This is a genomic window from Burkholderia sp. 9120 (genome assembly GCF_000745015.1).
In the GTDB taxonomy this organism is placed as follows: domain Bacteria; phylum Pseudomonadota; class Gammaproteobacteria; order Burkholderiales; family Burkholderiaceae; genus Paraburkholderia.
Map to the genome: position 1 here is coordinate 459741 of NZ_JQNA01000002.1, position 230686 is coordinate 690426.

Genomic DNA, 230686 nt, shown 5'->3' on the forward strand with positions numbered 1-230686 from the left:
AACAGCCGCTTAAGCGGCTGCCTGGCGGTCCAGGACCGTATTTGTCGCCGAGTTGCCCCGTTCGACGGTCGATCAGGCAGGGCCTGATCGTTATAGGATCGTAAGCAACCGACGCTCGCCTGGCAATACTCCGATTGTCGTAGGATCCGGCGCAAAACCCTTGGGCGCCAACGACGCTTCGATCACCTCAAGAATCTCCCGCGAATCATGCAACCTTCGGATCGACGCATGCAGCTCAACGGCCTGCGACCAGGTGCGCTTCAGGTAGCTCAGCCACATCTTGACGCGCCCGTGCTCGTGAAGATGCGTGGCACGAGCCTGCAATTTACGCAGATACCCGGCGATATAACCCAACACGATCGGCCATTCCTCATCGGAGGGATTTCGCGCCATCAGGCCGCGTATGCGCAGCGCCAGAAACGGATCCGACACCGCGCCACGTCCGATCATCACGTCCTCACAGCCGCTGACCGCCCGGCATCGCTCCCAGTCCGCCACCGTCCACACTTCGCCGTTCGCAACGACCGGCACGTCGACGGCGGCGTCGATCGCGGCGATCCACTCCCAGTGGGCCGGCGGCCGGTAACCGTCGTCGCGGGTTCGGGCATGCACGACGAGAGACGCCGCGCCCGCTTCCGCCAGCGCCACCGCGCAGTCAATTGCGAGCGATGTATCGGCCACGCCGAGGCGCATTTTCGCGGTCACAGGCAGGCTCGCCGGCACCGCCGCGCGCACGGCCGAAACAATCCGGTGCAGTTGTTCAGGGTCGCCCAGCAGCATCGCCCCGCCGCCGTGCTGATTGACGATCTTCGCGGGACAGCCGAAGTTCAGATCGACCCCATGCGGTGATAGCCGAGCCGCACGCTCCGCGTTGGCGGCCATCCATTCAGGATCGCTACCGAGCAACTGGATCACCGTCGGCGTGCCGCTGAGAGTACGGCCACCGTGCAGGATTTCAGGCGCTTCCCGTTCGTAGACGCGATCGGGCAGCAGCGAGCCCGTCACGCGGACGAATTCGGACACGCACCCGTCGAAGCCGCCCGTGCTGGTCAGCACGTCGCGCAGCACGTAATCGGCGACCCCTTCCATCGGGGCGAGAAACAACCGGCTCACGGCGAGGCGAGCGCCGCGTCAACGCAGCGCTGTTGCCGGAAACAGGTGGGAGTGGGACATCCACGAAACATGAGATTGACCGTCGGAGTGGGGATGGAATGGGCGGCCAGAGCGCCCTCTCCGAAGAAAATGCCCCACACACGCAGCCCGCGATTGTACCGCGCGACGCCATGCGCCCGCGGCCGGACCGCCCACCCCTGTGCGCTTACTTTTTCTCCGGCTCAGGATTGCCTTGCGGATTGGCCTGCGGATTACCCGGCGCCGTGCCGGCATTGACCGGACCACCGGGCGTAAACGGGAAGGTCGCGAACATCGACTTCGCCTGGGTCTGCATCTGCTCCTGCATCTGCACGAACATGTTCTTCGACTGCTCGATGTAGCTGGTCATCATGCCCTGCATCATCGGCGCCTGCATGTTCATGAATTGCGACCAGACTTCGGGATTCATCGCCTTGCCTTCGTACAGATTTTTCGACTGGTCGGCGAGCTTCGCCTGAATGTCGATGAAGGCCTGGATGTTCTTCTCGAGATACGTGCCCATCATGCCCTGCATCGCATGACCGTAGAAGCGGATGATCTGCGACAACATCGACGACGAGAACATCGGCAAGCCGCCGCTTTCCTCGTCGAGAATGATCTGCAACAGAATGGCGCGCGTCAGATCCTCGTTGCTCTTTGCATCGATGACCTTGAAATCCTCCTGATCCAGCACGAGTTGCTTCACGTCAGTCAGCGTGATGTACGTGCTTGTCTCGGTATCGTAGAGCCGACGATTCGGATATTTCTTGATCAGTCGTTCGGCTGTTTTCTTTGTAGTAGTAGTCATTTAACGCCTTTGAGCGCGAGTTGAGCGCGGAAACGGCGTCATACCGGCTGCGCAATCGGGCCATTGCGCAGCGAGACGCCGCCGGAACCATCTGAGCCATGGCGCGCTGCCTTGTGAGCGGCGCGCCGGTGACTCAGCCCATATGCAAACCACCATTCAGCGAGAAGTCAGCGCCCGTCGAGAAACCCGATTCTTCCGACGCGAGCCACGCGACGATCGAACCGATTTCGTCCGGTTGGCCGAGACGACGCACCGGAATCGTTGCGACGATTTTCTCCAGCACGTCCGGCCGGATCGACTTGACCATATCGGTGCCGATGTAGCCCGGCGACACGGTGTTGACCGTCACGCCCTTGGTGGCCACTTCCTGCGCCAGCGACATCGTGAAGCCGTGAATGCCGGCCTTCGCGGTCGAGTAATTGGTCTGGCCGAACTGGCCCTTCTGACCGTTCACTGACGAGATGTTGACGATCCGTCCAAAGCCGCGCTCGACCATGCCGTCGATCACCTGCTTGGTGACGTTGAACAGGCTGGTCAGGTTGGTGTCGATCACCGCCGTCCAGTCTTCGTGCGTCATCTTGCGGAACACCACGTCGCGCGTGATACCGGCGTTATTCACCAGAATGTCGATCTCACCGACTTCGCTCTTGACCTTGTCGAACGCGACCTTGGTGGATTCCCAATCGCCGACGTTGCCTTCGGACGCGATGAAATCGTAGCCCAGCGCCTTCTGCTCTTCGAGCCACTTCACACGGCGCGGCGAGTTCGGGCCGCAGCCCGCGACCACCTTGTAGCCTTCTTTGTGCAGCCGCTGGCAAATGCTCGTGCCGATGCCACCCATCCCGCCCGTTACGTACGCAATTCGCTGTGTCATAAACCACACTCCGTTATCGTTTTCGAGGCGCCGACCGGCGCCTCTTCCCTCGCCTGATACTTCATCTCCGCTGCCGCCGGGCGACCGGCCGACGAGGCCATTTCAGCCACACGCTCCCTGCTGCCCTGCGGCGCGTGGCATTCCTACGTGACGCGAAACCGGCGCCTCATGGACGCCCGTCCCGCACGACACACCTACCTGTTGAACCCGAACCCGAACCGGTTAATCGCGCTCGATCGCCAGCGCGACGCCCATGCCGCCGCCGATACACAGCGACGCCAGACCCTTCTTCGCATCGCGCTTCTGCATTTCGTGCAGCAGCGTGACGAGAATCCGGCAACCGGACGCACCGATCGGATGGCCGATCGCAATCGCGCCACCATTCACGTTGATCTTCGACGTGTCCCAGCCCATCTGCTGATTCACCGCGCACGCCTGGGCGGCGAACGCTTCGTTGATTTCCATCAGGTCAAGGTCGGCCGGCGTCCAGCCCGCGCGCTCGAGACAGCGGCGCGAAGCCGGCACCGGGCCCATGCCCATCACCTTCGGATCCAGACCCGAGGTGGCGTATGCCTTGATGCGCGCGAGCGGCTTGAGGCCGAGCGCTTCGGCCTTCTTCGCCGACATCACCAGCACTGCGGCAGCGCCGTCGTTCAGACCCGACGCGTTGGCGGCCGTCACCGAGCCTTCCTTCGAGAACGCCGGCTTCAGACCCGACAGCGATTCAGCCGTCACGCCGTGGCGCACGAATTCGTCGGTCGCGAAACGCAGCGGCTCGCCCTTGCGTTGCGGAATCTCGACCGGCACGATTTCGTCGTCGAAACGGCCGGCCTTCTGCGCGGCTTCCGCCTTGTTCTGCGACGCCGCTGCAAACGCGTCCTGCTGCTCGCGCGTAATGCCGTATTCCCTGGCGACGTTTTCCGCCGTCACGCCCATGTGGTACTGGTTGTAGACGTCCCACAGGCCGTCGACGATCATCGAATCGACCAGCTTCGCGTCACCCATGCGGAAACCGTCGCGCGAGCCCGGCAGTACGTGCGGCGCGGCGCTCATGTTTTCCTGGCCGCCGGCAATCACGATGTCGGCGTCGCCCGCGATAATCGCGTTGGCTGCCAGCATCACGGCCTTCAGGCCCGAGCCGCACACCACGTTGATCGTCATGCCCGGCACGGCATTGGGCAAGCCCGCCTTGATCAGCGACTGACGCGCCGGATTCTGGCCGGAAGCCGCGGTCAGCACCTGACCCAGAATCACTTCGCTCACCTGCTCGGGCTTCAGACCGGCCCGTTCGAGTACGGCACGAATCACCGTGGCGCCAAGCTCGGGCGCGGCGACCTTCGCCAACGACCCACCGAATTTGCCCACTGCCGTACGGGCGGCCGATACGATCACAACATCAGTCATTTCTATATCCTCCGGGCAAGCCAGCCAACTGCGCCGCAGCCCGTCAAGTTAAAAATCTCGTTGCTCAATCTCGCAGCACTTGCGCTCTGACTCGTTCAGTCGCGCGCGTTGCAACCTCTGCAACGGCACGCGACACCGCGCTGTGACGCGCGTTCAAACCTACTCCCGTTGCCGCACGTAACGTCCCGGCGCCGGCTCGATGACCGGATAGTCCGCCGAACCGGCCGCCGCGCGCGGTTTAACCTTTTTGCCGCCGTACTGGTCGAGCCACGTGGACCATTCGGGCCACCAGCTGCCAGGCACTTCGGTCGCCGCGTCGAACCATGCGTCGGCGCTTTCCGGCAGCGTCTTCGCATCGCCTTCCAGCATCCAGAAATTGCGCTTCTTCTTGGCCGGCGGATTGATCACGCCCGCGATGTGACCCGACGCGCCGAGCACGAACTTCAACGGCCCGCTAAGCAGCGGCACCGACGCATACGCCGTTTGCCACGGCACGATATGGTCTTCGCGTGAACCGTAGATGAAGGTCGGCACGTCGATCTTCGACAGATCGACCGGCTCGCCGCAGGTGGTCAACGCACCCGGCTCGCGCAGACGATTCTCGAGGTAGGTATTGCGCAGATACCAGACGTACATCGGACCCGGCAGGCTGGTCGAGTCGCTGTTCCAGTACAGCAGATCGAACGGCACCGGCGTGCGACCCTTGAGGTAATTGTCGACGACGTAGTTCCACACCAGATCGTTCGGCCTCAAAAACGAGAACGTGTTGGCGAATTCGATACCGCGCATGAGTCCCGGCGCCGAGCCGCTCTTGCCGCCGATGGTCTGCTCGCGCATCTGCACATGCTGCTCGTCGACGAACACGTCGAGCACGCCGGTGTCGGTGAAGTCGAGCATCGCGGTGAGCAGGGTCATGGACGCCGCCGGATGTTCGCCACGCGCCGCGGCCACTGACAGCGCGGTGGCGAGCATCGTGCCGCCCACGCAGAAACCGAGCGTGTTGATCTGCTCACGGCCGCTGATCTTGCTGACCGTTTCGATAGCGCGCAGCACGCCGTCGCCGATGTAGTCGTCCCACGTTTTATGCGCGATCGACTGATCCGCATTGCGCCACGAAATCAGGAACACCTGGTGCCCCGAATCGAGCCCGTGCGCGACCAGCGAATTCTCCGGCTGCAGATCGAGAATGTAGAACTTGTTGATGCAAGGCGGCACGATCAGCAAAGGCCGCTCGCGCACGGTAGCCGTGCGCGGCTTGTACTGGATCACCTGCATCAGCTCGTTTTCGAACACGACCGAGCCTTCGGTGTTCGCGAGGTTTTCGCCGACCACGAAACGCGATTCGTCGGTCTGCGAAATCTTGCCGCGCTGCAAGTCGCCGAGCAGGTTCATCACACCCTGGCGCAAGCTCTCGCCCTTGCTGTCCAGCAAGGTCTTTTGCGCTTCCGGATTCAACGCGAAGAAGTTGCTCGGCGAGGCCGCCGCGGTCCACTGCTGGACCGCGAAACGAACCCGTTCGCGCACCTTCGGATCGGTGTCGAGCGCGTCGACCATCTCTTGCAGATAGCGCGCATTCAACAGATACCAGGCGGCGGTAAACGCGTAGGCCGGCGCTGCGCTCCATGCTTCGGAACTGAAGCGGCGATCCTTGAGTTCGGGGGACTTGACGGCCGACGAGGTGGCTTGCTGGATCAACTCCAGTGCCTCACGCGAATAATCGGCCTGCAGTTTTTGCATCCGCTCCGAAGGAATCGCGGCGCTCGGAATATTCAAACCGGCGAAGGACGGCAGCGACGGCATGCCGCCCGCGGCCAGCTTGCTGAAGTCGGGCATGCCCGGGAACGACGGCATTTGCGGCATACCGAATCCCGCCAAGGGCGGGACGCCCATTTGCGGCATGTTCGGGACAGTGGGCATTTGCGGCATGGCGAACGGCAAGCCGTTGCCGCCAGGCTGCGTACCGACCGAACGCCACGCATTCATCCACAGGTCGAGTAATTGCTGCATGCCTGCGGCTGGCGTTGCACCGCTCGTACCGGCCTGCTGCGTCTGCTCCTTCGAGGAGTCCGTGCTGGGGGAAGCTGAGGAATGTGATGCTGCCATGCCTGCTTTTGACCGGTAAGTCCTTGCGGACGGGTTGAGAGGCAGGTTCGTGCGCAAGTGGGCGATTGCTCGCGACCTCGTCACGCCCTGTCCTGCACGAGGAGCCGTGAGGAACATTCTTGCTCCCCATCGCAAGGCATGTCAATGCTTGTTCCTGATTTTGCCGCAGTGCGATAGTTTTTTAATTATCGTTTTCCCTGTGTAGAAGATCGCGCTTTTGCGACATGAGTGAACGGAAGTGCGAACAGGCGAAAAAAGCTCCCATAGAGCATGGGCTTATGTGTGTTTATCCGTTCGCGTGTGGCGCTTTTTTGCGGCAGTTTTGCGCTAGCTCAGAGAATTCCGGCAGTGCAGCAAAATAGCGTGCCGCGTCTCCGAACAAACCCTCATACGCGGGTCCGCAGGAATGGGCCGCGGGCTTTCCGGCAGGCTTCCAGGGGATCCCCAAACGCAGCACGCCCGCATGATCGCGCCGGTGAAGAAAGGCGTGGTCATGCGGGCGTGGGTAGCGTTTTTTTGCAGCTGAACTAGTCGGCGATCGCCTTTACCTGATCGTCCAGCCAGATCAGCGCGGCCATGCGGCCGGTCTCGCGATCGCGGCGATAGGAATAGAAACGATCGCGTTGCGTGACCGTGCAAAGATCGCCGCCGACCACGCGCGTCACACCGAGCCGTTGCAAACGCAAACGCGCCAGCGCCGGCAGATCGGCAAGATATTTACCCGGATTGTGCGGACGCCCGACGAACGCATTCGCCGTCGCCTCGCGTTGTGCGCCGTCCACGCCGTTCATGAAGGCGTCACGCACGTCTGCACCGACCTCGAATGCATCGGGCCCGATCGACGGTCCGAGATAAGCGTGCAATGCGCTTGTCTCGACACCCGCGAGTTCGGCGACGCGCTGCGCCGTCTGTTCGACGATGCCCGCCGCCAGGCCACGCCACCCCGCGTGCGCGGCGCCGACCGCGCGGCCCGCTTCGTCGCAGAACAGCACCGGCATGCAGTCGGCCACCATCACCACGCAGACGGTGCCGGGACGATCGGTGATGCTGGCATCGGCGCGCGTCGGCGTATCGCTCGCGTGACGCTGCGCCAGCACGTCTTCCGCGCGCACGATCCCCGCGCCGTGAATCTGCTCGAGCCACGCGGCCTCGCTCACGCCCGCGAGTGCCAGCAGCCGCGCGCGGTTGATCGCGACCGCGGCCGGATCGTCGCCGGCTTTCATGCCCAGATTCAGGCCGCCGGGCTGCTCCGCACCGTCCTGCCAGCGGCCGAACGGCGGCAGACTCACGCCGCCGTTGCGCGTGGTGACCAGCGCGCGCACGCGCGGCGAGACGTTCCACGCGGGCTGCACGAGATCGGCAAAGCTCAGTTCCGGCACACTCATGTGCGATCGTCCTTGTCGTGGGGGCCGGCTTCGTCCTGATCGTCGTCGCCGTGGTCGCCGTCGTGATCGTTTTCGCCGTCGTGATCGTGATCGTCGTCCGCGTCGTCGTGGTCGAGCGCGCCGTCTTCGTCGGCATCGCCGTCGAGCGACGCGTCGTAGTCGTCGTCCTCGTAATACGTCTCGTCGAACTCGCCCGCGTCGTCTCGCCCGAGACCCAAGGCCACCGACAATGCCTCCATGTCCTCCGGCACATTGGCGCGCCAGTTCATCGTGCGGCCGGTTTTCGGATGCGTCAGCCCCAGCCGCCAGGCATGCAGCGCCTGACGCGCGAAGCCGCCGGGCAGCGGCTTGACCGAGCGCTTGCCGCGCGCGTGCCCATACACCGGATCGCCCAGCAGCGGATGCCCGATATGCGCGCAATGCACGCGAATCTGATGGGTGCGACCGGTTTCCAGATCGCAGGTAATCGCGGTCACCGGCTGGCGCTCCCAGATCGCCGTTTCGACGCGCCGGAAATGCGTGCGCGCCGGTTTGCCCGTCGCGCCCGTCACCACCGCCATGCGCGTGCGTTCACGCGGATCGCGGCCGATCGGCGCGTCGATCGTGCCGCTCTCGGGCATGTTGCCCCACACCAGCGCGAGATACCGGCGCTTCACCGTATGCGCCTGCAACTGGCGCACCAGATCGGTCTGCGCTTCGAGCGTGCGCGCCACCACCATCAGCCCGGAAGTTTCCTTGTCGAGCCGGTGCACGATACCCGCGCGCGGCAAGCCCGCCGCCGCGTCGCCGTAGCGGTACAGCAGGCCGTTCAGGAGCGTGCCGCTCCAGTTGCCGGCAGCCGGATGCACGACCATGCCGGCCGGCTTGTTAATGACCACCAGCGTATCGTCTTCATAGACGATCTCGAGCGGCACCGGCTCCGGCGTGAACGCGAGTTGTTCGGGCAGCAGATCCGGCACGAGTTCGATAGTCGCGCCGAGCGGCACCGGCTGACGGATCTTCGCGGGCTTGCCGTCGATCCGCACGCGCTCCGCCTCGATCCAGCTCTGCAGGCGGTTACGCGAGAACTCGGGGAATACCCTCGCCAGCACCTTATCGAGCCGGTCGCCGGCCATTTCGTCGGGCACGACGATGTAGCGCGGGGTCTCGTCCGTGACGCGGTTAGCCACCGTCGGCGCAAGGCTTTGCGGGTCGACGGCGTCTAGCGCGTCGCTGCCGAGATCGTCGTCGAGGGAATCGACGCCCAACGCGTCGGAGGGGTCAGCGCTTACGCTATAATCTTTGTTGCTATTCCCGGCACCGGTTGCGGTACCTGGAGTATTTGAGCGGGTCATTGAGTCTGGGTCACCTGGACGTAAAGCTAGACTGGAAAATGCGAGCCTTGAACACCATCACTAAAGCGGCGATCAATTTGGCGGCCATCAAGAAGGCGGCCCGTAAAGTGGCCGGATACATTGCGTGTGCCGCAGCCGTCGCCGTTGTTGCGGCTTGTCACGGCCTGCCGGAGAAGACCGACGAAACGGCAACGTGGAACAACAACAAATTATATACGGAGGCGAACGACGCCTTGACCGGTGGTGATTTCGGCAAGTGCGCGAAGTACTTCGAAATGCTCGAGGGGCGCGATCCGTTCGGCCACTTCGCGCAGCAGGCGCAGATCAACGTCGCGTACTGCAACTGGAAAGACAATGAAAACGCCGCCGCCGACCAGGCGATCGACCGCTTCATCCAGTTGCATCCGGATCACCCGGACATCGCCTACGCGTACTACCTGAAGGGCATGATCCACTTCAACGACGACCTCGGTCTGTTCGGCCGCTTCTCCGGCCAGGACATGAGCGAGCGCGATCCGAAGTCGCTGCGCGAGTCGTATGACGCGTTCAAGGTCGTGGTCGACAAGTACCCGAACAGCAAGTACGCGCCGGACGCCGCGCAACGCATGCGCTATATCGTCAACGCGCTGGCCTCGCACGAAGTCCACGCGGCGGATTACTACTACCGCCGTGGCGCGTATGTCGCCGCGATCAACCGCGCGCAACTGGCGCTGACGCAATACAAGAACGCACCGGCTATTGAAGACGCACTGCACATCATGATGCTGTCGTACGAGAAGCTGAACCAGCCGCAACTGGCCGACGACACCAAGCGCGTGCTGGCCGGCACCTTCCCGGACAGCCCGTACATCACGGGTCATGCACGGCCGGGTAAGGAAAAGTCGTGGTGGCAATTCTAAGCCGCACCACGGCACGCTGAAATTCAGCGTCAGCCTGGAAAGAAAAAACGCCACGACCCAAGGTCGTGGCGTTTTTGTTTGTGCGGCTAGCTCGGCTTGTACGGCTTGCAGGCCTTACGACCCGGCAGCCGCCGCACTCAGTCCCGCTCGAACAACGCAATCGACTCCACATGCGACGTATGCGGGAACATGTTCACCACGCCCGCGCCCACCAACCGGTAGCCGGCATCGTGCACCAGCAGGCCGGCATCGCGCGCGAGCGTAGCGGGCGCACAGGACACATAGACGATGCGCTTCGGCAGCGGACCATTGCCGCTTTGCGCAATCTCCACGAGCGCGCGGGCGACGGCCAGCGCGCCTTCGCGCGGCGGATCGATCAGGAATTTGTCGAAGTGACCGAGCGCGCGGAAGTCGTCGGCGGTGACTTCGAACAGGTTGCGGCACGCAAACGACGTATGTCCCGCCACACCGTTCAGCCCGGCATTCTCGAGCGCGCGCGAGGTCAGCGCCTCACTGCCTTCGATCCCCACCACTTCCCGCGTGATCCGCGCGAGCGGCAGCGTGAAATTGCCGATCCCGCAGAACAGATCCAGCACCCGGTCGGACCGCGCCGGCGCCAGCAGCCTCAACGCGCGGCTGATCAGCACGCGGTTGATCGCGTGATTCACCTGGGTGAAATCGGTCGGCTTGAACGGCATACGGATGCCGTATTCCGGCAGCGTGTAGTCGAGCTGCTGGTCGAGCGGATAGAACGGCGCGGCCGTTTCCGGGCCGCCCGGCTGCAGCCACCACTGCACCTTGTGCTGGTCGGCGAAATCGCGCAGCACCTGTTCATCGGCCTCCGTAATCGGCGCCAGGATGCGCAGCACCATGGCGGTGATCGACGAACCCACCGCCAGCTCGATCTGCGGCAGACGCTCGTAGATCGACAGCTTGCGGATCATGAAGCGCAGCGGCATCAGCATCGCCGATATATGCTGCGGCAGCACCTCGCAGGTCTTCATGTCGGCGATATCGCTGCTCTTCTTCTCGTGGAAGCCGATCCGCATGCCGCCCTTTTCGGGCAGAAAACGCACCGCCAGACGGGCGCGATAGCGATAACCCCAAGCCGGGCCGTGAATCGGCCGGAATACGGTTTCCGGGCGCAGCTTCGCCAGATGCTTCAGATTGTCCTCGAGCACGCGCTGCTTGACGGCGACCTGCGCGCGGATGTCGAGATGCTGCATCGAACAGCCGCCGCAACTATCGAAGTAGCTGCATTTCGGCTGGGTGCGGATCACGCTTTCACGCAATACCTGCACGACCTCGGCCTGTTCGAATTTCGCCTTGCTGCGATGCGTCGAATAGCTGACGCGCTCGCCGGGCAACGCGCCTTCGACAAAAATCACCTTGCCGGGCGTGCCGTCTTCGGTCTCGACGCGGCCGACGCCGCGCGCTTCCATATCGAGCGAAACGATTTCAATGACCGGCTCGTTGCCGGTGACGACGAGTGCGGGCGCCGGCCGGGACGACTTCTGTCGCTTCGGCGAGCGACGATGGGGGGCAGTTCGGGACACCTGCGACTTCCTGACAAACTTGGGGGAAGGCGAGATTGTAGACGAAGCGCCCGCCTTGCCCGCGATTCGGCAAACGAAGCGGCAACGGCGAGCGGGCTAGCGGGCTATCGGCCTGCTACTGATCGAACGCCGCCAGATACTCGGCCCATTGCGGCGCCGCCTCCTGCGCGAGCGCATTTTTCACCAGATTGATTTCGTCGGCATATTCTTCGGCGGAAAACGCGCCGCGAATCAGCTGGAACCGGCAATACAACAGGTAAGTATTCACGACATCGGTTTCGCAGTAATTGCGGATTTCTTCGATCCGCCCTTCCTGGTACGCGTGCCACACCTGGCTGCCGTCCATGCCCATCTTGCCGGGGAAGCCGCACATCTTGGCGAGCGCGTCGAGCGGCGCGTTGGCGCGCGCCTGGTACATGGCGAGCACGTCCATCAGATCCGTGTGACGCGCGTGGTAGCGGCTGATGTAGTTGTTCCACTTGAACTCGCGGTCGTCCTCGCCGAGGTCCCAGAAGCGGGGAGCGGGGATGCCGTTGACCAACGCCCGGTAGTTCAGCACCGGCAGATCGAAGCCGCCGCCGTTCCACGACACGAGCTGCGGCGTGTACTTCTCGATGACGCGATAGAACGATTGCACCAGCGCGGCTTCACCGTCTTGCAGCGTGCCGAGCGAGCGCACGCGGAAGCCGTTGTTGTCGCGGAATACGCAGGAAATCGCCGCGACCCGTTGCAGGTGATGCGGCAGGAAATCGCCGCCGGTCTTTTCGCGGCGCGCGGCGAACGCGTGCTCGGCGACTTCGGCGTCGCTCAGTGTGGCGGGCAAATTGTCGAGGCGGCGAATGCCGGCGACATCGGGAATCGTCTCGATGTCGAATACAAGAATCGGTGTCATCAGTCTAGAGAACGGCGTCCTTGCGAACGCCATTGGAGGCGAAGAAGCGCTTCAAACGCACCAGCGCTTCCTGTTGGATCTGGCGCACACGCTCGCGCGTGAGGCCCATTTCGTCGGCCAGCTCTTCGAGCGTGGCGGGTTCGATGTGGTTGAGCCCAAAGCGGCGCTCGATCACATGACGATGTTTGTCCGACAGGCGCGCGAGCCACGCCCGCGTGAGCGTTTCCAGTTCGCGATGCTGGACTTCGGCGTCCGGCGACTGGCTCTGGTCGTCGGACAGCAAGTCGAGCAGGCTGCTGGCCGGATCGAGGTCGAGCGGCGCGTCCAGCGACGCGGTGTGTTCGTTCAGCGCGAGGATGTCGGTGACTTCGTCGGTGGTCTTGCCGGTCAGATAGGCAATGTCGTCGATGCTGGCGTCACGGCGCTCGGCCGCCTCACCCGAGTTCATCGAATTCTTTTCCAGATGGCGCTTGGCGCGCAGCACCTGATTGAGCTCGCGAATCACGTGAACAGGCAAACGCACGGTGCGCGCCTGGTTCATGATCGCGCGCTCGATGCTCTGGCGGATCCACCAGGTGGCGTAAGTCGAAAAGCGGAAGCCGCGCGTCGGATCGAATTTTTCGATCGCGTGCATCAGGCCGAGATTGCCCTCTTCGATCAGATCAAGCAGCGGCACGCCGCGGTTCAGATAACCCTTGGCAATGCTGACCACGAGCCGCAAATTACGCTCGATCATGACCTGCCGCGCGTCGAACTCGCCGGCCTTCGCAAGACGCGAGTATTTCTGCTCTTCCTCGACGGTGAGCAGCGGCTTGACGCTAATGCGGTTCAGGTAGTGCTGAATGGTGTCGGCCGTCAGCTCGGCTTGCAACAGCGCGCGGAAATCGTCGGCGTCGGGCGCGGCTTCGGGCGTGCTTTCGCGGGCGTCGCCGCCCTCTTCCGCGCCGCTCTGACGCTCGTCGAGATCGCGCTCTTCGGCGATCTCTTCTTCCACCTCCGAAGCGCCGCTTTCGTCCACCGAAGCGGATACAGCTTGGCTGGTCTTTCCAGACTCGGCTTGCGGCGGGCGGCGCTTCGTTTTCGGCATGGTCGTTTCGCTTATTGCGGCGGCAAATACTTCAGTGGGTCGACAGGTTTACCCTGCCGGCGAACTTCGAAATGCAACATCACGCGGTCGGAATCGCTATTGCCCATCTCAGCGATTTTCTGCCCCTTCGTTACCGCGTCTCCCTCTTTTACCATCAAAGCGCGGTTGTGTGCATACGCCGTGAGATAAGTTGCATCATGCTTGATGATAATGAGATTGCCGTAACCACGCAGCCCATTTCCGGCATAAACCACCCGGCCATCCGCCGAGGCTTTCACCGGGTCGCCCGCCGCGCCGCCGATATTGACGCCCTTGTTGGTCGAATCGTTGAAGGTGCCGAGGAGCGGCCCGCGCACCGGCCAGGCGAAGCTCACGTTGCCGGCCGCGGCGCCCGAATCGCTGGCGGCGCCCGGCGCCGGCGGCGTGAGCGAGGCGTTGTTCGCGCCCGAGCCGTAGATCGGCGGTGCGGCAACACCTGCTGCCGCACCCACGGCCGGCGGCGTGCTGCCGAGTGGCGCGCTTTGCACGGCGCCGCCATTGCCGATCGGCGCGGTCGACACACCCGGCGTCAGCGCCGCGGTGTTCGCACCCGGCGGCACCACGCGCAGCAACTGATCCACTTCGATCTGATTCGGGTTGGTCAGATTGTTCCACGTCGAGATGTCGCGGTAGTTCTGGCCGTTTTCCAGCGCGATCCGATACAGCGTGTCGCCTGGCTTCACGCGATAGTAGCCGGGCGGCGGCGGGCCGAGCGGCACCGGCGGCTGCGCAGCCTGCGTGCCGAGCGCGCCGCTGCCGGAGCGGTCGATCACGGGCGCCTGGTCGAGCCTCGTCGCGCATGCCGTCATCAGCAGGGACAAGGCGAGCACGCACACGCTACGCTGGGTTACGGTCATCGGGACATTCAGGCTGGTTCTTTGCATGGCGCGCAACATACTCATCGGTGTTAAATCACTCCGGATTTTAAGGGTACAAAGAAAACGCGATCAAGCCGTGACTCGCGCCATTGCGCGGGTCCGGTCCGCTCGACCAGAGTCAGCACCTGATTCTGGCCTTCCTGCGAGCCGACCGGCGCAACCAGACGGCCGCCGATCGCGAGTTGTTCAAGTAATGCAGGCGGTACGTCGAGCCCCGCCGCGGCGATCAGGATCGCGTCGAACGGCGCCGCCGCCGGCAAGCCTAGCCGCCCGTCGCCGTAATGCAGGCGAATGTTCGGAATGCGCAGCGGACGCAAGTTTGTCTTGGCGCGTTCGGACAGCGGCTTGATGCGTTCGATCGAGTAAACCTCGCGCGCCACCTGGCTCAGCACCGCCGCCTGGTAACCGCAACCCGTGCCGATCTCGAGCACCGTGTTCAACGCGCGGCCGGCCGCGGCCAGTTCGATCATTCGCGCGACGACCGACGGCTTCGAGATCGTCTGGTGATGACCGATCGGCAACGCGGCATCTTCGTAAGCCTGGGCCGCGAGGCCCGGGTCGACGAACATGTGACGCGGCACCACCGACATCGCGTTCAACACGCGCTGATCGGTCACGCCGTTCGCACGCAGGCGTTCGACCATCCGTTCGCGAACCCGTTCCGAAGTCAGTGCCAGGGCGCCGTTCAATGCGACGTTCGGCGCGGCGGTGCGCTCGCTCGCGCGGGGTTTCGCCGATGGCGCCGGATGCGAAGCCGCGCGCGTGCTCAAGCCCGGCATGGCGGGTTTGAGCGGCGCTTTGGCTGACGCCGCGGCTTGCGGCTTAGGCGAAGTGACGAGCTGGGACGGTACTTGCGGCTTGGCCTGCACCGGAGACTGAACCTGCGCTCGTGCTTGCACCGTCGCTTGCGGCTTAGCTTGCGGGCTGACTTGCGGCTTAGCTTGCGCCTTACCGCCCGCGCTAGCCGGCGACTTCTTCGCCGGCTGCTGCCGCGCATTCAGCGCCGCGCTCGCGGCCAACGCCGCCGCGCGTATTTCGCCCGGGCGCCCCTCGGGCCGGCGCGGTTCGCGCACCAGGTCCTCGAGGCCGAGCGGAAAACGCTTGGCGCGCTCGCTCGTCATGAAGCGCTGCTGCCGGCGCGCAACCAGTCGCGCGCCGCGGGCAGCATTTGCGTATGGGTCAAGTCGAGCTGCAGCGGCGTGATCGACACGTGGCCATTGGCGACGGCGTGGAAGTCCGTGCCTTCGCTCGCATCGCGCGCGCTGCCCGCCGGGCCGATCCAGTAGATCGGTTCGCCGCGCGGATTGGTCTGGCGGATCACCGGCTGCGACGGATGCCGCTTGCCGAGACGCGTGATCTGCCAGCTTTTGAGTTGCTCGTACGGCAGATTGGGAATGTTCACGTTCAGCAACGGATGCCCAGCCAACGGCTGTTCGAGATAATGCGCGACGATCTCGGTGGCGACGCGCACCGCGTCGTCGAGATGCACCCAGTCCTTGTCGACCAGCGAAAACGCGATGGCCGGCACGCCGAACATGATGCCTTCCGTAGCGGCGGCGACGGTGCCCGAATACAGCGTGTCTTCGCCCATGTTCTGACCGTTGTTGATACCGGAGACTACGAGGTCGGGCGTATGGTCGAGCATGCCGGTCAGCGCGATATGCACCGAGTCGGTGGGCGTGCCGTTCACGTAGTAGAAACCGTTCGCCGAACGCAGGACCGAGAGCGGCCGCGACAGCGTCAGGGAATTCGACGCGCCGCTGCAATTCTGTTCGGGAGCCATCACGGTGACGTCTGCGATCGGCTTGAGCGCTTCGTAAAGCGCAGCAAGGCCTGGCGCCAGATAACCGTCGTCGTTGCTGAGTAGGATTCGCATGCGGCGATTGTAACCGAGGAAAGATGGCGCGCGGACGACACGGCGGCCCGTGTTCGCCTCGTGTTCGCCTCGTGTTCGCCCCGCCTCCGCCCCGTATGCACGACGCACATGCGAGGGTGATGACCACCGGCGCGGGTCGCATGACGGCATGCCTATCGAGCGCGTCCCGCCCCCTCGATCGTGAGCGCCGCGAGGATAAAAACGCACGGTCGTGCGGATTGTTTTACACTCGACACGCTTGCCGCACCTCGAAGAAAATCCCCAGTAAGACCCTGATCGATATGGAGACACGATGCGCGCGATTCGCTGTAATCAATACGGCCCGCCGGAGAGCCTGGTCGTCGACAATCTGCCGGACCTCGAGCCGCCGCCCGGTCACGTGGTGATCGATGTCAAGGCCGCCGCCGTCAATTTCCCCGACGTGCTGATCATCGAGAACAAATACCAGTTCAAACCGCCGCTGCCGTTCACGCCCGGCTCGGAAATCGCGGGCGTGGTGCGCGCGGTCGGCGCCGACGTGAGCCAGTTCAAACCCGGTTCGCGCGTGATCGCCTTCACCGGCCAGGGCGGCTTCGCGGAGCAGGCGCTGGCGCCGGCCGCCGCGTGCGTGCCGCTGGCGGACGGCGTCGACTTCGATGTCGCCGCGGCGTTCACGCTCGCGTATGGCACCTCGCATCACGCGGTGGTCGATCGTGGCGCCTTGCAGGCCGGCGAGACGATGCTGGTGCTCGGCGCGGCCGGCGGCGTCGGCCTCGCGGCGGTCGAGATCGGCAAGGCGCTCGGCGCGCGCGTGATCGCGGCGGCATCGAGCGACGAGAAGCTCGCCACCTGCGTGAAGCACGGCGCGGACGCGACGATCAACTACAGCACCGAAGACCTGCGCGAGCGCATCAAGGCGCTCACCGACGGCAAAGGTCCCGACGTGATCTACGACCCGGTCGGCGGCATTTACGCGGAGCCGGCGTTCCGCAGCATCGGCTGGCGCGGACGCTATCTGGTGGTCGGCTTTGCCAATGGCGAGATTCCGAAGCTGCCGCTCAATCTGACGCTGCTCAAGGGCGCGAGTCTGGTCGGCGTTTTCTGGGGCGATTTTGCGAAGCGCGAGCCGCAGCGCAATCACGCGGCGTTCCAGCAGATGACCCAGTGGATCGGCGAAGGCAAGCTCAAGCCGTACGTGTCGGCGCGCTACGCGCTGGAAGACACCGGCCGCGCATTGCGTGATATGGCCGAGCGGCGTGTGATCGGCAAGGTGGTGATTACGCCGTAGCCTTCGGGCTGTTGCCGGACGGTGCTGCCTGAAGCGCAGCGAACCGTCGAACAGCGGCCTTACAAAACAGCCTTAAAAACCCAAAAAAACGGCGCGCGGTTTTCAAACCACGCGCCGTTTCTTTTGCGCCTCGCTATCGTTGCGCCTACAACTTTTCCGTCTCGCCCGATTTCGGTTGCCACTTCATCAAACGCCGCTCGCCGACGCCGACAATCGCATCGAGAATCAGCGCGAAGGCGGTCAACACCAGAATCCCGGCGAACACCGTGTTGATGTCGAAGGTGCCTTCGGCTTGCAGAATCAGATAGCCGACGCCGCGCGCCGAGCCCAGATACTCCCCCACCACCGAGCCGACGAACGCCAGCCCCACCGCCGTATGCAAGCTCGAAAACACCCAGCTCATCGCGCTCGGCAAATACACGAAGCGCAACAACTGCTTGCGGTTCGCGCCGAGCATGCGGGCGTTGGCGAGCACCACCGGACTGACTTCCTTCACACCCTGGTAGACGTTGAAGAACACGATAAAGAACACCAGCGTGACGCCGAGCGCGACCTTCGACCAGATGCCCAGACCGAACCAGACGCCGAAGATCGGCGCGAGAATCACGCGCGGCATCGAGTTGGCGGCTTTGATGTACGGATCGAACAGCGCGCTCGCCAGCGGCGACAGCGCGAGCCACAAACCGACGCCGAGTCCGAGCCCAGTGCCGAGCGCGAACGCAAGCACGGTCTCGACCAGCGTGATCCACAGGTGCAGATAGATCTCGCCGCCCGTGAACCACTCCCAGATGCGCTGCAGCACCTTCTGCGGCTCGCCGAAGAAGAACGCAGCCTTGTTCGGATCGTCGAAATAGAACGGCGGCAGCAGCGTCGGACTGGTCAGCACGTACCAGAGCACGAAACACAGCACCAGCAGCAGCCATTGCCAGATCACCAGATTCGCCCGGTTCGGGCGCAACGTCTTCCACATGACTCGGTTTGCCTTCGACGATGGATTAGCCTACGTTCAGACGCTCATGCCGCGCTTTCTTACCCCGGCGCGATACCGGCACAGTCGCGTCTAAACGGCCGTCAGTTGCTGCTGATAGCCCTTCAGCACCTCATCGCGCAGCACGCTCCAGATCTGCGCGTGCAATTCGACGAAACGCGGATGCGCACGGATTTCGGCGACGTCGCGCGGACGCGGCAGATCGATCGTGAATTCGCCGATCGGATGCGTGCCCGGTCCCGCCGACAGCACCACCACGCGATCTGACATCGCGATGGCTTCGTCGAGATCGTGCGTGATGAACAGCACCGCTTTGCGTTTTGCCGCCCACAGGTCGAGCAACTCGTTTTCCATCAACTGACGCGTCTGGATATCGAGCGCGGAAAACGGCTCGTCCATCAGGATGATGTCGGGATCGAGAATCAGCGTCTGCGCCATCGCGACGCGCTTGCGCATGCCGCCCGACAACTGATGCGGATAGCGGTCGCCGAAACCGCCGAGGCCGACGCGCTTCAGCCATTCGTCGGCTTTGGCACGGGCTTCGACCGGCGGCACGCCGTGAAACGCGAGGCCGGCCATCACGTTATCGATAGCCGGGCGCCATGGCATGAGCGCGTCCGCCTGGAACATGTAGCCGGCACGGCGGTTGATGCCCTTGAGCGGCTCGCCGAATACGCTGACCGTGCCCGACGACGGCTCAAGCAGACCGGCGCCGACATTCAGCAAGGTGGACTTGCCGCAACCGGTCGGCCCGACCACCGAGACGAACTCGCCCGGCGCGATGCGTAACGTGGTGTCCTTCACGGCCGTGTAGCGCTGCGCGCGGTTGTCGCGCGCAGCGAACGTGCAGGTGATGTTGTCGAGCGCCAGGGCGGCAACGGTCATCGTTCAGCTCGCTTGTTCGGAGGTCGGTTGAGGCTTTAGAAGTCGTCGTGGCACGTGGCGTCGTAATGGCATGACGGCGCGACATCGCGACGGCGCGGCCGCTTGCGAAACGCGCAACAGCGGCGCACGTCGTCGCCGTCGACCTTGTACGCGTCGCGGCGCTTACGCCTTGACGGTCGCCAGCGCTTTTTTCACGAAGTCGTTGGTCCACGTCTTCGACAGATCGATCGGCTTGCCCTGCACCGCCGGGTCGAACGCCTGCAAGGTCTTCAACGAGGTCGCGGGACCGTCGACGGGCATCAGGCCGTCGGGCGACATGGCTTCCTTCACGTGCTGCCAGGCGTCCAGATAGACCGCGCGGTCGCCGAGCAGATAGCCTTCCGGCACGGTATTGATCAGCTCGCTGCCGGTCGCCGTTTGCAGCCACTTGAGCGCGCGCACCATGGCATTGGTCAGCGCCTGCGTGGTGTTCGGATTCTTCGCGATGAAACTCTGCGACGCGTACAGGCAGCCTGCCGGCATGTCGCCGCCGAACACGCTGCGCGTATCGGCCAGCGTGCGCGTGTCCGACACGACGCGAATCTCGCCGGTGCGTTCGAGCTTGGTCATCACCGGATCGAGATTGGCGATCGCGTCGATCTGCCCCGACTGCAACGCGGCGATCGCGCCGGCGCCCGCGCCCACGCCGATAAACGCGACGTCTTTCGCGCTCAATCCGGCCTTCGCCAACACGAAGCTCGCCATGATCGAGGTCGACGAACCCGGCGCGGTCACGCCGATTTTCTTGCCCTTCAGATCGGCGATGGATTTGTAATTCGGCAGTGTTTTCTTCGACACCGCGAGCACGATTTGCGGCGCACGGCCCTGCAGCACGAACTCGCGGAACATCTGCTTCTGCGCCTGCAACAGCAAGGTGTGTTCGAACGCGCCGGACACCACGTCCGCACTGCCGCCCACGGCCGCCTTCAAGGCTTGCGAACCACCCGCGAAATCGGAGATTTCGACGTCGAGCCCTTCGTCCTTGAAATAATTGCGACGCTCCGCAATGGTGAGCGGCAGGTAATAGAACAGATTCTTGCCGCCGACCGCGATCGCGACTTTGGACGTTTCAGGTTTGCCCTGCGCGAAAGCGAGCGGCGAGACGCCGAGCGAGGCGCCCGCAAGCGCGGCCGTGCCGGCGAGGAAAGATCTGCGTTGCATGGTCTGATGTCTCCAAACTTTTTGTTGTCCGGTTTTTTCTTTTTACCGCGACGCTCGTGGGCGCCGCGTTTGAAGCGGTGTTCGTTTCACTGCTCGCGCACCCTTCGCAAAAGCGCGCGCGCAACTCAATCGCATTCAGACGATCTGTTGCGCGTGCAACCTTGCAATGTCGTCAGCATCATAACCTAGCGATTGCAGGACTTCATCGGTATGTTCACCCAGTTCGGGACCCAGCCAGCGCGTTTGGCCGGGGGTGGCCGAGAGCTTCGGCGTGACCGCCGGCAGCGTGATTTCCTTGCCGTCCTGCCACTTGAAGCGCTGGATCATCTGACGCGCCATGAACTGCGGATCAGTGAACATATCCGCGACGCTATAAATGCGCCCGACCGGCACGTCGGCGGCATTCAGTACCGCAAGCGCTTCGTCGATGGTGCGCGTGGCGAGCCAGGTGGCGATCGCGGCGTCGATTTCCAACGTACGCGGCACGCGCCCGTCGTTATGCGCGAGGCCGGGATCGTTCGCGAGATCGTCGCGTTCGATCGCCACCATCAGGCGCTTGAAGATCGGATCGCTATTGCCGCCAATCACGATGCTGCCGTCGCGGCACGGATACGTATTCGAAGGCACGATACCCGGCAGCGATGCGCCGGTGCGCTCGCGCACCATGCCGTACACGCCGTATTCGGGCACCACGCTTTCCATCATGTTGAAGACGGCCTCGTACAGCGCGACGTCGACCACCTGCCCTTTGCCGCCGTTCACCTGCTTGTGATGCAGCGCCATTAGCGCGCCGATCACGCCGTGCAGCGCGGCGATCGAATCGCCGATCGAAATGCCGATGCGCGGCGGCGGCAAATCCGGATAGCCGGTGATATGGCGCAGGCCGCCCATCGACTCGGCGATCGCGCCGAAACCGGGCCGGTCGCGATACGGTCCGGTCTGGCCGTAGCCGGACAGACGCACCATCACGAGGCCGGGGTTTTCCGCGGACAGCACGTCATAGCCAAGCCCGAGTTTCTCGAGCAAACCCGGCCGGAAATTTTCGACGACGATGTCCGCTTCTTTCGCGAGACGTCGCACGATTTCCTTGCCCTCTTCGGCCTTCAGATTGATGGTGATGGATTTCTTGTTGCGCGCCTGCACGGCCCACCACAGGGACGTACCGCCGACTTCCGGATAAAGCTTGCGCCATTTGCGCAGCGGGTCGCCGCCCTTGGGATCTTCGATCTTGATGACCTCGGCGCCGAACTCGCCGAGAAAACGCGCGGCGAACGGGCCGGCGATCAGCGTGCCAAGTTCCAGCACCTTGACGCCCGCGAGCGGGCCGGCGGGGGGTTGGGTTTGGGTGGCCTGCGCGCCGGGGATGTCTTCAGGCGCGGCGTTCACGTGGGATTCGGGAGTGGCGCTCATGGGTCTCCTTGGTTCTAGGCTGGGCTACGCGGCGTGCACCGCGACGACCGGACGCGCTGGCGGCGCACGCGTTCGCGACGAAAGCTTTTGCGACGCCGCCGCGCGCGATGCAGCGATGCAGCGGAGACGAGCGTTACATCGAGCGACGGTCGAGCATCGCGCGGGCAATCGTGCCGGCGTCGACGTATTCCAGCTCGCCGCCCACCGGCACGCCACGCGCCAGACGCGTGACCGCGAGACCGCGCGCCTTGAACGTTTGCCCGAGGTAGTGCGCGGTGGCTTCGCCTTCGTTAGTGAAATTGGTGGCCAGCACGACTTCCTTCACGACGCCGTCCGACGCGCGCCTGACCAGCCGGTCGAAATGAATTTCCTTGGGGCCGACACCGTCGAGCGGACTGAGCCGTCCCATCAACACGAAATAGAGGCCGCGATAGGTCATGGTCTGCTCGAGCATGATCTGGTCGGCTGGCGTTTCGACGACACACAGCAGCGAAGGATCGCGCTCCTCGTCGAGACAGGTCTCGCAGATCTGTGCCTCGGTGAAGGTGTTGCACTTCTCGCAGTGCTGCAGATGCTCGGTCGCGAACAGCAGCGAGCGGCCGAGTTTTTCAGCGCCGTCGCGGTCGTGCTGCATCAGGTGATAGGCCATGCGTTGCGCCGACTTCGGCCCGACACCGGGCAGCGCGCGCAGCGCTTCGACGAGCGCCGACAAGGCGGAAGGTTGTTTCATGCGGATCGGCGTCGAAGTGGAATGGCCCGGGTGGGCGGATCACGATGCGGTTGAGGCAATCGGTTTCTACCATCGCGGCCTGGGTTCGCATGCGAGGCACGCACGATGCGAACCTCCAGCGAACCGCAGCCGGTTTGTGTCCTACCGGAACAGGCGCGCCGCGGATGCTGCACTGCCAGCATGCGCGGTTCGCGCGTTCCGTTCGCACCGTGGCTCCGACAGCCGCGGCGCCGACTCCGCCTTGCGGCGGTGTCGTTCAGAACGGCAATTTGAAGCCCGGCGGCAGCGGCAGGCCCGAGGTCATGCCGCCCATTTTTTCCTGGGCGGTGGCTTCGGCCTTGCGCACGGCGTCGTTGAACGCAGCGGCGACGAGGTCTTCCAGCATGTCCTTGTCGTCGGCGAGCAGGCTCGGGTCGATCGAGACGCGGCGCACGTCGTTCTTGCAGGTCATCGTCACCTTCACGAGACCGGCGCCCGACTGCCCTTCGACTTCGATCAGAGCGAGTTGCTCCTGCATCTTCTTCATGTTTTCCTGCATCTGCTGGGCTTGCTTCATCAGCCCGGCGAGTTGACCTTTCATCATGGACATGCTCCTTCTAGATAGCGTGAAATTCGGAAATCGGGCGCGTTCCGCACGTTAGGGCCTGTCGGCCTACCGGCTTACCGCGCGGCGAATCAGTGGACCGACGGCGCGCCGGCTGAGCCGGCGTCCGGTGAAATCGGGCGGATCGAGCCGGGCACGATGCTCGCGCCGAACTCGCGGATCAACGACTGCACGAACGGATCGGCGCCGATCTCGCGCTCCGCTTCCTGCTGGCGCTGCGCGCGCGTCGCGGCGTCGTGCGCGGCGGCGGTGCGGCGGGCCGCGCCGACTTCGACCAGCACTTCGACGTTGCGGCCGAGCTTGTCGGCGAGCGCGCTTTTCAGTTTGGCGACCTGCGACGCTTCCGCGTACTGCGGCACCGGCACGTTCAGTTTGAGCGTGTTGCCTTCGAGCACCATCAGTTCGCTGTTGAACGCGAGTTGATAGGAAATGCCCTTGAGCGGGAGGTCGACGGCAAGCGCCGGCCAGTCGCCATTGAAACCCAACGGGTCGAGCGGCACGGCGGCCGGCAGCGGGCGTTTGTCGATCGCCGGCGCGGGCGACGGCGCGGGCGCGGCGTTCATGCGCACGTCGTCCGGACCGCTGTCGAAGACCGGCATGTAGCTGTCGTCGGGCGGGCCGTAGTAGCCGTCGTCCGAGGCCGACAACGGCATATAGTCGTCGGGCGGCATGTCGTCCCACGGAGCCACCGGCGAACCGCTCTGCTCGGCGCCGTTGCTTTGGGCGCCATCGCGTTGGGCGGGCGACGCTGCGCGCGGAGCGGGAGCGGCCGGCGCCGCGTCTTGCTGCGGCGCGCGGCGTGGCGCGCCTGGCGTCGGCACCGGGACGACGACGCGCGGTGCGGCGGGTTTCGGCGTGGGCGCGGCGGCCGCTGCTGGGGCGCGGCCACGATCCGACGAGACTTTCAAACCGGCACTGCGCAGGACGTCGAGCGCGGCGCTTGCTCCGCCGGCACGACGCGGCGGGACGTCGGCGACAGGCGACGGTTCCTGCGATGCGACGGCGGACGCGGCCTCTTCCGCGCGAGCGAACGCGGCGGTTGCAGGTGCGGTGGGTGCCGACGCGGGTTGCTGATGTTCGAGGCTGCTGGATGCGGAGGAAGCTTGTGCTGCGATGGAGGCGCTGAGGTTGTCCGATGCCGCGGGGACTTCCATCGCAGCCGGGGCATGAAGGCCGGGCGCGGCAGCTTCGGATGCAATCGGGGCGTTCAGGTCAGACGCTGCGGCGGCTTCTGAAGTAGCCGGAACGTCGACGTCAGGCGTTGCAGAGATATCTGAAGCAGCCGTGCCGTCGATGTCATTGACTGCCGAGACTTCAGATTTGGCCTTGGCGCTCACGTCAGATGCTGCTGAGCCATCAACTGCGGTCGCGGCGTTCACACCCGACGCCGCAGGCGTTTCGTTCGCCGTGGATTCAACGGGTGCATCGTCCCACGGCGCCAGCGGAGTTGCCTCGGCAGCATTAGTGGCAGTGGCAGACACCACCTCAGTTGTCGCGGTCGCCGATGCGGCCGCCGTTCCGGGCGCGACACGCGGTGTCTCCATCGCACGACGAGTCTGCGACTCGCTGTTCGACACCGGTGCGACCATCGTTTCGCGCGAACTCGCCGCCGACGGCGACGCTACGGCCGCAGCCAATACAGCCGCAGCTCCGGCCGAGGAACCCATTGCGCCCTGCTGCGCGGCCACCGCCGGCGCACCGGCGCGCCTTGCACCACCGGCACCCGCCGCCCCCGGCGCACGGCTCGCGCCCACCGCGCCGCCACCGCCGCCCGTAGGCGCCGGTTCGAACGCCAGCATGCGCAGCAACGTCATCGTGAAACCGGCGTATTCATCGGGCGCGAGGCCCAACTCACTGCGGCCGATCGTTGCGATCTGATAGAACAACTGCACGTGCTCGGCGCTGAGCGCGTCCGCGAAACGACGCAGATCGGCCGCCTCCGGCCACTCGTCCAGCACCGACGACGGCGCGAACTGCGCCCAAGCGATTCGATGCAGCAAGCTCGCCAGATCCTGCAACGCGGTCGAAAACGACAGACTGCGCAGCGCCATCTCGTCGGCAACCGCGAGCACCGCCGCGCCGTCGCCGTCGGCGAGCGCGTCGAGCAGGCGGATCAGGTAACTCTGATCGAGCGCGCCGAGCATGCCGCGCACCGCTTCTTCATTGACCTGATTGGCCGAGTACGCGATCGCCTGATCGGTCAGCGACAGCGCGTCGCGCATCGAGCCGTCGGCAGCGCGCGCGAGCAGGCGCAGCGCCTGCGCGTCGAACGGCACCTTCTCTTCGCCGAGAATGTGCTCGAGATGCGACACGATATGGCCCGCCGGCATCTGCTTCAGATTGAACTGCAGACAGCGCGACAACACCGTGACCGGAATCTTTTGCGGGTCGGTGGTGGCGAGAATGAACTTGACGTGCGCGGGCGGTTCTTCCAGCGTCTTCAACATCGCGTTGAAGGCGTGGTTGGTGAGCATGTGCACTTCGTCGATCATGTAGACCTTGAAGCGCGCGTCGACCGGCGCATAAACCGCGCGCTCCAGCAGCGCCGCCATTTCGTCGACACCGCGATTACTCGCCGCGTCCATCTCCACATAATCGACGAAACGCCCTTCGTCGATCTCGCGGCACGCGCGGCACACGCCGCACGGCGTGGACGTCACGCCGGTTTCGCAATTCAGCGCCTTGGCGAAGATGCGCGACAGCGTGGTTTTGCCGACGCCGCGCGTACCGGTAAACAGATAGGCATGGTGCAGACGGCCGCCGTCGAGCGCGTGCGTGAGCGCGCGCACCACGTGCTCCTGTCCGACGAGCGAAGCGAAATCCTTCGGCCGCCATTTGCGTGCGAGAACTTGATAGGTCATCCGGAAATTGTATCAGTAACGATGCCGCGCAAAACCGATTCGAGACGGCGCGCGAACGCGTGTGACCGCTTCATTGAAACGGGCTAACGGACCGATAGAAAAAAATGGCGGGGACGAGCGGAAAACGCGATTGCGATCTCACGGCATGCATGAGAATTGCGGCATTGCGCATAGCTCAGGGTAAAACAGGAGATGGGAGGTGACGCGGAGAAAAACGACGACAAAACAGAAAAAATGAAGGTGACGAGCCTAACCCTCGGCACTGGTGGAAAACGGCTGTGGCTGCTTCGTTCCCGACCTGACCAGATTGACCATCCCTCCATGCGAGGAGGCCCGTCACGAAACATTCTATCACCGCTTGGGCCGTCGCGCGACTGTTAATACGATCAAAGTGACATCGACGCGCCGAATCGCAACCTTCGCACGTTCTAGACAACGCAAAGGCAACGCAACGCGCTGCGCGCAACCGGCGCGTGCCGCGCACTTGTGTTTGCCGCGCCCGCCACCAGATAGGCTGCGTGGCGGTCAGTAAAACGTCGCGGCGATTCATCGGCAGGTGTCGGCCCCCACTGCTCCTGATGAGTACTATCGCCCCCGGCAACGCATAGCGAATTAAGCTAAACTGCCGTACGGATGACCCGCAAGCGCGTGCCTTCCGCGCATGTCAGCATAAGTCGACGACTTGTCAGGCGTGTGTCGGTGGGGCTCCGATTGCGGCAAAGCGAACGGAAGTTTCCCTAGATTTTGACGTATCGTGGCGAGCAATTCAGGCGGGCCTCGAACCGATAGAGGTATTCATACAATGAGCGAAAACATCAAGCATATTAGCGACGCATCGTTCGAACAGGACGTCGTGAAATCCGATAAACCCGTGCTGCTCGATTTCTGGGCTGAATGGTGCGGTCCGTGCAAGATGATCGCGCCGATCCTCGACGAAGTCGCGAAGGATTATGCCGATCGCCTGCAAATCGCCAAGATCAACGTCGACGAACATCAATCGACGCCGGTCAAGTTCGGGGTGCGCGGTATCCCCACGCTGATCCTCTTCAAGAACGGCGCAGTCGCCGCGCAGAAAGTCGGCGCACTGTCGAAGTCGCAACTCACCGCGTTCCTCGACGGCAACCTGTAAAGCAATGCGCATCGGCGTGCAGCGGACCCCTCGCGGTCCGCATGTGCGCTGAGTTGAGCATGTTGTCAGTCGGCAACACGCTCAACAAGAAAGATGCCATGCCGTCGCACTGACGGAAATTGGCGTGTGCTATGCTAGAATCCGCAAAACGTCGAAAAGACGTGTAAGTCCTTGAGCGGTTCCGCTCACTCTCCTCCCAGATTTCATTTCGTCGCACCTTCTCCTGCGGGTTCTCCGTATGCATTTATCCGAGCTTAAGACTCTGCACGTGTCCGAATTGATCGAGATGGCCAATGGCCTCGAGATCGAAAGTGCAAACCGCCTGCGCAAGCAGGAACTGATGTTTGCCATTCTAAAAAAACGCGCCAAAACAGGCGACACGATCTTCGGCGACGGCACGCTCGAAGTGCTGCCGGACGGCTTCGGCTTCCTGCGTTCGCCGGAAACCTCGTACCTCGCCAGCACGGACGACATTTACATCAGCCCGTCGCAAATCCGCCGCTTCAACCTGCATACGGGTGACACGATCGAAGGTGAAGTGCGCACGCCGAAAGACGGCGAACGCTATTTCGCGCTGGTGAAAGTGGACAAGGTCAACGGCCAGCCGCCGGAAGCCTCGAAGCACAAGATCATGTTCGAAAATCTGACGCCGCTGCACCCGAACAAGGTGCTGCTGCTCGAACGTGAAATGCGTGGCGAAGAAAACGTCACGGGCCGCATCATCGACATGATCGCGCCGATCGGCAAGGGCCAGCGCGGCCTGCTGGTGGCCTCGCCGAAGTCCGGCAAGACCGTGATGCTTCAGCACATCGCGCATGCGATCAAGCAGAACCATCCCGACGTTGTGCTGTTCGTGCTGCTGATCGACGAACGCCCTGAAGAAGTGACCGAAATGCAGCGTTCGGTGGCCGGCGAAGTGATCGCCTCCACGTTCGACGAACCCGCCGCGCGTCACGTGCAAGTCGCCGAAATGGTGATCGAAAAAGCCAAGCGCCTCGTCGAAATGAAGAACGACGTGGTGATTCTGCTCGACTCGATTACACGTCTCGCGCGCGCCTACAACACGGTCGTGCCGGCTTCCGGCAAGGTGCTGACCGGTGGTGTCGACGCCAACGCGCTGCAACGTCCGAAGCGCTTCTTCGGCGCCGCGCGCAATATCGAGGAAGGCGGTTCGCTGACCATCATCGGTACGGCACTGATCGAAACCGGCAGCCGCATGGACGACGTGATCTACGAAGAGTTCAAGGGCACCGGCAACATGGAAGTGCACCTGGAACGCCGTCTCGCTGAAAAGCGCGTCTACCCGTCGATCAACCTGAACAAGTCCGGCACGCGCCGCGAAGAACTGCTGATCAAGCCCGAAGTGCTGCAAAAGATCTGGGTGCTGCGCAAATTCATTCACGACATGGACGAAGTCGAGTCGATGGAATTCCTGCTCGACAAGATTCGCCAGACGAAGAGCAACTCCGAATTCTTCGACATGATGCGTCGCGGCGGCGGCAGCTAAGTAAGGCTTCACGCCGACCTGACTGCACCGGCTTCGCAAGCCCGTCACACGTAAAAGAAAGCCGCTCGCCGCAAACGAGCGGCTTTTTTTCGTCCGTGCGGCGGGATGGCGGGATTTTCGACTCAGAGATTCTGTTCGCCGAATGCGGGTCGACAACCCAACATGTACGTGAACGTACACGTTGAAGTACAATGCGATGGTTTCCTGCGATAGCGGCACCACCACTTATGCCAACGGATTCCCCCACTCTCACGGTGCGCGACGCCGCCGAACGGCTCGGCGTCACACCGCGCACCCTGAAGTACTACGAGGAACGCGGCCTCGTTTCGCCCACGCGCAGCGAGGGTCGCTACCGGCTTTACGACGAGGAAGATCTGAAACGTTTCGGGCGCATTCTGCGGTTGCGCTCGCTGGGTTTTTCGCTGCATAGCGTGACCGAAATGCTCAAGCGGCCGCTGGAACCCGTCGACGGCGGCCTGCGCTATTCGACCGAATCGCTGCAGCAGATTCACGACGCCATCGCGCAACAGGTCGAAGCGCTCGACGCCCGTATCGAATCGATGCGCCGGGAACTCAAGGAAGCGCAAAAGCTGCGCGCCGAACTGAGCCCCGACGTCGATTATCTGAAGCGGCGCCTCGCGGGTGAAAACGCGGAGGCGTTGCTGGCGCAACGGCGCACCGCGCGCGCCAAATCGAAATGACCGCGGCCTCCCCCCGCGCGCCGCTATTCAGCGTCGACAAACTGCGCGGCGATTTTTTCCCCTGGGTGCTGGCCGTCGTCACCGGCCTCGACTACTTCGACAACTCGATCTTTTCGTTTTTCACGAGCTATATCGCCGGCGGCATCAACGCCTCGCCCGACGAACTCGTGTGGGCCTCGAGCGCCTATGCGGTCGCCGCCGTGCTCGGCATCCTGCAGCAGCAATGGTGGGTCGAGCGCGTCGGCTACCGGCGTTATGTCGCCGGCTGCATGCTGCTCTATGCGGGCGGCGCGGTGGCCGCGGCGCTGTGCGAATCGTCGATCGAACTCGCGTTCGCGCGCGGCGTTCAAGGCTACTTTATCGGCCCGATGATGGGCACCTGCCGCATTCTGATCCAGATGAGCTTCACGCCGCAGCAGCGGCCCGCCGCCACCCGCGCGTTTCTCGTGCTGATCGTGTTGAGCAGCGCCCTCGCGCCGCTGATCGGCGGTCAACTGGTTGCGCATTTCGACTGGCGAGCGCTCTTTCTATGTACGGCGCCGGTCGGCATTCTGTTCGCCATACTCGCGTTGCTTGCGCTGCCCAACGCCGGCAACCGCCTGCCTGAAGAGCGCGGCTCGGCGCATTTCTGGCCATACCTGATCTTCGCGTTCGCCCAGGGCGCGCTGCAAATCGTCATGCAGCAGGTGCGCTTCCAGTTGTTCAGCGCGTCGCCCGGCCTGATTCTGCTGACGGTCGCCGGCATTACCGCGCTCGGCTGGTTCGCCTATCAGCAATGGCATCATCCGTCGCCGCTCATGCGTCTGCATGCGTTGCGCGAGAAGGTCTTTCAGGTCGGACTCGTGCTGTACATGTTCTATTACTACATCTCGACCGTGTTCAGCTATCTGATCTCGCGCTTTCTCGAGAGCGGCCTCGGTTATCCCGTCGAAAACACCGGACGACTGGTTGGCGTCACATCGCTGATATCGGCCAGCGCGCTGTTCGTTTATCTGCGCTATGCAAAGCTGCTGCCGCGCAAGAAGTGGGTCATCGTGCCGGGCTTCGTGGTGGCCGCATTCGCGGCGGCATGGATGACCCGTATGTCGCCCGGCGTCGGCGAGGCGGCGCTAATCGTGCCATTGCTGTTGCGCGGCCTGCTGTTGCTGTTCATCGTGCTGCCGGTCGCCAATCTGACCTTCAGAATCTTCGCGATCGAAGAATTCACGCACGGCTACCGGTTGAAAAATATCGTGCGGCAACTGACTATCTCGTTCGCGACGGCGTCGGTCATCATCGTCGAACAGCATCGCCAGGCGCTGCATCAAACTCGCCTCGCGGAGTTCGTGAATCCGTACAATCCGTTATTCCAGAACTCGCTTGCCGCCTTGACTCAAGGGTTCACCGCCGGCGGCCGCTCGCCTTCCGAGGCGCATTCGCTGGCAATCGTGGAAATCAGCCGGACAGTCGCGACCCAGGCCAGCTTTCTGGCCTCGCTGGACGGCTTCACCTTCCTCGTCGGCATTGCGATATGCGGCGGCATCTTTGCCGCGTGGCAAAAACAGATCGACTAAAGGTTGCATCAGGTCATGCTCACGAAATTCACCCAATGGCTGGGCACGCGCCGCCGCGACCGCGCGCTGCGCGACTACGCGATCGACGACGCGTTGTGGCAAGCCACGCTCGACGGCCTGCCGTTCTTCGCGCATCTCGAAGCGCCGGACCTGGCGCGGCTGCGCGAACTGACCAGCCTGTTCATCGCGCAAAAGGAATTCTCGACCGCGCACGAGCTCGAACTCACTGACTCGATGACCGTGGCGATTGCCGCCCAGGCTTGCCTGCCGGTGCTGAATCTGAGCCTCGACCTGTATCGCGGCTGGGTCGGCGTGATCGTCTATCCGGGCGAGTTCGTGATCCGCAAGACGGTCGAGGACGAAGACGGCGTGGTCCACGAAGTCGAGCAGGACGCGAGCGGCGAGGCGTGGGAAGGCGGCCCCGTGGTGTTGTCGTGGGAAGACGCGCAGATGACGGACGGCACGGACGCCTACAACGTGGTGATTCACGAATTCGCCCACAAGATCGACATGCTGAACGGCGAGGCGGACGGCCATCCGCCGCTGATGCGCCGCTGGCACGCGCCGCTCGACGCGCAGGCGTGGGCGGACGTGTTCGATCACGCGTACGACCAGTTCTGCGCGAAAGTCGATGCTGTGCCGGAGCGGCGCTGGGCGCGCTTCGAGCGCGAGTCGCTGATCGATCCTTATGCGGCGGACCATCCGTCGGAATTTTTTGCCGTTTGCAGCGAGGCGCTATTCGCGCAGCCGCAGGCGTTCGAGGCGGCCTACCCGGAGTTGTACCGGTTGCTGGCGCGCTTTTACCGGCAGGATCCGGCGCGAGTCGGACTGACGTTTACCGCGGATTGACCGGCGTAACGTTGCAATCCGGTCCACGGCGCGCAATTCAAAACAAGTCCGCAGCGCCCGCCAGGCAAGCGTTTCAGCCGCTCAGGCGTGTTCAGCGCGCAGATCTCCCGGATAACGGCCGGAACCACGCCAGGTGCTCGCAAAAAGCTGGCACAAAAGTCGTCAAGCGACTGATTTTCTGGCATAATCGCCGTTTTTCGACCATAGGCAAGTGGCTCGCGCCTAGATGCGGTTCGCATTTAACAGCGGTCGCACGCGGGTTGGCTACCGCCAGATTAAAGGAAAGACCATGAAAGAAGGCATTCACCCGAATTACCGCGAAGTTCTGTTCATCGACATGTCGATCGACTTCAAGTTCGTGACGCGCTCCACCATCATCACGCGTGAGACCGGCGAATTCGAGGGCAAGACCTACCCGCTGGCCAAGATCGAAGTGTCGTCGGAATCGCATCCGTTCTACACCGGTCAACAAAAGATCATGGACACGGCAGGCCGCGTCGAGAAGTTCAACAAGAAGTTCGGCACGCGCGCTACCGGCAAGGCAGCAGCAAAGTAATACCCGCCTCGTCGCCGGTTTCGGCCGGCAGCGAAGCAGAAAAGAGGGCAGCGCGAGCTGCCCTTTTTTGTCGCTGAAGCTGGCGCTCGGGGTGCGCTTCGGGTGCGCTGACGTTGGCTGGAGCGCGCTTCGACGGCGAACTGATTGCATGTCGCGAGACCGGTTCCATACGGACTGCGACGCCACGCGCGCCCTACCCGCCGCGTTGCCCGCTGCCCTCGTACGTCTTTCCAGCCGGCCGCGTCAGACCGCCCGCCCCTCAGAGGCCGGCAAGACCCTGACGCAAAACCACGCTCCGACGCAGCACGCCACGCCCTGTGTTACAGCCTCCCCCAACCACGTTGCGCGCCGTTACCGGCCGTGACGCGCATCCCACGGCACGACTACAATGCCGGATGCTCCAGATTAGCCATTCCAGCCGGACCACCGGTCCGGTCCCAGGCTGCACCGCTTAAGTTAGCTCATCCAATACCTACACACCGCATGAGACCTGTCGTTCGCCTCACTGCCTCCGCGACGAGTGCCCTGCCGCGCTGGCTGCTGCTGACTATCTGTATCGTCTACGCGTCGTTCGGGCTATTCGGCCGTGATCCGTGGAAGAACGAGGACGCAGCAGGCTTCGGCGTCATGTGGACCATGGCGAACGGCGGCGCCCACGACTGGCTGCTGCCGAACCTGGTCGGCAAATACATCACCGAAGACGGCCCGCTCGGCTACTGGCTCGGCGCCAGCGCGATCCGCGCGCTTGCGCCGTGGGTCGACGCGAGCAACGCGTCGCGCGTTTTCACGGGCCTGCTGTTCTGCGCGGCCTGCGCGTTCGTCTGGTACGCCGCCTACCTGCTCGGCCGGCGCGCCGAGGTCCAACCGTTCAAATACGCATTCGGCGGCGAGCCGGAACCGCGCGACTACGGCCGCACGCTCGCCGACGGCGCGCTGCTGATCCTGCTCGCCTGCTTCGGACTGGCCGAACGCGGCCACGAGACCACGCCGCAACTGGCGCAGTTCGTCGGCATCGCGATGATGGTGTATGGACTTGTGCGCACCATCGACAAACCCATTCAAGGCTCGCTGGTGTGGGGCGTCGCGCTCGGCCTCGTCACGCTGGCGAGCAGCCCCGTGCTGGTCGGCGCGCTGCTGCTCGGCACGCTGGCCATGCCGCTGATCGTGCGCGAGGCGCGTTCGCGCTGGCTGCCGCTGGCCGGCTTGCCGGTCGCGCTCGTGCTGGCGCTCGCCTGGCCGATCGCCGCGCTCACCGCCTATCCCGACGACGCCGTCTGGTATCTGAATCAGTGGGTTCACGTCAGCTTGAGCTCGTTCGCCGGCCCGCCCGGCTCGGTCGCCGCATACGCGCTGAAAAACCTGCCGCTCTTCACGTGGCCCGCCTGGCCGCTCGCCTTGTGGGCGTGGTTCAGCTGGTCGGGGCTGCGGCGCGCGCCGCACGTGGCGATTCCGCTGTCGGTGATCGGACCGCTGCTGGTGCTGGTGGTCCTGCAAAGCCATCAGTCGAACCGGCTTTACATGCTGCTGTTGCCGCCACTTGCGGTGCTGGCCGCGTTCGCGCTGCCCACGCTCAAGCGCGGCGCGATCAACGCGATCGACTGGTTCGCGCTCCTGAGCTTCACGATACTCGGCAGTTTCGTCTGGCTGGTGTACGTGGCCGGGCTGACCGGTTTCCCGCATCCGCTCGCGCGCAACCTCGCGCGTCTCGCGCCGGGCTTCGCGCCGCAGTTCAAGATTCTGTCGTTCGTCTGTGCGGTCGCGGTGACGGTCTGCTGGTTCCTGCTGGTGCGCTGGCGCCTCGCGCGTCATCCGAAGGTGCTGTGGCGCAGCGTCGTGCTCTCGAGCGCCGGCACCACGCTGATGTGGGTTCTGCTGATGACGCTGGCGCTGCCGGTCGTCAACTACAGCCGGACCTATAAAGACGTTGCCCAACAGATCGCGAGCCATCTGCCGGAGGACTACACCTGCATTTCGCCGGTGCGTCTGGGCAATGCGCAGATCGCGACGTTCGCCTATTTCGGCGACATGCACTTCGCGTTCGACCAGGACTGCGACGTGATCCTGCGCCAGGACACTCAGGAATACGGCGACCCGAGCTCGATGCCCGACTACATCTGGAAGCTCGTGTGGGAAGGCCGCCGCGTGGCCGACCGCGACGAACGTTTCCGCCTGTACGTGCGGATCGACCGGCCCAAGCCGCCGGTCGTCAAACGCCGCAGCTGGCACAAGAAGCCCGACTGACCATGCTCGCCGACGTACGGAAAATCGCCGCGCTCGCCTGGCCCGTGCTGATCGGCCAACTGGCGATCATCGCTTTCGGCGTGATCGATACGGCGATGGTCGGCCGCTATTCGGCCGTCGATCTGGCCGCGCTGGGGCTCGGCTCGTCGATCTATATTTCCGTCTACATCGGCCTGACCGGCATTCTGACCGCGTTGCAGCCGATCACCGCGCAACTCTACGGCGCGCGCCGCTACGCCGAGATCGGCGAAGAAGTCCGTCAGGCGCTGTGGCTCGCGCTGGCGCTCACCGTGATCGGCTTCCTGATCCTGTATTTTCCGGGGCCCGTGCTGCATGTGGCGCGCGTGCCCGAGGCGCTGCACGAGCGCACGGTCGCGTATCTGCGGATTCTGGCGTTCGGCCTGCCGGCCGGCCTCACGTTTCGCGTCTATAGCTCGATCACCAATGCGGTCGGCAAGCCGCGGCTGGTGATGATCCTGCAGATCGGCGCGCTGCTGCTCAAGATTCCGCTCAACACCTGGTTCATCTTCGGCGGGTTCGGTTTGCCGGCGCTCGGCGGGCCGGGTTGCGCGCTCGCCAGCACCCTCATCAACTGGGGACTCGCGACGCTCGGCATGGTGCTGCTGACGCGCGTCGATCTGTTCAAGCCGTTCGAGATCTTCGCGCACTTCTGCTGGCCGGTCTGGCGTCGTCAGGCGGCGCAGTTGCGGCTGGGCATTCCGATGGGCCTGTCGTACCTGATCGAAGTCACGTCGTACACGTTCATGGCGCTGTTCATCGCGCGCTTCGGCACGACGACGCTCGCCGGCCATCAGATCGCCGGCAACATCGGCGCGGTGCTGTATATGACGCCGCTGTCGATCGGCATTGCATCGTCGACGCTGGTCGCGCAGGCGCTCGGCGCGCATCGCCCGGAAGCGGCGCGTACGCTGTCGCGCCACGGCATCGTGATGGCGATGGCGATCGCCTGCTGCTACGGCGCGATCATGCTGGTGCTGCGGCCGTATGTGATCGAAGGCTATACGACCAATGCGCAGGTCGCGGCGGCGGCGCTGCCGCTGGTGTTGATCGTCGTGTGCTATCACCTGTTCGACGCGTTGCAGATCACGACCGCCTTCGTGCTGCGCGCGTATAAGGTGGCGGTCGTGCCGACCGTGATCTACGCGGTTGCGTTGTGGGGCGTGGGACTGGGCGGCGGCTACATGCTCGGCTTCAATGTGACCGGCGTGACGCCGGAGTGGCTGACCGGCGCACGGGGTTTCTGGGTCGCGAATACGTTGAGCCTGGCGATCGCCGGTATCGGTTTGCTGATGTACTGGCGGACGGTAAGCAAGCGGTATTTGCGCGAGGGTGCGGGGCTGCCGGTCGATTCGGCGGTTTGATAGGAAGCGTCGAAGCTGGTCTTGGGTAGCCCGCCACCGACTCGAACTCATCCACCGACGCGCCATGTCTCAAAGTGGCCTGCTCTACCCGACAGTTAGTTGCGTTCGCATCCATAAAAAAGCGGCCGCGCGAAGCAGCCGCTTGTGATCCCCTACCCCGCCGACACAGGAAAATGTCAGCCGGCGTGCGCCGCTTCAGGCGTCAACATTGCCTGCGCCGCCTCAGCCTCCCGATCATGCCGCTCGAAAATTTCACGCGCTGCGAACAACGCATTCAGCGCGGCCGGAAAGCCCGCATAAAGCGCCATCTGCATAAACACCTCGACGATCTCCTCGCGCGTGCAGCCGACGTTCAACGCCGCCTCGATATGCACCTTCAACTGCGGCTGCGCGCAACCGAGCGTCGCCAATGACGCAATCGTCGCGATCTCACGCGCCCGCAGATCGAGCTGCGGCCGGCTATAAATATCGCCGAAACCGAACTCGATCAGCAGCCGGCCGAAATCCGGCGCAATCGGCGCGAGCGCGGCGATAACCTGTTCGCCGGCCGAGCCGTCGATTTCCTTCAGTTTGTCCCAGCCTCGGGTATAGCGATCGTTGTGTGCGTGGTTCATGGTGAGTCCTTTTCCGAATGTGAAAGCGCCTGGGGTTCGTCGGTGTGTCGTGTCGAACCATCCGCAATTGGTGCTTGCGCGGCCGCTTCGTAATAAGCGATCTTGTCGACGATCGCGCCGAGATTGAGCTGCAACTCGGCGATCCGCGCCAAAACCGCATCCCGATGCGCCACCAGCAAATCGCGCCGCGCCCCCATGGTCGGCTGACCGTCGGCGCGTAGCGCCGCAAACGCCTGCATCCCGGCGATCGGCATGCCGGTCGCCTTCAGACGCATCACGAAGCGCAGCCAGTCGAGATCGGCCGGCGAATACAGGCGATGACCCGCCTCCGTCCGCCCGACCGCCCGAATCAGGCCAGCCTGTTCGTAATAGCGCAGCGTGTGCGCGGACACGCCGAGCGTTTGCGCGACCTGCCCGATGGTGAGTGCTTTGGAGATAGTCGACATGACGGAACTCAGGTTAGGACTTCGAGTGCACTCTAAGTCAAGCGCGCGATGCTGTCATTTGTCTGTATTGTTATCTTTTATGGCGTGCGGCAATTGATCGATAAACTCATCAATGCCTGTTCAACAGGCAAAAGCTTTAAATCTTGTCCACACAGATTTACTTGTCACAAATCGATCGGTATAAATCGTCCGCGTTCGCAAATACGGGCGCGCGATTTGTTCTATGCTTAAGCGCAGCGCGCGGTTGACAGGTGTGTCGTCCCGAGCCGCTCCGGGTTGTTCCGAGTCGTCCTGAATCGTTCTGAGTTGTCTTGAGTTGTCTTTCGCGGCTAACTTTTTTGCCCTCAATGGAGTGCTTGCCATGCTGAAGAAGCTTTTAATGCTTTGCGTTGCATTGGCTTTATCGCTGTCGGCCGGATTTGCCGCTGCCGTGGAAGTGAATTCCGCCGATCAGGCGGCGCTCGAATCGGTCAAGGGTATCGGCCCGGTGCATGCCAAAGCGATCATCGACGAACGCACCAAAAATGGCCCGTTCAAGAATGCCGATGATCTCGCCGCACGCGTCAAAGGCATCGGCACGAAGTCGGTCACGAACCTCGAAGCAGCCGGGCTGACCATTAACGGTTCAGCCACCCCGCCGACCGGCGCCAAGGCCGCGACGAAGTCGGGCAGCAGCGCGAGCAGCAAAGCAACGCCGGCAGCAACTACGACCGCCGCGACCACGGCAACTGCGCCGATGGATGCGTCGAGCGCGAAGCCGTCGAAGAAGAAGAGCAAGGCGGCGGCCTCCGCTGCGGCGGCGGCTTCCGCGACAGCCAGCGCGCCGGCCGACGCATCCAGCACCAAGGCATCGAAAAAGAAGGCAAAGAAGAGCAAGGCAGCATCGGCCGCGGCAGGTTCAGGCGGCGCATAACCCGGGGGGCAAGCGCAGGCAGCGCGCGTTCCGTGCGATGGGTGAAGCAAGACGTGTGTGATCCCAGCATCACCGCGCCGCGCTAAACCCGGCAGCATCGTTTAACCGTCGCCAGGCCTGCTTCACACGGCGCCGCGCAACCGCGCGGCGTTTTCACCCGCCGACTCGTCAGACACGCGTCGGCATTCAAGAGAGACCGTCATGAGCCTACTCGACACTATCGGTTCCCTGATTGGCAAATCGCCTGAAGGCGGCGGCCAGCAAGCCCTGGTTTCAGCCGCCCTCGAATTCGTCAACAACCAGCCCGGCGGGCTGAATGGCCTGATCGACCGTTTCAAGGAAAAGGGCCTCGGCGACGTCGTGACGTCGTGGGTCAGCAACGGCGACAACCAGCCGATCTCGGCCGACGCGCTGCACAGCGTGCTCGGTTCGGACGCCGTCACGAACCTCGCGGCCAAGGCCGGCGTGCAGCCGGACCAGGTCACGGGCCTGCTGTCGCAGATTCTGCCGCACGTCGTCAATGCCGCCACGCCGGAAGGCGAAGTGCCCGCCGAAGGCAAGCTCAATTCGACGACCGTGCTCGGCGCGCTGGGTGGCCTGTCGGCGTTGTTCAACAAGGGCAGCGCCTGAAGCCACGACGCTCGCGCGTAGCTGCAGCTACCCGTTGATCGGGTAAAGAAATCAGGCGAAAAAAAAGCGGCAACGAAGATCACTTCGTTGCCGCTTTTCTATTCATCGAGCCGCGCCCGACGCGAGCGCATTGCGCTCAATGCACGACGCGTTCGAACACCAGCTTGCCGTCATCCACCTCGACCGGAATCACGTCTTTCGGACCGAACTTGCCGGCCAGAATCAGCTTGGCGACCGGGTTCTCAATCTCCTGCTGGATCGCGCGCTTCAACGGCCGCGCACCGAACAGCGGATCGTAGCCGACCTTGCCGACGTGCTCGAGCGCTTCGTCCGACACCACCAGTTGCATATCGAGCTTGGCCAGCCGCTCGTGCAGACGCTGCAACTGGATCCGCGCGATCGACTGGATATTCGAGCGGTCGAGCGCATGGAACACCACAACGTCGTCGATCCGGTTCAGGAACTCGGGCCGGAAGTGCAGCTTCACCTCTTCCCAGACCGCGTCCTTCACCGCTTCCTGCGGCTCGCCGACCATTGCCTGAATCACCTGCGAACCGAGATTCGAGGTCATCACGATCACCGTGTTCTTGAAGTCGACGGTGCGGCCCTGGCCGTCGGTCATGCGGCCGTCGTCGAGCACTTGCAGCAGCACGTTGAACACGTCCGGATGCGCCTTCTCGACTTCGTCGAGCAGGATCACGCTGTACGGCTTGCGACGCACGGCTTCGGTCAGATAACCGCCTTCTTCGTAACCGACGTAGCCCGGCGGCGCGCCGATCAAACGCGCGACGCTATGCTTCTCCATGAATTCGCTCATGTCGATCCGGATCAGGTGATCTTCCGAATCGAACAGGAACGACGCCAACGCCTTGCACAACTCGGTCTTACCCACCCCGGTCGGGCCGAGGAACAGGAACGAACCATACGGCCGGTTCGGATCCGACAGACCGGCGCGCGAACGGCGGATCGCATCGGCCACCGCCGTGATCGCCTCGTCCTGACCGATCACGCGGTCGTGCAGTTTTTCTTCGATCTGCAACAACTTTTCGCGCTCGCCCTGCATCATGCGCGACACCGGAATGCCGGTGGAACGCGACACGACATCCGCGATTTCTTCCGCGCCGACCTGCGTGCGCAACAACCGCCGACGCGTCGGATTGCTCTGCTCGTTCGCTTCGGCCTGGGTCACTTCCTTCAGTTGCGCCTCGAGCCCCGGCAGCTTGCCGTACTGCAACTCGGCGACCTTCTCCAGCTTGCCTTCACGCTGCAGGCGGACGATTTCCGCGCGGGTTTTCTCGATTTCTTCCTTCAACTGCGCGCTGCCCTGCACCGCGGCTTTTTCCGCCGTCCAGATTTCGTCGAGGTCGGAATAGTCGCGGTTCAGCTTTTCGATTTCTTCTTCGATCAACTGCAGACGCTTTTGCGATGCTTCGTCCTTTTCCTTCTTGACGGCTTCGCGTTCGATCTTCAACTGGATCAGGCGACGGTCGAGCCGGTCCATTTCTTCCGGCTTCGAATCGATTTCCATCTTGATCTTCGACGCGGCTTCGTCGATCAGGTCGATGGCCTTGTCCGGCAGGAAACGATCCGTGATGTAGCGATGCGACAGCTCTGCCGCCGCGACGATAGCCGGGTCGGTGATATCGACGCCATGATGCAGCTCATACTTTTCCTGCAAGCCGCGCAGAATCGCGATGGTGGCTTCCACCGACGGCTCGTCGACCAGCACCTTCTGGAAGCGGCGTTCGAGCGCGGCGTCCTTTTCGATGTACTTGCGGTATTCGTCGAGCGTGGTGGCGCCGACGCAATGCAGCTCGCCGCGCGAGAGCGCCGGCTTGAGCATGTTGCCCGCGTCCATTGCGCCTTCGGCCTTGCCCGCGCCGACCATGGTGTGAATTTCGTCGATAAAGACGATGGTCTGCCCTTCGTCTTTCGCGATGTCGCTCAGCACGGCCTTCAGGCGCTCTTCGAACTCGCCGCGATACTTGGCGCCGGCCAGCAGCGCCGCCATATCGAGCGACAGCACGCGCTTGCCCTTGAGCGTTTCCGGCACTTCGCCGTTGACGATGCGCTGCGCGAGACCTTCGACGATCGCGGTTTTACCCACGCCCGGCTCGCCGATCAGCACCGGGTTGTTCTTGGTGCGGCGTTGCAGGATCTGGATCGAGCGGCGGATTTCGTCGTCGCGGCCAATCACCGGATCGAGCTTGCCGGCGCGCGCGCGCTCGGTCAGGTCGACGGTGTATTTCTTCAGCGCTTCGCGCTGGCTTTCGGCGTCCTGGCTATGCACCTGCGAGCCGCCGCGCACCGCCGCGATCGCGCTTTCGAGCGACTTGCGCGACAGGCCGTGCTGACGCGCGAGACGGCCGGCTTCGCCTTTGTCGTCCGCCACCGCGAGCAGGAACATCTCGCTCGCGATGAAGGTGTCGTTGAGCTTCTGCGCTTCCTTGTCCGCCTGATTCAGCAGACCCGTCAGCTCGCGGCCGATCTGCACGTTGCCGTCGGTGCCCTGCACCTGCGGCAAGCGTGTCATCGCGTCGTTGAGCGCCGTTTGCAACGCCTGCACATGCACGCCGGCCCGCGACAGCAGCGAGCGCGCCGAACCATCCTGCTGCGCGACGAGCGCCGACAGGACATGAACCGGTTCGATGTATTGATTGTCATGACCGACCGCGAGACTCTGCGCGTCTGACAGTGCTTCCTGGAATTTAGTGGTGAGTTTGTCGATTCTCATCAGGAGACCTCCAATTTCGATTACCACCAAAATGAGGCGTTTTTCCCAGGTTTCAAGCGCTTTTTTGCCCTTCGCGGCAACTATTTAACATTTGACGCGAACGAACTGCCTGGCCGTCCTCAGGACACCGGCGCGGGGTTGCTGCCGGCCGGTCCAACCGGCGCGAGCGGCATGATCGGGATGATGCTGCTCAAACCGAGCAGCGCCGCCAGCGGCCCATGCGGTTGCGCGACCTCACCGATGGTATGCCGGTCGAGCTCGGCAAGGAAAGCATTACGCGCCGCTTCGAGCGCGCCACGCAAACGACATTGCGGCGTAATGACGCACGAGCGGCGCGCGCCCTGCTGGTCGGGAAAACAGCCGACCAGCGCGAAGTCACTTTCCGTGGCACGCACAATTTCGCCGACGGTCAACGCGTTGGTTTTATCGGCCAGCCGCAGGCCGCCGTTGCGCCCGCGTACGGTCTCGACCCAGCCGAGTTCGCCGAGTTGCTGAACCACTTTCATTAAATGGTTCTTGGATATTCCGTATGCATCCGAGATGTCCTGAATCGTCGATAATCCCTCGCCACGGACAGCGAGATACAGCAGAACGCGCAGCGAATAATCCGTGTAGTCGGTCAGTCTCATAAGTGCAGGTATCACGATGAGCGCAAGCCGCGATCCGGAGGAAAACCGCGCCGACGCAAGGGTTGCCCGGGACCGCCTGTTCGCCCTAAGATGCGAACGCAACGCATGTTTTATTGTTTTGCGCTGACAGACGGAGTTTATCTTTCGGCAGTAATGGTAACGTTTCCCGCGTAGTTCATTCATACGAAAAGGACGGGTTTCGCGGCTTACTTCTTTGAGTTTGCCCCTCTTTGAGGCCATTCCTGACGGTCTGTGGCGCGGTGTGGAGATGGACGTCGTCGTTTGCCGTCATTGGGCCTACTCATTGGCTACGGTCATTGCCACATTCAGTGGCCAATTATTGGCCAATTCAGCCAGCCGCATTTTCTGGAATCCGCATGAACCCGTCTTTCCCCGCCACACCGGCCGTCGAGCGCGCCGCCGAACCCACCGAGGCGAACGTCCGCGAACTCGTCTATGCCTTTTACGACCGCGTGCGTGCGGACGCGCTGCTCGGTCCGGTTTTCGATGCCAGCCTGGCGGGCCGCTGGGACGAGCATCTGCCGAAGATGTGTCTGTTCTGGGGCAGCCTCGTGCTCGGCGCGAAACAGTATCGCGGCAACGTGCAACAGGCGCATCAGCCGCTCGAAGGCGTCGAGCCTCAGCACTTCAGCCGCTGGCTGTATCTGTTTCTGGATACGGTGGAGTCGCGCTACGAGCCGGCCGCCGCGATCCGTTTCATGGAGCCGGCGCTACGCATCGCGCAGAGTTTGCAGTTGAGCCGCTTTGGCTGGGATTACAGGATTCCAGCGGAACAGCAGGCGCTGCTGAAGCGCGTCGCGCCAAAGCGTGCGCGGGATGAAGAGGATGCCCATGAGGCGGCGCGACGGCCGGGTGAACCCTTTCCGACGCGGATTATCGGCCGGGCAATGGATGAGTGATTCTCTCCGGCTCGCCAGGCCAAAGGCCGTTTAAAGGCTTGATAGCGGCCGTAACCGGTTCCTGCAAGCAGTCGTCGCTGCGACCGACCCACGAGGGTAAGCCGCTCCTGAGCGGGCTCTATCCGCCGAGACGTAGGCGGCCCCGAACCAGCACATTTACTTCTCCGCCCGGTTCCCTGACTCGATGCCCCAGCGCGCCAGCGCGGCGTCGTCGGTGACGCGGGCGTCGACCCAGCGCTCGCCGGCCTCCGTCTTCTCCTTCTTCCAGAACGGCGCCTCGCTCTTCAGATAATCCATCACGAATTCACACGACGCGAAAGCGTCCCCGCGATGAGCCGCGGTCGTCGCCACCAGCACGATCTGATCGAGCGGATAAAGCTTGCCGACCCGGTGCACGATCAGCACCTCGATCCCCGGCCACCGCTCACGCGCGCTGACGACGATCGCTTCCAGCGATTTCTCCGTCATGCCCGGATAGTGTTCGAGCTCCATCGTCTCGACCGCGCTGCCTTCGTTCAGATCGCGCACGGTGCCGACGAAACAGGCCACCGCGCCGATCTTCGGATTACGCGCGCGCAACGCGGCGACCTCTGCGGTGAGGTCGAAGTCTTCGGTCTGGACGCGAACCGGCATCTGGGGCTCCTGATGGTTGGGTGAGGCGGCGAGCGATCAGCCGCCCGTGACCGGTGGAAAGAACGCGACCTCGCAGCCTTCCGTAACGCGCGTACCGGCGTCCGTCATCACGTGATTGCAGGCCATGCGCAGCGCGCGGCCTTCGGCCAGCGTGTCGGCCCAGGCGCCGCCACGCACGCGCAGCCACGCGCGCACGTCGCCGACGGTGGCGATGCCGTCCGGCAGGTCGACCGTTTCATCGGCCAGATCGAGCGCTTCACGCACGCTCGCAAAATATCGCAATTGAATCTTCATCGGGATGCCGCCGGCGCGTGCCGGCCTCAGTTCAGCAATTCGGAAAAGGGAATGAAGCGCACGGTCTCGCCGGCGCTGATCGCATGGTTCGGCGGATTGTCGATCAGCCCGTCGCCCCACACCGTCGATGTCAGCACCGCCGAACTCTGATTCGGAAACAGATCGAGGCCACCGGCCGGGTTGATGCGCGCGCGCAGGAATTCGTTGCGGCGATCGGCTTTGCTCTGCGTGAAGTCCGCGCGCAACGACAGCGTGCGCGGCGCAACCGTCTGAACGCCGGCGAGGCTCAGGATGAACGGGCGCACGAACAGCAGGAACGTGGCGAAGCTGGAAACAGGGTTGCCCGGCAGGCCGATGAAGAACGTTTCCGATGCGGATGCCCCTTCAAGCGCCGCACCGAGCGCCGCACCGCGCCGCACCGCACCAAACGCCAGCGGCTTGCCGGGTTTCATCGCGATCTGCCACATCGACAGGCGGCCTTCGGCCTCGACCGCCGGCTTCACGTGATCCTCCTCGCCCACCGACACCCCGCCGCACGTCAGGATCAGGTCATGCGCCACGGCGGCCTCGCGCAGCGTGGCGCGGGTCGCGTCCAGCTTATCGGCGACGATGCCGTAGTCGGTCACGTCGCAGCCGAGCTTGTCCAGCAGACCGTGCAGCGTGAAGCGGTTGGAGTTGTAGATCGCGCCGGGCTTGAGCGGCTCGCCCGGCATGGTCAGTTCGTCGCCGGTGAAGAAAACCGCGACCTTGACGCGCCGCCGCACCGTCAGCGTCGCGCAACCGACCGAGGCGGCCAGTCCCAACGCTTGCGGCGTCAATCGCGTACCGGCCGGCAGGATCACCGAGCCGCTGCGAATGTCCGCGCCTTGCGCCGTGATCCACTCGCCCGGTTGCGGGCTGTGCAGGATCGTGACTTCGTCGCCGGTGACTTCGGTTTGCTCCTGCATCACGATGGCGTCCGCGCCGGGCGGCACCGTTGCGCCCGTGAAGATTCGCGCTGCGGTGCCGGGCTTTAATGGTTGAGGCGCGTGGCCGGCCGGAATGCGTTGCGAGACCGGCAAACGCTTGTTGCCAGCGGCCGCGGGGTCCGTGAGGTCCGCCACACGAATCGCGTAGCCGTCCATGGAACTGGTGTGCATCGGCGGGACGTCGAGCGGCGACGTGACGTCGGCTGACAGAACCCGATTCAGTGCTTCCAGCGTCGGAATCGATTCGACGCCGTCGATCGGGCTAGCAGCGCTGAGCAGGGTCGCCAACGCTTCAGCGGTAGCGAGCATCGGAGCGCGGGGCGTGGGTGTGGACATCTCTGGTTTCGAAGCCGCGGGTTAAAGGAATATTGTAGCGGCCGACGCCTGCGGCATGTGCCACGGCGCGTTATGGAGGGATTTATGGTGTTTGGGGCACTTGCCGCGGAGGGTGGCGGCAATGATTCCTGGCGGGTTGTCATGCCTGCGCGCCCAGCCAGCTATTCAGCCAGCCAACGTGCGTGAGCCACTTGACTCACGCACCCACGAAAAAACTCAACCGCCCGTATTCGCGACGATAAATTCCTTCACGCGCTGTACATCGGCCGGCAACACTTCGAATCGCTGCGGCAGCGACTCCAGCCCCTCGAACGCGGCCGGCCGCTCCGGTTCGCGCAGCAGCGCTTCACGGATCGTTTCGCCGAACTTGATCGGCTGCGCCGTCTCCAGCACGATCATCGGAATACCCGGCTGCAGATGCTCGCGCGCCACCTTCAGGCCGTCGGCCGTATGCGTGTCGATCATCGTGTCGTAACGCTCGAACACGTCGCGGATCGTTTCCAGGCGCGTCTCGTGACTGCTGCGGCCCGACACGAAACCGAACTCCTGCACGCGCGCGAAATCGCCGCTCGCGGCGAGGTCGAAGCCGCCCTTCTCTTCGACGTCGCGGAACAGTTGCAGCACGCGCGCCGGATCGCGGCCCAGCAGATCGAACACGAAGCGTTCGAAGTTCGAGGCCTTCGAAATATCCATGCTCGGGCTGCTCGTGTGATACGTCTCGGCGGCCTTGCGCACACGATAGATGCCGGTGCGGAAGAACTCGTCGAGCACGTCGTTTTCGTTCGTGGCGACCACCAGCTTCTCGATCGGCAGACCCATCATGCGCGCGATGTGACCCGCGCACACATTGCCGAAATTGCCCGACGGCACCGTGAACGACACACGCTCGTCGTTCGACTTCGTCGCGGCGAAATAGCCCTTGAAGTAGTACACGACCTGCGCGACAACCCGCGCCCAGTTGATCGAATTGACCGTGCCGATCTTGTGCTTCGCCTTGAACGCGTGATCGTTCGAGACCGCCTTGACGATGTCCTGCGCGTCGTCGAACACGCCTTCCACCGCGATGTTGAAAATGTTCGGATCTTGCAGGCTGTACATCTGCGCGGTCTGGAACGCGCTCATCTTCTTGTGCGGCGACAGCATGAACACGCTGATGCCGTGCTTGCCGCGCATCGCGTATTCGGCGGCGCTGCCGGTGTCGCCCGAGGTCGCGCCGAGAATGTTCAGCGTCTGACCGTGTTTGGCCAGCGCGTACTCGAACAGGTTGCCGATCAACTGCATCGCCATGTCCTTGAACGCGAGCGTCGGCCCGTTCGACAGCTCCAGCAACGCGAGCGGCGCGCCATTCTCGACGCCGAGCGTCTTCAGCGGCGTGATCTGCGCTGCGCTTTCGTCGTCGCGCACGTTGCAGTAGGTCGCGGCCGTGTAGGTCTTGCGGGTCAGCGCGCGCAGGTCTTCGGCGGGAATGTCGTCGCTGAATTTCGACAGGATCTCGAACGCGAGGTCCGCGTACGGCAGCGTGCGCCAGCGCGTCAATTCGTCGGCGATGACACGCGGGTATTCGGCCGGCAGATACAGGCCGCCGTCTTTCGCGAGACCGCCCAGCAGAATCTGGGAGAAGGTGTGGCGCTCGCCGGCTCCGGCGCCGCGCGTGGAAAGATAGTTCATAGTTCGGCCTAGTTCAGCGCTTCCATGCGCAGCTTCGTGACTTGCGAGACAACGGTGCTCAATGCCTCGATCGTTTTGATCGCGGCGTTGACGTGCTTTTCGACCGTTTCGTGCGTGATCAGGATGATGTCGGTTTCGCCCTTGCCGTTCGCGTCGACCTGCTCCGATTCCTTCTGCAGCAACGCGTCGATCGAGATACCCGTATCCGCCAGAATGCGCGTGATATCGGCCAGCACGCCGGTTACGTCCGCCACCCGCAGACGCAGATAGTAGCCGCTCGTCACTTCTTCGATCGGCAGGATCGGGGTGCTCGACAGGCTGTCCGGCTGGAACGCCAGATGCGGCACGCGATGCTCCGGGTCGGCGGTATGCAGACGCGTCACGTCGACCAGATCGGCGACGACTGCCGACGCCGTCGGCTCCGCGCCCGCGCCCTTGCCGTAGTACAGCGTGGTGCCCACCGCGTCGCCATGCACGACGACCGCGTTCATCGCGCCTTCCACGTTCGCCAGCAGGCGCTTTTCCGGAATCAGCGTGGGATGCACGCGCAATTCGATACCCTTGTCCGTACGGCGCGCGATACCGAGCAGCTTGATCCGATAGCCGAGTTCCTCGGCGTATTTGATGTCGATCGCCGCGAGCTTGCTGATGCCTTCCACGTAAGCGCGGTCGAACTGCACCGGCACGCCGAACGCGATCGCGCTCATGATCGTCGCCTTGTGCGCGGCGTCCACGCCTTCGATGTCGAAGGTCGGATCGGCTTCGGCATAACCCAGCTCCTGGGCGGCCTTCAGCGCGGTCGCGAAGTCGAGCCCGCGGTCGCGCATTTCCGAAAGAATGTAGTTCGTGGTGCCGTTGATGATGCCCGCGATGTACTGGATGCGATTGGCCGTGAGCCCTTCGCGCAGTGCCTTGATGATCGGAATGCCGCCCGCCACCGCCGCTTCGAACGACACCATCACGCCGTTGGCGCGCGCCGCCTCGAAGATCTCCGTGCCGTGCACCGCGAGCAGCGCCTTGTTGGCGGTGACCACGTGCTTGCGGTTCTTGATCGCGCGCAGCACCAGATCGCGCGCCACGCCCGTGCCGCCGATCATTTCGGCCACGATATCGATCGACGGATCGTCGACCACCGCGTTGAAGTCATCGGTCAGCGCCACCGTGCCGGCTTCTGTGCCGAGCGCCGCTGTCGCTTTCGCGGGATTGCGCACGGCAATGCGCGCGATCTCGATGCCGCGGCCCGCGCGGCGTTTGATTTCTTCCTGATTGCGGCGCAGTACCGTGAAGGTGCCGCTGCCTACCGTGCCGAAGCCCAGCAGTCCAACTTTGATCGGTTCCATGCAGCGTGTGTTTTCGATTAGAGGTTTAAAAGGGAAATCGGGGAGGCGCGTGGCACGGCGCGGGTGGGCCGCGCCCTGCTCCATATTCTGCGCTAGGCGGTGTGACGTTTGCGGTAACCGTCGAGGAAGCGCGCGATCCGGTTGATCGAATCCGCGAGGTCGTCCAGGTTCGGCAGGAACACGACGCGGAAGTGATCCGGCGTCTTCCAGTTGAAACCGGTGCCCTGCACGAGCAGCACGCGCTCTTCCAGCAGCAGATCGAGGATGAACTGCTGGTCGTCCTGGATCGGGTAAATCTTCGGGTCGAGGCGCGGGAACATGTACAGCGCCGCTTCGGGCTTCACGCAGCTCACGCCGGGGATCGCCGTCAGCATGTCATACGCGAGTTCGCGCTGTTTGTACAGGCGGCCGCCCGGCAGGATCAGGTCGTTGATGCTCTGATAGCCGCCCAGCGCGGTCTGGATCGCGTACTGGCCGGGCACGTTCGGGCACAGACGCATGGAGGCCAGAATGCCGAGCCCTTCGAAATAGTCTTTCGCGTGACGGCGGTTCTCGCCGGCGGTGAGGCCCGAGATGAACATCCAGCCGGCGCGGTAGCCGCAGGCGCGGTAGCTCTTCGACAGGCTGTTGAACGTGACGGTGAGCACGTCTTCGGACAGCGATGCGAGCGCCGTGTGCTGCTTGCCGTCGTAGACGATCTTGTCGTAGACCTCGTCGGCGAAAATCACGAGGCCGTGCTGGCGCGCGATCTCGATCAGGCCGAGCAGCAGTTCGTCCGAATACAGCGCGCCGGTCGGGTTGTTCGGGTTGATCACGACGAGCGCGCGCGTGTTCGGCGTGATTTTCGCGCGGATGTCGTCGAGGTCGGGCATCCAGCGGTTCGACTCGTCGCAGACGTAATGCACCGGCGTGCCGCCCGACAGGCTGACGCCGGCGGTCCACAGCGGGTAGTCGGGTGCCGGCAGCAGGACTTCGTCGCCGTCGTTGAGCAGCCCTTGGAGCGCCATCACGATCAGCTCGGAGGCGCCGTTGCCGATGTAGATGTCGTCCAGCTCGACGCCGTGCACGCCCTTTTGCTGCGTGTAATGCATGATCGCCTTGCGCGCGGCGAACACGCCCTTCGAATCGGAGTAGCCCGACGATCCCGGCAGGTTCAGGATCATGTCCTGAATGATCTCGTCCGGCGCGTCGAAGCCGAACGGCGCGAGATTGCCGATGTTCAGCTTGATGATGCGGTGACCTTCTTCTTCGAGCCGTTTCGCATGTTCGAGGACGGGCCCGCGAATGTCGTAGCAGACATTCAACAACTTGTTGGACTTGAGTATCGGTTTCACGGCGGGCACGGATCCTGGTTGATGACTTGGGCGAACCGGCGCGGGCGCGCAACGCCGGGCGGTTCGCCGATACGGGGAATTCGGTCGCGATTCGGTCGCAGTCCGGTCGCGAGGTGGCCGCGATTCGGCCGGCGACGGCCGCCAGACGCGGGTTTCACCGCCTTGACCGGCTGTGGGTCGAAACACAGCCGAAAGGCGCGCGAAAGCGGCAAAACCGGGGCAGGTAGCCGGTGGGTCGCGCCCCGTATCGTCAACGCGGCTTGTGGCGGCGGTTCGGCGAGGGGCGCCGCAAGGCGGCTAAAAAGTTATAATTTAGCGGATTTTGGCCGACTTCCGCAATGCACCAACCGCAACGGCAAGCCTTTTCGGCCCTTGGAGCGCTGTGGGCCGCGCTGTGGAAAGGATCGGCCCTCTCGTGTCCTACGACTCGCGTCGCCCCGCCCCGCCTGCGTCCCGTGCGGCCGGGTCACGGCCTCGCAAGATGTCCCACGACGACTTCGGAAAACGAATTTGAAATTACATCAGGATGCCAGCGGCGCCCTCAACACCGTCACCGGTTATGGCGCCGACTACGTCGAAATCAATCTGGTGCGTCATTCGGGCAGCATTCTTGTGCTGCCGAACGCGCCGGTCATCCCTTGGCCCGTCTCCTCGTTCGATCAGTTGAGCGCCGAGCATTTCGCCATGCTGGTGGACGCCGCACCCGAAGTGGTGGTGTTCGGCAGCGGCGAACGGCTGCGGTTTCCGCATCCGCGGCTGACCGCCGCGCTGGCCGCGAAGCGCATCGGCGTCGAAACCATGGACTTCAAGGCCGCCTGCCGCACGTACAACATTCTGATGGCCGAGGGCCGCAAGGTCGCGGTCGCGCTGCTGATCGAAGGTTAGCGGGAGCCGCGGGAGCGGGTTGGCGTCCGGTTGATGTCCGGTTGGTGCGCTTGTGCGGCGGCGTGGCGTCGATCCGGCTCGCGTACGGGCCGTAGAGCAAGCGGCGGACGTTTCCCTACCCGCAATCCAGCAAGTTCGCGCCGCAAGACAGACCGCGCACCTGGCCGCGTCGGGGCCGATAACGTACACTGCGCGCCATCGGAACCGGGCGCCGTTGCCCAACATTTCCAGACAACACCGCTTCGCCGCCCCGCGCGGCGTCGCCAAACAGGTTAAAAACCCATGAACGATATGCCGTCGAGGCTACCGCTCAACCGCACGACGATCCTGCTGCTCGTGCTGGCACTCGCCGCGATCTGGTTCGTGCCGCTCGGCTGGCGCCATCTGCTGCCGAGCGACGAAGGCCGCTACGCCGAAATGGCGCGCGAGATGTTCGTCACCGGCGACTGGATCACGCCGCGCTACAACGGCTACAAGTACTTCGAGAAACCGCCGCTGCAAACCTGGGCGAACGCGCTGACGTTCGCCTGGTTCGGCATCGGCGAATGGCAGGCGCGACTCTATACGGCGCTGACGGGCTTTGCCGGCGTGCTGCTGATCGGCTTCACCGGCGCGCGCGTGTTCAACGCGGCCACCGGCGTGTTCGCCGCGATCGTGCTGGCCACGTCGCCGTACTGGAACCTGATGGGCCACTTCAACACGCTCGACATGGGCCTGTCGTTCTGGATGGAGCTGACGCTGTGTGCGCTGCTGCTCGCGCAACGCCCCAACCTGCCGACCGCGAACGTGCGGGCGTGGATGTGGGTGTGCTGGGGCGCGATGGCGCTCGCGGTGCTCTCCAAGGGCCTCGTCGGCCTGATCCTGCCGGGCGCGGTGCTGGTGCTCTACACGCTGATCGCGCGCGACTGGGCCGTCTGGAAGCGTCTGCATCTGATCGGCGGTCTGATCGTGTTCTTCGCGATCGTCACGCCGTGGTTCGTGCTGGTGCAGCAACGCAACCCCGAATTCCTGAACTTCTTCTTTATCGTCCAGCAGTTCAAGCGCTATCTGACGCCTGAGCAGAACCGGCCGGGACCGTTCTACTACTTCGTGCCGGTGCTGCTGGTGGGCTTCCTGCCGTGGCTGTCGGTGACCGTGCAGAGCCTGCGCCACGCGCTGCGCCTGCCGCGCCAGCCGAACGGCTTCGCACCGGTCACGCTGATGCTGGTGTGGACCGGCTTCATCTTCCTGTTCTTCAGTGCGTCGCACTCCAAGCTGCTGTCCTACACGCTGCCGATCGCCCCGCCCATCGCGCTCGTGATCGGCATGTACCTGCCGCTCGTCACGCGCGATCAGTTGCGCCGCCATCTGGCCGGCTATGCGCTGTTTCTCGTCGTCGTCGCGTTCGGCGCGCTGTTCATGACCCGCTTCGGCAGCGAGCGCAATCCCGCCGAGCTGTATGCCGAATACCGCAGTTGGGTGCTGGCGGCGCTCGGCGTGGCGTTCGTGCTGACGCTGGCGGCGTTGTGGCTGAACCGCCGCAGCCGGGCCGGCGGCCTCGGCGCGCTCGCCACGTTCGGCGCGGCGTGGCTGCTGCTCGGCACGATCGCCGGCACCGGTCACGAAGTGTTCGGCCGGTTGAGTTCCGGCGCGCCGCTCGCGCCCGCCATCAAGGCCGAGATCGCGAAGCTGCCGCCGGACACGCCGTTCTACTCGGTCGGCGTGCTCGACCACACGCTGCCGTTCTACGTCGACCACACGATGATCATGGTCGCGCACCCCGACGAACTGGCGTTCGGCATTTCCGTCGAACCGCAGAAGTGGCTGCCGAGCGTCGACGCCTGGGTCGAGCGCTGGAAGGCCGACCGCTACGCGCTCGCGCTGATCCCGCCGTCCACCTACGACCAGTTGCTGAAAACCGGACTGCCGATGCAGGTGATCGCCCAGGACTCGCGCCGGGTCGTGGTCGCGAAGCCGCTTCCGGCTTCGGGCACGGCGCCCACGCTGGAAAAACCGCAATCGTGACCCCATCTCAGGACCTGATCGTTCAATGAATCCGATTTCCCTCTTCTGTATCCTCGCCGGCGTGACGTTGAACGCCTGCGCGCAGTTGCTGCTCAAAGCCGGAACGAATGCCGTTGGACACTTCGAATTCACCCGTGCGAACATCCTGCCCATCGGTTTCCGGATCGCGACCCAGCCGCCGATCATCGCCGGGCTGGCCTGTTATGGGATCAGCCTCGTCGTGTGGATCGTCGGGCTGTCGCGGGTGGACGTGTCGATCGCCTATCCGATGCTGTCGCTCGGCTACGTCGTCAATGCGTTCGCCGCGTGGTATCTGTTCGGCGAAGTCATGTCGGTGCAGAAGCTGATCGGGATCGGCGTGATCCTGATCGGCGTGCTGATTCTGGCGCGCAGCTAGGCGTCACGGCGCGGCAGCGATTTGCCGGGGCCGATTTATTACCGTTTATTGCCTGCGCGTCCTGGTGCTCCAGGAGCGCAGCGGCTCAACGGCTCAGACCGACGGCAGGCTGATTGCGAAAAGAGACCGCCGGCGAGCGCCATGAACACGCCGCCACGCCGGCTCAGCAAGACGTAAGCTTGACCGCGGTATGCTGTGCGGTTGCACCTTTTTTAGTTGTGGCCTTGGGTTTGCGCGGACTTTGTGGTTTACTGCGCGCCCTCTGGCTGACAAGCCTTTCAATCGAGCGAAGCATTCATGACCCAGCCAACCGTGCCGTTTTTGCCGTTTGTGAAACCTGAAATCGATGAAGAAACGATTCAGGGTGTCGCCGAGGTCCTGCGCTCCGGGTGGATCACCACCGGTCCGCAGAATCAGAAGTTCGAGGCGGCGCTCTCCGAGTTCTGTGGCGGCCGTCCGGTGCGCACGTTCAATTCCGGCACGGCGACGCTCGAAATCGGGCTGCGCATTGCCGGCGTGGGTGAAGGCGACGAAGTCATCACGACGCCCGCGTCGTGGGTCTCGACCAGCAATGTGATCTATGAGGTCGGCGCGACGCCGGTGTTCGTCGACATCGATCCGGCCACCCGCAATATCGACCTCGATCTGCTCGAAAAGGCCATCACGCCGCGCACCAGGGCGCTGATTCCGGTGTATCTGTCCGGCCTGCCGGTCGATATGGACCGTCTGTATGAAATCGCCCGCGCGCACAAGCTGCGCGTGATCGAAGACGCCGCGCAGGCGTTCGGTTCGAGCTGGAATGGCGAGCGCATCGGCAAGCTGGGCGACATCGTGTCGTTCAGCTTCCACGCGAACAAGAACCTGACTTCGATCGAAGGCGGCGCGCTGGTGCTCAACAACGAGGAAGAAGCGATCCTCGCGCAGAAGTACCGTCTGCAAGGCATCACGCGGTCAGGCTTCGACGGCATGGACTGCGATCTGCTGGGCGGCAAGTACAACCTGACGGACGTCGCCGCGCGCGTCGGCCTCGGCCAGTTGCCGCATATCGAGCGCTTCACCGCGCAGCGCCGCACACTGGCGCGCGCCTACTTCGACGGCTTCGCGGGCGGCGCCGCGGTCAAGCTGGGCCTGGGCCTGCCGCTTGCGGACTTCGACAACAGCAACTGGCACATGTACCTGGTCACGCTGCCGCTCGAGAAACTCTCGATCGACCGCGCGGGCTTCATGGGCGAACTGAAAGAGCGCGGCATCGGCTCGGGCGTGCACTACCCGGCGATCCATCTGTTCTCGCTGTATAAAGCGCGCGGTTTCCGGGAAGGCATGTTCCCGCACGCCGAGCGCTATGGCGCGAGCACCGTCACGCTGCCGCTCTTCACGCAGATGAACGAAAGCGACGTGGCGCGGGTCTGCCGCGCGGTCAATGAAATTTGCGAACAATACGGAAAATAAGCGGAAATGAGTTATTCGGAACATCGCGCTGTCGCACCGGAAGTGTCGATCATCATCCCGGTGTACAACGAGGAAGCCGGGCTGGCTGCGCTGTTTGCGCGCCTGTACCCGGCGCTCGACGCGCTCGGCACCGGTTATGAAGTGATCTTCATCAACGACGGCAGCCGCGACAAATCCGCCGCGCTGCTCGCCGAGCAGTTCCGCGCGCGCCCCGACACCACCCGCGTGATCCTGCTGAACGGCAACTACGGCCAGCACATGGCGATTCTCGCGGGCTTCGAGCAATCGCGCGGCGAGATCGTCATCACGCTCGACGCCGATCTGCAGAACCCGCCGGAAGAAATCGCCAAGCTCGTCTCGAAGATGCGCGAAGGCTACGACTACGTCGGCACGATTCGTCTGCAACGCCAGGACAGCCTGTTCCGCCGCAAGGCCTCACGCGCGATGAACCGGCTGCGCGAACGCATCACCCGTATCAAGATGACCGACCAGGGCTGCATGCTGCGCGCTTACAGCCGGCACATCATCGACACGATCAATCGGTGCGGCGAAATCAACACGTTCATTCCGGCGCTCGCGTACACCTTCGCGCAGAATCCGGTCGAAATCGAAGTCGCGCACGAAGAGCGCTTTGCCGGCGAATCGAAGTACTCGCTGTATTCGCTGATCCGCCTGAATTTCGACCTCGTGACCGGTTTTTCGGTGGTGCCGCTGCAATGGCTGTCGTTCATCGGCGTGATCCTGTCGCTCGGCTCGGCGGCGCTGTTCGTGCTGCTGCTGATTCGCCGCTTTATCATCGGCGCGGAAGTGCAAGGTGTGTTCACGCTGTTCGCCGTGATCTTCTTCCTGCTGGGCGTGATCATCTTCGCGCTCGGGCTGCTCGGTGAATACATCGGCCGGATTTATCAGCAGGTGCGCGCGCGTCCGCGTTATCTGGTGCAAACCATTCTCGAGCAGCGCGACGGCACGACCGTGGCCGAAGCGCCGCGTCAGGCCGTCGTGCAGGCCGTGCAGGCCGCGCCGCTGGTCGATCAGGGGCCGAATCCATGAAGCCGCGCGCCGTCGTATTCGCGTATCACAACGTCGGCGTGCGCTGCCTGCAGGTGCTGCTCGCGCGCGGCGTCGAGGTGGCGCTGGTCGTCACGCATGAAGACAGCCCGACCGAGAACATCTGGTTCGGCAGCGTCGCTTCGATCGCGGCCGAACACGGCATTCCGGTCGTCACGCCGGCGGATCCGAAAAGCGCCGAACTGCGCGCCGCGGTAAGTGCCGCGCGGCCGGACTTCATCTTCTCGTTCTACTACCGCCACATGTTGCCGGTCGACCTGCTGGCGCTCGCCGCACGGGGCGCTTACAACATGCACGGCTCGCTGCTGCCGAAATACCGCGGCCGCGTGCCGACCAACTGGGCGGTGATCCACGGCGAAACCGAGACCGGCGCGACGCTGCATGAAATGGCCGCCAAGCCCGACGCGGGCGCGATCATCGCGCAGACGCCGGTGCCGATCCTGCCCGACGACACCGCCGCGCAAGTGTTCGACAAAGTCACGGTGGCCGCCGAGCAAACGTTGTGGCGCGTGCTGCCCGCCTTGCTGGCCGGCGAAGCGCCGCATCTGCCGAACGATCTCACGCACGGCAGCTATTACGGCGGGCGCAAGCCGGAAGACGGCCGCATCGACTGGACGCAATCCGCGCAGCAGGTCTACAACCTGATCCGCGCGGTGGCGCCGCCCTATCCCGGCGCGTTCACGGATCTCGACGGACAGCGTTTCATCGTCGCGCGCGCGCGCCTGGCCGCGCCCGGCGCGCTTCGCTCGGATTTGCCCCCGGGCCTGCACGTAAGCGATAATGCCGTTTTCGCGATCTGCGGCGACGGTCGCGCGATCACGATCCACGAGTTGCGGCGCCAGCTAGACGGCAGCGAAACTGTCGTCACGCCGGCCGAATTCGCCCAGCTCACTCAGATTCCCTCCCAAATTCCTCGCTCCTCATGAAAAAAGTCCTGATTCTGGGTGTGAACGGCTTCATCGGCCATCACCTGTCCAAACGCATTCTCGAAACGACCGACTGGGAAGTCTTCGGGATGGACATGCAGACCGAACGTCTGGGCGACCTGATCAATCATGAGCGGATGCACTTCTTCGAAGGCGACATCACGATCAACAAGGAATGGGTCGAGTACCACGTCAAGAAATGCGACGTGATCCTGCCGCTGGTCGCGATCGCCACGCCCGCCACCTACGTGAAGCAGCCGCTGCGCGTGTTCGAACTCGACTTCGAGGCGAACCTGCCGATCGTGCGTTCGGCCGTGAAGTACGGCAAGCACCTCGTGTTTCCGTCCACGTCCGAGGTCTACGGCATGTGCACGGACGAGCAGTTCGATCCGGAAGAATCGCAACTGTCGTACGGTCCGATCAACAAGCCGCGCTGGATCTACGCGTGCTCGAAGCAGTTGATGGACCGCGTGATCTGGGGTTACGGCATGGAAGGCCTGAACTTCACGCTGTTCCGTCCGTTCAACTGGATCGGCCCGGGCCTCGACTCGATCTACACGCCGAAGGAAGGCAGCTCGCGCGTGGTCACGCAGTTCCTCGGCCATATCGTGCGCGGCGAGAACATCAGCCTGGTGGACGGCGGCGCGCAAAAGCGCGCGTTCACGGATATCGACGACGGCATCGGCGCGCTGATGAAGATCATCGAGAACAAGGACGGCGTCGCCACGGGCAAGATCTACAACATCGGCAACCCGACCAACAACTTCTCGGTGCGCGAGCTCGCGCACAAGATGCTGGCGCTCGCGGCCGAATTCCCGGAATACGCGGAACTTGCAAAGAACGTGCAACTGGTCGAAACCTCGTCGGGCGCGTACTACGGCGCCGGCTACCAGGACGTGCAGAACCGCGTGCCGAAGATCGACAACACGATGCAGGAACTCGACTGGGCGCCGAAGTCGACCTTCGACGAAGCGCTGCGCAAGATTTTCGAAGCGTATCGCGGCCACGTCGGCGAAGCCCGTGCGCTCGTCGAACAGCAATAAGGGCTGATCCTTGGCCCGTATCGTTCTGAAGATCGACGTCGACACGCTGCGCGGCACCCGCGAAGGCGTGCCGAATCTGGCACGCATCTTCGACCGCTTCAAGGCGCGCGCCACTTTCCTGTTCAGCCTCGGGCCCGACCACACCGGTTGGGCGATGCGCCGCGTATTGCGGCCGGGCTTTCTGAAGAAGGTGTCGCGCACTTCGGTGGTCGAACATTACGGCGTCAAACAGCTGATGTACGGCGTGCTGCTGCCCGGTCCGGACATCGGCGCGAAGACGTCGGCGGAAATGCGCGCGATCCACGAAGCCGGCTTCGAATGCGGCATTCATACGTGGGACCACGTGTACTGGCAGGACAACGTGCGCGTGAAAGACCGCGCATGGACCGCCGCGCAAATGCGCAAAAGCCATGACCGGTTCGTCGACGTGTTCGGTGCGCCGCCGGTCACGCATGGCGCGGCCGGCTGGCAGATGAACGGCCACGCGTTCGAGCAGATCGACGCGTGGGGCATGCGTTACGCGTCCGACGGCCGGGGCCGTTCGCCGTATCTGCCGGTGGTCGACGGCAAGACGCTCGCGCACGTGCAGATGCCCACCACGCTGCCCACGCTCGACGAAGTGCTCGGCGTGGACGGCGTCGAACTGCACAACGTCGCCGCATGGATGCTGAAGCACACCGAAAACAATCCGCACGATCAGGTGTTCACGCTGCACGCGGAACTCGAAGGGCAAAAGCTCGCGCCGGTTTTCGAACAGCTACTGGACGGCTGGCGCGCGCAAGGTCATACCTTCGCGACCATGGGTGATTACTACGCCACGCTAGACCGCGACACGTTGCCATCGTACCCTGTTACGTGGGGCGAAATTCCAGGCCGCTCCGGCGAGTTGATTGTCCAGCCCTGAGCGGACCGCCAACCGTCGGCAGCCCGCCTGACGAACCGGCCGCCGCGCGAGACCATGCCGCGCGCCGGCCACCTCCCCCAGCCTCGATGCCAGGCCGACGCCGCCACAGCCCTGCTGCGGCGCCGACCATAACAACCGGAGAACCTCGTGCCCATCGCAGTCGACCAACCCATCCCCGACTTCACCGCCCCCGCTACCGGCGGCGAGATCACGCTGTCCAAACTGCGGGGCAAGAAGGTGGTGCTGTATTTCTATCCGAAGGACAACACGCCCGGCTGCACGACCGAAGGTCTGCAATTCCGCGACCTGTATCCGAAGTTCAAGAAGGCCGGCGCGGAAATCCTCGGCGTGTCGCGCGACAGCCTGCGCTCGCATGACAATTTCAAGGCGAAGCTCGAATTGCCGTTCCCGCTGATCTCCGATCCGGAAGAAACGTTGTGCGCGCTGTTCGGCGTCATGAAAATGAAGAAAATGTATGGCAAAGAAGTACGGGGAATCGAACGCTCCACGTTCCTCATCGACGCTGAAGGGGTGCTGCGCCAGGAGTGGCGCGGCGTGAAGGTGCCCGGCCACGTCGACGACATTCTGGAGGCTGTACAAGCACTTTGAGGCGCGCTATATTGGACCGCAATGAGTGCCTGTCCACCCCAAATTATTCGCCGCTGCGCCAGACTCGACGGCCGTTTTACCGGATCTGCCGGTGCTGTCGGAGTCGTGAGGCGCAACGCGAGCATTGAAGGCGAGCCGCTTGCCCCGTACGCCGGGGCGGCGGCTTTTTTAATTGCGCGCGGCCGTTCGTTCACTCGGCTGCGTGCTTCCGTTAAGGAGCCGATCGAAACCCAGGCGAACCGGCATCTCTAGACCGAATGCGCGCCTCCGGGCGCAAACTGCGTGCGCACTCATTGGCACCAGCAGAATGCGACAGGCGGCGCACGATATGTGACCCGATTAATTCGAGGGAAACCATGCCTTTGCCTACTCCCCCCAGCAAGCTCGGCAATCTCCTGCCGCCTGACGAATACAAGGCTAAAGCCGCTACGCCGGCGCGCTCCGCCTCGAAGAAACAGGCTGGCGACGGGGAAGCCGCAGAGTCGGCCGATTACGGCCGCGCGAACGTCGCCAAGCCAATGGCGAATGCCGCCAATGCTGCGACCACCTTGCGGACCGTGCCGGCGTCGTCGGCAACCCCTGTTGCGAATGCTTCCGCGGAGCAGGCTGCTCCGGCGCGCAGTCGCAAAACGAAGCAAACCGCTGCCCTGTTGCAGCCGGTTCCCGCCGCCCGTCCGCACGCCGAGCCGGCCGCACCCGCGGCACAACCGGTGGTTGCGCGCGCGCCGAGCGCGAAGCAGGCCGACGCCGCTGCACCCGCAGCCGTTGCGCCCGCCACACGCGGCGCCGGCAAAAAACGCAGCACGAGCGCCGACCCGGCCGAAGTGCAGAAGCTGTTCGTGCTCGACACGAACGTGCTGATGCACGATCCAAGCTGCCTGTTCCGGTTCGAGGAACACGACGTCTATCTGCCCATGATGACGTTGGAAGAACTCGACAACCACAAGAAGGGCATGTCGGAAGTCGCGCGTAACGCTCGCCAGGTGAGCCGCACGCTGGACGCGCTGGTGGCCAACGCCGGCAATATCTCCGACGGCATTTCGCTCGCCCGTCTGGGCAGCCGCGAAGCGTCCGGACGTCTCTTCTTCCAGACCACGCTGGCCACCATCGAACCGGTGGAAGGCCTGCCGGAAGGCAAGGCCGACAACCAGATTCTCGGCGTCGTGCGCGCGTTGCAGCGCGACCGGATGGATCGCCAGGTCGTGCTGGTGTCGAAAGACATCAACATGCGCATCAAGGCGCATGCGCTCGGCCTGCCCGCCGAAGATTACTTCAACGACCAGGTGCTCGAAGACAGCGATCTGCTGTACTCGGGCATCCGCGCGCTGCCGCAGGACTTCTGGACCAGGCACGCGAAGGGCATGGAGAGCTGGCAGGACACCAAAACCGGCACAACGTATTACCGGGTGACGGGTCCGCTGTGCGCGTCGATGCTGGTCAACGAGTTCGTCTATCTGGAGCCGCAAAACGGCGAACCGGCGTTCCATGCGCTGGTGCGCGAGTTGAACGGCAAGACGGCGCTGCTGCAAACCTTGCGCGACTACGGCCACCACAAGAACAACGTGTGGGGCATCACGGCGCGTAACCGCGAGCAGAACTTCGCGCTGAACCTGTTGATGAATCCGGAGATCGACTTCGTCACGCTGCTGGGTCAAGCCGGTACAGGCAAGACGCTGGTCGCGCTCGCGGCCGGTCTGGCACAGGTGCTCGACGACAAGCGCTACAACGAGATCATCGTGACGCGCGCCACGGTGCCGGTCGGTGAAGACATCGGCTTCCTGCCGGGTACGGAAGAGGAAAAAATGCAGCCGTGGATGGGTGCATTCGACGACAACCTCGAAGTCCTGCAGAAAACCGACGACGCCGCCGGCGAATGGGGCCGCGCCGCGACTCAGGAGCTGATCCGTTCGCGCCTGAAGGTCAAGAGCATGAACTTCATGCGCGGCCGCACATTCGTGGACAAGTATCTGATCATCGACGAGGCGCAGAATCTGACGCCGAAGCAGATGAAGACGCTGGTCACGCGCGCGGGTCCGGGTACGAAGATCATCTGTCTGGGCAACATCGCGCAGATCGATACGCCGTATCTGACCGAAGGCAGTTCGGGGTTGACCTACGTGGTCGACCGCTTCAAGGGCTGGGCGCACAGCGGGCACGTCACGCTGGCGCGCGGCGAACGTTCGCGGCTTGCCGATTACGCGTCGGAAATTCTTTAAATTTCAATTAGTTAGAAGCTTGCCGAAGCTGCCTCCGGAGTCTTCCGGAGGCAGCTTTTTTATTGCCGACGCGTTTTGCGCGGAGCAACACTTAGCGCATGAACTTCAAGTAATTTGTCAAGACTTCTTGCCGGAGCGATGCGCCACGGGCTACTATCCCGAAATCGTCCGCCGTTAAACGAGCGTTTACCCGCTCTCCTCGTCTTCATGCGCCGACTCGCCTTGTCCCTGCTGACCGTTCTGCTGCTTGCCGCCTGTGCCGGCGCGCCGCAGAAGACGTCGTCGCGCGGCTCGTCGGGCAGTTCGATCGTCGTCGCCAACGGCGCTTATCATGCGCCGCCGCCGGGCTTTCCGAATTTCGTGGATCACAGCATCGGCCGCGAGGAAATCTCGATTCAGGCGATGGGGCTGGTCGGCATTCCATACCGTTGGGGCGGTAATACGCCGGATAGCGGCTTTGATTGCAGCGGACTGGTTCGCTATGTCATTGCGCGGGCGGCTTCGGTGAATCTGCCGCGCACCACGGCGGATATGAGCGGACGCGGCGAGTCGATCGAGCCGGACGAGATCGCGCCGGGTGATCTGATTTTCTTCAACACGACCGGACGGCCGCATTCGCATGTCGGCATTTATGTCGGCAAGCTGCGCTTCGTCAATGCACCGTCGACGGGCGGCACCGTGCGGCTCGATTATCTGACCAACCCTTATTGGGCCAAGCGCTTCGACGGGATTCGCCGCGTCGCCGCACCGGCCGCGACGCCGGCACCGTTCGATACGCCGAGCTATCAGGCCGCGGCACCGCTGCCGGAGCGGGTTGCGCCGGTGGCGCAGCAGGCTGCGCCGGCTTATGCGCAGTCGGCGACGCGCGTCGCGACCGCGCCTCACGCACCATTGACCGCTGAGGCGCAACCCATCACCGCCGCAGCGGGTCCGCAAGCCGATCCGTTCGAACCGCCGCCGCCCGGCATGAGCGCCGCGCAAATCCAGGCCCGCGCGGCGGGCGCTGTGTCGCCGACGCCGGTTCCGGCCGCTCAAGCCAGCGCGTACGACGGCACGCTCGGCACAGCCCCCGCTCAGCAGCCGACAACCCCACGCGCCATCCCGCAGACGGCGCCCACTCGTGCGCCCGACCCGATCGACGCCGCCGCGGATGCGTTCGAACCGCCGCCGCCCGCATCGGTGGCCGCACGTCAGGCTCAGCGCGCCGATGCGAATGGCGGCGTGCAGATCATGCGAGCGTCGACAGCCTCGCGCGGCATCCCCGCTCCGACGCAAACCACCGACGACCCGATCGCCCGCTTCGCCAACGGCAACTTCTAACCATCTTTGCCTGGTGCGCTGTTCGTCGGCGCGGTGTCTGCAGGCATAAGACGCCCCGCTACACCCGCGCCGCCGATCTGCTATCGTCATCGATATTCTTCCGACAGCGGGTGGTGACGATGGATCTTGGGCTGAAAGACAAGGTGGTATTGATCACAGGCGGCAGCAAAGGAATCGGCCTCGCCTGCGCCCGCGCGTTCGCCTTGGAAGGCGCCAAAGTCGCAATCGTCTCGCGCGACCCCGCCAATCTCGCGCGCGCTTACGAGCAGTTGAAGCAGGAAGACCTGCACGTACACCGAACCCGAGCCGATCTGCACGAGCCGCACAGCGCTGCGGATATCGTCGAAGAAGTCAGCAGCGCGGTCGGCCCGATCGACGTGCTGATCAACAGCGCGGGCGCTGCGCGCCGCTACGACCCGGAAACGCTCGATGCCGACGCGTTCCGCGCCACCATGGAAGCGAAGTATTTCCCCTACATCTACCCGCAGCAGGAAGTGCTGCGGCGCATGGCCGAACGCGTGAAGGCCAACAGCGGCGCCGAACCGGGCACGATCGTGAACATCATCGGCATGGGCGGCAAGATCGCGAGCGACATCCATATTGCGGGCGGCGCCGCGAATGCCGCACTGATGCTCGCCACCGTCGGCCTCGCGCACTATTACGCGCGCTACGGCATCCGCATCAACGCGATCAATCCGGGATCGACGCTGACTGAGCGCGTCGAGGAAGCGGTCAAGCTGGAAGCGTCCCAGCAAGGCATCGAGAGCGCGGACGCGCTCGCACGCGGGCAAGCCAAGGTGCCGCTCGGCCGCTATGCCAAACCGGAGGAAATCGCCGACGTCGCGCTGTTTCTGGCGAGCCGCCGCGCGAGCTATGTGACGGGCGCGATTGTCCCGATGGATGGAGGCAGCGCGCCGCTGATCTGAGCGGCGCGCTGTTATTCAAGCGTTAGTTACCGAAGGAGCGGCGCGGCGCGCATGAAACGCCGGCGCTGCGCCCTTACGGCAAAAGCAAACTACAGCAAACGGTGGCCGAGCCACCAGGCGGCCGCTGAGAGCGCTGCGGAAGCCGGAATCGTCAGAATCCACGCCCAGACGATGTTCCCGGCCACGCCCCAACGTACCGCGCTCAACTTCCGCGTTGCGCCGACACCCACGATCGCGCCGGTGATGGTATGCGTGGTGGACACCGGAATGCCGAGCCACGACGCGGTGAACAGCGTGATCGCCCCACCTGACTCGGCGCAAAAACCACCGACCGGCTTGAGCTTGGTGATCTTCTGCCCCATCGTGCGGACGATCCGCCAGCCGCCGAACAGCGTGCCGATACCCATCGACAGATAGCAACCGCCGATCACCCACAGCGGCGGCGCATCCGCGATCGACGATGCATAACCGGTCGCAATCAGCAGCATCCAGATAATGCCGATGGTTTTCTGCGCGTCGTTGCCGCCGTGGCCGAGGCTATACAGGCCCGCCGACACCAGTTGCAAACGCCGGAAACGCCGGTCGACCTTGCTGGGCGGCGTGCGGAAGTAGATCCACGACACCGCCAGCATGAAAAACGATCCGAGCACGAAGCCGAGCAGCGGCGAGATAAAGATGAACGCGACCGTCTTCATCAGACCGTCGAAATTCAGCGAACCCCAGCCCGACTTGGCCAGCGCCGCGCCGACCAGTCCGCCGATCAGCGCATGCGACGAGCTCGACGGAATACCGTAATGCCAGGTGATGATGTTCCAGCCGATCGCACCGACCAGCGCGCCGAAAATCACGTAATGGTCGACGATGTGCGGGTCGATCGTGCCTTTGCCGACGGTCGCGGCCACCTTCAGGTGGAACACGAAGTATGCGATCACGTTGAACGCGGCCGCGAAGGCCACCGCCTGCTGCGGCTTCAGCACGCCGGTCGACACGACCGTCGCGATCGAATTCGCCGCGTCGTGAAAACCGTTCATGAAATCGAAAATCAGCGCGACGGCAACCAGGCCGGCAACGACCCAGATAGCAAGTTGTATCGATTGCATTATGCGTTTTCCAGCACGATGCCTTCGATGATGTTCGCTACGTCCTCACACTTATCCGTGATCGTCTCGAGCAATTCGTAAATTGCCTTCAGCTTGATCAGGGTCTTGACGTTGTCTTCTTCGCGGAACAGTTTCGACATGGCCGAACGCAGCACGCGGTCGGCCTCCGATTCCAGCCGGTCGATGTCTTCGCAGGCCTTCAGGATCTGGCTCGCCTGCTTCATGTCCGACAGCAGGCCGACGGCGAATTGCACGCGCTCGGACGTCGCCGTGCAGATGTGCGCCAACTGGCTCGCCTCGGAGGTCACGGCCTGCACGTCGTACAGCGAAATAGCAGTGGCGACGTCCTCCATCAGATCGAGGATGTCGTCCATCGTGGTGATCAGCTTGTGGATTTCATCGCGGTCGAGCGGCGTGATGAAGGTCTTGTGCAGCAGGTCGATGGTTTCGTGCGTGAGCTTGTCGGCAGCCTTTTCGGCTTTCTGCACGTTCTGCTTGTGGGTCTCGGCGTCTTGCAGATTGTCGATCAGCAGTTCCAGCTCACGGCTAGCTGAGACGATGCACGCTGCGTGCGCATTGAAAATTTCAAAGAACTTGCCCTCGGTGGGCATGAATCGACCGAACATTGGGATCCCGAAAATTGGTCACGGTGTGGCTGACATAAAACCGCCACATTGTACCGTTCCGAGTCCCTGATCACACTTTCGAAAGCGCCGTTACAACAGGCGCTGTGCTTGCCGCTTCCCTTCCCGGCGGATTTCCCGTGAGCTTTCAGCGAGGCTTTCGTGTGCGTGTTACCGAGCTTGTTTACCGGCCTGCCGATCAATCGCTATAGAAATTCTGTGCACCGGCAAAGTTATCGAACTTCGTGAATTGACCATGGAACGTGAGCCGAACGGGGCCGATCGGACCATTCCGCTGCTTGCCGATAATGATCTCCGCGGTGCCCTTATCCGGACTGTCCGGGTTGTAAACTTCGTCGCGGTAGATGAACAGGATCACGTCGGCGTCCTGCTCGATAGCGCCGGATTCGCGCAGGTCGGACATGATCGGCCGCTTGTTCGGGCGCTGTTCGAGACCCCGGTTGAGCTGGGACAACGCGATCACCGGCACGTCGAGTTCTTTGGCGAGACTCTTCAGTGACCGCGAGATTTCCGAAATTTCGGTCGCGCGGTTCTCACCGGCCGACGACGAACCACTCATCAGTTGCAAATAGTCGATGATGATCAGCCCGAGCTTGCCGCATTGCCGCGACAACCGGCGGGCGCGCGAACGCAGTTCCATCGGGTTCAAACCACCGGTTTCGTCGATGAAAATCTGCGCCTCGCTCATTTTCTGGACGGCGTGCGTGAGCTTCGGCCAATCCTCGTCGGTCAACCGGCCGGTACGCATACGGTGCTGATCCAGCCGGCCGACTGAGCCGAGCATACGCATGGTCAGTTGCGAACCCGGCATTTCCATCGAGAACACCGCGACCGGCAGCCCGTACTCGACCGCCACGTATTCGCCGACGTTCATCGAAAACGCCGTTTTACCCATCGACGGACGACCCGCGACAATGATCAATTCGCCGCCGTGCATGCCCGAAGTCATGCGATCCAGATCGACGAAGCCGGTCGGTGTGCCGGTCACATCGCTCGGATTGGCGGTGTGGTACAGCGTGTCGATCCGTTCGACCACTTGAGTCAGCAGCGGCCCAATCTCGAGGAAGCCCTGCGTACCCCGCGCACCGTCTTCGGCGATCGAGAACACCTTCGACTCCGCCTCGTCCAGCAACTGGCGGACTTCCTTGCCCTGCGGATTGAACGCGTCCGCCGAGATTTCGTCGGCGACGGACACCAGTCGGCGCAACACCGCACGATCGCGCACGATTTCCGCGTAGCGGCGGATATTGGCCGCGCTCGGCGTGTTCTGCGCGAGGGCGTTCAGGTAAGCGAGACCGCCGACCTCTTCCGCCTTGCCCGACGTGCCGAGCGCTTCGTACACCGTGATCACGTCGGCCGGCCGCGTGGCCGCGATCAGCTTGCCGATGTGTTCGTAGATGATGCGGTGGTCGTAGCGGTAAAAATCGCTCTGCGACAGGAAGTCGGCGATGCGGTCCCACGCCGCATTATCGAGCAGCAGGCCGCCCAGCACCGATTGCTCGGCCTCGATCGAATGCGGTGGGACCTTCAGCGACTCGATTTGGGGATCTTTGGACGGTGCGTTCATGGAGAGGAATTATCGGGTAAATCAGGCGGCTGCGGGCAGCGAGAAAACTAAAAAACGGGCACAAAAAAAACAGGGGCCGGTCACCCGGCCCCTGCCTTTTGCCAGCAACTTCCTGGCCAATACGACTTTGATGCTTAGACGTGTTCGCCGATCACAGCCACCGTCACATCGACGAGAACGTCGGTGTGCAGCGAAACTTGAACTGCGTGCTCGCCAACCAGCTTCAGCGGGCCTTCCGGCAGACGCACTTGCGCCTTTTCCACTGCGAAGCCTTGCTTGACCAGTGCGTCAGCGATGTCGGCGTTCGTCACCGAACCAAACAGACGACCATCAACACCGGCCTTCTGGTTGATCTGAACCGTCGAGCCTGCCAGCTTTTCGCCTTGGGCCGTAGCGGCCGCCAGCTTCTCAGCGGCGATCTTTTCGAGTTCAGCGCGGCGAACTTCGAATTCAGCCAAAGCTTCCTTCGTTGCACGGCGAGCTTGCTTGTTCGGGATCAGGAAGTTACGTGCGTAACCGTCCTTAACCTTCACGATATCGCCCAGGTTACCCAGATTGACGACTTTTTCCAGAAGAATGATTTGCATTCGGATGCTCCTTATCGCGTCGTCGGGTTAGGCCTTGTGCTGGTCGGTGTACGGCACCAGCGCGAGGAAACGTGCGCGCTTGATTGCCGTATCCAGCTGGCGTTGATAATGCGACTTCGTACCCGTGAGACGCGCCGGCGTGATCTTGCCGTTTTCGCCGATGAAGTCCTTCAGCGTGTCGAGGTCCTTGTAGTCGATGTGATCGACATTCGCGGCCGTGAAACGGCAGAACTTCTTGCGCTTGAAGAGCGGATTTTGTTGCTGACGACGCTTGTCGAATTTCTTACCAGTCGGGCGGGGCATGTTCAGTCCTTTCCAATGTCCTGCAATGCTGTGATGTGAAATACCAGAGTTCTTGCGTTGCGGTGCTTTTTTGCCAGAAAGCCGGTGAAGAGCGTTTCCACGCCCATCTGACAGCTTTCGAGCTTACCGCTCGCCTCGCCTGCCGCTACCGCCTGCATGGTCAGTTCGACTTGCCGGGTAATACCGGCTTCGACGACTTCCGTGCGGTGGTGCAACGTGCAACCTGCAATCGGAACGCCGGCGGGGGTATACCGCACCGGTTCGCGTTCGACGACGCTGGCCGTAAGTTGCAGCCGATTCATGGAGCCTTGGGCAAAAGCGACGCTGGAGTCTCTGGTAGCTTAAATAGTGTGTCTTAAGCCTGCGCTTCGGACGGTTGCGTAGCAGCCGACTTCTTGGCTTCTTCGCGCTGCACTTCCTTCATCATCGGCGACGGGCCGGTTTCGGCCTTCTTCAGCTTGACGATGAGGTGACGCAGAACAGCGTCGTTGAACTTGAATGCGTGTTCCAGCTCGTCGAGCGTGGTTTGATCGCATTCGATGTTCATGCAGACGTAGTGAGCCTTAGCGAGTTTCTCGATCATGTAGGCCAGTTGGCGACGGCCCCAGTCTTCGATACGGTGGATCTGGCCACCGTGCGAGGTGATCGTGGACTTGTAACGCTCGATCATTGCGGGCACTTGCTCGCTTTGATCCGGGTGCACGATAAAGACGATTTCGTAATGACGCATATTCACTCCTTGTGCTGACTTATGGATTTAAGCCACCCGGGCGTCGAACCGGTGTGGCAAGTGAGAAGCCAAAGAGTGTAACCCGAATGGGGCCGGGTTGCAAGATATCCCGTTAATCCGCGGCCCGAATCGGGTGTGTTTTCAAGGGTTTAGTCGTCAACTGCCCTCCGAACGTTCGCTGCCCGACTGGAGGCGCGCTTTCAGCGCCGCTTCCAGACCGGTCAACGCATCCGGCGCGGCGTCGGTGATCGCCCACCAGGTCATGCCCGCCGCGTTCCAGTGGGCGATCGAGTAGCCTTCGCGCTCGAGCGTCGCGGGGGCCGTGGGCGCGGCGCCTTCCGTGCTGCGGCCCGGGCCGCCGGAACCCGCCTGCGGAAAGACGTACACGTCGATCACATGCTTGCGGTAGTGGTACACCAGCACGCCCACCCGCTGATGCGCGAGGTAGTCCAGCCGCCCGCCCTCCAGCGGAAAGCCGCTCGCCGCGAGGTCTTCGACCGGCGGCGAATAGTCCAACCGGCCGTTGAACCACGGTTTGACCGTGTGCTTGTCCGTGGAAATCACGTCGATGTCGCGGCCGGAGACCTGCGCGCGCACGTGGCTTTCCACCAGCTCATCGGCGAAGGGCGAGAGGTCGGCGGGACGGCTCAGGTTCAGGGTCACCAACGCGGCTCCAGCGCACAGCGCGACGGCCAGCGCGGCAAGCCAGCCCGGCGCGAGCAAGCGGGACGCGCCCCTCCCACCGCCCGCACCGCCCATGCCGATCGGCTGGCCGAAGCCGCCGGACGGCAGACGCCAGCCATCCAGCCAGCCGGCAAACCAGTTCCGCCGACGGCGCGGACGTGACGGCGCCTTGCCGGCGTCCATCGCGCGGTCCGGCTGCTGGCCCGTTGCGCCCAGATCGTCTGCCGCCGTGGCCGGCCCTTCGCTCACGGCGCCCGGCCGGGCGGTCGCCGTTAGCTGCTGTTCGTTCACGGCTCCCGGCCTTTCGGTTGACGTTAGCGGCTGTCCAATCGCAATGTCCGCTCCGCCGTTCGCCGTCAGAGGCTCAGCCGCTGCGACAGCCCCCTCCATCGCCGGCAAGCCAGCCAGAATTCGCGCTCGCAGCGACTGCGGCGCGCGATGATAAGTCGCCGCCCGCAATGCGCCCCGCAACGCGCCCAGATTCTCGCTCTCACGCCGGCAGGCCTCGCAGCTCTCGATATGCTGCTGGACACGCCGCGCATCCGGCGCGGGCAATTCATGATCGGCGTTCGCATCGAGGAGCGGCCGTGCTTCGTTACAGTCCATCTGGCGTCTCCTGAGCGTGGCCGGCGTTGCCGCCGGGGTTATTGAGTGGCCGTCCGTTGGCGGATGCCCGCAGCGGCGTGATGGTGGCAGAAGCGGTGGCTGAAGCGCAGACCGAAGCGGCACCCGAAGCAGCACCCGAAGCGCCGCCTGAACCACCGCCCGAAGCACCAACCCCACCCGGCGCCGCCGTCAACAGCGCGGCCAGCTTGCGCCGCCCCCGCGCGAGCCGCGACATCACCGTGCCGATCGGCACATCGGCCACGATCGCGATCTCGCGGTAGCCCATTTCTTCCAGTTCGCGCAGGATCAGCACCTCCCGATACTCAACCGGCAACAGCGCCAGCGCCTCGTGCACGCGCTTCGCATCCTCGTCGCGGATCAGCAGCGCTTGCGGATCCGCACCGCCGACGCTCCAGCCCTCGAACGCGGTGTCGTCCATGGTGTCGTCGAACTCGACCGTTTCGTGCGACGACGCGCGCCGCCGCCATTCCGTGTACCAGGTGCGTCGCACGATCGCCAGCAGCCAGGGCCGAGCGGTGTCGCCGCGAAACGTGTCAAAAAAACGGAACGCCCGCATGAAGGCTTCCTGGACGATGTCGTCGGCGTCGCTGCCGTTGCCGCACAGCCAGCGCGCGAGGTTGTACGCCGCATCCAGATGCGGCAGCGCGAGCTGCTGGAAACGGCGGCTCCTGGCGGCATCGGTTGCGGAATCCGCATCGCCGTGCGCGCGCGCGGCGTCTGAATCGGTCTGGACCACCTGGGCCCTCCAGGGCATTGCAGCTAGGCGAATCGTGGCGTGGCGTGAGGCGTTCATAACCACATAACCGGCGACAGGCCGAGTTTATTCCCGCGTCGACAGCGAAACCGCTAAATAAGAAGACAAACAGCGCGCGCCGATGCCGGCCAGCTACGAATAAGCCGCTAACAAACCGCTAATAAGCCGCCCGGTTCCAGTAATCCTCGCTGGCGTACACCTCTTTCAGATAATCGATGAAATACCGCACCTTGGCCGGCACATACCGCTGCTGCGGATACACCGCGAGAATGTCGTAGTCGGGCAGCGCGAACTCGTCGAGCACGGTTTCCAGCTCGCCGCGCGCCAGTTGCTGCTGGATCTCCCACGTGGAGCGCCAGCCGAGCCCGAGCCCTTCCGACACCCAGCGATGCAGCAATTCGCCGTCGTTGCAATCGAGCGTGCCGCCCACCCGCACGGTCGCCAGTTTGCCGTTACGGCGAAAGTACCAGCCGCGGTTCTGACCGCCTTGCAGATTGAACGCGAGGCAGTTGTGCTGCGGCAGGTCTTCGAGGGTTTTCGGCTTGCCGTGGCGGCGGAAATAGTCGGGCGTGCCGCACACCACGCGCCGGTTGGTCGCCAGTTTCACCGCGACGAAGTTCGGATCGACCGCGCCGCCGATCCGGATCGACAGGTCGTAGCCCTCGCGCACCAGGTCGACCACGCGGTCGGTCAGATTGAACGACACCTGCAATTCCGGCTTGTCGGCGAGAAAGTCCGGCGCGAGCGGCGCGACGTGTTTGCGGCCGAATGCCGCCGGCGCGGACACGATCAGGTGGCCGTTCACCGCGCGCCGCCCGGCGCTCAACTCGTTTTCCGCCTGATCCCATTCGGTCAGCAGGCCACGGCAGCGCTCCAGAAACGCGGCGCCGTCTTCGCTCACCACCAGGCGACGCGTCGAGCGATACATCAGCTTCACGCCAAGGCGCTTTTCCAGCGCGTCGATGCGTCGCCCCAGAATCACCGGCGACACACCTTCTTCCAGCGCGGCCGCCGCGAGGCTGCCGGCGTCCGCCACGCGCACGAAGGTTTCGATCTGTTTGAAGCGATCCATCTTTGTCTCCTGTCGACCCGGGGCCGCGCTTCAGCACTTACCCCGGGTCTGATGCAAACCCGTTGCGGTCTTGTCTCAAGGGCCTGAACCACGCACCGGCCCGCAGCGCGACACCTTGCCGCAGCCCTGCGCGGTCCCGCGCCGCTCAACCACGCAAGCGCCCGCGCGCCGCTGCGATTCGATACTTTTTGTTTCGAAATAAGCGACCCGGACTGATCTTATCAAACCTTTAGGTCAGGCCTACAGTGCGTTCAACACCCTTAGTTCGCCAATTTCCAGACATTCAGGAGACATTCATGGCCAAGATGAGAGCCGTCGACGCAGCTGTGCTGGTGCTCGAAAAAGAAGGTATCGACACCGCGTTCGGTGTACCGGGCGCCGCGATCAACCCGTTCTACTCGGCCATGCGCAAGGCAGGCAACATCAGCCACGTGCTGGCGCGTCACGTCGAAGGTGCGTCGCACATGGCCGAAGGCTATACGCGCGCTCAGCCGGGCAACATCGGCGTGTGTATCGGCACGTCGGGCCCCGCCGGCACCGACATGATCACCGGTTTGTATTCCGCTCAGGCCGACTCGATTCCTATTCTGGCTATCACGGGCCAGGCGCCGCGTGCGCGTCTGTACAAGGAAGACTTCCAGGCCGTCGATATCGAATCGATCGCCAAGCCCGTCACCAAGTGGGCCGTCACCGTGCGTGAACCGGCGCTGGTGCCGCGCGTGTTCCAGCAGGCATTCCACCTGATGCGCTCGGGCCGTCCGGGTCCGGTGCTGGTCGACCTGCCGATCGACGTGCAGCTCGCCGAAATCGAATTCGACATCGACACGTACGAACCGCTGCCGGTCTACAAGCCGAAAGCGTCGCGCAAGCAGATCGAAGCCGCACTGACGTTCCTCAACGACGCGGAAAAACCGCTGATCGTTTCGGGTGGCGGCGTGCTGAACGCAGCCGCTGAAGACCTGCTCGTGACCTTCGCGGAAACCGTCGGCGTGCCGGTGATCCCGACGCTGATGTCGTGGGGCGCGATTCCCGACGACCATCCGCTGATGGCCGGCATGGTCGGTCTGCAAACCTCGCACCGCTACGGCAACGCGACGATGCTCGCTTCCGACTTCGTGCTCGGTATCGGCAACCGCTGGGCGAACCGTCACACGGGTAGCGTCGAGGTGTACACGAAGGGTCGTAAGTTCGTGCACGTGGACATCGAACCGACGCAGATCGGCCGTGTGTTCGGCCCGGACCTCGGCATCGTGTCGGACGCGAAGGCCGCGCTGGAACTGTTCATCGAAGTGGCGCAGGAATGGAAGGCCGCCGGCAAGCTGAAGGATCGTAGCGCGTGGGTTGCAGATTGCCAGCAACGCAAGCAGACGATGCAGCGCAAGACCCACTTCGACAACGTGCCGATGAAGCCGCAGCGCGTCTACGAAGAGATGAACCAGGTGTTCGGCCGCGATACGTGCTACGTGAGCACGATCGGTCTGTCGCAGATCGCCGGCGCGCAATTCCTGCACGTCTACAAGGCGCGCAACTGGATCAACTGCGGCCAGGCCGGCCCGCTCGGCTGGACGATTCCGGCAGCGCTGGGTGTGCGCGCAGCCGATCCTCAACGTCAGATCGTGGCGCTCTCGGGCGACTACGACTTCCAGTTCATGATCGAAGAACTGGCCGCGGGCGCGCAATTCAAGCTGCCGTATGTGCACGTGGTGGTGAACAACTCGTACCTCGGCCTGATCCGTCAGGCGCAGCGCGCGTTCGACATGGACTTCTGCGTGCAGCTCGGTTTCGAGAACATCAACGCGCCGGAAACGAACGGCTACGGTGTGGACCACGTGGCCGTTGCCGAAGGCCTGGGTTGCAAGGCGATCCGCGTGCACAAGCCGGAAGACCTGAAGCCGGCGCTGTTGAAAGCGCAGTCGATGCTCTCCGAGTTCAGCGTGCCGGTGATCGTCGAAGTGATTCTGGAACGCGTGACCAACATTTCGATGGGCACCGAGATCGACGCGATCAACGAGTTCGAAGAACTGGCCGAGAAGCGCGAAGACGCGCCGACCGCGATCAGCATGCTCGACTGAACTGCGTGACGCTGTAAGTAGAAGTAGATGAAATGACGTGAGGACGATTGGGCAGCGCGGCGGTGCATCACCGCAACGCGCCGCCTGATCGCCGCACGACGCGCCACATCGCACGACACGCCACAAGCTGCACGAAGTTATTCCACTGACCGACCAGAGAGACAGACGCACCATGCCGAAATTTGCAGCGAATCTCACCATGCTATTCAACGAAGTCCCGTTCCTCGACCGCTTCGCGGCCGCTGCGGACGCGGGCTTCCACGCCGTCGAATTCCTGTTCCCGTATCCGTACCAGATCGCCGAACTGAGCGAACGTCTGCAACAGAACCGCCTGAAGCTGGTCCTGCATAACCTGCCCGCGGGCAACTGGGAAGCGGGCGAACGCGGGATCGCGTGCCTGCCCGATCGCGTCGGCGAATTCCAGGAAGGCGTGGGCCGCGCAATCGAATACGCGAGCGCCCTGAAAGTGCCGCAACTGAACTGCCTCGTCGGCATTCCGACGGCAGGCGTGGATGCGGACAAAGCGCGCTCGACCATCGTCGAGAACCTGCGCTTCGCCGCCGGCGAACTGAAGAAAGCCGGCATCAAGCTGCTGGTCGAACCGTGCAACTCGTACGACATTCCGGGCTTCGCGCTGAACCGTTCGGGCGAAGGCCTCGACGTGATCAACGCAGTCGGTTCGGACAACCTGTTCCTGCAATACGATATCTATCACATGCAACGGATGGAAGGCGAACTCGCGGCGACCATCAGGAAGAACCTGCCGCAGATCGCGCACATCCAGCTCGCCGACAACCCGGGCCGTAACGAACCGGGCACCGGCGAAATCAACTACCCGTTCCTGTTCAATCTGCTCGATTCGCTTGGCTACGACGGTTACGTCGGTTGCGAATACAAGCCGCGCACCACCACTGCTGCCGGCCTCGGCTGGGTGCAGAGCGTGGCCGGGCAGACCCGCGGCGCAGCTCACGCCGCTGCCTGAGCGCTTCGAGGCCTGACGCACGAGGCCTCAACGAGCGGCATCAGGCGCATGACGCCCGAGGGACGCTCCCTTGGGCAGCCCCGCAACGGGGCACCCCAAACAACACTGGAGATTCAGACACATGGCAAAGATCGGTTTTATCGGCCTCGGCATCATGGGCGCGCACATGGCGCGCAACCTCATCAAGGGCGGTCACACGCTGTTCGTGAACGGCGCGTATCCGGTGCCGGAAGATCTGAGCAAAACGACGAGCGTGGTCGCTGATTCGACCGCCGTCGCGCAAGCTGCCGACATCGTCATCATCATGGTGCCGGACACGCCTGACGTCGCCAACGTGCTGTTCGCCGACGACGGCGTCGCTGCCGGCCTCACGCAAGGCAAGCTGGTGATCGACATGAGCTCGATCTCCCCGCTCGACACGCAGGCCTTCGCGAAGAAGATCAACGCGCTGGGCGCGGACTACCTGGATGCGCCGGTGTCCGGCGGCGAAGTCGGTGCGCGCGAAGCGACGCTGACGATCATGGTGGGCGGCCCGGAAAAGGCATTCGCGCTGGCCAAGCCGCTGTTCGAACTGATGGGCAAGAACATCTCGCTGATCGGCGACAACGGCGCGGGTCAAACCTGCAAGGTCGCGAACCAGATCATCGTCGCGCTGAACATCGAAGCCGTGGCTGAAGCACTGCTGTTCGCATCGCGTTCGGGTGCCGATCCGGAGCGTGTCCGTAAAGCGCTGATGGGCGGCTTCGCCTCGTCGCGGATTCTCGAAGTACACGGCGAGCGTATGACGAAGCGCACGTTCGATCCGGGCTTCCGCATCGAACTGCACCAGAAGGATCTGAACCTGGCACTCGACGGCGCACGCAAGCTGGGTATCGCGCTGCCGCATACGGCGAGCGCGCAGCAACTGTTCAGCGTGTGCGCGGCAAACGGCGGCAAGGCATGGGATCACTCGGCCATGGTGCGCGCGCTGGAAATCATGGCGAACTACGAAGTCGCGCAAGCGCCGGGTAGCGAAGCCAAGGCTGCGTAATAGGGATTGTCGTTACAGATCGTCGTGATGGTTGCGTTCGCAACGTCGTGACGATCGCAGGTGGGGCGCCCGGTTCGTCGTGCACATGCACGGCGGAACGGGCAAATCGTGCCGCTCTGGGCTGAGAGCGGCAAGTGGGGTCCGCAGCGGCACCCGGCGGCGCCGGGGAAGCCTTGGTCGGTCAGACGTCGTCGTCGGGTGTCCGGCTGTCGGATTTCATGCTTATGCTTTTTCAGCCAATCTCTCGCAGCGGGTGCATCACGCACACCGCCCGCGCGCCGCTGAGTTCAACCCTCGGCGTGCGCTTGCCTCCGCCTGATGGGCTGCAGGTCCAGTCGCAAGCCCGCTTTCATTTGCTTGCAACTCCCTCCTCTCTTCACGACCTTATTTGACACATCGGTCCGTGCTTTTCTCCTACACTCGTTGAGTCTGGTTGCCGGCGGCTCTGCGTTCGCGTGCAGCTTGCCACACGCGGCAACGCGGGCCTCTGTTTTATTCGCCCGTTTCGCAACCAGTGTTCAACCCGTGAGCGAAGACTGCTTGCGCCAGTAACCCCTCTGCAAAGGATTCAGAATGAGTATCTTTGGTGACATCGTCAACAAGCTCTTCGGCAAAGCGAAGCCCGATCAGCCTGCGCCCGCGGTTGAGCCGACCCCGGATCCGGCCGCCGCGCAAGCTGCCGCGCCGGACGCCGCACCGGCGCCCGCCCCGCTGGCCGACGTCGACGTCGCGGCGGTCATGGACCAGTTCGTGAGCGAGAGCGGCCAGACGCTGAACTGGCGCACGTCGATCGTCGACACGCTGAAGGCGCTCGGCGTCGACAGCAGCCTCGAGCATCGCAAGCAGCTCGCCCAGGAATTGAAGTACACCGGCGACACGAACGACTCGGCAAGCATGAACATCTGGCTGCATAAACAGGTGATGCAGGCGCTCGCGGCGAATGGCGGCAAGTTGCCGCCGGATCTGGCGGCCTAAGCGCCCGCTCGTCGAATCAAGCTTAAGCAGAAACAACAACGCGGCGCCCGGTTCTTAACCGGGCGCCGCGTTGTCATTGAAGCTTCATCTGCGCTGCGTCGCCCAGCGCGCAATCCGCAATCAATCAGTACGTATCGAACGTCTTCTGCAGCGCCACCGGCCCCGTGCCGCCTGCGGCAAGCGCCAGCATCAGCAGCACGCGCGCCTTGTACGGATTCAGCGAACCCGCGCTGATGAAACCGAGCGCGTCGTCGGCCGCCGCGCCGTTGCGCATTACATGCCCCGATCCCACACGCGACGAACGCACCACCGCGACGCCCTGCGACGCTGCGTCGGCAAGTGCCTGCTGCATCGACATGTGAATCGAACCGTTGCCCGTGCCCGCCACGACGATACCGCGCACGCCGGCGGCCACCAGCGCATCCACCGCGATTCGCGACACGCCCGCGTAGCTTGCGACGATCTCGACATGCGGCCACTTCGGCCCGATCACGAATTCGGTTGCCAGCGTATGCGGCCGCACCACGGCACGCTGGAATTCGACCCGGCCGTCCTGCACCCAACCGAGCGCGCCGATCTCGGGCGACTGGAACGCGTCCACCGCGTAGGTGCTCGTCTTGACGACGTCGCGTGCGCTGTGAATCTTGTTGTTGAAGGCCACCAGCACGCCCTGCCCGCGCGAGCCCGTATGCGCCGCGACGGTCACCGCGTTCAGCAGGTTCAACGGACCGTCGGCCGACAGCGCCGACGCCGGACGCATGGCCGCGGTCAGCACCACCGGCTTATCCGACTTGACGGTCAGATGCAGCAGGTAGGCGGTTTCTTCGAGCGTATCGGTGCCGTGCGTGATCACCACGCCGTCGATCCCGTCGGTCGCCAGAAGCGTGTTGATGCGCTGTGCGAGCGTGGTCCACAACGGCATGGTCATGTCTTTGCTGTCGACGCTGGCAATCTGCTCGGGCGCGATGCGCGCCACCGTGGACAACGCCGGCACCACGGAAAGCAGTTGCTCGACGCCGACCACACCGGCCTGGTAACCGGAGGTGTTGGTGGCGTCCGCGGCCGCGCCGGCGATCGTGCCGCCGGTCGCGAGCACCGCAATACAGGGCAACGGCGGCGTAGCGCCTTCGCCCGAAGGCGCGGCGGAAGAGGAAGTCAGAGTATTCATGGCGGCGATTGTAAGCGATGCGCCGCGCGCCGCCATGCGTGAAAAAACGGATGTCCGTTCGTTTCGGTTCGTTTCGGTTATGAGCGTTAAACCGCTTCGCGCAACTGCGCCGCGATTTCCGCTTCGTTCAATTGCGGCGCGAACATTTCGATCAGCCGGTACGCGTATGCGCGCAGGAACGCGCCCTTGCGCAAACCGACCCGCGTGGTGCTCGCTTCGAACAGATGCTGCGTATCGAGCGCGACCAGTTCGGTATCGCGCTTCGGATCGTAGGCCATCGCCGCGACCACGCCGATCCCCATGCCGAGTTCGACGTAAGTCTTGATCACGTCGGCATCGATCGCGGTCAGCACGACGTCGGTCAACGCACCCGCTTTCGCGAACGCCTGGTCGATATGCGAACGGCCCGTGAAATCCTGGTCGTACGTGATGATCGGGAATTCGGCGATCTCGTCGAGCGTCAGATTCGACCGGCCCACCAGCGGGTGCCCCTTCGGCACGACCACGATGTGATGCCACGAGTAGCACGGGAACGTGACGATATCGGGGAAGCGGTCGAGCGCTTCGGTCGAGATGCCGATATCCGCTTCGCCGTTGATGATCATCTGCGCGATCTGTTGCGGACTGCCCTGGCGCAACGCCAGATGCACCTTCGGGAATACCTCGGTGAATTGACGGATCACCTTCGGCAACGCGTAACGCGCCTGCGTGTGGGTGGTCGCCACGACCAGGTGGCCGCTGTCCTGATCGGCGTACTGACGCGCCACGCGGCGCAGATTTTCCGCATCGAGCAGCATCCGCTCGATCAGTTGATGCACCGCCTTGCCCGGCTCGGTGAGACCTGTCAGGCGCTTGCCGCGTCGAATGAAAATGTCGACGCCGAGTTCGTCTTCCAGATCCTTGATCTGTTTTGATACACCCGACTGCGACGTGTACAACACGTTCGCCACCTCGGTCAGGTTCATGTTCTGACGCACGGCCTCGCGCACGAAGCGCAATTGCTGGAAGTTCATCTGTATGTCTCCGGTTCAGCCAGAGTTGAGTTATTTGAGTTTGATTGAAACACCGAGTTTGATGCCTTGCCTGCCAGGCTCTCCGGACAGGCGCCCTACTATTGCGCCGGAAACACCCGCAACGCGCGCGGCACGGCGGTCACGCCGTCGCCGACCGCCAGTTGCAGATCACGCCACGACTCGCGATCCAGCTCGGCTTCGAGCAGCGTGCCCTCGCGGCCCGCGAGTTCGACCCGCACCGAGCCGCCGAGCGTCACCACGCGCCGCACGTCGACCACGATCCCTTCGCGATGCCCGGACGCTTGCGGATACAACTGCAGGTCGTGCGGCCGTACATAGGCAAACGCCGGGCCGCTGAAATCGGCCTTGATCGATACCGGCAACGCGGCGCCGTCCACCACGAAACCGCTCGCATCGACGTTGCCGTGCAGACGGTTGGCCGCGCCGAGAAACTCGTACACGAACGAGGTTTGCGGATGGTCGTACACATCTTGCGGACTGCCCACCTGCTCCACGTGCCCGCGATTCAGCACGACGATACGGTCGGCCACTTCGAGCGCTTCTTCCTGATCGTGCGTGACGAAGATCGTCGAGATATGCAGATCGTCATGCAAGCGCCGCAGCCAGCTACGCAACTCCTTGCGCACCTTCGCGTCGAGCGCGCCAAACGGTTCGTCGAGCAGCAGCACTTTCGGTTCGACCGCGAGCGCGCGCGCCAACGCGATCCGCTGCCGCTGACCACCCGACAATTCCGACGGATAACGCTGCGCGAGCCAGTCGAGCTGCACGAGCTTCAGCAGTTCATGCACCTTCTCGCGAATCACCGCTTCCGACGGCCGCTCCTTGCGCGGCTTCACGCGCAAGCCGAACGCGACGTTCTCGAACACCGTCATATGACGGAACAGCGCGTAATGCTGGAACACGAAACCCACTTCACGTTCGCGCGCACCGACCGTCGCGACGTCCTGACCTTGCAGCTCGACCTGGCCGCCGTCCGCGTATTCGAGCCCGGCAATCACGCGCAACAAGGTGGTCTTGCCACAACCCGACGGCCCGAGCAGCGCAACCAGTTCACCCGGCGGAAAGTCGAGCGAGACGTTATCGAGCGCGACGAAATCGCCGAAGCGCTTCTGCAGGTTACGAACAGTGATACCCATTACAGCTCTCCTTGCTTGAGCGGGTGTTGCGGCGAGACCGGCGTTGCCTTGAACGATGACGATGATGACGACGAGGCAGCGGCCAGCGCGACAGGACCGGCATACGCGGGCACGTCGCGCGCGGCCGACAGTTCCGCCGACATATGGCGCTCGGCAAGCAGCTTCAGCCCCAGCGTGACGAGTGCGAGCAAGGCCAGCACCGACGCCACGGCGAACGCCGCCGAGAAGTTGTATTCGTTGTAGAGAATTTCGACGTGCAACGGCATCGTGTCGGTCTGGCCGCGAATGTGGCCCGACACCACCGAGACCGCGCCGAACTCGCCCATCGCCCGCGCGTTACACAGAATCACGCCGTACAGCAGGCCCCATTTGACGTTCGGCAGCGTGACGCGGCGGAAGATCTGCCAGCCCGACGCGCCGAGCACGTGAGCGGCTTCTTCCTCGTCGTTGCCTTGCGCCTGCATCAGCGGAATCAGTTCACGCGCAACGAACGGGAACGTGACGAAGATCGTCGCGAGCACAATGCCCGGCACCGCGAAGATGATCTGCACGTTGTGGTCAATCAACCACGGGCCGAACCAGCCCTGCGCGCCGAACATCAGCACATAGATCAGACCCGAGATCACCGGCGAGACCGAGAACGGCAAATCGATCAGCGTGGTCAGCAGCGCCTTGCCGCGGAATTCGAACTTGGCGATACACCACGACGCCGCGAGGCCGAACACGAGATTCAGCGGCACGGCGATCGCGGCGGTGATCACGGTCAGCTTGATCGCCGACAACGCGTCCGGATCGGCGAGCGATTCCAGATAGAAACCGAGGCCCTTGCTCAACGCCTGATAGAACACGGCGACCAGCGGCACGACCAGAAACAGCGTGAGAAACAGCAGCGCGACGGCGGTCAGGAGCCAGCGCACCACGGGCGCTTCGGTGACCGGATCGGGGCGGCGCGACACGTTCAGCGGCGCGCGCGGTGCAACGGCGGCGGCGCTTGAGGTCGCGGCCTTCACACCGTTCACATCACTCACAGACTGACGGCTCATTGCGCACCTCCGCCAATCGCCGCGACGCTCACCGCAGCCGGCGCCGGACCCGCGCCACCGCGACCCGTGCGGCGTTGCAAATACCATTGCAAGGTATTGATGAACAGCAGCATCAGGAACGACACAACCAGCATCACCACCGCGATCGCGGTCGCGCCCGCGTAGTCGTACTGTTCGAGCTTGGTGATGATCAGCAGCGAGGTGATTTCCGACTTCATCGGTACATTGCCGGCGATGAAAATCACCGAGCCGTATTCGCCGAGCGCCCGCGCGAACGCCAGCGCGAAACCGGTCAGCAACGCGGGAAACACGGCGGGCAGCACGACGCGGCGAAACGTCAGCCAGCGCGACGCGCCGAGGCACGCGGCGGCTTCTTCCTGTTCGCGTTCGAACTCTTCGAGCACCGGCTGCACCGTGCGCACCACGAACGGCAAACCGATGAAGGTCAGCGCGACCAGTACGCCGGCCGGCGTGAACGCGATCTTCAGGCCGAGCGGTTCGAGAAACTGGCCGATCCAGCCGTTGCCCGCGTACACCGCCGCGAGCGAAATGCCGGCCACCGAGGTCGGCAGCGCGAACGGCAGATCGACCACGGCGTCGACGATGCGTTTGAACGGGAACGTGTAACGCACCAGCACCCACGCGACCAGAAAGCCGAACACCGCGTTGATCAGCGCGCCGCCGAGCGCGGAGAAGAACGTCAGGCGATACGACGCGAGCACACGCGGCGAACTCACCGCGCGTACGAACTGAGCCCAGTCGAGCGTGGCGGTCTTGAGAAAGGTCGCCGCCAGCGGAATCAGCACCACGAGGCTCAGATAAGCCACGGTGATGCCGAGGGTCAAGCCAAAACCGGGCAACGCGCTCGGTTTTCGGAAGGTCAACGTCGTCATGCTGGTTACTCGTTCAGGTTGATGCCGGTGTTGCGAGGACCGAATTCCGGCCGCCGGGCCCTGGCGGCCAAAAGCGCGCCCATGGGGCGCGCTCGGGGGTCATGCGGTGCCGCTGGCCGGTCGATATCGCTGCATCGTTGCGTCGTTGCGTCCGCATCGACCGGACAAGCCGGCCTTATTGCGGCGAGTAGATCGAATCGAACACGCCGCCGTCGGCAAAGTGCGTCTTCTGCGCGTTGGTCCAGCCGCCGAACGAATCGTCCACCGTGTACAGCTTCAGCTTCGGAAACTTGGCGGTCAGCTCGGCCGGCACCTTGTTCGAACGCGGACGATAGAAGTTGCGCGCGGCGATCTCCTGGCCTTCTTCGCTGTACAGGAAGTTCAGATACGCTTCGGCCACCTTGCGCGTGCCGTGCCGGTCGACGACCTTGTCCACCACGGCGACCGGCGGCTCGGCCAGAATGCTGACCGACGGCACGACGATTTCAAACTTGTCCGGACCGAATTCCTTCAGCGACAGGAACGCTTCGTTTTCCCACGCGATCAGCACGTCGCCGATACCGCGTTGCACGAAGCTGGTGGTCGCGCCGCGCGCCCCCGAATCCAGCACGCCGGCATTCTTATAGAGCTTGCCGACGAACTCCTTCGCTTTCTGGTCGTTGCCGCCCGGCTGATGTTCGGCATACGCCCACGCCGCGAGGTAGTTCCAGCGCGCGCCGCCCGAGGTCTTCGGATTCGGCGTCACGATCGACACGCCCGGCTTGATCAGATCGTCCCAATCCTTGATGTGCTTCGGGTTGCCCTTGCGCACCAGAAACACGATCGTCGACGTGTACGGCGACGCGTTGTCCGGCAAGCGTTTCTGCCAGCCCTTGTCGAGCAGACCCTTGCTGGCCAGCGCGTCGATGTCGTAGGCCAGCGCCAGCGTCACCACGTCCGCCTGCAGACCGTCGAGCACCGAGCGCGCCTGCGCGCCGGAGCCGCCGTGCGACTGCTTGAAGGTGATCGTCTCGCCGGTCTTCGCCTTCCATTCCTTGCCAAACGCCTGATTGATGTCCTGATACAACTCGCGAGTCGGATCGTAGGAGACGTTCAGCAGCGTCGTGTCGGCGGCGTGCGCCTGCGCCATCACGCCGAGCGCCCCGGCCGCGCCCAATGCGAGCGCCGCGATGATTTTTCTGGTCTTGCCTGCCAGCCCCGTGCCTTGGTGGTTCATGTCAACTTTCTCCGCGTTGTGGTCCGCTAAAACAGCGTGTGGTGTTGTTCTACGTCGCGGTCACGTGCACATGAGCGCCAACTCGGAGGCCAGTCTATCGAAGCGCTTTCATCATTAAAAATAATGTTTCTTCATTCTTTAATACTCAAAAGTGGTAATGACAGCTGGGTAAGGCGTTGCGGCACGAAAGTGGGTGTTAGAACGCCCTTTTGCGGCGCTGTAGCGGCACCCGAAGCGACGAACTTAAAGTAAAGCTTGAATTGCGTGGAATACTGTATAAAAATACAGGCACCTGTTCATACATACAGTGGCCATGACCAAACTCACCGCACGACAGCAGCAGGTTTTCGATCTGATCCGCCGGGCCATCGAACGCACCGGTTTTCCGCCCACCCGCGCGGAGATCGCCGCGGAGCTGGGCTTCAGCTCCGCGAACTCCGCAGAAGAGCATCTGCGCGCGCTCGCTCGCAAAGGCGTGATCGAACTCGCGGCCGGCGCATCGCGCGGCATTCGCCTGCTGGGTGGGTCGGAAGACTCGCCGTACCAGTTCACGCTGCCGCACGCGAGCATCATGCAGCTGTCCTTGCCGCTGATCGGCCGGGTGGCGGCGGGTAGCCCGATCCTCGCGCAGGAACATATCGCGCAGCACTATGCGTGCGATCCGGCGCTGTTCTCGAGCAAGCCCGACTACCTGCTGAAGGTGCGCGGGTTGTCCATGCGCGACGCGGGCATCTTCGACGGCGACCTGCTCGCCGTGCAGAAGAAGAGCGAGGCCAAAGACGGCCAGATCATCATCGCGCGGCTCGGCGACGACGTGACGGTCAAGCGCCTGAAGCGCCGGCCGAACGGCATCGAACTGATTGCCGAGAATCCCGATTACGAAAACATCTTCGTTGAAACCGGCAGCGCGGAATTCGCGCTGGAAGGGATCGCCGTCGGGCTGATTCGCCCGGGCGAGTTTTAAGCGGTTTGCTCGTGCTGGGGCGTTTGCCGGTTCGTTGGCTTGTTCAGACAACGCCGTCCTGACGCCGCCCCGAGCCACATTCACCCCGCATCAACGTCGTACTCACGCTGCATCATCTTTGCATCGCCTGGAGAGACTCATGGAACGCCTTGCCCGCTTGCTGCCTTTTCGCCAGTTCGGTCGTCTGCGTCATCTGCGCAAGCTGGTGCCCTGCTCGTTGATCGAGGCATCCACGGCGAGCACACCCTCGCTGTTCGATTCGCTCGACGAGGCGTCGAATTTGCAGGCGGCGCTGCCGTCTTCGTTGCCGGCGTTTGCGCGCGTGTCGTTGAACTCGGGCCTGAATACGGCGGAGCCGGCGCGGCGCGCGCCGGTGCGGGTTTATCACGGGCCGTCGCGGCTTATCATGGTCGGCACGGTCGACGCCGTCTGCCGCATGATCGACCGTTGCATCGCCGAAGAAGCGAATGTGCACGGCGCGGTGTTCGAAGGCTGAGTGGTTCGGTTCTAGGCGATCGGGTTCTGTTCTGAACCGGTTGTTCACTCGCATTACCGGAATCAATCAGGGATCGTTTTGGCGTGGCCGCGGTCCACGTTAGATCACACCTGATAGAGAGTCTCACTCGATGGCTGTTTCGACCCGCACGAAGAGCAGCGCCACCCGGCCGCTGATCGTTACGCTAATTGTGATCGTGGTGATTGCCGCGCTAGGTTTCGCGTATGCGTCGCCGTATCTCGCGCTGAACAATCTTAAACGCGCAGCAGATGCGCGCGACGCGCAAACCGTCAATCAATACGTCGATTTCCCCGCGTTGCGCGAGAGCCTGAAACAGCAGGTGACCGGCCTGCTGACGCGCCGGCTCGACGCGCACAGCAACGGCAATCCGCTCGCCGCCATTGGCGCGATGATCGGCGTGGCACTGATGGGTCCGCTCGTGGATGCTTATGCAACGCCGGATGGCGTGGCCGCGTTGCTGAACGGCATGCCGCCGCGCGGCAACCCTGGCGAGCGGCCACCGGTGCCACCCGCGGCGAATCATCCGTCCGCGGCTGAGACGCCTGAGCCGACACCGGCACCGCCGGCAGCACCCGCAGCACCCGCAGCGCCAACCCAGCCCGATGCGGCGGCCAACAACGCGAACACGGCCGCGACGCCGCCGCAACCGCCGCAAACCACAGCGGGCTACAGTGGCCTCAACGAATTCGTCGTCACGTACCAGCATGGCGCGGGCGACGCGCGTTACTCGGCGATCTTCGCGCGCGAGGGGTTGTTCACGTGGAAGCTGGCCGCGGTGGATCTAAACCCGTGACGCGCTGAGCTCGCCCCGCTCAACCCATCAAGCTGCCGCTTGCTGCTGCTCCTGCGCGGAAGAGCACGCCACCAGAATGCTGCAGGAAATGCGGTCGAGCAGCGGCGTATTGCCGGCGCCCATCCACCATCGCGACAAACCGGTGCGGCAACGGTGGCCAACCACCACGAGATCGACATTCAACTCGTTAGCGAGATTGGCGATCTCGTCGATCGGATGACCGAAGGCGAAATGCCCTTGCGCAGTGACGCCGCGCTCGGTGAGCCAGTCCACGCCTTCCTGCAGAATGTCGCGGGCGGATTTTTCGAAGCTGCCACACGCCACGTCGGTGAGAAGGCCCGCGCTTTGCGCAATACTCGAGCGCATATCCACAACGGATAACAAATGCGTTTCCGCTTTCAGATCCAACGCGAGATCGGCGCCGCAACGTAGCGCTTTACGACCTTCGCGCGAGCCGTCGTAGCACAGCAGGATTTTTTGGTAGCTCGCCATGATTTTCTCCCTTCGCGCGGAAAGCGCGCTTTGAATCAATCATGGTGCGCCGCAATTCAGCTTGCAAGGGATGGAAAACGCTAACTGCGCCCTAAACCGGTGCGCACGGCGACGGCGCGGCAATGGCACGACTATGGCAACGCAATGGCACAGCGTCGGGACCTGATGCCGCAGTGCAAGAAAGCCCTTCTGGACGCCCGGGTGCCAGGCATCGTCGGCCAATCAATGTCCTAGAATAGGCAGCCTGCCCGGTCATTACGGTCATTGCGCTCATTCGCATCAGTCGCGCCCTTTCCCGGAGCCACGTTCGATCCATGTCTGAAGCCGCCATTGAATTCCATCAGGTCAAAAAGCGCTACGGCGACAAGACGGTCGTCGACGGGTTGTCGTTTCATGTGAACGCCGGCGAATGCTTCGGCCTGCTCGGCCCGAATGGCGCGGGCAAGACCACCACGTTGCGCATGCTGCTCGGCATTGCCGCGCCGGATGCCGGCGCGATCCGTCTGTGCGGCGAGCCGATTCCGGGCCGCGCACGCGTGGCGCGAGCGCGGGTCGGCGTGGTGCCGCAATTCGACAATCTCGATCCTGATTTCACCGTGCGCGAAAACCTGCTGGTGTTCGGCCGCTACTTCGGTTTGAGCGCCGCGCAATGCCGCGCGATGGTGCCGTCGCTGCTCGAATTCGCGCGGCTCGAAAGTAAGGCCGACGCCCGTGTGAGCGAACTGTCGGGCGGCATGAAGCGGCGCCTCACGCTGGCGCGCGCGCTCGTCAACGATCCCGACGTGCTGATCATGGACGAACCCACCACCGGTCTCGATCCGCAGGCCCGGCATCTGATCTGGGAGCGGCTGCGCTCGTTGCTCGCGCGCGGCAAGACCATTCTGCTGACCACGCATTTCATGGAAGAAGCCGAACGGCTTTGCCATCGGCTATGCGTGATCGAAGAGGGCCGCAAGATCGCCGAAGGTGCGCCGAGCGAGTTGATCGCCTCGGAGATCGGCTGCGACGTGATCGAGATTTTCGGCCCCGATCCGGTGGCGTTGCGCGATGAACTCGCGCCGCTGGTCGAGCGTACCGAGATCAGCGGCGAGACGCTGTTCTGCTATGTGAACGACGCGCAACCGGTGCATGCCCGGCTCAAACAGCGCGCCGATCTGCGCTATCTGCACCGGCCGGCGAATCTGGAAGATGTGTTTCTGCGGCTCACCGGCCGCGAAATGCAGGACTGATCGTTGCGAGCGCATTGAGTGCATTGAACGCATCGAGCACTCATGCATATCGCAAGCATTTTGCGCATCACGTGTATCGCGCCGGCCACCCACCGCCGCACCTGATCGCCATAACAACGCCCCGAAGGAAATCCCTCGGGCAAACAGCACGAGACACGCCATGGACGCACGCACCTACGACACCCCGGATCACGCCCCCAGCGACAAGCCCTCCGCCCAGGAACCCTTCGGCGCGTTCCCGACGAACGCGGTGAAGTGGGTCGCGGTATGGCGCCGCAATTTTCTGGTGTGGAAAAAACTCGCGATCGCGTCGATGTTCGGCAATCTGGCCGATCCGATGATCTATCTGTTCGGTCTCGGCTTCGGACTCGGGATCATGGTCGGGCATGTGGATGGCGTGTCGTACATCGCGTTCCTCGCGGCCGGCACGGTGGCTTCGAGCGTGATGATGTCGGCGAGCTTCGAGTCGATGTATTCGGGCTTCTCGCGCATGCATGTGCAACGCACGTGGGAAGCCATCATGCATACGCCGCTGACGCTCGGCGATATCGTGCTGGGTGAAGTGATGTGGGCGGGCAGCAAATCGATGCTGTCGGGTGTGGCGATCATGCTGGTGGCGGGCTCGCTGGGCTATGCGAATTTCCCGTCGATGCTGCTCGCGTTGCCGGTCATCGTACTCACCGGGCTCGCGTTCGCGAGCATCGCGATGATCGTGACGGCGCTCGCGCCATCGTACGACTTCTTTATGTTTTATCAGACGCTGGTGTTGACGCCGATGATGCTGCTGTCGGGCGTGTTCTTTCCGACTTCGCAGTTGCCGGTCGCGGCGCGCGCGGTCACGGGGGTGTTGCCGCTCGCGCACGCTGTCGATCTGATCCGTCCGGCCATGCTGGGCCGGCCGGTCGAGCACGCCGCGCTGCACCTCGCGGTGCTGGCCGTGTATGCGGTGGGCGGGTTTATCGTTGCGGCGGTGCTGTTCCGTCGCAGGATGATGAAATAGGCTTATCGCTTCAGCGCCCTTCAACGTCCTTCAGCGCCCACCACCCCCGGCGATGAAAACATCGCTCAGTCTTCGTCGTCCGTCCACGGAATATCCACGTCGGAGATGAACGCGACCGTCGCGAACGGTCCGCCATCCTGACGGCCGATTTTGCCGTCGGCGCGCTGCCATTCGACGCGGAACACCGTGGCCGGATCGTCGGCGATCAGACGCACCGTGCGCACCTCGTCCGGATCGGATTCCTCGACCGGACCATCGAGCGAAACCTGCAGTTCCTGCGGCCACAGGCCATCGGCCGGATCGTAGATCTTGTCGCCGTCGGGAATCAGCGTGAAGGCTTCCACGCCGATCGTCGCCGAGGCTTCCACGATCATCTTGCCCAGCGCGCGCAGCAGTGCCGTCGCCCGTGCCGAATTTGCCTGACGGATCGCCAGATCCCCGCGCGTCAGCGCCTGCTCAAGTTTTGGGTTTGTTTTTTGTTGCGCCATTCGATGTCCTGAGTCCTATCGCTCTGTTGTGGACAGCGCGCCGTTGCACTTGCGCGCCGCTCTCCATTTTTCGGGCTGAATCCTACCATTGGCGTCCCCAAAAGGGACCTCCTCCGGCCATGCATTGCTACATCGCACGCCGTGCGGCGCAGTTCGACAGCCCGCCCCGTCCACCACAGTTTAGGTCGTGATTCGCGTTCCGACAGGGACATTTGGCTTTCAATTGGCTATGCAGGCGCGCGCCTATTACGTCGCGCCGGGCTTCGAGCGCGAACCGCCGCGCGGGCTTCGTTTTCGCGCTACCTTGGGACCGCCGCTCTCCGCCTGCTTCGGGCCGCCGATGGCGGCGATCAGATGATCGCGAAACGCCCGCACCGCCGTCGGCAGTTCGCGGCCGGCCATGGTCTGCAACTGGATGCTGCGCTGGCGCAGTTGCGGATGGGTCAGCGGTATCACGACGAAGCCGTCGCCGACATAACGGTCGCGCACCGACAGCAGACCCGTGAACATGATCGCGCCGCTCTTCTGCGCATAGCGGTACATCGCGCCGCTGTTGTTGCAGGTGAGATCGGGCTCGAGCAGGATGCCTTCGAGCGCACAGGTAATGTCGATCAACTGGCGAATCGTCGTGCCCGGCACAGGCAGCACCAGCGGATAAGACCGCAGATCGGCGAGCGACACCTTCGCGCGCGCGGCCAGCGGATGATCCGCGCGCAGCAGCGCCAGCACCGGCGCAGATTCGGTGTGTTCGACCTTGACGCCCTTCTCCGGCGCGAGGCTGAAGGTCAGCGCGAGATCGGCGTCGCCGTCGCGCACGCGGCGGGTGGCCTCGCCCGGCGACACCACCGAAAGCGTGAAGTCGATGCCCGGATACTGGCTGCGAAAACTCGCCATCGCGCCGGGCAGAAAATCCGCGGCGAACCCTTCCGAACTCACGATCTTGATCATGCTGCCGTGCAGGCTCTCGAGGCCGCCGATCTCCTTCATCACGTGTTCCGCTTCGAGCAGGCTGCGGTGCGCGTAGGCGAGCAGCCGCTCGCCGGCTTCGGACAGCGCCATGCCGCGCGGGCGCCGTTCGAACAGCGCCACGCCGAGTTCGCTTTCGAGCCGCGCGATCTGCCGGCTGATCGCCGATATCGCGACATGCAGGCGTGCGGATGCGTCGCTGATCGAGCCGGTGCGCGCGACTTCGACGAAATAGCGGAGCGCGATGCCGTGCAGGGAAAGTGTCATAGGGTGTGTCTCAATCTTTGCCTTTTCGGCAACGCAAGCTTCGAAATACGATCATTGTGACAAAAAAAACGGCCTCCTAGAATCGGTTCGATGCTGCACCTTGTCCCGCATCCGCAGTCCGCCCCGCATTGGAGACACACCATGAGCCGCAACGAGGCCATCGAACACGCGACACAGCATTTCGAATCCGGCGCCTTTCTCGAGAACCTCACCCGCCGGGTGGGTTTTCGCACCGAGAGTCAGGAAAGCGATCGCGCCGCGACGCTGCTGTCGTATCTGACCGACGAAATCGCGCCCGAAGCCGAAGGGCTCGGTTTCACCTCACGCATCGTCGATAACCCGGTCAGCGGCCTGGGACCCTTCCTGATCGCCGAACGCCACGAAGCGGCCCATCTGCCCACCGTGCTGATCTACGGCCACGGCGACGTGGTGCGCGGCTACGACAGCCAGTGGCGCGCGCCGCTCACGCCGTGGGCCGTGACGATCGAAGGCGAACGCTGGTACGGCCGCGGCACGGCCGACAACAAAGGCCAGCACAGCATCAACCTTGCCGCGCTGGCGAGCGTGCTGGCCGCGCGCGGCGGCCAGCTCGGCTTCAACGCGAAGCTGCTGATCGAAATGGGCGAGGAAACCGGCTCGCCGGGGCTCGATGCGGTGTGCCGCGAGCACGCGGGCGAACTCGCCGCCGACGTGCTGATCGCCTCCGACGGCCCGCGTCTCGCCGCGCGCCGCCCGACCGTGTTCCTCGGCTCGCGCGGTTCGGTGAACTTCAAGCTGTCGCTGAATCTGCGCGACGGCGCGCATCACTCGGGCAACTGGGGCGGCCTGCTGCGCAACCCGGCAACGGTGCTGGCCAACGCGCTGGCGAGCCTCGTCGATGCGCGCGGGGTGATCGCCGTCGACGGTTTGCGCCCGCCGCCAATTTCGGAGGCGGTGCGCCGTGCGCTCGCCGATATCACCGTCGGCGGCGGTCCGGGCGACCCCGAAGTCGACGACAACTGGGGCGAGCCCGGCCTGAGCGCGCCCGAACGCGTGTTCGGCTGGAACAGCTTCGAAGTGCTCGCCTTCAAGGCGGGCAATCCGGAGAACCCGGTCAACGCGATTCCGTCGTCGGCCTTCGCGCATTGTCAGTTGCGTTTCGTGGTCGGCACCGATTGGCGCAATCTCGAACGGCATCTGCGCGCGCATCTGGACGCGCACGGTTTTTCGCTGGTGCAGATCGACGTCGAGCGCGGCGCGCCGGCCACGCGTCTCGATCCGGACGACCCGTGGGTCACGTGGGCGGTCGCGTCGCTCGAACAGACCACCGGCAAGAAAACCGCCGTGCTGCCGAATCTGGGCGGCACGCTGCCCAATGAAGTCTTTGCCGACACGCTCGGCCTGCCGACCATCTGGGTGCCGCACTCGTACCCGGCCTGCTCGCAGCACGCGCCGAACGAGCATCTGCTCGGCCCCGTGGTGCGTGAAGGTCTGCAGATCATGGCGGGTTTGTTCTGGGATCTCGGCGAGAACTCGCCGTATCTGAAAAACGCCGCCTGAGGCAGTCCGGTACTCCATCCGCACAAACAGTTCGCGAAGCCCGGGCCAGCGTCAGATCAGTCCCGGGCACGCGCCATTCGCCCCGCCGCATTCGTCACGAGAACACGTTCACGATGATCACGTCCACCTTGCAAGCCAGCGCCGCGCGGCCGTCCGCCGCGAAAGCCCATCGCATCATTCTCGCGGCGTCGATCGGTAACGCGCTCGAATGGTTCGACCTCGTCGTCTACGGCTTCTTCGCGGTGACGATCGCGAAGCTGTTCTTTCCGGCGCGCACCGAAGCGATCTCGCTGATGCTCACGCTCGGCACCTTCGGTATTTCGTATCTGATCCGCCCGCTCGGCGGACTCGTGCTCGGTTCGCTCGCGGATCGCGCCGGACGCAAGGCGTCGCTGTTGCTGTCGATCGCGTTGATGATGGTCGGCACGTTGACGATCGCCGTGATGCCGCCGTATGCGGCGATCGGTTTGTGGGCGCCCGCGGGCATCATGCTGTCGCGCCTCGTGCAGGGATTTTCGGCGGGCGGTGAATTCGGCGCCTCGACCGCGTTTCTGGTCGAACATGCGCCGGAGCGGCGCGGCTTCATGGGGAGCTGGCAGTTCGCGAGTCAAGGTCTCGCCACGCTGCTCGCGTCCGGTTTCGGCGCGCTGCTGACGAGCCAGCTCACCGCAGCGCAACTCGAATCATGGGGCTGGCGCGTGCCGTTTCTGTTCGGCCTCGCGATCGGTCCGGTCGGTTTCTACATTCGCCGTTACGTGGACGAAGGCGCGGAATTCGCGGCCGAGCCGAAAGCCCGCACGCCGCTGCGCGATCTGTTCGGTACGCAAAAGCTGCGCATGTTGCTGGCGGTCGGCTCGCTGATCATTTCGACGGCGGCGAACTACATGATCCTGTACATGCCGACCTATGCGATCAAGCAATTGCATCTGCCCGCGTCGACCGGCTTCGCGGCGACGCTTGCGACCGGCTTCGTGCTGACGATATTGACGCCGTTCGCCGGTCATCTGTCCGATTCGCTCGGGCGTATCCGGATCATGGCGTTCGCCGCCCTGCTGATGCTGCTGACGGTGTATCCGGCCTTTGTGTATATGAACGCGCATCCGTCGTTCGCGACGATGCTGCTTGCGCTGATCTGGATCGGCATCTTGAAGGCGACGTATTTCGGCGCGTTGCCCGCGTTGATGTCGGAGATCTTTCCGACGCAGACACGCGCGACCGGTCTCTCGGTCAGCTACAACATCGGCGTCACGGTGTTCGGCGGTTTTGCGCCGTTCGTGATCACGTGGCTGATCGATGCGAGCGGCAATAAACTCGCGCCGGGGTTTTATCTGATGTTCTGTGCAGCGGCCAGTTTGCTGGCGCTTTATGTGGTGCGGGCGAAGCTGAAGATTCGCTGAGCTTCTTCGAGCTTCACCCGCACCGCTAACGCGTCACCAACGCTTCAGGGCGCCGGATTCGGCTGCAATTCATGCAGCGCATCGATTTCCGCGAGGATTTCCGGCGACAGTCTGACGTCGGCGCTGCCGATGTTTTCCTTCAGCTGATCGAGCGAGGTCGCACCGATCAGATTGCTGGTCACGAACGGCCGGCTATTCACGAAGGCCAGCGCGAATTGCGCGGGCGACAGGCCATGACGTTTCGCCAGCTCCACGTACCGCGTGGTCGCCTGCACGGCTTGCGGCTTGCTATAGCGCTGGAAACGTTCGAACAGCGAGATGCGCGCGCCGGCCGGGCGCGCGCCGCCCTCGTACTTGCCCGACAGCCAGCCGAACGCGAGCGGCGAATACGCGAGCAGGCCGACGTTGTCGCGATGCGCGTATTCCGACAGCCCGGCCTCATACGTGCGATTGAGCAGGCTATACGGATTCTGAATACTGACGATGCGCGGCAAGCCGAGCTTTTCCGCCGCACGCAGAAATTGCGCGACACCCCACGGCGTTTCGTTCGACACACCGATGTGACGCACCTTGCCGGCCTTCACGAATTCGGCCAGCACCGACAGCGTTTCTTCGATCGGCACCGTGTACTCGTCGTCGACCCACGGATACGCGGGGCGGCCGAACGTCATCGTGCTGCGATCCGGCCAGTGCAGTTGATACAGATCGACGTAGTCCGTTTGCAGACGCTTCAGGCTGTCGTTCAGCGCCTCGGTGAGGTTCGGCCGGTCGAACTGATTGCCCGCGCCACGAATATGGCGCGGGTTATGCGGTTGACGCGCCGGGCCGGCGATCTTGGTGGCGAGCACGATCTTCCCGCGCGCGCTGCGATGCTGCGCGAGCCACGTGCCGATGAAGCGCTCCGTCGAGCCTTGCGTTTCAGCGCGCGGCGGCACGGGATACATTTCGGCGGTGTCGATCAGGTTGATGCCGTGATCGAGCGCGTAATCGATCTGTGCGTGCGCTTCCTGTTCGGTGTTCTGCTCGCCCCATGTCATGGTGCCGAGACCGATCAGGCTGACCTGCACATCGGAGTCGCCGAGTCTGCGGTATTCCATTGAACTGTCCTGTTGATTGTGTGAACGGAACCGGCGACGTTACCATGTCGGCGAATAGCCTGCAGCGAGGCTAAAATGCACGGGCGGCGAACGTCGCTCGCTGTTGTCCGCTTGCTGCTCTCTTGTTGCGCGTTATTGCCCATTCCCCCGCTCACCGCGTTTTTTTGCCGACCTTTGCACCATGAACCCCGAACACCTCGAACTGCTGGTCACGCGCGTGATGCCCTACGGGAAATATAAAGGCCGCGTGATTGCGGACCTGCCGGGTCACTATCTGAACTGGTTTGCCAGCCAGGGCTTTCCGCCCGGCGAAATTGGCCGGCTGATCGCGTTGATGCAAGAGATCGATCACAACGGTTTGAAGCCGTTACTCGAGCCTTTACGTAAGCGCTGACATCCTTACCCATTCTTCGCGAAACGCTTGCGTGATACGTCGTCGAGTTAAGCATTGAAAGCAGGTTGAAGCACTGCGAAGCCGGATGAAAGTCGTTGCGCAGGCAACGTGCAAGCAATGTAGGCTTGTACAAATTCATACAGACTTTTTCTTGCGCAGCTCGCGTGCGTGGACTTAAATCCGCATGTGCCCTCGCGCAGTCCTGAATGGTTTGACGCGTGGTTTGCACCGTGGTTTGAACACTCCTTCGCACGTGTCATTGCCTGCCTCTTCATGTCTGAATTCAGTCTCTCCGCATTGCTGGAATTTATCGGTCACGACCTCTCGCCCGTGCGTGCGGTCCTCGCGTTTTTTCTGATCGGCTATCTGGTGGTCGGACTGCCCGTGCATTTCCGCCAGGGCGCCGCATCGCGCGATATCTGGGGCACCGCCGCCGGCGTGACCATGGCCGCGATTTATGCGGCGTTTATCATCGGCGTGTACCCTGCTTTGCATCATCCGGGCTTGTTGCATTGAACGCCGACGCGCACGCAGACGCGACGTGCGTGAGCCGTGGCCGTGCCTGCGGCGAGCGCCAGGCAATGAGCTTGTGCGGGTTTGATGGTGACGCGCCGCGCGGCCTGTGAGGGCACGCGGCGTCGGAAGAACAAAACGCGTTAAGCCGGCAAACGACTCTGCGCTATTTGTGCGAGCAACCGGTCCACCGCCTGGTCGACCGGCAAGCGGTCGGATTCGATCACCACGTCGGGTGCGAGCGGCGCTTCGAAAGGATCGGAAATACCGGTGAAATGCGGGATTTCGCCGCGGCGAGCGCGTGCGTAGAGTCCCTTCGCATCGCGCGCCTCGCATACGGCCAATGGCGCGTTCACGAAGACTTCAACGAAGCCTTCGCCGACAATCTCACGCGCCGCGCGCCGATGCTGATGCTCGGGCGAAATCACTGCGGCAATCGCGACAAAACCCTGCTGCATGAAAAGCGCCGCGACGTGCGCGACGCGGCGCAGGTTTTCGGTGCGGTCCTCGTGCGTGAAGCCGAGGTCGGCGTTCAAGCCGCGCCGCAACACGTCGCCGTCGAGCACGATCGACGCCTGCCCCATGTCATTCAAGCGTTGATGCAACGCGTTGGCCAGGGTCGACTTCCCTGCGCCGGATAACCCCGTCATCCAGATCACCGCACCACGCGATACGCTCATGCCGGACGCTCCGGGTGATTTGCATTGACTGTGCCGGGGGCGGCGTTTACTTCGTTCGCCGCCAGCTCCGGACCCAGACCGTCGAACAACGACTGCAGCAACGCTCGCCTCGGCTGCCAGCGCTGCAACGAAGTCTTGTAGATCGGACGACGCACCTGCGCCGCGCTGGCCGTGCTCACCTGACGTGTTGTCTGATGAAACGACAGGCAGCGTTCGTCCCAGTCGAGCCCGCAATGCGCGAGGATGCGACGCACCTGGCCTTCCAGATCGTCGACCAGCTCTTCGTATTTGACTTCGATCATCACGCCCTCGGGTAGCACGCTTTGCCAATGCTTCATCAACGCATCGTAAGCGCGGTAGTAACGGCCCAGTTCGCCGAGATCGTAACCGAACGGCACGTCATGAAAAATTCGCGAAAAAATCGACAGGCAGGTCTGCAACGGCGAACGGCTGCTATGAATGAAGCGCGCGTTCGGCAGCGCCAGATGAATCAGCCCGACGTTGATGAAGTTGAACGGATATTTGTCGACGAAATGCGTATAGCGCTCGCCGCCCGGCATCGCAGTCTGGATTTCCGGCACCGCGTCGTAGATACGCCGCAGGTAGTCCGCGCCGAGCGCGTGCAACGGCGCGGCCTCGGCGTCCGGCAGCCCTTCGATATCGATCTTCAACGGATCGTCCAGGCCGCGATGGATGCCGCTCACCAGCGCCTCGCCGAATTCCGTGCGCTCGCCGGCGCCGAACACCTTCGGATGACTCGCCAGAATCTGTTCGATCAGCGTGGACCCCGAGCGCGGCATGCCGACGATAAAAATCGGCGCCGCCGACGTATCGCCTAATCCGCCTTTGGCCGCCAGCACCTCCGCGCCGAGCATCTGCGGCAAGTGCGAGAACAGGCTCAATGCCTCCGCTTCGACATAACGCACGCCGGGACGGCGCAGCGCATTGGCCATCAGGAACTGGTCGAACGCTTCGTCGTTGCGGCCCATGTCGGACAGCGCCTGACCGTACGCGAAGTGGATCTCCGACTGATTGTCCCGCGTCATCGAATCGGCATGGTTCGCCAGATGCTCCATCGCCGCGAACACCGGATCGTCGACGGCGAGACGTTTGGACTGCACGAAGTTGCGGTAATAGAGCGGCGCCGTCGGCGCGGCTTCGATCGCGTGACGATAGGCTTCGTGCGCTTCGTCGAAGCGGCCGAGCGCGTGCAGACAGTTGCCCAGATTATTGTGCGAACCGTCGGCCTTCGGATTGAGGCGCACGGCTTCGCGATACGCGTCCAGCGCGGGTTCGAGCCGGTGCATCTGCTCGAAGCACCAGCCGAGGCCGTGATACGTGTCAGCGTTGAGCGGATCGAGCGCGGCCGCTGCGCGATACGCCTGCACGGCGTCGGGAAAACGGTTCAGAACGGCGAGCGTCGCGGCGCGGCGCTCATGGACGATGGCGTTGGCGGGGTCGAGCGCGCGCGCGGTGTCGAAGCGCTGCAGCGCGCCTTCGAGGTCGCCGCGCGCGGCGCAGGCTTCGCCTTCGGCGCACCATTCGGATGCGGTAGCCGGTTGTGGATCGTGCTTCATTGACGGCTGTTTCTTTCGCAGGCTGCGCATTGAGCGGTCCTGGGAGTGGGCGGATGCGTCCTCGTCGTTCAGCGCGGCGCGAGAGCAACTCACGCGCTGAACTCGAGGGGTATTGTCTGACGCGAAATTAACAGGCTCGCCATACAGTTACGTTTCGAAATTTTAACTAACTGTTACAACACGAAGTCACGGCGACACTTTGCAAGGCCTCTGCAATGCTTGGCGGCTATGGCGTGGCATCTTTGTCAATGCTTCGTCGATGCGGGCAGCGATCGATCAGCCGTAATCTGCGGACACAAATGACGCTGAACTCCTACACGCGCGATTTTTCTGATTCATATAGCAGGAGCAAATCGCCAGGAGAAAATCGTGAGCAGGCTCATTGCATCGATAGCGCTGTTGGCGGTAGCGGCAACGCTCACCGGTTGTGCGGTCGCACCGCCTTATGGCTATGGGTATGGGTACGCGCAACCGTATTACCCCGACTATGGTTACGGGTACGGGCCGCCGTATGGACCGGTTTATGGTTCGGTCGGAATCTGGGGCGGCTGGGGCGGTTGTTGTTATTACCGTGGTGGTGGCTGGCATGGTCGCGGTGGCTGGCACGGTGGTGGCTGGCATGGCGGTGGCGGTGGCTATCACGGGGGCGGTATGGTGGGTCCCATGGCGGTGGTAGTTCGTGGAGCGGCGGCGGCTCGGGACGGGGGCGTTGAGGCGAGGGTGTTATTGCTCTGCGTTGTTCCGGGTTTTTCCGAGTTATTCGGCAACGCAGACAAAATCGTCAGTCAAGACCGGCGATTTCACGCATTGCGGTAAAATCGGCGTTTTGAATCAAGCCGTTGGCCGCCTCATGTCTTCACCTCAAACTCCCAGTCCCCGCCGCGTATCCGTCGCCCCGATGATGGACTGGACCGATCGTCACTGTCGGTCGCTGCATCGCGTGATCTCGCGCCATACCTGGCTTTACACCGAAATGGTCACGACCGGCGCGCTGCTGCACGGCGACGTGCCGCGCCATCTCGCGTTTACGCCGGAAGAAGCGCCGGTCGCGCTGCAACTCGGCGGCAGCGAGCCGGCCGACCTGGCGCGCTCGGCCAAACTGGGGGAGCAATGGGGTTATGACGAGATCAATCTGAACTGCGGCTGCCCGTCCGAGCGCGTACAACGCGGTGCATTCGGTGCGTGCCTGATGAACGAGCCGCAGCTCGTTGCCGACTGCGTGAAGGCCATGCGTGACGCCGTCTCGGTGCCGGTGACGGTCAAGCATCGGATCGGCGTGGACGCCGTGGAGGAATACAGTTTCGTGCGCGACTTCGTCGGCACGATCGCCGAGGCGGGCTGCCATGTTTTCGTCGTGCACGCGCGCAACGCGATTCTGAAGGGCTTGAGTCCGAAGGAAAACCGCGAGATTCCGCCGCTCAAATACGACTACGCTTATCAGTTGAAACGTGATTTTCCGCATCTGGAGATCATCATTAACGGCGGCATCAAAACGCTCGATGAAGTGGAAACGCATCTTCAGCACGTCGACGGTGTGATGCTCGGGCGCGAGGCTTATCACAACCCGTATCTGCTGGCCGACGTCGACGCACGCTTCTACGGCTCGACGCAAACGCCGCTAACGCGCGAGCAGGTCGAAGCGAAACTGATCGAGTATTGCGCGGCTGAAATGGCGCGCGGCACGTACCTCGGCGCGATCACGCGCCATGCGCTCGGTCTGTATCGCGGCGAAGCCGGTGCGCGTGGATGGCGCCGCGTGTTGTCGGATAGCAAGCGTCTCGCCGCGCGCGATCTGAGCATCTTCGACGAGGCAAGACAGCATCTGCGTGAGCCAGTCGAAATTTTTGAATAAAGGACTAGGCAAACGCCAATCTTGTTCGTATAATCTCGTTTCTTCATCGACGAGCCAGAGTTTTTAGGCAAGTCAAGCAGATGTCAGTGGTGGCTGTAGCTCAGTTGGTAGAGTCCAGGATTGTGATTCCTGTTGTCGTGGGTTCGAGCCCCATCAGCCACCCCAAAGAATTCAAGCAGTAAATAGTTTGACGAACGGCGTTGTGAGAAATCACAACGCCGTTTTTGTTTTGGGTCTCTGAGTCGAAGCCCGCTCTTTATCGGGTGATGACCGCAGTCCCTCCGCTCTTCGCGAGAACAATAAAAAAACCCGCCGAAGCGGGTTTCATTGATGATGCGGCAAGCCGGCTCAGACGAGCCTCACTTCGAGGCGCCTGCCAAGCACGGCGAACGCGGATTCGACCATCTCGATCTTCGACGAATGCCTGAAATTGAGCAGGCGATCGACCTGCACCTGATTCACTTTCAGCCGGCGCGCCAACTCCGCCTTGCGCACGTTCTGCTGCAGCATTTCATTTGCCAGCAGAACTTTTGATGTGACCAGCGCCGGCAGGGTCACGACGTGCTGGCCGCGCTTCGCCCTGGACGGCAACGGAATGGGCCGCTTTTCCGAAACGTAGATCTCAAGTGCCGCTTCCAGCGCGTCGAGAGCCTGCACGATTACATCATCTTCGTTCTCTCCAACGCTGAGCGCTTCAGGCACGTCCGCAAACGTGACGAGAAGCGTGCCATTTGAATCCGGCGTCAGCTCGATGGGATACGACAACATACGATTCTCCAGTGGTACCGCTTCAAGAAAACACAAAGGCCGCGAACGATCGGACCGGTCTGAGCTGCCCCGGCTCATTGGATACCAACTGCTTCTTGATCGCTTCGACAAGGAAGGTACCCATTTCCTTGGCTCCGTGATCGGGAAAAATGGTCGTCTTACCGTTCAGCGTGACCCGATAGTGACTTGAACCGCTTCTGTGCCGCTCGAAGGTCGCACCCTGTTTCCTCAGCCACTTCCTAAACTCGCTGTACTTCATGCTCCCCCTCTCGGTAAGTCAGAGAGAAATTAGTACAACAAATATGTTGTATCAAAAAACTAAAAATGCAACATTAAAGTTGCATCGGATAGATCACGGCAAACAGTTCATGCCGAGCAATGGAGATCGAGCCGAAGTCTCCGCGCAAACCGAACTTGCCACCCGCGCTTTTCGTGCACATCCGCCGATAACCCGCTCCGCGAGCGGGTCTTTCCTCCCCAAACCCGCCCGCCCATCGGGGTCGGAACGTCGCTCGCCCTTCTCCCGCCTGCCTCCGGCCGATTATTTCAATATCGAGAACAGTAATTTCAAATTATCAGCACAAATTCTCGATAGTAGGGGTATACACTGCCTTCCATCGACGTTGCAGACACACCCCACCGGCCCCTGCGACGCCATCCTGAACTGAAGTCGAAACGTTTAACGGAGTCACACCATGAACACCAAGCTTATCGCCGCTGTGCTGGTTGCTGTTTCTGCCTCGATCGCCGCTCCCGCTTTTGCTAGCGGCTACGGCCCGGCACCGTCGTATCGTCCGTCGGTTGGCGCCCCGGCTTCGCAACAAGGCCAGAACGCTCAAACCGTCGCTGCAGAACGCGTTCAATCGGAATCGAACGCTTACGGCGGTGTGAAGAGCGTGTCGTCGCAATCGGGTACGCGTGAAGCGACTTCGGGCCCGCAGTCGGTTTTCTTCGGCCACTAAGCAGTCGTTGTTGAATCTGCTGCCGCCACGGGCAGCAGATAAACAAAACTGGGCGTCGCGCATGATGTATTCATGCCGGCGCCCAGTTTGCGTTTACAGCGGTTAGTGCCGGATTGATGCGGGTTTCACCGCTGTGTCGTCGATCTCGACTCAGCGCCGCATGCGCTGCCGAGGCTAGGCGGCGATGCCCGCATCGATCGTTTCGCGCCCGGCGCGGAAAGCCGCCTCCGCCGCAGCATGTTCGGTCGGCCAGAGACTGTCGATCCGCACGAGCCGCCACTCGATCACCACGGCGCCGCCCCGCAGCACCCGGAAATGCGCTTTGACGCCGGTCAGCACCTGCTCGACCGCAACCTCGATGTCGTAGTCCTGATAGCGCTCCCGGTAATCCCCCATGTCGAGGCCTTTCGGCTCCATGGTCGCCTCCGTGGTGACTCGTGGTGTGAGCTATGGAAATCGGTCCCGGGACGGACGCACGGCCGCACTTCCCCTGCGAGCGCCAGCTCGCGCATCGCGCAACTCCACCCTGACGATCAATCGCAATCGCCCGACAGATACTGCCGGCCGTTGCAGGTGATCTCGACCTCGCCGCTGCCCGCTTCGGTAACCAGGCCGCTCGCCAGCAATTCCGCCGCGACGGCCTGCGCAAAGGCCGGCGCAGGCTGGCCGACGCCGACCTCGTTCAGGCGCCGCAACGCTTCGATCGCTTCGGGACTCAATGATTTAGACATCGCCGTCTCCCGTCGGGATGATCAATTCATCCTAGCAACTTTCAGCGCGGTATGCAGCCATGCGTCGAGGCATAGGGATTGCGTGTGCAGGGTGTCGGATGCGGCACGTCGGACGCGCGCGGAATCCGGCCAGACAAGGCCGGACTCGCAAAGGAGAAGGACATGAAACGAAGCAGATCAGCGGCGTTAAAAATGTTGACCGCAACGTCGAATGCAACGCTAAACGAAGCACTGACCCCCGCATTGAAGGCGAGCATCGCGCTCACGCTATTCGGTTTGAGCGGCCCGCTGACGTTCGCCCAAACGCCTCGGCCCGTGCAAACCGTACAAAGCGTCCAAACCAACCCGCCCCCACACCAGGACAGCAACGCCCCAATGGCCAAACCGCCAGAGGCGGCCTCAGGCTCCGGCGGTTCGAGCAACCCGGACAACATGCCGGTCAAGCGTCCGCCCAAACCGACCAACGACCGGATGATGCGCGAGCCGCCCGCCAGCGGCGCGAACGCGAAATAGCGCGTCCAGCACCGGCCTCAAAGACGCGCGATCGACACCTCCGTCGACTTCACCAGCGCCACCACTTCCGAGCCGACCTTCAGGTCGAGTTCATCGACCGAGCGCGTGGTGATGACCGAGGTGACGATACCGAACGGCGTATCCACATCGACCTCGGATACCACCGGCCCGCGGATGATTTCCTTGACCTTGCCTTTGAACTGATTGCGTACGTTGATTGCGGAAATGCTCATATCGGGTGACTCCAGAGTCCAGAAAAGCGATTGAAAAAACAGGTCAGGCAAGCAATCTCAGACGGCCCAGCGGACCTCGGTCGGCCGCATGACACGGCCTTCGTCACGGACCTCGTAGGCGCGATACGACAGCGCGTCGTCATTCGGCGCGGTCTTCAGCACGCGTTGCAACACATGGTCTTCGAGCGCCGCGAAACCCGCCGACGCACGCGCCCGCGGACGCGCGAGCGGCACCGGTTGATCGAGCGCGATCCGCCCTTCTTCGATCAGCAGAATCCGGTCGCCGAGCGCGACGGCTTCGTGCACGTCGTGCGTGACCAGCAATGCGGTAAAACGATGCTCGCGCCACAGACGCTCGATCAGCGCGTGCATTTCGATCCGCGTCAGCGCATCCAGCGCGCCGAGCGGTTCATCGAGCAGCAGCAATTGCGGACGATGCACGAGCGCCCGCGCCAGCGCGACCCGCTGACGCTGCCCGCCGGAAAGCTGCGCGGGCCAGTCGTCGGCGCGTTCGAGCAGGCCGACTTCGGCGAGCACGGCGCGCGCATCGTCGCGCGCGCTGCGGCCGAGGCCGAGCATCACGTTCTGCAGCACGCTCTTCCAGGGCAACAGGCGCGCGTCCTGAAACATGATGCGAGTGTCGAGCGGGCCGCCGTCTTCGGCGCGTTTGTCGAGCACGCCCACGCTGGCTTTTTCGAGGCCGGCGACCAGCCGCAGCAACGTCGATTTACCGCAGCCGCTGCGGCCGACGATCGCCACGAAACTGCCGCGCTCGATCGACAGATCGAAATCGGCCAGCACCTTGCGCTCGCCGTACTGCTTGCCGACGCCGCGCAACTGCACCGAGTAATCGGCTGACCCTGCGGCGGAATCCGCGTCTGAACCGGCGCCGCCCCCCTCAACCAACCGCGCCACCGCCCCCGCAGCAAAATCACGCACTTCAGCAGCCCCACACGCATCGCCACGCGCCGACACCTCAACAGCACGCACCGCCCCCACCTGAGCAACCTCATGCGACGCATCGTCAAACTCAAATCCCGCCGCTTCCCCAGCATCACGATCGACAACACGCGTTTGCGCCAGCTCAGCTTCGAGATCGCTACCCGCGATCCCGCCAAACGACGCCGAAAGAGTCGTCGCGTTCATCATTTCGCTCCTCGTTGATAAGCCGGATGCCAGCGCAGCGACACGCGCTCGAGGCTCTTCGCCAGCACGTCGGCGAGCTTGCCGAGCCCCGCGTACAGCAGAATGCCGACCACCACCACATCGGTTTGCAGGAACTCGCGCGCGTTCATCGTCATGTAGCCAATGCCCGACTGTGCGGAAATCGTCTCGGCGACGATCAGCGTGACCCACATCAGCCCGAACGCGAAACGCACGCCGACCAGAATCGACGGCAACGCGCCCGGCAACACCACATGCCGGTACAACGCGAAACCCTTCACGCCATAACTGCGCGCCATTTCGATCAGGTTCGCGTCGACCGAACGGATGCCGTGGAACGTGTTCACGTAGATCGGGAAAAACACGCCGAGCGCGACCAGAAATACCTTGGCCTCTTCCTCGATACCGAACCACAGAATCACCAGCGGAATCATCGCCAGCGCGGGGATGTTGCGGACCATCTGCACGGTTGAATCGAGCGCGATTTCGGCGGGTTTGAACAGGCCGGTCGCGAGCCCGAGCACGAGACCGATCCCGCCGCCGATCGCAAAGCCCGACACCGCCCGCCACGTGCTGACCTTGACGTCCGCCCACATTTCGCCGGACTGGATCAGCGACCACGCCGCCTTCACGACCGCGAGCGGTTCGGGCAGCACTCGCGTCGATAGCACGCCGCTGCGCGCGGCGAGTTCCCACGCCAGCAGAATCGCGAGCGGCGCGAGCCATGGCGCGACATGCGCACCGATCCGGCGCAACACGCCGGATCGCTCGCGCGCGTTTTCGTTTTGATCCGCATTCACGGTAGCTTGAGCCATGATGACTTTTCCTGATTGCCGCATCGCCGGATGCGACGGGTGCGCCGGGTGCAAGCGGAGCGCGCCGCGCTCAGCTCGAACTCGCCGCCTTCGGCAAATAGTTATTGCCGACGATCTCGCCGAACGGACCCGACAGCGGTCCATTCGAGGCCTTGTTCTGCCGGTTCGGCAGCAGCGGAAACACCAGCTCGGCGAAGCGATACGATTCCTCCAGATGCGGATAGCCGGACAGAATGAAGGTATCGACGCCGAGCGCGGCGTACTCCTTCATCAGCGCCGCCACCTGCTCCGGATTGCCGACCAGCGCCGTGCCCGCGCCGCCGCGCACGAGGCCCACGCCCGCCCACAGATTCGGATAGACCTCGAGCTCCGCGCGGCTGCCGCGCTTGCCGCCGTGCAACGCAGCCATGCGGCGTTGGCCTTCGGAGTCCATCTTCGAGAACGACGCCTGGGCGCGCGCGATGGTTTCGTCGTCGAGCTTGCTGATCAGTTTGTCGGCGGCGGCCCACGCTTCTTCTTCGGTTTCGCGCACGATCACGTGCAGACGAATCCCGAACTTGATCGTGCGGCCGTGCGCCGCGGCGCGCGCGCGAATGTCGGCGATCTTCTTCGCCACGGCTTCGGGCGGCTCGCCCCACGTCAGATAAGTGTCGATATGCTCGCCCGCCATGTCGTGCGCGGCCGGCGACGAACCACCGAACCACAGCGACGGATGCGGGTTCTGCACCGGCGGATATAACGCTTTGCCGCCCTTCGAACTCAGATGCTTGCCGTCGAAATCGATCGCGTCGTTGGTATGCGATGCGGTGAGCAGCTTGCGCCAGATATGCAGGAATTCGTCGGTGATCTCGTAGCGGGTATCGTGATCGACGAACACGCCATCGCCTTCCAGCTCGGCCGCGTCGCCGCCGGTCACGACGTTGATCAGCAGACGTCCGTTCGACAGGCGGTCGAAGGTCGCCGCCATGCGCGCCGCCAGTCCCGGCGACGAAATGCCCGGACGGATTGCCACCAGAAACTTCAGACGTTTGGTCGCAGCGATCAGGCTCGACGCGACCACCCATGCGTCTTCGCATGAACGGCCGGTCGGCAGCAGGACGCCTTCGTAGCCGAGCGTGTCGGCAGCCACGGCGATCTGCTGGAAGTAGTCGTAATCGGCTGCGCGTGCGCCTTGGGACGTACCGAGATAGCGGCTGTCGCCGTGAGTCGGAATGAACCAGAACACATTCATGTGCTGCTCCTGCTTGTTCGAAACGGGTTTGAATGAAGACGCCGCGGAATCTGTCCGCGCACACGCCGGCCGCGCGCATCCCACGGGCAGCCGTCTGTCAGCGGCCCGGCGATGCAACGCAAAAGAGGATCAAGAAAAAGTGGCGGTAACCGCGCCGGCTAGCGACGACAGCGTCGGCGCGCGTACGCCGGGCGGCGGATGAAGATCGGCATCAGGCAGGACATCGCGACAGCTTCCCTCGACCAGACGTGCGCGTGCTGCGCTCGATTAAATGGGCGACGGTGGCAAACACCGTCTGCATGGAGAAGCAGTCTAGGGATCGGGCCGCGGCTTTTGAACGATTTTTTTTAGCTTAGGTTTTCCACTTTCGTGATTAGCCCGACGTTAAAGCATACGGCTGTTGCGCGCCGTGCACGCAGGAAAGCAAAGGTCCCTAGATATAATGGCGCACGTTTCCAATAACCCGGTGCAGGCCGCGCGAACCGCGCCGCCTGAGCTCTCGCGGTGCACTGCATGCAAAAACTCATCCTGCCGTTCGTCGCCGGTTTCCTGGCTTCCCTGTTCTTTCACGAATCGACGCTGGCGCTGTTGCACGCAGCCGGGCTAATCGACCCGACGGGTTTTTCCACCGCACCGTTTTTACCGCTCGGGCTACCGGAATTCATCGCCAATGCTATCTGGAGCGCATTCTGGGCCGTGCTGATGGCGTGGCTATTGCGCGTCGCGCCGCAACGGCGCGCGCCGTGGGTGCCGGCCTTCGTGTTCGGCGGCATTGCATTGACGGCGGCGAGCGTGTTCGTGGTCGATCCGCTGCGCGGCATCTGGCCGAGCGGCAACATGCTGCCGCGCCTCGCGGTGGCGTTCGCGGCCAATGCAATGTGGGGCTGGGGCGCGCTAGTGTTCATGCGCGCCTTCATGGCGAGTGAAGACGAGGAGTAAGCGAGCTTTAGCGAACCTAGGCGAACCTAACCGCGCAGATCCCGCAACGGGTGTTCGCTCGCGGGCCACGGGCTTTCGAACATCTTGTCCACGTCGGCCGCGCTCACGTCTTCAATACGCGCGAAACGCCAGCGCGGCGCATTGTCCTTGTCGATGATGCGTGCGCGAATCCCTTCGACCGTATCGCCGCGCGTAAAGCACGAACGCGTCAGATCGAGGTCACAGCGCAACACGTCCGCCATCGAAGACTCGGCGCGCGTCACCACTTCCAGCGACACCGCCATCGACAACGGCGAGCGTTCGCGCAACACCGCGATCATCTGTTCGGCCCATTCGCCGCTGTCGCCGTCGCGTGCCTGTTCGAGCGACGCGAGAATCCGCGCGACGTCGGGCAGCGCGAAATGCCGGTCGATCAACTCCCGCGCATTGGCCAGCGACGAAGCCTCGGGCGACGGCACGACCTGATGCGCCAGTGCTTCGCGCTCGACGCACGCCACCACCTCCGCGCCGCGCTCGAACAGCTCGCTGCGCAAGGTGTCGACCAGCGCGGGCAACGCCGAGTCGTCGAGATAAACATCGGCGAGGCCGGCGTACAGCGCGTCCGCGGCGCCGATGGTCTCCCCGCTCACCGCCAGATAGCGGCCGATCGCGCCCGGCGTGCGGGCCAGAAACCAGCTCGCGCCGACGTCGGGAAACAGGCCGATGCGGGTTTCGGGCATCGCCATCTTCGTGGAGTTCGTGACGACGCGCAGGCCGCCGGTGCGATGCGCGCCCTGCGAAATGCCCATCCCGCCGCCCATCACGACGCCGTTCATCAGAGCGATATACGGCTTCGGGTACGTGAAGATGGCGTGATTGAGCTGATATTCCTCGATGAAGAACACGTCGCGCGCGTCATGCTCGCCGCGTTGCGCGGACTCGTACAGAAAGCGGATATCGCCGCCCGCACAGAACGCGCGCGGATGCTGGCTGCGCACCACGACCGCGATCACGTCGGGATTGTCGCGCCACTGGTCGAGCGCCGCGTGCATTGCGCGAATCATGCCGGTCGACAGCGCGTTGAGCGCCTTCGGCCGCTCCAGTTCGATGAAGCCGATGCGATTGGCTACGTAAGTCGCGACTTCGTCGCTGACGGCGGGCGAGGCGGAAATGGACATGGCGTGCTACGCGCGACGGCGCAAATTGAAATGGAACTGAACGTTATCACGCGCTCGCGGCTTTCGGTTTGGCGCGCGGCTCGGGCGTGGGTTTGACAGCGGGTTCGGGAACGGCGCTGGATGGGCCAAACCAGACGTCGAGCGTCAGGTTCAGCACCGTGTCGAGCGGCGCCGTTGGGAACACCGGGCACGTGAGGTTCAGCGCGACGATGCCATGCAAGGTCGCCCAGAAGGCCTCGGCCCATACGCCCACGTCCGCCGATGCGGATAGCCGCCCCGCGGCCTTCAGCTCTTCGAGCGCGCCGAGCATGATATGAAGCGCGGCGGCGCCGGGGTCGTCGTCCGTGTGCGCGGCCGAGTCCAACGATGCGGTCGCCGCCGTGGCGGATTCCCTAGCCGCAGCCTGCTTCTTCGCCGACGACGTCGTTGCATCGTCAACTTCCGCGCCCGCCTCCTCGTCCGCCGACGCTTGCGCCTTGCGGGCCGCCCCACCCAACGCCGCGCCGGTGTAGCTCGGATCTTCCATGAAGATCAACCGGTAAGTCTGCGGATGCGCCACCCCGAACGCGATATAAGCGCGCCCGAGCGCCTTCAGCCGCTCAGCCGGATCGGCGATCCGCGCATGCGGCACGAACGTCTCCAGCAATTGCGCATAACCTTCCTCGCACAACGCCTGCGCGATCTCGTCGCGGCTTGCGAAGTGAAGGTAGAGCGTGGCCGGTGAATATTCGATGGCGTCGGCGATCTTGCGCATGGATAGCGCGGCGAAGCCTTCGCGCATCACGATGCGCCGCGAGGCATCGAGGATGCGTTCGCGCAGTGCCTGCTTCTGGCGGTTCTTTCGTTCAGCGATTCCCATGACATCTATTTTCGGGTTGACAAACTGAAAAGTCAAATTAAACTGAACACTGTTCACTGAACGGTGTTCACTAAATTTTAAGTCATCAGGCAAATTCACTCGCGGCGCGATCTGGCGCCATCTCAAGGAGTCGTCATGGAAGCAAACGGGAAAGTCGGGTTGTTCGGCGCCGCGGGTGCGGCTGGTCAGATCATTGCTGCGGCGCTGAGCGCCGCAGGGCGCGATTACCGCGTGGTCGGCCGCTCGCGTCAGCCGCTCGAGGCGGCGTTTGGCCACGATCCGCACGCCGAAATCGTCACCTGGAATCCGGACGATCCCGCTTCGATCCAGGCAGCCTCCGCCGGCTTGCAAACCGTGATCTATCTGGTCGGCGTGCCCTACGACCGCTTCGCCGAGCATCCGCCGCTGATGGAACGTACGCTCGCCGGCGTGACGGCGGCGGGTGTCGAACGTTTCATTCTGATCGGCACGGTGTACCCGTACGGCCGCGCGCGCAGCAATCCGATTCGCGAAGATCATCCGCGCGAGCCGCACACGTTCAAAGGCCAGATGCGCCTCGCGCAGGAAAAGCTGGTGCTCGCGGCGCACGGCCGCAACGGTCTGTCGACGCTGGTGCTGCGCCTGCCCGATTTCTACGGCCCAGGGATCGAGCGCAGCCTGGTGAACGGCGTGTTCGAAGGCGCGGCCAGCGGCACGCGCGCACAGATGATCGGCCCCGTGGATGTGCAACACGAGTTCATCTATCTGCCGGATGCCGGACCAGTGGTCGAAAAACTCACGCGTACGCCCGAGGCGTATGGACGCTGGTGGCATCTGGCGGGCGCCGGTACGATCACGCAGCGCGAAATGGCGCGGCAAGCCTACGCGCTGGCCGGCCAGAAACCGAAGCTGATGATTGCCGGCAAGACCATGCTGCGCGTACTCGGCCTGTTCAATCCGTTGATGCGCGAGCTGGTGGAGATGAACTACCTGATGACCGAACCGGTCGTGATGGACGACTCGGCGTTGACCGGATTGATTGGGCCGATTGCTAAAACGTCGTATGAGGAAGGCATCCGGCAGACGTTTGAAGCCGCGCGCGAGGCGGCTTCGGCAAAGGCTGCGGCAGGCGGTGGTGGAGCGGCGAAAGCGGCGTGATTCAGGACGGCGGGTTCAAGTGGGAAACCGAACCGCCGCGCTGCTCACCCCGCCATGTTGCCCGGCGGGAAGTGTCCGCTCTTGAGCAGCACGGGCGTGCCGTTACTGATCTGCAGATGCTCGCGCGCCACGGCCTCGATGCGCTCGCGGCCGGCGTCGAACGCGCGCAGCCAGCCTTCGAGGTTTTCGCTGTACGCGCCGAAGTGGTCTTCGAGCGCCTCGACCGAGATCGCGCACGGCACTGGTTCGCCATCCACCAGGGCGGGAAAAACGACGGTGAGATTGGAATCGCGGTAAGCAGGCGCGTCCGCGGGAAACCGAATTTCCATGGTCGCCTCATCAGAAGTATCCGGCGGGAGATCGGGGCCGGCGCGCATCCGCCGGTCCCGGAGAACCCCGCTATGGTACTCGCGCGGCCGGACCATGGTCCAGCCTGCGACGGCCTGCTGTTTCGCGTCGCGCGTCGTCATCAGTGACCTCCGAGCAGCCGGTCGACGTAGTCGCGCGCCGCCTGTTCGACGAAGCCGAGCGCCTCCTCCTCGCTGCCGAAACGCTGCTCGCCGCCGAGTTCCAGCAAGGTCTCGATCCGGTGCGGATCGTCCGGGCCGAGTTCCGCGAGACTCACCGAGCCGATGTAGGTCCCGCCGACGGCATGGGCCGGCGCCGCGTTGGCCGGCACGAGGCGCGCGGCGGCGCTGATGTAATAGCCGCGATAAGGTCCGCTGACCCGTTCAGCCATCTTCGTTCTCCTCGTTGCAGTTGATGTAGCGATTTGTGTCGTCTGGCGTTGGTGCGGACGCCGTGTTGAGCGCATCTAACGCATGAGTGCTCCCGGCGCCCTCTGTATCAATCGCCAACCGGCGAGTAAGTAAGGCGCTTCGCCAGCCGATAAGTTCGCCCCGGCTACACTGGATCGCACTTGTGCCGCGCCGGCCGGTCGAACAGACTCCGCGGCACGATCCGTGCTGACGGGAGACGCCTTTTCGAGTTCAGCGAGCGCAATATGGGAAAATATTTTCTGCGGAACCACGAACTGCCCGAGCCGGATGCGGCGAATCGATGGTTTGCTTACGCCGAAAGCCACGGCATCGACATTCCGAAAGCCATCAGCATCTGGGAAGACGCGGCCACCGTCAGCGGCACAGAAAGCCGCCGGCTGGTCAGCGCAGCGGGCATCACGATCGAGACGCCGTAGGGTTGGCGCCTGGGCCTCTTCCCTCTCCGCCTCGCGCCGATCCGGCGAGCCCCGGACATCTATCTGAAAGGAAACCTCACGATGCAATACATGACGCAATCGCGCCGCGCCACCCACCTCTGCCTGAGCGCCACGCTCGCCATGTTGCGTAAGGTGTCCCTACCCGTCGCGCTACCCGCTGCCGTGTTGCTCGGCATGAGCCTCGCCGGCTGCGCATCGTCGAACACCACGTCGCTGATCAATCTGCCGAACGGCCAGACCGGCTTCGCGGTGAATTGCAGCGGCGCGGACGCCGCGTCGAGCTGGGCCTCGTGCTACGTGCAGGCCGGCAAGGCCTGCGGCGCGACCGGCTATGACATCGTGTCGAAAGACAACGACGAAGGCGGCGCCGCGGGCGGCAGCGTGACGAACGTCGTGTCGGCGAACGTCAAGAACCGCTCGATGATCGTGCGCTGCAAGTAAGCGCCCGGCGTGCCGCCTGTAGAAACGTCAATGCGTCAACGCGTCAATGCGCCTGCATCTTCGAAAAGATATTTAACACCGCGACGCCGGCGATGATCAGCCCTAGCCCGATGATGGCCGGCAGATCCGGCACCTGCCGGTACAGCACCAGCGCGACGAGCGTGATCAGCACGATGCCGGCGCCCGACCACACCGCGTAGACGATGCCGACCGGAATACTCTTGAGCGTCAGCGACAGGCAGTAAAACGCGATGCCGTAGCCGATCACGACAACCGTCGACGGCACGGGCCGCGAGAAACCTTCCGAGGCCCGCATCGCCGACGTCGCAATCACTTCGGCGACGATCGCGATGCCGAGCAGTGCATAAGGAGGCATCCGCATCGCGTCAGGCCTTTGCAAGCGCGAGCTTGCTGTAGTCATGGCCGAGATGCGCGCACAGCGCTTCCACCACCAGCTCATGATCGGCGCGCTGCGGCAGACCGGACACCGTGATCGAGCCGATCACGCCGACACCGGTCACCGTCAACGGAAACGCGCCGCCATGCGACGCGTATTCGCTGGACGGCAACGCGTGCTTGTCGGCCAGCGTGCTGCCGGCCTGCTGCATCTTCAGACCGATCGCGTACGAACTGCGCCGGAAATGCGCGACCGTGTTGCCCTTACGGCGCGCCCAATCCACGTTGTCCGGCGTCGCGCCGTCGAGCAGGCTGAAGAACAGCGGCTGACCGAAGGTGCGCACGTCGATGGCGGCGGCGATACCGCGCGCTTTCGCGACCTCGTGCAGATAGACACCAACCTGCCATGCGCGGTCGGCGTCGAATTGAGGGAACACCAGCGCGTGTTCCTGGGCGGCAATCATCTGCAGATCGTGTGCGATATCCATGGCGTTCGGGGCGAGTAAGAGTTAAGGCGATTCCGGCGTCGAGGCGCGCGTCGATGCATGAGTACGGCCAATGCCGCATACGACGCGCCGCGCGAAGCGAACCTGGATTCTAGCGTAGCGCCTTACGACGGCCTTCCGGCATACGACGCCGGCAATGCGTGCGACGACTTGCGAACGCGTCATCAGGCAAATTCAAGCGCGGAGTGAAGTCGATTCTTAAATAGCTATTGCAGAGGCGTGCTGCGTACGCTATACTCTTTTCTTCGACGGACGCGGGGTGGAGCAGTCTGGCAGCTCGTCGGGCTCATAACCCGAAGGTCGTAGGTTCAAATCCTACCCCCGCAACCATCAAGCATTTAAAGGCCTGATTTCTCACGAAATCAGGCCTTTTCGCTTTTCCGGGCCGGCCTATCGACCTGCGCTGTTCGCATCATTCACTTACGTTCCCGCCTGACTGACTCGCGTTCACGCAGGCACACGAGCCAGTCGATCAATCAGTCGGTCAGACGCAATTCAACAACTACGCGGTGAGCTGCGCATAAAGCGCGTCGTAGTAGTCACGGCAGCTCGCCAGCCGCAACGCCGCGCCCAGCAAAATATCCGCGCCCACCGACGGCGTCTCATTCACGATCGGCACGATCACATTGGCCAGCCAGCCTTCGCCGTGAATCACGTCGATGGTCACATGCTCGTCGTAGTAATCGAGCTCGTTGAGATTGCCCAAGCCGACGCGCCGGCATCCACGCGCCAGCTTTTCGTATTGCGACGGGTCCAGCAACTCCGTCATCGCCATGATGCCCAGCAGCTTGAAGTAGTGACGGCGGTTCAGACAGGTCAGCATGAAGAGGTTGTGGCCAGCCAATCCTTGCCAGCCGAGTTCGCCGGCGTGATTGTCGTGCGCACGGCCCACCCCGACGGTTTCCAGCAGATGCTGGAACAGACTCACATGACTGCGGGCGGCTTCGCCGCGTCCGGATTCGTCCCAGAAGTTTTGCGCGAGTTCTTTGCGCACACCTTCTCTCGATCCAACCATCGAAAACAGCAGCAGATCGAAGAAGCGGATATTCAACGCGCTGTCGCTTTTGAAAAACGCGATCACCTGTTCCCGCGACGCGTCCTTTTCCAGAAAATCGAACAGCGGATGCGCCGCCACCGGATGCCGCGCCCACAGATCCTTCAGCGAGCGCACCATCGCGGCGCTATCGGACGCGCCGGTTTCGATGTCGAGCCGCGCCACTTCACTCTCGATCCACGCACGCTCGATGCGACTGCGAACACGCGTCAACGTCGGATTGAATTGATTCGCCGTACGCGGCGACGTGCCGTCCATCACGTGCAGGTCGTAAAGCGAAAAAAGCGCGTGATGCACTTCCCTCAGCGCCACCGGATCGCGATCGGCAAACGCGCGATTCAGCGCGATCTTCAGTTGGTCGAGAAACCGCGCCTCCCAACCGGGCTCCTGCTCGACCCATTCCTCGAGTTCCGCGCAATCGCACAGCGCGGAAACCGCGAGATCGAGCGGCATCGACAGGACGGACGCCAGAAGCGCTGGCGTGGCGCTGATTCCGTTCATAGGCCAATCCGCCTTATTTTTTGTTTGTGCCTCGTTCATGCTTAACCCCTTCTAGTTTTTGTGGACCCGATCAAAGCGCTCGATACTATAGAACGCGTTCCGTATCGAACATCAGATTGCGCGTGGGATTTCGCACGTCGGACAAAGCCTGGCCGATGGACGGAAATATCCCTTGCGCGGCGTCGGATGCGTTCGCGACGCACGCCGGCGCGCCGAGTTTTCGTGCCTATCGCGAGCCGTCAGGGAAACCTCGGCCCAGTGATAAACTCCCAACACCCTTTCTCGTCCCCATCCTATGAAATTCTGTTCTGTCTGCGGCCACGGCGTCAGCCTGAGCATTCCGCCGGGCGACAACCGCGAGCGCTTCGTCTGCGGCAGTTGCGGCACGGTGCACTATCAGAATCCGCGCAACGTGGTCGGCACCGTCCCGGTCTGGGACGACAAGGTGCTGTTGTGCCGTCGCGCGATCGAGCCGCGCTACGGTTACTGGACGCTGCCCGCGGGCTTCATGGAGATGGGCGAGACCACCGCCGAGGCCGCCTCGCGCGAAACGCTGGAAGAAGCCGGCGCGCGCGTCGAGGTGCAGAGCCTGTTCTCGCTGCTGAACGTGCCGCACGTGCATCAGGTGCACCTGTTCTACATGGCGCGGCTGCTCGATCTCGACATTGCCGCCGGCGAGGAAAGCCTCGAAGTCAAACTCTTCGAGGAACACGAAATTCCGTGGGACGAGATCGCCTTCCCCACCGTCGGCCAGACCTTGCGTTTCTTTTTCGCGGACCGTGCCGCCGGCAGTTTCGGCCTGCACACGGGCGACATCTTCCGCTCGCTGCGCGAAGGTTGAGCGGCGCCCATGGTGCCCTGGCTCGGACCTGACGATCCGTTTCCCTCTGTCGAGCGCGCTCTCGGCGCCGCCAGCGGCGCGCCGGGGCTGCTGGCCGCCAGCGCCGACCTGCTGCCGTCGCGGCTGATCGACGCTTACCGGCGCGGCATTTTCCCGTGGTACTCGGACGGCCAGCCGGTGCTGTGGTGGAGCCCCGACCCGCGCATGATCCTGCGACCCGCCGAATTCAAACTATCGCCGTCGTTGCGCAAGACGCTCAAGCGCGTGCTGCGCGACGACGCGTGGGAAATCCGCGTCGACCATGATTTCGCTGGTGTGATGCGCGCCTGCGCGCAGGCGCCGCGGCGCGGTCAGCGCGGCACGTGGATTACCGCGGACGTGGTCGAAGCGTATTCGTCGCTGCATCGTGTCGGCGATGCGCACAGCATCGAAAGCTGGTTCGAGGGCAAGCGCGTGGGCGGTTTGTACGGCGTCTCGTTCGGCCGGATGTTCTTCGGCGAATCGATGTTCGCGGAAGTCACGGACGCCTCGAAGATTGCGTTGTCCGCGCTCATCGGCCATTTGCGAAGCCATGACATCGAGTTGATCGATTGTCAGCAGAACACGTCGCATCTGGCCTCGCTCGGCGGGCGTGAAATCGCGCGCAAGGCGTTCGTCGCACATGTACGCGCAACGGTCGGCGCACCGCCGATTCCGTGGCGCTTCGACAAGGCGGTGCTGTCGGAACTCGTCGCGAAGCAGTCTTATTTGTAGTCCCGCGTGTCGACTACCTTGGTGATTTTCCAGGCGCCATCCACTTTGCGCAGGAACACCACGTTGGTCTTTTTGTCCGTCGATCCAAACGTCACGGGGACAAGCGCCACGTCATCCAGCATGATCGCCGGGTGAGGAACGATATGCGCCGTCCAGTCAGCTTCGTCGAAGTCCTGGACATTGGTGAAATATTCGGCGTCGCCGGGCAGGCTGCTGGTCTTATATTGCGTTCTCAGCAGATTAACCGTCGGTTTTGAGACGTATCGATAAATCTCTTTGCTCATTAACGGATATCCGCGATCTTCAGCGTCCTGCCTGATAAACCAGGCGTAAAACGCTTTGACACTCGCCTCAGGCGACCCCGGTTTTTCCTCCGCAAATGCGGTCGGCAAAAACGAACCTGATGAAAAAATAAAAGCAGTAGTTAAGAATACCAAGACTTTTCTCATCGATTCCTCAGTCGTGTCGATACATCTTGTAGCGCGGCTGCGCTGTGCGATACGCTGGACCCGGATAAAAACCATGCAGCTGTCTGAAGTCGGATATCCATATCTGTCCGTCGTACATCGCCATATGACCGTCATCATGCCCGGCGATCGGCTGGATCACAATTACATCGCCTTTTTTCGGCACTCCGCGCAATACAGGGTAAAACCCGGCACAGACGAGGGATGCACCGTAATTGTATGCGGAATGCGTGTGTATCAACATAATGCCGCCGCGTTGAATCGCTTCGCGGACATATCGAGCACAGCGGCCGTGACTAGTTGCTTCTGCATGCGATTGCAAGTAGATCACCGCAGCCGATTTATCCCAAGGCATTCAAGCGCCCTCACAGTTGAAAGCTGAATGCTAACGCGCCATGGGATCGCAGGTGGTTACTGTGACATCTTTTGACAAAATCAGCGGCATTTCATACACCAACCAAACAAATAGATAGCAAATATTATATATAATCACCCATCATAATAATAAAAAAGTGATAAGTGACGACTAACATCAAAACCAGAAATACAGACGGACTCGAAAAAATGCCGGAATTAATTGATTCCGTCAGCACCGCAAGCAGCCCTCTTCGTCCCTGATGCGCCGTCTGGCCACCCACCATCGCTTCTGCGACAGCAGCGGCCAACAGCCGACACCGTTGCCCCGCAAGATCCCAAGCGACCAACGCCCGCGCGCCGCCATCCAACGATCTCCTGCCATCAGGCACAACACGGAGAAACAGCCCGCCCGCATCCGCAATATACTTATCGCTACAACTCGCGCCGCCCGTTTGATGATTCAATACCCGAGCTTCATCGTCGCAGCCCCGCGAAAATTTTCGTGTTACCGTTTATGCAAGCTTTCCGGCGCGCCCCGCTGCCGACCGGCCATGCGAAACGATTGATTGACCAGGCAACACCCGCGCTGGCGCCGACAGACAGTCAGCCGGGAAGAATCAGGCCGAATCCGGATCCGTCGCCTACCGAGCCACGGGTCATGAGCCGCAAGGCTCGCCGGGTTTGCATTACCAGAGACGCTTCGAGAGCTGCCAACGTGACTCATCCCAACGAGCTGCCTCTTTCACCGCTTTCCGCGCTGCAATTTTATGCAACGGCGCCCTATCCCTGCAGCTATCTGGATGGCCGCATCGCGCGCTCGCAGGTCGCCACGCCCAGCCACCTGATCAATTCCGACGTCTACACCGATCTCGTCAAGGCCGGCTTCCGGCGTTCAGGCGTGTTCACCTACCGCCCGTATTGCGACGGCTGTCGCGCCTGCGTGCCGGTGCGCGTGCCGGTCGACCAGTTCGAGCCGAACCGCACCCAGCGCCGCGTCTGGAAAAAGCATGGCCAGTTGATCGCGACCGTCGCGCCGCTGCACTACGACGAAGAACACTACGCGCTCTATATGCGCTATCAATCCGCGCGGCATGCGGGCGGCGGCATGGACCGCGACAGCCGCGACCAGTACGAACAGTTCCTGCTGCAAAGCCGGATCAACTCGCGGCTGGTCGAGTTTCGCGAACCGTGGCCGGATCAACCTGACGTGCCCGGCATTCTGCGCATGATCAGCATGATCGATATCCTCGGCGACGGACTTTCGTCGGTCTATACGTTTTTCGAGCCCGGCCTGGAGCACACCAGCTTCGGCACCTACAACATCTACTGGCAGATCGAACAGGCGCGCAGCCTGAAGCTGCCGTACGTGTATCTCGGCTACTGGATCCGCGAAAGCCCGAAGATGGCGTACAAGGCGAATTTCCGGCCGCTCGAAGGCTTGATCGACGGTGCGTGGCACGTGCTCGACCCAGACAGCATCGACTTGCCGCCCGTCGATCTGGCGATCCACGGCCGGCGCGGACCGCTGCGGCCCTGATCCTGCCAGCGGGTTAAGGCCCGGAGTACACCTCCGGCTCCGCCCGAGTTACGCACCCGGGAACGCCAAACCCGCACCCCACCCTTCGCTCCGCTTTCAATCAATCTCATTAAAGCCTCAAAGCCGTTAAAATGGAGGGTTCCCATTTTCCGGCCGCCCGGCTTCGTCCCGTGTTCAGTTCCCTCTACCCGCTTGTACGCGCCCAACTCTTTCGCATGGACGCGGAAGACGCTCATCACCTGACCTTGCGCATCCTCGGCGCCGCTGGCCGTACCGGCCTCGCGGGCGCGCTCGCGCCGCGCGTCCCGGATGCGCCGCGCACCGTGATGGGGCTGACGTTCCGCAACCCGGTCGGGCTCGCCGCGGGGCTCGATAAAGACGGCGCGTGCATCGACGGTCTGGCCGCGCTCGGTTTCGGTTTCATCGAAGTGGGCACGGTCACGCCGCGCGCGCAGCCGGGCAATCCGCGGCCGCGCATGTTCCGTCTGCCGCAGGCGAACGCGGTGATCAACCGGATGGGCTTCAACAATGCGGGCGTCGACCAGTTCGTGAAGAACGTGCAGGCCGCGCGCTATCGCGGCACGCTCGGGCTGAACATCGGCAAGAACGCCGACACGCCGATCGAACGCGCCGCCGAAGACTACCTGTACTGCCTCGAACGCGTGTACCCGTTCGCGAGCTACGTGACGGTGAACATCTCGTCGCCGAATACGAAGAACCTGCGCCAGTTGCAAGGCGCGGGCGAACTCGACGCGCTGCTCGCGGCGCTCAAGGACAAGCAGCAGCGTCTCGCGGACCTGCACGGCAAGTTGGTGCCGCTCGCGCTGAAAATCGCGCCGGACCTCGACGACGAGCAGATCAAGTCGATCGCCGACACGCTGTTGCGCCACCGGTTCGAAGGCGTGATCGCCACCAACACCACGCTGTCGCGCACCGCGGTGGCCGGCATGCAATACGGCGACGAAGCCGGCGGCCTGTCGGGCAAGCCGGTGTTCGACGCGTCGAACGAGGTGATCCGCAAGCTGCGCGCCGAAGTGGGCGACACGGTGCCGATCATCGGCGTCGGCGGGATTTTCTCGGGCGATGACGCGCGCGCCAAGCTGGCGGCCGGGGCGTCGCTGGTGCAGCTTTACACCGGCTTTATTTACCGTGGCCCGGCGCTCGTGGCCGAATGCGCGCAGGCGTTGCGTTAAGCGGCCATGACGACGGCGGTGGCGCGGACCTCAAGTCCGTTCATACCGCCCTCGCTATCCATGCAATCCGCATGGGAATATAGACATAAACAAACAGTATTTAGGTTTCGATAGTCTGCTTTGTTATGCTTTCGTCTGTTAAAACGCCAGACGAACAAAAAGGTACAGGATGAAATTGGGCTTGCTGAAAAAGCTTCTGGTCGCCGGTCTGATCGGCGCGTCGTTCACCGCCGTCGCCGCGCACGCGGACGATCTGCTCGACCAGGTCAAACAGCGCGGCACGTTGCGCATCGGCCTGGAAGGCACCTTCCCGCCATTCAACTCGAAAACGCCGTCGGGCGAACTGGTCGGCTACGACGTCGACGTCGCCAAAGCGGTCGCGGCCAAGCTCGGCGTGAAGCCGGAATTCGTCACGACGGAGTGGAGCGGGATCATCGCCGGTTTGCAGGCGGGCAAGTTCGACGTGATCGCCAACCAGGTCGGCATTACGGATGCGCGCAAGCAGGTGCTCGACTTCTCGCCGGCTTACACGTACTCGGCCGCGCAGTTGATCCAGCGTAAGGACGACACGCGCCAGTTCAAGTCGCTCGACGACCTGAAGGGCAAGAAGCTCGGCGTCGCGCTGGGCACGAACTACATGGACATGGCCAAGGCCGTGCCGGGCATCGACGTGAAGACGTATCCGGGCGCGCCCGAGTACCTGCGCGATCTGGCCGCCGGCCGTCTGGACGCGGCGCTCAACGACCGTCTGATGCTCGCGTATCTGATGAAGAACTCGCAGTTGCCGCTGCGCAGCGGCGCGAACGTCGGCGCGGGCAACCCGTCGGGCATTCCGTTCAAGAAGGGCAATCCGAAGTTCGCCAAGGCGATCGACGACGCGATGAACCAGCTCGAAGCGGACGGTACGTTCGCGAAGATCTCGGACAAGTGGTTCGGTATCGACGTCAGCAAGCCGATCAAGTAAGCGGCGCTGCGTGAAACGAAGGGCGGCATCGTGATCGATGCCGCCCTTCGCTTTTTGCACCACGCCTGAAAATCCGCCGACGTTTATGATGTGCGCTTTGCGCGTCAACCCCGACGGCAATCCGACGGCACCCCGACGCCAACCTCACGCCAACCCGACCCGACGCCCTCGCTCATGTCCACCACTTCCCTGCTCGTCCAATCGCTTCCTGTGCTTGCACAGGGCGCCGTCCTGACGGTCAAGTTCGCGGTTCTGTCGATGTTCTTCGGCCTGCTGGCCGGCGCCGTGCTCGCGTTGATGGGCGTGAGCCACAACCGCGTGCTGAAGTGGCTCGCGCGCATCTACGTCAGCGTGATGCGCGGCACGCCGCTGCTGGTGCAGATCTTCGTGATTTACTACGGCTTGCCGAGCTTCGGCATTTCGCTCGATCCCACGCCGGCCGGCGTGATCGCGCTGTCGGCGAACGTCGCGGCGTATCTGTCGGAGAGCATGCGCGGTGCGATACTGGGCATTCACAACGGCCAATGGCTAGCCGCGTACAGCCTCGGTCTCTCACGCCGCCAGACGCTGCGTTATGTGATCGCACCGCAGGCGCTGCGCATTGCCGTGCCGAGTCTGTCGAACAGTTTGATCAGCCTGATCAAGGACACGTCGCTGGTGTCGGTGATTACCGTCACCGAACTGCTGCGCAGCGCACAGGAAATCATCGCGTCGACCTATCAGCCGCTGCCGTTGTATCTGGCCGCGGCCGCGGTCTACTGGGTGTTGTGTCAACTGCTCGAAGGGGTGCAGCGCTGGTACGAACGACGCCTCGCGCTGCCGTCGCGCAACTGAGCATCCGCTTCAAGCATCCTGCGGTGCGTCCTGAAGTGAATCCTGCAGCGAGTCCGGAAAATCGCCCGGCTCGCGTCTAGCGGCTCGCGAGCGGCGCAGCGTGCGGATCCAGCGCAGCACCAAAGCGCTCGAATCGCGGCGCGTAGTAGTGGTCCGGGTCGAGCGAGAACGCCACGTGACGCGTGCGGCCCATCAACTCCTTGCGCGGAAAGAAACCGAAGTAACGCGAGTCGGCGCTGTCGTCGCGATTGTCGCCGAGCATCAGATACTCGCCCGGCGGCACCGTTACCGGCCCAAACGAATTGCGCGGGCTGGGTGCGTCGGGCGCGAGCCGCATTGTGTGCGTGACGCCGTCGAAGCGCTCGGTCAGATAATCGCCCGGCGAGGTCGCATCGCCCGGCAGCGGCTTCAGCTTCAGCGGCTGGTAATCGGCGCGCACGCCGTTCACGTACAGCACGTTGTCGCGCATCGCCACGCGGTCGCCCGGCACGCCGATCAAACGCTTGACGATCAACTCATGCGCGGCCGACGAATCGATCGTAACGATATCGCCGCGCTGCGGATCATGCAGATGCGCGATCGTAATGTGCGTGAGCGGCACGCGCAGATCATAGGCCATCTTGTCGACAAAAATCCGGTCGCCTTCGCGGATCGTCGGCAGCATCGAGCCGCTCGGCACGACGTTCCAGTCGGCCACGGCGCTGCGAAACAGCACCATCAAGAACAGAAACGCGACGAGGCTCTTGTTGTCGCGCCACAATTTTCCAAGCATGCGCATGGCAAGCGGCTCCAGTGGAAGGTGTTCGAAAGCTGCGGGCCGACGGCGCTATCGAACGCGCGGCGTGGCCCGCGCAAATCGTACCACCGCCTCGGCGAGCCACGCGGCGCAGCCCTCACTCCCCCGCGAACTTCAGCCCCAGCGCCGCGCGCGCGGCGTCGGCCATCGCGATCATTTGCACCGACGTGCTGTGCGGCATCAGCGGGCTCTCCAGTTGCCCCGCACGAATCAGCTCGCAGAAATGCGCGGTCTCGTAGTTCAGGCCGCCGCCTTCGAACGGCTCGTCGAGTTCGACCACGCGCCCATCGGCGTAACGGATCGTGGCGCGCGACGGATTCCACCACGGCTCGTGAATCGTCACATGGCCGCCTTTGGCCATGAGCAGCGCGTCGCCCTTGCCGTGCAGATCGAGTCCGCAGAACAACTGCGCGATACCGCGCTCGTGCTGGCTGTTCAGACTCGCGAACAGATCGACGCCGGTGACTCCGAGCCGCCCGAGCGTCTGCACCTCACGCGGCGCGCCCAGCCAGTCGACCGCGAGAAAGATCTCATAGATGCCGATATCGAGCAGCGCGCCGCCCGCATGCTCGAACGACAGCGACGGATGATCGTCCGGCACACCCGGCACCGAACAGCCGGCGCGTACGAGTCCCACCTCGCCGATCGGCTCGGCCGTTAGATGCGCGCGCAACTTTCTGTAGAGAGGATAGAACGGCGGCTTCATGGCTTCCATGAAGAGCCGTTGCGCGGCGCGCGCGGCCTCGAGCACACGCTCGAGCTGCGGCTGGTTGATCGTGGCGGGTTTCTCGCACAACACGTGCAGACCGGCTTGCAATGCGGCGATTGCGTAGTCGGCGTGGCTGTCCTGAACGGTCGCGATATAAAGCGCGTCGATGCCGCTCGCGAGCAGCGCGTCGAAATTCGCGCAGACCTCGCCGCCGAATTCTTCGGCAAAGGCCTGGGCGGGTTCCGCGCGGCGCGACCACAGTGCGCTGAGTTGCGCGTGCGGCACGAACGCCAGTCCCTGCGCAAAGCGTCGGGCAATCCGGCCGGTGCCGACGATCCCCCAGCGAATCACACGGTCCGTTGAAGATTGCGGAGTCGCGTTTGCCGCGGATGTTGACGTCGTAGTCATTGTTTCTTCGAGTCCATGCAGTTCCGAACAGGCGCTATTGTCGCGCATGCCGCTCGCTCACGCGTGAACATGAGCTCGCGTCGTTCGTGCTGCCAGGTCGTCGAAGACCATCCGCCTGCCGCCGTCGCGGCAGCGGTTGCGCTTATTCGCGCGTGACGGGCGGTTCGCCGGAAAACTGACCGCCGATTTCTTCCGCCGTGTAATCGATCATCGCGAGCGAGGCGATTTCGGCTTCCTTCGGATCGCGCCGTTCGATCGCGTCGACCACTCGCCGATGCGAATTCACCGCCGTCTCCCACAGCCCTTCCCGCGTGGTGACGATCGGATTGACCGTCGACAGCGCGCCGCGAATGATCGCCGCCATCTGCTTGAAGAACTGATTGCCGCTCGCCACCACGATGCGGGTGTGGAACAACTCGTCGGCTTCCTGATAGCCGGGCTCGCCCGGCCGGATCGCCCGGAACGCCTCGAACGCCTCGCGAATCGCCGCGATATCGGCGGCGCTGCCGCGCGCGGCCGCCTGCGCCGACGCGCGCGGTTCGATCAGAATGCGGAACTCGATCACGTCGCGCAGAAACAGCGGATCGGGCTTCGCGCGAAAGCGCCACTGCACGACGTCCTCGTCGATCATCCGCCAATCGCTCATCGGCCGGATGCGCGTGCCGATCTTCGGCCGCACGTCCAGCATGTCGCGCGCGAGCAGCATCGACAGCGCCTCGCGCATGACGGTGCGGCTGACATCGAACTCCTTCGACAGCACATCCTGCGGTGGCAGTATGGCGCCGTACTTCTCTTCGACGATGCCGGTGACCAGTCCGTCCATGACTTTGCTCACCAGCGATCGATCCTTGTTTGCCTGTTCCATGACACTCTCCCCGAAGCGGTGTTTGCCCCCGCGTAGCCTGTTGATCAAGCGGCCCTCGTGTGTCGTTTTATTGATGCTGCCTGGTTGTTTTACGATACGTTGCTAGCTTCAAAACAGATGCGCCAGTTGGGAAACGTCCTGACAGGGTTATCCCTCTGAAGAATTGTTTCGTCCGTGTAACGCCGCATATTTTGATGGGCCATAAGCTTGCGTCCCAAGCGTGCCTGCGTTGCAAAATTTGCATAGTGCGAAGACGCACGTAGCGCAGCGAATTGTCTGACCGACACGGCGCAGTGGCGCGCCGCTGGCGGAAAGAGACGGGACGGCGTCCGAACCGACACGTTCGGCGCAGACGATGACGGCGCGGCTCGATCGCGCGGCGTGCGCGATCCCGAAGGGCTCGATCTCAAATGCGCCATCTCAATCGAAGCGACAGGCGGCCAGCGGCTTGTGCGCGATGAAATGAAACCACCACGCGCCGCTGTCTTCGACATCGTCGGGAATACGGTTGCCTTCGCAACTACCGAACACCGCGTCGCTCTGCAAGCCGACCTGCACGAGTTGGCGGCGCTGCTCGCCGAGCGTCGTATAGACGATCACAATGCCGAAGTTGTGGGCGGCCGCGGTCTTCACCGCATAAGCGCCGTAGTCGTGATTCAGCTTCACATGGCGCAGATAGTTCAGCGTGCCGAGTTGAAAGCGCCGCACGGAAATCAGCGTGCGCCAGCCGAGTTTGAGCGGGTTGGGCGTGAAGTGCGGCAACAGCTGCCAGATATTCTCCAGATAGCCTGGGCCGCCACGGTTGTGCGACGAGAACAGCACATAGCCGCCCGGTCGCACGACGCGATACATCTCTTCGAGAATGCGCACGCGGTCGTCGTAGTCGACGCAATCGATCCCATTCCAGCTGAACTCGGCGAGTCCGTAGTGGCCTGACGGCAACGCCGACATATCGCGCGCGTCCATGTGCCGCAAATCGCGCGTCGGATAGCGCGACCTCGCCAGGTCGAGCAGACTCTCGGTGTAGTCGACGCCGGTGTAGTCGTTCGAGATCGCGGTCATCAACGGAATCGTGCGGCCGGTGCCGACGCCGATATCGAGCAGCGGCGCGCCGCTGCAACGCGGCGCGAGCCAGCCGAAGGCGGCCTCCTCGCCAGCGTCCGAGAAGGTCTTCTCCTGGGTGAAGACGCGCGCGGCGTCGGCCGAATTCCACGCAACGCGATTGATGCGATCCAGTTCGGTTTGACGATGCATGGCGCTCCTCCCCTGAAGCTCACCTGTGCGGGACGTCCCGCGCAATCATGAAGCTTCTCCGAATAGACGAACCGCGCGCGCCCGCTTTACAAGCCATTGCGCGGCCCTCGACTGCCGCCAGCGGGAGCGCGTCGCACGCGCGTCGTGGGCTGGTTCGGTGTCGGTCCGCGCGATCCCGCTGAAGCTGTCGCGATAGAAATTCTCGAAGTACGACATCACGTTTTCCTGCGCGCTCGACGACAGGATCGCGTGATCGGTCCGCTCGCAAAACGCCGCGCGAACGTGATGAAAGCGCCGCAGCCGCGCACCGTGCGCGCCGAAGTGACATTCCAGTTCCTCGACGCCTTCGTCGAGCACGCCGTACACGAGACGGGTCTCGGCGCCTTTGGCATCGACCGCGGCAATCAGGCGGTGCGCTTCGCGCGCGCCCAGTTCGATGCCGCTCACGCGTTCGAGCCGGTCGGCCAGTGTCGCGGCGACGCGAGCCGTGAAGCGCGCCGTCAGTTCGCGCGCCACCGGCAAGCCGCCCGACTGCCCCTTCAGCACGCGCAGCCATTTACGCGGCTGGCACATGGAGCGCAGATAGCTGCGCGTCGAGCCGAAGGTTGCGGGCGCAACCGCCGGCTTGCCTTGCTCGTCGCAGAGGTTGCGCCAGGTGAACTTCTGCAGATTGACCAGCACCGCGCCGGTCACGGCGGGTTCGCGCGCGGCGGCATGCAGGCCGATGTACGCGCCCGCGCAAATGCCGAGCACCACCGCGCCGCAATGGCCTTGCGCGTTCAGCCAGCGGGCCGCGCACGCGGCATCGTCGACGCCTTCGGGCGCGTACAACGCGTCGAGGTTCAGGCCGTCGACGGAAGGCAGGCTGTCGCCCAGACCGCGAAGGTCGACCCGCAGCGAACTGATACCCTGTTGCGCGAGACGCCGTGCGAAACGCACGCCGAGCCGCGCATTGCCGATTCGCGATACGGCGCCTGTATTGAGTAGCAACGCGGCCGGCGCTGTAGCGCTCGCATGCGCTTCGCAGCGCGCAGCCGGCGCGCAGTAGATGCCGAACAATCTGCCGCCGTCGAGCCAGACCGGCGTCTCGACTACGTTCGGCGCGACGGGATGGCCGGCGAGGTGGTCCGTTGCGTGAGTGGCCACATGAGTGACTGAATGAACAGCAGCGTGGTTCTCATCGTCGCCGACGTTCACGTTCACGCGCGCGCTCGCCACCGCGTTACCGTCACGATCCGTCAGCCAGTTTTCAATCGATGCGAACGCCGCTTGCGGAAGCTCGCTGTCGAGCGATTCCAGCATGAACTTGCTGTATTCGTCGAACGGCTGCCGTTCGACTTCGAGACCTTGCTCGCGATAGTGCGTGACCAGCGCGTCGACGCGTCCGGCGTCCAGCGAATCGAGCACAAGAACGCGCGCGGCGGGCTGCTCCGCGTCGCGTCGCAAGTCGACGGCGCGCAGACTCTCCAGCGTGTCCTGATAGAGACGAAAACCGTAGGCCTCGACGAAGGCGTCGGTATCGGGTTCATGAACGCAATCCATCGATGCCGGGATCGACAGCCACTGCCGGTAATGCGCGCGCAACTCACGCTGATAGTTCTTGCCGGACAGCACCGGCGCGAGCAGCACGAGGCCGTCCACGCCGCCGAGTTCCTGCGCCGCGAGCGCGGCCAGCGTGCCGCCCAGACGCAAGCCGCACAGGCTGACGCGCGCGACGCCGGTGGACTCGCGCAGCCACGCGACGGCCTCCTTGATGCTGTCGATCCACGCGCGCCAACGGCCGGGTTCGCTCGCGTCGCCGGCCGAGTCGCCGGTGCCGGGATAGTCGAAGCGCAACACCGGCATGCCGCGTTCGGCGAGTCGCTCGGCCAGTCTGCGCAAACCGCGATACGTGCAGAGCGCGTCATAACCGAACGGAGAACACAACACCACGCCATGCGGCCCATTCGCCGGATGGAACCAACCGAACTGACCATCGAAGACTACTGGCCTCACGCTTCGCTCCTCACTGTGCTTACCTTTCAAGCATTACAACAAACCTCATACCTATCCTCTGTACGCCTTGCCACATAGCCCCTGCTACTTCGAGGCGCGGGCGGCACGGATAGCGTTGTTGTGCGAAAGACGAGCTGCAATGAAACGATGCAAAAAATAGATTCAGCCGCCGTGCGGCGTACGCAGCGCGAACGTCGAACGGGCCGCTAGCAACACGTGATAGAAAAACCGCGCGCGCAGTCTGTCGCGCATCGGGTAATGCTTCGATAGCAGCACACGCCACGCGTTGGCCGGTTCGCCGGCTCGCGCATACGCGGACGCGGCGCGCGGCGCGACCCGGCGTAACGCGTCGTCGCGGGCGGCCTGCGCCGCGGCCGGCACGCGGCTCGCGCGCAGTTGCGCGAACGCGTGCATGGCAGGCAACGCATGGGTCGAAATGGACTGCGCCGTTTCGCGCGAGATCGACACGAATTCGTCCACGAAACAGATCGCGGCGGCGTCGACGCTCAGGCGCAGACCGAAATCGAAATCGCACGCCTCGCCCACTTCCGCCACCGTGCGATAGCCGATCCGGCGCGCCGTTAGGGTATCGACGAGGTAGCCGTTGTTCGGGAACATCTGGTCGATGCCGGCCAACGCGGGCACGGGCAGCCGGCCGGCGCGTTCCGGCACGCGCCGGTAGTCGACGTTCAGCCGTTCGGTGGCTTGCGGGCGCGGCGTGCCGTCGTCGGCGATCACACGCTGTTTGCCGAACGCGGCGGTCAATGCCGGGTAGCGCTGCCAGCACGCGTCCAGACAGGCCAATGCGCCTGGCTCGAGCAGATCGTCGTCGTGCAGCAGCACGAGCCTGGCGCCCTGCGCGCGTGCGAATAGCCGGTTGACGTTGGCCGCCTGGCCGAGCCGCGGCGTATTGCGTTCGTAGCGGATAGGCCGTGTGCTGCGCGAACGGCAGCGTTCCACGACGTCGTGCGCGCGATCGTCGGCCGAGTCGTCGCCAATGACGATTTCGAATTCGCCGTAGGTTTGCGCGAGACAACTGTCGATGGCCTGTTCGAGCAACGCAGGCCGGTTGCAGGTGGGAACGCATAGGGAGATCAACCGTGCGTTCAATCCACTCCCGCCGCTCTCGCCCTGCTTCATGGTCAAGCCCCGTTAAATAGCGGCACTGGGTGCCGATGCCGAGGGTGCCGAGGGTGTCGAAACGGCCCGGCCCTCTGTTGGCTACTCATTTAACCCTGGCGGATCGCAACTATCTGTACGGCCACCCACACAGGCACACGGGGCACCAGGGCACTATTCGAGGCTGCGACGGGCCGACGCCAACGTGCCACGCATGCCGCAGGGTGCGGCCGCGAACCGACGGCGTCCGGGACGCACCCCACCATTGAAGGACTTCAGCCGCCGGACAAGCGCACCATGGAAAGAAGTATCGTCAGGAACATCTTCATCAACTTCGCGGGAGCGATCGCACCGACCTTCGTTTCCCTGGTGACCGTGCCGGCGTACATCCACCTGATGGGCGTGGAGCGCTACGGGGTCATCAATCTGGTGTGGGCGCTGATCGGCTACTTCAGCGTGCTCGATCTCGGCACGAGTCTCGCGACGGAAAATCAGATCTCCAAGGCGCGCGCCGCCAACGACGATTCGATCGAGCGGATCTTCTGGAGCGCGTGGTTCATGAACCTGGGCACCGGCATTGTCGGCGGCCTGCTGATTTATCTCGGCACGTTCATTTACATCACGCACGGCGTAAAAATCGAACCCGAGTTTCAACGCGAAGTGATGGCGAGTTTGCCGTGGATTGCGGTGGCCGTGCCGATCGCGAACGTCTCGTGGGTGTTTGCCGGCGCGATCAACGGCGTGGAGCGTTTCACCAGTTTCAACATCAACCAGACGATCGGGACCGCGCTGTTTCAACTGCTGCCGCTGGCGGCGATTTTCTGTTTTTCGCCGTCGCTGGCGGTCGTGATACCGGCGGCCGTGCTGGCGCGTTTGATTGCCGGCGTGATGCTCGGCGCGGCCGCGTTTCGCGCCATCGGGATTCGACGTGTGCGGATGCCGCAATGGCGCGTGATGGCGGAGCTGTTTCGTTATGGCCGCTGGATGCTGCTGTTTTCCGGCGCCAACATGATTGCATCGACGCTCGATCGGGTGCTGGTGGGCGCGTTGCTCGGCGCGCGCTTCGTGACTTACTACGCGACGCCGCAGAACCTCATTACGCGTCTGAATCTGCTGCCGGTTGCGATGGTGCGCACGTTGTTTCCGCGACTCTCGGCGGTGTCGCGCGCGGATGCGGATGCGCTCGCGCACCGGGCGCTCGCATTTCTGAACGGCGCGTTCACGCCTTGCGTGATCGTCGCGTTGTTCGCGCTGAAACCGTTTTTGATGCTGTGGCTCGGGCCAACGGTGGCGGCTGCGGCGCCGGTTGCGAGTGTGCTTGTGCTGGGGGTGTGGCTGAGTGGGCAGTCGGGCATTCTGGGGATTCTGATCCAGGCGCAGACTAGTCCGGCAGCTATTGCCGGGGTGAGCTGGATCGAACTACCGGTGTTCGCCGGCGCGCTGTGGTGCGGGATTCACTGGTTCGGGATCATGGGCGCGGCGGCTGTCGTGGTGCTGAAGAGCTTCTTCGACTATGCGGTGTTGCTGGTGTTTTCGCGGCTGCATGTGTGGTCCATTGTGCGCAATATGCTGGCTCATCTGATGTTCCTGCTTGTGGCGCTCGCGTTGGCCGAGACGATTAGCGCGCTGCCGGTGAGTATTCTGGCGGCGCTCGCGCTAGCGGCGGCGAATCTGGGGTTGTCGTTGCATGGGTCGAGTGAATTGCGTGGAGTGGTTTATAAGGTTTGGGCGCGGGTGACGTTGTCGATGAGTTAGTTTGTTTTTTCTGTGAGCGGACTGGTCGGCTGCCGTCTGGTTCAAAGGTCCGCGTAGCGAGGTAGCAGATCCTGATCGACGAGGCGGATCTCGATGCGGTTGGCGATTTCGATGTGCTCGGGGTTGTCTATCGACAAGACGGCGTCGGTTACGCTTACGATGATCGTGCCGGTCTGGTTCTTGCCATGCTCAGGGACAGGAATTAGCGCGCGAGCTTCCGGCACCTGTTGTGCGGTGATGACCTTCGGCAGATAGAGCATCCAGCCGACGCCGGGTTTGTCGTCGAAGACGCGTTTTTCAAAATAGCCCTTTGGAGACACTCCCACGTATGCAGGATTAAATTCCTGCACAGTACACGTGACGATGCTGGCGACAGTCGTAAGCTCGGCCAGCGCATACTCTCCAAGCATCTCGACAACGAACAGATTCAACGCACCTGGGCGTCCCACGTGACACATCATACTGACCCCGGATGCCGCCGCGTCGCTCCCGTCCCAGATCGACACATAAGTCCGATTGGGTGAGTTCTGGAATTCTTCTTTTAGAACAGCAAGAGCGCCCGGTGACGCCCCACCTTCGTCGAACGCTGGGTACAGGCCGGCATCAGCCCGCGAGTTTCCTTTCAGACGCCATGTGTTCTTCTGAACATCGCCACGCTTCTGCGCTATCGAATCAATGATCGAACCGAGCCGGTTTAGTACCTCCACGAAGTCAAGCGGTGACAGCGTCAGGTCCCGAAACTGCGCATTGATTTTCACGTGTTTCCTCATGACACGACAACTGATGGAACGCCATACTGAGTCAATACTTCAAGCATTTTTTGCCGCGTTTTAGGCCCTTGGAAGTACCACATCAGCCGGGCTGGCGGGTTCTCTGCCACGACTTCGCTCTGCGCCATGATCATTGCCGCCATATCGTCAAATCCCTTAAAAGACCTTACTGCCCAAGGCTGATCGACGAACTGGTCGTAATTGCCTTTAGCTTCCTGCAACTGGCATTCGGCAGGCCTGAAACCGTCGAAATCAATTTTCGACCAGTGCCATTCCTCGCTCCATCCTTCCGCGACGTTATACGGCCGGCCCGTAATACGGCCTTGATATTCTCGCGGTGCCGCATTCATGTAGTGCGATCGTCTGAGTGCAAGCCCTGCTTGTTCCGGCGGACATTTTTTGCAGCTCTCGCCAGTACGCGGGAGCGTTCGCACCGCAGGCGTGGCCTTGCTGTCCTCTTTCGACTTGTCACCCGACACGCTACCTGTCGCTGCCGTTGCCGCGCCACCCAATAAAGCTCTGCCAGCGCTCAACAAAACCGGCCCAAACTCCGCGACGGCGCTCTCCAGCAACGGCGCCAGTATCGTCCCCATACGTCAACCCTCCCACAAACTCAGGATGTTCAATTCGCCAGCGCAACACACACAGAAAATCATGAAACCGCGCGTCGGCCGAGCTAGCCGAGTTAGCCGAACGCTTGATCCAGCCACGCATCGCAGGCTTCTCATAGAAACCGGGCGAGTAAGCTTCGAGTCGCAGAAACTCGACGAGATGGGCATCTTCCCGAATACCGATTCCTCGCGCGACATTAAACGCACGCCACAACCGCGTCCAAAGAAAAACGGCATCCACCAGTTCCGGCTCTTCGCTTATCAGATCCTGCCGCACCCGCTCGACAAAACCTTTAGCGTCGATATCGGCAAGCGCCGCGACCTGTTCCGAAGTCAACTCAATCATCCGGATGCACCCTGATCAGTTCGCCATTGATCTGCACCAACCAGTCGAAGGCCGGCACAAAAAACGCCGCACGTTGCGACGACGACAACACCCGCGCGATATCGCCCAAAACGCGAGCGTCATAGAAACGCAATAGCGCCGTGCCACCGTTCGGCATCCGCACGTCCAATCGCTCGCGCAATTCCCGCGTGAGCGATCGAAACTGATACGCCGTAGTGAGCCACGACACACCCGAAGCCCCCGCCGCAAGCTCCAGCAGTTCGTGCCGTATCGCCATCGAAGCATCTTCGAAATCGATCAGCCACGGCCCCGCATCGGCGAGAGAAGCGTCCGGCGTCTCATCGAATAAAGCAATCGCGGCGGAACTCCGTTCAAGCGTGGCCGCGCCGAACGCGTCGCCATAAAGCAGGCCGTCAATGAGTGCGTAGAGCCGAACCGGCAACGAGGTCTGTAGCCGACGCTGCGTCAGATAACTTTCGAGTGTCGACACCGGCATGCCCTACCCTCGCATCACGGTCGTCGCACCGCTTTCGGTAGCGGCTCTCAGGCATTCGACGCAAAGCGTCGGCGCAGAGCCGAACGATTGAACATCGGCCGATCGAGCATCGTCAGCGTCACCGCCGCCTCGATAAGCATCAACCTCACCGCTATCTTCGATTGTCATTCGGGACTGAGACGAGATCAGCACCGCGCCGCAAGTGGTGCGCATGCCATCAACCGCCGTATCGCGCCCATGCATCCGATGCGAAAAACGACGCCCGAGCAAATTGTCCGAGATCGCAAACACACCTTTGCAAAGCGGACAGAGCACCTTGTGTCCGACGCCCGCTATTGCTCGTCCGTCGATCCTTGATTTGTCGTTACCTTCGAGTACACGACCGCCGTGTGACGTCGTGTCACCCTCGCGAATGATGGCGCGTTTCACCACTGATTTTCCTTCGTTCGTCAAACAGGCGACGAAGGATTTCATAACGCAAACGGCCGCGCTACCTGCCTGGACTAGCAGGTAGCGCGGCCGTCTAGACCCGCTCCGTCTCAAACAAGAAACGCACACTTCAGAACAAACAAGATTGTTCAGTAATCCGTCTCACCAACACTCATAGCGCGTCTCTTTTCGAGCTAATTTTTACTCAAGACTTCTCAGGCACCGCGAGATTGGAAGTCACCATCGTCGCAAACCGACGCGGCTGGCAACTGGCCAACGTCCGTTCATAGATCGCGAGATAGCCGTCGCTCACCTGCTGCACGCCGAATTTGTCGAGATTGAGCGGCGCTCGCGCGCACAACGTGGCGTGCGCATCGGCATCCGTCAACAAATGTCCGAGCGCGTCGGCCAGCGCAGCCGGATCGAGCACCGGCACCAGCACACCAGCCTCACCGCCATCGAGCATTTCCGGAATGCCTCCCACCCGGGTCGCCACAATCGCGCGCCCCGTCTCACGCGCTTCGCACAGCACGAGCCCCGCCGCCTCATAGTGCGAGGCCAGCACGAACACATCGGCCTGCGCGAGATACCCGCGCGGATCGGCCACGAAACCTTCAAAGCGCGTTTGCTCCGCGACACCCAACGTCACCGCGAGCGCTTCCATGGCCGCGCGATCGGGCCCATCGCCGACGAGATACAGCATCGCGTCCGGCACGCGTCGGCGCAACAGCGCGAACGCATTCAGCAAATCGCCGATGCCCTTGCGCTCATACATTCCCGACACCGTGACGATGCACGGATGCGCCAACTGCGGCGTCGACGCCACCGGCGTCCCGGTAAGCCGTGGCGTGCCGATCGTGCCGTTGCGCACGACGCTCAGCCGCTCACGCGGAATGCCGCGCCGCGCCATCGCGACGGCTACCGCATCGCTGACCGCCACCACGTGATCGCCGACGCCCATCAGCGAAGCCGTGCGCTGAAACTCGTTATGCACTGTCGTGACCAGCACGAAGCGCCGGCTGAACGCGCTAAAACGTGCGATCAACGCGCCGGTCATCATGTGCGCATGCACGACGTCGGGATCGAACTGCGCGACCAGCCGCCTGAAAGCAGCCACCATCGCCGGCACACGGGACGGCTTGGGCGACTGCGGCAGCAGCACGTGACGCACGCCGTGCCGCGCCAGCAGTTCCTCGAAACCGCCGCCCGCCGAGGCTACGATCACCTCGTGCCCGGCGCGCGCCTGCAGACACGCAAGGTCGATCATCACGTTGACGATGCCATTGCCGATACAGCGCGCGTGATTGGCGAGATGGATGATTTTCATGGGGTTTGCGCAACATTCGTTGAATGAGGTGGCGCGGCCGCTTGCGACGCAGCCGGTGGCATGAAGCGATACATCAGCGCCTTGCCGTACGCGTCTTCTTCAGCCAGCACGAGGTATTCGCCCGACGCGAGGCGGTGCGCGGTGAGCGGCATCGGCACATCGGCCCACCCGCTTTTCGAGCCGACTTCCCGGCCGGGCGACAAACGGCCGACGTCGTGTCCCGTGGCGCGGTCGTAGACCCGCACGACCGCGCTGCGCGTTTCGATCGCGAACACGTAGTCGCCCGCCACCGCGAAGCCGCTGATCGACGACCAGTCCGGCGCGCCGCGATCGGGCAAGCCGATCACATAGCGCAGCACCGGCTTGCCGCTCTTCCAGTGGTCGTAACGCGCGAGCTGCGAGCCCGCGCTATTCCAGTTGTCCTGCACGAACGGATGCGCGGGCGTCGAACCGGAGACGAACATCGTGTCGTCGTCGGGGAAATAATTCATCCGTGCGATCCGGTAGAACGGCGCGGGCGGCGGGTACTGCCGCATCGCCGAATAGCGGTAGATGGGATTGCCGGCGTGGTCGAAACCCTGCAACGGAAACTGGCGGATACCCTGCGATTCGGTGCCCTGCCAGATATCGCCATGACTATCGACCCACCACGCGCGCAGCGGCGGCGCGTTGGTGCTGCCAGTGTTCTGATCGAACGCGGACGCGGAGAAATCGCCCTTGCCGGTGGCGTCGCGCCAGATCCATTCGCCCTGCGGCGGCTGGTTGGGCGGCCACGTGCCGTCGATATGCGCCTGCGAAAAGAGTCCCGACGGAATCGCGGTCTCGCGGTCGTCGGCGAAACGATAGATGCGCAGATACGACGAGTACATATCGGTTGTATAAAGCAGCCGATGGCCGCGCACGTCGCGCACCATCGGCATGCCGCGCTGACCGCCGAGATACAGATGAAAGTACGGGTCGTACGGATAGCGGAAACGGTCCGCCGTGTAACCGGCGTACGACCACTCTTCACCGGCGGGCCGCGACAGGTCGAGCGTGAAGCGCTTGCTGCCGGTGTAAATGGAAGGCGGCTCGCCGTCCACGAACTGCGCGCCGTCGACGAACAGCAGCCCTTGCAAACTGAAACGCTGCGCACCGTCCGGCGTGTAGCTTTCGAGCAGCGCACCGTCGAAGGTGCTCGGTCCCGCGCCGAACGGACGCGGGCCTGCGCCGTTCATCGACACGTAGAGGTTGCCCGCGCGATCCACGCCAACCCCAGTCAGTCCGTTGAAGCGCTGCGGCCCCGGCGCGCCGGCCCGGCCTGCATAGATTCCGCCCTGCTGGCCGAAGCTCGCCGACAGTTGCATGCCCTCGCCGGGTTGAGACGCCGCCGTGAAAATCAGTATCTGCTGACGCACGCCGTTATCGGCGACCAGCAGACGTCCACGCGTATCGACGGTCAGATCCACCGGCACCACACCGGCAGGCAACGCCAATTCACCGAGCCGAGCACCGTCGCGCGCATGGTGAACCACGCGCCGCGCGCCCTCCGTGCGGCTGTTCTCGATGACCCACAGCGAACCGTCCGGCGCGAGCGCGAGACGGCCTGGCTCATGCACCGGAAAACTGCCGACCGGCTGCATGGTCTGCGCGTCGAACATCTGCACGCGATTGTCGAGCTGGTTCCCGACGAAGAGCCGTGTTTCATCCGCGGCCAGGCCACGAATCGCGTAATCCCCCTTGGCCGGATACGCCGAAATCAGCAGATACGCGAGATGCCCGCCCGGAAATTTCACCTGCCCGGCAAACGGCACGCCGTCGCTGATATCCGCACGACTACGACGCGCCACGCCGGTCCACTCTTCGCCCTCGCGCGGTGTCGGCCGATGTTTGGCTTCCTCGTTGCCGAGGCTCACCACCGTCTGCGCGGTGTAGACGTATTCGTCGTTCACCGCGATCGCGTCGCCGCCCATCATTCCCCAGCCGTGCGACTCGCCGCCGTGCCTCACCAGTTCGCCATTGCGGTATTGGCCGAGTTCACCGCCGCCTTCGTCCCACGGCGCATTCGTGAAGACGTCGCCATTCGGTGCGACGGCGATCGCCTGCACGTCGATCTGCATCCAGCGCTTGTCCGCGTAGCCCCACGTATTGCCGACCCACGAGGTCCGATACGACAACGACGGATGCGCAAGCGCTGCCAGCGCTTCGGCCGCCGGCACGGCGGCGGAGGCGACGGTCAACGCGCGCGCGCCGGCTGCCTCGGCAGCGCGCGCCAACGTCGCGCCTGCGCCCGTCACGGCACCGCCCGATCCGCCGGCGCTCAGCAGCACCAGCACCGGCAACGCCACCGCCGCGGCGCACACCACCCGTTCGAAAGTTTTGCGCGTGGGACGTCGCATGATCACGGCCGCGTCAGAACGCGTCGATCGCTTCGCGGTAGACGGCGGCGACCTGCGCGGCCACGACCGCCCGGTCGAAATGCTTGCGCGCATACGCGCGGCACGCCGCGTTGTCCGGCACCACGCGTTGGCCGAGCAGCACCTCCATGATGCCTTCGCCGATCGCCTTGAAGCCGCCCGACGGCAGCACCAGTTCCGCCGACAGCGGCGCCACCGCTTCGGGCAACCCGCCGACCGGCGTCACCAGCACCGGCGTGCCGGCCGCCAGCGATTCGATGGTAGTGAGACCAAAACCTTCGAGCGACACCGTCGGCACCACCGACAGATCGGCCGCGCGATACCACAGCGGCACTTTGTCATCCGCGACGAAACCCACGAGCTGAACGTTGCGCTCCAGCCCGCGCGCGACGATCCGCGCCTGCAACTGCTCTTCCAGCGGCCCAGTGCCCGCGATGGTCAGCAGCACGTCGGGCAGCGCGGGTTTGACGATCGCCATCGCGTCGATCAGATCCTCCAGCCCCATGCGCGACACGAGCCGGCGCATACAGAACAGCAGTGGACGATCCTGCGGCAAACCGAGCCGCTCGCGCGCCTTGATCTTCGTTGCGCGCACATTGAATCGCGCAACGTCGACGCAACCCGGCACCACGCGAATCCGTTCCTCGCGCACGCCATAGGTCTCATGAAGCAGTTGACCGAAGGCCCGCGACAGCACGATATGACGCGTCGCGCCGCGATAGACGAACCGTTCGAGGGCGACACGCGCCGCGCGCGACCAGCCGCCGCCACCGCCGGGATACGATTCGGCCGCCCACGGCCCGTGAAAATGCACGACCTTCGGCACGCGACGAAACACGCCGGCGGTCGGCGCCGCATACAGCGCGAAATGCGAGGCGACGACGTCGGGCATCTTCGCGGCGCGCAGCGCACGCGATTGCACCCGCGAGCCCCACAGCCGCGCGCCCAATTGCTCCTGCACACCGGCGAACGCCAGCACGCGGCCGCCCGACGCGTCGAACACGCCGGGGCTGCCCGCCACCATGCCGCGCACGCTGACGCCCTGGTCGGGCAGCGTGTCGATCAAGGCCTTGAACATCCGATCGAGGCCACCGGGCCGCTCGTTGAACCAGTGCATGCCGATCTGCAGCGAATCGATTGAAGTCCCACTCATAATTTCACCGGCGCGCTCGCGCAGTTGGACGGCATCGCGTGGGCTGTGCGCCGCGCGTGTACCTGTTCATAGACGGCCAGATAGCGTTCGGCCATCGCGTGCCAGCTCAAGGTGCCCGCTACTTCGCGCGCGGCCGCGCCGAGGCTTCGCGCATAGGCCGGGTCGCTAGCCAGACGTTCGATCGCGGCGGCCAGCGCCGTCGCGTCGTTGGGATCGGCGAGCACCATGCCGCTGCCGGCGCTGATCACTTCCGCGCCGCCCGCGGTGCGCACGGTAATCACCGGCAAGCCGGCGGCCAGCGCTTCGAGCAACACCAGGCCCATCGGTTCGTAGCGCGACGGAAACACGAACGCATCGACCGAGCGCATCAGCGCGGGCATGTCCATCACCATGTCGGTGAAGTGGACCCGCTGCGTCAAACCGAGCGACGCCACCAGCGCCGGATACGGACTGTTGTGCAAAATCCCGGCGACGGCGAGATGCACGTCGGCGCGGGTCTGCACGAGTGCGTGCAGCACGGTGTCGAGATTCTTGCGCGACATGCGCAGATCGCCCGCGAACAGCAGCATGAACGGTGCGGACGGCAAGCCGAAACGCTCGCGTTCCGGCGCACCGGGCGTGAACTCGCCGACGTCGACGCCGTTATGAATCACCTGCACGCGCGCCGCGCCGATGCCGAGCGCGCGCACCTCGCCGGCCACTTTCTGCGAGACCGGCACAATCACGTCCGCGTGGCGGAACGCCCATTTTTCGCAGGCGATATTCAGCAGCGTGTAGATCACCTGATACGCGTGATACAGGTTGTGCAGCAATCGAAACGGATAGAAGCCGCAGCGATACCAGCCGTCGTGGACGAAATGCGCCGCGTTGACATCCGCGCGCGCCCACGCGATAAAACCGTTCACGTGCACCACGTCGAACTCGTCGCGATGCGCGCGAATCCACGCGCCGCAGCGCCACGCGAACATCTGGTATTGCACGAGCTTGGTCGGCAGACGGCTGCCGGCAATCCGCACAAAACGCACGCGCGGATGCTCGATCAGTTCGGCGGCCGCTTCGGCGGCGAGCAGCGTCACGCTATGACCCGCCGCGAGCGCCGCCTGCACGATCTCGTAGTTGACTCGCCCTTGCCCATCGTTTTTACGCACGACATGGGTGACGATCAGAATCCTCATCCTGTGGTCCTTCATCTGACTTTCTTCAGGTACTGTTCGATGCGTCGAGCGGCCGCGCCGGAAGCGGGCCGCGGCGTTTGACACTCGCGCGCGTAGCGCAGCGAAATGACCGGCAGGGTCACGCCGAGAAAGAAGAACATTCCCGACACGGAGGTCAGCGTGTTGATGAAAATCATCATCGAGAAAATCGCCACAGCCACGCCGACGCCCGACACCGCCATCAGATCGTTGGGATGCAGGCGGCTCGCACGGTATGCCCGCCACATCAGCATCAGCACGCCGGCCGTATACAGCAGCGTGCCGGGCCAGCCCATCACGAAGGGCACTTCCATCAGGCCGCTGTCGAAATCGACCATGGCCTGCGATTTGTTGTCGGAGAGCTTGGTGCCCAGCCCGATCGAGCCGAAGCCCTGCCCCGCGATATCCGTGAACGCCGACGAAAAGAAGCTCTTGTAGAACTCCGCGCGCGCCTGATAGCTGTTGTCCTGGCCGAGGTCCTGCATCGTGCTGAAGCGCGCCATGACCGGCTCCGCGACCTGGTCGATCATCATCAACGGCGTGGCCATCACGGCCAGACCCAGCACGCCGGCCAGCAAACGCAGGCGGCTTTTGCCGTCGAGCATCGCGAACGAGTACACCAGCGCGATCGCGAAACCGCCCCACGTGCTGCGCGCGCTGGTCAGCAGCAACGCGGGAATGCCCACGCAGCCGAGTACGATGCGCGCCTTGCCGCGCGCCGCGAACGACATGAGCAGTAACGCCATCAACGTAACCGCGAACGGGCCGCACGAATTCATCGTGCTGCTCACGCGCATGCCGAACGGCACCGGCTGGCCTTCGGATTGCATCTTCGACGCGATCAGCCAGAAGGCGTCCCACGGCATTGGCGAGACGAATTCGAGCAGGCCGTACAGGCTCATCAGCAGTCCGCCGAACACGAAGGTCTTGAGCAGCACCCGGTGATAGTCGGGGTAATGACGCCATGTCACGGTCAGGTAGAACGCCACCATCACCGGATACAGCCAGTTGATCAGCGTGTAGGTGGCCGGCGCGGGACCGACCTGCGCCATCCCGATCACATACGCGTAGAACAGCGCGATCACGATCAGCACCAGCGGCGCCGCGCGGCGCTGGCCCAGCAGCGTGACGTGCTTGAGCAGCGTCAGCCCGGTCAGCGCGACGGCCAGCAACGGCGCGACCATGATCGGGCTCTGGTCGTTGAACGCGCCGTTGACGAAGTCGGCGAGACGCCGCACTTCCGGCGTCAGGAAAAACAGCCAGCAGACGAAGCCGAGGTAATGCGCGGGCGAGCGCCAGTACAACACCAGCGCGACGCCGAACGCGCCGAGCGGGAAGAAAAACTCGACCAGCCGGCCCTGATGCAGCAGCACCAGCAGCAGGGTCACGGCGAATAACGCCAACGGCAGGCGCAGCGGATGACGCAGGCCTTTCGTTGGCGTACCTGAGGTGGCCGCTGGCGGCGCCGCCGGCGCTTCGCCGTAGGGCGGCCCGGGCGGCTTCAGTGGCTTCGGGACGGCGAGCTGAGCGGCACGCGAAGGCGTGACCAGCATCCGCCCCATCACAACAGCTCGAAGGTATTGACGAGCACCGCGCCGTCGCGCTCGCGGCGGCGCGTACCGAAGCGCGGCGCGCTGCTGCGCACCTGGCGCGTCAGGCCGATGAACGGCACGCCGTGTTCCAGATACGGTCCTTCGGTCTTGCGAAAGCCGAATTGCTCGTAGAAGTCGCGCAAGCCGAGCGGCGCGCTCACCCGCGCGGCGTGTCCCGGCCAGCGTTCCGCCATCGCCTGCAACACACGTTCGATCAGCAGTTCGGCGGTGCCGTCGCCGCGCCGCAGCGGGCTCGTCAGCACCTTGTCGATGGTGATTTCAGGATCTTCCGCGTCGCCGGGTTGCAAACGGGCGTAGGCGAGGATCGGCATGGGCCGCGCGATGTCCTCCACCGCGAACACGTGCAGCGAGTTTTCATCACGGCCGTCGGCGTCAAGACAGACATGCGACTGTTCGACCACGAACACCGCGCTGCGCGCGCGCAAAATCAGATATAGCTCGCGTGCCGAAAGCTGCTCGAATTCCAGCGTTTTCCAGTTCATCACGTTCCCCAGCGGTCAATAAGTTCAGCGAGCGCGGCTTCGCCCGCCGCCCTCGACGGCCTGGCTCGACAGGCCGGCACGTTGTCATGGCTACACGGTACGTCCGCGAAACGCGCGTTTCCGTGCGGCATCGCACTGACGCTGGGCTTTGACAATTCTTAAATACGACTTATTGGAAAACGGCCGTGTCCATCGCGGCAACCACCACCCTGCAACCACCGCATGCAGTCGTTTTCCATGAGAACCATCCGAGAGACCGTTCCAAGTTCAACAATCAGGGGGCACCACACCATGAAAACCGCATTGCGACGCATCCTTTCCGAATCGGCCCGCCTCGATGTCCCGCCGGACAGCCTGGCCGACGACGCCGATCTGTACGCCGCAGGCCTCTCCTCGCTCGCGACCGTGCACCTGATGCTGGCAATCGAAGATCAGTTCGATATCGAGATTCCGGACCGGCTGCTGACGCGCCGGCTGTTCTCCAGCATCGATTCGATGGCCGCCGCGATCACCGAACTGCAACAGGCGAAGGCGGCAGCATGAACACGCCGTTGCTGGACGCGGCCGCCGCCCAGGCGGCGGGGCCGCTCGTGCAGGCCGCCGCAGCGCAGGCCGCCGAAGCACACGCCGACGCCGTACAAGCCGCCGCCGCACAAGCCGATAAGGCCACCGTGGCCGCCGCCCAGCCCGGCGGCGACGCCGCCGTCATGCTCACGGCGGTCGAAACCGAGCCCGGCTGGCGCGCCGCCGCCCAGCGCTGCGCCGCGATCGCCGCGCAGTTCGCCGACGCGGTGGACCGCGACGCGCGTTTCCCGAGCGAGGCCTTCGACGCGCTCAAACGCGAGCGCCTGCTCTCGGTGATGGTGGCGGTCGCCTTCGGCGGCGCCGGGCTCTCGCTCGCGGAAGTCGGCGCGATCTGCGAGATCCTCGCGCAAGGCTGCGCGTCCACCGCGATGGTGTTCGCGATGCATCAGATCCAGGTGGCGTGTATCGCAGCGCATGGCAGCGGCTCGGCCTGGCATCGACAGTTGCTCGCGCAACTGGTCGAGCGGCAATGGCTGCTGGCTTCGGCGACGTCCGAGGAAACCATCGGCGGCAACATGCGCACCAGCGCCTGTTCGGTCGAACTCGACGGCGCGCGCTTTCGGATTGAAAAGCTCGCCCCGACGATTTCGTACGGCGCGCACGCGGACGGCATTCTGGTGACCGCGCGCCGCACCGCCGAATCGGCCGCGGCCGATCAGGTGCTGATCGTCGCGTTACGCGAAGAAACGCAGCTCGAAAAACGCGGCGGCTGGGACGCGATGGGCATGCGCGGCACCTGCAGCGAAGGCTTCCGGCTGGTCGCGGGTGGTCTCGCCGAACAGATTCTGCCGGCCCCGTTCGCCGAGATCGCCGACCAGACCATGCTGCCGGTCTCGCATACGTTGTGGGCGTCCGTCTGGACCGGCGTGGCCGGCGACGCGGTGAATCGCGCGAAAGCCTTCTTCCGCGCCCAGGCCCGCTCGACACCCGGCGCGGTGCCGCCGGCCGGCTTGCGCCTTGCCGAAGCGGTCGGCCTGCTGCAGATGATGCAGGCGCGCCTCGCGGTCGCGCTGGACGCCGCCCGCGCCGCGCACGACGCGCGTCATGGCCGCTCGCAGGCCGATGCGCCGCTCGCGGCCCAGCTCGGCTTCGCCTCCGACATGAACACGCTGAAGACCAGCATCTCCAACATGGCGCTGCAGGTCGTGCATGAAGTGCTGATGATCTGCGGCATGGCGGGTTACAAGAACGGCACACCGTATAGCGTCGGCCGCCATTTGCGCGACCTGCACTCCGCGCCGCTGATGATCAACAACGACCGCATCGCACAGAACACGGCGAGTCTGTTGCTCGCGCAACGGCCTGCCGCTCCGGGGAGAGCCTGACAAAATGAACAACATGACCGACACCGCCGCACTGGCCGGCGCGACTGACGCTGCTTCTGACGCTGCTTCCGTTTCAGCCGCTGCTTCCGCAGAGCAACCCGCCGCGCCGAACTTCCGCGACGAACTGATCGCGGCGGGCCTGCTGATCGACACCGGTGAAAACGGCCTGTACGGCCGCAGCCAGATTTTCGAAGACGTGCTGGACCGCCTGAACGTGGCGATCACGCATCTCGGCGCGGACCAGCAGCCGGAAGTGCTGCGCTTTCCGCCGGCCATGCGCCGCACCGACTTCGAAGATAGCGAATATCTGAAGAGCTTCCCGAATCTGGCCGGCACGATCCACTCGTTCTGCGGCAACGACATGGGCCACCAGCGTCTGCTGCGCGCGCTCGACGACGCGATGACCGAGCGCGACGACGACCGCGCGGATGCGTGGATGGAACAGCAGAAGCCCACTCGCGTGGTGCTGACGCCGGCCGCCTGCTATCCGATCTATCCGGTAATGGCGCGGCGCGGTCCGCTGCCGGCGGACGGCCGCACGATCGACGTGCTGTCGTATTGCTTCCGCCACGAACCGTCGCTCGATCCCGGCCGCATGCAGATGTTCCGGCAGCGCGAATACGTGCGGCTGGGCAGTCCTGAGCAGGTGATGGCGTTCCGTCAGATGTGGATCGAACGCGGCTCGCTGCTCGTCACGCTGCTGCAACTGCCGGTCGAAGTGGATCTCGCCAACGACCCGTTCTTCGGCCGCGGCGGCAAGATCGTCGCCGACAGCCAGCGCGCTCAGGCGCTCAAGTTCGAGCTGCTGATTCCGATCGCCGATCCGCGCGGCAAGACCGCCTGCCTGTCGTTCAACTATCACATGGACCACTTCGGCGCGATCTGGAAAATTGCCTGCGACGACGGCGAGGTCGCGCATACCGGCTGTGTCGGCTTCGGCATGGAACGCATCACGCTCGCGCTGTTCCGGCATCATGGGCTCGACGTGAATGCGTGGCCCGACGACGTACGCGCGCTGCTGTGGGGCGATACCGAGGCACGCGTGGCGCACGGCATGCAGACGCTGCCCGCCACTGCGCCCGGCGCCGGAGAGCGCGCATGAACCCGTCGCTGACACCTGCGCCGACGGGGCCGCAAGCCGCTTTCCCGTTGGGGCGCCACGTCGATTTGCCCGCTCAGGACGGCGCCTCCTCGGCCGTGCCCGCAACGCCCACGGCGCCCGCCGCACTCGTCACGCCCGCCGCGCATTTGCGGCAGCACGCGCCGCATGCGCTGCATCAGGGCGAGCGCGTGTGGCAGGAGACCAATTGCTACGTCGATCTGTGGATCGAGCTGCTGCACGGCTTCGGACTCGATCCACGCGCGGCATTGGCGTTCACCGTCACGCAGGACTTCGAAGGCGATCAGTTCACGTTCTTCAAATTCCCGCTCGAAGACCTCGAGCGGCTGTACGGCACCCAGGTGCAGGAACTGGCCATTTACGATTCGCTCGAAACCCGCGTGCTCGCGCAAACCCAGCGCGGCCATACCGTGCTGGTGGAAGTGGACGGCTTCTATCTGCCGAACACGCGCGCCACGTCGTACCGGCGCGAGCATCCGAAGACGACGGTGGGCATCGACTTCATCGATCCCGCCGCGCGCCGCCTCGGCTACTTTCACAATACCGGCTATCACCAGCTCGACGGCGACGACTACGACGGCGTGTTCCGCAAGCTGCCGCAATTCGCGCAGCAACCCGACCTGCTGTTTCCGTATGTGGAATTCGCCAAGCAGGCGCGGCCCGCGCTCGAAGGTACCGCGCTCGCGGAAACCTCAGCGGAATTGTTGTGCGCGCATCTGAGCCGTCGGCCGTTGACGAACCCCGTGTCGCAATGGCGGGCGGCATTCCCCGCGCATCTCGACATGCTGCTCGAACGCGGCGAGGCGTTCTTCCATCCGTACTCGTTCAACCTGATGCGTCAGCTCGGCGCGAACTTCGAGTTTCTGTCGAAGTATCTGCTGTGGCTTGGCGCGCAAGGCTTCGAGATGCCGGCCACGATCCCAGCCGCCGCGCAAAGCATCGCAGCGGAGTCGATGGTGATGCAGTTCCGGCTCGTGCGGGCGATTGCACGCAAGCGCCGCGACCTGTGCGACGACTGTTTCGACGTGCTCGAAAGCGCTTATGAGAAGACGCTGCCGCCGCTCGCCGCGCTGGTGGCATGACGTTGCAATGTTTTGATGGTGTGACTTTGTGACGAATCGTCTGACGCTTCAAAGAACACTCGGGGATTCGCCGTGGATGTAATGACGATCGACCCGACGCCCACCGAAGTCGAAGCCCATGGCTTGCCGGCGGACTCGCTGTGGCCGCAACGCCTCGACAGCGGCTGGCAATGCGTCAGCACGCCGCCAGGCGCTTGCGCGTCGCCCGCCGACCTGCCTGCGCAAGGCTGGCTCGCCGCGCCGGTGCCCGGCACGATCGCGAGCGCGCGGCGTGCCGCCGGTCAGTTCGACGTCACGCATCCCGCCCCGCTCGCCTTCGACGATCACTGGTATCGGCTCACGCTCAACGGCATCGGCCGACGTCGCTTGCGGCTGCACGGTCTCGCCACGCTCGCCGAGGTGTGGGTGGACGGCGTGAAGCGTCTCGATTCCGATTCGATGTTCGTCGCGCACGATCTCGACATCGAACTGAACGGCGATACCACGCTCGCGCTGTGCTTCCGTTCGCTGACTCCCGCACTCACGGCCAAACGCTCGCGCGCGCGCTGGCGGCCCCGGCTCGTGACGCCGCCCACACTTCGCAATGTGCGCACCACCTTGCTCGGACATATGCCGGGCTGGTGTCCTTCGGTCCAGGCGGTTGGACCATGGCGGCCCATCGAATTGCTGAGCGACGCGCGTCACGCGATCGACACGCTCGATCTGACGAGTCGCGTCGATCACGACGACGGCGTTGTTTCGATAACGCTACGTTTTGTGCATCCGCAGATTGGTGACGACTGTCATGCATCGTTAAATTGCGGCGACGCCGTTTCGTCTTTGCAATGGACCGACGCTTACACATTGAGCGGCAGCGTCCGCGTACTTCACGCCCAACGCTGGTGGCCGCACACGCACGGCGAACCCACGTTGTATCCCCTGACATTGCAGCTCGATGACGCGCGTGTGTCAGCCGAGCCGTCGTCGCATTCGCTCGGTTCGATCGGTTTTCGCAGCATCGAAGTGGAGCGCGGCGCGGACGGCATGGGCTTCGCGTTGCGCATCAATGACACGCCGGTGTTCTGTCGCGGCGCCTGCTGGACCAGCGCGGATCTCGTCACGCTCGCCGGCAGCGAGGCGCAATTGCGCCACGCGTTCGCGCTGGCCCGCGACTCAGGCATGAACATGCTGCGCGTGGGCGGCACCATGGTGTACGAATCCGATACGTTCTACGCACTCGCCGACGAATACGGCCTGCTGATCTGGCAAGACTTCGCATTGGCGAATTTCGACTACCCGAACGACGCCGCATTCAGCGCGTCGATCGAACGCGAAGCCACTCAGTTTCTGACCCGCACGCGCCGCTTCGCGGCGCTCGCGGTGCTCTGCGGCGGCAGCGAAGTCGACCAGCAGGCGGCCATGTTCGGCCTGCCGCCTTCGATGCGCGCGCAACCTTTATTCACCGAACAGTTGCCCGCGATCGCCGCGCGCGAACGCCCGGATGTGCCGTACGTCGGCAATTCGCCGTCAGGCGGCGTATGGCCGTTTTCAACTAATGAGGGCATTACCCATTACTACGGTGTCGGCGCGTATCAACGGCCGCTCGACGACGTGCGGCGCGCGCAGGTGCGTTTTGCGGCGGAGTGCCTCGCGTTCGCCAACGTGCCCGACAACGCCACGCTGCACGACGCGCTCGGCACGATCCACGCGCACGATCCGCGCTGGAAAGCCGCGGTGCCGCGAGACCCCGGCGCGGGTTGGGATTTCGACGACGTGCGCGACCACTACCTGCAGTCGCTCTACGGCGTGGAGCCGGCGCGCTTGCGCTACGAAGACCCGGAGCGCTACCTGGATCTGTCGCGCGCAGTGGTCGCCGATCTGATGAGCGACGTGTTCGCCGAATGGCGCCGCGCGGGCTCCGGTTGCGGCGGCGCGCTGGTCTGGCAACTGCAGGACTTGCGCCCCGGCGCCGGCTGGGGCGTGATCGACGCCACAGGACGGCCTAAAAGCGCGCTGCACGGCCTCGCGCAGACGCTCCAACCCACACAGGTGGTCATCACCGACGAAGGCCTCAACGGCCTCGATATTCATCTGCTGAACGAGCGTGCTGAACCGTTGCACGCGCAACTGGAACTGGTCTGCCTGCGTGACGGCTGTGTGAAGGTGGTATCCGCGAGCCGCACGGTCAAACTCGCGCCGCACAGCGCGCAGCGCCTGAGCGCCGCCGACTGCCTCGGCCAGTTCTTCGATTTCACGCACGCGTACCGCTTCGGCCCGCGCGCGCACGACGTCACGATTGCGATACTGCGCGACGCGGCGGACGGCCGGGTTGTGTCTGAAGCGTTTCATCTGCCGGAGCGGCGCGTCGCCGAGCGCCATGATCTGGGCTTGAGCGTGACGGTCGAGCGCAGTCCGGCGGACGACGGCTGGCAGCTCGTCATTGAAACGAAGCGTTTCGCGCGCTTCATTCATATCAATGACACACACTACCGGGCCGCGCGCGACTGGTTTCATCTGCCGCCGAACCGCCCTTGCGTCGTGCCGCTCATCCCACATGCCGAACTTCGCGAAATGGTTGCGTCCGCACCCAACCCCGTGTTTAAAGCTGACGCAACATGCGCGGCGCCGGCCGGAGAAGTGCGCGCGGTCAATGCGATTTCCGCCACTTTCTACGGCTGAAGCCGCGCGCCGATCGTACGAGTCCTTCAAGAACCGCATGAAACCTCGCGCTGCGCGAAGCGACCTGTCTGGTCTGCGGAATCACTGTCGGAATTTGCCCGACACCCGGCGGCGCGAACCCGGCGATTCGTACGGCACCGTACGCAGCGTATAGAACAGTTCTGAATCAAATCCGGCACATCCCGGACACCCCTCGACAACCCTCATGCAAAGGGCATTGCATCCGTGAGACACCCTCTGCAAGGCCCTGCCCAACACCCACAAACCCAATCCGATCAAGGACTTGAGTCGGACAAAAAAGCCCCGCGCGAGACCAGCCGGGGATTCGTGTGTTGTACAGATTTGAAACAAAAAGCCACATTTTGCTTCGCGCATCGTCAAGTCTTCGCTCGCTGCGCCGCACCAGTGCTGGTTTTCCCCAAGGTTGGCACGCTCCTCGCTAAAGGAAGAGCGCAACACCGCGTCACCGCAAACAAGATCGACAAAAACGGCGGCGGCGCACCAGGCCAATACGGGGCCGGTCCTGTTCATCCTCGCTGCTCGCCAGGCAGCACGTCGTTATCAAGGATGCAGGCATCGGATCAAAAACAGGAAGTCACGCAGCGCGCGACTTCCACGCGAGGACCGATCATGTTGACACTTCAATCAGATCTGCACGGCAACCATTTGCTCGGCGCATTGCCTTCCCACGAATGGCAGGCGCTAGCTCCGCATCTCGAACTGGTTCACCTGCGCACTGAGCAGTTGCTGTGCGACTCCGGTCAACGCATCCATCACGTCTACTTCCCCACCACCGCGATCATCTCGATGCTCTCGACGATGGAAGACGGCAGCTCCGTCGAAATCGCGGCAGTGGGCCGCGAAGGCATGACCGGCGTGCCGGTGCTCACGGGCGGCGAAACCATGCCGAACCGCGTGCAGGTGCAATGCGCCGGCTTCGCGTACCGCATGAGCGCACAGGCGCTCAAGCAACAGTTCGCCCGTTCGGACTTCCTGCGCCGGCTGATGCTGCTGTACATGCACGCCCTGCTGACCCAGGTCGCGCAAACCGCCGCCTGCAATCGTCACCACGCATTGAACAAGCAACTGTGCCGCTGGTTGCTGATCGAAGTGGACCGCGTGGCGTCGAACGATCTGACCGTGACCCAGCAACTGATCGCCGACATGCTCGGCGTGCGCCGCGAAGGCATTACCGAAGCGGCCGGCAAGTTGCACGACGAAGGCCTGATTCACCACAGCCGCGGGCACATCAAGGTGCTCGACCGCAAAGGCCTCGAAGCCCGTGCCTGCGAATGCTACGGCCTCGTCAAGCGCGAATTCGACCGCCTGCTGCCGCGTCTGCGTCAGGCCGAAACGGTCGAATAAGCAGGGCCTCGTTCGACTATCGGGTAATTTCAATCATGTTCAGGAATACTGCGCGATGCCTCGACGCACTCTTCGTGATTGCGGGAGGCCTGCTCGCTCACTGGATGCGCTTTTCGACGCCGATCGCGTTGTCCGACACCGAGCGCCTGTTGATCGCCTTCAACTGCGTGCTGGTGCTGCTGCTGTTTCCCGGCTTCGGGGTGTATGACACGTGGCGCGGCAAAGCCTTGAGCTCGATGCTGGCGCGCGTTGCCGCCGCCTGGCTGGTCGTTGTCGCCACCGCGCTCGTGCTGGCGTTTACGCTGCATCGCATGGATGCCGTGTCGCGTTTGTGGTTCGGCTATTCGACGCTGATTTCCGGCGCGCTGATCGTCGTCACCAAGTGCGTCGTGCACGTGGCGCTGCGCAGTGTGCGCCGTCGCGGCATGAACTTCCGCACCGTCGCGATCGTCGGGGCGCCCGGCTTCTCGCGCACGCTGCTCGCGCATCTCGAGCACGCACCGCAAGCGGGCTTCAAACCGGTCTGCGTGTTCGATACGAGCGACACCCGCATCGACGGGGCCGGCGCCTATGGCGCACGAATGAAACGCCTGCCGGTGCTGACCGATCTGAATACGTTCGTCAACAAGGTGCGCGACGAACAGGTGAACGAAGTGTGGCTCGCGTTGCCGCTCTCCGAAGAACATACGATCTATCGCTTCACGCGGCTATTCAGGAATGACTTCGTGAATCTCCGCTTCATTCCGGACGTGCGCAGTCTGTCGCTGTTCAATCATGCGCTGGTCGATGTCGTCGGTTTACCGACGCTGAATCTGAGCGCGACGCCGTTCTCGTCGCCGCAAATGTGGCCCAAGCTGATCTTTGACCGCCTGTTCGCGGCGGCCGCGCTGCTCGCGCTCGCGCCGGTGTTCGTCGTGCTCGCGATCGGCATCAAGCTGAGTTCGCCGGGACCGGTGTTCTTCCGCCAGACGCGCAAGGGCGTGGACGGCCAGCCGTTCGCGATCTACAAGTTCCGCTCGATGACCGTGCATCACGAAGCGCACGGCCAGATCACGCAGGCCACGCGCCACGACGCGCGCATCACGAAACTCGGCGGCTTCATGCGCCGTACCAGCCTCGACGAGCTGCCGCAGTTTCTCAACGTGCTGCTCGGGCAGATGTCGGTGGTCGGTCCGCGTCCGCACGCGGTCGAACACGACGATCTCTACAAGGATCAGGTGTACGGCTACATGTACCGCTACCGCATCAAGCCGGGCATCACCGGCTGGGCCCAGGTGAACGGCTATCGCGGCGCTACCACCAAGGTGGAAAAGATGGAGGCGCGCGTCAAGTTCGACCTGTTCTATATCCATAACTGGTCGTTCTGGTTCGACATGAAGATCGTGCTGATCACGATCTTCAAAGGCTTTGTCGGCCACAACGCATTCTGACCATGCCACTCAGGAAACCGTTGCTGAAAGTCTCCGTGATCGTGCCGACCTATCGCCGGCCGGCCGACCTCGCGCGCTGCCTCGCGGCGTTGCAACGACAATCGCGCGCGCCGGACGAGGTGATCGTGATAGCACGCAGCGACGACGCCATGACGCACACCGCGCTGCGCGATCCGGCGCTGCCGGGCACGCTGCCGCTCACGGTGGCGCTGGTCGACACGCCGGGCCAGGTCGCGGCGCTCAATCGCGGGCTCGATGCCGCGAGCGGCGACGTGCTCGCCATCACCGACGACGACGCCGCGCCGCACGCCGACTGGGTGGCGCGGATCGCCGCCGCGTTCGAACACGACCCGCGTCTCGGTGGCCTCGGCGGACGCGACTGGGTGCATGAAAAAGGCCGCGTGCTGGACGGCGAACGGCAGCGCGTGGGCAAGGTCACGGCGGCCGGCATGATCACCGGCAATCATCACCTCGGGGTCGGCGACGCACGCGAAGTCGACATTCTGAAGGGCGCGAATATGAGCTACCGGCGCGACGCGGTGCGCGCGCTGCGTTTCGACGTCCGACTGCGCGGCACCGGCGCGCAGGTCCATAACGACATGGCGTTCAGCCTGAGCGTGAAGCATGCCGGCTGGAAGCTGATGTATGACCCGCGGGTGGCCGTCGACCACTACCCTGCGGAACGTTTCGACGACGACCAACGCTTCAAATTCAACGACGCGGCTTTCTATAACGCGTCTTTTAATCTCCGACTCATCATGTGCGAAACCCTGACGCCCGCGGGCCGATGGGCATTCGTCGCGTACTCGACGCTGATCGGCAACCGCGCGGACCCGGGGTTCGTGCGCGCGTTGTCGCTGGCATTCGAGCGCGGCGGTGTGGCGCTGGCGCTGCGCAAATGGTGGGTCGGTTTACGCGCAATGCGCGGGGCATGGCAGGAAGCGGTGCGTTGAGGCAATGGCGCACAAGCTTCACGCGAGGGACCAAACAATGACTATCAAGATGATCGCCGCCGGGCTCGCGGCGGCCTCTCTATGCGCCTGTTCGCTGGCGCCGGGGCCGTATCTGGACACCAACCGCCTGACGCCGCCCGCGCCGCCCGAGCAGACCGCGGACAAGTTTCCGGTGCATGCGATCGACGTCGCGTACTTCCGTCAGCAGCGCGCGGCGGCGGTGCCGGCCGTCTGCCCGCTGTCGTGCCTGACCGCGCAGACCCGTGCGGGTTACGACTACCGGCTTGGTATCGGCGACCAGGTGAGCATCATCGTCTGGGATCACCCGGAACTGACCGGCGGCGGCACCGGCGTAGCGAGCCTGCCACCGCTGCCGAGCACCGGCGGCGGCGCGGCGCCCTCGCCCGGGCCGACGCAGACGCAAGGCGCGACGCCGATCGCGCCGGCGCTGTCGGGCGGCGGCGAAGGCGGCCTCACCGTGCGCGTCGCCAACAACGGCACGATCTTCTTCCCGCGCGTGGGCCGCATCAAGGTGCAAGGCATGGACGCGCAGCAGGTCCAGGAAATGTTGACGAAGCGTCTGTCGAAGACCATTCGCGATCCGCAACTCGACGTGCGCGTCTCGGGCTTCAACAGCCAGTCGGTGCAGGTCACCGGCAACCTGCGCACGCCGGCTTCGGAGGCGATCACCGACGCGCCGCTCACCGTGCTCGACGCGATCAATCGCGCGGGCGGCGCGTTGCCCGATGCGGATCTGCAAAACGTCGGCGTGACGCGCAACGGCAAACGCTACACCGTCGACGTCGCCGCGCTGCTCGAAACCGGCGATCCGCAACAGAACGTGCTGCTCAAGGACGGCGACATCATCGACGTGCCGGACCGCTCGAATAGCCGCGTGTTCGTGCTCGGCGAAGTGAACAAGCCGACCTCGCTGCCGATGAACCGCGGCCGCCTGACGCTCGCCGACGCGCTGACAGGCGCCGGCAGCCTCGACGTCAAAACCGGCGATCCGCGCTTCGTCTACGTGGTGCGCGGCGCCGACAAGACGCTCACGCCGGATGTCTATCAGCTCGACATGACCCAGGTCGACGCGTTGATGCTGATGACCAAGTTCGAATTGCAACCGAAGGACGTGGTGTACGTGCAGGTCTCGAGTGCGGCGCGCTTCAACCGTGCGCTCGAACAGATCACGCCGACACTGCAGTCGCTGTTCTACACCGTGCAGCTCTCCAGATAATGCGCACGCAACGGAGTCTCCTATGAGTACGTACGACATGCTGGAGCCGGGCCCGCCGCCCGGCGGCGACGAAGACGCGGTCATGCGCGATCTGCTGCGCACGGTGATGGATCAGATCTGGTGGGTGCTGGGCATTGCCGGCAGCATCATTCTCGCCGCGGTGATCTATACGAAGATCGCCACGCCGATCTATTCCGCCGACGCGCTGTTGCAGGTCGACACGCAAAGCAATAACGGCGGCGCGCAGAACCCGAATTCGCCGTCGCTCGTGCCGACGGCCGGCCCGATGCATACCGACGCCGAGATCGAAATCATCAAGAGCCGCGCGGTGGTCGAACCGGTGGTCGAGCAGTTCAAGCTGAACTTCAGCACCTCGGCGAAGACCATGCCGGTGCTCGGCAAGATCACGTCGATATTTACGCATCCCGGTAAACCGCTCGGCGCTTTCCTCGGCATGCGTTCGTATGCATGGGGCGGTGAACAATTCGCGGTCGATTCGATCACGGTGCCGAAAGCGCTCGAAGGCGCGCGTCTGACGCTGCATGTGCTCGACGAAGGCCGCTATCAACTCACCGATGCGTACGGCGAGGAGATCCTGACCGGCGTGGCCGGTCAACCCGCCACCGGCAGCGACGTCACGCTGTTCGTCAAGAAGCTGGTGGCGCGCCCCGGCACGACCTTCTACGTGACCCGCTTCAACCAGCTCGACGCCGTGTCCGGTCTCGCCGCCGGCCTGCAGGTCAGCGAGAAAGGTCGCGACACCGGCGTCGTGCAACTGTCGTTCATGGGCACCGATCCGCACGCGATCACCGCGATCACCAACGCGGTGGCGGCCTCGTATCTGGCGCAGCGCACCGAGCGCGCGCAGGAAGAAGCGAGCCATATGCTCACGTTCCTGAACAGCGAGTTGCCGCATCTGCGCGACGAGGTGAAGAAGGCGGAGACCGCGCTGTCGCAGTATCAGTCGAAAGTGGGTTCGTTCCAGCCGACTCAGGAAGCCGGCGTGTATCTCGCCGGGGGCCTCGATTACGAAAAGCAGATCGCCACGTTGCGCATTCAGCGCGCGCAACTGCTGCAACGCTTCACGCAGGAAGCGCCGGAAGTGCAGCAGGTCGATGCGCAAATGGCCGCGTTGACGCGCGAGAAAGCGCGCTTCGAAGATCACTTCACCACGCTGCCGAGTTCCGAGCGCAATGCCCTCGCGTTGCAACGCGACGCCAAGGTCGCCGAGGAAATCTACGTGGCGCTGCTGAACAAAACCCAGGAGCTGTCGATTTCGCGCGCCGGCACGATCGGCAACGTGCATATCATCGACGACGCGTTGCTGCCGTCGCAGCCGGTGCGGCCGAAGTCCGCGCTGATCATTTCGGCGGGCACGCTGCTCGGGGTGATTGGCGGCATTCTGTTTGCGTTCTGCCGCCGTACGTTCTTCACCGGTGTGGCCGATCCCGAGTTCGTCGAGCGGCGTTTTCAATTGCCGATTTTCGGCTCGATCGCATTCAGTCCCGAACAGGCGCGCGCCGACAAGCAGTTGAGTGCCCAGCGCCGGGCCGCCCTGCCCGCGCCGCGCTCCACGCCGACCGAGGTGCCCGCGTTGCCGTCGGGTGTGATCGCACGGCTGCGGCCGGGTGCGACGGCGGCGGCAAGCAAGGCGCGCCGCCGCGCCAGCGTGCCGGTCGGCACGCAGACTGTGATTCCGTCCGGCAAGACGCCGATGCGGCCGCTGCTGGTCAAGACGCATCCGTACGATTCGACGGTGGAAGGCTTGCGCGGGCTGCGCGCCACGCTGCAGTTCGGCCTGCTCGAAGCGCCGAACCGTATCGTCGCGATCACGAGCCCGGCGCCGTCGGACGGCAAGAGCTTTCTGTGCGCGAACCTCGCCGCGCTGATCGCGGAGTCCGGCAAGCGCGTGCTGCTGATCGACGCCGATCTGCGACGCGGCCGGCTCGCGCAATATCTCGGCCGCTCGCCGAACGGCGGCTTGACCGAACTGCTGACAGGTCAGGTCGATCTGGAGACCGCGGCGCGCACGACCGGCGTGGACGGCTTGCACTTCATCGCGGCGGGCGCTTATCCGCCGAATCCGTCGGAGTTGCTGACGTCGGCGCGCTTCAGCGAAATCCTCGCGCGCTTCGAACAGGACTTCGATCTGGTGATCGTCGACACGCCGCCGCTGCTGGCGGTGGCTGATGCCGCGGTCGTTGCCAATCTGGCCGGTTCGACGGTGCTGGTGATGCGCGCCGGCGCTCATACCGAAGGACACCTTGCCGAAGCGCTGAAGAAACTGCGGCGTGCGCGGGCTCGCGTGGTGGGCGGGGTGATGAATGCGGTGCCGTTGAAGAGCCACAATCGCTACGGCACCTATGACTACGCGTACGCATACACGTATTCCGCCGGCGATCCGCCGGATATTCATGCGCCGCAGTAGGTGGGACGGTAGTTAGATCGGCAGAGCGTCAAACAGAAGGGGCTGCGCCTGAATCAGGCGCAGCCCCTTCTGGTTTTCTCGACGAGCGCGCAGCGTGGTTTGGGTGCGTGGCTTGAATGCATGCGCCGCACGCAAACCACGCTGCGCCGTTTTTACAGAAACGCGCTGACGTCGGTATGAAAACGCACGGCGAGCGCCTTGGCGACCTTTTTGCTGATCGCCCGCCGGCCCGCCAGGATATCGCTCACCACGGTGGGCGAAGCGATACCCATCAGATCCTTCTGCTTGAGCCCGTGCGTTTCCAGCAGATGCCGCAATACCTCGCGCGGCTCCGCTTTGGGAATCTCCACGTGCTGCTCTTCCCAGCGTTCGATCAGGTCGGTCACGATCGCGAACAGATCGGCGAGCGGATCTTCCTCGTCGCCGTTCAGATGATCGGCGAGCGAGTTGGCGACACGCACCATCTGCTGGTAATCCTGCTCGTTGCGGATGGGCATGATCGGCAACTGGGCTCGCAGCGCGACCCAGGTTTGAGCGATGTCGGGAAAGGCTCCCGGAAGGCGATCGGCATTCATGAGTTTAAATTCTTCCTCGTCCAAAGGTCGTACTCCGCATGCGTCAATACATGACGAACGAATAACGACTGCCTGTTGTAGTGAATCGCCGCGACGATCCGGAACCGGTTGCCGCCTACATCGAAAACGGTGTATTGCGGCGGCACGTAGTCCACGGCGGCGAACGTCTGCTTCAGGTCGTTATAGCCATACGCGAGGCAAGCCTGCGCCAGTGAATACCACGTCATTAGCGCACTGCGCGCACCCGGATGTCTGTTTATAAAGTCCAGCAACGCCTTCTTTGAAATAACCCGCATCGTATTTCCTCACCTGGTTTGGCGGGCTGAACATGCACGCTCTACCTGCAAGGCTAAACATTGCGGCACGGCGCCGATAGCTGGCCGGATGGCATAAGACAAATGCCTGCTGATCGGGTATTGCGGTACGACTGAAAGCATTTTATTCGCGTTGCGCGAACTTCGCAATATGCGAATAACGAGACAACCTGGCGACGTCGAACGGTCGCGCGGACTGCTGGCGGCGCATGCGTGCGCATCGTCGCGAGCAGACGCACACGTACGCGCACACACGCGCCGGTTTAAACCATATTCCTGCGCACGCGTGCTTCAACGTCCCCAACTGCTTTCCTGTGCCGGCTCGCCGGACCATCCCAACTCGGGCGCGGCGAGGTCCGGTTCGTTGCGTTCCACGATGCTAAGCCGTTGGCGCAGCCCGCCCGCGGCGATCGTGCGCGTGACTTCGGCCATGAACGCGCGCCGGAACACCGCCGCCGAAAAACGTTCGGCGTTCGCGCGACACGCGGCCGGCGTGATCTGGTCACGTTGCCGTTCGAAACGATCGATCGCGCCGAGCATCGACACCACGGTCTGGCGCGCGAAATACACGCCTGTGGGATACGGCTCGCCGATCGGCACCACTGTTTCGAGCGCCCCGCCCTTGCCGTACGCGATCACCGGTGTGCCGCAGGCTTGCGCTTCGAGCGGCACGATGCCGAAGTCTTCTTCAGCGGCGAACACGAACGCGCGCGCGCGTTGCAAATGGTCCTTGAGCACTTCGAAGGGCTGGTAGCCGAGAATCGTCACGTTCGGGCCGGCCTTGGCGCGAATTGCCGCCATTTCCGGCCCATCGCCGATCACGATCAATTGCCGGTGCGGCGTCGCGCTGAACGTCTCGACGATCAGATCGATGCGCTTATACGGCACCATCCGCGACGCGGTCAGATAGAAGTCTTCCTTGGTCGTGCACAGTTCGAATTCGTGCACGTCGACGGGCGGCGGCACCACGGCCGCATCACGTCGATAGGTTTTCATCACGCGTCGTGCGACGAATTGCGAATTCGCGATCAGACGATCGACGCTGTTCGCCGAATGCGAGTCCCAGCCGCGCAGATAGTGAAGCAAGGCACGCGCGGCCCATGACTTCGGGCCGGTCAGCAGATTCGCTTCACGCAGATATTGATGCTGCAGATCCCACGCGTAGCGCATGGGCGAATGCACGTAGCTCACGTGGGTTTGATCCGGGCCGACCAGCACGCCCTTGGCGACCGCGTAGGAACTCGTAATGATCAGATCGTAGCCGGACAGATCGAACTGTTCGACCGCGAGCGGCATCAACGCGAGATACGCGCGATAGCGCCGCCGTGCGAACGGCAGGCGCTGAATGAACGACGTGGTGACCGGTTTTCCGCCGAGCGGCCTGCGGTCTTCGAGGAAGTCGACAAGACTGAAAAGATCCGCGTCGGGAAAGCATTCGATGATCTGTTCGAGCACCTTCTCGGCGCCACCCGGTGCGACGAGCCAGTCGTGCACGATCGCCACTCTCATGATCTCCCCACCTATTGATAAACGCCTCCAGGGCTTAGCGAAGAGTGTAGGTGTCGCATCGTTTGCCGTGCGTGCGCGTGCCCACATTCGACGCGCGACAGTGCGCGAATAATTAAGCATCGCGGTTCGCCTCTTGCGAATCCGCGCCTCTCAATCACTCGCCTTCCTATGCGCCCGACGATCGACGCTTCGCCTCCTCTTCATGCTTTGCCGCGTATTCAGCCTGTACCGATCGAGACGTCTGGTGCGTCGCCTGCTTTGGGCGCTTCTGTGGGTTCTGCTGGCTCCGTTGCTTCCGTTGCGCCTGTCGCGCCTTTCGCTTCAGACTTAACGACGATCGAAGCCGCGCGTGCGCCCGTGTCGCCCACCGTGCTGTTCGTCGATCAGAGCGGACAGCTCGGCGGCGCCGAATTCGCACTGCTGCAACTGGCCGGACATTGCGCCGCCTACAGCGAAGTCGTGCTGCTGTCCGACGGTCCGTTCCGTTCGCGGCTCGAAGCGCTTGGCGCGCGCGTGCAGGTGATCAGCGATGCGCGCGTGTCGGGCATCGCGCGACACGCGTCGGGATGGAACTGTTTGCGCGTCCTACCCGGCATGTTTCGCCAGGTGCGGGTAATCGCCGCGCGCGCACGCGATTTCGACGTGCTGTTTCTTAATACGCAAAAGGCGCTGGTGCTCGGCGTGCTCGGCAAACCGCTGCATCGCAAACCGGTGATCTGGTATCAGCACGATATTCTCACGCGCAACCATTTCGGCCGCGTGCAGTTGAATGTCGTCAAATGGCTGGTGCGTTTCGCGGTCGATCAGGTAATAGTGAATTCGCAGGCCTCGGCGCGCTCGCTCGCGGCGTTGACGGGTGTCGCGGCGGACTCGGTGCCGGTGATCTACAACGGCATCGATGCGGCTGCGTTCAGCCGTGTGGAAGATGCTGATGGTGCCGACGGTGCCGTTACTAGTGCCGACGGTGCTGGCATCGCCGCGTTGCGGCGGCGGCTCGGCTTGCCCGCCGATGCGTGGCTCGCGGGTCTGTTCGGCCGGCTCGCGCCGTGGAAAGGCCAGCACGTCGCGCTCGACGCGATCGCGCGTTTGCCTGGGGCGCATCTTGTGCTGGTCGGTGCGCCGCTCTTTGGTGAGGACGCGTACGCGCAGCGCCTGCACGAGCAGGCAGCGGCGTTAGGGATTGCGGATCGCGTGCACTTCGCGGGCTTTCAGGACGACGTGCCCGCGTGGATGAGCGCGATGGATGTGATCCTGCACACGTCGACAGAGCCCGAGCCGTTTGGCCGTGTGATCGTCGAAGGCATGGCGGCGGCGCGCCCGGTGATTGCCGCCGCGGCGGGCGGCGTCACCGAGATCGTGCGGCATCGGCACAATGGCTGGTTGGTGAAACCTGGCGACGTCAGCGCATTGGCGGACGCGATCGGCGCGTTGCGGGACGATCCCGTACTCGCGCAGCGGCTTGCGCGACAGGCGCGGGATGATGCGCGGTCGGCGTTTTCGGTGGAGCAGTATCTGGAGAAGATGACGCAGGCGATCCGGCGGGCTGCGCGATGAGGCGGGAAGAAGCGTAGGTTGATGCGTGGTTGATGCGTGGTTGATGCGTGGTTGATGCGCGGTTGGTGCCTGGGTCGCGGCGCTAGTGGACGCGCGGACCGTCGTGGGGTTTTGAAACCCACTGAAGAATGCGCGCGCAAGCCTTTTTCAACAGACTCACGCGCGGCTCAAACGAAGCTCGATCAGTCCTTGCTGTACTCGATCGTTTCAACGCCAGTATCTGTACCGAGCAGGCACAGATTCGCGCCACGGCCTGCGAACAGACCCACCGTCACCACGCCCGGCCATGCGTTGACATGCATTTCCAGCGTGCGCGGATCGCTAATGCGCAGACCTTTGACGTCGATGATTTCGTTACCGTTGTCGGTAATGAACGGCACGCCTTCTTTCGTCACACGGACCACCGGCACACCGCCCAGCGCGGTGATGCGGCGGCCGATCGCGGTACGCGCCATCGGCACCACTTCGATCGGCAACGGGAAGTTGCCGAGCGTGTCGACCAGCTTGCTCGCATCCGCGATACAGACGAATACGTCCGACACCGACGCGACGATTTTCTCGCGCGTCAGCGCGCCGCCGCCGCCCTTGATCATCGCGCCGCTGTGGTCGATCTCGTCGGCGCCATCCACATACACGCGCAGCGAATCGATTTCGTTCAGGTCGAGCACCTTGAAGCCATGCGATTGCAAACGCGCGGTGGTGGCGAGCGAGCTCGACACCGCACCGCGATAGCGCGACTTGCTGGCGGCCAACGCGTCGATGAAACAGTTCGCGGTGGAGCCGGTGCCGACACCGATGATCGAGCCTTCCGGCACGGTGGCGTTCACGTAGTCGGCGGCGGCCTGGCCGACCAGTTGCTTGAGTTCGTCTTGAGTCATGGGAGAGGCTGGCGTGCAGTAAAAACGGCTAGTTTACCGGAGTGGCGCGTGGGGGCTCGGGGATTACTTCCGCGAATTACTTCTTCACCGAACGCTGACGCACCGCTTCGAACAGACAGACGCCGCTCGCCACGGAAACATTCAAACTCTCCACCGTGCCGGCCATCGGAATCTGCATCACCATATCGCAGGTATCGCGCGTGAGACGGCGCATGCCCTCGCCTTCCGCGCCCATCACCAACGCGACCGGACCGTCGAGCTCGGTTTCGTACAGGCTCTTGGTCGCTTCGTCCGCCGTGCCGACCACCCACACGCCCGCGTCCTTCAACTCACGCAGCGCGCGCGCCAGATTCGTCACGGTGATGTACGGCACGGTATCCGCCGCGCCGCTCGCGACCTTCGCCGCCGTCGCGTTCAACCCGACCGCGCGATCGCGCGGGGCGATCACCGCATGCGCGCCGGCGGCATCCGCCACACGCAGACACGCGCCGAGGTTGTGCGGATCGGTCACGCCGTCCAGCACCAGAATCAGCGCCTTACCGTTGATACCGTCGAGCAGTTCCGCCAGGTTCTGCGCGAGCGGCATGTCGGTCGCGCGCGCCACCACGCCCTGGTGACGCTCGGTGTGCGAGAGTCCCCACAGACGCGTTTCGTCGGCGGCGATCAGACGCACGCCGGCTTCTTTCGCCGTGTGCAGAAATTCGGTCATGCGACGATCTTTACGCGTTGCGTCGTAATAGACCTCTTCGACCGTCGACGCATCGTGACGCATACGCGCGGTCACTGCGTGGAAACCGTATAAAACCTTGAGACGTGACATGACTGATACAACCTTTGATTGAGCGCGACTGCAACGCGCGCTGCTGTGATGAAGACGAGCTTGAGTACTTGGCTGGGCGCTTCGTTACGCTACCCGCTTGCAGGTTTTGCTCGATTACTTGACCGCGTTAAAACGAACACCGCGCGCAACCGGTACGTTGCTCCGTACCCGATGCGCGCGGTTCTAAAACAAGGCCGCTTCAGCGCTTCTTGCGAGCCTGCGATTTCACTGCCGGTTTGGCCGCGGCGCCATGCTTCTTCGCCGCACCGCGCGCCGCGCGTGCTTCCTGCACCGCAGCGGTTTGCGCCGGCGCCGCTTTCTTGCGCCGTGCTCCCGGCGCGGAGGCGCCACCACCGCCGTCCATGGGCGGCAACGAGCGCACACGCGCCCCGCCGCTTTCACCCGACGACTTGTCGGCCAACGCGCCACGCGCTGCCGGCGGCTTGATCGGCGTATCGCGCACGAGGCGGAAGTCGATCTTGCGCGCATCCAGATCGACGCGGCTCACCTGCACGCGCACGCGATCCGACAAACGGTAGCGGATGCCGGTGCGCTCACCGCGCAACTCGTTCTTGATCTCGTCGTACTGGAAGTAGTCCGAGCCGAGTTCGGTGACGTGCACGAGGCCTTCGATAAACAGCGAATCGAGCTGCACGAAAATACCGAACGACGTGACGCCGCTCACCATGCCGCCGTACTCTTCGCCGAGCTTGTCGCGCATGAAGTAGCACTTCAGCCAGGCTTCGACGTCGCGCGAGGCTTCGTCGGCGCGGCGTTCGTTGGCCGAGCAATGCAGACCGAGCTCTTCCCAGATCGCCACATTGTTCGCGCGCGCCCGGCCGCGTTTTTCTTCGTCGGCCTGCTGCATGGCGCGAGCACGCGGCGACAGCGCCGTGTTCAACTCGACGCCTTGCGGCGCCTCCGGCTGATACTTGCGGCCCTGCAGGATCGCGTAGATCGCGCGGTGCGTAAGCAGGTCGGGATAACGGCGGATCGGGCTCGTGAAGTGGGCATACGCCTCATACGCGAGACCGAAGTGGCCGATGTTGTCCGGGCTGTAGACCGCTTGCTGCATGGAGCGCAGCAGCATGGTTTGCAGCATCTGCGCGTCGGGCCGTTCGCGGATCTGCGCCATCAGCGCGGCGTAGTCGCTCGCGTGCGGTTTGTCGCCGCCGGCCAGCGAGAGGCCCATGCCGCGCAGGAACGTACGCAGATTCTCGAGCTTTTCCGGGGTCGGGCCCGCGTGGATGCGGAACAGACCCGGATGCTTGTTGCGCTTGAGGAAATCGGCCGCGCAGACGTTCGCGGCCAGCATGCATTCCTCGATCAGCTTGTGTGCGTCGTTGCGGGTGCGCGGGATGATCTGTTCGATCTTGCCCTGCGCATTGCAGACGATGTACGTCTCGGTGGTGTCGAAGTCGATCGCGCCGCGCTTCTGACGCGCCGCGAACAACGACTTGTACACGCCGTACAGATTCTGCAACTGCGGCAGTAACGCAGCGCGGCGCGTGGCCTCCGGACCCTTGGTGTTTTTCAGCACCGCGGCGACTTCCGTGTAGGTCAGACGCGCGGCGGAATTGATCACGCCGGGGTAGAACTGATAGGCCTTCACTTCGCCGCGCGCGGTGACGATCATGTCGCACACCAGCACGCAACGGTCGACGTGCGGATTCAGCGAACACAAACCGTTCGACAGCTTCTCCGGCAGCATCGGAATCACGCGGCGCGGGAAATACACCGAGGTGCTACGTTCGATCGCGTCGGCGTCGAGCCCGCTCTTCGGATGCACGTAGTGCGAGACGTCCGCGATCGCCACGATCAGACGGAAGCCATCGCCACGGCCCACCTGCACCGGCTCGCAGTACACGGCGTCGTCGAAGTCCCGCGCGTCTTCGCCGTCGATCGTGACGAGCGGCACGTCGCGCAGATCGATGCGATGCCGCGCGTCCACCGGACGGACTTCGTCGGGGAGCCTGGCGGCTTCGTCGAGCGCGGCCTGGCTGAACTCGTGCGGCACGCCGTACTTGCGCACCGCGATTTCGATTTCCATGCCGGGATCGTCGATATCGCCGAGCACTTCCACCACGCGGCCGAGCGGCTGCGAATGACGGCTCGGGAAATCGGTCAGCTCGACCACCACCACCTGGCCGACCTTGGCCTTCTTGGTGTTCTGCTGGATCAGGATGTCGTGGCCGATACGCTTGTCTTCAGGCGCCACGATCAACGCGCCGTTCTCGTTCAGCAGACGGCCGATCACGCGCTTGTTGGCGCGGTCCGTGACCTCGACGATATGGCCTTCCGGACGCCCGCGCCGGTCATACCCGACGATGCGCGCGAGCACGCGGTCGTTGTGCATGACCTTCTGCATTTCGCCGGTGGGCAGGAACAGATCGTCCTGGCCGTCGTCGCGAATCAGGAAACCGAAACCGTCGCGATGACCTTGCACACGGCCCCCGACGAAGTTCGACGGATGCGTGAGTTGGTAGAGATTGCGCTGATCGAGCCGGATCTGGCCGTCGCGCTCCATGGCGCCTAAGCGCTTGAAAAATCCTTCGCGTTCCTGGCGCTTGATCGACAGGGCTTCGGCGATGTCGTTCGCGGCCAGTGGCGCTTCGCTCGTGCGCAGGACGCCCAGAATTTCTTCGCGGCTTGGAATCGGATACGGGAATTTGCTCAAGGGCTTGTCGATGATTTTTTCTCGTTGCATGGACGTCGGTCGGCGATGTGGCTCGGCTTTAGGAAGCGTTTGCTTGGCGCTTGAGTTGCACTTGCGATTGCACAGGAAAGACCCCTCTCGGGTCCGGCTCGTTCAAGGCTGAGTCCGACGGGCGTGTGTGCACCGTGCCAACGAACTACTGCGGGGCATTCTAACACCCGTCTCGTACGCCAAGCGGCCCGTCAATAGTCGCTGTGCCGTCGATATGACGTCGTCGCGAAACGCGTGCGGACTCGCTATCGCGATGTTTAAGCAAGTTCTTAGAAACTTCCCAGAAACGCTTGACAGGCCTGAATCGGTCGCTATAATGGCGTTCTTTGCAGTTCATCACCTGCCCAGGTGGCGAAATTGGTAGACGCACTAGGTTCAGGTCCTAGCGGTGGCAACACTGTGGAGGTTCGAGTCCTCTCTTGGGCACCAGATTCAAAAGTAAAGCCGCCTACGGGCGGCTTTACTTTTTGTGTGAGACTAGTTGATCCGGTTCCCGCGGTTGGGAAGCAATCGGGTAGTTTTCATGGAGTTGGCAGGACGGTAGTCGGTGGTGAAGTTTCACTTCGCCGCACGATTTAACCGGGCGGTTGAAGCAGCGAAGTTTGTTTGTCGGCAGGGTTGACACGCTGAATCTTCACGCTAAAATAGCGGTCTAGTTTGAACACGTGCCCAGGTGGCGGAATTGGTAGACGCACTAGGTTCAGGTCCTAGCGGTGGCAACACCGTGGAGGTTCGAGTCCTCTCCTGGGCACCACAAGTTGTTCCGGCTTAAGCCGAAAGTAGTTCGAGAAACCCCGTAAGATTAATCGTCTTACGGGGTTTTTTGTTTGTCCGAAGACTTTCGGCACCCTACTTCGTACCGACCTCCTCGCTGATCGGATCAGTCTCTTCCACAAGCATCGTTCGCTATTGGGCTCGACGCGTGTACGCTGCCGTCAACCGACGCATTCAGACTTGTGATGGCTTCGCAAGGCTCACACTGAGCTCTCGCGCCAGATCCGTGAGTGATCGGATGTGCGCCTCGTCACAGAAGCCCTGCCTGTTATGGCGAGTCGAACTCCGCTCCTTTAGAAGACTTTCCGTTGTCCGGTCGGCATAACGCCAAAAGCTATTCTTTTCCCGAAAGGAGCTATCGACGAACGTGGTGAATTTCGCCCTTTCGCCCTCCACCGGGTAAAAGTAAATCAGATTACTAAGTGCCGCGACGCCCGCGTCACACGTGAGCAACCACGTGTCCTGAACCTTGCCGTCGAGACTCTTACCATCCATCATCGCAGCACTTCGAATGTACATGATGTCTCGTGCTCCATTCAGAACTCTATCGACCCGCACTTCTCCTTTTCCTCCTTTATTAAAATTCTTCCGCACCGATCTGGATTTTTTTGTAAATTCATCGCCCGATTCTTCGGGCGAAACAAAAAAGCAGTGCTTCGCAACTTCTGTTTCAATACCCGGAATAACGTCGGCAACGCCATCCATATATTCAAGGTACAGGTCAAGCCTGGCCTCCGGCGATGCCTTTTTCTCATGGATAAGGATATCGTGGATCTTGAGTAGCGCGAGATGCGCAACAGAGAAAAGCTGTTGTTCCGATTCCGGTAAGAGCAGATATTTACGTGACCGGACACGATCTGTTCCGGCCGGAACGGAATTTGGAGCATCGACATACCCAGGCAACTCAGCTTTCAGAAAGCTCTCATACGAATCGACCAGCGCGTCCAGATAAGACTCGTCCGCCTCACCCAGAGCAAAACCCGCCGCTGTCAGCATGAAGGGGGTATCGAGATATTTTTTTATTGATTCGATATCGCCACGTAACTCTTCAGATCGACCAACGGCTGAACAGCCCAGATATTCCTTGAAACGATTGAGAATATTCAGATCCAATATCACGCATGTTTCGATGCCCGCCAACTGCTTCGCCGCCACCCTGACTGGACTCATTGCCGGCTGAGCATCAGTAGCCCTGCACGGTTTTAACAAAAAAACACGATCATCCATAGATGATTCCCCGATCACAAATAAACCACCACTATTCAAAAAATTTGCGAAATACAGCAACCTGATTTTTTGTCTTATTTCTTAGGGTAGCATTATAGAGGGGATTAAAATCATAGCGACCAGGCTTGGCGAACTCTATCGCAGGGGCCGCCCTGCAATGGCCTTGGAAGAAACCGCGAATGGGCGGGACGACGCGGCGAGTAGTAGGCCTTCGCGCCGACCGTATAACAACGTCCGCAAAGGCCAGAGGCCACGCGCAAAAAACTTATCGCGCTTTACTCCCCGCGCCCCAATTGAAACCGAAACCCAACTGCAGCGACGGCAACCACTTCGCGCACGCCTGAAAACCCAGATACGCGCCGCCGACGGCGAACAGCACAGGAATCAAAAAGTCCTGGCTCACGCGGGTAAATTCGAACATCAGCACGACAGCCGTAATCGGCATCTGCATCGAAGCGGCCAGAAACGCCGTCGCACCGACTACCGCGAAGCTGCCCAACGAGGCGCCCGGCCACACCAGACTCCACAGTCCGCCGAGCACGATCGCGAGCAATGCGCCATTCGCGAGTCCCGGCGTCAGCAAACCGCCTTCGGCGCCCGCGCGTAAACTGCTGACGGTGATCACGACCTTCAGCACCAGCAGCATCGCGGCGAGGCCGATCGTCAAGCCGCCGTCGAACGCGAGGCCCGCCGGTCCTTTGCCGTTGCCGAGCAGTTGCGGAAAATGCATGGCCAGCACGCCGACGATCGCGAAGTTCAGCAGCGACAACACCGGCAGACGCCAATCCTTCGGCGCCGCTGCGCGCGAACGCTTCGTGATCTCGGTGAAACCCCACGCCGCCGCACCGAAAATCGGCCCGCACACAACCGACCACACCACCAGCGACGCGCTCAGCGTCAGCGACGGCACGAGGTACTGATGCTCGTTGCCCAACCCCGCCTGCGCGACCAGCGCGGCCACCGCCGACGTCACGATCGCCGGCACCAACGCCGTCCAGCCGAATGTGCCGAGCAGCACTTCGAGCACGAACACCGCGCCGCCGAGCGGCACGTTATAGACCGCGGCAAGCCCAGCGCCCGCGCCGCACGCCACCATGATGCGACTCTGCGCGACCGACAACCCCGCCCGCCGCGACAGCCAGCCGGCCAGCATCGAGCCGATCTCACGCGGCGCCACCTCACGGCCGAGCGGCGAACCCAGCGCGACCGTGACGATCTGCAGCACAGCGTGAACGGTTGTGCTCAGCGGCGGCATTTGCGGATCGTCGGATTTGACGGCTTGCCGGATGCTCACGAGCGGGCGGCCGAAACGATACAGCGCCCACCAGCCGAGCCCCGCCACCAGTCCGCACAACATCAGCACGAGCACGCGACGCTCGGGCGCCGCGGCGCTCACGCCCTGCAGAAAACTTTCGCTGCTGATCAGATGGGTGACGCTATAACCGTAGGCAAGGTGCTGAATGCCGTGCAGCAGCAACGCGAGCAACATGCCGCCGAGACCGGCGCCGAGGCCGGTCAGCAAGGTGACCACGGCCAGCGCCGGCAGCGAACCCCGTTCGCGGCGCACCGGTTGTGAAGTGAGGGATTTGACGGACATAGCGCGTAAGCGGAAGCAAAAGGGGAGAGAATTTCGCCATATTATTTCGCAACGCAGCATGAGTCCAATTAATTTTTAATATCGACTAATGCGCTTAACGCATAGGTTAGACGCCCTGCCTTTCGGGCGTGGTTGTTTCGGTGGGGGCCGCTTGCGCGTCACCGAAACAACAACGCAATCCGCCCGACTCAATGCATCGACACAACGAAGATCGACACCACGCACGCCACGCCGACAAACCACGCCAGCGAACGCAGCGACGCCATATTCGCGACATAAAACACGCCATGCAGCACACGGGCGACGACAAACGCAATCGCCAGCGCGTCGACCCTCGTGCTCGCCCCGCCCGCCTGGGCGGCCACGACGATCGCAGCAGTGAACATCGCCAGCGCTTCCCACGCGTTCTGATGCGCGGCTTGCGCACGCGCGCGCCAGCCGTCGAGTCCGGCGAGATACGCACGCGGTGCACGGTTGTCGTAACGCTTGCTGCCTTTCGCGAGCATCGTCCACGGAAACGGCAGCAGCGCAACAATCAGCAGGCATAGATGCGGAATGGTCATAGTTTGCTGGTCTCCCCTGTCAATGTAGTCACCGCAGCGCGGACGCCGTGAGCCGCTGTTATACCCGCCGTCTTCGCACGCCGCCAACCGGAATCATGCGAGCGGCGCCTCTATCCGCGCCCGCCATGCAGCTATCAAATCGACCCTTTCCCGACTCGAACCGACATTAAACAAACATTACAAATAACCAACTTAAAATAAAACAGAATCAATACAATAATTACATTAACCAAACATAAAGCCTGCATCGCAATGCGGCATCAATTCCGTTCCAGGGATTAATACGGATAAAAGTGCGTTCATTCATGCAAGCGCTTAACGCTCGGCGTACACTCGCTCAAAGCCCATGCCACGGGGCTGCGGGGCTGCAGAGCCGCCCGTCGTCACACACGGGTTATTAGAGACTCAGGAGAACAATCAATGAGCTGGACACGGGAACAGAGAAACGTCACGATCGCCGCCTATCTGGGCTGGACACTCGACGCATTCGATTTCTTTCTAATGGTGTTCGTATTGAAAGATATCGCGGCGGAGTTCAATACGAAAATCCCGGCGGTTGCCTTCGGCATCATGCTGACCTTGATGATGCGTCCGGTCGGCGCATTGATTTTTGGCTGGCTCGCCGACAAATACGGCCGCCGTCCCACGCTGATGGTCAACATCGCGTGCTTCTCGCTGCTCGAATTGCTGTCCGGCTTCTCGCCGAACCTGGCCACCCTGCTCGTGCTGCGCGCGCTGTTCGGTATCGCGATGGGCGGCGAATGGGGCGTCGGCGGCGCATTGACCATGGAAACCGTCCCGCCGAAATCGCGCGGCTTCGTCTCCGGATTGCTGCAGGCCGGCTACCCGAGCGGCTACCTGCTCGCGTCGGTGGTGTTCGGCGTGTTCTATCAATACATCGGCTGGCGCGGCATGTTCTTCGTCGGCGTGTTGCCCGCGCTGCTCGTGCTCTATGTGCGCGCGCACGTGCCGGAGTCGCCCGCGTTCAAGACGCTCGAAAAGAAAACCCGTCCGGGTCTGCTCGCTACGCTGAAGCAGAACGTCGGCCTGTCGATCTACGCGATCATTCTGATGACCGCGTTCAACTTCTTCTCGCACGGCTCGCAGGATCTGTATCCGACCTTCCTGCGCGTGCAGCATCAGTTCGACGCGCACACGGTGTCGTGGATCACGATCACGCTGAACGTCGGCGCGATTTGCGGCGGGCTGTTCTTCGGCTCGTTGTCGGAGAAGATTGGCCGCAAGCGCGCCATCTTTATCGCCGCGTTGATCGCGTTGCCGGTGCTGCCGCTGTGGGCGTTTTCGAGCACGCCGATTCTGCTCGCGCTCGGCGCATTCCTGATGCAGATCTCCGTACAAGGCGCATGGGGTGTGATTCCGGTGCACCTGAACGAAATCTCGCCCGATGAAATCCGCGCCACGTTCCCGGGTCTCGTGTATCAGCTCGGCAATCTGATCGCGTCGGTCAACGGCCCGCTGCAAGCGAGCGCCGCGGAAGCGCACGGCAACAACTACGCGCTGATCATGGGCACGGTGATCGGCATCGTCGCGGTGGTGATCGCGGTGCTAATTCCGTTTAGCCGCGAGCGTCGCGGCATCGACATGACGCAGTCGGCGAAAGAGGCCGTGGCCTAGATTCAAGCGTTCGAACTAAACAGCTATTTTGCTGGCCCACTCGCGGCCGCATTAGGGCACAATAGGCGCAAAGGCGGCTCGATCCGCCACGACGCGAAGCCAGCGTCGCATAGAGAATGCAGCTATAAGCAGGGCCAAACAGAGTAGCAACGCCATACGAGGCCGTTCCGATTTCGATCGGAACGGCCTTTTTTATTTCCGCGCGTTTTGACGCACCGCGCAAACCGGGAAAGCCAGACTTTCGTCAGGTCTTCTAGAGGAGTTAGTCCACAGCAGACACTTGATCGCAGTCCTCATCCTTCTTATCCTGAAAAAAACGGCTGTTTCAAATAAACATTTGAATCGCTTGTTTGCGGGCCGGACGCCCGGCAACTGGGAGACGCAACATGGCAGTTCGCACAACAGGCCGGCACGCCGGCGATACGAAGTCCCGCATCCTCGACGCCGCCGAAACCCTCTTTATCGAATGCGGCTACGAGGCGATGTCGCTGCGCCAGATTACTTCGCGGGCCGAAGTGAATCTCGCGGCGGTCAACTATCACTTCGGCAGCAAGGAATCGCTGATTCACTCGATGCTGTCGCGCCGCCTCGACAAGCTCAATCAGGAGCGTCTCAAGCTGCTCGACCGCTTCGACGACATGCTCGGCGCACGTCTGACCTGCGAGCACGTGCTCGGCGCGATGTTCATTCCGGCACTGCGTTTGTCGCGCGATCCGCGGGTGGGCGGCAAGGCGTTTCTGCGCTTGCTGGGGCGCGCGTATACGGATCCGTCGTCCTTCATTCGCGACTTTCTGAATGCGCATTACGAGTCGGTGGCCGTGCGCTTTTTCGACGCGTTTCAGCGTGCGTTGCCGCATCTGCCGCGCGAGGAACTCGGCTGGCGGTTGCACTTCGCGATCGGCGCGTTGTCGGGTGTGCTGGCCGGCACCGATACCGACAGCCTGATCTCCGAGTTCTCGCAGGGCAAGTCGATGAACGACCTGCAGTTGATCGCGCGTCTTGCGTCGCTGATGGTGGCCGCGCTCAAGGCACCGCTGCCCGACAGTACGCAACTCGCCGCGTTCGCCGCGGTGCTGGGCGACGCGACGGAGAGCGGTGCGGACTGTCCGCTGCAAAGCGCCGCGCAGGCGGCGAACCCCGCCGGCGTGACGCAATCGGCGCAATCGGCGCAAGGCGCAATGCAGTCGACAGATGCGGATGCAGCGGATACGCGCGACGACGAACATCGCGGCGGCGCGATGGACGCAAGTTCGTTTCAGCACGCGCTGCATGGCACAGCCTGACCGCAACACGCATGCGAGGCAAAGCAGAAGCAATGCAAACGCAACGCAAAAGCAAAGCACTACGTCGAGCAGTTCAACGTGGACGGCACCGTGACGGTCCGTCCACGCGCAACGCGGAATGAAACGTGCTCATGAAAAACGCAGAGTCGAACAGCCCGTCTAAAACCCGCACCTAAGCGACGTCGCGGTGTCGAACCGAGAACGGAGACACGACACCGGCAACGCCGCCCGCGAACCGCAGAAACAGAATCAACAGAACGCGAGCCCGTCCGCGCCCCGTGGAGGCGTTCGCACGCACCATCGAAACAGGAGGAAACGTCATGCCGTGGTTCATCCTAGTGCTCAATATTGCCGCCCTCGCGCTCGTCTACGTTCAGGCGCGCGCCGCCTGGTGGCTGGCCTTCCTGGTCGTCTGGGTCGCAGCCGCGCATATCAGCGGCGCAACGGGCCCGGTGGCGACGACGTTGCTCGCGATTGTGTTCGTCCTCCCTGCCCTTGTCCTCGCGGTGAAGCCGCTGCGCCGCGCGTGGCTCACGAAACCGGTGCTCGACGTATTCCGCAAGATCCTGCCGGAGATGTCGCCGACCGAACGCGACGCGATCGAAGCCGGCACGGTCTGGTGGGACGCCGAACTGTTCTCGGGACGCCCGCACTGGGACACGCTGCTCGGCTACGGTCCCGCCACGCTGACGGCGGAAGAACAGACGTTCCTCGACGTCGAATGCGAACAGCTCTGCGATCTCGCGAACGACTGGGAAACCACCATGATCTGGCAGGACCTGTCGCCGCAAACCTGGCAGTACATCAAGGAACGCGGCTTTCTCGGCATGATCATTCCGAAGCAGTACGGCGGCAAACAGTTCTCCGCGTACGCGCATTCGCAGGTCATCATGAAACTCGCCACGCGCTGCTCGGCCGCCGCCGTTTCGGTGATGGTGCCGAACTCGCTCGGCCCCGCCGAATTGCTGATGCACTACGGCACCGAAGAGCAAAAGAACCACTATCTGCCGCGCCTCGCACGCGGCGAAGAAATCCCCTGCTTCGCGTTGACGAGTCCATACGCGGGTTCCGACGCCGCAGCGATTCCCGACGTCGGCATTGTCTGCAAGGGCACGTTCGAAGGCCGTGAAACGCTGGGCTTTCGCGTCACCTGGGACAAGCGCTACATCACGCTCGGTCCGATCGCAACCGTGCTCGGCCTCGCGTTCCGCGCGCTCGATCCCGACCATCTGCTCGACTCGAACGATGAACCCGGCATTACCTGCGCGCTGATTCCGACCGACCATCCGGGCGTGAATATCGGCCGCCGTCACTGGCCGTTGAATGCGGTGTTCCAGAACGGTCCGAACTCGGGCAAGGACGTCTTCATTCCGCTCGACTGGGTGATCGGCGGCCGCGCGCAGGTCGGCAACGGCTGGCGCATGCTGATGGAATGTCTTGCGGCGGGCCGGGCGATTTCGCTGCCGTCGTCGAATGTGGGCATGGCGAAGATCGCCGTGCGCGGCACCGGCGCCTATGCGGCGGTACGCCGCCAGTTCCGCACCGCCGTCGGCAAGTTCGAGGGCGTGCAGGAAGCGCTCGGCCGCATGGGCGGCAACCTGTACGTGATGGACGCCGCGCGCCGCCTGTCCGCGCATGCGGTCGACCTCGGCGAAAAACCGTCGGTGATTTCGGCGATCGCGAAGTATCACATCACCGAGCGCGCCCGCATGGTCATCAACGACGGCATGGATATCGCCGCCGGCAAGGGCATCTGCATGGGGCCGTCGAACTTTCTCGCGCGCGCCTATCAGCAGGTGCCGATCGCGATCACCGTGGAAGGCGCGAACATTCTGACGCGCTGCCTGATCATCTTCGGCCAGGGCGCGATTCGCTGTCATCCGTACGTGCTGAAGGAAATGGCCGCGACCCGCGAAACCGATCACGCGAAAGCCCTGCGCGATTTCGACGACGCGTTCTTCGGCCACGTCAGCTTCACGCTGTCCAACGTGGTGCGCAGTCTGGTCTACGGCGTCACGGGCGGCGCGGTGATCGCCGCGCCGCGCACGGCGTACGCGCCGCTGCACGCGTACTACCGCGCGGCGACGCGTATATCGACCGCATTCGCGTTGCTCGCCGATGTCTCCATGTTCGTGCTCGGCGGCGATCTGAAGCGTCGTGAACGCCTCTCCGGACGACTGGGCGACGTGCTGTCGCAGCTCTACCTGATTTCGGCGACGCTCAAGCGTTTCGAAGACGAAGGCCGTCAGCAGGACGATCTGCCTCTGGTGCGCTGGGGGGTGGAAGACTCGCTGTACAAGGCGCAACACGCGCTCGACGGCGTGCTCGCCAACTATCCGAACCGCCTCGCCGCGGGCCTCGTGCGCGTGCTCGCGTTCCCGTTCGGGCTGCCGTACCGCGAGCCGGCCGACAGTCTCGGCAGCGAGATCGCCGAGTTGATGCAGACGCCCGGCGCGGCGCGCGACCGCCTGGTGTCGGACTCGTACGTGCCGCATCCCGACGTGGATGCGCTCGGCTACGGCGAACTGGTGTTCCAGTTGAATCCGCGCTTCACGCAGATCGACCAGAAGCTGCGTGAAGCCGTCAAGCAGGGCCTGCTCGAACCGATGCCGCAAAGCCTGCCGCAACTAGGCGCGTGGACCGACGCGGCGCAGCGCCAAGGCCTGATCGACGCCGACGAGCGCCGCGTGCTGGACGACTATGCCCGCTACGGCGCGCACGTCGTGAAGGTCGACGACTTCCCCGCCGACTTCGACCTGTTCGCGAGTTTGCAGAAGCGCAAGGAGTCGCTCGAAAAGGCGTTGGAAATGGCAGCTTGAGCGCGGAAAGAACCGTATGAAAAAAACATCCGGGGATGGCGCACCCGTGGCGCCGAACTCAGTGCACACTGACACACGTTTGACGTCCCACAAGGGGGCCGGCTTCGAGGCACCCCTTGAAGTGGCGCTCAACGAGGCATGCCTTAACGGGGCAAGCTTCGAGGCGCCCGCCGGGGAGAATTCGTACGGGACGTGGCCAGCGGAGCAAATCACTCTATGAACGACTCATACCTGAACTTCGTCAACTCGCCGTTCGGCGCGCGCCTCGCGCGTTCGCTCGGCTTGCCGAAGCCCGAGGTGCTGCACCGCTATCGCGCGGACCAGCCCGAATTCAGCGGCATGGTGGCGCTCGGCGCGGGCCGCGAACCGCATCTGCTGGACGCGCTCGCGAATCTGGTGGCGAGCATCGGCGTGACCAGCGTCGCGCATGAAAGCGCCGGGCTATGGGTGCCGCTCGCGAATCGCCGCGGTTTGATGACCGGCCGCTTCGAAGCCGCGGATGGCGGTTCGCACGGTCGGCTTGCCGCGCTGCTGTTCGATGCGAGCGGCATTGAAGACAGCAGCCAGCTTGAACCCCTGCATGGTTTCTTTCACGACACGCTGCGCTCGCTCGGCAAGTGCGGTCGCATCGTCGTGCTGGGGCGGCCGCCGGAGAGCTGCGCGAATCCGCGTCAGTGGACCGCGCAGCGCGCGCTCGAAGGCCTCACGCGCTCGCTCGGCAAGGAGGCGCGGCGCGGTATCACGTCGAACCTCGTCTATGTCGAACGCGGCGCTGAAAGCGGGATTGAAGCGACGTTGCGATTTTTTCTGTCGCCACGCTCGGCGTATGTGTCGGGTCAGGTGGTGCGGATCGGCACGGTGAGCACCGCCACCAGCCCCACCTTGCCCCCGCCCGACTTCGACTGGACCCAACCCCTCGCCGGCCGGCGCGCGGTCGTCACGGGCGCGGCACGCGGCATCGGCGCCGCGATTGCGAGCGCGCTGGCGGCCGAAGGCGCGCACGTGATCGGCATCGACATTCCGTCGGCGCGCGACGCGCTCGACGCCACGCTGCGTCAACTGAACGGCACCGCGCTCGCGTTCGACATCGCCGCCCCCGAAGCGCCCGCACAGATCGCCGCCGCGCTCGACGAACAGGGCGTGGATATCGTCGTGCACAACGCCGGCATCACGAAAGACAAAACCATCGCGAAGATGACCGACGCCGCGTGGCAAAACGTCATCGACATCAACCTCAGCGCGCAGGAACGGATCGACGACGCACTGCTTGCCGCCGGCATTCTGCGCGACGGCGGCCGGATCGTCGCGGTGTCGTCGATCAGCGGCATTGCCGGCAATCTCGGCCAGACCAATTACGCGACGTCGAAGGCCGGCGTGATCGGCCGGGTGCAGAGCATGGCGCCGCATTTGCGCGCGCGCGGCATCACGATCAACGCGGTCGCGCCCGGCTTTATCGAAACGCAGATGACCGCGAAGATTCCGCTCGCCATTCGCGAAGCCGGCCGCCGCATGAACTCGATGAGCCAGGGCGGCCAGCCGGTCGACGTCGCGCAGACCATCGCGTGGCTCGCGCATCCGGGTTCGGCGGGGGTCAGCGGCCAGATTGTGCGCGTGTGCGGCCAAAGCCTGATTGGAGCGTGAGCATGGCCGAGCCCGGTGATCCGTTCGACGACAGCGGCGCATCCGGTGCATCGGGTACATCCGACGCATCCAGCGCATTCGGCGAGCGCCGGGCCGACGCGGTCCGGCCCAAAACCGTCGTGGTCGAACCGCTGCCCGCGCCGGCCAAACTCTATGCGCGCGCATTGTCGGGCATCGTCAAGCGCGGCCGGCCCACGCAACTGCCGGCGCTGCGCCTCGTGCGCCCCGCCGTCGCGCTCGATCCAGGCGCGGTCTGGCGTTACGCGCGTGTATGCGGCTTCATCCCCGAGCACGGCGTACCGCTCACCTATCCGCATCTACTCGCGTTTCCGTTGCATCTGCTGATGCTGACCGATCCCGCGTTTCCGTGGCCGGCGCTCGGGCTCGTGCATCTGGCTAATCACGTGCGCCTGCGCCGCCCGCTCGCCTATAAAGACCTGCTGCGCGTCGAGGTCGAGTTCGGCGCGCTGCTGCGTCACGACAAGGGTCAGGCGTTCGTCCTGCACACACGCCTGTACCGGCGCGGCGAAGCGGTGTGGGACGGCGACAGCGTCTATCTGAAACGCGGCGTGCCGGCGACCGGCAGCGCGCTCGCGCCGCTCGAACTCGGGCCCGAGGCGCTGCAGCGTATCGCGCGCTGGCAGTTGCCGTCGCAACTGGGCCGCGACTACGCGAAGGTCTCCGGCGACTACAACCCGATCCACCTCAGCGCGCTGTCCGCGAAAGCGTTCGGTTTTCCGCGTGCCATCGCGCACGGCATGTGGACGCTGGCGCGCGCCGCCGCCGCGCTGCAGCCGCCCAAGCCGCTCGCCGAAGGCACGCTCAGCGCCGAATTCAAATTGCCGATGCTGCTGCCCGGCGAGGCGTCATTGTGGAGCGCGTCGGCTTCGCTGATCGAACGGGATATCGAAGTGCGCGACATCAGCGGCGAAAAACCGCATCTGCGTGGCCGCATGCAGTGGAAACTGCTATGAGCCGCCGCATCACAACAAGAACCTCAAGGAGCCGAGCATGACCCACCCGCAGCCAGCCGTGCGCCGCGTCGCCATTGTCGGGGGCAACCGGATTCCGTTCGCCCGCTCGAACACCGCGTACGCGACCGCGTCGAATCAGGACATGCTGACCTTCACGCTGCAAGGCCTGATCGATCGCTACAACCTGCACGGCGAGCGGCTGGGCGAAGTCGCGGCGGGCGCCGTCATCAAGCATTCGCGCGACTTCAACCTGACGCGCGAAGCGGTGCTGTCCACCACGCTCGCGAAGGAAACGCCCGCCTACGACGTGCAGCAGGCCTGCGGCACCGGACTCGAAGCGGCGATCCTCGTCGCCAACAAGATCGCGCTGGGGCAGATCGAAGTGGGCATCGCGGGCGGCGTGGATACGACCTCGGACGCGCCGATCGGCGTCAACGAACGGATGCGCAAGATCCTGCTCGAAGTGAATCGCAGCCGCAGCACGGGGCAGCGCGTCGGCGCGCTGACCAAACTGCGGCCCGGCATGTTCTTCAAGCCGCTGTTGCCGCGCAACGGCGAGCCGCGCACCGGCCTGTCAATGGGCGAGCATTGCGAGCTGATGGCCAAGCGCTGGAACATTTCGCGCGAGGCGCAGGACGTGCTCGCGTACGACAGCCACCGCAAGCTCAACGAAGCGTACGCACGCGGTTTCGTCAACGATCTGATGACGCCGTATCGCGGCCTCTCGCGCGACAACAATCTGCGCGCCGACCTCACGCTCGAAAAACTCGCGAGCCTGAAGCCGGTATTCGACCGCGACGCCGGCACGCTGACCGCCGGCAATTCGACGCCGCTCACCGACGGCGCCTCCGCCGTGCTGCTCGCGAGCGAGGACTGGGCGGCTCGACATGGCTTGCCGGTGCTCGCCTATCTGAGCTGGTCCGAAACCGCCGCAGTCGACTATTTCGACAAGAAAGAAGGCCTGCTGATGGCGCCGGCCTACGCGGTGCCGCGCATGCTCGCGCGCGCCGGCCTCACGCTGCAGGACTTCGATCTGTACGAAATTCACGAGGCGTTCGCCGCCCAGGTGCTGTGCACGCTCACCGCGTGGCAGGATGACGAATATTGCCGCACGCAGCTCGGCTTGCCCGGGCCGCTCGGCGCGATCGACCGCGCGAAGCTGAACGTGAACGGCAGCTCGCTTGCCACCGGCCATCCGTTCGCGGCGACCGGCGGGCGCATCGTCGCCGGTCTCGCGAAAATGCTCGCGCAACTCGACAAGCCAGCCGGCACCGCGCGCGGGTTGATCTCAATCTGCGCGGCGGGTGGCCAGGGCGTGGTGGCGATTCTGGAGCGTTGATCCGCCGCACCTCGTTCGCCTCAACTAATAGTGTTGCTTCACGAAAGATTGCTGCAAACTTTGCTTTGGATTGCTTCGACGCACGCTCGGATGACTGGCCGCACGACCAGCACACAAACAGATGAAGCCACCGCTTCTGGAGACGACCGATGACCCAGCCCGCTCAAACCCCGCTCTCGCCCGCCGATCAAGCGTCGGCCGCCGTGAATGCCGCGCATGCGACCAGCGCCACGCACACCGCACCGAACACCGACGGCATCTGGTACGCCTCCTACCCGTCGGACGTACCGCATGACATCGACGTCGGGCAATACGAATCGATTCCGCAGTTCTTCGACGAGTGCGTCGCCAAGTTCCGCGAGCGGGTTGCGTATGTGAGCGTCGGCGCGAACCTGACCTACGGCGAACTCGGCCGCAAGGCCACCGCGTTCGCCGCATATTTGCAGAGCATCGGCGTGAAGCCCGGCGAGCGTGTCGCGATCATGCTGCCGAACACGTTCCAGTATCCGGTGGCGCTGTTCGGCGTGCTGAAAGCCGGCGGCGTGGTGGTCAATGTGAATCCGCTGTACACCGTGCGCGAGCTTTCGCATCAGTTGAAGGACAGCGGCGCGACCACGATTATCGTGTTCGAGAACTTCGCGAAGACGGTCGAAGACTCGCTGCCCGGCACCAAGATCCAGAACGTCATCGTGACGGGTCTCGGCGATCTGCTCGCCGACGGCCTGAATCTGAAGGGACGTGTGCTCAACTTCATGCTGCGTCACGTGAAGAAAATGGTGCCTGCCTACAACCTGCCGCAAGCGGTGCCGCTGCTCAGCGCGCTCGCAACCGGTTACACGCGGCCGGTCACGCCCGTGCGTCTCGCGCACAACGACATCGCGTTCCTGCAATACACCGGCGGCACCACCGGCGTCGCCAAGGGGGCGATGCTCACGCACAAGAACATCATCGCCAATCTGCTGCAGGCGAAAGCGTGGTCCGAAGGCCAATTGACCGGCGAGATCGAAACCGTACTCACGCCGTTGCCGCTTTATCACATCTACTCGCTGACGGTGAACGCGCTGATTTTCATGGGACTCGGCGGGCGCAACATCCTGATCGCCAATCCGCGCGACATGAAACGCGTGATGATGATCATCCGTCACGAGAAATTCACCGGCATGACCGCCGTGAATACGCTCTACAACGCGTTCCTCGACAACGAGGAGTTCTGCAAGCGCGACTTCTCGAACCTGAAACTCGCGATGGCCGGCGGCATGGCGACGCAGAAGTCGGTGGCCGAGCGTTTCAAGGCCGTCACCGGCAAGCCGATCATCGAAGGCTATGGCCTCACCGAATGCTCGCCGATCGTCTCGATGAATCCGGTCGATCTGAGCAACATGCGCGACTTCGAAGGCTCGATCGGTCTGCCCGCGCCGTCCACCCAGGTGCGCTTCAAGAAAGACGACGGCAGTTGGGCCGGCATCGGCGAAGCGGGCGAATTGTGCGTGAAGGGACCGCAGGTGATGAAAGGCTACTGGAATCGCCCGGACGAAACCGCCAAGGTGATCGACGACGAAGGCTGGCTCGCTACCGGCGACATCGGCGTGATGGACTCGCGCGGCTTCATTCGCCTGATCGACCGCAAGAAGGACATGATCCTGGTGTCGGGCTTCAACGTCTATCCGAATGAAATCGAAGACGTGATCGCCGCGCATCCGGATGTGCGCGAGGTGGCCGCAATCGGCGTGCCCGACGAAGCCCAGGGCGAGCGCGTGAAGGTGTTCATCGTCAAGCGCAACCCTTCGCTGACCGCGGAACAGGTGATCGCCCATTGCCGCAAGAATCTGACGGGCTACAAAGTGCCGAAGCTCGTCGAGTTCCGCGACGAGTTGCCGCAAACCAACGTCGGCAAGATTCTGCGCCGCGCGCTGCGCGACGAGGAACTCGCGAAGCAAAAGGCTGCCTGACAGGCAAGGCGCTTTGCGTCGCTTACTTTTCGGAGAGATTCATGAAGCACCGCCTGTCCGCACGCTCGCGCCGCCTGTCGGCGGTCATGGGTCTTGTCGGGCGCCGCGCATCGCGCACGGCGTCGTCGCGTGCAACGTTGGCCGGCGCGTTGGCGGCGCTGGCCTTCAGTCTCGCCGCGCCGTCCGCGTTCGCGCAAAACGACGACACCCCGCCGCCGCTCGATACCGCCTCCAGCGTCAAGGCACCGACCACGCCGTCGTCTCAGGTCGGCAAGCTCACGCTGGACCAGCAGGTCAAATGGCTGCGCGCCGCGCAACAGAGCGGTGCGCTCGAAAAGCTCGACGACGCGCAACTTGTCGCGCTGTTCCAGTCGCTCGATCCGCTGACCTTGCCGCGCTATATCAAGGAAGGACCGAACGGCTACCCGTCGTACGAGTTCACGATGTCACGTTCGGAACGCATTCACGGCCAGTGGCCCGACAAGCCCGATCACATGCTGGTGCGTCTCGCGCACGACCCGCTGCGGATCTACGCGAAGTGGCTGCCCGACGGCGCGCACGCGGGCCAGGAAATCATCTACGACGAATCCAAACGCACCGATGAAATGTACGGGCATCTCGGCGGCATCATGAATGTGATGCCGTTGTGGACCTCGCTGAACGGCGCGCTGGCTCGTGCGCAATCGAATCACCAGGTGCGCGATCTCGGCACCGAGTATATTGCCGCTCAGTACTTGTCGGAAGGCAAGAAATATGTCGAGGCCGGCCTGCCGCGCTCGACCCAGGTGGAGGTCCAAACGATCGACGGCGTGCGCGTGGTCGCTTTCACTTTCGAAACGCCGACCGGCCAGCCGCAGTTCTACGCGAAGAAGGAAACGCTCGGGCTCGATCTGCGGCATCCGTATTTCCGCACCGTCGAGTCGTATAACAACGACGGCAAGCTCTTCGAGAAGATCGTGTTCGACACCATCACGCCGAAAACCTTCGACGATTCGACCTTCGATCCGAAGAACAAGGCGTATAAGTTTTAGCGTTGAGGGTGGGCGGTGAAGACGAAGGCGACAGGGGCAAACGGCGAGGTTGATGCGTTGATTTTTCCGCCGTGTGCGTCGCACCGCTCGCACCGCCCGCACCGATACCCTGCGCGTGTGGCGAGTTGCTTGAGAACGAAATAATCGGAAGCCCGCGTGAGGCCGATCAACGACAGTTGCATCCTCAACGAAGTTCGATCGAGAAGCGGCGCGAGCGTCGTGTACCAGAGCGTGCCGACGTCGTCGTTCGCTTCGAAGAGCGGAAGCTTCAGACGGCTCGCGTAGTCGGCGAATGCGGGACCGTGCGTCAACGTGGTGTCGACAATCGCCAGCGTGTCGAGGCGCCCGTCGGCATCCGCAAGCAACGGCCACGCCGCACTCGACAACCACGCGCCGCTCATCATGAAAGTGCGTCGATCCATTGCCTGATCCTGTCGCCGCGAGTCGCGTACGTGCCCAACGCGCTCACGTATATCCCCGCCGATCCCGCCATTTCTCCGGCCAGATTCCCTGCTTACCCGGCGCGAGAATCCCGTTCGGATCGAGCGCATCCTTGATCGTTTCCGATAACCGCAACAACGCGCCGTCGTTGAATCCATACTGCGCGGCGGCAAAATCCATATACGCGAGATGCGTGCGATATTGACCGTATCCCGCCGCACGCGCATCGCTCATTAGCGAGCGCAGCAACGCGCCGGCCTGCTCAAGCTGGTTCGCGTCGTCGCGATCGAAAATCGCTGCAAAAATGTGATGCAGATGACGCACGCCCGCCGTAAATCCGCCGTAGTAATCGAAGCCGTATTCCGCGGCGCGCGTCTTGATCATCATGTATTGACGCAACGCGTCGCGCCCGCTCGCCGGACACACCGGCGCGAAGTCCACGTGCGCGCCCGCGCCGCCGCGCCAGTCGAGCATGCGAAACGCGCTCATCGCCGGAATGCCGGCGAGGTTGCGGTCGCCGCCCGCTACGGGTTGCGCATCGCCTGTATAGCGCGTGGCGGAAAACTTCGCCTGCGGCACGCGAGCGAACGCGCGCTGCACGATCGCGTAGCGCGCGTCGATCAATTCCGGCGTGCCGTAGAGCGCGAAATGCAGATTCCAGCGACCGACGTTCAGCTTCTCCAGCATGGCCGTCACCGCACTCTCGGGCATGGCGCCCGTGCCTTCGTACCACCGCGAGCGCGCCGACAGTCCCGCTGCGCGACGCAACCCGCCTTCGATCACCGCGTTGTTGCGGATCGTGTCGTCGAGCCGTAATGGCCGCAAGATTTCCACGATCGTATCGAGATCCGTTTCGTGCTGAAACTGGATTTCGCCGAGCAGATACGCGGGCGGTGCGGGCATCAGCCAGACGCCGAGCTTCGTGACGATGCCGTAATTCGACTGCATGAACATCGCGTCGAACGACGGCCCGTAGCCCGACCGATACAACTGCCATGCGGTGCCGATATCGATCCCGCCCATGCCCGTGCGCAACACGTCGCCGTTGGCAAGCACCACTTCCATGCCGCACTGCGTTGCCGCGTGATCGCCGTAGTCGGTGTAGCCGAAGCCGCGTTCGAGCGTATTGCCGACCACACTGCCCCAACCGGCTGCGGGCGGATCGACCCATAGCCGGTAACCCTTGTCGCGCAAATGCGCGTACAGATCGAAGTAACTCACGCCCGGTTCGACCAGCGCGTAGGCGAGCGTCTCGTTCACTTCGATGATGCGGTTCATCCGCTGCAGATCGAGCACGACCGATCCGGACAAACGCGGTGCCGCGCCGCCATACGCGAAGTTGCGGCCGGTCGAGACCGTCCACAATGGAATGCGGAATTCGTTGGCAATCCGTAGCACGGCGCGGATTTCATCGACGGAGGCCGGCAGCAGCGCCGCGCTTGCCGAAAACGCGGCGGTCTCGCCGGGCGCGAACGGATCGAGATACGCGGCGAGTCCCGCCGCCGACGTCACCACGTGCGGCTCGCCGACGATCGCCCGCCAACCGGCAAGCGCACGATCGAACTGCGCGGCGGAGACTTCCGGCGGCAGGCTACGGGTCAAGAGGTCTCCCTCGCGGGCGATAGCCGCCGCGCGCTAGCGATGCATGCCGCCACCCCCCATGTGCGCGCCACCGCCCCACACATGCACGGACGACCCGCCGTGCCAGCCGCCGCGACCACCCACGCCATACGATCCACGCACATAGCGGACATGATCCATGTGATGAAAATGATGAAAACGGTCGACGAAAATAACCGACACGCCGACCCCGAACACCACCGGCGGCCCCCAGTACCAAGGATCGTAGTAATAGGCCGGCGCGAGCGCCCCGGCGTCGTCCTGAACGATCTGCCAACTACCGTCCGGTTGCAGACACGCGCGTCCGCTAACCTGCTGAATGACGCCGTCGATTTCCGCCTGACCCACGACGAACCGGCATGTCGACGTATCGGCCAACGGCGCGTCCGCGTCCGTTTGTGCGCCGGCCGGCGCGGCGCAAAGCGCAGTGAGACACAGACAGGCTACGCCGGAACCGAGCCTCGTGCCGAACTGATGAAAGGTGAGCATGATGTCGCTGCCTCGACGCGTCGGCGTTGCGACGCGAAGGACGCATCGACACCGTAAAGACCCCGTCGGTTTGCCTTGCCCGAAACCTTGCGATAAAGACGCGCATGCATGTATCGGGGCATGCGCTTGCAGGATCCAGCAACGAGTAAACGAAGCGTCGCGCGAAGCTATTCCGGCCGGTCGCACGAAGCGCGACGTGTTTCTGTTACCACGTGTTGCAGCTCAAATGGCCGGTCTGGGAACGGCGCGTTTTTTATCGTTCATAGCCTGTCGCAAGACTCATCGCAACACGCGGTGCGCGGGCACGGCGGGTTGCAAAGTCACTGCCACGTCTCCGGTTTGCCGCCGAGCGCGCTGCATACGTCGACGGCAATGGAGCGCAGCTTGCCCTCCGCGATCGGCCCAGACAATGCGTAGCCCATGCCGTCGCTGATCCAGTAGAAGGTGCGACGGTTGCCGTCGCGGAACAGGCGGAACACGGTTTCGTCGCGCGCGGTGCCGGTCACGTACAGCGTGAGCCGCGCGCCGCCGGCGTTCTCGTACATGAACTGCGCGGCCGGCCCCGCTTCGCCGGGCAATAGACGCCCACCCACGAGCGAATAACCGTACTCCTGCAACGACGGCACCGACAACGGCCGGTTCAGGCGTTTGGAGAGCCAGTTGATCAGATGCTCTTCGTCGCTCGCGGCCACTTCCACCGGATGACGCCGCTCCGGCGTGTACACCGCATAGGCGACATCCGCCCGCTCGGCGAAGCTCGGCGGCTGGCCGCCCAGACCGCCCCACGCGCCGCCTGTCAGGCGCGGTGCGAGCGGCCCCAAAGCCAGCGCGATGCCCGCACCGGCGACGAGCCAGCATGCCGCGATACCAACGCGTTGCCACCATGGCGCCGCACGACGCACGACGATGAAAGTCGGTTCCGGTGTAGCGTTGGCATGACCGTTATATTCGCGGCGGTCGCGGTCGCGGTCGCGGTCGCGGTCGCGGTCGCGGTCGCGGTCGCGGTCGCGGTCAGCGCGGTCCCCATGCTCGCTACGCTCACCCTGTTCGGCGCGGTCGCTACGTTCGCCGCGCGCGTCATATTCACCCCGCAGCGGCGCACCGCACAGCACCCGCAGCGCGGCCTTCTGCGCGCGCCACGCCGCGACCCGTGCGGCGGCCTGCGGATGCTGCTCGAGTTTCGCTTCGAGCGCGGCGCGTTCGGCGGCCGGCAATTCATCGTCGACCCATGCCGACAGCGCTCGCAGATCGAGCCCGTCGGGCAAGCCGGCTTCGTGGTCGTCGTTATTCATCACGGATTTCTCACCACTTTCAACGGCGGAGTTTTGCGCGCCGACTCCTGCGCCGGCCCTTCCGTCAACAACACGCGCAAATGCTCACGCGCACGCGAGAGCCGCGACATCACCGTGCCGACCGGCACGCCGAGCGCACGCGACGCTTCCTGATAAGACAGTTCCTCCACCCCAACCAGCAACAACACCTCACGCTGCTCGAGCGGCAGGCAGTACAACGCGCGCTGCAAATCGCGCAGTACCAGACCGTCCACCTCGCCCTGCGGCGCTTCGAGAGTACGCCACGGCGCGCTGTCGTCGTCGACGGTAATCTCGCGGCGCCCGCGCAGCTGATCGATATACAGATGCCGCAAAATCGTGAGAAGCCACGCGCGCAGATTGCTGTTCGGACGGAACGCGGTCCAACGGGCGAGCGCACGCTCCGCCGTATCCTGCACGAGGTCGTCGGCCCATGCGCTGTCGCCCGTCAGTGCGCGCGCGTAGCGACGCAACTGCGGCAGCCAGGAGATCACTTCCGCTTCGAAGTTCATCCAGTCAGCGACGCTCCCAGGAAAATGCCGGGCCGCGCCAGGTTGGACGGGCTCCGCCCGGAGGAACTCGCGCGACATGGCAGGTTCGGGGGCACTTGCAATACTTGCAACGCTCGTTGCACTTGTGGCACTCGTTGCATCAATACCCGCCGCTGCTGCCGTTGCCGCTGCTGCTCGACGCACCGGTGTCGGTCGCCGAGGTACAGGCGCTCGTCGCGAGCGAACCTAGCGCAAGCGCGAGCACCACGAAGATGGCGGAAAGAACGCGGGACGATTTCATGTTGAGTCTCCTCACTGCCGGCGACATGCGTCAGCCTGGCATCCAGTCGGCCTCGCGCACAATGCGTCGCTGCCCTTCCTGTCATAACGCAGACGAGCGACGATTTATTCCGTTCGCGGCGTCGTCACGCGCTATCTTTTTTCCGCCATCGACGCCCCGAACGCGCGGGCATGGCGGAACAATGCGCCATTCATCGGCAGATTCGTAACGCAACGTTACAGCCAGGCGTTAACGGATGCTTATGTGCGCACAAGCCGTTATAGTGAAGCCAGTTCGCCCGTCGACGCGTTCCGCCCCCACACAGGGTAGAATCGCGGCGAACAACCGTTTTTCTAACCTGAATTGTCCATGGCTTCCGCAGAATCGCACCCGCAAAACGACTTCATGAACGCAGCGCGCAAAGAACGAAAGCGCGTCGAGATTTATCTCGTCAACGGCATTCGCCTGACGGGGTGCATCGAGTCGTTCGATCAGTACCTGGTGATGCTGCGCACGCCTGTCGGCCTGCAAGGCATCTACAAGCGCGCGATCTCGACGATCCAGCTCGACACCGGCACACGTCCGGCGCCGCGCACGGGGCGCCCGTCACATGGCGAGCACACCACGCGGGGTCCGCACGGCTCGCGTGAACCGCGTGACCATCGCGAGCCGCGCGAACCGCGTGAACCCCGCGAGTCGTATGGCGCACCGTCATCCGACCGTCCCGCACCCGACCGCAGCAGCGGCAGCACGTCAGACGGCCCCGTGGTCGTCACGCGCCGCCGGCGTCTGTTCGGCACGGGCGGTGGCGACGGCGGCAGCCACGGCGGCGGCAATCATGGCGGTCATAGCGGCAACAGTGGTAATGGCGGCAATGGTGGTAACGGCAACAACGGCGGCAGCGAGTAAGCAGCCGCTTCGGCGCTCGGCTATTCCGTAGGATGGCCGAGCCGCATCAAGATTTTCTCCAGACGCACTAGCTGCTGCTCTGTCAGTTCGAATCCACTCTTGACCGCCATCACGCGGCGGCGCCAATAACCGGCGTCCAGCATGCGTAGCGCCGGTTGCCGCGTGGCCCAATCCAGATGTTCCAGTTCTGCTTCCACGACGTGCAACGCGTTGAAGCGCGGCCCGCTCGCGGTTTTTTTCCGGTCCATGTTATTCGCTGCCTGGTGATTCGCGAGGGTCCGCGGGTGTCAGCCTGCGTCCCTGCCGAATTGGACACTGCCGGTTCACGTCGTGCGACAGGGTGTGAGCGCCGGCCCACGCGGCCGGTGAATGTCGCGGCCCCTTGCTTGCCGTTTATGCCGGACAGCGACACACGGAAAACGAGTTGATGCCGGATGATTTGAAGTGTTGTTTGGCGTCGATTTCGGCGAGTGCTTTTTTGCGTGCCGCGATTGAACGGGCATGCATGCCGTGTGCGACGCCTTAGGCCGTTCGGCCGATGCTCGTCGACGGCCGCCATGCGCTATGCTGGGGAACCGCCTCTCTTCGAATGGAGCCTGTCATGACCAGCAAGAAGCACCCCGCGGCTCATCCCGCGCAAGCAGAACCGCCCGTGGAGTCCGACGACAGCCGCCTCGACGAGGCGCTCGACGAAAGCTTTCCCGCCAGCGACCCGATCGCCGTCGACACGACCGATCCGCATCGCTCGTCGGAAAAAGAAACGTCTTCGCAGGGAAAGAAGCGGCATTAGCGATACGCCGCCGCAGCGCGCGGCTGCCGAGGGCGATGCCGATGCCGAAGGCGACCCACAATGAATCAGGCGGCCCGCAAGCCGCCTGATTATGTCTGTATGGATAACGGCTCGAAGACAACGATAAGGCGGTCAACCCGCCCCATCCTCAAGCAAACCACGCAGCGCCATTCACACTGCATTACCGGTCCGCGAGGCCTTCAAACCATCGCACTCAGTGCGACGGCAAGCCGCTTTCCAGTTGACGCTGCAGATCGCGCACCTGGCGTTGCGCGGCGCGCAACTGGTCTTGCGCGGCAGCCTTCTGCTGTGCCAGCGCCGATGCTTCGGCACGGCTCTGTTGCTGCTGGCTCGCCACGATGCTCTGCTGCTGACGCGCGACGTCGAGATCGGCCTGCAGACGATTCGCGCGATCTTGCGACAGCGCGATCATGCGCTCCGTGAAGGCTTTCTGCGCTTCGAGCTGCGTGCGGCGAATTTCGACGTCGGACAGTTGCATCGTCTGGCGCACGAAATCCTTATAGATCATGTCGGCCCGCGTGGCGTCCTGCGTCTTGATGACGCGCCAGAAATTCTTCTGTTGGAACAACGCCACGTAGTACGTCATCTCCTTGCCATAAAACAGCAGGCTCGCCCCGTAGCTGCCGTTGTACGTGGTGCGCAATTCCGCCAGATCCGCACCGTGGATCATCTGCTGCAATTCCGCGACATTCCCCGCGGCGGATTGCTTCGCCTCGTCCGGCGTCAAAGCGGTGGTCTGGGCCGCTCCGGCTTGCGTAGTGGCCGGCAACGCGGTCGTCGTGGCCGGCTGGGAAACGACGCCAGCACCGCCGCCAGCGCTTGCGCTGCTGTCCGGCAAAGCCTGCGCATAGACGCCTTGCACGGCCCCCAACGCGATGAAAGCGGCCAGGGTGATCTGTCGTAGTTTCGACTTGTGGTCCATGTAATTCCTGCTTAAACAGTTTTTGTTTTAGTACAACCGTCTCATTATTACTCACTTTCGCGGGTTTCGGGCTCTTCGTCGAAAATTTGGTACTTGCGCATCTTCTCCCACAAAACCTTACGACTGATGCCCAGATAGAGCGCCGTATCCTGGCGACGCCAACCGTTTGCGTCGAGCGCGGCGAGCACGCGGTTGCGCTCCGCCATGTCCCATTTGCTGCGGTCCACCAGCACCTCGGCCGCGCTCTCGGCGGGCACCGGCTGCGTGCTGCGCGCCAGCGCCAGTAGCCGCTGCAGACGGGCCGCGTCCCACGCGCCAATCTGGCGCACCGTCACGCCGATCCGCTCGGCGAGATTGCGCAGCTCGCGCACGTTGCCGGGGAAGTAGGTGTCGGCAACGGCGTCGGCGAGCCAGTAAGGCAGATCGGGTAACGCCGACAGACGCTCGTTGCCGACCACCTGCGAAATGAACGCCTTGAAGATCGCGATCTTGTCGACCGCGCCGCGCTCTTCGAGCGACGGAATCTTCAACTCGATCACCGCCAGCCGGTAGTAGAGATCCGCGCGGAACGTGCCGTCCTTCACCAGTTGCGGCAGCACCTTGTTGCTGGCCGCCACCAGCCGGAAATCGAGCTTGACCGGCGTGGCCGAGCCGATCCGCGTGACCGCGCTGTCTTCGAGCACGCGCAGCAGCTTGACCTGCTGGTAGAGCGGCAAGTCGCCGATTTCGTCGAGGAACAGCGTGCCGCCGTCGGCCTGCTCGAAGTAGCCTTTATGCGCGACGACCGCCCCGGTGAACGAGCCTTTCGAGTGGCCGAAGAACAGCGATTCGAACAGGCCGTCCGGAATCGCGCCGCAATTCACCGCGACGAACGGGCCCTGCCCGTAGCGGGTATGTTTTTCGTGCAGCAGTTGCGCAATGCGCTCCTTGCCGACGCCGGTCTCGCCATGCACCAGCACGCTCGTGTCGCAGTCGGCGAAGGTGTCGACCTCGTGCAGCAGCGCCTGCATGCACTCCGAGTTGGCGATCATCGCGTCGGATTCGTGCGTCTTGGCGCTGTGCGCGCGAATTTGCGCGACCAGCTTCATGACCATGCCGCGCAGTTCGGCGCAGGTGAAGTCGAGCGGCAGAATGTGCGAATACTCGGACGGGTAGCTGGACGGATCGTGGTCGCGCGGCGCGGCGCCGACCCACACGACCGGGATGCCGTGCGCGGCCTGCCAGTCGCGCAGGACCAGCGCGCCGCTGTCGATCACCGAGACACTGATGATTGCGAGCGATGGCCGCGACGCGGTCCGTTCAGGCGAAATCGCGACATCGTCCGCGCGGATCACTTCGACGTCGAAGCTCGCCATGCAGCGTGCGACCCGGTCGACGATATCGGCCTTGCCCTCCCAGACGTAGATATCGAGTTCCTCGATTTTGGCGGTGGTTCTCATCGTGAATAGGCTAGTTGACCAGTTGCGGGACGCCGCATGTCAGCGACATGTTGTGGACGGTGGCCGTGCCGATTTGCACGCCGAGCAGCGAGAGCGTCGGAATGAGCACAGTGTCGAGCAGGTTGAAGACAGGTTGCAGCACCGGTGTCAAGGAACTCGCCAAGTTGCCGACAATCGGGAGCGACGAGATATCGATCAGATTGTTTAAAAGCGACACCTTCAGCAGGGTGCCCAGACTGCCGAGCAATTGCGTGGTCAATACCGAACCATCGCTGCCGAGCGCGTTGGAGTTCGCACTCTGGCTGTAGTCGAAGCTACCCGACGAGCCATTGAAGACCAGCGGCGTCGTCGTACCGGGATTAACCGGCAAGCGCACGTTGTTCAGGACGACATTGGCGACCTGCGCGGTGAGACCGAGGAACGTCGCCGTGACCGTCGCCACGTTGACCGGTTTACTACACGACGCATCGCCGGCAATACAGGCGTTCAGAATGCCCGGCGCCACCTGAATCGTCGCGGTGGTGGCCGCCTTGGTGCTTTCACAGTCGACCGGGTTCAACGTCGCCGTACCGGAGGCCACGCCCAACGTCACCACGAGCGGCGTATTCAGCGTGGCGATCGACGCCGATACCAGCGGCGGAAGACCCACCGTGAACGGCGGCAACAGCGCCGGTAGCAGATTGATGGTCACGTTCGCCACCGCCGTGCGCGCCATCGTGCGGCCCGTGGTCACACCATTGACGGTCGTCGTCCCGCCCTCGCCGACCGCCAGCACCGGCGGATTGATGATCTGCAACGAAATCCCCGCCACCCCGAGCAGCCCGGTCGTCACGTTGATCACCGGCCCCGTGCCGTTCGGATTGCTCTGCGCGATCTGCGCGGCGACCATCACCGCGTCGAGCGCGTCGATCGTCGCGGTTGCCGCGGCGTTCGGATTGGACAGACCCAGCGCAAGCAGTCCCGGCGCGCTCTGCCCGTTGTCCCCGATGGTGATGTTCTGTCCGCCCGGCACCGTGACGGCCAGCGTCTGTAGGATCGCGGCATTGACGGTATCGCCGCCCGCCTGCAACGCCTGGACCATCGCCAGCATCAACTGCTGATAAGTCACGGTGGTCGAGAGCAGGCCCTGCATCGACGAAGCACCCAGCGCCACCATCAGATCCGACAGCTTGATGGTCGCCCCCGCGAGACTCTGGAAATTACCCACGGTCAACGCCACACTGGTATTCAGCAAACCACCGAGAATCGCGTTGAGCAACGCCGACTGTTGCGTATTGATCGTGGCGATGCCGGTGCTGAGCGAGAACGCGTCGATGTTGGATGCCAGCGCGGTCGCCGTGGCCGCGACGGTGCGGTTCGGTCCGAGGAAAAAATACGGTATCACCTGGCTGGTCTGCACCTGAACCGCGTTCAACGGATTGCCGGTCGTGCCGAAGTAGGTACTGGTGCTGGTGTCCCAGCGTCCGCAGGTGGTGGCGATCGTCGTCGTGCCGCCGACGCTGAAGCCGTTGGCCGCCGCGTTCTGTTGCGCGGCGGTGGTGGCGGCCGTGCAGCCGCCTGACGAGCTGATCATCTGCACCGCCGCCAGCGCCGCCAGATCGGCCGTGCGCTGCAAGGACCGGCGCGCGAAATACACGTTGCCGACGTCCAGCACGCCGAGCGCCGCAATCGCCACGCTCAGCCAGATCACCGCGAGTACGGCGATCGAGCCACGTTGACCGTGCATGCGCGTGCCGGCGCGGCGCTGCGCACGCGGGCGCGCGCAGCGGTCGGGACGCGTCACGGACGACGGGCGGCCGCGCATGTCAGTTAGCGCCACCGCCGGTCACGCCGCCCGACCCGCTGCCGCCGCCACTGCCACCGCCGCCGCCGGTCGTGTTGAGCATCGAGCCGTAGAGATCGGGAATCTTGCTCTTGAACGATTCCATGTACCGCCGATAGGCGAGGCCGGCTTCCGCGCCGAGCATCGGCAGCGCCGGCGCCGCTTGCGCGTTGCTGCTCTGCAGGTCGAGCCACGTGCGCGTGCTATGCCCCACTTCGCTGGCGCGCACCGGTGGTTGCATCGTCTGAGAGGGCTGAACGGCCTGCGCTGCGTCGTCCGTCTGCGCAAGCGCACCGACCGAACCGCCGATCGACGCCGCCAGCGCGGCGCCCATGCCCAGCCGCCGCGCCACCCCACCCCATGTTCCTGTTTTGTTGTCTGTCATGTCCGCCCCCTGATTACCCAACCGGCATTCGTGCGACGCTCGCGTCGCCTTCGCCCGGTCACTGCGCGAACCGCTGCAGCAAACGCGGCGCCGGTTCGATACCCTGCACGCTCGCGACGGTCCCCATCTGTCCGGCTTGTGGCTGCGCCGGCGCCGGCGCGCCGCGCGTCTGAGCCCGCCCGGCCGCCGCCACCTTCGCCGCGTCGCTGCGAATCGCAGCGCGCACGTCCGGCGTCAGTTTCTGCTGATTCATCACCGCCAGCGCCTGCGCCTGCTCGCCATTGGCGAGCAGATAGAGCACCACATTGCTGACGATCTTCGGATTGTTCTGATCGAGTTCTCCCGCCTTCATCAGCGGCACGCGCGCGCCATCCACATCGCCGTTACGCAGTCGCGCATAACCGAGATCGGACAACGTCACCGCGTCGGTCGGCTCCAGTTGCGACGCCTGCTCCAGCGCTTGCGCGGCGCGCGCGAAATCGCCGGCAGCACCGGCGATCAACCCCAGCCCCCGGTAGCCGCGCGCGGCCAACGGCGTCTTCAGCAAAAGACCGTATGCCTGCGCCGCCGCGTCCGGCTGATCGGTCATGCGTAACGCGTCGGCACGCAGCAGATGGCTGTCCGGACTCGCGCCGTACTGCTTTTCGTACGCGTCGATATGCGCGAGCGACGCGAAGTAGAGCCCTTGCGCCTGCATCTTGTCGATCAGGCCGAGATACACGCCGGGCGTGTCCGGCGCGGGATCGCGATTAGCTTGCTGCTGGGCCATCGCCGCGCGCTCGGCCTGCGGCCCGACGCCGTAACCCGTCAGCACTTGCGACGTGCAAGCGCCAAGCAGCATGCAAGCGGCGACAGCCGGCGCGTAACGCGACACACGCCGGGTGAAATCGAAAGGCAGACACTGAACCATGGAGCAATCCTTACTGATGCACCGAATGAAACGAACGCGTGACGGCCAGCACGCCAGGACCCGCGGTGACGATCATCAGCGCGGGCAACAGCGTCACGATCATCACGCCCGTCATCTTCACCGCGAGCCGGCCGATGCGTTCGCGCAGCATCGCGCGACGCGTTTCGCGCAGACGGTCGCCGAACTGCTTGAGCGGCTCCTGCACCGCACCGCCGTGCCGGTCGACCTGCACCAGCAGACGGATGACCGCGCGCAGATCTTCGTTGTCGTAGCTGCTGGCCAGCCGGTTGAGCGACTGCTCGCGCGTGCGGCCCGTGGCGAATTGGCGCTGGGCGATTTCGAGCTCGTTCGAGAGCACCGGCAACACGCTGCGAAAATCGTTGACCATCACCTGCAAACTTTGATCGAGCGACAGACCCACGCCTTGCAGCAGCCGCAGCAAATCGACCAGCAGCGGCAACTCGTCGACCACGCGACGGCGGCGCTTGCCGGCGCGGCGCTTCAGCAGAATCTTCGGCAGCATGAAGCCCGCCATCATCGCGATGACCACCAGCACCACGTAGCGCGTGCCGTCCACCTGTCCGCGCGCCAGCGTACCGGCCACCACGGGCAACACCAGCGCGCCCAGCAAGCGCGACACCAGGAACAGGCCGCGCGTGCGCGTATCGACGAAACCGCACTGTTCGAGCAGGCGGCGATCTTCTTCAGCCACCACCTGGCGTCCGAACGGCGTATCGAGCCAGCGGATCCCCACATGCACGAGATGTTCGAACACGCCTTTGAAACCCGTCGGCCGCGCGGCGCGCACCGCCGTCTTCGACGCGGCGGGCGCGCCGTCCGTGGCGCGAGCCGCCGCGGCGGTCAGCGCCGCCGCCTGCAATGCGCGTTCGTCGAGCGCATGACCCAGGGTGCGTTCGGTGCGCCGCTGCGCGGCCACCCGCGCGAGCACCAGGCCGGCAACCAGCAGCAAGGCGAGCGCCGCGAGCGCCAGCGCGAGTGCGAACAGTTGATGGGCTTGCATCGTCAATCCCTCAGGCTCGCCATGCGGTACAGCAGCCAGGCGCCGACCACCTGCAACGCGAACGCCAGATAAACCAGTTGCCGCCCGCTCGGATCGAACCACATCGAAGCGAAATACGAGGGGTTGGAGACGATCAGAAAACCGCCGATGCCCACCGGCAACGCCCCCAGCACCCAGGACGACATCCGCGTTTCCGACGACATCGCCACGAGTTCCCGCTCGGCCTGTTCGAGATCGCGCATGAACGACGCCATCCGGTCGAGCATCACGTCGGCACGGCCGCCGTACTTCACGGACAGACGCAGCACGGAGCCCACCAGTTCGAGTTCGCGCACGCCGTAGATCAACGAAACCTGATACAGCGCGCGATCGATTTCGACGCCCGTGCGCAGCATCCGCGAGACGTTGTCGAGACATTCGCGCAACGGCGTTTCGGTGGTTTGCAGCGCGGCCTGGAACGCGGCCGGCACGCTATTGCCGAGCGTGATCAGACGCACGATGCCGTCGAGAAACAGCGGCAATTGCCGCACGATCAACTGGCGACGCTTGTTCACGCGCATCGTCAGGAAAAAATACATCAACAGGCAGCACATCGCGAAAACCACGAGCGCGGCGAGCACGCCACGGGCGAGTCCCGCCCAGCCGCACAACAGCAGCACGATCGCCCCGCTGGTGGCGAACGGCCGTTTGGCGTCGACGATACCCGCACGCTCCAGCATGTGGCGCAGCATGAAGCGCGCGCGCGCCAGCAGGTAGCGGCAGGAAGCCAGCCAGCCCGCGTCGGCGGGCGGCGCTTGTGGCGCGATCGCGACCTGCGCCGCGACACGGGCGGGTGCGACACGCGGGCCGCCGGCGAGGCCGGCCGGTCCCGTGGCGCCCGGCATGGCCGCCGCCATCCGGCTATCGATAAAACGTTCGGTGCTCACCTGGCCTTTGCGTTGCGCGCTGCGTTGCCACAGCAGCAACGCGAGCGCCGCGCACAGGAGCGCGAGCGCCGCAACGACCAGCACCGCGCTAGACATTGAAGCCTCCGCTACCGCCGCCAAAACCACCGCCGCCAAAGCCCGCATTGCCGAACGCATTACCGCGCGGCTCACCGCCACTCAACGCCTGACGGAACCGCACCAGCTTCGGCGAATGCGGATGAATGCCGAGCGATACCCAGTTGTCCAGCTCGTCGCCCTCGGCGGTCATGACCGGCTCGTAGCGATACAACTCCTGGGTTGCGATGATGTTGTCCGACAGCCCGGTGACTTCGGTGATCGACAGAATCCGCCGCCGGCCATTCGAGAGCCGGCCGATCTGCACGATGAAGTCGACCGCGTTGGCGATCTGTCGGCGCAAGCTCGACTCGGTGCCCTGGAAGCCCGCGAAGCCGGCCAGCATTTCGAGCCGGTACAGACATTCGCGCGGCGAGCTGGCGTGCACGGTGCCCATCGAACCGTCATGGCCGGTGTTCATTGCCTGCAGCATTTCGAGCACCTCGCCGCCGCGCACTTCGCCGACGATGATGCGGTCCGGCCGCATCCGCAGCGTATTGCGCAGCAGGTCGCGAATCGTCACCACGCCCGCGCCGTCGAAACCGCCCGGCCGGCTTTCGAGCCGCACCACATGCGGATGGTTCAGCGACAGTTCCGCCGTGTCCTCGATCGTCACGACCCGCTCCGGCTCGGGAATATGAAACGCCAGCGCGTTCAGCAGCGAGGTCTTGCCCGAACTGGTGCCGCCCGACACCAGCACGTTGCAGCGCGCCGCCACCGCCGCTTCGAGCAGCGCGCCGATTTCGTCGTTGTAGGTGCCGTTGGCGAGCAGGTCGTCCGGCCGCATCGGATCTTTACGGAATTTCCGGATCGACACGATCGGGCCGTCGATCGACAGCGGCTCGATCACCACGTTCACCCGGCCGCCGTTCGGCAGACGCGCGTCGACCATCGGGTTCGACTCGTCCAGCCGCCGCCCGATCGGCGCGAGAATGCGGCGGATGATCCGCAGCAGATGCGCGTTGTCGGCAAAGCGCACCTGGATGCGCGTGAGAATGCCGTGCCGCGATACGTACACGTCGTTGTAGCCGTTGATCAGAATATCTTCGACGGCCGGATCGGCGAGCAGATCCTCGATCGGCCCGAAGCCCGCCAACTCTTTCGTCAGCGCCTCGGCGATCAGGCGCACTTCGCTCTCGTTGATCGGAATCCGGCGCAGCCTGACGAAGCTGTCCATTTCCAGATCGACGAACTGGTTGATCGCGTTACGCGACCAGCGGCCGAACTCCGAGCCGAGTTCCTCGATACGCGTCAACAGATGTTCGTGCGCAGCGTTCTTGATGTCCTGGAACTGCTGGCTGTGCGCGAACGAAGGCGCGTCGTCGGCAAATTCGATCTCTTTTGCCATCGTCTATGACCGCTTGTGAGTGGTTGGGATGAAACGCTTGAGCGCGCCAAGCGCCGATTTACCGTGCGCCTGCGCGGCCGCGCGCTGCGCGCCGCCAAGACGCTCGATCAACGGTTCGAGCGCGCGCGCATACGGATCGCGCGCGGCGGCGTCGACCAGCAGATGCCCCTGGTTGACCGCCTGACCGAGCGCGACGCGCCGCTCCGGCAAGGTGGCGAGCAACGGAATATCCAGACGCTGCGCGATCTGCGCGGCGGCCAGGCCGAGATCGGCGTCGAACTTGTTGACGATCAGGCGCACGTTCGCGGTATCCACGCCCTCCTCGCGCAGCGCGTCGAGCACGCCGACGGCCGACACGATCGACGCGACGCCCTGGTCGCACAGCAGCCAGGTTTCATCCACGGCCTGCACCACGTGCGCGATGAATTCGCTATTGGCAAAACCGCCGAGGTCGATGATCTGCTGGTCGAAGAACGCCCGCAGCCGGTTCAGCAAACCGATCGACGACGAGTACGACACCTCGCGCATGTCGGCCAGATTCGGCGGCAACGTGGTCAGCGCGAGGCCGCTCGCGTGATGCGACAGCGCGGTCGACACGAAGGTCTGATCGAAGCGGCGCAGATTGCGCACGGCTTCGACGAAATTGAATTCGCTGCGCGTGTTCAGCAGCAGCGAGCCGTCGCCGGCCGGCAGGCCGAGATCCAGCAACGCCGCCTGACGTCCCTGCGCGACGTCGCGCCGTTGCAGCATCACGGCGAGATTCGCGGCCAGCGTGCTGACGCCCATGCCGATGCGCGCGCCGAGCAGCGCGGTCACATGACCATGGCGGCTGACCGGCTCGACCTGGTTGTCGAGCACCTGGCGCGTGATGCGCAGCGCGTCTTCGGCCGGCGCGGACATATCGATGAAATCGCGTACGCCGGCGCGCAGCGCGGCCAGCGCGCTTTCGGGTTCGGCCAGCGTGCCGAGCGCGACGATCTGCATGCCCGGATAGGCGCTGCGCACCGCGCTCGCCGCCGCACTCGCCGCGGCCGCGCGGCCGCCTGAAAAGTCGACGAACACCAGCGACGCATTGAGCGTCGCGATGCGCTGCATCAGCATGGTCGGATCGAGCGTGGCGGACTCGACCACGCCGGCGCCTACCAGCGTATCGGTAAGCCAGTGCACGTGTCCGTCCGTAAGCGACGCGAACACGAAATAGTCGGTGACCGCCCGTTCAGTCAATGAATGCGTTCTCGCGTTCATGGGGAACATCCTCATGCGGCATGGGCTGCAAGGCCGCCGCTTCGTCCTGCCCGCCGGCGGACGTGCGCTGATCGCACGTCCTGCGGCTTGCTGCTTCAATCCACCGGCGCGGCGCCCGCGCGAGCGCCGCGTTCATTTCGAAAAGCCGGGCGCGGCGTCGCGTGCCGCCACGCCGCCGATCAACGAACGCCACACCGGCGCGTCGCGCTGTTCGGACTGCTCGCCCGGCGTCGACGGCAAGGTTGCGCCCTTGGCCAGCGGCGACACCAGATGCGGCGTCACGATGATCACCAGCTCCTTCTCGTTCTGCTGGTAGTTCAACTGCTTGAAGAACGTGCCGATCACCGGCAGATCGCCGAGCAAAGGCACCTTCGACACGTTCGACGCCGTCTCGCGATCGATCAGCCCGCCGATCACGAAGCTCTCGCCGTCGCCGAGTTCGACGGTGGTGTCCGCGCGCCGCGTCGTGAACGCGGGCACCGACACGCCGCTGATCGTCACCGCGTTCGTGAAGTCGAGCTGGCTCGCTTCCGGCGCGACCTTCAGCGCGATGCGCTGCGGACTCAGCACCGTCGGAGTCAACGTCAGCCCGACGCCGTAGGGCTTATAGACAATCGAGGTCGAACCCAGCGCCTGCGGCACCGGCACTGGGATCTCACCGCCGGCGAGAAAGCTCGCACTCTGGCCGGACAGCGCCACCAGCGTCGGCTCGGCCAGAATGCGCGCGAGGTTGTTGTTTTCCAGCAAGCTCAGATTCGCGAACAGCCCATGCGTGGCGGAGTTGAACAGCAGGTTGAACGCCGACGTGATGGGCGTCGTACTCGTCACCTGCGGTTGCTGCCCCGCCGTGGCCGACACCGAGGTCAGCGCCGACGGCGCGAACGAACCGAACGAAAAACCGTTGTTCTGCTTGAAGAAGTTGAAGCCCATTTCCTTGAGCACGGTGCGGCTGAACTCGACCACCCGGACATCGACCTGGACCACCGCGCGGCTCGCCACCATCGACGTATCGAACACCGAGCCGTCCTTGCCGAGCGAGCCCTCCGCCGCGACCACGGCGCGCTGATGCGCTTCCATCGTCGCCGCCGAACCGGCCACCACCGCGGTGCCGCCGAGCACCTTCAGGCTCGGCGTGTCAGGGCCGAGCAGCGATGCGGCCGCCGGGGTGATCACGTTGACCGTATAGGTCTGCGGCGCATCGCGATCGCGCTCCCACACCATCAGACTGGTGGTGCCCGCCGCCTTACCGACCAGCAGCACGCCGCCGCGTTTCTCGCCCTTGATAATCAGCACGTCGGCCACCGCCGGATCGCCGATCGCCACCCGCTGCAACGCATGGCCGCCCGCGACCGAGCGCTGCGCGCCAACCGTCAGTTCGATGGTCGGCGCGGCCGCGCCCGGCGGCGGCGTCGCTGCCTGCATGGCCTGGCCCCGCTGTACCACCACCGGTCCGGCCGCGTCGGTCGCCACCGATACCGCCAGCAGCGTCAGCCCAAGGCAGGCGGTCATGCCAGATACAACAATCCGTTTTGTCATGTAGTCATGGACGAGTCAGGCCGCCCGCTCCCTAAACCGCTTACCAGGCGACCGTTTCGGCGCGCCCACCCCGTATCACTTCGATACCGCTCTTTGTAGTGTTCGTACTGGCCGTGACGCGTGTCGCCGGCAACGGCATATGCGACGGCAATGGCGGCAGCCGCGCGCCCGCCCCCGCCGGGCCGCTGCTGCCGGACAACGTATCGAGCGCCACGCCGGCCGCGGCGCGGGTCGAATCCTGCAACGGCTCCGCGCCCGCGCGCAGCGCGGTCTTCAGCACGCCTGGATAAGCCGGCAACGCGCTCTGATCGGCGACTTCGGGATCCTTGGGATTGCGCAACGCGAAGATCAGACGGCCGGCGCTTTCGGCGAGCATCAGACGATCGACGTCGGCCACCGGCACCGCCAGCACCGCGGTGCGCACCATGCCGTTGGGATCGCCCGCGCTGTCGCCGCTCGCGGTTGCGTTGCCGAACGTCAGCACGCGCACTTTCGACATCAACAGACGCGCCTGGGTACGGTCGATTTCGCCGTTGCCTCCCATCGAGCCGTCACGCTTGAGCGTAAAGAACACGTCGACGAAATTACCCGGCCGCAGCCGGTTGCCGACCGCATTGCTTTCGTCGACCCGCACGGCGAGAGCCCGTTCGCCCGGTTCGACGCGCTCGGCCAGCCCCGACGCCAACTGCGTGTCCAGAATCGGCGAGTCCAGGCCGATGTCCGCGTTCGGTACGCGGCCGGTCAGTTGAGTGGGATCGCTGAAGGTGCCGTTCGGATTGATCGGCAGCGACTGCACGCGCAGTTCGTCGGCCGTGATCGGCTTGCCGGCCGGCAGCACGCGGGTCGCCACGACCACCGCGAAGCTCGCTTGCGGCGCGGCCGTGACCGTGGTCGGCGGCGGCCGGCGCGACAACGTCCACGCGAGGATCCCCAGCAGCAGCGCGAGCACGATCAGCACACCCGCGAGAATTTTGGTCAGATTCGGCATGAGAACTCGCTGCGTCGGTTGAACGATGCCTTGCCGTGCGAATAACCACGCGCGCGCTCGAACTCAGGCGCCTGCGCATGGGCAGCGACGGAAAGGCGTGGAGCCGGCGCGTGCGTCACTGGATATTCTCCGGGTTGAGTTGAACGGTGGCGAGGCTGCTCAGCGTGCTGGGTAGCAGGTTCTGCATGATCGGCAAGGCCGGCACGAGCGGCATGCTCGCGTAGTTGTAGGTCAGCGCGACATTGATGCATTGCATCGCGTTGCCGGCCCCGCACGGCGCGGAGGTCGGCGTGCAGGTGATCGCGGTTCCCGCCAGCTTGGCGAGCGCGGCAGTCAACTGATTCGCCGTGGTACACGCGTTATTGCCGCGATTGGTCAGCGCGCTTTGCAGCGACGTGTTGCTGGTCCAGTTCAAGGCGGCACGCGCCCCTTCTTCGGCGGCCAGCGTCATGATTTGCTGGGCCATCATGATCAGACTGAAGCTGACGATGGCATACAGCACCGTGAAGAACACCGGGAATATCAGCGCGAATTCGACGGTCATCGAGCCGCGCTGCGCCTGGCGCCGAGGCCGGGACAGACGAAGGCGTCGGGCCGCCGCTAACGGAGCGCGAGCGTGAAGGCGCCGCGGGTTCATCGCAGGCCTCCGCTCAGCACCTGCAGCCCGAGCCAGCCACTTGCGGCGACAGTCAGATACGCCGCAAAAGGCGTGGACGCTTTGCCGGCCAACTCAAACGTGGGTCCGCCGTGGCGGCCGAGGCCGGCCAGGCGAGTGCGTGTCACCGCCAATAACCACAGTGCATGAATTCCTGCGGCGAGACTCGCCGCCATCCACAAGCCGAGCAGCGCATGCATACCGCACCACGCGCCCAGCACCGCGAACACTTTGACGTCGGCCGCACCCATTACGCCGAGTGCGAAAAACGGCAATAGCGCGACCAGCCCAATCGACGCGCCCATTAATGTTTGTGTAAGGGAAACACCGAATGGGCCGAATTGCCCGAGCGCGCAACCGAATGCCGCGACGAATCCGACCACGACAACGGAATTGGGAATACGTCGGCGGCGATAGTCGCAAACTGCGACCACCACGGCCCACGCCACAAATATCACGATCCCGAGAAAAGCTTTCATTTCGCACTCGACAGGCAAAGCAATGCCATGCGGATTGCCAGGCAATCCGCATTAACCATAATGGCTATGGCAAAAAAAGGCCGCGAAACGAACGGACGCCGAATTGCCGACTGTTCCGCGGGACTTTCAGCGTTGCTTTTACGCCGCCGGCGCAGTTATTTTCGCGGCAATATCACCCAGCACGGTTTGGAGATTGGTACCGATGGTCGTGACGCTGGCCGCGATGACCAGCACGATCAACCCCGCGATCAGCCCATATTCGATGGCCGTCACGCCCTTGTTATCTCTCAGGAAGCGTTGTGTGAACTTTTTCATTGTTACCCTCGGACTTCGTTTATTTCGTTTGTTTACCAGCTGCCTCGAACCGCGAATTCTTTAGCGCTACGGACCATTGAGCTCTCATTCATGGTCCGGTTTGTTGCGCCGCGGTAACACTCGCCTTGCAGCCTGCTTCAATAAAACGCGTCAGTGTCAGCTGTCTGTTCGATAACGCACCTCCGTCGCCAATCTCTACTGCTTTCGGGTTTTATAGCCGAACAATCTTATTTAAGCAATTGTCCGCTTCCCTGATCCCTATAGCCTATGCGTTTTAACGCTTCACACAGGTTAACGGCAGTTCGTGCGTTGCAGCACATAGTACTAACCATAAGTTAGATTCGCTGCACTAATTATTTGTTTGAACAGAACGTTTCAAGCGCGCCAGTCCCCGCTTTGCGCGTGCGTTACGCCGTACACCGTAACGGCGCGCGTGGCTCGTTACGTTACGCAACGTCGATTAATGCGTAATGCATCGCTTCAAATACCGTCTTTCTGATTTAGCGCCCACTCCATCAAAACATCGCAGAGCCGTATTGCGTATGGCTCGGCGGCATGTGCTGAAAAAAACCTGCGAATTGCTCAGGCGAAATGGCACGGCTCGTGCAGAGATAGGTACGCAGCAGCACCCAACAACCACATGCGATGCGAGGGCGACATGAACATTCAAACGACCAACACGACGGTACGGACCACCCTGATGGCGGCAAGCATTGCCGCGATGCTGACGCTGGCCGCCTGCGGCGGTTCCGGCAGCCTCAGTTCCGGCACCGGCAGCAACGGCAGCGGCTCCGCCGGCGGCACACTGTCCACCAGCGGCAGCGGCTCGATGGGCTCGGGCGGCTCCGGCACCAGCGGCACCTCGGGCACCACCGTCGGTTCGTCCGGCACGAGCGGCACGTCGGGCACCTCGGGCACCAGCGGCACGACGCCGGTTGCGAACGCGCTCGGCACGGTAGTGGACAACGGCGGCGGAATCATCGGCGATGCTGGTCAGACCGTGTCGAGCATCGGCAGCGTGATCGGCTCGCAAAACCTGCCGGGCGTCAGCTCGCAAACCACGCAAGCCGCCGGCGGCATCGTGCAGCAAGTCGGCGCCGCGGTGTCGACGCTCGGCGGCGGCGTCTCGCAAGGCCTCGGTCAACTCGGCACCGGCAGCAACGCGGTCGGCACGACGGTGTCGAGCCTGGGCGGCGTCGTGGGTCATGTCGGCGGCGCGGTGACGGACGCCGGCAGCCTCGTGACGAGCCTCGGCAGCGGCCCGCTCGCGCCGTTGTCCGCGCTCACCTCGCCGCTCGGCGGCGTCGTCACGACGCTCGGCGGCGCGGTCACGAATGGCGGCAGCACGCTCACCAACGCACTCTCGACCGGCCCGGTCCAGCAAGTCACGCAGACCCTCAGCACCGCGATCACGCCGATCACGACGATGGTGGCGTCAACCACGCAAACGGTCGGCAACACCACCGGACTCGGCGCACCGCTGAACTCGCTGCTGTCGAAAGTGGGCGGCGGGCTCGGCACGGCCGGCGCGCTGTTGACCGCAACCGGCGGCAACCCGATCACGGCCGCGCTCGGCCATACGGTGACCGATACCGGCACCACGGTCGCATCGGTAGGCGGCCTGCTCACCGGCGGCAGCGGCGGCAACCCGCTCGCTCCGCTTACCAGCGTACTCGGTGGTTTGGGCGGCGGCACGGGCAGCGGCCCGCTCGCACCGCTTACCAGCGTACTCGGCGGTTTGAGCGGCGGCGCCGGCAGCGGCCCGCTCGCCCCGATCACCAGCGCCCTCGGCGGTTTGACCGGCGGCGCCGGTGGCAGCCCGCTCAGCGGCTTGACCGGCGCGCTCGGCGGCGCAAGCGGCGGCAGCAGCCCGCTCGCCCCCGTTACCGGCTTGCTGTCGAGCGTGACGAGCGGCCTGTCCGGCGCAGCCGGCGGCAGCAGCGGCCCGCTCGCTCCGGTCACCGGCCTGTTGTCGGGCGTCACCAACGCGCTCGGCGGCGTCGCCACCACGGCCGCCGCCACGCCGACCTCGACGACCAACTCCGCCACGACCAACTCCGGCGCCGGCCTGTCGCTGTCGAGCACCTCCGGCAAAGGATCGGGCAGCAACCCGCTGGCGCCGGTGACCTCGCTCGTCGGCGGACTGCTCGGCGGACTGGGTAAGAAGTAAGCCGCTGCCGCGCGATTCGCAGGCAGTCACACCGTACCGACAACACAAGCACTACAAGGAACGGCATACCGGAACGCGGCCCACCGGCCGCACCCGGTTGCCCGACCTCGGCTGAACTGGGCCGCGCCGCTCAGAAACCCGTTGCAACGGCGCACTTGACCAACCGCACACACGACACACCTGGAAGACACAGAGGAGCACCATGTCCACTCATCGTTTTTTTACTCTCCATGCGGCGTGCGCGACCGTGTCGTCGTTGCGCGCACCGTTGATCGCCGTCGCGGTCGCCAGCGTGCTCGCCGCGTGTGGCGGCAGCACCGTCAGCGCGCCACCGACTACCTCAGGCACCGGTAGCGGCGGCGGTTCGGGTTCGGGCGGCAGCGGTTCCGGCACCGTCGCGACCACCAGCACCAGCGGCCTCGTCACCTCCGCCGCGCAAACTACCAGCGACCTCGGCAACACGATCGCCTCGACGACCATTCCCGGCCTCAGTCCGCAAGTCACGCAAGGCCTGGGCAACGCGGTGTCGAGCACCAGCGGCACGCTCAATGCGGCCGCCAACGCGGTCAGCAACGGTCTCGGCCAGATCGGCACGAGTTCCAATCCGGTCGGCGCGACCGTGGGCGGTCTCGGCTCCGTGGTCAGTTCGACGAGCGGTGTCGTGCAAGGCCTGAGCACCGCGGTAGGCGGTCTCGGCACCGGCAATCTCGCGCCGCTGTCGCCGCTCACCACGCCGTTGGCCGGCGCGCTCGCCACCACCGCCGGTGCGCTGAACGCGGGCGGCGCGACGCTCGGCAACGTGGTCAACTCCGGGCCGGTGCAACAGATCACCCAGCCGCTCAGCACCGCGATCACGCCGATCGTCACGACCGCCGGACTCGTCACGCAGACGGTCGGCACGCAGACCGGACTCGGTGCGCCGCTGGGCGGCGTGCTCGCGCAAGTGGGCGGCACGTTGAGCTCGGCCGCCTCGCAAGTGGGCGGAGCGACCAGGAATCCGGTCGGCGCGGATCTCGGCACGCTGGTCGGCTCGCTCGGCAACACCGTGACGAACGCCGGCGGCCTCGTCAATCCGAACGGCCCGAATGGCGCGATGCCGATTCCCGGTCTGATCACGAGTCTGGTCGGCAGCACCAATGTGGGCGTGGTCAATGGCCCGCCGTCCAACAGCAGCCCGCTGGGGCCGCTGCAAAGCACGCTGGCGAGCCTCGGTCTCGGCAGCAACCCGGTCGGCTCGCTGTCGACGCTGCTCGGCGGCACGCCGCTCTCCAGTCTGACGTCGGCGCTCGGCGGCACGCCGTTGGGCGCGCTGAGTTCGGGATTGAGCGGTTCGCCGCTGAGTTCGCTGACGTCGGTGCTGGGCGGCACGCCGCTGGGCTCGTTGACGTCCGCGCTGGGCGGCGCAGGTAGCGGCGCAGGTCCGCTGTCGTCGCTGACGGGCGCGCTGTCCGGCGTCACCGGCGGCGCAAGCGGCGGCGGCCAGGCGCTCGCGCCGGTCACCGGACTGGTCGGGCAACTGACCAGCACGCTCAGTTCAGCAGCCGGTTCGACGAGCGGCTCGAGCAGCCCGACGGGCGGCCTGACGACGTTGCTCGGCGGCCTGCTGCCGGTCAGCCATAAGTAGTCCACCTAACGGCATCGCTGAATGCCGCGCGCGGGGGTTATCCGGCGAGACGCACTTCTGGGTGCGTCTCGCCGGAGCGCGGAGACCAGACACATCGGGTATCGAACGAAGCAGTTTAAGCATCACGCATAAGCAGTCCGATTGATCACGTGCTCCGCGCTTGCGCCGTCGACGCTCAAGCTCCACGGAGCGCGTGACGTAATACAAGCAAGCATGGCAGTATGCGTCGAGCCACAGATAAGCGATCGCGACCCGCCCGGCCAGGCGGCACGCCGCAGCACAAGAACGGCATACGAGGAAAATCCGATGAAACTCGGGTACGGCAGCAAATGGACCATCGTGCTCGCGGCGCTCGCGGCGAGCGCCATGCAGGTGGAGGCTCAAGCCCAGGCGCGTCCGGGCGGTGCGGTCGGCGGCAATCCGCTCGACTCGCTGCCGCAGATCAAGGCGCCCGACAAAGGACCCAACGTGACCGTGCAGGTCGCGCCGCAAGCGCCCCAACTTCAGGAACTGCTCGCCCGCCATCTGACGCCCTCGCGCGTGCAGGTCGAGGGCGTGAAGTCGATTCCGTTCGACGAAGTCGCGGCGCGCTTCACGCCGCTCGTCGGCAAGGACACCACGATCGGCGATCTGATCGAGGTCGCCAACGGCGTCACCAAGCTATATCAGGATCGCGGCTATGCGCTCTCGTTCGCGTTCATTCCGGCGCAGACCTTCGAAGGCGGCGTGGTGCGCGTGACCGTGGTGGAAGGCTACGTGTCCGCGGTCAAGGTGACGGGCAAGCCCGGCGCGGTCGAAGACAAGATCCGCGCGATCGCCGACCACATCGTCGCCGACCGGCCGTTGCGGCGCGCCACCTTCGAACGCTATATCAACGTGCTCGGCCTGCTGCCGGGCGTGAAGGTCGCGGCGAACGTACCGCCGCCGCAGAACACCGACGGCGCCACCACGCTCGAACTGAACGTGGACCGCAAGCCGTTCGACGTCAGCATGGGGATCGATTTCAATCACCCCGGCGTGCAGGGATTGCTGACCGCCACGGAAAACGGCCTGACCGCGCTCGGCGAACAGCTGAGCGTGTCGGCGCTGCTGCCGAAGGGTCGCGACAACGTCACCTATCTCGCCGCGCACGCGGCGGTGCCGATCGGCAGCAACGGGCTGATCGCGAAGATCGACGCGACCCACTATCGCGGCAATCCGGTCGACAACCCCGGCCTGCCCTCTTACATCGGGCGCACGGTGATCAACGACAAGGTGGGCGGCTCGCTCGCCTATCCGATCCTGTTGAGCAACACGCAGAGCGTGATCGGCACGGCGTCGGTGTACGCATCGCACGACGAGGATCGCTACAACAATACGCAAACCGGCGCGCAGATCGGTTTGCGTTCGCAGGTGCGCGTCATGCAATTGCAGGCCGATTACACCAACGTGCAGACCGGCCAGGTGCGTCGCGCGAGTATCAACGTGGCGAAGGCGTTCGATATTCTCGGGGCGTCGAAATCCGGCGACTCGAACGTGCCGGGTTCGCCGGTCACGAACCCGGCGTCGATCACCTTCGTACGCACCGGCGCAAGCTTTTCGCAAAGCAACGACTGGCCAATGAAGATCGGCACCGCGGTGTCGCTGACAGGTCAGTACAGCGCCGTCTCGCTGCCGACCTCGGAACAGATCTCGTTCGGTGCGCAACGATTCGCGCAGGGCTATCAACCGGGTGAAGCGTCGGGCGATTCCGGCTGGGGCGCGATGTTCGAAGTCAACCGTCCGTTCACGCCGGGCTTCACCTATCTGCGCACGCTCACGCCGTACGTGTCGTTCGACATGGCGCGCGTCTATCTGCATGCGGGCACGCCGTCGCCGTCGCGGCTTTCTTCGATCGCGTTCGGCTTCCGCATCTCCGATGCGAAGTACTACAGCCTGGATCTGTCGGTGGCCAAGGCGATCGGCGATGCGCCGGTGGAAAGCGCATCGCGCGCGCCGCGCGTCAACGCGACGTTCTCGTACCAGTTGAATTGAGGCTCGCGCGATATGCGTTTGAGCGGTGGTTGAACGATGCCTGAACGATGCCTGAGCGATGCCTGAACCGCGAAAGTGCCGCGTCCTGATTAGAGGGTCCCCTATCAAACGACGCGCACACTTTCACGTATTCTGCGCTGACGATGTGCGGCCGGCGGCGCGCAACCCGCGCGCCACCACCCAGGCGAAACAGAGAACCTGAGGGCCGGGCAAGGCATCACGGCGGCGCAAACCCGGCAAGCCGCCCGAGATGCCGATAACGCTGCGCGACCATGATCGCGCTGTCTTTAATCAAGGAGGAAGACAATGATGCAATTCACACAACGCGCGCGTGCCATCGCGCTTCGCACCGCCAAACAGGCCGCACTCGCCGGCGTATTGCTGGCCAGCGCCATGACGGCCATGGCGCAAACCAACAGCCCGATCGGCATGTGGCAAACCATCGACGATCACACCGGCCAGCCCAAGGCGCTCGTGCAGATCGCACAAGACGGCGGCGGCTCACTCACCGGCAAGGTGGTCAAGGGGCTCGGACCGAACGACCAACCGGATCGCCGCTGCACCGCCTGCACCGACGCGCGCAAGGATCAGCCGATTCTCGGCATGACGATCATCAACGACATGAAGAAGGACGGCGACGGCTGGGATCACGGGCAGATTCTCGACCCGGAAAACGGCAAGCTCTACAAGTGCAAGATGCACCTGGAAGACGGTGGCAACAAGCTGGTGGTGCGCGGCTATATCGGCATTGCGCTGCTGGGCCGCTCGCAGACATGGGTGCGTCAGCAGTAAGAAAACGCGAGGCCGCTTTAGCGCGGCCTGGAATGAAGCATAAAAAAACGGCCGACGATTGCCATCGTTCGGCCGTTTTGTTTATGTGAAGTGAGGGAGATCAGTATCGTCATGCAGCGTGCTTGAAAGGCGACCCGAAGACGAATGGCGAGACCGGTAGCGGTGTCGTGGGCGCCGGTTTGTACACGCCCGGCGTGACGATGCGGCCTGGGTCGGCGTCGACGTTCTTCTGTTCCGCGCCCAGATGCGTTCTCATGCGCGCTTCCATCAAACTGCAAAGCTCTTCGCTCGCTGCGCCGAACAGTTGCTCCGTCACGCGCTTGAGCACACCCGACGCGTACCACGCCTTGAAACGACGATGGCAGGTCTGGTAAGACGGATATTTGCGCGGCATGGCGGACCAGGTGGCGCCGCTATACATGACCCACAGCACGCCATTCAGCACCGAACGGGTATTGGCAAGAGGCCGGCCGCGCAGTTCGGCACGCGGCCTCAGTTCGGGGAGCAACGGTGCAACGCGTTGCCATTCTTCATCATTGATATCACGGTACGGATCCATGGGTTTCTCCTTCGTCAGAACCTCGACAGAAGATATCCAGTCGTCCGCAGCCGGAATATAAGATCAATCCGAATCTTGAAAATACGTCGGCGCTCGTCGCCTGTTCGGTGAGCGGAGCGCGACCTATCGTAAAAGAATTGCCCGGCTAGTTGTCGCGACCGCTCAGGTCAGCGACGTATCCACGATCCGACGCGGCGTATCGAGGTATTCCTTCGATTGCATTTCGACGATGCGCGAGACCGTGCGCGTGAATTCGTTCGCCATCGGGCCATCGACATAGAGCTCTTCCGGCGGCACCGCCGCCGACATCAGCAGCTTCACCTTGTGGTCGTAGAACACGTCGATCAGCCACGTGAAGCGGCGCGCCTCCGACGCCATACGCACCGACATCTGCGGCACGCCGGAGAGCACCACCGCGTGAAAGCGGCTCGCCAGTTCGAGGTAGTCGTTCTGCGAACGCGGGCCGCCGCAGAGCGTCGCAAAGTCGAACCAGACGACGCCGTCCGCTTTACGCAGCGCCTTCAGCTCGCGCTTTTCGATGCGCAGGATCGGGCTCTCGTCAGGCACTGCGGCGAGGCGCGCGAACGCGTCGCGCAAGGCTTTGTCCGACGCCGCGCCGAGCGGCGTGTGATACACCTCGACCTGAGCCAGCGTGCGTTGCCGGTAGTCGATGCCGGCGTCGACGTTGACCACGTCGAGCTTGCTCTTGATGAGCTCGATTGCCGGCAGCATGCGGTCGCGATGCAGGCCGTCCGGATACAGCGTGTCCGGATCGTAGTTGGACGTCATCACGAACTGCACGCCGTTTTCGAACAGCTTGTCGAGCAGACGGTAGAGGATCATCGCGTCGGCGATATCCGACACGTGGAATTCGTCGAAACAGATCAGCCGGTAGCGCTTCGCAATGCGGCGCGCGAGTTCGTCGAGCGGATCGGCGGTGCCTTTCAGCTCTTCCAGTTCGCGATGCACTTCGCGCATGAACTCGTGGAAATGCAACCGCGTTTTGCGCTGCACCGGCACGATCATGTAGAAGCTGTCCATCAGGAAGCTCTTGCCCCGCCCTACGCCGCCCCACAGGTAGACGCCGCGCGGCAGATCCGGGTGAATGATCAGCTTCTTGAACGCATTCGAGCGGCGCGATTTGTACTCGGTCCACTCTTCAAAACACCGCTGCAGGCGGTCGACCGCCGCGAGCTGCGCCGGGTCCGATTGATAGCCGCGCGTCTGCAGTTCTTTTTCGTAGTATTCGGTGACGTTCATTGGGTTGCTGCAAAAAAGAAAGGCGGGAGGGAATGAACCCGCCCGCCTTGGTGGTGATGCCGAATTGCGTTCAGTCAGGCGTGCGCGTGATTACATGTTCAGCGCGCGCTTGTCCACGGCCAGAGCCGCTTCGCGCATGACTTCCGAGAGCGACGGGTGCGGATGGCAAATGCGGCCGATATCTTCCGACGCCGCCTTGAATTCCATCGCCACCACGGCTTCCGCGATCAGGTCCGATGCGTTGGCCGAAATGATGTGCACGCCGAGCAGTTCGTCGGTCTTCGCGTCGGCGATCATCTTGACGAAACCTTCCGCCTTGTTGATACCCAGCGCGCGGCCGTTCGCCATGAACGGGAACTGGCCCGTCTTGACTTCGCGACCCTCCGCCTTCAGTTGCTGTTCGGTCTTGCCGACCCACGCGATTTCCGGTTCGGTGTAGATCACCCACGGAATGCAGTTGTAGTCGATATGCGGCTTCTGACCGTCGATGATTTCGGCCACCAGCACGCCTTCATCTTCCGCCTTATGCGCGAGCATCGGGCCACGCACCACGTCGCCGATCGCGTACACGTTCGGCACCGCCGTCGCGCAGTGGTCGTTGACGTCGATGAAGCCGCGCTCGTTGGCCTTCAGGCCGATCGCTTCGAGGCCGAGGTTGTCGGTGTTCGGCACGCGGCCGATCGACACGATCAGGCGGTCGGCTTCGAGCGATTGCGCGTTGCCGTCCTTGTCCGTGTAAGCGATCGTGACGTTCTTGTCCGTTGCCTTGATTTCGCCGACCTTCACGCCAACGTGAATGTCGAGACCTTGTTTCTTGAACTGCTTGGCCGCTTCTTTAGCCAGCGACTGGTCAGCCGCGCCGAGGAATTCCGGCAGCGCTTCGAGCACGGTCACGTCCGCGCCCAGACGACGCCACACCGAACCGAGTTCCAGACCGATCACGCCGGCGCCGATCACGGCCAGCTTCTTCGGTACGGTGTCGAACGTCAGTGCGCCTTCGTTGTCGGCGACGATTTTGTTGTCGACCGGAATGCCCGGCAGATGACGCGCCTTCGAACCCGTGGCGATGATCACGTTCTTTGCCGTGACGACTTCCGTCTCGCCTTCGCCGCTCACTTCGATCTGCACGCCGGCGTCCGTCTTGCCGGTGAACTTGCCGTGACCCTTGAGCCAGGTGATCTTGTTCTTGCGGAACAGGAATTCGATACCCTTGGTCATCTTCTCGACGATGCTTTCCTTGCGGGCCAGCATCTTCGAGATATCGACCTTGACGTTTTCCACGGAGATACCGTGGTCGCCCAGGTGATGCGATGCGTTTTCAAATTCTTCCGACGACGCGAGCAATGCCTTCGACGGAATGCAACCCACGTTCAGGCACGTGCCGCCGAGCTTCAGCGTGCCGGCCGGGTTCTTCCATTTCTCGATACACGCGACGGTCTTGCCGAGCTGCGCTGCGCGGATGGCGGCGATATAACCGCCGGGGCCTGCGCCGATCACGACGACGTCAAATTCTTTGGACATGACAATCCTTTTGATGGCGGAACGGCGCGCGGCCACGCTTCGAGGCGCGCGGCGTTCCTGTGCTGCGGAATGCTGGAAAGACGTAGTGCTTATATGGCGTCGACTTGTGCGATGACAAGCCGACGCCGGCCCAACCCGACTCGTGCTTACAGGTCGAGCAACAGACGAGCCGGATCTTCCAGCGCGTCTTTCATGGCCACCAGCGACAGCACCGCTTCGCGACCGTCGATGATGCGGTGGTCGTACGACAGCGCCAGGTAGTTCATCGGGCGGATCACGATCTGGCCGTTTTCGACCACAGCGCGTTCCTTGGTGGCGTGCACGCCGAGAATCGCGGATTGCGGCGGGTTGATGATCGGCGTCGACAGCATCGAACCGAACACACCACCGTTCGAGATCGAGAACGTACCGCCGGTCATTTCGTCGATCGACAGCTTGCCGTCTTTCGCCTTCTGACCGAATTCGGCGATCTTCTTCTCGATTTCAGCGAGGCTCAGCTGATCTGCATTGCGCAGGATCGGCACCACCAGGCCACGCGGCGAACCGACCGCGATACCAATGTCGAAGTAGCCGTGATAGACGATGTCGTTACCGTCGATCGACGCGTTCACCAGCGGGTACTTCTTCAGCGCGTGAACCGCCGCCTTGACGAAGAACGACATGAAACCGAGCTTCACGCCATGTTCTTTTTCGAACTTGTCTTTGTACTTGTTGCGCAGGTCCATCACCGGGGCCATGTTCACTTCGTTGAACGTGGTCAGGATGGCGTTGGTTTGCTGCGACTCGAGCAGACGTTCGGCGATACGTGCGCGCAGACGCGACATCGGCACGCGTTGTTCCGGGCGGTCCTTCAGCCACTGGTCGGCGGAGGCCGGGCCCTTGACTTCCGGCAGCGACGGCTTGGCCGCCTTCGGTGCGGCAGCGGCCGGAGCCGGTGCGGCCTTGGCAGCCGGCGCGCCGGCGGTCAGCACGTCGCCCTTGGTGATGCGGCCGTCGCGGCCCGTGCCGGCGACGTCGCCCGACGCCAGACCCTTCTCCGCCATCAGCTTGCCGGCAGCCGGCGAAGCAGCGGTGTTCGCACCCGTTGCGGATGCGGCTTGCGCGGCCGGAGCAGCGGCTTGTGCCGGCTCAGCGACCGGAGCCGGCTTCACTTCGGCTTCGACGGCAGCGGCGCCAGCCTTGCCTTCGGTGTCGATCTTCGCGATCACCTGATCGGCGGCGACGATATCGCCGTCGTTCGAGATGATTTGCGCGAGCACGCCGGCTGCGGGTGCCGGCACTTCGAGCACGACCTTGTCGGTCTCGATTTCGATGAGAATTTCGTCGATGGCGACAGCCTCGCCGGGCTTCTTCTTCCACTGCAGCATCGTGGCTTCCGAGACCGACTCGGAAAGCTGGGGAACCTTGACTTCAACAATAGCCATTATGAATATCCTGAATACGTATCGGGTGACGGCGCGGTGAACGACGACCGCCTGCGAACCATGCCTGCCGTTGATGAACCCTCTATGGGTTCGGTGAGCGGCGGCACGGGAAAGCGCACTGCGCTTTCCCGGTTCGTCTGTTTTGCTTATTTAGCGATCGACGAGCTCTTGAGACGGCCGAACGCGCCCTCGATAAGCGCCTTCTGCTGCTCGTAGTGCTTCGCGTAGTAGCCGACTGCCGGCGAGGCCGAAGCCGGACGGCCGCTGTACGCCAGCTTCTGTCCGTCCTTCATGCCTTCCTTCAGGTGATGCTCGATGTAGAACCACGGGCCTTGATTCTGCGGCTCGTCCTGCACCCAGACCACTTCGGTCGCGTTGTCGTACTTCTTCATTTCCGCTTCGAACTGCTTGTGCGCGAACGGATAGAGCTGTTCGATACGGATGATCGCGACGTCGTACTGCTTCGCTTCGCGGCGATGCGCGACGAGGTCGTAGTACACGCGGCCCGAGCAGGCCACCACGCGCTTGACCTTCTTCGCGTCGACCGCTTCGTCCACTTCGCCGATGATCGGCTGGAACGCGCCCTTGGCCAGTTCCGACAGATCCGACACGGCTTCCTTGTGGCGCAGCAGCGACTTCGGCGTCGCGACGATCAGCGGCTTGCGGAACAGCCGGATCATCTGACGGCGCAACAGGTGGAAAATCTGCGCCGGCGTGGTCGGTTGAACGACCTGCATGTTGTGATCTGCGCACAGTTGCAGGAAACGCTCGATGCGTGCCGACGAGTGTTCCGGACCCTGGCCTTCGTAGCCGTGCGGCAGCAGCATCGTGAGACCCGACACGCGGCCCCACTTCACTTCGCCCGACGAGATGAACTGGTCGATCACGACTTGCGCGCCGTTCACGAAGTCGCCGAACTGCGCTTCCCACGCGACGAACGTATTCGGTTCAGCGGTCGAGTAGCCGTACTCGAAACCGAGCACCGCTTCTTCCGACAGCACCGAATCGATCACGTTGAACTTCGCCTGACCTTCCGCGATGTTCTGCAGCGGCACGTACGTGCCGTCGTTCCAGCGTTCGCGGTTCTGATCGTGCAGCACCGAGTGACGGTGCGTGAACGTGCCGCGGCCCGAGTCCTGACCGGTCAGACGCACGGCATAGCCGGACGCGACCAGCGACGCGAATGCCAGGTGCTCGCCCATACCCCAGTCGAGCTTGGCTTCGCCACGGCCCATCGCGCGACGGTCGTTGAGAACGCGCTCGACCAGCGGGTGAACCTTGAAGTTTTCCGGCACCGTGGTGATGCGTTCGGCGAGGCGCTTCAGTTCCGCGAGCGGCACGGCCGTGTCGGCTGCGTCGGTCCACTTGCGGTTCAGGAACGGCACCCAATCCACCGCGTACTTGCTCTTGTAATTCGACAGGACCGGGTCGACCGTGTGGTGACCTTCGTCCATGGCCTTACGGTAGGCCTTGACGAAATCGTCGCCTTCTTCCGCCGTGATCACGCCTTGTTGCACCAGCTTTTCAGCGTACAGCGCGCGCGTGCCCGGATGCTTGGCGATGGTCTTGTACATCAGCGGCTGCGTGACCGCCGGCGTGTCCTGCTCGTTGTGACCCAGCTTGCGGAAACAGACGATGTCGACGACCACGTCTTTGTGGAACTGCATCCGGAAGTCGATGGCCAGCTGCGTAGCCAGCACGACCGCTTCGGGATCGTCGCCGTTCACGTGCAGCACCGGCGCTTCGATCATCTTGACCACGTCCGAGCAATACAACGTGGAGCGCGAGTCGCGCGGGTCCGACGTCGTGAAGCCGATCTGGTTGTTGATGACGATGTGCAGCGTGCCGTGCGTGCCGTAACCGCGCGTTTGCGCGAGGTTCAGCGTTTCCATCACGACGCCCTGGCCGGCGAAGGCCGCGTCGCCGTGGATCTGCACCGGCAGCACTTGCAGGCCGCTGTCGTCGCCGCGACGGTCCATACGGGCCTTCGCCGAACCTTCGACCACCGGGTTGACGATTTCGAGGTGCGACGGGTTGAACGCGAGCGACAGGTGAACCGGGCCGCCTTCGGTCGAGACGTCCGACGAGAAACCCTTGTGGTACTTGACGTCGCCGGCAGGCAGGTCGTCGACGTGCTTGCCTTCGAATTCGGCGAACAGGTCCGCCGGCATCTTGCCCAGCGTATTGACCAGCACGTTCAGACGGCCGCGGTGAGCCATGCCGATAACGATTTCCTGAACGCCGTTGGCGCCGCCGTGACGCACGACTTCGTCCATCGACGCGATGAAGCTTTCGCCGCCTTCGAGCGAGAAGCGTTTCTGGCCGACATACTTGGTGTGCAGGAAGCGCTCGAGGCCTTCAGCGGCCGTCAAACGGTTCAGGATGTGCTTTTTCTTGTCGTTCGAGAAATTCGGCGTCGAACGGATCGACTCGAGCTTCTCTTTCCACCAGCGCTTCTGTTCCGGATCGCTGATGTACATATACTCGGCGCCGATCGTGCCGCAGTACGTGTCACGCAATGCCTTGACGATCTCGCGCAGCGACGCGCGCTCGAAACCGAAATACAGGTTCGTGGCGCTGAACTCCTGGTCCAGGTCGGCTTCGGTGAAGTCGTAGAACGCGGGTTCCAGTTCGGGAATAGCGGGACGTTCGCGGCGCTTCAGCGGATCGAGATTGGCCCATTGCGAGCCGAGGAAGCGATATGCGCCGATGAGGGACTGCACATAGACTTGCTTGCGGGAGGTAGCGAGATCTTCGCCGCCGGTCGCAGCGCGCGGGATGAAGGCGTTAGCCTTGGCCCGTTGAGCAAACGATTCGACGATCGGGCCGTGGGCCACGTCGTTGGCATTGCTGCCGTCCGATGCAGGAACATTCTGCAACGCGTCGAAATAGCTGCGCCAGTTCTCGGGCACTGACGCCGGATTGTCGAGATACGCTTCGTACATTTCTTCTACGTACGGAGCATTGCCGCCGAACAGATAAGAGTTCGACTGGAATTGCTTCATCATTTTTACGCTCACCTTTCTTCGAGTTTCTCGAGAAATAGCGGGTTACAGAACCTTCCGCGACACGGCCTGACCGTTTGGCGGATTGCGCGAATCAAGTCTTGCTTGGAAGGACCTAAAACTTTGCACCCGGGGAGCATATCACAGAACCGATACTCCAGATAGCAGACGGATTGCCGCTCAAGCCTTTTCTGACGGGGCTTTCGGGCTACTTTCAAGATGGGTAACAGTCTCCTGCGGCAAACGGGGCCAATTGGCCAGCAGGTTGCATCAGCCTGCATGGGAGCAGAAACGGCAAAAGCCACCCGAAGGTGGCTTTTGCCTGACAGCGAACCGGGTTTGCGCCCGGTTGTCTGCGGATATTGCTTAGTCCACTGCGCCCTTACGGCTTGCGCTACGGCGCTCGTGTTCCTTCAGGTAACGCTTGCGCAGACGAATGGATTGCGGCGTGACTTCGACGAGTTCGTCGTCGTCGATGAATTCGACCGCGTATTCCAGCGACATCTGGATCGGAGGCACGAGGCGCACCGCTTCGTCGGTACCCGACGAACGCACGTTGGTCAGTTGCTTGCCCTTGATCGGGTTCACGACCAGGTCGTTGTCACGGCTGTGAATGCCGATGATCATGCCTTCGTACAGCGGCTCACCCGGCGACACGAACATACGGCCGCGATCCTGCAGCTTCCACAGTGCGTACGCGACAGCCGCGCCGTCGTCCTGAGAAATCAGCACGCCGTTGCGACGCTCGCCCACCGCGCCTTCACGAACCGGCTGGTACGAGTCGAACGTGTGGCTCATCAGGCCCGTGCCGCGCGTGAGCGTGAGGAATTCCGACTGGAAGCCGATCAGGCCACGTGCCGAAATACGGTACTCGAGACGCGTACGGCCACGGCCGTCCGACGCCATGTCGAGCATTTCGCCCTTACGGCGGCCCAGCTCTTCCATCACGCCACCCTGGTGGCCGTCTTCCATGTCGACGGTCAGGTTTTCGTACGGCTCGTGTTTCACGCCGTCGATTTCCTGCATCACCACGCGCGGACGCGACACGGCCAGCTCGTAGCCTTCGCGACGCATGTTTTCCACCAGAATGGTCAGGTGCAATTCACCGCGGCCTGCCACTTCAAACGTGGTTTCGTCGCCGGTTTCTTTCACGCGCAGCGCCACGTTGTGGTTCAGTTCCTTCATCAGGCGGTCACGAATCTGACGGCTCGTGACGAACTTGCCTTCGCGGCCGGCCAGCGGCGACGAATTGACGAGGAAGTTCATGGTCAGCGTCGGTTCGTCGACGGTGATCATGGGCAGCGCGTCCGGTTGTTCCGGTGCGCAGATAGTCACGCCGATACCGATTTCTTCGATACCGTTGATCAGCACGATGTCGCCGGCTTCAGCCGACTCGACCTGCACGCGCTCGAGGCCCTTGAACGACAGCACCTGGTTGATCTTGCGGTTCAGGATCGCGCCGTCGGGGCCCGAACGAACGGCGACCGACATACCCGGCTTGATCGTGCCGCGCGTGATACGGCCCACGCCGATACGGCCGACGTACGACGAATAGTCCAGCGACGTGATCTGCAGTTGCAGCGGCGCAGCCGGATCGGCCGGGCGAACCGGAACGTGTTGCAGCACGGCTTCGAACAGCGGACGCATGTCGCCTTCGCGCACGTCCTGCGTCAAGCCCGCGTAGCCGTTCAGGCCCGACGCGTAGACGATCGGGAAGTCGAGTTGTTCGTCGGTTGCGCCCAGCTTGTCGAACAGGTCGAACGTCTGGTTGATCACCCAGTCGATCCGCGCGCCCGGCCGGTCGACCTTATTGATCACGACGATCGGCTTCAGGCCGAGCGCCAGCGCTTTCTTGGTCACGAAGCGGGTTTGCGGCATCGGGCCTTCGACCGCGTCCACCAGCAGCAGCACCGAGTCGACCATCGACAGCACGCGCTCCACTTCGCCGCCGAAGTCGGCGTGGCCCGGCGTGTCGACGATGTTGATGTGCGTGCCTTCGTACTCGACCGCGCAGTTCTTCGACAGAATCGTGATGCCACGTTCTTTTTCGATGTCGTTCGAGTCCATCACGCGCTCGACGACCTGCTGGTTGTCGCGGAACGTGGCGGTCTGACGGAGCAGTTGGTCGACGAGCGTAGTCTTACCGTGGTCGACGTGGGCAATGATGGCGATGTTGCGTAGGGCGCGGTTCATAGGAAACCTGGAGACAGTTGGAGTGCGCCGCTTGCTTAGCCGGTTACTTATCGGTTGCCAGATAAACCACGAAACCACGACAAGCCCAAAGCGCACTTTTGGGAACCCAACATTATAGCACGCAGAAATGAAGCTATCTCATATTCCCTGATTGCGCGAGCGGCCTTGGCGCGCGCGGGCGCAGAACACCCTGCCCGCGCGGATCGGCGCAACCCTACGCAAAACCGCGCGCATCATGCCTTGAGCCGTAAGGGATCCTTGCCTAAGCTGTAATAACGCTTGCCGCGTCAACCAACGGACCTCTATACTCCTGCCTAGTCAACCATTGCATTCGCACGAGAATCATGACGGAGCATTCTCCTACTCCCACGCCGGACCTCAGCCAATATCAGCTAGGCGAAAGCGTCGGCTATCTGCTGTCGCGCGTGAAATCGACCATGTCGAACCTGATCACGCAACGCAGCATGGCCGAACTGGGCATCACCAGCCAGCAGGGCAGCATCCTGTTCATGGTGGCGAGCGGCAAATGCCTGCTGGCGGCCGAACTGGCGCGCGAATACGGCATCGACGCAAGCGCCGTCACGCGTCTGGTCGACCGGCTGGAGAAGCGCGGTCTGCTGACCCGGGTGCGCAGCAACGAAGACCGACGCGTGGTACGCCTCGCGCTGACGCCGGAAGGTCACGCGATCGCGGCGAAAATGCCGGCCATTTTCAACGGTGTGCTGGACGACCTGCTGAACGGCTTCACGCCGGAAGAAGTGGGTTTTCTGAAGAGCATGTTGCGCCGTGTGCTCGTCAATTCCGGTGAACAAACGGGACTAACCCGTGATGCAGCAAGCAATTTCGACAGCAAATCGTCATAGATTGCTTGCAGTGTCCATCATTAAATTCCACTCAAAGAGTCGAGCGATGAAATCCCTTTCCCTGTCCGCGTCCGCGCTTTCGCGCCGGACCGCTGTCGCCGCCGCGGTGACGGCGCTCGCCCTCACGGGGTGCGCGAACTACTTCGGCATGAAAAGCGACAAGCAGATCTCGTCGCCGGCTCAGTACGAGTCCTCCCAGAGTCTGTCGGGCCAGGGCGGCCAGTGGCCGTCGCTCGACTGGGCCGACCAGTTCGGCGACCCGCAGTTGCCCAAGCTGATCGCGGAAGCGCTGGAAGGCAGCCCGTCGATCGCGCAGGCGCAGGCACGGATCGCGAAGGCGTCGTCGTATATCGAAAGCTCGCGCTCGGCGCTGTATCCGAAGGTGAACGGCAGCTATTCGTGGACCCGCGAACTGTTCTCCGGCAACGCGCTCTACCCGCCTCCGTACGGCGGCACCTGGTATAGCGAGAACAACGTGCTGGCCAGCGCGTCGTGGGATCTCGACCTGTGGGGCAAGAATCGCCAGCGCCTCGGTCAGGCCGTGTCGCAGGAAAAGGCCGCCGAGGCCGACATGCAGCAGGCGCGCGTCACGCTTGCCGCGTCGGTGGCGAGCTCGTATAACCAGCTCGCGCAGCTCTATGCGTTCCGCGACATCGCCGCGCGCGAAATCGCCAACCGCCAGGATATCGGCCGCATTACCAACGGTCGCGTGGCGGCTGGTCTCGACACCAATGTCGAGCGGCAAACGGCGAACGGCAACATCGCGACCAGCCAGTCGAATTTGACCGACCTCGACGGCCAGATCACCGTGGTGCGTTACCAGTTGGGCGCGCTGCTCGGCAAGGGGCCGGACCGCGGCCTGCAGATCGACAAGCCGGTGCTGACCAACGGCAACGCCGTGGCACTGCCGGATAACCTGCCGGCCGACCTCGTCGCGCGTCGTGCGGATATCGTCGCCGCGCGCTGGCAAGTAGAAGCCGCGATGCACGACGTGAAGGAAGCCAAGGCCGAATTCTTCCCGGACGTGAATCTCGCGGCCGGCGTCGGCTTCGACGCGTTCGGCTGGGGCCGCTTCCTCAAATCCGGCAGCCGTCAGATGCAACTCGGCCCGGCGATCCATCTGCCGATCTTCGACGCCGGCGCGCTGCGCTCGCAGTTGAAGGGCCGCTTCGCCGATTTCGATCTGGACGTGGCGAACTACAACCAGACGCTGATCAGCGCGCTGTCGGACGTCGCGACGCAAGTCTCGTCGATCCGTTCGATCGACCAGCAGTCCGGCGACGCCCAGCGCGCGCTCGACGCGTCGACCAAGGCGTACCAGCTGGCCGTGATCCGCTACAAGGCCGGGCTGTCGCCGCAGTTGCAGGTGCTGACCGCCGACCAGAATCGCCTCGCCGCCGAACAGACGGTCACCAGCCTGAAGATGCGCCGCCGCGATATGCAGATCGGCCTCATCAAGGCGCTCGGCGGCGGTTTCGACGCGACGCAAACCGGCCTCGTGGTGCCGACCGATGCCCCGGCATCGGCCACCGCCGCGACCGCCGCGGCAAACTGAACGCAGCGCACGAAGCCACACCGAACACGCAGAACATCCGAATAAACGACGACGTTCAAGAGAACCCGGAGCACATCAATGAGCACCCCCCAGCAGCCCGCGGCTAACCCCCAACCGGCCCAACCGGCGAACAACGGCAAACGCAAGCGCATGATGACGCTGCTCGTCATCGTGATCCTGATCGCCGCGATCGCCTACGGCCTTTATTACTTCCTCGTCGCGCGCTTCCACGAAGACACCGACGACGCCTACGTGAACGGCAACGTGGTGCAGATCACGCCGCAGGTCACCGGCACCGTGGTCGCCGTGAACGCGGACGACACGCAAACCGTCAAGGCCGGCGATCCGCTGGTCGTGCTCGATCCGGCCGACGCGCGCGTCGCGCTGGAACAGGCTGAAGCGAATCTGGCGCAAACGGTACGCCAGGTGCGCGGCCTGTTCGCCGACGACAACCAGTACGAAGCGCAAGTCGCCCAACGCCAGTCCGATCTGTCGCGCGCTCAGGACGACCTGAAGCGCCGTCTGGCCGTCGCGCAAACCGGCGCGGTGTCGCTCGAAGAAATCTCGCACGCCCGCGACGCCGTGAAGAGCGCGCAAGCCTCCGTCGACGCCGCCCAGCAACAACTGGCGTCGAATCGCGCGCTGACCGCCAACACCACGATCGCGAATCACCCGAACGTACAGGCGGCCGCCGCGAAGGTGCGCGACGCGTACCTGAACAACGCGCGTAACAACCTGCCGGCGCCGGTCACGGGCTACGTCGCGAAACGTTCGGTGCAGGTCGGCCAACGCGTTTCGCCGGGCACTCCGCTGATGGCGATCGTGCCGCTCGGCGGCGTGTGGGTCGATGCGAACTTCAAGGAAGTGCAACTGAAGTACATGCACATCGGCCAGCCGGTCGAACTGACGGCCGACGTGTACGGTTCGTCGGTCGTGTACCACGGCAAGGTGGTCGGCTTCTCGGCGGGTACGGGTTCGGCGTTCTCGCTGCTGCCCGCGCAGAACGCCACCGGCAACTGGATCAAGGTGGTGCAGCGTCTGCCGGTGCGGATCGCGCTCGACCCGCAGGAACTTGAAAAGCATCCACTGCGGATCGGCCTGTCGATGCAAGCCGACGTCAGCATCAAGGACCAGAGCGGCGGCCAGCTCGGCGAAGCGCCGAACACGGTCTACCAGACCAACGTGTTCGAGAAGTACGGCGATCAGGCCGATGCGGAAATCGCCCGCATCATTGCGGAAAACGCCGGCCCGAACGGCGGCACGCCGAAGCCGGCTCAGGCAGCCGCGGCGGCCCCGGCCAAGCCCGCTGCGAAACTGATGTAAGCGGCGCGACGATTCATACAAGGTTTTTTTAATGGCTCAGGCTCAGGCGCAAGTCCCTCACCCGCCGCTCGAGGGCGCGCAACTGGTGATCGGCACCATCGCGGTGTCGCTTGCCGTGTTCATGAACGTGCTCGACACGTCGATCGCCAACGTGTCGATTCCGTCCATTTCGGGCGACCTCGGCGTGTCGTCCGACCAGGGCACGTGGGTAATTACGTCGTTCGCGGTCGCCAACGCGATCTCCGTGCCGCTGACCGGCTGGCTCACCCAGCGGTTCGGCCAGGTGCGGCTGTTCATGGCGTCGATCATTCTGTTCGTGATCTCGTCGTGGCTGTGCGGCCTCGCGCCGACGCTGCCGTTCCTGCTCGCCTCGCGCGTGCTGCAAGGCGCGGTGGCCGGCCCGATGATTCCGCTGTCGCAAACGCTGCTGCTCGCCAGCTATCCACGCGCCAAGGCGCCGATGGCTTTATCGATGTGGGCGATGACCACACTGATCGCGCCGGTGGCCGGGCCGATTCTCGGCGGCTGGATCTCGGACAACATTTCGTGGCCGTGGATTTTCTACGTCAACATTCCGGTCGGCGCGATTGCCGCCGGGGCAACGTGGATGATTTTCCGCAACCGCGATTCGGAGATCAGAAAAGCACCGATCGACGGCGTCGGTCTCGGCCTGCTGATCCTCTGGGTCGGCTCGCTGCAGGTCATGCTGGACAAGGGCAAGGATCTCGACTGGTTCTCGTCGACGACCGTCGTCGTGCTGGGGCTCACCGCAGTGATCTCGCTCGCGTTCTTTATCGTGTGGGAATTGACGGCCGAGCATCCGGTGGTCGATCTTTCGCTGTTCAGCCGGCGCAATTTCACGAGCGGCACGATCGCGCTGTCGATCGGATACGGGCTTTATTTCGGCAACCTCGTGTTGCTGCCGTTGTGGCTGCAAACCGATATCGGCTACACCGCCACCGAAGCAGGTCTTGTGATGGCGCCGGTCGGCGTGTTCGCGGTGCTGCTGTCGCCGATTACCGGCAAGGTGTTGCCGCGCACCGATCCGCGTTATATCGCGACGCTGTCGTTCCTCGTGTTCGCGCTGTGTTTCTGGATGCGCTCGCGCTATACGACCGGCGTCGATACTTATTCGCTGCTGGTGCCCACGTTGATTCAGGGGATCGGCATGGCCGGGTTCTTCATCCCGCTGGTGTCGATCACGCTGTCGGGCTTGCCGGGCAACCGGATTCCGGCGGCGTCGGGTCTGTCGAATTTCGTGCGGATCATGTGCGGCGGCATCGGCACCTCGATCTTCCAGACCGCTTGGGATCACCGCACGATCATGCATCACGCGCAACTGGCCGAGCAGGCGAGCGCCTATAACCCGGTGTTCGATCAGTCGATCCGGCAGATGGGCGCGGCCGGTTTCAGTCAGCCGCAAGCGTATGGTCTGTTCAATTCGATGGCCACGCAGCAGGCCGCGCAGTTGGGCGTGAACGATCTGTTCTTCGTGTCGGCGGGGATTTTCGTCGCGCTGATCGCGCTGATCTGGATGGCGCGGCCGGAACGTGCGGGTGGCGATGCGGGTGCCGCGGCCGCGGCGGCGCATTGAGATTCGGGTTGGTTACTGCGCTGTAGAGACGACGTAACCCGATGTGAAAAAAGGCGGGACCGCCTGGTAGCGGTCCCGCCTTTTTATTTGCGGCGCGTATGTCTGGTTGCTGCGGTCAGCGAGCGGCTTAACTCTGCGCGGTGACCACCAGCCGTTCGGGCGCCAGCACACCCTCACCCGGCTTCGCGACGCCAAGCAGACGGCCTTCCGCTGCATACACTCTGACGCGCGGCGCATTCGCTGCGTCGCTGCTAATGCTCAACTCGGACAGCTTCAGCCGCTGACCGTGCAAAAAGCGGCGCGTCGCGTCTTCGTTCAACTCGACGGACGGGAACGTCGACAACAACGCATCCACCGGCTGCAGCCACGTGTCACGCTCGGCTTCCGTGGCGTCGGACAACGCGTCGAGCGTCACCGAATTCTCCAGCGTCAGCGCACCCACACCCGTACGCCGCAACGCGACCAGATGCGCGCCGCAACCCAACGCTTCGCCGATATCTTCGGCCAGCGTACGCACGTACGTTCCTTTGGTGCAGGTCACGCGAAACGTCACATCAGGCAGCGCGCATGCGAGCAGCTCGAGCTTGAGGATCGTCACCTGGCGCCCTTCCCGCTCGACTGTCTGGCCGGCGCGCGCATATTCGTACAACGGTTTGCCGTCGCGCTTGAGCGCCGAATACATCGGCGGAATCTGGGTGATCTCGCCGAGAAAACGGCTCATGGCCGCCTGAACCGCGGCCTCGTCGCACGTCACGGCGCGCGTGTCGATCGCTTCGCCTTCGGCGTCGCCGGTAATCGTGCGAATACCGAGGCGCATGGTGGCCTCGTAGGTCTTGTCGGCTTCGAGCAGGTCCTGCGAGAACTTGGTGGCTTCGCCGAAACACAACGGCAGCAAACCAGTGGCGAGCGGATCGAGCGTGCCGGTATGGCCCGCCTTTTTCGCCAGATAGAGACGCTTCGCGCGAATCAGCGCGTCGTTGCTCGACAGGCCGAGCGGCTTGTCGAGCAGCAGCACGCCGTCGAGCACGCGACGCGGCACGCGGGGACGTTGAGGTGCGGTCATGTCAGAAAGACGGAGTCTTCGATGGATACGGAAAACGACGCTGGGTGCGGCGTGGGCTGATGCTTTCGGCTTCGGCTTCGGCGCCGTAAGCAGCCTAAGCCGCAACTCACAGCGCACTCAGTCTTCTTTCGCGCGACTGGCGTTGGCTTCGTCGATCAGCTTCGACATCTCGACAGCCCGCTCGATCGTCTGGTCGTAGTGGAAATGCAGCGTCGGCACCGTATGGATATGCAGAAGTTTGAACAGCTGATTGTGCAGATGACCGGCCGCATGCGTGAGCGCTTCGAGCGTCTGTTGCGGGTCGCCGGTCAACGTCGTGAAATAGATCTTGGCGTGCGCATAATCCGGCGTCAGTTCGACACTTTGAATCGTGACGATACCGATACGCGGATCTTTGACCTCGCGCAGCAGAACGGACAGATCGCGCTGGATCTGATCGGCGATCTGCACGTTGCGATTGGGAGAAGTACGTTTTTTAGGCATGGTGTTATGTGATCCGCTTGGGCGGATGCAAAAAAGTGGGTCGCGCAGCTGCGGCCTGCCGATGGTTCGTGGAGCGACGCCTGAGCGGCTCCATGCTATTCACGACAAGTCAGACCGCCTGCGCGAAACGGCGGGCCCAAAAAGCAACGGGCGGAGCGGGCGTTAAAGCCCGCTCCGCCCGTTGAGCCGTGCCGCGTGAATTACAGCGTACGCGCGACTTCGGTGATCTCGAAGACTTCGAACTGATCGCCTTCGACGATATCGTTGAAGTTCTTGATCGACATACCGCACTCGAAGCCCTGACGGACTTCCTTGACGTCGTCCTTGAAGCGCTTGAGCGAGTCGAGTTCGCCCGTGAAGATGACGACGTTGTTGCGCAGCACGCGCACCGACGACGAGCGCTTGACGAAACCGTCCGTGACCATACAGCCTGCCACCGCGCCAATCTTCGGTACCTTGAAGACCTGACGCACTTCGACCGTACCGGTAATGATTTCGCGCTTCTCCGGCGCCAGCATGCCCGACATCGCGGCCTTCACGTCATCTACTGCGTCATAGATGATGTTGTAGTAGCGAATATCGACACCGTTGGATTCCGCCAGCTTGCGAGCCTGCGCATCCGCACGGGTGTTGAAGCCGATGATGACCGCCTTCGATGCCGTTGCCAGATTGACGTCCGACTCGCTGATGCCACCCACGGCGCCGTGCACGATCTGTACGCGCACTTCGTCCGTGGACAGTTTGAGCAGCGACTGCACTAACGCTTCCTGCGAACCTTGCACGTCAGCCTTGACGATGAGCGGCATGTACGCCACTTCGCCTTCGGTCATCTGTTCCAGCATGTTCTCGAGCTTCGCGGCCTGTTGCTTGGCCAGCTTGACATCGCGGAACTTGCCTTGACGGAACAGCGCGACTTCACGTGCCTTACGGTCGTCCGGCATGACGATGACTTCTTCGCCAGCCTGCGGGACTTCCGACAAACCCTGAATTTCGACCGGGATCGACGGACCCGCCGACTTGGTGGGCTTGCCGGTTTCGTCGAGCATGGCTCGCACACGACCGTAAGCGCTACCTGCCAGCACCACATCGCCGCGGTTCAGCGTACCCGACTGGACCAGGATCGTTGCAACCGGACCCTTACCCTTGTCGAGCTTCGCTTCGATGACGAGACCCTTGGCCGGTGCTTCGACCGGTGCCGTCAATTCCAGCACTTCGGCTTGCAGCAGCACTTGTTCGAGCAGATCGTCGATGCCCGCGCCGGTCTTGGCCGACACCGGCACGAACGGCGATTCGCCACCGTACTCTTCCGGCACGACGCCTTCGGCGACGAGTTCCTGCTTCACGCGTTCCAGATTCGCATCCGGCTTGTCGATCTTGTTGATCGCGACGACGAGCGGCACGCCGCCTGCCTTCGCGTGGGCGATCGCTTCCTTCGTTTGCGGCATCACGCCGTCGTCGGCTGCGACCACCAGAATCACAATGTCGGTTGCCTTCGCACCGCGGGCACGCATGGCCGTGAATGCCTCGTGACCCGGCGTGTCGAGGAACGTGATCACGCCGCGCGGCGTTTCCACATGGTACGCGCCGATGTGCTGCGTAATCCCGCCCGCTTCACCCGCTGCAACCTTCGCGCGGCGGATGTAGTCGAGCAGCGAGGTCTTGCCATGGTCAACGTGACCCATGACCGTGACGACCGGCGGACGCGGCAATGCTTCCGCATCCGAAATTTCGCCTTCGACCAGCATGGCTTCCGGATCGTCCAGCTTGGCCGCAACCGCGTGGTGACCCAGTTCCTCGACGATGATCATCGCCGTTTCCTGGTCCAGCATCTGGTTGATCGTGACCATCTGGCCGAGCTTCATCATCGACTTGATGACTTCCGACGCCTTCACCGCCATCTTGTGCGCCAAGTCGGCGACCGTGATGGTTTCCGGCACGTGCACTTCACGCACGATCGGTTCGGTCGGCGCCTGGAACGTGGTGTTCTGGTCCTGATGCTTGCCGCGACCCTTCGGGCCACCGCGCCAGCCGCGATCGACGCCGCCGCTCGTATCGCCGCGCGTCTTGATACCGCGGCGCTTGGCTGCGTCGTCCTGCCAGCCGCCCTTACCGCCACCCGGCTTCTTCTTGTCGCCGGCAGCCGGCGTAGTCGTAGCAGCCGGAGCCGCAGCGGCCGGCTTCTTGGCAGCCGGACGTGCCGGCGCTTCACCCGCCGGACGTGCCGGCTTGTGCAGCGTGCCCTTGGCTTCCACAGCCTTGGCCGGCTCAGCGGGCTTCGGTGCCGGTTCCGGCGCCTTGACCTGAGCCTTGCGCGGCGTGTTCATCATTTCGCGAATCGCACGTGCTTCGGCTTCTGCCGCAGCACGGCGCTTGGCGATTTCTTCCTGCTCGGCGCGCGCTTTGTCGGCTGCCTGACGCGCTGCGTCTTCGGCCTTCTTCGCGGCTTCGCGTTGCGCTGCGCGTTCTGCCGCGGCGCGTTCGTCGTCCTGCTCGCTTTCCTTCGCGACCACCGGCTCAGCCGCCTTGGCAGCGACCGGCTCGGCCTTGGCCGTCACCGGCTGCGCAGCTTGCGTTGCCGGCTGCTGAGTCTTCTCGCGGGCTGCCGCCTCGGCCGCAGCCGCTGCGCGCTTCTTCGCCGCGTCTTCTTCCGCACGGCGGCGCTCGGCTTCTGCAGCCTGCTCACGCGCCTGACGTTCGGCTTCTTCGCGTTCGAGTTGTTCCTGACGCGCCTTCAGCTCCTGAGCCTGCTTTTCGAGCAGCTCAGCTTCGTGACGAGCTTCCTCTTCACGACGCTGCAGTTCGAGATCGTCAACTTCGACCTCGACATCTTCGGCCACATGATTCGATGCATCCCCGCCTTCACCGGCGGCTTCGTCGCGGCGGACGAAAGTGCGCTTCTTACGCACCTCGACCTGAATGGTGCGAGCTTTGCCCGTCGCATCGGACTGCTTGATCTCCGACGTATGCCGTTTCGTCAGCGTGATCTTGCGCTTGTCTGCATCAGTCGAGCCGTGAGACTTGCGCAAGTGGTCGAGCAGACGCGCTTTGTCCGTTTCGGACAAAGAGTCGGCTTCGCTCGCCTTGGTGACGCCAGCCGCCTGCAGCTGCTCAAGCAGCACGCCTGCAGGCATTTTCAGTTCCGCGGCAAATTGGGCTACGTTGTTACTCGCCATTCATTCCTCTTAATGCAAGGACCGATTCCTTGCGGTTAGCATCGGGTCATGCGGCCTGACGGCCGCGTTCAATTTAGTGCGCCATGGTCATTTCTCACTGGAACCAGTGTTCACGTGCTTTCATGATCAACGCCTTAGCGGCATCCTCTTCCATCCCGGTCATCTCGACCAGTTCATCCACAGCCAGTTCGGCGAGTTCGTCGCGCGTCTGGATCTGGTGTTCAGCCAGCTTCGCGAGCAGGTCGGCGTCCATGCCGTCCAGGCTCTTCAGGTCGAGCGCTACATTTTCGACCTTTTCTTCATTCGCGATAGCCTGCGTCAGCAACGCGTCGCGCGAGCGGTTACGCAGTTCGTGAACGGTGTCTTCGTCGAATGCTTCGATTTCAAGCATTTCGTTGAGCGGCACGTAGGCAATCTCTTCGAGGCTCGTGAAGCCTTCGTCGATCAGGATGTCGGCGACTTCTTCGTCGACATCGAGACGCGCCATGAACAGGTCACGCAGTACGCCGCGTTCCTGATTCTGCTTTTGCGCGGATTCGTCCGGCGTCATGATGTTGATCTGCCAGCCGGTGAGTTCGCTGGCAAGACGCACGTTCTGGCCGCTGCGGCCGATCGCGACCGCCAGTTCGTTTTCGTCTACGACGACGTCCATCGAATGCTTTTCTTCATCGACGACGATCGACTGGACGGCTGCCGGCGCGAGGGCGCCGATCACAAACTGGGCGGGATCTTCCGACCATAGCACGATGTCGACGTTTTCGCCACCGAGCTCGTTACGCACAGCCTGCACGCGCGAACCGCGAATCCCGACGCACGTGCCGATCGGATCGATACGCTTGTCGTACGCGACCACGCCGATCTTGGCGCGCACGCCAGGATCGCGGGCCGCCGCCTTGATTTCCAGCAAGCCCTGTTCGATTTCCGGCACTTCCATTTCGAACAGCTTCATCAGGAATTCGGGCGCCGTACGCGACAGTTCGATCTGCGGACCGCGCGCGGTGCGATCGACCTTCGCGATGTAGGCACGCACACGGTCGCCCACGCGCAGGTTTTCCTTCGGAATCAGCTGGTCGCGGCGCAGCAGCGCTTCGACACGGCCGGTTTCGACGATGAAGTTGCCCTTGTCGAGACGCTTCACTGAGCCGGTCATGATGTGCTCGCCGCGCTCGAGGAAGTCGTTCAGGATCTGCTCGCGTTCAGCGTCGCGCACCTTCTGCAGGATCACCTGCTTGGCAGCCTGCGCGCCGATACGACCGAATTCGATCGACGGCACCGGTTCTTCGATGTATTCGTCGAGCTGAATTTCGGGTTGCTGTTCGCGTGCTTCGAACAACAGGATTTCCTGATCCGGTTCCTGCAAACCGGCTTCGTCCGGCACGACCTTCCAGCGGCGAAACGTTTCGTGCTCGCCGCTTTCACGGTCGATCTGGACGCGGATATCCGCATCTTCTTCGAAGAGTTTCTTGGAGGCCGAAGCGAGAGCCGCTTCGAGCGCGGCATATACCACGTCTTTATCGACGTTCTTCTCGCGTGCCAGCGCATCCACCAGCATCAACACTTCGCGACTCATTGTTTGCGGCTCCTAAAGTCAACTTTCGGAACGAGGCGTGCTTTGTCCATGTCCGCGAGCGTGAAATCGAGCATCGCGGCGCCTTCCTTCCCTTCAAATTCCAGACCGATCGTTTCGCCTTGCGGAGCATGCAGGATGCCCCGGTACGATTTCCGTCCGTCCAATGGCTTTTTCAATGTGATTACCACTTCGCTGCCTGCGAAGCGTTCGAAATCCGCTAGCTTCTTAAGCGGGCGATCGAGACCCGGAGACGACACTTCAAGCCGCTCGTAATCGATATTTTCGACCGTCAGAACGTGCTGGAGCTGACGCGTGACTTTCTCGCAGTCTTCAATCCCGATGCCGGCCGGCTGGTCGATATAGATACACAACATGCCGCGCCCGGTGCGCTCGAGATCGACGAGCTCGTAGCCGAGTCCCACGACCGTGGTTTCAATCAGTTCCGTCAGTTGCACAATGCCCTCTTAGATGTTCGCGCAGCGAGCCTGCCGCTTGTTTTGCAAACAACCAATGCGGGCCGCGCGCCAAGCTGGCGCACGTTCGTGCTACCCGAGATGCCGAACCACGATGAACTGAGCGGCAAAAAAAAATGGGCTAAACGCCCATCATCTTATTGCCGGTGGTCGCACCTGAGCCGCACATAAAAAGCCGCACGCCCAGCGACTCCGCGATTGTAGCCATTTTTCGGGACAAACGCAAACCGCAGAACGCCGCGTGAAGCGCATTTCCGCTTGATTTCATGGGAATCTTTCGGGGATATGACGGCATTGCGGGGCTTTTGCAAGGCGACTTGCGCCGCGGCCCGCCCGCGCCGGACAGTGTGAGGAAAAGAAACCTGCCCCTACTTTTATCGATAGCGCGGTTTTATGCGTTGCATGAAACCGGCGAGACTGATCGATCGATTTTGACGGCGGCCTTGTGACAATCGCTGAAGAACGATTGGCGGCCGGCGGTTACCGATAGATTTTCTGCTGTCAGAGAGGCCTTGACGGTTGTTTAACGGGTGCTTGAAAAACTAACAACTCATTCCGTTATACCGCTCAAGACCTCACCAAGGCTGCTTAACGCCCGCGTGTGCGGCCGCGCGGTGCGCCGCCGCTACGGTTGGCGCCGCCGCCCGGGTTAGCGTTGCCGCCAACCGCGCGGTTGCCATTGCCGCCACGGTTGGCGCCCGGCCCGCGACCGCCGCCGCTGCCGGGATTGGCGCCTGTGCCGCTAGTGCGCTTGCCGCCACCCGCCGCACGATTGCCATTGCCCGACGGCGCGCGATTGCCGTCGATATCGCGACCGCCACGCGGACCGGCCGCGCCGCCGCCCATCGGACCAGCGAAGCCACCGGCGCTACGGCCCGTGCCGCGATTGCCGTAACCACCACCCGCGCCGCCGGCCCCACCGCCACCGCCGAAGCCGCCGCCTGCCGCACCGCGCCGGCCTTGACCGCGCGGCTGCTGCTGATCGAAACGGCCATGCGACATCAGCACGGGTTCACGGTTGATAAAGCCCATCGACGTTTGCATCGGATCCGGCTGTTTGCGCTCCGGCGCCGAACTGCGGCTGCCGCGTTCTTCCGACGGCGCCTTCAGGCCAACCGACGCCATCAGCGCACGCACCTGATTGTCTTCGAGCTCTTCCCAACGACCGCGCTTCAGGCCCTTCGGCAGCGAAATCGCGCCGTGACGCGTGCGAATCAGGCGGCTAACCATCAGGCCGGCCGCTTCGAACATGCGACGCACTTCGCGGTTACGCCCTTCGGCGAGCGCGACGTGATACCAATGATTGGTGCCTTCGCCGCCGCCGTCGCGGATGCGCAGGAAACTCGCCGGACCGTCTTCCAGTTCGACGCCGTGCAGCAGCTTCTGACGCATGCCTTCGGCCAGCTCACCGACCACGCGCACCGCGTATTCACGCTCGACGCTATAACGCGGATGCATGAAACGGTTCGCGAGGTCGCCGGACGTGGTCAGCATCAGCAGACCTTCGGTATTGAAGTCGAGACGGCCGACCGCGAGCCACTTGGCGGTTTTCATCGGCGGCAGGCTATCGAACACCGACGCACGGCCTTCCGGGTCGGCATGACTGACGATTTCGCCAGCCGGTTTGTGATACAGCAGCACGCGCGGCGGTTTGTTGGCCAGCTTGCGCTTGACCGGCTTGCCATTGATGCGGACCTGGTCGGTCGGCATGATGCGCTGGCCGATGTGAGCCGGCTCGCCGTTCACCGACACCCGGCCGGCAACGATCAACTCTTCCATATCGCGACGCGAGCCCATGCCGGCTTCGGCCAACACCTTGTGCAGCTTGGGCGCGTCGTCGTCGGCGGCCAGCACGCGCTTGGGCGCAGCAGGCTTGCCACGGCGCACCATCGGCGCGGGCGCGCCGCCGGTCGTGCCGTTATCCGCGTCGAAAGCCGGCGACGTGACGTACGAGAACAGATCGTCCTGACCGGCTTCCGGCGCTGCAGCCGCCGCTACCGGCGCCTCGGCGCCGCGGCGCCCCTGACGCTGACCACCTTCACGCGGTTGACGCTCACGCTGGCCTTCACGAGGCGCGCCATCGCGCTGACCACCTTCACGCTTCGCGCCAGCGGTCGCGTTGCGGCGCGGCCCCTGACCCTTCGCGCCCGCATCCTTGCGCGGCATCCGCACTTGCGCGACGACTTCGCCATCCGGC

General features: G+C 63.6%; 209 protein-coding genes, 4 tRNA genes, 1 other RNA gene and 1 pseudogene (1 of these 215 running past the window's edge). 85 read left to right on the forward strand and 130 right to left on the reverse strand.

Annotated features, from left to right (window positions below; translation table 11 throughout):
* Positions 1-90: 90 nt before the first annotated feature.
* The 7 genes from FA94_RS10280 to FA94_RS10310 all read right to left on the reverse strand — a co-directional run bounded on the left by FA94_RS10280 (position 91) and on the right by FA94_RS10310 (position 9039).
* Positions 91-1113 carry a tRNA dihydrouridine synthase gene (locus tag FA94_RS10280; RefSeq protein ID WP_051980519.1) on the reverse strand — a complete coding sequence of 341 codons (1023 nt, stop codon included), beginning with the start codon at positions 1111-1113 and terminating at the stop codon, positions 91-93.
* Positions 1114-1318: 205 nt separating this feature from the next.
* Positions 1319-1939, reverse strand: a complete 621-nt coding sequence (gene phaR, locus FA94_RS10285) for a polyhydroxyalkanoate synthesis repressor PhaR (protein ID WP_035550412.1) — start codon at positions 1937-1939, stop codon at positions 1319-1321.
* A gap of 133 nt (positions 1940-2072) precedes the next feature.
* Positions 2073-2813 carry a 3-ketoacyl-ACP reductase gene (locus tag FA94_RS10290; protein WP_035550415.1) on the reverse strand — a complete coding sequence of 247 codons (741 nt, stop codon included), beginning with the start codon at positions 2811-2813 and terminating at the stop codon, positions 2073-2075.
* A 222-nt stretch (positions 2814-3035) separates the two neighbouring features.
* On the reverse strand, positions 3036-4217 hold the full coding sequence (locus FA94_RS10295) for an acetyl-CoA C-acetyltransferase (protein ID WP_035550418.1): 1182 nt from the start codon (positions 4215-4217) through the stop codon (positions 3036-3038).
* Between the two features lie 159 nt (positions 4218-4376).
* Entirely contained in the window at positions 4377-6224 is a 1848-nt protein-coding gene (gene phaC / locus FA94_RS10300; protein ID WP_035550421.1) for a class I poly(R)-hydroxyalkanoic acid synthase, read from the reverse strand.
* Positions 6225-6847: 623 nt separating this feature from the next.
* On the reverse strand, positions 6848-7705 hold the full coding sequence (gene pgeF / locus FA94_RS10305) for a peptidoglycan editing factor PgeF (protein ID WP_035550423.1): 858 nt from the start codon (positions 7703-7705) through the stop codon (positions 6848-6850).
* Positions 7702-9039: an RluA family pseudouridine synthase gene (locus FA94_RS10310; protein WP_035550426.1), complete on the reverse strand. Its 1338-nt coding sequence runs from the start codon at positions 9037-9039 to the stop codon at positions 7702-7704. Before FA94_RS10310 ends, pgeF begins: the two co-directional genes overlap by 4 nt.
* A gap of 38 nt (positions 9040-9077) precedes the next feature.
* On the opposite strand from FA94_RS10310, the gene FA94_RS10315 reads away from it, so the two are divergent.
* On the forward strand, positions 9078-9938 hold the full coding sequence (locus FA94_RS10315; RefSeq protein WP_035550428.1) for an outer membrane protein assembly factor BamD: 861 nt from the start codon (positions 9078-9080) through the stop codon (positions 9936-9938).
* A gap of 137 nt (positions 9939-10075) precedes the next feature.
* Here FA94_RS10315 and rlmD read toward each other — a convergent pair whose 3' ends face one another.
* The 6 genes from rlmD to surE all read right to left on the reverse strand — a co-directional run bounded on the left by rlmD (position 10076) and on the right by surE (position 16266).
* Positions 10076-11494, reverse strand: coding sequence for a 23S rRNA (uracil(1939)-C(5))-methyltransferase RlmD (gene rlmD / locus FA94_RS10320; protein WP_035550431.1), 1419 nt, complete (start codon positions 11492-11494; stop codon positions 10076-10078).
* A gap of 115 nt (positions 11495-11609) precedes the next feature.
* Positions 11610-12386 carry a 3'-5' exonuclease gene (locus FA94_RS10325; protein ID WP_035550433.1) on the reverse strand — a complete coding sequence of 259 codons (777 nt, stop codon included), beginning with the start codon at positions 12384-12386 and terminating at the stop codon, positions 11610-11612.
* A gap of 4 nt (positions 12387-12390) precedes the next feature.
* Positions 12391-13473 (reverse strand): RNA polymerase sigma factor RpoS, encoded by a 1083-nt coding sequence (rpoS, locus tag FA94_RS10330; RefSeq protein ID WP_035550435.1) that lies wholly within the window; start codon positions 13471-13473, stop codon positions 12391-12393.
* A gap of 11 nt (positions 13474-13484) precedes the next feature.
* Positions 13485-14414: a peptidoglycan DD-metalloendopeptidase family protein gene (locus FA94_RS10335; RefSeq protein ID WP_035550437.1), complete on the reverse strand. Its 930-nt coding sequence runs from the start codon at positions 14412-14414 to the stop codon at positions 13485-13487.
* A gap of 5 nt (positions 14415-14419) precedes the next feature.
* Entirely contained in the window at positions 14420-15511 is a 1092-nt protein-coding gene (locus tag FA94_RS10340; protein ID WP_035550440.1) for a protein-L-isoaspartate(D-aspartate) O-methyltransferase, read from the reverse strand.
* Entirely contained in the window at positions 15508-16266 is a 759-nt protein-coding gene (gene surE, locus FA94_RS10345) for a 5'/3'-nucleotidase SurE (protein WP_035550443.1), read from the reverse strand. The genes FA94_RS10340 and surE overlap by 4 nt, the downstream gene beginning before the upstream one ends.
* A 292-nt stretch (positions 16267-16558) precedes the next feature.
* On the opposite strand from surE, the gene FA94_RS10350 reads away from it, so the two are divergent.
* Positions 16559-17533 carry an NADPH:quinone oxidoreductase family protein gene (locus tag FA94_RS10350; protein ID WP_035550445.1) on the forward strand — a complete coding sequence of 325 codons (975 nt, stop codon included), beginning with the start codon at positions 16559-16561 and terminating at the stop codon, positions 17531-17533.
* A gap of 145 nt (positions 17534-17678) precedes the next feature.
* On the opposite strand, the gene FA94_RS10355 is transcribed toward FA94_RS10350, so the two are convergent.
* The 8 genes from FA94_RS10355 to ffs form a co-directional block, all read right to left on the reverse strand.
* Positions 17679-18503 (reverse strand): ABC transporter permease, encoded by an 825-nt coding sequence (locus FA94_RS10355; protein WP_035550447.1) that lies wholly within the window; start codon positions 18501-18503, stop codon positions 17679-17681.
* Positions 18504-18593: 90 nt separating this feature from the next.
* Positions 18594-19406, reverse strand: coding sequence for an ABC transporter ATP-binding protein (locus tag FA94_RS10360; RefSeq protein WP_035550450.1), 813 nt, complete (start codon positions 19404-19406; stop codon positions 18594-18596).
* Between the two features lie 162 nt (positions 19407-19568).
* Positions 19569-20606: an ABC transporter substrate-binding protein gene (locus tag FA94_RS10365; protein WP_035550452.1), complete on the reverse strand. Its 1038-nt coding sequence runs from the start codon at positions 20604-20606 to the stop codon at positions 19569-19571.
* Between the two features lie 135 nt (positions 20607-20741).
* Positions 20742-22016, reverse strand: a complete 1275-nt coding sequence (locus FA94_RS10370; RefSeq protein ID WP_035550456.1) for a CaiB/BaiF CoA transferase family protein — start codon at positions 22014-22016, stop codon at positions 20742-20744.
* A 133-nt stretch (positions 22017-22149) separates the two neighbouring features.
* A complete protein-coding gene (gene recR, locus FA94_RS10375; RefSeq protein WP_035550459.1) occupies positions 22150-22746 on the reverse strand; it encodes a recombination mediator RecR in 597 nt (198 codons plus the stop codon).
* A gap of 256 nt (positions 22747-23002) precedes the next feature.
* The gene (locus tag FA94_RS10380; protein WP_007182071.1) at positions 23003-23329 is read right to left on the reverse strand and encodes a YbaB/EbfC family nucleoid-associated protein; all 327 of its coding nucleotides are present in this window, start codon (positions 23327-23329) and stop codon (positions 23003-23005) included.
* 92 nt (positions 23330-23421) lie between these two features.
* Positions 23422-26211, reverse strand: a complete 2790-nt coding sequence (gene dnaX / locus FA94_RS10385; protein WP_035550461.1) for a DNA polymerase III subunit gamma/tau — start codon at positions 26209-26211, stop codon at positions 23422-23424.
* Positions 26212-26450: 239 nt separating this feature from the next.
* Positions 26451-26549: signal recognition particle sRNA small type (ffs, locus tag FA94_RS37550), an RNA gene on the reverse strand.
* A 464-nt stretch (positions 26550-27013) separates the two neighbouring features.
* Here ffs and trxA point away from each other — a divergent pair.
* From trxA to FA94_RS10425, 8 genes are all read left to right on the forward strand, one after another.
* On the forward strand, positions 27014-27340 hold the full coding sequence (gene trxA, locus FA94_RS10390) for a thioredoxin TrxA (RefSeq protein ID WP_035550463.1): 327 nt from the start codon (positions 27014-27016) through the stop codon (positions 27338-27340).
* 238 nt (positions 27341-27578) lie between these two features.
* A complete protein-coding gene (gene rho / locus FA94_RS10395) occupies positions 27579-28847 on the forward strand; it encodes a transcription termination factor Rho (RefSeq protein ID WP_006048863.1) in 1269 nt (422 codons plus the stop codon).
* 227 nt (positions 28848-29074) lie between these two features.
* A complete protein-coding gene (locus FA94_RS10400; protein ID WP_035550465.1) occupies positions 29075-29548 on the forward strand; it encodes a MerR family transcriptional regulator in 474 nt (157 codons plus the stop codon).
* Positions 29545-31101, forward strand: a complete 1557-nt coding sequence (locus FA94_RS10405) for an MFS transporter (RefSeq protein ID WP_035550468.1) — start codon at positions 29545-29547, stop codon at positions 31099-31101. The genes FA94_RS10400 and FA94_RS10405 overlap by 4 nt, the downstream gene beginning before the upstream one ends.
* A gap of 15 nt (positions 31102-31116) precedes the next feature.
* Positions 31117-31950: a M90 family metallopeptidase gene (locus FA94_RS10410; RefSeq protein ID WP_035561822.1), complete on the forward strand. Its 834-nt coding sequence runs from the start codon at positions 31117-31119 to the stop codon at positions 31948-31950.
* A gap of 289 nt (positions 31951-32239) precedes the next feature.
* Complete coding sequence (locus FA94_RS10415) at positions 32240-32506, forward strand: type B 50S ribosomal protein L31 (protein ID WP_035550471.1); 267 nt, start codon at positions 32240-32242, stop codon at positions 32504-32506.
* 483 nt (positions 32507-32989) lie between these two features.
* Positions 32990-34747 (forward strand): ArnT family glycosyltransferase, encoded by a 1758-nt coding sequence (locus FA94_RS10420; RefSeq protein ID WP_035550474.1) that lies wholly within the window; start codon positions 32990-32992, stop codon positions 34745-34747.
* Positions 34748-34749: 2 nt separating this feature from the next.
* The gene (locus FA94_RS10425; RefSeq protein ID WP_035550476.1) at positions 34750-36129 is read left to right on the forward strand and encodes an MATE family efflux transporter; all 1380 of its coding nucleotides are present in this window, start codon (positions 34750-34752) and stop codon (positions 36127-36129) included.
* 176 nt (positions 36130-36305) lie between these two features.
* Here FA94_RS10425 and FA94_RS10430 read toward each other — a convergent pair whose 3' ends face one another.
* Positions 36306-36743, reverse strand: coding sequence for a carboxymuconolactone decarboxylase family protein (locus tag FA94_RS10430; RefSeq protein ID WP_035550478.1), 438 nt, complete (start codon positions 36741-36743; stop codon positions 36306-36308).
* Complete coding sequence (locus tag FA94_RS10435; RefSeq protein WP_051980520.1) at positions 36740-37189, reverse strand: MerR family transcriptional regulator; 450 nt, start codon at positions 37187-37189, stop codon at positions 36740-36742. Before FA94_RS10435 ends, FA94_RS10430 begins: the two co-directional genes overlap by 4 nt.
* A gap of 361 nt (positions 37190-37550) precedes the next feature.
* On the opposite strand from FA94_RS10435, the gene FA94_RS10440 reads away from it, so the two are divergent.
* Entirely contained in the window at positions 37551-38102 is a 552-nt protein-coding gene (locus tag FA94_RS10440; protein WP_035550483.1) for a ComEA family DNA-binding protein, read from the forward strand.
* A gap of 201 nt (positions 38103-38303) precedes the next feature.
* A complete protein-coding gene (locus FA94_RS10445; protein WP_035550486.1) occupies positions 38304-38732 on the forward strand; it encodes a YidB family protein in 429 nt (142 codons plus the stop codon).
* Between the two features lie 136 nt (positions 38733-38868).
* Here the strand turns inward: FA94_RS10445 and clpB are convergent, their stop codons facing one another.
* Together clpB and FA94_RS10455 are read right to left on the reverse strand one after the other, a co-directional pair.
* Positions 38869-41466, reverse strand: a complete 2598-nt coding sequence (clpB, locus tag FA94_RS10450) for an ATP-dependent chaperone ClpB (protein WP_035550489.1) — start codon at positions 41464-41466, stop codon at positions 38869-38871.
* 119 nt (positions 41467-41585) lie between these two features.
* Entirely contained in the window at positions 41586-42095 is a 510-nt protein-coding gene (locus FA94_RS10455; protein ID WP_035550491.1) for an Rrf2 family transcriptional regulator, read from the reverse strand.
* A gap of 377 nt (positions 42096-42472) precedes the next feature.
* Here FA94_RS10455 and FA94_RS10460 point away from each other — a divergent pair, with 377 nt between their 5' ends.
* Positions 42473-43015: a group III truncated hemoglobin gene (locus FA94_RS10460; protein WP_035550493.1), complete on the forward strand. Its 543-nt coding sequence runs from the start codon at positions 42473-42475 to the stop codon at positions 43013-43015.
* A 156-nt stretch (positions 43016-43171) separates the two neighbouring features.
* On the opposite strand, the gene FA94_RS10465 is transcribed toward FA94_RS10460, so the two are convergent.
* The 6 genes from FA94_RS10465 to FA94_RS10490 all read right to left on the reverse strand — a co-directional run bounded on the left by FA94_RS10465 (position 43172) and on the right by FA94_RS10490 (position 49597).
* A complete protein-coding gene (locus FA94_RS10465; protein ID WP_035550496.1) occupies positions 43172-43648 on the reverse strand; it encodes a molybdenum cofactor biosynthesis protein MoaE in 477 nt (158 codons plus the stop codon).
* A 36-nt stretch (positions 43649-43684) separates the two neighbouring features.
* Positions 43685-43942 (reverse strand): molybdopterin converting factor subunit 1, encoded by a 258-nt coding sequence (gene moaD / locus FA94_RS10470; RefSeq protein WP_035550499.1) that lies wholly within the window; start codon positions 43940-43942, stop codon positions 43685-43687.
* Between the two features lie 26 nt (positions 43943-43968).
* Positions 43969-45219 carry a molybdopterin molybdotransferase MoeA gene (locus tag FA94_RS10475; RefSeq protein ID WP_035550501.1) on the reverse strand — a complete coding sequence of 417 codons (1251 nt, stop codon included), beginning with the start codon at positions 45217-45219 and terminating at the stop codon, positions 43969-43971.
* A 243-nt stretch (positions 45220-45462) separates the two neighbouring features.
* Positions 45463-46914: a threonine synthase gene (gene thrC, locus FA94_RS10480; protein WP_035550503.1), complete on the reverse strand. Its 1452-nt coding sequence runs from the start codon at positions 46912-46914 to the stop codon at positions 45463-45465.
* 8 nt (positions 46915-46922) lie between these two features.
* Entirely contained in the window at positions 46923-48254 is a 1332-nt protein-coding gene (locus FA94_RS10485; RefSeq protein WP_035550505.1) for a homoserine dehydrogenase, read from the reverse strand.
* A gap of 92 nt (positions 48255-48346) precedes the next feature.
* Positions 48347-49597, reverse strand: a complete 1251-nt coding sequence (locus tag FA94_RS10490; protein WP_035550506.1) for a pyridoxal phosphate-dependent aminotransferase — start codon at positions 49595-49597, stop codon at positions 48347-48349.
* A gap of 501 nt (positions 49598-50098) precedes the next feature.
* Between FA94_RS10490 and FA94_RS10500 the strand changes: the two genes are divergently transcribed.
* The 12 genes from FA94_RS10500 to FA94_RS10555 all read left to right on the forward strand — a co-directional run bounded on the left by FA94_RS10500 (position 50099) and on the right by FA94_RS10555 (position 63335).
* Positions 50099-50473, forward strand: a complete 375-nt coding sequence (locus FA94_RS10500; RefSeq protein ID WP_035550512.1) for an Mth938-like domain-containing protein — start codon at positions 50099-50101, stop codon at positions 50471-50473.
* Positions 50474-50755: 282 nt separating this feature from the next.
* Entirely contained in the window at positions 50756-52477 is a 1722-nt protein-coding gene (locus FA94_RS10505) for a glycosyltransferase family 39 protein (protein WP_035550515.1), read from the forward strand.
* Between the two features lie 25 nt (positions 52478-52502).
* On the forward strand, positions 52503-52874 hold the full coding sequence (locus tag FA94_RS10510) for an SMR family transporter (RefSeq protein WP_035550517.1): 372 nt from the start codon (positions 52503-52505) through the stop codon (positions 52872-52874).
* A 297-nt stretch (positions 52875-53171) separates the two neighbouring features.
* A complete protein-coding gene (locus FA94_RS10515; RefSeq protein ID WP_035550519.1) occupies positions 53172-54323 on the forward strand; it encodes a DegT/DnrJ/EryC1/StrS family aminotransferase in 1152 nt (383 codons plus the stop codon).
* 6 nt (positions 54324-54329) lie between these two features.
* A complete protein-coding gene (locus FA94_RS10520) occupies positions 54330-55373 on the forward strand; it encodes a glycosyltransferase (RefSeq protein WP_035550521.1) in 1044 nt (347 codons plus the stop codon).
* Positions 55370-56317: a formyltransferase gene (locus FA94_RS10525; RefSeq protein ID WP_035550523.1), complete on the forward strand. Its 948-nt coding sequence runs from the start codon at positions 55370-55372 to the stop codon at positions 56315-56317. Before FA94_RS10520 ends, FA94_RS10525 begins: the two co-directional genes overlap by 4 nt.
* A complete protein-coding gene (locus FA94_RS10530) occupies positions 56314-57360 on the forward strand; it encodes a bifunctional UDP-4-keto-pentose/UDP-xylose synthase (RefSeq protein ID WP_051980521.1) in 1047 nt (348 codons plus the stop codon). Before FA94_RS10525 ends, FA94_RS10530 begins: the two co-directional genes overlap by 4 nt.
* Before the next feature lie 10 nt (positions 57361-57370).
* On the forward strand, positions 57371-58264 hold the full coding sequence (locus FA94_RS10535; RefSeq protein ID WP_035550526.1) for a polysaccharide deacetylase family protein: 894 nt from the start codon (positions 57371-57373) through the stop codon (positions 58262-58264).
* A gap of 147 nt (positions 58265-58411) precedes the next feature.
* Positions 58412-58873, forward strand: a complete 462-nt coding sequence (locus tag FA94_RS10540; RefSeq protein WP_035550529.1) for a peroxiredoxin — start codon at positions 58412-58414, stop codon at positions 58871-58873.
* A gap of 356 nt (positions 58874-59229) precedes the next feature.
* Positions 59230-61089, forward strand: coding sequence for a PhoH family protein (locus FA94_RS10545; RefSeq protein WP_035550532.1), 1860 nt, complete (start codon positions 59230-59232; stop codon positions 61087-61089).
* A 207-nt stretch (positions 61090-61296) separates the two neighbouring features.
* On the forward strand, positions 61297-62409 hold the full coding sequence (locus tag FA94_RS10550) for a C40 family peptidase (RefSeq protein ID WP_035550536.1): 1113 nt from the start codon (positions 61297-61299) through the stop codon (positions 62407-62409).
* Positions 62410-62528: 119 nt separating this feature from the next.
* Complete coding sequence (locus FA94_RS10555; RefSeq protein ID WP_035550539.1) at positions 62529-63335, forward strand: SDR family oxidoreductase; 807 nt, start codon at positions 62529-62531, stop codon at positions 63333-63335.
* 89 nt (positions 63336-63424) lie between these two features.
* Here FA94_RS10555 and FA94_RS10560 read toward each other — a convergent pair whose 3' ends face one another.
* The 10 genes from FA94_RS10560 to FA94_RS10605 form a co-directional block, all read right to left on the reverse strand.
* Positions 63425-64435, reverse strand: coding sequence for an inorganic phosphate transporter (locus FA94_RS10560; protein ID WP_035550542.1), 1011 nt, complete (start codon positions 64433-64435; stop codon positions 63425-63427).
* A complete protein-coding gene (locus FA94_RS10565; RefSeq protein WP_035550545.1) occupies positions 64435-65061 on the reverse strand; it encodes a DUF47 domain-containing protein in 627 nt (208 codons plus the stop codon). The genes FA94_RS10560 and FA94_RS10565 overlap by 1 nt, the downstream gene beginning before the upstream one ends.
* A 196-nt stretch (positions 65062-65257) precedes the next feature.
* Positions 65258-66646 (reverse strand): replicative DNA helicase, encoded by a 1389-nt coding sequence (locus FA94_RS10570; RefSeq protein ID WP_035550548.1) that lies wholly within the window; start codon positions 66644-66646, stop codon positions 65258-65260.
* Between the two features lie 134 nt (positions 66647-66780).
* Positions 66781-67233 (reverse strand): 50S ribosomal protein L9, encoded by a 453-nt coding sequence (rplI, locus tag FA94_RS10575; protein WP_035550551.1) that lies wholly within the window; start codon positions 67231-67233, stop codon positions 66781-66783.
* A 27-nt stretch (positions 67234-67260) separates the two neighbouring features.
* Positions 67261-67536 carry a 30S ribosomal protein S18 gene (gene rpsR, locus FA94_RS10580; protein WP_035550554.1) on the reverse strand — a complete coding sequence of 92 codons (276 nt, stop codon included), beginning with the start codon at positions 67534-67536 and terminating at the stop codon, positions 67261-67263.
* A gap of 2 nt (positions 67537-67538) precedes the next feature.
* Complete coding sequence (gene priB, locus FA94_RS10585) at positions 67539-67838, reverse strand: primosomal replication protein N (RefSeq protein WP_035550556.1); 300 nt, start codon at positions 67836-67838, stop codon at positions 67539-67541.
* Positions 67839-67891: 53 nt separating this feature from the next.
* Positions 67892-68266: a 30S ribosomal protein S6 gene (gene rpsF, locus FA94_RS10590; RefSeq protein ID WP_035550559.1), complete on the reverse strand. Its 375-nt coding sequence runs from the start codon at positions 68264-68266 to the stop codon at positions 67892-67894.
* Between the two features lie 156 nt (positions 68267-68422).
* Positions 68423-69556 (reverse strand): zf-HC2 domain-containing protein, encoded by a 1134-nt coding sequence (locus FA94_RS10595; protein ID WP_035550562.1) that lies wholly within the window; start codon positions 69554-69556, stop codon positions 68423-68425.
* Positions 69546-70313 carry an RNA polymerase sigma factor gene (locus FA94_RS10600; protein WP_035550565.1) on the reverse strand — a complete coding sequence of 256 codons (768 nt, stop codon included), beginning with the start codon at positions 70311-70313 and terminating at the stop codon, positions 69546-69548. Before FA94_RS10600 ends, FA94_RS10595 begins: the two co-directional genes overlap by 11 nt.
* 175 nt (positions 70314-70488) lie before the next feature.
* Positions 70489-71403: a LysR family transcriptional regulator gene (locus FA94_RS10605; protein WP_035550568.1), complete on the reverse strand. Its 915-nt coding sequence runs from the start codon at positions 71401-71403 to the stop codon at positions 70489-70491.
* A gap of 296 nt (positions 71404-71699) precedes the next feature.
* Here FA94_RS10605 and gcl point away from each other — a divergent pair, with 296 nt between their 5' ends.
* The 4 genes from gcl to FA94_RS10625 all read left to right on the forward strand — a co-directional run bounded on the left by gcl (position 71700) and on the right by FA94_RS10625 (position 76462).
* Positions 71700-73475, forward strand: coding sequence for a glyoxylate carboligase (gcl, locus tag FA94_RS10610; protein ID WP_035550570.1), 1776 nt, complete (start codon positions 71700-71702; stop codon positions 73473-73475).
* A gap of 172 nt (positions 73476-73647) precedes the next feature.
* Positions 73648-74457 carry a hydroxypyruvate isomerase gene (hyi, locus tag FA94_RS10615; protein ID WP_035550572.1) on the forward strand — a complete coding sequence of 270 codons (810 nt, stop codon included), beginning with the start codon at positions 73648-73650 and terminating at the stop codon, positions 74455-74457.
* Between the two features lie 121 nt (positions 74458-74578).
* On the forward strand, positions 74579-75487 hold the full coding sequence (locus tag FA94_RS10620; RefSeq protein WP_035550574.1) for a 2-hydroxy-3-oxopropionate reductase: 909 nt from the start codon (positions 74579-74581) through the stop codon (positions 75485-75487).
* 573 nt (positions 75488-76060) lie between these two features.
* Positions 76061-76462 carry a DUF3597 domain-containing protein gene (locus FA94_RS10625; protein WP_035550577.1) on the forward strand — a complete coding sequence of 134 codons (402 nt, stop codon included), beginning with the start codon at positions 76061-76063 and terminating at the stop codon, positions 76460-76462.
* Positions 76463-76586: 124 nt separating this feature from the next.
* Here the strand turns inward: FA94_RS10625 and FA94_RS10630 are convergent, their stop codons facing one another.
* The 6 genes from FA94_RS10630 to FA94_RS10655 all read right to left on the reverse strand — a co-directional run bounded on the left by FA94_RS10630 (position 76587) and on the right by FA94_RS10655 (position 82952).
* Complete coding sequence (locus FA94_RS10630) at positions 76587-77630, reverse strand: asparaginase (RefSeq protein WP_035561831.1); 1044 nt, start codon at positions 77628-77630, stop codon at positions 76587-76589.
* Positions 77631-77716: 86 nt separating this feature from the next.
* The gene (locus tag FA94_RS10635; RefSeq protein ID WP_035550580.1) at positions 77717-78643 is read right to left on the reverse strand and encodes a CysB family HTH-type transcriptional regulator; all 927 of its coding nucleotides are present in this window, start codon (positions 78641-78643) and stop codon (positions 77717-77719) included.
* 98 nt (positions 78644-78741) lie between these two features.
* Complete coding sequence (locus FA94_RS10640; RefSeq protein ID WP_035550582.1) at positions 78742-79800, reverse strand: sulfate/molybdate ABC transporter ATP-binding protein; 1059 nt, start codon at positions 79798-79800, stop codon at positions 78742-78744.
* Complete coding sequence (gene cysW / locus FA94_RS10645) at positions 79800-80843, reverse strand: sulfate ABC transporter permease subunit CysW (protein ID WP_081935860.1); 1044 nt, start codon at positions 80841-80843, stop codon at positions 79800-79802. The genes FA94_RS10640 and cysW overlap by 1 nt, the downstream gene beginning before the upstream one ends.
* Entirely contained in the window at positions 80840-81736 is an 897-nt protein-coding gene (gene cysT / locus FA94_RS10650) for a sulfate ABC transporter permease subunit CysT (RefSeq protein WP_035550584.1), read from the reverse strand. Before cysT ends, cysW begins: the two co-directional genes overlap by 4 nt.
* Positions 81737-81911: 175 nt before the next feature.
* Positions 81912-82952, reverse strand: a complete 1041-nt coding sequence (locus FA94_RS10655) for a sulfate ABC transporter substrate-binding protein (RefSeq protein ID WP_035550588.1) — start codon at positions 82950-82952, stop codon at positions 81912-81914.
* Positions 82953-83265: 313 nt separating this feature from the next.
* Here FA94_RS10655 and lexA point away from each other — a divergent pair, with 313 nt between their 5' ends.
* The 3 genes from lexA to FA94_RS10670 all read left to right on the forward strand — a co-directional run bounded on the left by lexA (position 83266) and on the right by FA94_RS10670 (position 85226).
* Positions 83266-83916: a transcriptional repressor LexA gene (gene lexA / locus FA94_RS10660; protein ID WP_035550591.1), complete on the forward strand. Its 651-nt coding sequence runs from the start codon at positions 83266-83268 to the stop codon at positions 83914-83916.
* A 139-nt stretch (positions 83917-84055) separates the two neighbouring features.
* Positions 84056-84412: a hypothetical protein gene (locus tag FA94_RS10665; RefSeq protein ID WP_035550593.1), complete on the forward strand. Its 357-nt coding sequence runs from the start codon at positions 84056-84058 to the stop codon at positions 84410-84412.
* 130 nt (positions 84413-84542) lie between these two features.
* A complete protein-coding gene (locus tag FA94_RS10670) occupies positions 84543-85226 on the forward strand; it encodes a DUF2939 domain-containing protein (RefSeq protein WP_035550596.1) in 684 nt (227 codons plus the stop codon).
* Between the two features lie 27 nt (positions 85227-85253).
* Here FA94_RS10670 and FA94_RS10675 read toward each other — a convergent pair whose 3' ends face one another.
* A complete protein-coding gene (locus tag FA94_RS10675; RefSeq protein WP_035550599.1) occupies positions 85254-85718 on the reverse strand; it encodes a universal stress protein in 465 nt (154 codons plus the stop codon).
* A 314-nt stretch (positions 85719-86032) separates the two neighbouring features.
* On the opposite strand from FA94_RS10675, the gene nodI reads away from it, so the two are divergent.
* Positions 86033-86947 carry a nodulation factor ABC transporter ATP-binding protein NodI gene (gene nodI / locus FA94_RS10680; protein ID WP_035550601.1) on the forward strand — a complete coding sequence of 305 codons (915 nt, stop codon included), beginning with the start codon at positions 86033-86035 and terminating at the stop codon, positions 86945-86947.
* A 160-nt stretch (positions 86948-87107) separates the two neighbouring features.
* On the forward strand, positions 87108-87947 hold the full coding sequence (locus FA94_RS10685) for an ABC transporter permease (RefSeq protein WP_035550604.1): 840 nt from the start codon (positions 87108-87110) through the stop codon (positions 87945-87947).
* 65 nt (positions 87948-88012) lie between these two features.
* Here the strand turns inward: FA94_RS10685 and FA94_RS10690 are convergent, their stop codons facing one another.
* Positions 88013-88435 (reverse strand): hypothetical protein, encoded by a 423-nt coding sequence (locus FA94_RS10690; RefSeq protein ID WP_035550606.1) that lies wholly within the window; start codon positions 88433-88435, stop codon positions 88013-88015.
* 246 nt (positions 88436-88681) lie between these two features.
* The gene (locus FA94_RS10695; protein WP_035550610.1) at positions 88682-89668 is read right to left on the reverse strand and encodes a LysR substrate-binding domain-containing protein; all 987 of its coding nucleotides are present in this window, start codon (positions 89666-89668) and stop codon (positions 88682-88684) included.
* 141 nt (positions 89669-89809) lie between these two features.
* On the opposite strand from FA94_RS10695, the gene FA94_RS10700 reads away from it, so the two are divergent.
* Positions 89810-91207 carry a M20 family metallopeptidase gene (locus FA94_RS10700; protein WP_035550613.1) on the forward strand — a complete coding sequence of 466 codons (1398 nt, stop codon included), beginning with the start codon at positions 89810-89812 and terminating at the stop codon, positions 91205-91207.
* Between the two features lie 113 nt (positions 91208-91320).
* Entirely contained in the window at positions 91321-92604 is a 1284-nt protein-coding gene (locus FA94_RS10705; protein ID WP_035550616.1) for an MFS transporter, read from the forward strand.
* 44 nt (positions 92605-92648) lie between these two features.
* Here the strand turns inward: FA94_RS10705 and FA94_RS10710 are convergent, their stop codons facing one another.
* Positions 92649-93701 (reverse strand): NADP(H)-dependent aldo-keto reductase, encoded by a 1053-nt coding sequence (locus tag FA94_RS10710; RefSeq protein WP_035550619.1) that lies wholly within the window; start codon positions 93699-93701, stop codon positions 92649-92651.
* Between the two features lie 181 nt (positions 93702-93882).
* Here FA94_RS10710 and FA94_RS10715 point away from each other — a divergent pair, with 181 nt between their 5' ends.
* Positions 93883-94095, forward strand: coding sequence for a DUF3820 family protein (locus tag FA94_RS10715; RefSeq protein ID WP_035550621.1), 213 nt, complete (start codon positions 93883-93885; stop codon positions 94093-94095).
* A gap of 168 nt (positions 94096-94263) precedes the next feature.
* A complete protein-coding gene (locus FA94_RS10720) occupies positions 94264-94611 on the forward strand; it encodes a hypothetical protein (RefSeq protein WP_231584920.1) in 348 nt (115 codons plus the stop codon).
* A gap of 140 nt (positions 94612-94751) precedes the next feature.
* Here the strand turns inward: FA94_RS10720 and cysC are convergent, their stop codons facing one another.
* Positions 94752-95288: an adenylyl-sulfate kinase gene (gene cysC / locus FA94_RS10725; protein ID WP_035550626.1), complete on the reverse strand. Its 537-nt coding sequence runs from the start codon at positions 95286-95288 to the stop codon at positions 94752-94754.
* Positions 95285-96865, reverse strand: a complete 1581-nt coding sequence (locus FA94_RS10730; RefSeq protein ID WP_051981200.1) for a tetratricopeptide repeat-containing sulfotransferase family protein — start codon at positions 96863-96865, stop codon at positions 95285-95287. Before FA94_RS10730 ends, cysC begins: the two co-directional genes overlap by 4 nt.
* Before the next feature lie 850 nt (positions 96866-97715).
* Here FA94_RS10730 and dusA point away from each other — a divergent pair.
* Together dusA and FA94_RS10745 are read left to right on the forward strand one after the other, a co-directional pair.
* Positions 97716-98717, forward strand: a complete 1002-nt coding sequence (gene dusA, locus FA94_RS10740) for a tRNA dihydrouridine(20/20a) synthase DusA (protein ID WP_035561839.1) — start codon at positions 97716-97718, stop codon at positions 98715-98717.
* 89 nt (positions 98718-98806) lie between these two features.
* Positions 98807-98882 (forward strand) — tRNA-His (locus FA94_RS10745).
* 183 nt (positions 98883-99065) lie between these two features.
* On the opposite strand, the gene FA94_RS10750 is transcribed toward FA94_RS10745, so the two are convergent.
* Together FA94_RS10750 and FA94_RS10755 are read right to left on the reverse strand one after the other, a co-directional pair.
* Complete coding sequence (locus tag FA94_RS10750; RefSeq protein ID WP_035550630.1) at positions 99066-99485, reverse strand: type II toxin-antitoxin system HicB family antitoxin; 420 nt, start codon at positions 99483-99485, stop codon at positions 99066-99068.
* Positions 99486-99507: 22 nt separating this feature from the next.
* Positions 99508-99744, reverse strand: a complete 237-nt coding sequence (locus tag FA94_RS10755; protein ID WP_081935862.1) for a type II toxin-antitoxin system HicA family toxin — start codon at positions 99742-99744, stop codon at positions 99508-99510.
* Positions 99745-100180: 436 nt separating this feature from the next.
* Between FA94_RS10755 and FA94_RS10760 the strand changes: the two genes are divergently transcribed.
* Complete coding sequence (locus tag FA94_RS10760; RefSeq protein WP_035550634.1) at positions 100181-100447, forward strand: hypothetical protein; 267 nt, start codon at positions 100181-100183, stop codon at positions 100445-100447.
* Between the two features lie 174 nt (positions 100448-100621).
* Here FA94_RS10760 and FA94_RS10765 read toward each other — a convergent pair whose 3' ends face one another.
* Entirely contained in the window at positions 100622-100864 is a 243-nt protein-coding gene (locus FA94_RS10765; RefSeq protein ID WP_035550636.1) for a hypothetical protein, read from the reverse strand.
* A 116-nt stretch (positions 100865-100980) separates the two neighbouring features.
* Positions 100981-101178 (reverse strand): hypothetical protein, encoded by a 198-nt coding sequence (locus FA94_RS10770; RefSeq protein WP_035550639.1) that lies wholly within the window; start codon positions 101176-101178, stop codon positions 100981-100983.
* 192 nt (positions 101179-101370) lie between these two features.
* On the opposite strand from FA94_RS10770, the gene FA94_RS10775 reads away from it, so the two are divergent.
* On the forward strand, positions 101371-101691 hold the full coding sequence (locus FA94_RS10775) for a hypothetical protein (RefSeq protein ID WP_051980522.1): 321 nt from the start codon (positions 101371-101373) through the stop codon (positions 101689-101691).
* Positions 101692-101708: 17 nt separating this feature from the next.
* On the opposite strand, the gene FA94_RS10780 is transcribed toward FA94_RS10775, so the two are convergent.
* From FA94_RS10780 to ssuD, 4 genes are all read right to left on the reverse strand, one after another.
* Positions 101709-101924 (reverse strand): TOBE domain-containing protein, encoded by a 216-nt coding sequence (locus FA94_RS10780; protein WP_011488137.1) that lies wholly within the window; start codon positions 101922-101924, stop codon positions 101709-101711.
* Positions 101925-101981: 57 nt separating this feature from the next.
* A complete protein-coding gene (locus FA94_RS10785) occupies positions 101982-103070 on the reverse strand; it encodes an ATP-binding cassette domain-containing protein (protein WP_035561845.1) in 1089 nt (362 codons plus the stop codon).
* Positions 103070-103903, reverse strand: a complete 834-nt coding sequence (ssuC, locus tag FA94_RS10790; protein WP_035550642.1) for an aliphatic sulfonate ABC transporter permease SsuC — start codon at positions 103901-103903, stop codon at positions 103070-103072. The genes FA94_RS10785 and ssuC overlap by 1 nt, the downstream gene beginning before the upstream one ends.
* 70 nt (positions 103904-103973) lie before the next feature.
* Positions 103974-105134, reverse strand: a complete 1161-nt coding sequence (gene ssuD / locus FA94_RS10795; RefSeq protein ID WP_035550644.1) for an FMNH2-dependent alkanesulfonate monooxygenase — start codon at positions 105132-105134, stop codon at positions 103974-103976.
* Between the two features lie 513 nt (positions 105135-105647).
* Here ssuD and FA94_RS10805 point away from each other — a divergent pair.
* Positions 105648-106073, forward strand: coding sequence for a hypothetical protein (locus FA94_RS10805; protein WP_035550647.1), 426 nt, complete (start codon positions 105648-105650; stop codon positions 106071-106073).
* Between the two features lie 26 nt (positions 106074-106099).
* Here the strand turns inward: FA94_RS10805 and FA94_RS10810 are convergent, their stop codons facing one another.
* Both FA94_RS10810 and FA94_RS10815 read right to left on the reverse strand, forming a co-directional pair.
* Complete coding sequence (locus FA94_RS10810; protein ID WP_035550650.1) at positions 106100-107230, reverse strand: enoyl-CoA hydratase/isomerase family protein; 1131 nt, start codon at positions 107228-107230, stop codon at positions 106100-106102.
* Positions 107231-107276: 46 nt separating this feature from the next.
* Positions 107277-108089, reverse strand: a complete 813-nt coding sequence (locus FA94_RS10815) for a TetR/AcrR family transcriptional regulator (RefSeq protein WP_035550652.1) — start codon at positions 108087-108089, stop codon at positions 107277-107279.
* Positions 108090-108224: 135 nt separating this feature from the next.
* On the opposite strand from FA94_RS10815, the gene FA94_RS10820 reads away from it, so the two are divergent.
* Positions 108225-109226, forward strand: a complete 1002-nt coding sequence (locus FA94_RS10820; protein ID WP_035550653.1) for an NAD-dependent epimerase/dehydratase family protein — start codon at positions 108225-108227, stop codon at positions 109224-109226.
* A 44-nt stretch (positions 109227-109270) separates the two neighbouring features.
* On the opposite strand, the gene FA94_RS10825 is transcribed toward FA94_RS10820, so the two are convergent.
* Both FA94_RS10825 and FA94_RS10830 read right to left on the reverse strand, forming a co-directional pair.
* Positions 109271-109696 (reverse strand): DUF1488 family protein, encoded by a 426-nt coding sequence (locus tag FA94_RS10825; protein ID WP_231584924.1) that lies wholly within the window; start codon positions 109694-109696, stop codon positions 109271-109273.
* The gene (locus FA94_RS10830; RefSeq protein WP_035550656.1) at positions 109696-109965 is read right to left on the reverse strand and encodes a hypothetical protein; all 270 of its coding nucleotides are present in this window, start codon (positions 109963-109965) and stop codon (positions 109696-109698) included. Before FA94_RS10830 ends, FA94_RS10825 begins: the two co-directional genes overlap by 1 nt.
* Positions 109966-110229: 264 nt before the next feature.
* On the opposite strand from FA94_RS10830, the gene FA94_RS10835 reads away from it, so the two are divergent.
* Together FA94_RS10835 and FA94_RS10840 are read left to right on the forward strand one after the other, a co-directional pair.
* Positions 110230-110421, forward strand: coding sequence for a hypothetical protein (locus FA94_RS10835; RefSeq protein ID WP_035550659.1), 192 nt, complete (start codon positions 110230-110232; stop codon positions 110419-110421).
* An 81-nt stretch (positions 110422-110502) separates the two neighbouring features.
* Positions 110503-110883 carry a hypothetical protein gene (locus FA94_RS10840; RefSeq protein ID WP_035550662.1) on the forward strand — a complete coding sequence of 127 codons (381 nt, stop codon included), beginning with the start codon at positions 110503-110505 and terminating at the stop codon, positions 110881-110883.
* Positions 110884-110926: 43 nt separating this feature from the next.
* On the opposite strand, the gene FA94_RS10845 is transcribed toward FA94_RS10840, so the two are convergent.
* On the reverse strand, positions 110927-111259 hold the full coding sequence (locus FA94_RS10845) for a DMT family transporter (RefSeq protein WP_063771821.1): 333 nt from the start codon (positions 111257-111259) through the stop codon (positions 110927-110929).
* Between the two features lie 10 nt (positions 111260-111269).
* Positions 111270-111767: a heme-degrading domain-containing protein gene (locus FA94_RS10850; protein ID WP_035550668.1), complete on the reverse strand. Its 498-nt coding sequence runs from the start codon at positions 111765-111767 to the stop codon at positions 111270-111272.
* 271 nt (positions 111768-112038) lie between these two features.
* On the opposite strand from FA94_RS10850, the gene FA94_RS10855 reads away from it, so the two are divergent.
* A tRNA-Met gene (locus tag FA94_RS10855) sits at positions 112039-112115 on the forward strand.
* Positions 112116-112287: 172 nt separating this feature from the next.
* Here FA94_RS10855 and FA94_RS10860 read toward each other — a convergent pair.
* Complete coding sequence (locus FA94_RS10860) at positions 112288-113340, reverse strand: iron-containing redox enzyme family protein (protein ID WP_051980523.1); 1053 nt, start codon at positions 113338-113340, stop codon at positions 112288-112290.
* A 295-nt stretch (positions 113341-113635) separates the two neighbouring features.
* Between FA94_RS10860 and FA94_RS10865 the strand changes: the two genes are divergently transcribed.
* On the forward strand, positions 113636-114181 hold the full coding sequence (locus FA94_RS10865; RefSeq protein WP_035550671.1) for an NUDIX hydrolase: 546 nt from the start codon (positions 113636-113638) through the stop codon (positions 114179-114181).
* 9 nt (positions 114182-114190) lie between these two features.
* Complete coding sequence (gene aat / locus FA94_RS10870; protein WP_035550673.1) at positions 114191-114934, forward strand: leucyl/phenylalanyl-tRNA--protein transferase; 744 nt, start codon at positions 114191-114193, stop codon at positions 114932-114934.
* Here aat and FA94_RS10875 read toward each other — a convergent pair.
* From FA94_RS10875 to FA94_RS10880, 3 genes are all read right to left on the reverse strand, one after another.
* Positions 114925-115383 carry a DUF3828 domain-containing protein gene (locus FA94_RS10875; RefSeq protein ID WP_035561856.1) on the reverse strand — a complete coding sequence of 153 codons (459 nt, stop codon included), beginning with the start codon at positions 115381-115383 and terminating at the stop codon, positions 114925-114927. The two genes, aat and FA94_RS10875, sit on opposite strands and share 10 nt — an antisense overlap.
* A gap of 7 nt (positions 115384-115390) precedes the next feature.
* Positions 115391-115756, reverse strand: a complete 366-nt coding sequence (locus FA94_RS37925; RefSeq protein ID WP_081935865.1) for a CHAP domain-containing protein — start codon at positions 115754-115756, stop codon at positions 115391-115393.
* Between the two features lie 124 nt (positions 115757-115880).
* Positions 115881-116222, reverse strand: a complete 342-nt coding sequence (locus FA94_RS10880) for a hypothetical protein (RefSeq protein ID WP_156126609.1) — start codon at positions 116220-116222, stop codon at positions 115881-115883.
* Between the two features lie 251 nt (positions 116223-116473).
* On the opposite strand from FA94_RS10880, the gene FA94_RS10885 reads away from it, so the two are divergent.
* The 4 genes from FA94_RS10885 (at position 116474) to FA94_RS10900 (ending at position 120286) form a co-directional block, all read left to right on the forward strand.
* Complete coding sequence (locus FA94_RS10885) at positions 116474-117295, forward strand: arginyltransferase (protein WP_035550679.1); 822 nt, start codon at positions 116474-116476, stop codon at positions 117293-117295.
* Between the two features lie 131 nt (positions 117296-117426).
* Positions 117427-118488 carry a quinone-dependent dihydroorotate dehydrogenase gene (locus FA94_RS10890; RefSeq protein ID WP_176058050.1) on the forward strand — a complete coding sequence of 354 codons (1062 nt, stop codon included), beginning with the start codon at positions 117427-117429 and terminating at the stop codon, positions 118486-118488.
* Between the two features lie 169 nt (positions 118489-118657).
* Positions 118658-119452 (forward strand): cystine ABC transporter substrate-binding protein, encoded by a 795-nt coding sequence (locus FA94_RS10895; protein WP_035550685.1) that lies wholly within the window; start codon positions 118658-118660, stop codon positions 119450-119452.
* Positions 119453-119626: 174 nt separating this feature from the next.
* Positions 119627-120286 (forward strand): amino acid ABC transporter permease, encoded by a 660-nt coding sequence (locus FA94_RS10900; RefSeq protein ID WP_035550687.1) that lies wholly within the window; start codon positions 119627-119629, stop codon positions 120284-120286.
* A 76-nt stretch (positions 120287-120362) separates the two neighbouring features.
* On the opposite strand, the gene lepB is transcribed toward FA94_RS10900, so the two are convergent.
* From lepB to FA94_RS10930, 6 genes are all read right to left on the reverse strand, one after another.
* A complete protein-coding gene (lepB, locus tag FA94_RS10905) occupies positions 120363-121064 on the reverse strand; it encodes a signal peptidase I (RefSeq protein ID WP_035550691.1) in 702 nt (233 codons plus the stop codon).
* A 115-nt stretch (positions 121065-121179) separates the two neighbouring features.
* Positions 121180-122199, reverse strand: a complete 1020-nt coding sequence (locus tag FA94_RS10910; RefSeq protein ID WP_051981204.1) for a Gfo/Idh/MocA family protein — start codon at positions 122197-122199, stop codon at positions 121180-121182.
* A gap of 142 nt (positions 122200-122341) precedes the next feature.
* Positions 122342-123064 carry a FadR/GntR family transcriptional regulator gene (locus FA94_RS10915; RefSeq protein WP_035550695.1) on the reverse strand — a complete coding sequence of 241 codons (723 nt, stop codon included), beginning with the start codon at positions 123062-123064 and terminating at the stop codon, positions 122342-122344.
* 420 nt (positions 123065-123484) lie between these two features.
* Positions 123485-124318, reverse strand: coding sequence for a class I SAM-dependent methyltransferase (locus FA94_RS10920; protein WP_035550698.1), 834 nt, complete (start codon positions 124316-124318; stop codon positions 123485-123487).
* Between the two features lie 45 nt (positions 124319-124363).
* A complete protein-coding gene (locus FA94_RS10925) occupies positions 124364-126313 on the reverse strand; it encodes a serine aminopeptidase domain-containing protein (protein ID WP_035550701.1) in 1950 nt (649 codons plus the stop codon).
* A gap of 162 nt (positions 126314-126475) precedes the next feature.
* Positions 126476-127453 (reverse strand): glycosyltransferase family 2 protein, encoded by a 978-nt coding sequence (locus tag FA94_RS10930; RefSeq protein WP_035550705.1) that lies wholly within the window; start codon positions 127451-127453, stop codon positions 126476-126478.
* A 276-nt stretch (positions 127454-127729) separates the two neighbouring features.
* Here FA94_RS10930 and FA94_RS10935 point away from each other — a divergent pair, with 276 nt between their 5' ends.
* On the forward strand, positions 127730-129187 hold the full coding sequence (locus tag FA94_RS10935; protein ID WP_035550707.1) for an oligosaccharide flippase family protein: 1458 nt from the start codon (positions 127730-127732) through the stop codon (positions 129185-129187).
* Positions 129188-129228: 41 nt separating this feature from the next.
* Here FA94_RS10935 and FA94_RS10940 read toward each other — a convergent pair whose 3' ends face one another.
* The 11 genes from FA94_RS10940 to FA94_RS10985 form a co-directional block, all read right to left on the reverse strand.
* Positions 129229-129945 carry an immunity 52 family protein gene (locus FA94_RS10940; RefSeq protein WP_035561860.1) on the reverse strand — a complete coding sequence of 239 codons (717 nt, stop codon included), beginning with the start codon at positions 129943-129945 and terminating at the stop codon, positions 129229-129231.
* Between the two features lie 8 nt (positions 129946-129953).
* Positions 129954-130307, reverse strand: a complete 354-nt coding sequence (locus FA94_RS39870; RefSeq protein WP_353611439.1) for a restriction endonuclease fold toxin 5 domain-containing protein — start codon at positions 130305-130307, stop codon at positions 129954-129956.
* 130 nt (positions 130308-130437) lie between these two features.
* Positions 130438-130914 (reverse strand): hypothetical protein, encoded by a 477-nt coding sequence (locus tag FA94_RS10950; protein WP_035550711.1) that lies wholly within the window; start codon positions 130912-130914, stop codon positions 130438-130440.
* Positions 130907-131410, reverse strand: a complete 504-nt coding sequence (locus FA94_RS39105; protein WP_035550714.1) for a DUF4123 domain-containing protein — start codon at positions 131408-131410, stop codon at positions 130907-130909. The genes FA94_RS10950 and FA94_RS39105 overlap by 8 nt, the downstream gene beginning before the upstream one ends.
* A gap of 3 nt (positions 131411-131413) precedes the next feature.
* Positions 131414-131842, reverse strand: coding sequence for a PAAR domain-containing protein (locus tag FA94_RS39110; protein WP_197070287.1), 429 nt, complete (start codon positions 131840-131842; stop codon positions 131414-131416).
* A gap of 202 nt (positions 131843-132044) precedes the next feature.
* Positions 132045-133166, reverse strand: a complete 1122-nt coding sequence (locus FA94_RS10960) for a glycosyltransferase family 4 protein (protein WP_035550717.1) — start codon at positions 133164-133166, stop codon at positions 132045-132047.
* Entirely contained in the window at positions 133163-135544 is a 2382-nt protein-coding gene (locus tag FA94_RS10965) for an NHL repeat-containing protein (RefSeq protein WP_035561863.1), read from the reverse strand. The genes FA94_RS10960 and FA94_RS10965 overlap by 4 nt, the downstream gene beginning before the upstream one ends.
* Positions 135545-135557: 13 nt before the next feature.
* On the reverse strand, positions 135558-136715 hold the full coding sequence (locus FA94_RS10970; RefSeq protein WP_035550720.1) for a glycosyltransferase family 4 protein: 1158 nt from the start codon (positions 136713-136715) through the stop codon (positions 135558-135560).
* Entirely contained in the window at positions 136712-137890 is a 1179-nt protein-coding gene (locus FA94_RS10975) for a glycosyltransferase family 4 protein (protein ID WP_035550723.1), read from the reverse strand. The genes FA94_RS10970 and FA94_RS10975 overlap by 4 nt, the downstream gene beginning before the upstream one ends.
* 11 nt (positions 137891-137901) lie before the next feature.
* Entirely contained in the window at positions 137902-139470 is a 1569-nt protein-coding gene (locus FA94_RS10980) for a membrane protein (RefSeq protein ID WP_035550726.1), read from the reverse strand.
* Positions 139470-140003, reverse strand: coding sequence for a GNAT family N-acetyltransferase (locus FA94_RS10985; protein ID WP_035550729.1), 534 nt, complete (start codon positions 140001-140003; stop codon positions 139470-139472). The genes FA94_RS10980 and FA94_RS10985 overlap by 1 nt, the downstream gene beginning before the upstream one ends.
* Positions 140004-140294: 291 nt before the next feature.
* On the opposite strand from FA94_RS10985, the gene FA94_RS10990 reads away from it, so the two are divergent.
* The 10 genes from FA94_RS10990 (at position 140295) to FA94_RS11035 (ending at position 154186) form a co-directional block, all read left to right on the forward strand.
* Positions 140295-140546 (forward strand): acyl carrier protein, encoded by a 252-nt coding sequence (locus tag FA94_RS10990; protein WP_035550733.1) that lies wholly within the window; start codon positions 140295-140297, stop codon positions 140544-140546.
* Complete coding sequence (locus tag FA94_RS10995; protein WP_035550735.1) at positions 140543-141913, forward strand: acyl-CoA dehydrogenase family protein; 1371 nt, start codon at positions 140543-140545, stop codon at positions 141911-141913. Before FA94_RS10990 ends, FA94_RS10995 begins: the two co-directional genes overlap by 4 nt.
* Before the next feature lie 4 nt (positions 141914-141917).
* The gene (locus FA94_RS11000) at positions 141918-143015 is read left to right on the forward strand and encodes an amino acid--[acyl-carrier-protein] ligase (RefSeq protein WP_035550738.1); all 1098 of its coding nucleotides are present in this window, start codon (positions 141918-141920) and stop codon (positions 143013-143015) included.
* Positions 143012-144115 carry a DUF1839 family protein gene (locus FA94_RS11005; protein WP_035550741.1) on the forward strand — a complete coding sequence of 368 codons (1104 nt, stop codon included), beginning with the start codon at positions 143012-143014 and terminating at the stop codon, positions 144113-144115. The genes FA94_RS11000 and FA94_RS11005 overlap by 4 nt, the downstream gene beginning before the upstream one ends.
* 81 nt (positions 144116-144196) lie before the next feature.
* The gene (locus FA94_RS11010; RefSeq protein WP_051980525.1) at positions 144197-146773 is read left to right on the forward strand and encodes a glycosyl hydrolase 2 galactose-binding domain-containing protein; all 2577 of its coding nucleotides are present in this window, start codon (positions 144197-144199) and stop codon (positions 146771-146773) included.
* Between the two features lie 630 nt (positions 146774-147403).
* Positions 147404-148138: a Crp/Fnr family transcriptional regulator gene (locus tag FA94_RS11015; protein WP_006048767.1), complete on the forward strand. Its 735-nt coding sequence runs from the start codon at positions 147404-147406 to the stop codon at positions 148136-148138.
* Positions 148139-148173: 35 nt separating this feature from the next.
* Positions 148174-149568, forward strand: coding sequence for an undecaprenyl-phosphate glucose phosphotransferase (locus FA94_RS11020; protein WP_035550747.1), 1395 nt, complete (start codon positions 148174-148176; stop codon positions 149566-149568).
* Positions 149569-149570: 2 nt separating this feature from the next.
* Complete coding sequence (locus tag FA94_RS11025; protein WP_035550750.1) at positions 149571-150521, forward strand: glycosyltransferase family 2 protein; 951 nt, start codon at positions 149571-149573, stop codon at positions 150519-150521.
* Between the two features lie 37 nt (positions 150522-150558).
* Complete coding sequence (locus tag FA94_RS11030; RefSeq protein WP_051980526.1) at positions 150559-151758, forward strand: polysaccharide biosynthesis/export family protein; 1200 nt, start codon at positions 150559-150561, stop codon at positions 151756-151758.
* A gap of 22 nt (positions 151759-151780) precedes the next feature.
* A complete protein-coding gene (locus FA94_RS11035) occupies positions 151781-154186 on the forward strand; it encodes a polysaccharide biosynthesis tyrosine autokinase (protein ID WP_035550753.1) in 2406 nt (801 codons plus the stop codon).
* Positions 154187-154338: 152 nt separating this feature from the next.
* Here FA94_RS11035 and FA94_RS11040 read toward each other — a convergent pair whose 3' ends face one another.
* The 3 genes from FA94_RS11040 to FA94_RS11050 all read right to left on the reverse strand — a co-directional run bounded on the left by FA94_RS11040 (position 154339) and on the right by FA94_RS11050 (position 156584).
* A complete protein-coding gene (locus FA94_RS11040) occupies positions 154339-154761 on the reverse strand; it encodes a helix-turn-helix domain-containing protein (protein WP_035550756.1) in 423 nt (140 codons plus the stop codon).
* On the reverse strand, positions 154758-154988 hold the full coding sequence (locus FA94_RS11045; protein WP_231584926.1) for a type II toxin-antitoxin system HigB family toxin: 231 nt from the start codon (positions 154986-154988) through the stop codon (positions 154758-154760). Before FA94_RS11045 ends, FA94_RS11040 begins: the two co-directional genes overlap by 4 nt.
* A gap of 378 nt (positions 154989-155366) precedes the next feature.
* A complete protein-coding gene (locus FA94_RS11050) occupies positions 155367-156584 on the reverse strand; it encodes a glycosyltransferase family 4 protein (protein ID WP_035550761.1) in 1218 nt (405 codons plus the stop codon).
* Between the two features lie 357 nt (positions 156585-156941).
* On the opposite strand from FA94_RS11050, the gene FA94_RS11055 reads away from it, so the two are divergent.
* Positions 156942-158138 (forward strand): glycosyltransferase family 4 protein, encoded by a 1197-nt coding sequence (locus FA94_RS11055; protein WP_231584927.1) that lies wholly within the window; start codon positions 156942-156944, stop codon positions 158136-158138.
* Positions 158139-158320: 182 nt separating this feature from the next.
* Here FA94_RS11055 and rpiA read toward each other — a convergent pair whose 3' ends face one another.
* The 3 genes from rpiA to rnr form a co-directional block, all read right to left on the reverse strand.
* Positions 158321-159016 carry a ribose-5-phosphate isomerase RpiA gene (gene rpiA / locus FA94_RS11060; protein WP_035550766.1) on the reverse strand — a complete coding sequence of 232 codons (696 nt, stop codon included), beginning with the start codon at positions 159014-159016 and terminating at the stop codon, positions 158321-158323.
* A gap of 76 nt (positions 159017-159092) precedes the next feature.
* Positions 159093-159836 carry a 23S rRNA (guanosine(2251)-2'-O)-methyltransferase RlmB gene (gene rlmB, locus FA94_RS11065; protein ID WP_035550768.1) on the reverse strand — a complete coding sequence of 248 codons (744 nt, stop codon included), beginning with the start codon at positions 159834-159836 and terminating at the stop codon, positions 159093-159095.
* A 199-nt stretch (positions 159837-160035) separates the two neighbouring features.
* Positions 160036-162543, reverse strand: a complete 2508-nt coding sequence (gene rnr, locus FA94_RS11070; protein ID WP_035550772.1) for a ribonuclease R — start codon at positions 162541-162543, stop codon at positions 160036-160038.
* 342 nt (positions 162544-162885) lie between these two features.
* Here rnr and FA94_RS11075 point away from each other — a divergent pair.
* Positions 162886-162972, forward strand: a tRNA-Leu gene (locus tag FA94_RS11075).
* 238 nt (positions 162973-163210) lie between these two features.
* A tRNA-Leu gene (locus FA94_RS11080) sits at positions 163211-163297 on the forward strand.
* A 194-nt stretch (positions 163298-163491) separates the two neighbouring features.
* Here the strand turns inward: FA94_RS11080 and FA94_RS11085 are convergent.
* The 3 genes from FA94_RS11085 to FA94_RS11095 all read right to left on the reverse strand — a co-directional run bounded on the left by FA94_RS11085 (position 163492) and on the right by FA94_RS11095 (position 166704).
* Positions 163492-164544 carry a hypothetical protein gene (locus FA94_RS11085; RefSeq protein ID WP_156126610.1) on the reverse strand — a complete coding sequence of 351 codons (1053 nt, stop codon included), beginning with the start codon at positions 164542-164544 and terminating at the stop codon, positions 163492-163494.
* A gap of 265 nt (positions 164545-164809) precedes the next feature.
* Positions 164810-166141, reverse strand: a complete 1332-nt coding sequence (locus FA94_RS11090) for a chloride channel protein (protein WP_035550778.1) — start codon at positions 166139-166141, stop codon at positions 164810-164812.
* A 188-nt stretch (positions 166142-166329) separates the two neighbouring features.
* Positions 166330-166704, reverse strand: a complete 375-nt coding sequence (locus FA94_RS11095; protein ID WP_035550782.1) for an MAPEG family protein — start codon at positions 166702-166704, stop codon at positions 166330-166332.
* A gap of 420 nt (positions 166705-167124) precedes the next feature.
* Here FA94_RS11095 and FA94_RS11100 point away from each other — a divergent pair, with 420 nt between their 5' ends.
* The 8 genes from FA94_RS11100 to FA94_RS11140 all read left to right on the forward strand — a co-directional run bounded on the left by FA94_RS11100 (position 167125) and on the right by FA94_RS11140 (position 179375).
* Entirely contained in the window at positions 167125-168339 is a 1215-nt protein-coding gene (locus FA94_RS11100) for an MFS transporter (protein WP_035550784.1), read from the forward strand.
* Positions 168340-168725: 386 nt separating this feature from the next.
* Positions 168726-169622: a TetR/AcrR family transcriptional regulator gene (locus tag FA94_RS11105; protein WP_035550786.1), complete on the forward strand. Its 897-nt coding sequence runs from the start codon at positions 168726-168728 to the stop codon at positions 169620-169622.
* Between the two features lie 320 nt (positions 169623-169942).
* Positions 169943-172441 carry an acyl-CoA dehydrogenase gene (locus tag FA94_RS11110; RefSeq protein WP_035550788.1) on the forward strand — a complete coding sequence of 833 codons (2499 nt, stop codon included), beginning with the start codon at positions 169943-169945 and terminating at the stop codon, positions 172439-172441.
* Between the two features lie 216 nt (positions 172442-172657).
* On the forward strand, positions 172658-174082 hold the full coding sequence (locus tag FA94_RS11120; RefSeq protein ID WP_035550794.1) for a 3-oxoacyl-ACP reductase: 1425 nt from the start codon (positions 172658-172660) through the stop codon (positions 174080-174082).
* Positions 174083-174084: 2 nt separating this feature from the next.
* On the forward strand, positions 174085-175056 hold the full coding sequence (locus FA94_RS11125; RefSeq protein WP_035550797.1) for a MaoC/PaaZ C-terminal domain-containing protein: 972 nt from the start codon (positions 174085-174087) through the stop codon (positions 175054-175056).
* Between the two features lie 37 nt (positions 175057-175093).
* Positions 175094-176395, forward strand: a complete 1302-nt coding sequence (locus FA94_RS11130; protein WP_035550799.1) for an acetyl-CoA C-acetyltransferase — start codon at positions 175094-175096, stop codon at positions 176393-176395.
* Between the two features lie 149 nt (positions 176396-176544).
* On the forward strand, positions 176545-178344 hold the full coding sequence (locus FA94_RS11135; protein ID WP_035550802.1) for an AMP-binding protein: 1800 nt from the start codon (positions 176545-176547) through the stop codon (positions 178342-178344).
* 41 nt (positions 178345-178385) lie between these two features.
* Complete coding sequence (locus FA94_RS11140) at positions 178386-179375, forward strand: DUF1571 domain-containing protein (protein ID WP_035550805.1); 990 nt, start codon at positions 178386-178388, stop codon at positions 179373-179375.
* Here FA94_RS11140 and FA94_RS11145 read toward each other — a convergent pair.
* The 6 genes from FA94_RS11145 to FA94_RS39115 form a co-directional block, all read right to left on the reverse strand.
* Positions 179372-179797, reverse strand: coding sequence for a hypothetical protein (locus FA94_RS11145; protein WP_035550807.1), 426 nt, complete (start codon positions 179795-179797; stop codon positions 179372-179374). The two genes, FA94_RS11140 and FA94_RS11145, sit on opposite strands and share 4 nt — an antisense overlap.
* 43 nt (positions 179798-179840) lie before the next feature.
* Entirely contained in the window at positions 179841-181418 is a 1578-nt protein-coding gene (locus tag FA94_RS11150) for an FAD-binding oxidoreductase (RefSeq protein WP_035550810.1), read from the reverse strand.
* Positions 181419-181451: 33 nt separating this feature from the next.
* A complete protein-coding gene (locus FA94_RS11155; RefSeq protein ID WP_035550814.1) occupies positions 181452-181925 on the reverse strand; it encodes a hypothetical protein in 474 nt (157 codons plus the stop codon).
* Between the two features lie 320 nt (positions 181926-182245).
* On the reverse strand, positions 182246-183217 hold the full coding sequence (locus FA94_RS11160) for an anti-sigma factor (protein ID WP_035550817.1): 972 nt from the start codon (positions 183215-183217) through the stop codon (positions 182246-182248).
* Positions 183217-183747 carry an RNA polymerase sigma factor gene (locus FA94_RS11165; protein WP_035550821.1) on the reverse strand — a complete coding sequence of 177 codons (531 nt, stop codon included), beginning with the start codon at positions 183745-183747 and terminating at the stop codon, positions 183217-183219. The genes FA94_RS11160 and FA94_RS11165 overlap by 1 nt, the downstream gene beginning before the upstream one ends.
* A gap of 139 nt (positions 183748-183886) precedes the next feature.
* Positions 183887-184027 (reverse strand): hypothetical protein, encoded by a 141-nt coding sequence (locus tag FA94_RS39115; protein WP_176058015.1) that lies wholly within the window; start codon positions 184025-184027, stop codon positions 183887-183889.
* Positions 184028-184375: 348 nt separating this feature from the next.
* On the opposite strand from FA94_RS39115, the gene hfq reads away from it, so the two are divergent.
* Positions 184376-184915: an RNA chaperone Hfq gene (gene hfq, locus FA94_RS11170; RefSeq protein ID WP_035550824.1), complete on the forward strand. Its 540-nt coding sequence runs from the start codon at positions 184376-184378 to the stop codon at positions 184913-184915.
* Between the two features lie 20 nt (positions 184916-184935).
* Here hfq and FA94_RS11175 read toward each other — a convergent pair whose 3' ends face one another.
* Positions 184936-185163 carry a hypothetical protein gene (locus FA94_RS11175; RefSeq protein ID WP_035550827.1) on the reverse strand — a complete coding sequence of 76 codons (228 nt, stop codon included), beginning with the start codon at positions 185161-185163 and terminating at the stop codon, positions 184936-184938.
* A gap of 353 nt (positions 185164-185516) precedes the next feature.
* On the opposite strand from FA94_RS11175, the gene FA94_RS11180 reads away from it, so the two are divergent.
* A complete protein-coding gene (locus FA94_RS11180) occupies positions 185517-185705 on the forward strand; it encodes a hypothetical protein (RefSeq protein WP_035550832.1) in 189 nt (62 codons plus the stop codon).
* A gap of 214 nt (positions 185706-185919) precedes the next feature.
* Here FA94_RS11180 and FA94_RS11185 read toward each other — a convergent pair whose 3' ends face one another.
* The 14 genes from FA94_RS11185 to FA94_RS11250 form a co-directional block, all read right to left on the reverse strand.
* Entirely contained in the window at positions 185920-186648 is a 729-nt protein-coding gene (locus tag FA94_RS11185; protein WP_035550835.1) for a DUF2968 domain-containing protein, read from the reverse strand.
* A 47-nt stretch (positions 186649-186695) separates the two neighbouring features.
* The gene (locus FA94_RS11190; RefSeq protein WP_035550837.1) at positions 186696-188087 is read right to left on the reverse strand and encodes a sigma 54-interacting transcriptional regulator; all 1392 of its coding nucleotides are present in this window, start codon (positions 188085-188087) and stop codon (positions 186696-186698) included.
* Between the two features lie 10 nt (positions 188088-188097).
* The gene (locus tag FA94_RS11195; RefSeq protein WP_231584929.1) at positions 188098-189813 is read right to left on the reverse strand and encodes a TadG family pilus assembly protein; all 1716 of its coding nucleotides are present in this window, start codon (positions 189811-189813) and stop codon (positions 188098-188100) included.
* A 79-nt stretch (positions 189814-189892) separates the two neighbouring features.
* Complete coding sequence (locus FA94_RS11200) at positions 189893-190294, reverse strand: DUF3613 domain-containing protein (protein WP_231584931.1); 402 nt, start codon at positions 190292-190294, stop codon at positions 189893-189895.
* A gap of 58 nt (positions 190295-190352) precedes the next feature.
* Positions 190353-191204, reverse strand: a complete 852-nt coding sequence (locus tag FA94_RS11205; RefSeq protein ID WP_035550847.1) for a tetratricopeptide repeat protein — start codon at positions 191202-191204, stop codon at positions 190353-190355.
* A 10-nt stretch (positions 191205-191214) separates the two neighbouring features.
* Positions 191215-192225, reverse strand: coding sequence for a type II secretion system F family protein (locus FA94_RS11210; RefSeq protein WP_035550850.1), 1011 nt, complete (start codon positions 192223-192225; stop codon positions 191215-191217).
* A gap of 2 nt (positions 192226-192227) precedes the next feature.
* On the reverse strand, positions 192228-193247 hold the full coding sequence (locus FA94_RS11215) for a type II secretion system F family protein (protein ID WP_035550852.1): 1020 nt from the start codon (positions 193245-193247) through the stop codon (positions 192228-192230).
* Complete coding sequence (locus tag FA94_RS11220) at positions 193240-194613, reverse strand: TadA family conjugal transfer-associated ATPase (protein ID WP_035550855.1); 1374 nt, start codon at positions 194611-194613, stop codon at positions 193240-193242. The genes FA94_RS11215 and FA94_RS11220 overlap by 8 nt, the downstream gene beginning before the upstream one ends.
* A 3-nt stretch (positions 194614-194616) precedes the next feature.
* Complete coding sequence (locus tag FA94_RS11225) at positions 194617-195858, reverse strand: fimbrial protein (RefSeq protein WP_035550858.1); 1242 nt, start codon at positions 195856-195858, stop codon at positions 194617-194619.
* 132 nt (positions 195859-195990) lie between these two features.
* Positions 195991-197280, reverse strand: a complete 1290-nt coding sequence (locus FA94_RS11230; RefSeq protein ID WP_051981208.1) for a type II and III secretion system protein family protein — start codon at positions 197278-197280, stop codon at positions 195991-195993.
* 154 nt (positions 197281-197434) lie between these two features.
* Positions 197435-198382: a Flp pilus assembly protein CpaB gene (cpaB, locus tag FA94_RS11235; RefSeq protein WP_035550863.1), complete on the reverse strand. Its 948-nt coding sequence runs from the start codon at positions 198380-198382 to the stop codon at positions 197435-197437.
* Positions 198383-198497: 115 nt separating this feature from the next.
* Complete coding sequence (locus FA94_RS11240; protein ID WP_231584933.1) at positions 198498-198926, reverse strand: TadE/TadG family type IV pilus assembly protein; 429 nt, start codon at positions 198924-198926, stop codon at positions 198498-198500.
* Positions 198927-199015: 89 nt separating this feature from the next.
* Positions 199016-199516 (reverse strand): A24 family peptidase, encoded by a 501-nt coding sequence (locus FA94_RS11245; protein ID WP_035550866.1) that lies wholly within the window; start codon positions 199514-199516, stop codon positions 199016-199018.
* Between the two features lie 138 nt (positions 199517-199654).
* Positions 199655-199831, reverse strand: a complete 177-nt coding sequence (locus FA94_RS11250) for a Flp family type IVb pilin (RefSeq protein WP_035550868.1) — start codon at positions 199829-199831, stop codon at positions 199655-199657.
* A 658-nt stretch (positions 199832-200489) separates the two neighbouring features.
* On the opposite strand from FA94_RS11250, the gene FA94_RS11255 reads away from it, so the two are divergent.
* From FA94_RS11255 to FA94_RS11270, 4 genes are all read left to right on the forward strand, one after another.
* Positions 200490-202001, forward strand: coding sequence for a collagen-like triple helix repeat-containing protein (locus tag FA94_RS11255; RefSeq protein WP_035550871.1), 1512 nt, complete (start codon positions 200490-200492; stop codon positions 201999-202001).
* A gap of 202 nt (positions 202002-202203) precedes the next feature.
* A complete protein-coding gene (locus FA94_RS11260) occupies positions 202204-203625 on the forward strand; it encodes a collagen-like triple helix repeat-containing protein (RefSeq protein WP_035550874.1) in 1422 nt (473 codons plus the stop codon).
* A gap of 306 nt (positions 203626-203931) precedes the next feature.
* Positions 203932-205638, forward strand: a complete 1707-nt coding sequence (locus FA94_RS11265) for a ShlB/FhaC/HecB family hemolysin secretion/activation protein (RefSeq protein WP_035550877.1) — start codon at positions 203932-203934, stop codon at positions 205636-205638.
* Between the two features lie 306 nt (positions 205639-205944).
* The gene (locus FA94_RS11270; protein ID WP_035550878.1) at positions 205945-206430 is read left to right on the forward strand and encodes a DUF2147 domain-containing protein; all 486 of its coding nucleotides are present in this window, start codon (positions 205945-205947) and stop codon (positions 206428-206430) included.
* A 109-nt stretch (positions 206431-206539) separates the two neighbouring features.
* On the opposite strand, the gene FA94_RS11275 is transcribed toward FA94_RS11270, so the two are convergent.
* The 6 genes from FA94_RS11275 to typA form a co-directional block, all read right to left on the reverse strand.
* Positions 206540-206989, reverse strand: a complete 450-nt coding sequence (locus FA94_RS11275) for a transposase (protein ID WP_035550880.1) — start codon at positions 206987-206989, stop codon at positions 206540-206542.
* Positions 206990-207151: 162 nt separating this feature from the next.
* Positions 207152-208249 carry a cell division protein ZapE gene (gene zapE / locus FA94_RS11280; protein ID WP_035550883.1) on the reverse strand — a complete coding sequence of 366 codons (1098 nt, stop codon included), beginning with the start codon at positions 208247-208249 and terminating at the stop codon, positions 207152-207154.
* A 90-nt stretch (positions 208250-208339) separates the two neighbouring features.
* On the reverse strand, positions 208340-209770 hold the full coding sequence (gene lpdA, locus FA94_RS11285; protein WP_035550885.1) for a dihydrolipoyl dehydrogenase: 1431 nt from the start codon (positions 209768-209770) through the stop codon (positions 208340-208342).
* A 146-nt stretch (positions 209771-209916) separates the two neighbouring features.
* A complete protein-coding gene (gene odhB / locus FA94_RS11290) occupies positions 209917-211194 on the reverse strand; it encodes a 2-oxoglutarate dehydrogenase complex dihydrolipoyllysine-residue succinyltransferase (protein WP_035550887.1) in 1278 nt (425 codons plus the stop codon).
* Between the two features lie 146 nt (positions 211195-211340).
* Entirely contained in the window at positions 211341-214202 is a 2862-nt protein-coding gene (locus FA94_RS11295) for a 2-oxoglutarate dehydrogenase E1 component (protein WP_035550890.1), read from the reverse strand.
* A gap of 363 nt (positions 214203-214565) precedes the next feature.
* Positions 214566-216392, reverse strand: a complete 1827-nt coding sequence (gene typA / locus FA94_RS11300) for a translational GTPase TypA (RefSeq protein WP_035550893.1) — start codon at positions 216390-216392, stop codon at positions 214566-214568.
* Between the two features lie 344 nt (positions 216393-216736).
* Here typA and FA94_RS11305 point away from each other — a divergent pair, with 344 nt between their 5' ends.
* From FA94_RS11305 to FA94_RS11320, 4 genes and pseudogenes are all read left to right on the forward strand, one after another.
* Complete coding sequence (locus FA94_RS11305) at positions 216737-217255, forward strand: MarR family winged helix-turn-helix transcriptional regulator (RefSeq protein ID WP_035550896.1); 519 nt, start codon at positions 216737-216739, stop codon at positions 217253-217255.
* A 46-nt stretch (positions 217256-217301) separates the two neighbouring features.
* Positions 217302-218810, forward strand: coding sequence for an efflux transporter outer membrane subunit (locus FA94_RS11310; protein WP_035550899.1), 1509 nt, complete (start codon positions 217302-217304; stop codon positions 218808-218810).
* A gap of 78 nt (positions 218811-218888) precedes the next feature.
* Positions 218889-220133 carry an HlyD family secretion protein gene (locus FA94_RS11315; protein ID WP_035550902.1) on the forward strand — a complete coding sequence of 415 codons (1245 nt, stop codon included), beginning with the start codon at positions 218889-218891 and terminating at the stop codon, positions 220131-220133.
* Positions 220134-220152: 19 nt separating this feature from the next.
* Positions 220153-221727: pseudogene (locus FA94_RS11320) on the forward strand (DHA2 family efflux MFS transporter permease subunit); the annotation flags it as partial.
* Positions 221728-221854: 127 nt separating this feature from the next.
* On the opposite strand, the gene truB reads toward FA94_RS11320, so the two are convergent.
* From truB to rluB, 6 genes are all read right to left on the reverse strand, one after another.
* Positions 221855-222790, reverse strand: a complete 936-nt coding sequence (gene truB / locus FA94_RS11325) for a tRNA pseudouridine(55) synthase TruB (RefSeq protein ID WP_035550909.1) — start codon at positions 222788-222790, stop codon at positions 221855-221857.
* Between the two features lie 117 nt (positions 222791-222907).
* Positions 222908-223273, reverse strand: coding sequence for a 30S ribosome-binding factor RbfA (rbfA, locus tag FA94_RS11330; RefSeq protein WP_035550913.1), 366 nt, complete (start codon positions 223271-223273; stop codon positions 222908-222910).
* Between the two features lie 200 nt (positions 223274-223473).
* Positions 223474-226446, reverse strand: a complete 2973-nt coding sequence (infB, locus tag FA94_RS11335) for a translation initiation factor IF-2 (RefSeq protein ID WP_035550916.1) — start codon at positions 226444-226446, stop codon at positions 223474-223476.
* A 94-nt stretch (positions 226447-226540) separates the two neighbouring features.
* Positions 226541-228016 carry a transcription termination factor NusA gene (nusA, locus tag FA94_RS11340; RefSeq protein WP_035550919.1) on the reverse strand — a complete coding sequence of 492 codons (1476 nt, stop codon included), beginning with the start codon at positions 228014-228016 and terminating at the stop codon, positions 226541-226543.
* Positions 228013-228471, reverse strand: a complete 459-nt coding sequence (rimP, locus tag FA94_RS11345) for a ribosome maturation factor RimP (protein WP_035550921.1) — start codon at positions 228469-228471, stop codon at positions 228013-228015. Before rimP ends, nusA begins: the two co-directional genes overlap by 4 nt.
* 606 nt (positions 228472-229077) lie before the next feature.
* Positions 229078-230686, reverse strand: the 3' portion of a protein-coding gene (rluB, locus tag FA94_RS11350; RefSeq protein WP_035550924.1) for a 23S rRNA pseudouridine(2605) synthase RluB. Its footprint extends 263 nt past the window's final position; 1609 of the gene's 1872 nt are visible here — the last part of the coding sequence; the start codon falls outside the window, past its right edge; the stop codon is at positions 229078-229080.

Excerpts from the sequence above, each read along its gene's own strand:
- truB (WP_035550909.1), bottom strand. The coding sequence starts at position 222,790 with ATGACCGCACCTCAACGTCCCCGCGTGCCGCGTCGCGTGCTCGACGGC.
- FA94_RS10780 (WP_011488137.1), bottom strand. The coding sequence starts at position 101,924 with ATGAGCATTTCCGCAATCAACGTACGCAATCAGTTCAAAGGCAAGGTC.
- FA94_RS11120 (WP_035550794.1), top strand. The coding sequence starts at position 172,658 with ATGAACGACTCATACCTGAACTTCGTCAACTCGCCGTTCGGCGCGCGC.
- FA94_RS10860 (WP_051980523.1), bottom strand. The coding sequence starts at position 113,340 with ATGAACGGAATCAGCGCCACGCCAGCGCTTCTGGCGTCCGTCCTGTCG.
- FA94_RS10565 (WP_035550545.1), bottom strand. The coding sequence starts at position 65,061 with ATGTTCGGTCGATTCATGCCCACCGAGGGCAAGTTCTTTGAAATTTTC.
- FA94_RS11210 (WP_035550850.1), bottom strand. The coding sequence starts at position 192,225 with ATGCAAGCCCATCAACTGTTCGCACTCGCGCTGGCGCTCGCGGCGCTC.
- FA94_RS11135 (WP_035550802.1), top strand. The coding sequence starts at position 176,545 with ATGACCCAGCCCGCTCAAACCCCGCTCTCGCCCGCCGATCAAGCGTCG.
- FA94_RS11095 (WP_035550782.1), bottom strand. The coding sequence starts at position 166,704 with ATGACCATTCCGCATCTATGCCTGCTGATTGTTGCGCTGCTGCCGTTT.
- FA94_RS10465 (WP_035550496.1), bottom strand. The coding sequence starts at position 43,648 with ATGCCGGTTCGCGTCCAGACCGAAGACTTCGACCTCACCGCAGAGGTC.
- FA94_RS10895 (WP_035550685.1), top strand. The coding sequence starts at position 118,658 with ATGAAATTGGGCTTGCTGAAAAAGCTTCTGGTCGCCGGTCTGATCGGC.
- FA94_RS10750 (WP_035550630.1), bottom strand. The coding sequence starts at position 99,485 with ATGTTGTCGTATCCCATCGAGCTGACGCCGGATTCAAATGGCACGCTT.
- FA94_RS11205 (WP_035550847.1), bottom strand. The coding sequence starts at position 191,204 with ATGGTTCAGTGTCTGCCTTTCGATTTCACCCGGCGTGTGTCGCGTTAC.
- FA94_RS11295 (WP_035550890.1), bottom strand. The coding sequence starts at position 214,202 with ATGATGAAGCAATTCCAGTCGAACTCTTATCTGTTCGGCGGCAATGCT.
- FA94_RS11155 (WP_035550814.1), bottom strand. The coding sequence starts at position 181,925 with ATGCTCACCTTTCATCAGTTCGGCACGAGGCTCGGTTCCGGCGTAGCC.
- rpoS (WP_035550435.1), bottom strand. The coding sequence starts at position 13,473 with ATGCCGAAAACGAAGCGCCGCCCGCCGCAAGCCGAGTCTGGAAAGACC.
- FA94_RS11245 (WP_035550866.1), bottom strand. The coding sequence starts at position 199,516 with ATGAAAGCTTTTCTCGGGATCGTGATATTTGTGGCGTGGGCCGTGGTG.
- FA94_RS10935 (WP_035550707.1), top strand. The coding sequence starts at position 127,730 with ATGGAAAGAAGTATCGTCAGGAACATCTTCATCAACTTCGCGGGAGCG.
- typA (WP_035550893.1), bottom strand. The coding sequence starts at position 216,392 with ATGAACCGCGCCCTACGCAACATCGCCATCATTGCCCACGTCGACCAC.
- FA94_RS10550 (WP_035550536.1), top strand. The coding sequence starts at position 61,297 with ATGCGCCGACTCGCCTTGTCCCTGCTGACCGTTCTGCTGCTTGCCGCC.
- gcl (WP_035550570.1), top strand. The coding sequence starts at position 71,700 with ATGGCCAAGATGAGAGCCGTCGACGCAGCTGTGCTGGTGCTCGAAAAA.
- pgeF (WP_035550423.1), bottom strand. The coding sequence starts at position 7,705 with ATGAGTGTGCCGGAACTGAGCTTTGCCGATCTCGTGCAGCCCGCGTGG.
- FA94_RS10775 (WP_051980522.1), top strand. The coding sequence starts at position 101,371 with ATGTTGACCGCAACGTCGAATGCAACGCTAAACGAAGCACTGACCCCC.
- FA94_RS11040 (WP_035550756.1), bottom strand. The coding sequence starts at position 154,761 with ATGAATGCCGATCGCCTTCCGGGAGCCTTTCCCGACATCGCTCAAACC.
- FA94_RS11315 (WP_035550902.1), top strand. The coding sequence starts at position 218,889 with ATGAGCACCCCCCAGCAGCCCGCGGCTAACCCCCAACCGGCCCAACCG.
- FA94_RS11200 (WP_231584931.1), bottom strand. The coding sequence starts at position 190,294 with ATGACAGACAACAAAACAGGAACATGGGGTGGGGTGGCGCGGCGGCTG.
- FA94_RS10765 (WP_035550636.1), bottom strand. The coding sequence starts at position 100,864 with ATGGAGCCGAAAGGCCTCGACATGGGGGATTACCGGGAGCGCTATCAG.
- FA94_RS10995 (WP_035550735.1), top strand. The coding sequence starts at position 140,543 with ATGAACACGCCGTTGCTGGACGCGGCCGCCGCCCAGGCGGCGGGGCCG.
- FA94_RS10695 (WP_035550610.1), bottom strand. The coding sequence starts at position 89,668 with ATGACACTTTCCCTGCACGGCATCGCGCTCCGCTATTTCGTCGAAGTC.
- FA94_RS10420 (WP_035550474.1), top strand. The coding sequence starts at position 32,990 with ATGAGACCTGTCGTTCGCCTCACTGCCTCCGCGACGAGTGCCCTGCCG.
- FA94_RS10515 (WP_035550519.1), top strand. The coding sequence starts at position 53,172 with ATGACCCAGCCAACCGTGCCGTTTTTGCCGTTTGTGAAACCTGAAATC.
- FA94_RS11005 (WP_035550741.1), top strand. The coding sequence starts at position 143,012 with ATGAACCCGTCGCTGACACCTGCGCCGACGGGGCCGCAAGCCGCTTTC.
- FA94_RS11275 (WP_035550880.1), bottom strand. The coding sequence starts at position 206,989 with ATGGATCCGTACCGTGATATCAATGATGAAGAATGGCAACGCGTTGCA.
- FA94_RS10410 (WP_035561822.1), top strand. The coding sequence starts at position 31,117 with ATGCTCACGAAATTCACCCAATGGCTGGGCACGCGCCGCCGCGACCGC.
- rpsR (WP_035550554.1), bottom strand. The coding sequence starts at position 67,536 with ATGCCCCGCCCGACTGGTAAGAAATTCGACAAGCGTCGTCAGCAACAA.
- FA94_RS11310 (WP_035550899.1), top strand. The coding sequence starts at position 217,302 with ATGAAATCCCTTTCCCTGTCCGCGTCCGCGCTTTCGCGCCGGACCGCT.
- FA94_RS11265 (WP_035550877.1), top strand. The coding sequence starts at position 203,932 with ATGAAACTCGGGTACGGCAGCAAATGGACCATCGTGCTCGCGGCGCTC.
- FA94_RS37925 (WP_081935865.1), bottom strand. The coding sequence starts at position 115,756 with ATGCCTTGGGATAAATCGGCTGCGGTGATCTACTTGCAATCGCATGCA.
- FA94_RS10360 (WP_035550450.1), bottom strand. The coding sequence starts at position 19,406 with ATGACCGTTGCCGCCCTGGCGCTCGACAACATCACCTGCACGTTCGCT.
- hyi (WP_035550572.1), top strand. The coding sequence starts at position 73,648 with ATGCCGAAATTTGCAGCGAATCTCACCATGCTATTCAACGAAGTCCCG.
- FA94_RS10960 (WP_035550717.1), bottom strand. The coding sequence starts at position 133,166 with ATGAAAATCATCCATCTCGCCAATCACGCGCGCTGTATCGGCAATGGC.
- FA94_RS11215 (WP_035550852.1), bottom strand. The coding sequence starts at position 193,247 with ATGTCTAGCGCGGTGCTGGTCGTTGCGGCGCTCGCGCTCCTGTGCGCG.
- FA94_RS11045 (WP_231584926.1), bottom strand. The coding sequence starts at position 154,988 with ATGACGTGGTATTCACTGGCGCAGGCTTGCCTCGCGTATGGCTATAAC.
- FA94_RS39870 (WP_353611439.1), bottom strand. The coding sequence starts at position 130,307 with ATGAATGCGGCACCGCGAGAATATCAAGGCCGTATTACGGGCCGGCCG.
- ssuD (WP_035550644.1), bottom strand. The coding sequence starts at position 105,134 with ATGAATGTGTTCTGGTTCATTCCGACTCACGGCGACAGCCGCTATCTC.
- FA94_RS10605 (WP_035550568.1), bottom strand. The coding sequence starts at position 71,403 with ATGGATCGCTTCAAACAGATCGAAACCTTCGTGCGCGTGGCGGACGCC.
- FA94_RS11305 (WP_035550896.1), top strand. The coding sequence starts at position 216,737 with ATGACGGAGCATTCTCCTACTCCCACGCCGGACCTCAGCCAATATCAG.
- FA94_RS10365 (WP_035550452.1), bottom strand. The coding sequence starts at position 20,606 with ATGCAACGCAGATCTTTCCTCGCCGGCACGGCCGCGCTTGCGGGCGCC.
- FA94_RS11195 (WP_231584929.1), bottom strand. The coding sequence starts at position 189,813 with ATGCACGGTCAACGTGGCTCGATCGCCGTACTCGCGGTGATCTGGCTG.
- FA94_RS10405 (WP_035550468.1), top strand. The coding sequence starts at position 29,545 with ATGACCGCGGCCTCCCCCCGCGCGCCGCTATTCAGCGTCGACAAACTG.
- FA94_RS10525 (WP_035550523.1), top strand. The coding sequence starts at position 55,370 with ATGAAGCCGCGCGCCGTCGTATTCGCGTATCACAACGTCGGCGTGCGC.
- FA94_RS10625 (WP_035550577.1), top strand. The coding sequence starts at position 76,061 with ATGAGTATCTTTGGTGACATCGTCAACAAGCTCTTCGGCAAAGCGAAG.
- FA94_RS11010 (WP_051980525.1), top strand. The coding sequence starts at position 144,197 with ATGACGATCGACCCGACGCCCACCGAAGTCGAAGCCCATGGCTTGCCG.
- dusA (WP_035561839.1), top strand. The coding sequence starts at position 97,716 with ATGTCTTCACCTCAAACTCCCAGTCCCCGCCGCGTATCCGTCGCCCCG.
- FA94_RS11175 (WP_035550827.1), bottom strand. The coding sequence starts at position 185,163 with ATGGACCGGAAAAAAACCGCGAGCGGGCCGCGCTTCAACGCGTTGCAC.
- FA94_RS10705 (WP_035550616.1), top strand. The coding sequence starts at position 91,321 with ATGATCACGTCCACCTTGCAAGCCAGCGCCGCGCGGCCGTCCGCCGCG.
- FA94_RS10560 (WP_035550542.1), bottom strand. The coding sequence starts at position 64,435 with ATGCAATCGATACAACTTGCTATCTGGGTCGTTGCCGGCCTGGTTGCC.
- FA94_RS10920 (WP_035550698.1), bottom strand. The coding sequence starts at position 124,318 with ATGCATCGTCAAACCGAACTGGATCGCATCAATCGCGTTGCGTGGAAT.
- FA94_RS10930 (WP_035550705.1), bottom strand. The coding sequence starts at position 127,453 with ATGAAGCAGGGCGAGAGCGGCGGGAGTGGATTGAACGCACGGTTGATC.
- infB (WP_035550916.1), bottom strand. The coding sequence starts at position 226,446 with ATGGCGAGTAACAACGTAGCCCAATTTGCCGCGGAACTGAAAATGCCT.
- FA94_RS11125 (WP_035550797.1), top strand. The coding sequence starts at position 174,085 with ATGGCCGAGCCCGGTGATCCGTTCGACGACAGCGGCGCATCCGGTGCA.
- FA94_RS10760 (WP_035550634.1), top strand. The coding sequence starts at position 100,181 with ATGAACACCAAGCTTATCGCCGCTGTGCTGGTTGCTGTTTCTGCCTCG.
- FA94_RS10460 (WP_035550493.1), top strand. The coding sequence starts at position 42,473 with ATGAACCCGTCTTTCCCCGCCACACCGGCCGTCGAGCGCGCCGCCGAA.
- FA94_RS11180 (WP_035550832.1), top strand. The coding sequence starts at position 185,517 with ATGACCAGCAAGAAGCACCCCGCGGCTCATCCCGCGCAAGCAGAACCG.
- FA94_RS10505 (WP_035550515.1), top strand. The coding sequence starts at position 50,756 with ATGAACGATATGCCGTCGAGGCTACCGCTCAACCGCACGACGATCCTG.
- FA94_RS11105 (WP_035550786.1), top strand. The coding sequence starts at position 168,726 with ATGGCAGTTCGCACAACAGGCCGGCACGCCGGCGATACGAAGTCCCGC.
- aat (WP_035550673.1), top strand. The coding sequence starts at position 114,191 with ATGGTGCCCTGGCTCGGACCTGACGATCCGTTTCCCTCTGTCGAGCGC.
- FA94_RS10425 (WP_035550476.1), top strand. The coding sequence starts at position 34,750 with ATGCTCGCCGACGTACGGAAAATCGCCGCGCTCGCCTGGCCCGTGCTG.
- FA94_RS11030 (WP_051980526.1), top strand. The coding sequence starts at position 150,559 with ATGACTATCAAGATGATCGCCGCCGGGCTCGCGGCGGCCTCTCTATGC.
- FA94_RS10890 (WP_176058050.1), top strand. The coding sequence starts at position 117,427 with ATGGAGGGTTCCCATTTTCCGGCCGCCCGGCTTCGTCCCGTGTTCAGT.
- FA94_RS10445 (WP_035550486.1), top strand. The coding sequence starts at position 38,304 with ATGAGCCTACTCGACACTATCGGTTCCCTGATTGGCAAATCGCCTGAA.
- FA94_RS11165 (WP_035550821.1), bottom strand. The coding sequence starts at position 183,747 with ATGAACTTCGAAGCGGAAGTGATCTCCTGGCTGCCGCAGTTGCGTCGC.
- FA94_RS10665 (WP_035550593.1), top strand. The coding sequence starts at position 84,056 with ATGGAACGCCTTGCCCGCTTGCTGCCTTTTCGCCAGTTCGGTCGTCTG.
- FA94_RS11220 (WP_035550855.1), bottom strand. The coding sequence starts at position 194,613 with ATGGCAAAAGAGATCGAATTTGCCGACGACGCGCCTTCGTTCGCGCAC.
- FA94_RS10815 (WP_035550652.1), bottom strand. The coding sequence starts at position 108,089 with ATGGGAATCGCTGAACGAAAGAACCGCCAGAAGCAGGCACTGCGCGAA.
- FA94_RS11110 (WP_035550788.1), top strand. The coding sequence starts at position 169,943 with ATGCCGTGGTTCATCCTAGTGCTCAATATTGCCGCCCTCGCGCTCGTC.
- cpaB (WP_035550863.1), bottom strand. The coding sequence starts at position 198,382 with ATGCCGAATCTGACCAAAATTCTCGCGGGTGTGCTGATCGTGCTCGCG.
- phaC (WP_035550421.1), bottom strand. The coding sequence starts at position 6,224 with ATGCAGCAATTACTCGACCTGTGGATGAATGCGTGGCGTTCGGTCGGT.
- FA94_RS10290 (WP_035550415.1), bottom strand. The coding sequence starts at position 2,813 with ATGACACAGCGAATTGCGTACGTAACGGGCGGGATGGGTGGCATCGGC.
- FA94_RS10830 (WP_035550656.1), bottom strand. The coding sequence starts at position 109,965 with ATGGCTGAACGGGTCAGCGGACCTTATCGCGGCTATTACATCAGCGCC.
- FA94_RS10485 (WP_035550505.1), bottom strand. The coding sequence starts at position 48,254 with ATGGAACCGATCAAAGTTGGACTGCTGGGCTTCGGCACGGTAGGCAGC.
- FA94_RS10455 (WP_035550491.1), bottom strand. The coding sequence starts at position 42,095 with ATGAGACTGACCGACTACACGGATTATTCGCTGCGCGTTCTGCTGTAT.
- FA94_RS10595 (WP_035550562.1), bottom strand. The coding sequence starts at position 69,556 with ATGGACTGTAACGAAGCACGGCCGCTCCTCGATGCGAACGCCGATCAT.
- FA94_RS11025 (WP_035550750.1), top strand. The coding sequence starts at position 149,571 with ATGCCACTCAGGAAACCGTTGCTGAAAGTCTCCGTGATCGTGCCGACC.
- FA94_RS11190 (WP_035550837.1), bottom strand. The coding sequence starts at position 188,087 with ATGAGAACCACCGCCAAAATCGAGGAACTCGATATCTACGTCTGGGAG.
- FA94_RS10555 (WP_035550539.1), top strand. The coding sequence starts at position 62,529 with ATGGATCTTGGGCTGAAAGACAAGGTGGTATTGATCACAGGCGGCAGC.
- FA94_RS11250 (WP_035550868.1), bottom strand. The coding sequence starts at position 199,831 with ATGAAAAAGTTCACACAACGCTTCCTGAGAGATAACAAGGGCGTGACG.
- FA94_RS10840 (WP_035550662.1), top strand. The coding sequence starts at position 110,503 with ATGCAATACATGACGCAATCGCGCCGCGCCACCCACCTCTGCCTGAGC.
- FA94_RS11130 (WP_035550799.1), top strand. The coding sequence starts at position 175,094 with ATGACCCACCCGCAGCCAGCCGTGCGCCGCGTCGCCATTGTCGGGGGC.
- FA94_RS10805 (WP_035550647.1), top strand. The coding sequence starts at position 105,648 with ATGCAAAAACTCATCCTGCCGTTCGTCGCCGGTTTCCTGGCTTCCCTG.
- priB (WP_035550556.1), bottom strand. The coding sequence starts at position 67,838 with ATGAATCGGCTGCAACTTACGGCCAGCGTCGTCGAACGCGAACCGGTG.
- FA94_RS10850 (WP_035550668.1), bottom strand. The coding sequence starts at position 111,767 with ATGGATATCGCACACGATCTGCAGATGATTGCCGCCCAGGAACACGCG.
- FA94_RS10730 (WP_051981200.1), bottom strand. The coding sequence starts at position 96,865 with ATGAAGCACGATCCACAACCGGCTACCGCATCCGAATGGTGCGCCGAA.
- FA94_RS11085 (WP_156126610.1), bottom strand. The coding sequence starts at position 164,544 with ATGGATGATCGTGTTTTTTTGTTAAAACCGTGCAGGGCTACTGATGCT.
- FA94_RS10975 (WP_035550723.1), bottom strand. The coding sequence starts at position 137,890 with ATGAGGATTCTGATCGTCACCCATGTCGTGCGTAAAAACGATGGGCAA.
- FA94_RS10785 (WP_035561845.1), bottom strand. The coding sequence starts at position 103,070 with ATGAACGCGACGACTCTTTCGGCGTCGTTTGGCGGGATCGCGGGTAGC.
- FA94_RS10350 (WP_035550445.1), top strand. The coding sequence starts at position 16,559 with ATGCGCGCGATTCGCTGTAATCAATACGGCCCGCCGGAGAGCCTGGTC.
- FA94_RS10670 (WP_035550596.1), top strand. The coding sequence starts at position 84,543 with ATGGCTGTTTCGACCCGCACGAAGAGCAGCGCCACCCGGCCGCTGATC.
- FA94_RS10985 (WP_035550729.1), bottom strand. The coding sequence starts at position 140,003 with ATGAACTGGAAAACGCTGGAATTCGAGCAGCTTTCGGCACGCGAGCTA.
- clpB (WP_035550489.1), bottom strand. The coding sequence starts at position 41,466 with ATGAGAATCGACAAACTCACCACTAAATTCCAGGAAGCACTGTCAGAC.
- recR (WP_035550459.1), bottom strand. The coding sequence starts at position 22,746 with ATGAAACAACCTTCCGCCTTGTCGGCGCTCGTCGAAGCGCTGCGCGCG.
- FA94_RS10690 (WP_035550606.1), bottom strand. The coding sequence starts at position 88,435 with ATGGCGCAACAAAAAACAAACCCAAAACTTGAGCAGGCGCTGACGCGC.
- lexA (WP_035550591.1), top strand. The coding sequence starts at position 83,266 with ATGACCAAACTCACCGCACGACAGCAGCAGGTTTTCGATCTGATCCGC.
- FA94_RS10715 (WP_035550621.1), top strand. The coding sequence starts at position 93,883 with ATGAACCCCGAACACCTCGAACTGCTGGTCACGCGCGTGATGCCCTAC.
- FA94_RS10530 (WP_051980521.1), top strand. The coding sequence starts at position 56,314 with ATGAAAAAAGTCCTGATTCTGGGTGTGAACGGCTTCATCGGCCATCAC.
- FA94_RS11160 (WP_035550817.1), bottom strand. The coding sequence starts at position 183,217 with ATGAATAACGACGACCACGAAGCCGGCTTGCCCGACGGGCTCGATCTG.
- FA94_RS11140 (WP_035550805.1), top strand. The coding sequence starts at position 178,386 with ATGAAGCACCGCCTGTCCGCACGCTCGCGCCGCCTGTCGGCGGTCATG.
- FA94_RS10400 (WP_035550465.1), top strand. The coding sequence starts at position 29,075 with ATGCCAACGGATTCCCCCACTCTCACGGTGCGCGACGCCGCCGAACGG.
- FA94_RS10685 (WP_035550604.1), top strand. The coding sequence starts at position 87,108 with ATGGACGCACGCACCTACGACACCCCGGATCACGCCCCCAGCGACAAG.
- hfq (WP_035550824.1), top strand. The coding sequence starts at position 184,376 with ATGGCTTCCGCAGAATCGCACCCGCAAAACGACTTCATGAACGCAGCG.
- FA94_RS11015 (WP_006048767.1), top strand. The coding sequence starts at position 147,404 with ATGTTGACACTTCAATCAGATCTGCACGGCAACCATTTGCTCGGCGCA.
- phaR (WP_035550412.1), bottom strand. The coding sequence starts at position 1,939 with ATGACTACTACTACAAAGAAAACAGCCGAACGACTGATCAAGAAATAT.
- rlmB (WP_035550768.1), bottom strand. The coding sequence starts at position 159,836 with ATGTCACGTCTCAAGGTTTTATACGGTTTCCACGCAGTGACCGCGCGT.
- FA94_RS10635 (WP_035550580.1), bottom strand. The coding sequence starts at position 78,643 with ATGAACTTCCAGCAATTGCGCTTCGTGCGCGAGGCCGTGCGTCAGAAC.
- FA94_RS11145 (WP_035550807.1), bottom strand. The coding sequence starts at position 179,797 with ATGGATCGACGCACTTTCATGATGAGCGGCGCGTGGTTGTCGAGTGCG.
- FA94_RS10710 (WP_035550619.1), bottom strand. The coding sequence starts at position 93,701 with ATGGAATACCGCAGACTCGGCGACTCCGATGTGCAGGTCAGCCTGATC.
- FA94_RS11100 (WP_035550784.1), top strand. The coding sequence starts at position 167,125 with ATGAGCTGGACACGGGAACAGAGAAACGTCACGATCGCCGCCTATCTG.
- FA94_RS10380 (WP_007182071.1), bottom strand. The coding sequence starts at position 23,329 with ATGATGAAAGGTCAACTCGCCGGGCTGATGAAGCAAGCCCAGCAGATG.
- FA94_RS10510 (WP_035550517.1), top strand. The coding sequence starts at position 52,503 with ATGAATCCGATTTCCCTCTTCTGTATCCTCGCCGGCGTGACGTTGAAC.
- FA94_RS10820 (WP_035550653.1), top strand. The coding sequence starts at position 108,225 with ATGGAAGCAAACGGGAAAGTCGGGTTGTTCGGCGCCGCGGGTGCGGCT.
- FA94_RS10755 (WP_081935862.1), bottom strand. The coding sequence starts at position 99,744 with ATGAAGTACAGCGAGTTTAGGAAGTGGCTGAGGAAACAGGGTGCGACC.
- FA94_RS11050 (WP_035550761.1), bottom strand. The coding sequence starts at position 156,584 with ATGAGAGTGGCGATCGTGCACGACTGGCTCGTCGCACCGGGTGGCGCC.
- surE (WP_035550443.1), bottom strand. The coding sequence starts at position 16,266 with ATGCGAATCCTACTCAGCAACGACGACGGTTATCTGGCGCCAGGCCTT.
- FA94_RS10965 (WP_035561863.1), bottom strand. The coding sequence starts at position 135,544 with ATGCGACGTCCCACGCGCAAAACTTTCGAACGGGTGGTGTGCGCCGCG.
- rho (WP_006048863.1), top strand. The coding sequence starts at position 27,579 with ATGCATTTATCCGAGCTTAAGACTCTGCACGTGTCCGAATTGATCGAG.
- FA94_RS10475 (WP_035550501.1), bottom strand. The coding sequence starts at position 45,219 with ATGCTCGCTACCGCTGAAGCGTTGGCGACCCTGCTCAGCGCTGCTAGC.
- FA94_RS10620 (WP_035550574.1), top strand. The coding sequence starts at position 74,579 with ATGGCAAAGATCGGTTTTATCGGCCTCGGCATCATGGGCGCGCACATG.
- FA94_RS10700 (WP_035550613.1), top strand. The coding sequence starts at position 89,810 with ATGAGCCGCAACGAGGCCATCGAACACGCGACACAGCATTTCGAATCC.
- FA94_RS11270 (WP_035550878.1), top strand. The coding sequence starts at position 205,945 with ATGATGCAATTCACACAACGCGCGCGTGCCATCGCGCTTCGCACCGCC.
- rnr (WP_035550772.1), bottom strand. The coding sequence starts at position 162,543 with ATGCAACGAGAAAAAATCATCGACAAGCCCTTGAGCAAATTCCCGTAT.
- FA94_RS11225 (WP_035550858.1), bottom strand. The coding sequence starts at position 195,858 with ATGAACGCGAGAACGCATTCATTGACTGAACGGGCGGTCACCGACTAT.
- FA94_RS10295 (WP_035550418.1), bottom strand. The coding sequence starts at position 4,217 with ATGACTGATGTTGTGATCGTATCGGCCGCCCGTACGGCAGTGGGCAAA.
- FA94_RS10875 (WP_035561856.1), bottom strand. The coding sequence starts at position 115,383 with ATGAGAAAAGTCTTGGTATTCTTAACTACTGCTTTTATTTTTTCATCA.
- FA94_RS10915 (WP_035550695.1), bottom strand. The coding sequence starts at position 123,064 with ATGGAACAGGCAAACAAGGATCGATCGCTGGTGAGCAAAGTCATGGAC.
- rbfA (WP_035550913.1), bottom strand. The coding sequence starts at position 223,273 with ATGCCTAAAAAACGTACTTCTCCCAATCGCAACGTGCAGATCGCCGAT.
- zapE (WP_035550883.1), bottom strand. The coding sequence starts at position 208,249 with ATGAACGTCACCGAATACTACGAAAAAGAACTGCAGACGCGCGGCTAT.
- ssuC (WP_035550642.1), bottom strand. The coding sequence starts at position 103,903 with ATGGCTCAAGCTACCGTGAATGCGGATCAAAACGAAAACGCGCGCGAG.
- FA94_RS11260 (WP_035550874.1), top strand. The coding sequence starts at position 202,204 with ATGTCCACTCATCGTTTTTTTACTCTCCATGCGGCGTGCGCGACCGTG.
- FA94_RS10310 (WP_035550426.1), bottom strand. The coding sequence starts at position 9,039 with ATGACCCGCTCAAATACTCCAGGTACCGCAACCGGTGCCGGGAATAGC.
- odhB (WP_035550887.1), bottom strand. The coding sequence starts at position 211,194 with ATGGCTATTGTTGAAGTCAAGGTTCCCCAGCTTTCCGAGTCGGTCTCG.
- FA94_RS10865 (WP_035550671.1), top strand. The coding sequence starts at position 113,636 with ATGAAATTCTGTTCTGTCTGCGGCCACGGCGTCAGCCTGAGCATTCCG.
- nodI (WP_035550601.1), top strand. The coding sequence starts at position 86,033 with ATGTCTGAAGCCGCCATTGAATTCCATCAGGTCAAAAAGCGCTACGGC.
- FA94_RS10440 (WP_035550483.1), top strand. The coding sequence starts at position 37,551 with ATGCTGAAGAAGCTTTTAATGCTTTGCGTTGCATTGGCTTTATCGCTG.
- FA94_RS11000 (WP_035550738.1), top strand. The coding sequence starts at position 141,918 with ATGAACAACATGACCGACACCGCCGCACTGGCCGGCGCGACTGACGCT.
- FA94_RS10835 (WP_035550659.1), top strand. The coding sequence starts at position 110,230 with ATGGGAAAATATTTTCTGCGGAACCACGAACTGCCCGAGCCGGATGCG.
- trxA (WP_035550463.1), top strand. The coding sequence starts at position 27,014 with ATGAGCGAAAACATCAAGCATATTAGCGACGCATCGTTCGAACAGGAC.
- FA94_RS10630 (WP_035561831.1), bottom strand. The coding sequence starts at position 77,630 with ATGAATACTCTGACTTCCTCTTCCGCCGCGCCTTCGGGCGAAGGCGCT.
- FA94_RS10435 (WP_051980520.1), bottom strand. The coding sequence starts at position 37,189 with ATGTCGACTATCTCCAAAGCACTCACCATCGGGCAGGTCGCGCAAACG.
- FA94_RS11090 (WP_035550778.1), bottom strand. The coding sequence starts at position 166,141 with ATGTCCGTCAAATCCCTCACTTCACAACCGGTGCGCCGCGAACGGGGT.
- FA94_RS39115 (WP_176058015.1), bottom strand. The coding sequence starts at position 184,027 with ATGAAATCGTCCCGCGTTCTTTCCGCCATCTTCGTGGTGCTCGCGCTT.
- FA94_RS10950 (WP_035550711.1), bottom strand. The coding sequence starts at position 130,914 with ATGATTGAGTTGACTTCGGAACAGGTCGCGGCGCTTGCCGATATCGAC.
- FA94_RS10325 (WP_035550433.1), bottom strand. The coding sequence starts at position 12,386 with ATGACACCGATTCTTGTATTCGACATCGAGACGATTCCCGATGTCGCC.
- FA94_RS10335 (WP_035550437.1), bottom strand. The coding sequence starts at position 14,414 with ATGAGTATGTTGCGCGCCATGCAAAGAACCAGCCTGAATGTCCCGATG.
- FA94_RS11020 (WP_035550747.1), top strand. The coding sequence starts at position 148,174 with ATGTTCAGGAATACTGCGCGATGCCTCGACGCACTCTTCGTGATTGCG.
- FA94_RS10900 (WP_035550687.1), top strand. The coding sequence starts at position 119,627 with ATGTCCACCACTTCCCTGCTCGTCCAATCGCTTCCTGTGCTTGCACAG.
- lepB (WP_035550691.1), bottom strand. The coding sequence starts at position 121,064 with ATGCGCATGCTTGGAAAATTGTGGCGCGACAACAAGAGCCTCGTCGCG.
- FA94_RS10675 (WP_035550599.1), bottom strand. The coding sequence starts at position 85,718 with ATGGCGAGCTACCAAAAAATCCTGCTGTGCTACGACGGCTCGCGCGAA.
- cysW (WP_081935860.1), bottom strand. The coding sequence starts at position 80,843 with ATGAGCCGTCAGTCTGTGAGTGATGTGAACGGTGTGAAGGCCGCGACC.
- rplI (WP_035550551.1), bottom strand. The coding sequence starts at position 67,233 with ATGCAAATCATTCTTCTGGAAAAAGTCGTCAATCTGGGTAACCTGGGC.
- FA94_RS10415 (WP_035550471.1), top strand. The coding sequence starts at position 32,240 with ATGAAAGAAGGCATTCACCCGAATTACCGCGAAGTTCTGTTCATCGAC.
- FA94_RS11185 (WP_035550835.1), bottom strand. The coding sequence starts at position 186,648 with ATGGACCACAAGTCGAAACTACGACAGATCACCCTGGCCGCTTTCATC.
- FA94_RS10980 (WP_035550726.1), bottom strand. The coding sequence starts at position 139,470 with ATGGGGCGGATGCTGGTCACGCCTTCGCGTGCCGCTCAGCTCGCCGTC.
- FA94_RS10340 (WP_035550440.1), bottom strand. The coding sequence starts at position 15,511 with ATGACGAGCGAGCGCGCCAAGCGTTTTCCGCTCGGCCTCGAGGACCTG.
- FA94_RS10315 (WP_035550428.1), top strand. The coding sequence starts at position 9,078 with ATGCGAGCCTTGAACACCATCACTAAAGCGGCGATCAATTTGGCGGCC.
- rpiA (WP_035550766.1), bottom strand. The coding sequence starts at position 159,016 with ATGACTCAAGACGAACTCAAGCAACTGGTCGGCCAGGCCGCCGCCGAC.
- FA94_RS10810 (WP_035550650.1), bottom strand. The coding sequence starts at position 107,230 with ATGTCCATTTCCGCCTCGCCCGCCGTCAGCGACGAAGTCGCGACTTAC.
- FA94_RS11230 (WP_051981208.1), bottom strand. The coding sequence starts at position 197,280 with ATGCAGGCAGCGACGCCGCCGCCGGGCGCGGCCGCGCCGACCATCGAA.
- FA94_RS39105 (WP_035550714.1), bottom strand. The coding sequence starts at position 131,410 with ATGCCGGTGTCGACACTCGAAAGTTATCTGACGCAGCGTCGGCTACAG.
- FA94_RS10770 (WP_035550639.1), bottom strand. The coding sequence starts at position 101,178 with ATGTCTAAATCATTGAGTCCCGAAGCGATCGAAGCGTTGCGGCGCCTG.
- FA94_RS10430 (WP_035550478.1), bottom strand. The coding sequence starts at position 36,743 with ATGAACCACGCACACAACGATCGCTATACCCGAGGCTGGGACAAACTG.
- FA94_RS11255 (WP_035550871.1), top strand. The coding sequence starts at position 200,490 with ATGAACATTCAAACGACCAACACGACGGTACGGACCACCCTGATGGCG.
- rpsF (WP_035550559.1), bottom strand. The coding sequence starts at position 68,266 with ATGCGTCATTACGAAATCGTCTTTATCGTGCACCCGGATCAAAGCGAG.
- FA94_RS10910 (WP_051981204.1), bottom strand. The coding sequence starts at position 122,199 with ATGACTACGACGTCAACATCCGCGGCAAACGCGACTCCGCAATCTTCA.
- FA94_RS10570 (WP_035550548.1), bottom strand. The coding sequence starts at position 66,646 with ATGAACGCACCGTCCAAAGATCCCCAAATCGAGTCGCTGAAGGTCCCA.
- cysC (WP_035550626.1), bottom strand. The coding sequence starts at position 95,288 with ATGAGCGTATCGCGTGGTGCGGTGATCTGGATGACGGGGTTATCCGGC.
- FA94_RS10970 (WP_035550720.1), bottom strand. The coding sequence starts at position 136,715 with ATGAGTGGGACTTCAATCGATTCGCTGCAGATCGGCATGCACTGGTTC.
- dnaX (WP_035550461.1), bottom strand. The coding sequence starts at position 26,211 with ATGACCTATCAAGTTCTCGCACGCAAATGGCGGCCGAAGGATTTCGCT.
- nusA (WP_035550919.1), bottom strand. The coding sequence starts at position 228,016 with ATGAGTCGCGAAGTGTTGATGCTGGTGGATGCGCTGGCACGCGAGAAG.
- FA94_RS10990 (WP_035550733.1), top strand. The coding sequence starts at position 140,295 with ATGAAAACCGCATTGCGACGCATCCTTTCCGAATCGGCCCGCCTCGAT.
- FA94_RS10845 (WP_063771821.1), bottom strand. The coding sequence starts at position 111,259 with ATGCCTCCTTATGCACTGCTCGGCATCGCGATCGTCGCCGAAGTGATT.
- FA94_RS10520 (WP_035550521.1), top strand. The coding sequence starts at position 54,330 with ATGAGTTATTCGGAACATCGCGCTGTCGCACCGGAAGTGTCGATCATC.
- FA94_RS10640 (WP_035550582.1), bottom strand. The coding sequence starts at position 79,800 with ATGGGTATCACTGTTCGTAACCTGCAGAAGCGCTTCGGCGATTTCGTC.
- FA94_RS10655 (WP_035550588.1), bottom strand. The coding sequence starts at position 82,952 with ATGAACCACCAAGGCACGGGGCTGGCAGGCAAGACCAGAAAAATCATC.
- moaD (WP_035550499.1), bottom strand. The coding sequence starts at position 43,942 with ATGAAGATTCAATTGCGATATTTTGCGAGCGTGCGTGAAGCGCTCGAT.
- FA94_RS10545 (WP_035550532.1), top strand. The coding sequence starts at position 59,230 with ATGCCTTTGCCTACTCCCCCCAGCAAGCTCGGCAATCTCCTGCCGCCT.
- FA94_RS10370 (WP_035550456.1), bottom strand. The coding sequence starts at position 22,016 with ATGAGCGCCACTCCCGAATCCCACGTGAACGCCGCGCCTGAAGACATC.
- FA94_RS11035 (WP_035550753.1), top strand. The coding sequence starts at position 151,781 with ATGAGTACGTACGACATGCTGGAGCCGGGCCCGCCGCCCGGCGGCGAC.
- FA94_RS11240 (WP_231584933.1), bottom strand. The coding sequence starts at position 198,926 with ATGACCGTCGAATTCGCGCTGATATTCCCGGTGTTCTTCACGGTGCTG.
- lpdA (WP_035550885.1), bottom strand. The coding sequence starts at position 209,770 with ATGTCCAAAGAATTTGACGTCGTCGTGATCGGCGCAGGCCCCGGCGGT.
- FA94_RS10825 (WP_231584924.1), bottom strand. The coding sequence starts at position 109,696 with ATGACGACGCGCGACGCGAAACAGCAGGCCGTCGCAGGCTGGACCATG.
- thrC (WP_035550503.1), bottom strand. The coding sequence starts at position 46,914 with ATGAACTATCTTTCCACGCGCGGCGCCGGAGCCGGCGAGCGCCACACC.
- FA94_RS10355 (WP_035550447.1), bottom strand. The coding sequence starts at position 18,503 with ATGTGGAAGACGTTGCGCCCGAACCGGGCGAATCTGGTGATCTGGCAA.
- cysT (WP_035550584.1), bottom strand. The coding sequence starts at position 81,736 with ATGACGACGTTGACCTTCCGAAAACCGAGCGCGTTGCCCGGTTTTGGC.